At 69.0% G+C, this 227,555-nt stretch carries 217 protein-coding genes, 3 tRNA genes and 1 pseudogene (2 of these 221 cut by a window edge); 109 read left to right on the top strand and 112 right to left on the bottom strand.

What is annotated here, in order from left to right; all coding sequences use genetic code 11:
• Window positions 1–204: the final stretch of an ABC transporter ATP-binding protein gene (locus ACFYRH_RS04515; RefSeq protein ID WP_387767991.1), read on the top strand. 1,575 nt of this gene lie to the left of the window's left edge; only the last 204 of its 1,779 coding nucleotides appear in the window; the start codon falls outside the window, past its left edge; it ends in the stop codon at window positions 202–204.
• 61 nt (window positions 205–265) lie between these two features.
• Entirely contained in the window at window positions 266–2,053 is a 1,788-nt protein-coding gene (locus ACFYRH_RS04520; RefSeq protein WP_387767994.1) for an alpha/beta fold hydrolase, read from the top strand.
• Here the strand turns inward: ACFYRH_RS04520 and ACFYRH_RS04525 are convergent.
• The 3 genes from ACFYRH_RS04525 to ACFYRH_RS04535 form a co-directional block, all read right to left on the bottom strand.
• Entirely contained in the window at window positions 2,025–2,936 is a 912-nt protein-coding gene (locus ACFYRH_RS04525) for an LD-carboxypeptidase (RefSeq protein WP_387767997.1), read from the bottom strand. The genes ACFYRH_RS04520 and ACFYRH_RS04525 overlap by 29 nt on opposite strands.
• A 10-nt stretch (window positions 2,937–2,946) precedes the next feature.
• Entirely contained in the window at window positions 2,947–6,318 is a 3,372-nt protein-coding gene (locus ACFYRH_RS04530) for a phosphodiester glycosidase family protein (RefSeq protein ID WP_387768000.1), read from the bottom strand.
• A 142-nt stretch (window positions 6,319–6,460) separates the two neighbouring features.
• Window positions 6,461–6,784: a rhodanese-like domain-containing protein gene (locus ACFYRH_RS04535; protein WP_387768003.1), complete on the bottom strand. Its 324-nt coding sequence runs from the start codon at window positions 6,782–6,784 to the stop codon at window positions 6,461–6,463.
• A 126-nt stretch (window positions 6,785–6,910) separates the two neighbouring features.
• Between ACFYRH_RS04535 and ACFYRH_RS04540 the strand changes: the two genes are divergently transcribed.
• Together ACFYRH_RS04540 and ACFYRH_RS04545 are read left to right on the top strand one after the other, a co-directional pair.
• Entirely contained in the window at window positions 6,911–7,747 is an 837-nt protein-coding gene (locus ACFYRH_RS04540) for a hypothetical protein (RefSeq protein WP_387768006.1), read from the top strand.
• A gap of 72 nt (window positions 7,748–7,819) precedes the next feature.
• Window positions 7,820–8,776 (top strand): trypsin-like serine peptidase, encoded by a 957-nt coding sequence (locus ACFYRH_RS04545; RefSeq protein ID WP_387768008.1) that lies wholly within the window; start codon window positions 7,820–7,822, stop codon window positions 8,774–8,776.
• Here ACFYRH_RS04545 and ACFYRH_RS04550 read toward each other — a convergent pair.
• Window positions 8,773–9,210, bottom strand: coding sequence for a DUF2871 domain-containing protein (locus ACFYRH_RS04550; protein ID WP_387768011.1), 438 nt, complete (start codon window positions 9,208–9,210; stop codon window positions 8,773–8,775). The genes ACFYRH_RS04545 and ACFYRH_RS04550 overlap by 4 nt on opposite strands.
• A 10-nt stretch (window positions 9,211–9,220) precedes the next feature.
• Window positions 9,221–10,078 (bottom strand): DNA-formamidopyrimidine glycosylase family protein, encoded by an 858-nt coding sequence (locus ACFYRH_RS04555; RefSeq protein WP_387768014.1) that lies wholly within the window; start codon window positions 10,076–10,078, stop codon window positions 9,221–9,223.
• A 102-nt stretch (window positions 10,079–10,180) separates the two neighbouring features.
• On the opposite strand from ACFYRH_RS04555, the gene ACFYRH_RS04560 reads away from it, so the two are divergent.
• Window positions 10,181–10,321, top strand: a complete 141-nt coding sequence (locus ACFYRH_RS04560) for a hypothetical protein (RefSeq protein WP_387768016.1) — start codon at window positions 10,181–10,183, stop codon at window positions 10,319–10,321.
• Here ACFYRH_RS04560 and ACFYRH_RS04565 read toward each other — a convergent pair.
• Window positions 10,315–11,139 carry a class I SAM-dependent methyltransferase gene (locus tag ACFYRH_RS04565; RefSeq protein WP_387768019.1) on the bottom strand — a complete coding sequence of 275 codons (825 nt, stop codon included), beginning with the start codon at window positions 11,137–11,139 and terminating at the stop codon, window positions 10,315–10,317. The genes ACFYRH_RS04560 and ACFYRH_RS04565 overlap by 7 nt on opposite strands.
• Before the next feature lie 118 nt (window positions 11,140–11,257).
• On the opposite strand from ACFYRH_RS04565, the gene ACFYRH_RS04570 reads away from it, so the two are divergent.
• Entirely contained in the window at window positions 11,258–12,439 is a 1,182-nt protein-coding gene (locus ACFYRH_RS04570; protein ID WP_387768022.1) for a DUF418 domain-containing protein, read from the top strand.
• Here the strand turns inward: ACFYRH_RS04570 and ACFYRH_RS04575 are convergent.
• The gene (locus tag ACFYRH_RS04575) at window positions 12,427–12,696 is read right to left on the bottom strand and encodes a hypothetical protein (protein ID WP_387768025.1); all 270 of its coding nucleotides are present in this window, start codon (window positions 12,694–12,696) and stop codon (window positions 12,427–12,429) included. The genes ACFYRH_RS04570 and ACFYRH_RS04575 overlap by 13 nt on opposite strands.
• An 82-nt stretch (window positions 12,697–12,778) precedes the next feature.
• Here ACFYRH_RS04575 and ACFYRH_RS04580 point away from each other — a divergent pair, with 82 nt between their 5' ends.
• From ACFYRH_RS04580 to ACFYRH_RS04600, 5 genes are all read left to right on the top strand, one after another.
• On the top strand, window positions 12,779–13,732 hold the full coding sequence (locus tag ACFYRH_RS04580; RefSeq protein WP_387768028.1) for a helix-turn-helix domain-containing protein: 954 nt from the start codon (window positions 12,779–12,781) through the stop codon (window positions 13,730–13,732).
• A 168-nt stretch (window positions 13,733–13,900) separates the two neighbouring features.
• The gene (locus tag ACFYRH_RS04585; RefSeq protein WP_387768031.1) at window positions 13,901–14,914 is read left to right on the top strand and encodes an acyltransferase family protein; all 1,014 of its coding nucleotides are present in this window, start codon (window positions 13,901–13,903) and stop codon (window positions 14,912–14,914) included.
• Between the two features lie 58 nt (window positions 14,915–14,972).
• Window positions 14,973–15,668 (top strand): PadR family transcriptional regulator, encoded by a 696-nt coding sequence (locus tag ACFYRH_RS04590; protein ID WP_387768034.1) that lies wholly within the window; start codon window positions 14,973–14,975, stop codon window positions 15,666–15,668.
• 144 nt (window positions 15,669–15,812) lie between these two features.
• Complete coding sequence (locus ACFYRH_RS04595; RefSeq protein WP_387768037.1) at window positions 15,813–16,793, top strand: ATP-binding cassette domain-containing protein; 981 nt, start codon at window positions 15,813–15,815, stop codon at window positions 16,791–16,793.
• The gene (locus ACFYRH_RS04600) at window positions 16,790–17,557 is read left to right on the top strand and encodes an ABC transporter permease (protein ID WP_387768040.1); all 768 of its coding nucleotides are present in this window, start codon (window positions 16,790–16,792) and stop codon (window positions 17,555–17,557) included. Before ACFYRH_RS04595 ends, ACFYRH_RS04600 begins: the two co-directional genes overlap by 4 nt.
• Before the next feature lie 112 nt (window positions 17,558–17,669).
• Here ACFYRH_RS04600 and ACFYRH_RS04605 read toward each other — a convergent pair whose 3' ends face one another.
• Window positions 17,670–18,743, bottom strand: a complete 1,074-nt coding sequence (locus ACFYRH_RS04605) for an adenosine deaminase (protein WP_387768043.1) — start codon at window positions 18,741–18,743, stop codon at window positions 17,670–17,672.
• Between ACFYRH_RS04605 and ACFYRH_RS04610 the strand changes: the two genes are divergently transcribed.
• The 3 genes from ACFYRH_RS04610 to ACFYRH_RS04620 are packed head-to-tail and all read left to right on the top strand — an operon-like array spanning window position 18,696 to window position 23,231.
• A complete protein-coding gene (locus tag ACFYRH_RS04610) occupies window positions 18,696–19,604 on the top strand; it encodes a YhcG family protein (protein WP_387768046.1) in 909 nt (302 codons plus the stop codon). The genes ACFYRH_RS04605 and ACFYRH_RS04610 overlap by 48 nt on opposite strands.
• A 50-nt stretch (window positions 19,605–19,654) precedes the next feature.
• A complete protein-coding gene (locus tag ACFYRH_RS04615; RefSeq protein ID WP_387768049.1) occupies window positions 19,655–21,457 on the top strand; it encodes an ABC transporter ATP-binding protein in 1,803 nt (600 codons plus the stop codon).
• Complete coding sequence (locus ACFYRH_RS04620) at window positions 21,444–23,231, top strand: ABC transporter ATP-binding protein (protein ID WP_387768052.1); 1,788 nt, start codon at window positions 21,444–21,446, stop codon at window positions 23,229–23,231. The genes ACFYRH_RS04615 and ACFYRH_RS04620 overlap by 14 nt, the downstream gene beginning before the upstream one ends.
• On the opposite strand, the gene ACFYRH_RS04625 is transcribed toward ACFYRH_RS04620, so the two are convergent.
• Entirely contained in the window at window positions 23,228–23,695 is a 468-nt protein-coding gene (locus tag ACFYRH_RS04625; protein ID WP_387768055.1) for a nitroreductase family deazaflavin-dependent oxidoreductase, read from the bottom strand. The two genes, ACFYRH_RS04620 and ACFYRH_RS04625, sit on opposite strands and share 4 nt — an antisense overlap.
• A gap of 111 nt (window positions 23,696–23,806) precedes the next feature.
• Here ACFYRH_RS04625 and ACFYRH_RS04630 point away from each other — a divergent pair, with 111 nt between their 5' ends.
• Entirely contained in the window at window positions 23,807–24,493 is a 687-nt protein-coding gene (locus tag ACFYRH_RS04630; protein WP_387768058.1) for a TetR/AcrR family transcriptional regulator, read from the top strand.
• Here ACFYRH_RS04630 and aat read toward each other — a convergent pair.
• A complete protein-coding gene (aat, locus tag ACFYRH_RS04635) occupies window positions 24,486–25,151 on the bottom strand; it encodes a leucyl/phenylalanyl-tRNA--protein transferase (RefSeq protein WP_387768061.1) in 666 nt (221 codons plus the stop codon). The two genes, ACFYRH_RS04630 and aat, sit on opposite strands and share 8 nt — an antisense overlap.
• 130 nt (window positions 25,152–25,281) lie before the next feature.
• On the opposite strand from aat, the gene ACFYRH_RS04640 reads away from it, so the two are divergent.
• Complete coding sequence (locus ACFYRH_RS04640; protein ID WP_387768063.1) at window positions 25,282–25,977, top strand: EcsC family protein; 696 nt, start codon at window positions 25,282–25,284, stop codon at window positions 25,975–25,977.
• A 3-nt stretch (window positions 25,978–25,980) separates the two neighbouring features.
• Here ACFYRH_RS04640 and ACFYRH_RS04645 read toward each other — a convergent pair whose 3' ends face one another.
• Window positions 25,981–26,820, bottom strand: a complete 840-nt coding sequence (locus ACFYRH_RS04645) for a helix-turn-helix transcriptional regulator (protein ID WP_387768066.1) — start codon at window positions 26,818–26,820, stop codon at window positions 25,981–25,983.
• Window positions 26,821–26,851: 31 nt separating this feature from the next.
• Window positions 26,852–27,778: a hydroxymethylglutaryl-CoA lyase gene (locus tag ACFYRH_RS04650; protein WP_387768069.1), complete on the bottom strand. Its 927-nt coding sequence runs from the start codon at window positions 27,776–27,778 to the stop codon at window positions 26,852–26,854.
• 62 nt (window positions 27,779–27,840) lie between these two features.
• Here ACFYRH_RS04650 and ACFYRH_RS04655 point away from each other — a divergent pair, with 62 nt between their 5' ends.
• Entirely contained in the window at window positions 27,841–28,485 is a 645-nt protein-coding gene (locus tag ACFYRH_RS04655; protein WP_387768072.1) for a GNAT family N-acetyltransferase, read from the top strand.
• Between the two features lie 69 nt (window positions 28,486–28,554).
• Here the strand turns inward: ACFYRH_RS04655 and ACFYRH_RS04660 are convergent, their stop codons facing one another.
• From ACFYRH_RS04660 to ACFYRH_RS04685, 6 genes are all read right to left on the bottom strand, one after another.
• Window positions 28,555–29,337, bottom strand: coding sequence for a metallophosphoesterase family protein (locus tag ACFYRH_RS04660; protein ID WP_387768075.1), 783 nt, complete (start codon window positions 29,335–29,337; stop codon window positions 28,555–28,557).
• 126 nt (window positions 29,338–29,463) lie between these two features.
• Window positions 29,464–30,855, bottom strand: a complete 1,392-nt coding sequence (locus ACFYRH_RS04665; RefSeq protein WP_387768078.1) for a hypothetical protein — start codon at window positions 30,853–30,855, stop codon at window positions 29,464–29,466.
• A complete protein-coding gene (locus tag ACFYRH_RS04670; RefSeq protein ID WP_387768080.1) occupies window positions 30,855–31,655 on the bottom strand; it encodes a hypothetical protein in 801 nt (266 codons plus the stop codon). The genes ACFYRH_RS04665 and ACFYRH_RS04670 overlap by 1 nt, the downstream gene beginning before the upstream one ends.
• Window positions 31,656–31,749: 94 nt before the next feature.
• The gene (locus tag ACFYRH_RS04675) at window positions 31,750–32,559 is read right to left on the bottom strand and encodes an ABC transporter permease (RefSeq protein ID WP_387768083.1); all 810 of its coding nucleotides are present in this window, start codon (window positions 32,557–32,559) and stop codon (window positions 31,750–31,752) included.
• A complete protein-coding gene (locus ACFYRH_RS04680; protein ID WP_387768086.1) occupies window positions 32,552–33,358 on the bottom strand; it encodes an ABC transporter permease in 807 nt (268 codons plus the stop codon). Before ACFYRH_RS04680 ends, ACFYRH_RS04675 begins: the two co-directional genes overlap by 8 nt.
• The gene (locus ACFYRH_RS04685) at window positions 33,355–34,371 is read right to left on the bottom strand and encodes an ATP-binding cassette domain-containing protein (RefSeq protein WP_387768089.1); all 1,017 of its coding nucleotides are present in this window, start codon (window positions 34,369–34,371) and stop codon (window positions 33,355–33,357) included. The genes ACFYRH_RS04680 and ACFYRH_RS04685 overlap by 4 nt, the downstream gene beginning before the upstream one ends.
• Before the next feature lie 197 nt (window positions 34,372–34,568).
• Here ACFYRH_RS04685 and ACFYRH_RS04690 point away from each other — a divergent pair, with 197 nt between their 5' ends.
• Both ACFYRH_RS04690 and ACFYRH_RS04695 read left to right on the top strand, forming a co-directional pair.
• Window positions 34,569–35,120, top strand: a complete 552-nt coding sequence (locus ACFYRH_RS04690) for a MarR family winged helix-turn-helix transcriptional regulator (protein WP_387768092.1) — start codon at window positions 34,569–34,571, stop codon at window positions 35,118–35,120.
• Between the two features lie 101 nt (window positions 35,121–35,221).
• The gene (locus ACFYRH_RS04695; RefSeq protein WP_387768095.1) at window positions 35,222–36,754 is read left to right on the top strand and encodes a molybdopterin-dependent oxidoreductase; all 1,533 of its coding nucleotides are present in this window, start codon (window positions 35,222–35,224) and stop codon (window positions 36,752–36,754) included.
• Here ACFYRH_RS04695 and ACFYRH_RS04700 read toward each other — a convergent pair.
• The gene (locus tag ACFYRH_RS04700) at window positions 36,735–37,346 is read right to left on the bottom strand and encodes a TetR/AcrR family transcriptional regulator (RefSeq protein WP_387768097.1); all 612 of its coding nucleotides are present in this window, start codon (window positions 37,344–37,346) and stop codon (window positions 36,735–36,737) included. The two genes, ACFYRH_RS04695 and ACFYRH_RS04700, sit on opposite strands and share 20 nt — an antisense overlap.
• Before the next feature lie 56 nt (window positions 37,347–37,402).
• On the opposite strand from ACFYRH_RS04700, the gene ACFYRH_RS04705 reads away from it, so the two are divergent.
• Together ACFYRH_RS04705 and ACFYRH_RS04710 are read left to right on the top strand one after the other, a co-directional pair.
• Window positions 37,403–38,110 carry a hypothetical protein gene (locus ACFYRH_RS04705; protein WP_387768100.1) on the top strand — a complete coding sequence of 236 codons (708 nt, stop codon included), beginning with the start codon at window positions 37,403–37,405 and terminating at the stop codon, window positions 38,108–38,110.
• A complete protein-coding gene (locus tag ACFYRH_RS04710; protein ID WP_387768103.1) occupies window positions 38,107–40,170 on the top strand; it encodes a YhgE/Pip family protein in 2,064 nt (687 codons plus the stop codon). Before ACFYRH_RS04705 ends, ACFYRH_RS04710 begins: the two co-directional genes overlap by 4 nt.
• Window positions 40,171–40,183: 13 nt before the next feature.
• Here the strand turns inward: ACFYRH_RS04710 and ACFYRH_RS04715 are convergent, their stop codons facing one another.
• From ACFYRH_RS04715 to ACFYRH_RS04745, 7 genes are all read right to left on the bottom strand, one after another.
• Window positions 40,184–41,428, bottom strand: a complete 1,245-nt coding sequence (locus ACFYRH_RS04715; RefSeq protein ID WP_387768106.1) for a hypothetical protein — start codon at window positions 41,426–41,428, stop codon at window positions 40,184–40,186.
• On the bottom strand, window positions 41,425–42,315 hold the full coding sequence (locus tag ACFYRH_RS04720) for a carbohydrate ABC transporter permease (RefSeq protein ID WP_387768108.1): 891 nt from the start codon (window positions 42,313–42,315) through the stop codon (window positions 41,425–41,427). Before ACFYRH_RS04720 ends, ACFYRH_RS04715 begins: the two co-directional genes overlap by 4 nt.
• A 10-nt stretch (window positions 42,316–42,325) precedes the next feature.
• Window positions 42,326–43,216, bottom strand: coding sequence for a carbohydrate ABC transporter permease (locus ACFYRH_RS04725; RefSeq protein ID WP_387768111.1), 891 nt, complete (start codon window positions 43,214–43,216; stop codon window positions 42,326–42,328).
• On the bottom strand, window positions 43,216–44,586 hold the full coding sequence (gene ngcE / locus ACFYRH_RS04730) for an N-acetylglucosamine/diacetylchitobiose ABC transporter substrate-binding protein (RefSeq protein ID WP_387768114.1): 1,371 nt from the start codon (window positions 44,584–44,586) through the stop codon (window positions 43,216–43,218). The genes ACFYRH_RS04725 and ngcE overlap by 1 nt, the downstream gene beginning before the upstream one ends.
• Window positions 44,587–44,724: 138 nt before the next feature.
• Window positions 44,725–45,393: an N-acetylmannosamine-6-phosphate 2-epimerase gene (locus ACFYRH_RS04735; protein ID WP_387768117.1), complete on the bottom strand. Its 669-nt coding sequence runs from the start codon at window positions 45,391–45,393 to the stop codon at window positions 44,725–44,727.
• Window positions 45,390–46,277 (bottom strand): N-acetylglucosamine kinase, encoded by an 888-nt coding sequence (locus ACFYRH_RS04740; protein ID WP_387768120.1) that lies wholly within the window; start codon window positions 46,275–46,277, stop codon window positions 45,390–45,392. Before ACFYRH_RS04740 ends, ACFYRH_RS04735 begins: the two co-directional genes overlap by 4 nt.
• On the bottom strand, window positions 46,274–48,922 hold the full coding sequence (locus ACFYRH_RS04745; RefSeq protein WP_387768123.1) for a hypothetical protein: 2,649 nt from the start codon (window positions 48,920–48,922) through the stop codon (window positions 46,274–46,276). The genes ACFYRH_RS04740 and ACFYRH_RS04745 overlap by 4 nt, the downstream gene beginning before the upstream one ends.
• A 127-nt stretch (window positions 48,923–49,049) precedes the next feature.
• Here ACFYRH_RS04745 and ACFYRH_RS04750 point away from each other — a divergent pair, with 127 nt between their 5' ends.
• Window positions 49,050–50,135 carry a glycoside hydrolase family 172 protein gene (locus ACFYRH_RS04750; RefSeq protein WP_387768126.1) on the top strand — a complete coding sequence of 362 codons (1,086 nt, stop codon included), beginning with the start codon at window positions 49,050–49,052 and terminating at the stop codon, window positions 50,133–50,135.
• 64 nt (window positions 50,136–50,199) lie between these two features.
• On the opposite strand, the gene ACFYRH_RS04755 is transcribed toward ACFYRH_RS04750, so the two are convergent.
• Window positions 50,200–50,832 (bottom strand): hypothetical protein, encoded by a 633-nt coding sequence (locus ACFYRH_RS04755; protein WP_387768128.1) that lies wholly within the window; start codon window positions 50,830–50,832, stop codon window positions 50,200–50,202.
• A gap of 236 nt (window positions 50,833–51,068) precedes the next feature.
• Here ACFYRH_RS04755 and ACFYRH_RS04760 point away from each other — a divergent pair, with 236 nt between their 5' ends.
• Window positions 51,069–52,277 carry a hypothetical protein gene (locus tag ACFYRH_RS04760; RefSeq protein ID WP_387768131.1) on the top strand — a complete coding sequence of 403 codons (1,209 nt, stop codon included), beginning with the start codon at window positions 51,069–51,071 and terminating at the stop codon, window positions 52,275–52,277.
• A gap of 1 nt (window position 52,278) precedes the next feature.
• On the opposite strand, the gene ACFYRH_RS04765 is transcribed toward ACFYRH_RS04760, so the two are convergent.
• Window positions 52,279–53,022 (bottom strand): GntR family transcriptional regulator, encoded by a 744-nt coding sequence (locus tag ACFYRH_RS04765; RefSeq protein ID WP_387768134.1) that lies wholly within the window; start codon window positions 53,020–53,022, stop codon window positions 52,279–52,281.
• A 154-nt stretch (window positions 53,023–53,176) separates the two neighbouring features.
• On the opposite strand from ACFYRH_RS04765, the gene ACFYRH_RS04770 reads away from it, so the two are divergent.
• The 10 genes from ACFYRH_RS04770 (at window position 53,177) to ACFYRH_RS04815 (ending at window position 66,327) form a co-directional block, all read left to right on the top strand.
• A complete protein-coding gene (locus tag ACFYRH_RS04770) occupies window positions 53,177–53,980 on the top strand; it encodes a TIGR03084 family metal-binding protein (RefSeq protein ID WP_387768137.1) in 804 nt (267 codons plus the stop codon).
• Window positions 53,977–55,686, top strand: coding sequence for an acyclic terpene utilization AtuA family protein (locus ACFYRH_RS04775; RefSeq protein ID WP_387768140.1), 1,710 nt, complete (start codon window positions 53,977–53,979; stop codon window positions 55,684–55,686). Before ACFYRH_RS04770 ends, ACFYRH_RS04775 begins: the two co-directional genes overlap by 4 nt.
• Entirely contained in the window at window positions 55,683–56,807 is a 1,125-nt protein-coding gene (locus ACFYRH_RS04780) for an acyl-CoA dehydrogenase family protein (RefSeq protein ID WP_387768143.1), read from the top strand. The genes ACFYRH_RS04775 and ACFYRH_RS04780 overlap by 4 nt, the downstream gene beginning before the upstream one ends.
• 33 nt (window positions 56,808–56,840) lie before the next feature.
• Window positions 56,841–58,394, top strand: a complete 1,554-nt coding sequence (locus ACFYRH_RS04785; protein ID WP_387768146.1) for an acyl-CoA carboxylase subunit beta — start codon at window positions 56,841–56,843, stop codon at window positions 58,392–58,394.
• A gap of 5 nt (window positions 58,395–58,399) precedes the next feature.
• On the top strand, window positions 58,400–60,352 hold the full coding sequence (locus tag ACFYRH_RS04790) for a biotin carboxylase N-terminal domain-containing protein (protein WP_387768149.1): 1,953 nt from the start codon (window positions 58,400–58,402) through the stop codon (window positions 60,350–60,352).
• Between the two features lie 55 nt (window positions 60,353–60,407).
• The gene (locus tag ACFYRH_RS04795) at window positions 60,408–61,565 is read left to right on the top strand and encodes an acyl-CoA dehydrogenase family protein (RefSeq protein ID WP_387768152.1); all 1,158 of its coding nucleotides are present in this window, start codon (window positions 60,408–60,410) and stop codon (window positions 61,563–61,565) included.
• A gap of 24 nt (window positions 61,566–61,589) precedes the next feature.
• Window positions 61,590–63,158 carry an AMP-binding protein gene (locus tag ACFYRH_RS04800; protein WP_387768154.1) on the top strand — a complete coding sequence of 523 codons (1,569 nt, stop codon included), beginning with the start codon at window positions 61,590–61,592 and terminating at the stop codon, window positions 63,156–63,158.
• Window positions 63,151–63,762 (top strand): TetR/AcrR family transcriptional regulator, encoded by a 612-nt coding sequence (locus ACFYRH_RS04805; RefSeq protein WP_387768157.1) that lies wholly within the window; start codon window positions 63,151–63,153, stop codon window positions 63,760–63,762. Before ACFYRH_RS04800 ends, ACFYRH_RS04805 begins: the two co-directional genes overlap by 8 nt.
• An 82-nt stretch (window positions 63,763–63,844) precedes the next feature.
• Window positions 63,845–65,293 carry an MDR family MFS transporter gene (locus tag ACFYRH_RS04810; protein ID WP_387768160.1) on the top strand — a complete coding sequence of 483 codons (1,449 nt, stop codon included), beginning with the start codon at window positions 63,845–63,847 and terminating at the stop codon, window positions 65,291–65,293.
• On the top strand, window positions 65,290–66,327 hold the full coding sequence (locus ACFYRH_RS04815; protein ID WP_387768162.1) for a GNAT family N-acetyltransferase: 1,038 nt from the start codon (window positions 65,290–65,292) through the stop codon (window positions 66,325–66,327). Before ACFYRH_RS04810 ends, ACFYRH_RS04815 begins: the two co-directional genes overlap by 4 nt.
• A 607-nt stretch (window positions 66,328–66,934) precedes the next feature.
• On the opposite strand, the gene ACFYRH_RS04820 is transcribed toward ACFYRH_RS04815, so the two are convergent.
• Window positions 66,935–67,108: a hypothetical protein gene (locus ACFYRH_RS04820; RefSeq protein WP_165549662.1), complete on the bottom strand. Its 174-nt coding sequence runs from the start codon at window positions 67,106–67,108 to the stop codon at window positions 66,935–66,937.
• A gap of 228 nt (window positions 67,109–67,336) precedes the next feature.
• Between ACFYRH_RS04820 and ACFYRH_RS04825 the strand changes: the two genes are divergently transcribed.
• The 4 genes from ACFYRH_RS04825 (at window position 67,337) to ACFYRH_RS04840 (ending at window position 71,320) form a co-directional block, all read left to right on the top strand.
• Window positions 67,337–68,632 carry an XRE family transcriptional regulator gene (locus ACFYRH_RS04825; protein ID WP_387768165.1) on the top strand — a complete coding sequence of 432 codons (1,296 nt, stop codon included), beginning with the start codon at window positions 67,337–67,339 and terminating at the stop codon, window positions 68,630–68,632.
• Window positions 68,633–68,641: 9 nt separating this feature from the next.
• Window positions 68,642–69,184 carry a GNAT family N-acetyltransferase gene (locus ACFYRH_RS04830; protein ID WP_387768168.1) on the top strand — a complete coding sequence of 181 codons (543 nt, stop codon included), beginning with the start codon at window positions 68,642–68,644 and terminating at the stop codon, window positions 69,182–69,184.
• Window positions 69,185–69,212: 28 nt separating this feature from the next.
• On the top strand, window positions 69,213–70,103 hold the full coding sequence (locus tag ACFYRH_RS04835) for an oxygenase MpaB family protein (protein ID WP_387768171.1): 891 nt from the start codon (window positions 69,213–69,215) through the stop codon (window positions 70,101–70,103).
• A gap of 74 nt (window positions 70,104–70,177) precedes the next feature.
• Complete coding sequence (locus tag ACFYRH_RS04840; RefSeq protein WP_387768174.1) at window positions 70,178–71,320, top strand: ROK family protein; 1,143 nt, start codon at window positions 70,178–70,180, stop codon at window positions 71,318–71,320.
• A 38-nt stretch (window positions 71,321–71,358) separates the two neighbouring features.
• Here ACFYRH_RS04840 and ACFYRH_RS04845 read toward each other — a convergent pair whose 3' ends face one another.
• Window positions 71,359–71,955 (bottom strand): ParA family protein, encoded by a 597-nt coding sequence (locus tag ACFYRH_RS04845; protein WP_387768177.1) that lies wholly within the window; start codon window positions 71,953–71,955, stop codon window positions 71,359–71,361.
• 175 nt (window positions 71,956–72,130) lie between these two features.
• On the opposite strand from ACFYRH_RS04845, the gene ACFYRH_RS04850 reads away from it, so the two are divergent.
• A complete protein-coding gene (locus ACFYRH_RS04850) occupies window positions 72,131–72,403 on the top strand; it encodes a hypothetical protein (RefSeq protein ID WP_387768180.1) in 273 nt (90 codons plus the stop codon).
• On the opposite strand, the gene ACFYRH_RS04855 is transcribed toward ACFYRH_RS04850, so the two are convergent.
• The 5 genes from ACFYRH_RS04855 to ACFYRH_RS04875 all read right to left on the bottom strand — a co-directional run bounded on the left by ACFYRH_RS04855 (window position 72,400) and on the right by ACFYRH_RS04875 (window position 77,812).
• Window positions 72,400–73,356, bottom strand: a complete 957-nt coding sequence (locus tag ACFYRH_RS04855; protein WP_387768183.1) for an ABC transporter substrate-binding protein — start codon at window positions 73,354–73,356, stop codon at window positions 72,400–72,402. The genes ACFYRH_RS04850 and ACFYRH_RS04855 overlap by 4 nt on opposite strands.
• Complete coding sequence (locus ACFYRH_RS04860; protein ID WP_387768186.1) at window positions 73,353–75,305, bottom strand: ABC transporter permease; 1,953 nt, start codon at window positions 75,303–75,305, stop codon at window positions 73,353–73,355. The genes ACFYRH_RS04855 and ACFYRH_RS04860 overlap by 4 nt, the downstream gene beginning before the upstream one ends.
• Window positions 75,305–76,375, bottom strand: a complete 1,071-nt coding sequence (locus tag ACFYRH_RS04865; RefSeq protein ID WP_387768189.1) for a glycine betaine/L-proline ABC transporter ATP-binding protein — start codon at window positions 76,373–76,375, stop codon at window positions 75,305–75,307. The genes ACFYRH_RS04860 and ACFYRH_RS04865 overlap by 1 nt, the downstream gene beginning before the upstream one ends.
• A gap of 75 nt (window positions 76,376–76,450) precedes the next feature.
• Window positions 76,451–76,909 (bottom strand): group II truncated hemoglobin, encoded by a 459-nt coding sequence (locus tag ACFYRH_RS04870; protein ID WP_387768192.1) that lies wholly within the window; start codon window positions 76,907–76,909, stop codon window positions 76,451–76,453.
• Window positions 76,910–76,921: 12 nt separating this feature from the next.
• Window positions 76,922–77,812: an aminoglycoside phosphotransferase family protein gene (locus ACFYRH_RS04875; protein ID WP_387768194.1), complete on the bottom strand. Its 891-nt coding sequence runs from the start codon at window positions 77,810–77,812 to the stop codon at window positions 76,922–76,924.
• 34 nt (window positions 77,813–77,846) lie between these two features.
• On the opposite strand from ACFYRH_RS04875, the gene ACFYRH_RS04880 reads away from it, so the two are divergent.
• Entirely contained in the window at window positions 77,847–78,566 is a 720-nt protein-coding gene (locus ACFYRH_RS04880; protein ID WP_387768197.1) for a hypothetical protein, read from the top strand.
• Here ACFYRH_RS04880 and ACFYRH_RS04885 read toward each other — a convergent pair.
• The 3 genes from ACFYRH_RS04885 to ACFYRH_RS04895 all read right to left on the bottom strand — a co-directional run bounded on the left by ACFYRH_RS04885 (window position 78,563) and on the right by ACFYRH_RS04895 (window position 81,540).
• Complete coding sequence (locus ACFYRH_RS04885) at window positions 78,563–79,390, bottom strand: siderophore-interacting protein (protein WP_387768199.1); 828 nt, start codon at window positions 79,388–79,390, stop codon at window positions 78,563–78,565. The two genes, ACFYRH_RS04880 and ACFYRH_RS04885, sit on opposite strands and share 4 nt — an antisense overlap.
• A gap of 69 nt (window positions 79,391–79,459) precedes the next feature.
• Window positions 79,460–80,485, bottom strand: coding sequence for a hypothetical protein (locus ACFYRH_RS04890; RefSeq protein ID WP_387768202.1), 1,026 nt, complete (start codon window positions 80,483–80,485; stop codon window positions 79,460–79,462).
• A gap of 2 nt (window positions 80,486–80,487) precedes the next feature.
• Window positions 80,488–81,540, bottom strand: a complete 1,053-nt coding sequence (locus tag ACFYRH_RS04895) for a hypothetical protein (RefSeq protein ID WP_387768205.1) — start codon at window positions 81,538–81,540, stop codon at window positions 80,488–80,490.
• Window positions 81,541–81,719: 179 nt separating this feature from the next.
• Between ACFYRH_RS04895 and ACFYRH_RS04900 the strand changes: the two genes are divergently transcribed.
• Window positions 81,720–84,332 (top strand): hypothetical protein, encoded by a 2,613-nt coding sequence (locus ACFYRH_RS04900; protein ID WP_387768208.1) that lies wholly within the window; start codon window positions 81,720–81,722, stop codon window positions 84,330–84,332.
• Between the two features lie 67 nt (window positions 84,333–84,399).
• Here the strand turns inward: ACFYRH_RS04900 and ACFYRH_RS04905 are convergent, their stop codons facing one another.
• The 3 genes from ACFYRH_RS04905 to ACFYRH_RS04915 form a co-directional block, all read right to left on the bottom strand.
• Window positions 84,400–85,518, bottom strand: coding sequence for an endonuclease (locus ACFYRH_RS04905; protein WP_387768211.1), 1,119 nt, complete (start codon window positions 85,516–85,518; stop codon window positions 84,400–84,402).
• Window positions 85,519–85,633: 115 nt separating this feature from the next.
• Window positions 85,634–86,311, bottom strand: a complete 678-nt coding sequence (locus ACFYRH_RS04910) for a hypothetical protein (RefSeq protein WP_387768214.1) — start codon at window positions 86,309–86,311, stop codon at window positions 85,634–85,636.
• Entirely contained in the window at window positions 86,308–86,802 is a 495-nt protein-coding gene (locus ACFYRH_RS04915; RefSeq protein ID WP_387768217.1) for an RNA polymerase sigma factor, read from the bottom strand. Before ACFYRH_RS04915 ends, ACFYRH_RS04910 begins: the two co-directional genes overlap by 4 nt.
• 400 nt (window positions 86,803–87,202) lie before the next feature.
• Here ACFYRH_RS04915 and cysS point away from each other — a divergent pair, with 400 nt between their 5' ends.
• The gene (gene cysS, locus ACFYRH_RS04920; protein WP_387768220.1) at window positions 87,203–88,663 is read left to right on the top strand and encodes a cysteine--tRNA ligase; all 1,461 of its coding nucleotides are present in this window, start codon (window positions 87,203–87,205) and stop codon (window positions 88,661–88,663) included.
• Here the strand turns inward: cysS and ACFYRH_RS04925 are convergent.
• Genes ACFYRH_RS04925 through ACFYRH_RS04935 form a run of 3 tightly spaced genes read right to left on the bottom strand, consistent with a single transcriptional unit; the run spans window position 88,656 to window position 91,227 of the window.
• Window positions 88,656–89,786: an aminotransferase class I/II-fold pyridoxal phosphate-dependent enzyme gene (locus ACFYRH_RS04925; RefSeq protein WP_387768223.1), complete on the bottom strand. Its 1,131-nt coding sequence runs from the start codon at window positions 89,784–89,786 to the stop codon at window positions 88,656–88,658. The genes cysS and ACFYRH_RS04925 overlap by 8 nt on opposite strands.
• On the bottom strand, window positions 89,770–90,393 hold the full coding sequence (locus ACFYRH_RS04930; protein ID WP_387768226.1) for a transcriptional regulator: 624 nt from the start codon (window positions 90,391–90,393) through the stop codon (window positions 89,770–89,772). The genes ACFYRH_RS04925 and ACFYRH_RS04930 overlap by 17 nt, the downstream gene beginning before the upstream one ends.
• Window positions 90,394–90,426: 33 nt before the next feature.
• Window positions 90,427–91,227, bottom strand: a complete 801-nt coding sequence (locus ACFYRH_RS04935) for a PrsW family intramembrane metalloprotease (RefSeq protein ID WP_387768229.1) — start codon at window positions 91,225–91,227, stop codon at window positions 90,427–90,429.
• A gap of 145 nt (window positions 91,228–91,372) precedes the next feature.
• Between ACFYRH_RS04935 and ACFYRH_RS04940 the strand changes: the two genes are divergently transcribed.
• Entirely contained in the window at window positions 91,373–94,999 is a 3,627-nt protein-coding gene (locus ACFYRH_RS04940) for a S8 family serine peptidase (RefSeq protein ID WP_387768232.1), read from the top strand.
• A 63-nt stretch (window positions 95,000–95,062) separates the two neighbouring features.
• Here ACFYRH_RS04940 and ACFYRH_RS04945 read toward each other — a convergent pair whose 3' ends face one another.
• The 4 genes from ACFYRH_RS04945 to ACFYRH_RS04960 form a co-directional block, all read right to left on the bottom strand.
• Window positions 95,063–96,040, bottom strand: a complete 978-nt coding sequence (locus ACFYRH_RS04945) for a helix-turn-helix domain-containing protein (protein ID WP_387768235.1) — start codon at window positions 96,038–96,040, stop codon at window positions 95,063–95,065.
• A 318-nt stretch (window positions 96,041–96,358) separates the two neighbouring features.
• Window positions 96,359–98,200 (bottom strand): hypothetical protein, encoded by a 1,842-nt coding sequence (locus ACFYRH_RS04950; protein WP_387768238.1) that lies wholly within the window; start codon window positions 98,198–98,200, stop codon window positions 96,359–96,361.
• Window positions 98,185–98,940: an ABC transporter ATP-binding protein gene (locus tag ACFYRH_RS04955; RefSeq protein ID WP_387768241.1), complete on the bottom strand. Its 756-nt coding sequence runs from the start codon at window positions 98,938–98,940 to the stop codon at window positions 98,185–98,187. Before ACFYRH_RS04955 ends, ACFYRH_RS04950 begins: the two co-directional genes overlap by 16 nt.
• 379 nt (window positions 98,941–99,319) lie before the next feature.
• Window positions 99,320–99,403: transfer RNA gene (locus tag ACFYRH_RS04960), tRNA-Leu, on the bottom strand.
• Window positions 99,404–99,573: 170 nt separating this feature from the next.
• Between ACFYRH_RS04960 and ACFYRH_RS04965 the strand changes: the two genes are divergently transcribed.
• From ACFYRH_RS04965 to pknB, 6 genes are all read left to right on the top strand, one after another.
• Window positions 99,574–100,437 (top strand): FhaA domain-containing protein, encoded by an 864-nt coding sequence (locus ACFYRH_RS04965; RefSeq protein WP_387768244.1) that lies wholly within the window; start codon window positions 99,574–99,576, stop codon window positions 100,435–100,437.
• A 10-nt stretch (window positions 100,438–100,447) separates the two neighbouring features.
• The gene (locus tag ACFYRH_RS04970) at window positions 100,448–100,930 is read left to right on the top strand and encodes an FHA domain-containing protein (RefSeq protein WP_387768247.1); all 483 of its coding nucleotides are present in this window, start codon (window positions 100,448–100,450) and stop codon (window positions 100,928–100,930) included.
• A gap of 10 nt (window positions 100,931–100,940) precedes the next feature.
• On the top strand, window positions 100,941–102,353 hold the full coding sequence (locus ACFYRH_RS04975; protein ID WP_387768250.1) for a PP2C family protein-serine/threonine phosphatase: 1,413 nt from the start codon (window positions 100,941–100,943) through the stop codon (window positions 102,351–102,353).
• Window positions 102,354–102,429: 76 nt separating this feature from the next.
• Entirely contained in the window at window positions 102,430–103,827 is a 1,398-nt protein-coding gene (locus tag ACFYRH_RS04980; RefSeq protein WP_387768253.1) for an FtsW/RodA/SpoVE family cell cycle protein, read from the top strand.
• Window positions 103,824–105,278, top strand: a complete 1,455-nt coding sequence (locus tag ACFYRH_RS04985; protein ID WP_387768256.1) for a peptidoglycan D,D-transpeptidase FtsI family protein — start codon at window positions 103,824–103,826, stop codon at window positions 105,276–105,278. Before ACFYRH_RS04980 ends, ACFYRH_RS04985 begins: the two co-directional genes overlap by 4 nt.
• Window positions 105,279–105,387: 109 nt before the next feature.
• Window positions 105,388–107,223 (top strand): Stk1 family PASTA domain-containing Ser/Thr kinase, encoded by a 1,836-nt coding sequence (gene pknB / locus ACFYRH_RS04990; RefSeq protein ID WP_387768259.1) that lies wholly within the window; start codon window positions 105,388–105,390, stop codon window positions 107,221–107,223.
• Window positions 107,224–107,288: 65 nt separating this feature from the next.
• Here pknB and ACFYRH_RS04995 read toward each other — a convergent pair whose 3' ends face one another.
• Together ACFYRH_RS04995 and ACFYRH_RS05000 are read right to left on the bottom strand one after the other, a co-directional pair.
• Window positions 107,289–107,906, bottom strand: coding sequence for an aminodeoxychorismate/anthranilate synthase component II (locus tag ACFYRH_RS04995; RefSeq protein WP_387768262.1), 618 nt, complete (start codon window positions 107,904–107,906; stop codon window positions 107,289–107,291).
• Between the two features lie 8 nt (window positions 107,907–107,914).
• Complete coding sequence (locus ACFYRH_RS05000) at window positions 107,915–108,685, bottom strand: DUF881 domain-containing protein (protein WP_387768265.1); 771 nt, start codon at window positions 108,683–108,685, stop codon at window positions 107,915–107,917.
• A gap of 99 nt (window positions 108,686–108,784) precedes the next feature.
• Between ACFYRH_RS05000 and ACFYRH_RS05005 the strand changes: the two genes are divergently transcribed.
• From ACFYRH_RS05005 to ACFYRH_RS05025, 5 genes are all read left to right on the top strand, one after another.
• Window positions 108,785–109,045, top strand: coding sequence for a cell division protein CrgA (locus tag ACFYRH_RS05005; RefSeq protein ID WP_387768268.1), 261 nt, complete (start codon window positions 108,785–108,787; stop codon window positions 109,043–109,045).
• 211 nt (window positions 109,046–109,256) lie between these two features.
• Window positions 109,257–109,865, top strand: a complete 609-nt coding sequence (locus ACFYRH_RS05010) for a hypothetical protein (RefSeq protein WP_387768271.1) — start codon at window positions 109,257–109,259, stop codon at window positions 109,863–109,865.
• Between the two features lie 116 nt (window positions 109,866–109,981).
• The gene (locus tag ACFYRH_RS05015) at window positions 109,982–110,506 is read left to right on the top strand and encodes an EXLDI protein (protein WP_387768274.1); all 525 of its coding nucleotides are present in this window, start codon (window positions 109,982–109,984) and stop codon (window positions 110,504–110,506) included.
• Window positions 110,507–110,639: 133 nt separating this feature from the next.
• The gene (locus ACFYRH_RS05020) at window positions 110,640–111,584 is read left to right on the top strand and encodes an ATP-binding cassette domain-containing protein (RefSeq protein WP_387768277.1); all 945 of its coding nucleotides are present in this window, start codon (window positions 110,640–110,642) and stop codon (window positions 111,582–111,584) included.
• Window positions 111,581–112,366: an ABC transporter permease gene (locus tag ACFYRH_RS05025; protein WP_387768280.1), complete on the top strand. Its 786-nt coding sequence runs from the start codon at window positions 111,581–111,583 to the stop codon at window positions 112,364–112,366. Before ACFYRH_RS05020 ends, ACFYRH_RS05025 begins: the two co-directional genes overlap by 4 nt.
• 41 nt (window positions 112,367–112,407) lie before the next feature.
• Here the strand turns inward: ACFYRH_RS05025 and ACFYRH_RS05030 are convergent, their stop codons facing one another.
• The 3 genes from ACFYRH_RS05030 to sigJ form a co-directional block, all read right to left on the bottom strand.
• Window positions 112,408–113,088, bottom strand: coding sequence for a pyridoxamine 5'-phosphate oxidase family protein (locus tag ACFYRH_RS05030; protein WP_387768283.1), 681 nt, complete (start codon window positions 113,086–113,088; stop codon window positions 112,408–112,410).
• A 54-nt stretch (window positions 113,089–113,142) separates the two neighbouring features.
• Window positions 113,143–114,324, bottom strand: coding sequence for an NAD(P)/FAD-dependent oxidoreductase (locus tag ACFYRH_RS05035; protein WP_387768286.1), 1,182 nt, complete (start codon window positions 114,322–114,324; stop codon window positions 113,143–113,145).
• Window positions 114,325–114,406: 82 nt separating this feature from the next.
• Window positions 114,407–115,351, bottom strand: a complete 945-nt coding sequence (gene sigJ, locus ACFYRH_RS05040) for an RNA polymerase sigma factor SigJ (protein WP_387768289.1) — start codon at window positions 115,349–115,351, stop codon at window positions 114,407–114,409.
• 18 nt (window positions 115,352–115,369) lie between these two features.
• Here sigJ and ACFYRH_RS05045 point away from each other — a divergent pair, with 18 nt between their 5' ends.
• Window positions 115,370–116,737, top strand: coding sequence for a PLP-dependent aminotransferase family protein (locus ACFYRH_RS05045; protein ID WP_387768292.1), 1,368 nt, complete (start codon window positions 115,370–115,372; stop codon window positions 116,735–116,737).
• Here ACFYRH_RS05045 and ACFYRH_RS05050 read toward each other — a convergent pair.
• The 4 genes from ACFYRH_RS05050 to ACFYRH_RS05065 are packed head-to-tail and all read right to left on the bottom strand — an operon-like array spanning window position 116,724 to window position 122,301.
• The gene (locus tag ACFYRH_RS05050) at window positions 116,724–117,623 is read right to left on the bottom strand and encodes a hypothetical protein (RefSeq protein ID WP_387768294.1); all 900 of its coding nucleotides are present in this window, start codon (window positions 117,621–117,623) and stop codon (window positions 116,724–116,726) included. The two genes, ACFYRH_RS05045 and ACFYRH_RS05050, sit on opposite strands and share 14 nt — an antisense overlap.
• A 57-nt stretch (window positions 117,624–117,680) precedes the next feature.
• On the bottom strand, window positions 117,681–118,571 hold the full coding sequence (locus ACFYRH_RS05055) for a glycoside hydrolase family 43 protein (protein WP_387768297.1): 891 nt from the start codon (window positions 118,569–118,571) through the stop codon (window positions 117,681–117,683).
• 6 nt (window positions 118,572–118,577) lie between these two features.
• The gene (locus ACFYRH_RS05060) at window positions 118,578–120,794 is read right to left on the bottom strand and encodes a family 43 glycosylhydrolase (RefSeq protein ID WP_387768300.1); all 2,217 of its coding nucleotides are present in this window, start codon (window positions 120,792–120,794) and stop codon (window positions 118,578–118,580) included.
• A gap of 19 nt (window positions 120,795–120,813) precedes the next feature.
• Entirely contained in the window at window positions 120,814–122,301 is a 1,488-nt protein-coding gene (locus ACFYRH_RS05065) for an alpha-N-arabinofuranosidase (RefSeq protein ID WP_387768303.1), read from the bottom strand.
• Window positions 122,302–122,419: 118 nt separating this feature from the next.
• On the opposite strand from ACFYRH_RS05065, the gene ACFYRH_RS05070 reads away from it, so the two are divergent.
• Window positions 122,420–123,418: a LacI family DNA-binding transcriptional regulator gene (locus ACFYRH_RS05070; protein WP_387768306.1), complete on the top strand. Its 999-nt coding sequence runs from the start codon at window positions 122,420–122,422 to the stop codon at window positions 123,416–123,418.
• 60 nt (window positions 123,419–123,478) lie between these two features.
• Here ACFYRH_RS05070 and ACFYRH_RS05075 read toward each other — a convergent pair whose 3' ends face one another.
• A complete protein-coding gene (locus tag ACFYRH_RS05075; protein ID WP_387768309.1) occupies window positions 123,479–124,633 on the bottom strand; it encodes an FAD-dependent oxidoreductase in 1,155 nt (384 codons plus the stop codon).
• A 97-nt stretch (window positions 124,634–124,730) separates the two neighbouring features.
• Here ACFYRH_RS05075 and ACFYRH_RS05080 point away from each other — a divergent pair, with 97 nt between their 5' ends.
• Entirely contained in the window at window positions 124,731–125,291 is a 561-nt protein-coding gene (locus ACFYRH_RS05080; protein WP_387768312.1) for a TetR family transcriptional regulator, read from the top strand.
• Here the strand turns inward: ACFYRH_RS05080 and ACFYRH_RS05085 are convergent.
• The 3 genes from ACFYRH_RS05085 to ACFYRH_RS05095 all read right to left on the bottom strand — a co-directional run bounded on the left by ACFYRH_RS05085 (window position 125,258) and on the right by ACFYRH_RS05095 (window position 129,101).
• Window positions 125,258–126,040, bottom strand: coding sequence for a sugar phosphate isomerase/epimerase family protein (locus ACFYRH_RS05085; RefSeq protein ID WP_387768315.1), 783 nt, complete (start codon window positions 126,038–126,040; stop codon window positions 125,258–125,260). The genes ACFYRH_RS05080 and ACFYRH_RS05085 overlap by 34 nt on opposite strands.
• 12 nt (window positions 126,041–126,052) lie before the next feature.
• Entirely contained in the window at window positions 126,053–128,167 is a 2,115-nt protein-coding gene (locus ACFYRH_RS05090) for a DUF4328 domain-containing protein (protein WP_387768318.1), read from the bottom strand.
• Between the two features lie 208 nt (window positions 128,168–128,375).
• A complete protein-coding gene (locus ACFYRH_RS05095; RefSeq protein ID WP_387768320.1) occupies window positions 128,376–129,101 on the bottom strand; it encodes a DUF4328 domain-containing protein in 726 nt (241 codons plus the stop codon).
• Window positions 129,102–129,210: 109 nt separating this feature from the next.
• Between ACFYRH_RS05095 and ACFYRH_RS05100 the strand changes: the two genes are divergently transcribed.
• Both ACFYRH_RS05100 and ACFYRH_RS05105 read left to right on the top strand, forming a co-directional pair.
• Window positions 129,211–129,684 (top strand): methylated-DNA--[protein]-cysteine S-methyltransferase, encoded by a 474-nt coding sequence (locus ACFYRH_RS05100; RefSeq protein WP_387768323.1) that lies wholly within the window; start codon window positions 129,211–129,213, stop codon window positions 129,682–129,684.
• Between the two features lie 156 nt (window positions 129,685–129,840).
• Window positions 129,841–130,143, top strand: coding sequence for a hypothetical protein (locus ACFYRH_RS05105; RefSeq protein ID WP_387768326.1), 303 nt, complete (start codon window positions 129,841–129,843; stop codon window positions 130,141–130,143).
• Window positions 130,144–130,224: 81 nt separating this feature from the next.
• Here ACFYRH_RS05105 and ACFYRH_RS05110 read toward each other — a convergent pair whose 3' ends face one another.
• A complete protein-coding gene (locus ACFYRH_RS05110) occupies window positions 130,225–131,127 on the bottom strand; it encodes a hypothetical protein (RefSeq protein ID WP_387768329.1) in 903 nt (300 codons plus the stop codon).
• 273 nt (window positions 131,128–131,400) lie between these two features.
• On the opposite strand from ACFYRH_RS05110, the gene ACFYRH_RS05115 reads away from it, so the two are divergent.
• The 3 genes from ACFYRH_RS05115 (at window position 131,401) to ACFYRH_RS05125 (ending at window position 133,016) form a co-directional block, all read left to right on the top strand.
• A complete protein-coding gene (locus ACFYRH_RS05115) occupies window positions 131,401–131,943 on the top strand; it encodes a peptidylprolyl isomerase (protein WP_387768332.1) in 543 nt (180 codons plus the stop codon).
• A gap of 60 nt (window positions 131,944–132,003) precedes the next feature.
• The gene (locus tag ACFYRH_RS05120; protein ID WP_387768335.1) at window positions 132,004–132,747 is read left to right on the top strand and encodes a rhomboid family intramembrane serine protease; all 744 of its coding nucleotides are present in this window, start codon (window positions 132,004–132,006) and stop codon (window positions 132,745–132,747) included.
• Between the two features lie 107 nt (window positions 132,748–132,854).
• Window positions 132,855–133,016: a hypothetical protein gene (locus tag ACFYRH_RS05125; RefSeq protein ID WP_387768337.1), complete on the top strand. Its 162-nt coding sequence runs from the start codon at window positions 132,855–132,857 to the stop codon at window positions 133,014–133,016.
• 1 nt (window position 133,017) lies between these two features.
• Here the strand turns inward: ACFYRH_RS05125 and ACFYRH_RS05130 are convergent, their stop codons facing one another.
• Complete coding sequence (locus tag ACFYRH_RS05130) at window positions 133,018–134,025, bottom strand: S-adenosylmethionine:tRNA ribosyltransferase-isomerase (RefSeq protein WP_387768340.1); 1,008 nt, start codon at window positions 134,023–134,025, stop codon at window positions 133,018–133,020.
• The gene (locus tag ACFYRH_RS05135; protein WP_387768343.1) at window positions 134,022–134,741 is read right to left on the bottom strand and encodes an SDR family NAD(P)-dependent oxidoreductase; all 720 of its coding nucleotides are present in this window, start codon (window positions 134,739–134,741) and stop codon (window positions 134,022–134,024) included. Before ACFYRH_RS05135 ends, ACFYRH_RS05130 begins: the two co-directional genes overlap by 4 nt.
• 124 nt (window positions 134,742–134,865) lie before the next feature.
• Here ACFYRH_RS05135 and ACFYRH_RS05140 point away from each other — a divergent pair, with 124 nt between their 5' ends.
• Window positions 134,866–135,111 (top strand): hypothetical protein, encoded by a 246-nt coding sequence (locus tag ACFYRH_RS05140; RefSeq protein ID WP_387768346.1) that lies wholly within the window; start codon window positions 134,866–134,868, stop codon window positions 135,109–135,111.
• Between the two features lie 8 nt (window positions 135,112–135,119).
• Here the strand turns inward: ACFYRH_RS05140 and ACFYRH_RS05145 are convergent, their stop codons facing one another.
• A complete protein-coding gene (locus tag ACFYRH_RS05145) occupies window positions 135,120–136,679 on the bottom strand; it encodes an FAD-binding oxidoreductase (RefSeq protein WP_387768348.1) in 1,560 nt (519 codons plus the stop codon).
• Between the two features lie 118 nt (window positions 136,680–136,797).
• Here ACFYRH_RS05145 and ACFYRH_RS05150 point away from each other — a divergent pair, with 118 nt between their 5' ends.
• The 3 genes from ACFYRH_RS05150 to ACFYRH_RS05160 are packed head-to-tail and all read left to right on the top strand — an operon-like array spanning window position 136,798 to window position 139,908.
• On the top strand, window positions 136,798–137,418 hold the full coding sequence (locus ACFYRH_RS05150) for a TetR/AcrR family transcriptional regulator (protein WP_387768351.1): 621 nt from the start codon (window positions 136,798–136,800) through the stop codon (window positions 137,416–137,418).
• A complete protein-coding gene (locus ACFYRH_RS05155; RefSeq protein WP_387768354.1) occupies window positions 137,415–138,947 on the top strand; it encodes a glycerol-3-phosphate dehydrogenase/oxidase in 1,533 nt (510 codons plus the stop codon). The genes ACFYRH_RS05150 and ACFYRH_RS05155 overlap by 4 nt, the downstream gene beginning before the upstream one ends.
• A 40-nt stretch (window positions 138,948–138,987) precedes the next feature.
• Entirely contained in the window at window positions 138,988–139,908 is a 921-nt protein-coding gene (locus ACFYRH_RS05160) for a DUF4328 domain-containing protein (RefSeq protein WP_387768357.1), read from the top strand.
• On the opposite strand, the gene ACFYRH_RS05165 is transcribed toward ACFYRH_RS05160, so the two are convergent.
• Together ACFYRH_RS05165 and ACFYRH_RS05170 are read right to left on the bottom strand one after the other, a co-directional pair.
• Entirely contained in the window at window positions 139,896–140,651 is a 756-nt protein-coding gene (locus tag ACFYRH_RS05165) for a protein phosphatase 2C domain-containing protein (protein WP_387768360.1), read from the bottom strand. The two genes, ACFYRH_RS05160 and ACFYRH_RS05165, sit on opposite strands and share 13 nt — an antisense overlap.
• A 44-nt stretch (window positions 140,652–140,695) precedes the next feature.
• Window positions 140,696–141,586, bottom strand: coding sequence for an NAD-dependent epimerase/dehydratase family protein (locus ACFYRH_RS05170; protein WP_387768363.1), 891 nt, complete (start codon window positions 141,584–141,586; stop codon window positions 140,696–140,698).
• A 115-nt stretch (window positions 141,587–141,701) separates the two neighbouring features.
• On the opposite strand from ACFYRH_RS05170, the gene ACFYRH_RS05175 reads away from it, so the two are divergent.
• Entirely contained in the window at window positions 141,702–142,301 is a 600-nt protein-coding gene (locus ACFYRH_RS05175; protein WP_387768366.1) for a pentapeptide repeat-containing protein, read from the top strand.
• A 62-nt stretch (window positions 142,302–142,363) separates the two neighbouring features.
• On the opposite strand, the gene ACFYRH_RS05180 is transcribed toward ACFYRH_RS05175, so the two are convergent.
• Window positions 142,364–143,023: a VanZ family protein gene (locus ACFYRH_RS05180; RefSeq protein WP_387768369.1), complete on the bottom strand. Its 660-nt coding sequence runs from the start codon at window positions 143,021–143,023 to the stop codon at window positions 142,364–142,366.
• A 327-nt stretch (window positions 143,024–143,350) separates the two neighbouring features.
• Here ACFYRH_RS05180 and ACFYRH_RS05185 point away from each other — a divergent pair, with 327 nt between their 5' ends.
• From ACFYRH_RS05185 to ACFYRH_RS05195, 3 genes are read left to right on the top strand one after another with little or no spacing between them, the layout of a single operon-like run.
• Window positions 143,351–143,761, top strand: a complete 411-nt coding sequence (locus tag ACFYRH_RS05185; protein ID WP_387768372.1) for a hypothetical protein — start codon at window positions 143,351–143,353, stop codon at window positions 143,759–143,761.
• Between the two features lies 1 nt (window position 143,762).
• Entirely contained in the window at window positions 143,763–144,983 is a 1,221-nt protein-coding gene (locus ACFYRH_RS05190; RefSeq protein WP_387768375.1) for a sensor histidine kinase, read from the top strand.
• Window positions 144,980–145,606 carry a response regulator gene (locus tag ACFYRH_RS05195; RefSeq protein WP_387768378.1) on the top strand — a complete coding sequence of 209 codons (627 nt, stop codon included), beginning with the start codon at window positions 144,980–144,982 and terminating at the stop codon, window positions 145,604–145,606. The genes ACFYRH_RS05190 and ACFYRH_RS05195 overlap by 4 nt, the downstream gene beginning before the upstream one ends.
• A gap of 69 nt (window positions 145,607–145,675) precedes the next feature.
• Here the strand turns inward: ACFYRH_RS05195 and ACFYRH_RS05200 are convergent, their stop codons facing one another.
• From ACFYRH_RS05200 to ACFYRH_RS05215, 4 genes are all read right to left on the bottom strand, one after another.
• Window positions 145,676–146,314, bottom strand: a complete 639-nt coding sequence (locus ACFYRH_RS05200) for an SDR family NAD(P)-dependent oxidoreductase (protein ID WP_387768381.1) — start codon at window positions 146,312–146,314, stop codon at window positions 145,676–145,678.
• Between the two features lie 85 nt (window positions 146,315–146,399).
• Window positions 146,400–147,011: an FMN-binding negative transcriptional regulator gene (locus tag ACFYRH_RS05205; RefSeq protein ID WP_387768384.1), complete on the bottom strand. Its 612-nt coding sequence runs from the start codon at window positions 147,009–147,011 to the stop codon at window positions 146,400–146,402.
• A gap of 93 nt (window positions 147,012–147,104) precedes the next feature.
• Window positions 147,105–147,896 (bottom strand): LLM class flavin-dependent oxidoreductase, encoded by a 792-nt coding sequence (locus ACFYRH_RS05210; RefSeq protein WP_387768386.1) that lies wholly within the window; start codon window positions 147,894–147,896, stop codon window positions 147,105–147,107.
• A gap of 112 nt (window positions 147,897–148,008) precedes the next feature.
• Entirely contained in the window at window positions 148,009–148,659 is a 651-nt protein-coding gene (locus ACFYRH_RS05215) for a cutinase family protein (RefSeq protein ID WP_387768389.1), read from the bottom strand.
• Between the two features lie 285 nt (window positions 148,660–148,944).
• Here ACFYRH_RS05215 and ACFYRH_RS05220 point away from each other — a divergent pair, with 285 nt between their 5' ends.
• From ACFYRH_RS05220 to ACFYRH_RS05230, 3 genes are all read left to right on the top strand, one after another.
• Window positions 148,945–149,421, top strand: a complete 477-nt coding sequence (locus ACFYRH_RS05220) for an NUDIX hydrolase (RefSeq protein WP_387768392.1) — start codon at window positions 148,945–148,947, stop codon at window positions 149,419–149,421.
• Window positions 149,422–149,490: 69 nt separating this feature from the next.
• Complete coding sequence (locus ACFYRH_RS05225; protein WP_387768395.1) at window positions 149,491–150,015, top strand: DinB family protein; 525 nt, start codon at window positions 149,491–149,493, stop codon at window positions 150,013–150,015.
• 37 nt (window positions 150,016–150,052) lie between these two features.
• On the top strand, window positions 150,053–150,625 hold the full coding sequence (locus ACFYRH_RS05230; RefSeq protein ID WP_387768398.1) for a DinB family protein: 573 nt from the start codon (window positions 150,053–150,055) through the stop codon (window positions 150,623–150,625).
• Window positions 150,626–150,646: 21 nt separating this feature from the next.
• Here the strand turns inward: ACFYRH_RS05230 and ACFYRH_RS05235 are convergent, their stop codons facing one another.
• From ACFYRH_RS05235 to ACFYRH_RS05255, 5 genes are all read right to left on the bottom strand, one after another.
• Window positions 150,647–150,994, bottom strand: coding sequence for a nucleoside triphosphate pyrophosphohydrolase family protein (locus tag ACFYRH_RS05235; protein WP_387768401.1), 348 nt, complete (start codon window positions 150,992–150,994; stop codon window positions 150,647–150,649).
• An 89-nt stretch (window positions 150,995–151,083) separates the two neighbouring features.
• Window positions 151,084–151,518, bottom strand: a complete 435-nt coding sequence (locus ACFYRH_RS05240) for a VOC family protein (protein ID WP_387768404.1) — start codon at window positions 151,516–151,518, stop codon at window positions 151,084–151,086.
• Window positions 151,519–151,727: 209 nt separating this feature from the next.
• A complete protein-coding gene (locus tag ACFYRH_RS05245) occupies window positions 151,728–152,129 on the bottom strand; it encodes a DUF6086 family protein (RefSeq protein WP_387768407.1) in 402 nt (133 codons plus the stop codon).
• Window positions 152,130–152,189: 60 nt separating this feature from the next.
• Complete coding sequence (locus tag ACFYRH_RS05250; RefSeq protein ID WP_387768410.1) at window positions 152,190–153,602, bottom strand: DUF2252 domain-containing protein; 1,413 nt, start codon at window positions 153,600–153,602, stop codon at window positions 152,190–152,192.
• Window positions 153,602–154,060: a hypothetical protein gene (locus tag ACFYRH_RS05255; protein ID WP_387768413.1), complete on the bottom strand. Its 459-nt coding sequence runs from the start codon at window positions 154,058–154,060 to the stop codon at window positions 153,602–153,604. Before ACFYRH_RS05255 ends, ACFYRH_RS05250 begins: the two co-directional genes overlap by 1 nt.
• A 270-nt stretch (window positions 154,061–154,330) precedes the next feature.
• Here ACFYRH_RS05255 and ACFYRH_RS05260 point away from each other — a divergent pair, with 270 nt between their 5' ends.
• The 3 genes from ACFYRH_RS05260 to ACFYRH_RS05270 all read left to right on the top strand — a co-directional run bounded on the left by ACFYRH_RS05260 (window position 154,331) and on the right by ACFYRH_RS05270 (window position 160,333).
• Window positions 154,331–156,739 (top strand): arylsulfatase, encoded by a 2,409-nt coding sequence (locus tag ACFYRH_RS05260; RefSeq protein ID WP_387768416.1) that lies wholly within the window; start codon window positions 154,331–154,333, stop codon window positions 156,737–156,739.
• Between the two features lie 31 nt (window positions 156,740–156,770).
• A complete protein-coding gene (locus tag ACFYRH_RS05265) occupies window positions 156,771–157,286 on the top strand; it encodes a DUF1269 domain-containing protein (protein WP_387768419.1) in 516 nt (171 codons plus the stop codon).
• Between the two features lie 335 nt (window positions 157,287–157,621).
• Complete coding sequence (locus ACFYRH_RS05270; protein WP_387768422.1) at window positions 157,622–160,333, top strand: LuxR C-terminal-related transcriptional regulator; 2,712 nt, start codon at window positions 157,622–157,624, stop codon at window positions 160,331–160,333.
• A gap of 188 nt (window positions 160,334–160,521) precedes the next feature.
• Here the strand turns inward: ACFYRH_RS05270 and ACFYRH_RS05275 are convergent.
• From ACFYRH_RS05275 to gyrB, 6 genes are all read right to left on the bottom strand, one after another.
• A tRNA-Ala gene (locus tag ACFYRH_RS05275) sits at window positions 160,522–160,597 on the bottom strand.
• Window positions 160,598–160,607: 10 nt separating this feature from the next.
• Window positions 160,608–160,739 carry a DLW-39 family protein gene (locus tag ACFYRH_RS05280; RefSeq protein WP_387768425.1) on the bottom strand — a complete coding sequence of 44 codons (132 nt, stop codon included), beginning with the start codon at window positions 160,737–160,739 and terminating at the stop codon, window positions 160,608–160,610.
• A gap of 39 nt (window positions 160,740–160,778) precedes the next feature.
• Window positions 160,779–160,852 (bottom strand) — tRNA-Ile (locus ACFYRH_RS05285).
• A 109-nt stretch (window positions 160,853–160,961) separates the two neighbouring features.
• Complete coding sequence (locus ACFYRH_RS05290; protein ID WP_387768428.1) at window positions 160,962–161,855, bottom strand: DUF3566 domain-containing protein; 894 nt, start codon at window positions 161,853–161,855, stop codon at window positions 160,962–160,964.
• Entirely contained in the window at window positions 161,855–164,506 is a 2,652-nt protein-coding gene (gene gyrA, locus ACFYRH_RS05295; RefSeq protein ID WP_387768431.1) for a DNA gyrase subunit A, read from the bottom strand. Before gyrA ends, ACFYRH_RS05290 begins: the two co-directional genes overlap by 1 nt.
• A gap of 43 nt (window positions 164,507–164,549) precedes the next feature.
• Entirely contained in the window at window positions 164,550–166,640 is a 2,091-nt protein-coding gene (gene gyrB, locus ACFYRH_RS05300; protein ID WP_387768434.1) for a DNA topoisomerase (ATP-hydrolyzing) subunit B, read from the bottom strand.
• 317 nt (window positions 166,641–166,957) lie between these two features.
• Here gyrB and ACFYRH_RS05305 point away from each other — a divergent pair, with 317 nt between their 5' ends.
• From ACFYRH_RS05305 to ACFYRH_RS05315, 3 genes are read left to right on the top strand one after another with little or no spacing between them, the layout of a single operon-like run.
• Window positions 166,958–167,596, top strand: a complete 639-nt coding sequence (locus ACFYRH_RS05305; RefSeq protein ID WP_387768437.1) for a hypothetical protein — start codon at window positions 166,958–166,960, stop codon at window positions 167,594–167,596.
• On the top strand, window positions 167,593–168,198 hold the full coding sequence (locus ACFYRH_RS05310; protein WP_387768440.1) for a hypothetical protein: 606 nt from the start codon (window positions 167,593–167,595) through the stop codon (window positions 168,196–168,198). Before ACFYRH_RS05305 ends, ACFYRH_RS05310 begins: the two co-directional genes overlap by 4 nt.
• Window positions 168,195–168,752 carry a hypothetical protein gene (locus ACFYRH_RS05315; RefSeq protein ID WP_387768442.1) on the top strand — a complete coding sequence of 186 codons (558 nt, stop codon included), beginning with the start codon at window positions 168,195–168,197 and terminating at the stop codon, window positions 168,750–168,752. Before ACFYRH_RS05310 ends, ACFYRH_RS05315 begins: the two co-directional genes overlap by 4 nt.
• Before the next feature lie 9 nt (window positions 168,753–168,761).
• Here ACFYRH_RS05315 and ACFYRH_RS05320 read toward each other — a convergent pair whose 3' ends face one another.
• From ACFYRH_RS05320 to dnaA, 6 genes are all read right to left on the bottom strand, one after another.
• A complete protein-coding gene (locus ACFYRH_RS05320) occupies window positions 168,762–170,105 on the bottom strand; it encodes a hypothetical protein (protein WP_387768445.1) in 1,344 nt (447 codons plus the stop codon).
• A gap of 55 nt (window positions 170,106–170,160) precedes the next feature.
• Entirely contained in the window at window positions 170,161–170,724 is a 564-nt protein-coding gene (locus tag ACFYRH_RS05325; RefSeq protein WP_387768448.1) for a DUF721 domain-containing protein, read from the bottom strand.
• On the bottom strand, window positions 170,717–171,856 hold the full coding sequence (gene recF, locus ACFYRH_RS05330; protein ID WP_387768451.1) for a DNA replication/repair protein RecF: 1,140 nt from the start codon (window positions 171,854–171,856) through the stop codon (window positions 170,717–170,719). The genes ACFYRH_RS05325 and recF overlap by 8 nt, the downstream gene beginning before the upstream one ends.
• A 1-nt stretch (window position 171,857) precedes the next feature.
• Entirely contained in the window at window positions 171,858–172,778 is a 921-nt protein-coding gene (gnd, locus tag ACFYRH_RS05335; RefSeq protein WP_387768454.1) for a phosphogluconate dehydrogenase (NAD(+)-dependent, decarboxylating), read from the bottom strand.
• A gap of 26 nt (window positions 172,779–172,804) precedes the next feature.
• A complete protein-coding gene (gene dnaN, locus ACFYRH_RS05340; protein ID WP_387768457.1) occupies window positions 172,805–173,950 on the bottom strand; it encodes a DNA polymerase III subunit beta in 1,146 nt (381 codons plus the stop codon).
• A gap of 463 nt (window positions 173,951–174,413) precedes the next feature.
• The gene (gene dnaA / locus ACFYRH_RS05345) at window positions 174,414–175,973 is read right to left on the bottom strand and encodes a chromosomal replication initiator protein DnaA (protein ID WP_387768460.1); all 1,560 of its coding nucleotides are present in this window, start codon (window positions 175,971–175,973) and stop codon (window positions 174,414–174,416) included.
• Here dnaA and ACFYRH_RS05350 point away from each other — a divergent pair.
• From ACFYRH_RS05350 to ACFYRH_RS05395, 10 genes and pseudogenes are all read left to right on the top strand, one after another.
• Window positions 175,962–176,486, top strand: coding sequence for a hypothetical protein (locus tag ACFYRH_RS05350; RefSeq protein WP_387768463.1), 525 nt, complete (start codon window positions 175,962–175,964; stop codon window positions 176,484–176,486). The two genes, dnaA and ACFYRH_RS05350, sit on opposite strands and share 12 nt — an antisense overlap.
• The gene (locus ACFYRH_RS05355; RefSeq protein ID WP_387768466.1) at window positions 176,487–177,401 is read left to right on the top strand and encodes a hypothetical protein; all 915 of its coding nucleotides are present in this window, start codon (window positions 176,487–176,489) and stop codon (window positions 177,399–177,401) included.
• Window positions 177,402–178,259: 858 nt separating this feature from the next.
• Entirely contained in the window at window positions 178,260–178,397 is a 138-nt protein-coding gene (gene rpmH / locus ACFYRH_RS05360) for a 50S ribosomal protein L34 (RefSeq protein ID WP_130386492.1), read from the top strand.
• A gap of 26 nt (window positions 178,398–178,423) precedes the next feature.
• Window positions 178,424–178,765, top strand: coding sequence for a ribonuclease P protein component (gene rnpA, locus ACFYRH_RS05365; protein WP_387768469.1), 342 nt, complete (start codon window positions 178,424–178,426; stop codon window positions 178,763–178,765).
• Complete coding sequence (gene yidD, locus ACFYRH_RS05370; protein WP_387771718.1) at window positions 178,765–179,076, top strand: membrane protein insertion efficiency factor YidD; 312 nt, start codon at window positions 178,765–178,767, stop codon at window positions 179,074–179,076. Before rnpA ends, yidD begins: the two co-directional genes overlap by 1 nt.
• Before the next feature lie 66 nt (window positions 179,077–179,142).
• A pseudogene (yidC, locus tag ACFYRH_RS05375) lies at window positions 179,143–180,066 on the top strand (membrane protein insertase YidC); the annotation flags it as partial.
• A gap of 360 nt (window positions 180,067–180,426) precedes the next feature.
• On the top strand, window positions 180,427–180,939 hold the full coding sequence (locus tag ACFYRH_RS05380) for a protein jag (RefSeq protein ID WP_387771721.1): 513 nt from the start codon (window positions 180,427–180,429) through the stop codon (window positions 180,937–180,939).
• A gap of 10 nt (window positions 180,940–180,949) precedes the next feature.
• Window positions 180,950–181,624, top strand: coding sequence for a 16S rRNA (guanine(527)-N(7))-methyltransferase RsmG (rsmG, locus tag ACFYRH_RS05385; protein WP_387768472.1), 675 nt, complete (start codon window positions 180,950–180,952; stop codon window positions 181,622–181,624).
• A gap of 521 nt (window positions 181,625–182,145) precedes the next feature.
• Complete coding sequence (locus ACFYRH_RS05390) at window positions 182,146–183,081, top strand: AAA family ATPase (protein WP_387768475.1); 936 nt, start codon at window positions 182,146–182,148, stop codon at window positions 183,079–183,081.
• Between the two features lie 130 nt (window positions 183,082–183,211).
• Window positions 183,212–184,195 carry a ParB/RepB/Spo0J family partition protein gene (locus ACFYRH_RS05395; protein ID WP_387768478.1) on the top strand — a complete coding sequence of 328 codons (984 nt, stop codon included), beginning with the start codon at window positions 183,212–183,214 and terminating at the stop codon, window positions 184,193–184,195.
• A 58-nt stretch (window positions 184,196–184,253) separates the two neighbouring features.
• Here the strand turns inward: ACFYRH_RS05395 and ACFYRH_RS05400 are convergent, their stop codons facing one another.
• From ACFYRH_RS05400 to ACFYRH_RS05420, 5 genes are all read right to left on the bottom strand, one after another.
• Complete coding sequence (locus ACFYRH_RS05400) at window positions 184,254–184,694, bottom strand: hypothetical protein (protein WP_387768480.1); 441 nt, start codon at window positions 184,692–184,694, stop codon at window positions 184,254–184,256.
• 249 nt (window positions 184,695–184,943) lie between these two features.
• On the bottom strand, window positions 184,944–185,297 hold the full coding sequence (locus ACFYRH_RS05405) for a DUF3817 domain-containing protein (protein WP_387768483.1): 354 nt from the start codon (window positions 185,295–185,297) through the stop codon (window positions 184,944–184,946).
• A complete protein-coding gene (locus ACFYRH_RS05410; RefSeq protein WP_387768486.1) occupies window positions 185,294–186,322 on the bottom strand; it encodes an SURF1 family protein in 1,029 nt (342 codons plus the stop codon). Before ACFYRH_RS05410 ends, ACFYRH_RS05405 begins: the two co-directional genes overlap by 4 nt.
• Before the next feature lie 8 nt (window positions 186,323–186,330).
• Window positions 186,331–187,278, bottom strand: coding sequence for a D-alanine--D-alanine ligase (locus ACFYRH_RS05415; RefSeq protein WP_387768489.1), 948 nt, complete (start codon window positions 187,276–187,278; stop codon window positions 186,331–186,333).
• Between the two features lie 132 nt (window positions 187,279–187,410).
• Complete coding sequence (locus tag ACFYRH_RS05420; protein ID WP_387768492.1) at window positions 187,411–188,721, bottom strand: PLP-dependent aminotransferase family protein; 1,311 nt, start codon at window positions 188,719–188,721, stop codon at window positions 187,411–187,413.
• Window positions 188,722–188,919: 198 nt separating this feature from the next.
• On the opposite strand from ACFYRH_RS05420, the gene ACFYRH_RS05425 reads away from it, so the two are divergent.
• The 4 genes from ACFYRH_RS05425 (at window position 188,920) to ACFYRH_RS05440 (ending at window position 190,927) form a co-directional block, all read left to right on the top strand.
• Window positions 188,920–189,120 carry a hypothetical protein gene (locus ACFYRH_RS05425; RefSeq protein WP_387768495.1) on the top strand — a complete coding sequence of 67 codons (201 nt, stop codon included), beginning with the start codon at window positions 188,920–188,922 and terminating at the stop codon, window positions 189,118–189,120.
• A 73-nt stretch (window positions 189,121–189,193) separates the two neighbouring features.
• Window positions 189,194–189,847, top strand: a complete 654-nt coding sequence (locus tag ACFYRH_RS05430; protein WP_387768498.1) for a GNAT family N-acetyltransferase — start codon at window positions 189,194–189,196, stop codon at window positions 189,845–189,847.
• Between the two features lie 4 nt (window positions 189,848–189,851).
• Window positions 189,852–190,244, top strand: a complete 393-nt coding sequence (locus ACFYRH_RS05435; protein ID WP_387768501.1) for a DUF2784 domain-containing protein — start codon at window positions 189,852–189,854, stop codon at window positions 190,242–190,244.
• A gap of 29 nt (window positions 190,245–190,273) precedes the next feature.
• Entirely contained in the window at window positions 190,274–190,927 is a 654-nt protein-coding gene (locus ACFYRH_RS05440; RefSeq protein WP_387768504.1) for a permease prefix domain 1-containing protein, read from the top strand.
• On the opposite strand, the gene ACFYRH_RS05445 is transcribed toward ACFYRH_RS05440, so the two are convergent.
• Window positions 190,907–191,233 carry a PadR family transcriptional regulator gene (locus ACFYRH_RS05445; protein ID WP_387768507.1) on the bottom strand — a complete coding sequence of 109 codons (327 nt, stop codon included), beginning with the start codon at window positions 191,231–191,233 and terminating at the stop codon, window positions 190,907–190,909. The two genes, ACFYRH_RS05440 and ACFYRH_RS05445, sit on opposite strands and share 21 nt — an antisense overlap.
• Before the next feature lie 73 nt (window positions 191,234–191,306).
• On the opposite strand from ACFYRH_RS05445, the gene ACFYRH_RS05450 reads away from it, so the two are divergent.
• On the top strand, window positions 191,307–193,436 hold the full coding sequence (locus tag ACFYRH_RS05450) for an MMPL family transporter (protein ID WP_387768510.1): 2,130 nt from the start codon (window positions 191,307–191,309) through the stop codon (window positions 193,434–193,436).
• A 29-nt stretch (window positions 193,437–193,465) separates the two neighbouring features.
• Here the strand turns inward: ACFYRH_RS05450 and ACFYRH_RS05455 are convergent, their stop codons facing one another.
• From ACFYRH_RS05455 to ACFYRH_RS05490, 8 genes are all read right to left on the bottom strand, one after another.
• Window positions 193,466–194,602: an N-acetylmuramoyl-L-alanine amidase gene (locus tag ACFYRH_RS05455; RefSeq protein WP_387768513.1), complete on the bottom strand. Its 1,137-nt coding sequence runs from the start codon at window positions 194,600–194,602 to the stop codon at window positions 193,466–193,468.
• A 33-nt stretch (window positions 194,603–194,635) separates the two neighbouring features.
• Complete coding sequence (trxA, locus tag ACFYRH_RS05460; RefSeq protein ID WP_131336683.1) at window positions 194,636–194,965, bottom strand: thioredoxin; 330 nt, start codon at window positions 194,963–194,965, stop codon at window positions 194,636–194,638.
• A 32-nt stretch (window positions 194,966–194,997) separates the two neighbouring features.
• Complete coding sequence (gene trxB / locus ACFYRH_RS05465; RefSeq protein ID WP_387768516.1) at window positions 194,998–195,990, bottom strand: thioredoxin-disulfide reductase; 993 nt, start codon at window positions 195,988–195,990, stop codon at window positions 194,998–195,000.
• 139 nt (window positions 195,991–196,129) lie between these two features.
• Complete coding sequence (locus ACFYRH_RS05470; protein ID WP_387768519.1) at window positions 196,130–196,891, bottom strand: anti-sigma factor family protein; 762 nt, start codon at window positions 196,889–196,891, stop codon at window positions 196,130–196,132.
• Between the two features lie 124 nt (window positions 196,892–197,015).
• On the bottom strand, window positions 197,016–197,738 hold the full coding sequence (sigM, locus tag ACFYRH_RS05475) for an RNA polymerase sigma factor SigM (RefSeq protein ID WP_387768522.1): 723 nt from the start codon (window positions 197,736–197,738) through the stop codon (window positions 197,016–197,018).
• Complete coding sequence (locus ACFYRH_RS05480; protein ID WP_387768525.1) at window positions 197,735–199,405, bottom strand: protein kinase family protein; 1,671 nt, start codon at window positions 199,403–199,405, stop codon at window positions 197,735–197,737. Before ACFYRH_RS05480 ends, sigM begins: the two co-directional genes overlap by 4 nt.
• Window positions 199,406–199,508: 103 nt before the next feature.
• Complete coding sequence (murJ, locus tag ACFYRH_RS05485) at window positions 199,509–201,155, bottom strand: murein biosynthesis integral membrane protein MurJ (protein WP_387768528.1); 1,647 nt, start codon at window positions 201,153–201,155, stop codon at window positions 199,509–199,511.
• Entirely contained in the window at window positions 201,148–203,448 is a 2,301-nt protein-coding gene (locus ACFYRH_RS05490; RefSeq protein ID WP_387768531.1) for a hypothetical protein, read from the bottom strand. The genes murJ and ACFYRH_RS05490 overlap by 8 nt, the downstream gene beginning before the upstream one ends.
• Before the next feature lie 24 nt (window positions 203,449–203,472).
• Here ACFYRH_RS05490 and ACFYRH_RS05495 point away from each other — a divergent pair, with 24 nt between their 5' ends.
• Entirely contained in the window at window positions 203,473–204,933 is a 1,461-nt protein-coding gene (locus tag ACFYRH_RS05495) for a CCA tRNA nucleotidyltransferase (protein ID WP_387768534.1), read from the top strand.
• Here the strand turns inward: ACFYRH_RS05495 and ACFYRH_RS05500 are convergent.
• Window positions 204,930–205,691, bottom strand: a complete 762-nt coding sequence (locus ACFYRH_RS05500; RefSeq protein WP_387768537.1) for an aminotransferase class IV — start codon at window positions 205,689–205,691, stop codon at window positions 204,930–204,932. The two genes, ACFYRH_RS05495 and ACFYRH_RS05500, sit on opposite strands and share 4 nt — an antisense overlap.
• Window positions 205,692–205,709: 18 nt before the next feature.
• Between ACFYRH_RS05500 and ACFYRH_RS05505 the strand changes: the two genes are divergently transcribed.
• The gene (locus ACFYRH_RS05505; RefSeq protein ID WP_387768540.1) at window positions 205,710–206,321 is read left to right on the top strand and encodes a hypothetical protein; all 612 of its coding nucleotides are present in this window, start codon (window positions 205,710–205,712) and stop codon (window positions 206,319–206,321) included.
• A 9-nt stretch (window positions 206,322–206,330) separates the two neighbouring features.
• On the opposite strand, the gene ACFYRH_RS05510 is transcribed toward ACFYRH_RS05505, so the two are convergent.
• Window positions 206,331–206,783, bottom strand: coding sequence for a GNAT family N-acetyltransferase (locus ACFYRH_RS05510; protein WP_387768542.1), 453 nt, complete (start codon window positions 206,781–206,783; stop codon window positions 206,331–206,333).
• A 91-nt stretch (window positions 206,784–206,874) separates the two neighbouring features.
• Here ACFYRH_RS05510 and ACFYRH_RS05515 point away from each other — a divergent pair, with 91 nt between their 5' ends.
• Window positions 206,875–208,146 carry an amidase gene (locus ACFYRH_RS05515; protein WP_387768545.1) on the top strand — a complete coding sequence of 424 codons (1,272 nt, stop codon included), beginning with the start codon at window positions 206,875–206,877 and terminating at the stop codon, window positions 208,144–208,146.
• Window positions 208,147–208,192: 46 nt separating this feature from the next.
• Entirely contained in the window at window positions 208,193–209,656 is a 1,464-nt protein-coding gene (locus ACFYRH_RS05520; RefSeq protein ID WP_387768548.1) for a M81 family metallopeptidase, read from the top strand.
• A 243-nt stretch (window positions 209,657–209,899) separates the two neighbouring features.
• On the opposite strand, the gene ACFYRH_RS05525 is transcribed toward ACFYRH_RS05520, so the two are convergent.
• The gene (locus ACFYRH_RS05525) at window positions 209,900–210,487 is read right to left on the bottom strand and encodes a TetR/AcrR family transcriptional regulator (protein WP_387768551.1); all 588 of its coding nucleotides are present in this window, start codon (window positions 210,485–210,487) and stop codon (window positions 209,900–209,902) included.
• Window positions 210,488–210,544: 57 nt separating this feature from the next.
• On the opposite strand from ACFYRH_RS05525, the gene ACFYRH_RS05530 reads away from it, so the two are divergent.
• Genes ACFYRH_RS05530 through ACFYRH_RS05555 form a run of 6 tightly spaced genes read left to right on the top strand, consistent with a single transcriptional unit; the run spans window position 210,545 to window position 215,962 of the window.
• Window positions 210,545–211,786 carry an acyl-CoA dehydrogenase family protein gene (locus ACFYRH_RS05530; RefSeq protein ID WP_387768554.1) on the top strand — a complete coding sequence of 414 codons (1,242 nt, stop codon included), beginning with the start codon at window positions 210,545–210,547 and terminating at the stop codon, window positions 211,784–211,786.
• Complete coding sequence (locus ACFYRH_RS05535) at window positions 211,783–212,568, top strand: SDR family NAD(P)-dependent oxidoreductase (RefSeq protein WP_387768557.1); 786 nt, start codon at window positions 211,783–211,785, stop codon at window positions 212,566–212,568. Before ACFYRH_RS05530 ends, ACFYRH_RS05535 begins: the two co-directional genes overlap by 4 nt.
• Window positions 212,561–213,610, top strand: coding sequence for a phosphotransferase family protein (locus ACFYRH_RS05540; protein WP_387768560.1), 1,050 nt, complete (start codon window positions 212,561–212,563; stop codon window positions 213,608–213,610). The genes ACFYRH_RS05535 and ACFYRH_RS05540 overlap by 8 nt, the downstream gene beginning before the upstream one ends.
• A complete protein-coding gene (locus ACFYRH_RS05545) occupies window positions 213,611–214,264 on the top strand; it encodes a histidine phosphatase family protein (protein WP_387768563.1) in 654 nt (217 codons plus the stop codon).
• A 9-nt stretch (window positions 214,265–214,273) separates the two neighbouring features.
• Window positions 214,274–215,017, top strand: coding sequence for an SDR family oxidoreductase (locus ACFYRH_RS05550; protein ID WP_387768566.1), 744 nt, complete (start codon window positions 214,274–214,276; stop codon window positions 215,015–215,017).
• Complete coding sequence (locus ACFYRH_RS05555) at window positions 215,018–215,962, top strand: LLM class F420-dependent oxidoreductase (protein WP_387768569.1); 945 nt, start codon at window positions 215,018–215,020, stop codon at window positions 215,960–215,962.
• Between the two features lie 82 nt (window positions 215,963–216,044).
• Here the strand turns inward: ACFYRH_RS05555 and ACFYRH_RS05560 are convergent, their stop codons facing one another.
• Genes ACFYRH_RS05560 through ACFYRH_RS05575 form a run of 4 tightly spaced genes read right to left on the bottom strand, consistent with a single transcriptional unit; the run spans window position 216,045 to window position 219,795 of the window.
• The gene (locus ACFYRH_RS05560) at window positions 216,045–216,467 is read right to left on the bottom strand and encodes an MmcQ/YjbR family DNA-binding protein (protein WP_387768572.1); all 423 of its coding nucleotides are present in this window, start codon (window positions 216,465–216,467) and stop codon (window positions 216,045–216,047) included.
• A gap of 7 nt (window positions 216,468–216,474) precedes the next feature.
• A complete protein-coding gene (locus tag ACFYRH_RS05565) occupies window positions 216,475–217,209 on the bottom strand; it encodes a hypothetical protein (RefSeq protein ID WP_387768575.1) in 735 nt (244 codons plus the stop codon).
• A complete protein-coding gene (locus tag ACFYRH_RS05570) occupies window positions 217,206–219,092 on the bottom strand; it encodes a sensor histidine kinase (protein ID WP_387768578.1) in 1,887 nt (628 codons plus the stop codon). Before ACFYRH_RS05570 ends, ACFYRH_RS05565 begins: the two co-directional genes overlap by 4 nt.
• Window positions 219,082–219,795, bottom strand: coding sequence for a response regulator transcription factor (locus tag ACFYRH_RS05575; protein WP_387768580.1), 714 nt, complete (start codon window positions 219,793–219,795; stop codon window positions 219,082–219,084). The genes ACFYRH_RS05570 and ACFYRH_RS05575 overlap by 11 nt, the downstream gene beginning before the upstream one ends.
• 112 nt (window positions 219,796–219,907) lie before the next feature.
• On the opposite strand from ACFYRH_RS05575, the gene ACFYRH_RS05580 reads away from it, so the two are divergent.
• From ACFYRH_RS05580 to ACFYRH_RS05595, 4 genes are all read left to right on the top strand, one after another.
• A complete protein-coding gene (locus ACFYRH_RS05580; protein WP_387768583.1) occupies window positions 219,908–220,957 on the top strand; it encodes a hypothetical protein in 1,050 nt (349 codons plus the stop codon).
• Window positions 220,954–222,246 carry a peptidoglycan-binding protein gene (locus ACFYRH_RS05585; RefSeq protein ID WP_387768586.1) on the top strand — a complete coding sequence of 431 codons (1,293 nt, stop codon included), beginning with the start codon at window positions 220,954–220,956 and terminating at the stop codon, window positions 222,244–222,246. Before ACFYRH_RS05580 ends, ACFYRH_RS05585 begins: the two co-directional genes overlap by 4 nt.
• A complete protein-coding gene (locus tag ACFYRH_RS05590; RefSeq protein WP_387768589.1) occupies window positions 222,243–222,935 on the top strand; it encodes an ABC transporter ATP-binding protein in 693 nt (230 codons plus the stop codon). The genes ACFYRH_RS05585 and ACFYRH_RS05590 overlap by 4 nt, the downstream gene beginning before the upstream one ends.
• A 113-nt stretch (window positions 222,936–223,048) precedes the next feature.
• On the top strand, window positions 223,049–224,227 hold the full coding sequence (locus tag ACFYRH_RS05595; protein ID WP_387768592.1) for an ABC transporter permease: 1,179 nt from the start codon (window positions 223,049–223,051) through the stop codon (window positions 224,225–224,227).
• Here ACFYRH_RS05595 and ACFYRH_RS05600 read toward each other — a convergent pair.
• Both ACFYRH_RS05600 and ACFYRH_RS05605 read right to left on the bottom strand, forming a co-directional pair.
• Window positions 224,129–225,478: an MFS transporter gene (locus ACFYRH_RS05600; protein ID WP_387768595.1), complete on the bottom strand. Its 1,350-nt coding sequence runs from the start codon at window positions 225,476–225,478 to the stop codon at window positions 224,129–224,131. The genes ACFYRH_RS05595 and ACFYRH_RS05600 overlap by 99 nt on opposite strands.
• A gap of 115 nt (window positions 225,479–225,593) precedes the next feature.
• Complete coding sequence (locus tag ACFYRH_RS05605) at window positions 225,594–226,073, bottom strand: DUF4188 domain-containing protein (protein ID WP_387768597.1); 480 nt, start codon at window positions 226,071–226,073, stop codon at window positions 225,594–225,596.
• A 222-nt stretch (window positions 226,074–226,295) separates the two neighbouring features.
• Between ACFYRH_RS05605 and ACFYRH_RS05610 the strand changes: the two genes are divergently transcribed.
• Both ACFYRH_RS05610 and ACFYRH_RS05615 read left to right on the top strand, forming a co-directional pair.
• Complete coding sequence (locus ACFYRH_RS05610; protein ID WP_387768600.1) at window positions 226,296–227,141, top strand: SAM-dependent methyltransferase; 846 nt, start codon at window positions 226,296–226,298, stop codon at window positions 227,139–227,141.
• A gap of 9 nt (window positions 227,142–227,150) precedes the next feature.
• A protein-coding gene (locus ACFYRH_RS05615; RefSeq protein WP_387768603.1) for an acyl-CoA thioesterase crosses the window boundary here: on the top strand, window positions 227,151–227,555 show its 5' portion. 12 nt of this gene lie beyond the right edge of the window; 405 of the gene's 417 nt are visible here — the first part of the coding sequence; its start codon is at window positions 227,151–227,153; its stop codon lies off the right edge, out of view.

The following is a 227,555-nucleotide window of genomic DNA, read 5'->3' on the forward strand; positions in this document are numbered from 1 at the left end:
CGGCATCTGGAGCGGTCGCTGGCGACCGTGCTGGAGGGCCGGACCGTGGTGGCCATCGCGCACCGGCTGCACACCGCACACGACGCGGACGTGATCGCGGTCGTCGAGGACGGCAAGATCGTCGAGCTCGGCGGCCACGACGAGCTGGTCGATGCCCAGGGTGCGTACGCCGCGCTCTGGCACTCCTGGCACGGCGACCGCTGACAGCATTCGGCGGTGGGTGAATCCGCAGCGGTTCACCCACCGCCCGTGTGAGGATGAAGGCGTGCTGCTGACGACGCTCTTCTCCTTGCCCACCACCATGGCCCTGGACGTCGACGACGAGGGCCGCCTGCTGGTGCTGTACGACGGCACCGGCACCCGCCAGGTCAACGAGGTCGCACCCGACGGGACCTGGCGCGCACTGACCAACCTCGGTGACACCTGCCGCGGCGCACGCTTCATCCCGGGCAGCAGCCAGGTGGTCGTCGAGCACGACACCGGCGGCGACGAACGTGGCCAGCTCTCGTTGCTGGACCTCACCGACTCCGGCCTGCCCGCGCTGACCCCGCTGGTGCACGACACGGAGTACATCCACCACCTGGTCGCGGCACGGGCCGGGCGGGTTCTGTACACCACCAACCGCCGTAACGGCGTCGACTTCGACCTGGTCGCGCACGACCTGGCCACTGGCAGCGAGACCGTGCTGTACGACGACGGCGGCTGGGTGATGGCCGTCGACCCGTCGCCCGACGACAAGTGGGTCGTGCTCACGAAGGCCAGCACCCCGGCGAACTCGATGCAGCTGCTGCTGGTCGAGACCTCGAGCCGCGCGGTCACCGAGCTCAGCGCGGAGGACGCGCACAACGACCAGGGTCCGGTGGCGTGGCTGCCCGACTCGTCCGCGTTCCTGGTGTCCAGCAACGCCGACCGCGACCGGATGGCCTTGCGCCGGTACGACGTGGCCAACGGCTCCTGGAGCGACCTGCTCGTGGACGACGCCCGCGACCTGGCTGGGTGGCCCTCACCGAACGGCGAGCACCTGTTGGTCGGCGCAGTGGAGGACGGCGAGGTGACGCTGGCACTGCACCGGCTGGAGGACGGCTCGGCCATCGCATCACTCGATCTGCCTCCTGGCGGTACGGCGGCGTTGTCGATGGCCACGCCGGACCCGATCTGGTCCGCCGACGGCTCGTTCGCCGCGATCACCTACAACTCGCCGGTGTCGCCGCCGACCGTGTTCCGTTTCGTGCCGGGCGGTGAGCTGACCGCGATTCGGTCGGCCGGCCAGCCCGACGTACCGGCTGAGCTGCAGCATCCGGAGAGTCTGCGCGTGCCGTCGTTCGACGGTGAACAGGTGCCGGTGTTCGTGTTCCGGCCGACCGGCGCCGACCTGGGGTCCACGGTGGTCCATGTGCACGGTGGCCCGGAGGGTGCCGCGCTGCGGATCTGGAGTCCGATCATCTCTGCGCTCGCGGGTGAGGGGCACACAGTCGTCGTACCGAACGTGCGCGGCTCGGCGGGCTACGGGAAGCGCTGGTACTCACTCGACGACCGCGAACTGCGGCTCGACTCGGTGAAGGACCTGGCTGCGATCAACGCGTGGCTGCCGACGATCGGCGCCGATCCGAAACGGGCCGCGCTGTGGGGTGGTTCGTACGGCGGCTACATGGTGCTGGCCGGTGTCGCGTTCCAGCCGGAGCTGTGGGCGGCCGGCGTGGACATCGTCGGGATCGCCTCGCTGGTGACGTTCCTGGAGAACACCTCGGCGTACCGGCGTTCGATGCGCGAGCGTGAGTACGGCTACCTGGCGACCGACCGGGAGTTCCTCGAGTCGGCGAGCCCGCTGAGCCGCGTCGACGACATCCGGGCGCCGTTGTTCGTCATTCACGGCGCCAACGACCCGCGCGTCCCGCTGTCCGAGGCCGAGCAGATCACGGCCGCGCTGACGAGCCGCGGCGTACCGTGCCAGCTGCTCGTGTACCCCGACGAGGGCCACGGCCTCGCGAAGCTCAAGAACCGTCTCGACGCCTACCCGCAGGCGTTCAGCTTCCTGCGAGACCACCTGGGGTAAGGGTTCCGGCAGTTGCGTCCAGCCGGACCGGCAATCCCAGCGGCACGGCGAGGTTCAACGCCTCGTGCCCGATCGCCGCACCCTCCACCATCGGTACGCCGAGCGGCTCGAGCCGCTCGCGGATGAGGTCGCCGATACCGTCGTCGGCCTCACTGAAGTCACCGATCACGAGACCGGTGACCTGCTTGAACCATCCCGCGCGCAGCAACTGCGTGAGCAATCGGTCGGCCCGGTAAGCCTCCTCGTTGACGTCCTCGAGGACGACGACACCCGCCGGCGGCATGTAGGTCGGCGTACCGACGCTGGACGCGAGCATCGCCAGGTTGCCACCGCGCAGCGGGCCCTCGGCGACGCCATCGACCACAGTGCGCGCACCGACCGGTGCGAGCAGGTCGGTGACACTCTCCGGTTCGAACAGCAACGCCCGCAGCCGCTCACGTCCTTGAGCGTTCTCCAACTGCTCCACCGCGGCAGCCATCGGACCGTGGACGGTCACCAGACCACGCGCGTTCAGTGGCTCGTGCAGTGCGGTGATGTCGCTGAACCCGACGAACCACTTCGGTACGGCGACCAGCTCGTCGAGGTCGACGTACTCGAGCATCCGCTGTACGCCGTACCCGCCGCGCGCGCAGAACACCGCGGCGAACTGCGGGTCCAGCCAGGCGCTCCGCAGGTCGTCGGCGCGGGCCTTGTCGTCGGCGGCGAGATACCGGAAGCGCTCGTGCCCGGCCAGCACCGCCGGCAGGATGACGACCTCGAGCCCCCAGGACTCGAGGTGCCGCTGCCCGATCGCGAGCCGCGCCGCGTCCACTCGTCCCGACGGCGCCACCACAGCAACCCGATCACCACTCCGCAGCCGCTGCGGCACCACCACGTCAGTCACGCGGCTGAACCTACCAATTGACCGTGATGGTGGTGCTCTGCGAGACCCCGTTCACGGTCACGCCCAGCTGAGCGGTGCCAGGACGCAGCGCGGTCACCTGACCGGTCGCCGGGTCGTACGACGCGACGGCCCAGAACGGCGCGGTCTTCGCCGGACCGACGTACAGCTGCTGCGAACCCCACCAGTCGGACGACACCGGGAACGCCACCGGAACCCGACGGCTGTCCTGGACGACGGTCGCCGCCGCCGGACCGGTCTGGCCGCGACGCAGCGTCGCCGGCGCGGACAGCTCGAGCGAGTCGACGTGCGGCCGCAGCTCGACCTGGAACCAGGACCGCTCCGGCGCCGACCAGTTCCGCTCGCCCGCGGCCGCCGCGGGAACCTTCGGGTCGATCCCGACCAGCGCCCACCCGGTGAAGCCACCGGCGTCCGGAGCGGCAGCCGGCGACTTGCCCGAGTTTCCGGTCAGCGGCAGCAGTACGCCGTCCGTGCGCGTCGCCGCGAACGTTCCCGCGTGGCCCGCCATGTACGCCGCACCCTTGCCCGTCGAGGCCCGGAAGTCGGCCAGCCACTTCACGATCATCGCGGCTTCCTTGCGGTCACCGAGCTGCGAGTTCTGCGTCGGCGACGGGTCGTCGACCGGGTGGTGCGCCATCACGACGACGCTCGTGATCGACCGGTCCCGCGCCGCGGAGTCGAGCTGCTTGCGGAGGTCGAGGATCTGGTCGAACCCACCGGCTCGCAGCGACCCGAGCGACGAGTCGCGCAGGACGAACCGGGTGCCCTTGTGGTCGAACGTGCTGGTCGTGGCGCCGAAGACCTTCTTCCACTCGGACAGGTCACCCGGCCCGTAGGTCTCGTGGTTTCCCGGCACGTAGTGCACCGGCACCTTTCCGGCCACTTCCTCGTCGATGATCTGCTTGGCCAGCGCGATGTCCGGACCGAACGCCCGGTCGACGAAGTCGCCGTTGATCACCAGGAAGTCCGGGTTCTGCGCGAGCGCCTCGCGGATCGTCCGCCGGGCCTGCTTCACGAAGTCCGAGTTCGGGTCGTCGGAGGTGAACTGCGCGTCCGACATCACCGCGAACCGCCAGCGGCCGCTGGTCTGCACGGTTCCGTCGGTGACCACCATCGGGTCGATGACCTTCGCCGGCGGGTCCATCGTCACGGGCGGCGCGCTGCGCACGGTCAGGTCGTCGATCACGATCCGCCCGGAGTACTGCCGGGTCGGTGAGGTCTCCACGACGTAGATCCGCCAGAACCGCAGCGGCATCGCGAGTCCCGGCGGGATGTCCGCCTCGACGTACTTCCAGCCGGTCCAGTCGACCGTGGCGGCGAGGTTCAGCGTCTGCGCCGTACCGCCCGCCGCGTCGTACGCGTTCGCGCGCAGCCACGCGCCCTTGCCGTCGCCGTACACCCAGGCGCCGAGCTTCTGCGGCTGCCCCGGCAACGTCTGCTGCGGAGTCTGCGACAGGTACGCCGCTCGCGTCGCAGTGCTGCCCGTCAGCGAATAGTCGAGCGCGATCGCCTGGCCGCCGTCATGCCCCTCCGCGGCGGACCGCGACGCCGTCGCCGCACCGACCGGTACGGCGTTCGCCGCCCACTTCGTGACGTCGTCGAGCTCGTCGACCACGGTGCTCGCGAGACCGGCCGTGACACTGAGCTGAGTACTGAGACCGCCGACCGTCGCCGTCACCACGGCCGACACCGCATCGTTGCTCAGGGCACTGGCCTCGAACCCATTGCCCTTCGCAACGATCTTGATCTTCGCCGGGTCGTAGCTGAGCTTCACGTCCCGCGGCTCGATCCAGGTGGAGAAGCCGTCGGCGTCGTACCCGTCGATCTCGAAGAAGCCCTTGGCGGCAGTGTCGGCCAGCGAGACCTGACGAGTCGACGGTGCGAGGCGGGTCGGCGTACCGAGGACTGTCATCGGGAACCTTCCGTTCGCCGCACCGCGAGTGGCGGTGACGATCGCGTCGCCCGCCTTGCGGCCGGTGACCACACCGTGCTGATCGACGCGGACGTTGCTGCCGGCGTACCAGAGCGGCGTACCCGTGGCGGGGGCGTAGGTCTCGTCGTACCCGGTCGCCTTGAGGACGCGGCTGAGGCCGGTGAGGACGCGTGCGCTGCGGGACAGGTCGGCGTCCTGATCGGCCTCGGCGGTGCCGGTCGACTCGACACGGAAGCCGGTGAGCTTGCCGGAACCCTTGACCGGCAGCAGGCCGAGGCCGTTCGGGATCAGCCGCTCACCGCCGTCCGACGGGTCGTTGACGACCTTCGGCGCGGCCTGGCCCGGGGTCCGGGCGAGCATCGTCGAGGAGCCGCCACCGTCCAGGTTCAGGGCGTCGGAGGCGCCGAGGCTGATCATCAGCTCGCCCATCTCCTTCAGCGACAGGCCGCGGGAGCCGGTCGCCCGGCCGTCGACGGTGAGCAGGATCATCCGGCTGCCGTCGGCGTCGAACCCGATCGCGGTCCGCGGCGCGAGGTCGGCGTCCGGCACCGTGTCCGGGACCTTGCCGTCCTTCGCGAGCTGGTAGTTGCCGCTGACCGCGGTCGCGACATCGGCGGCGTCCGGGCGCAGGCCGTACTCGACGTCGACCTTGTCGCCGACCGCGAACGCGGCCAGCGCGTCAGCACCCGCCTCGCGACCGATCAGCGCCTGCTCGCCGGCGACCAACGAGGTGGTGGCCGGAGTGGTGGCCGAGCTGACGACCACTCCGTCGCGAAGGATCACCTCGCGGACGGTCGGCAGGCCGTCGACGGTCCGGGTCCGGGCCGCGTCGCCCCACTCCGGGGTGTAGAGGCCGATTCCGCCGCTGTTGACGGCCGGCGAGTTGAGGTTGGTCAGTTCGAGCTTGATGGCGCCGTCGACCGCCGTACCCTGCAGGAACAGCTGGGCGATCTTGCCGAGGCCGTCCTTGCCGATCACCGCGGTGTCGTTGTGCCCGGCGGCCGGCGCGTTCAGCAGCTTGCCGCTCTGCTCGACGCCGACACCGAGCGGTGCGGTGGTGTCGTTGATGTCGAAGAAGTCGCCGTTCACGCCGGCGATCGCGCCCTTGCGGGCGAGCTGCCGGCTGAGCGGCTGGCCGCCGGACACCTTGCCGTCGTTGGTGACCAGGTCGACGGTGACGCCGTGCTTGTCCAGGTCGGTGTCGAGGATGTCGCCGCGTTGCCAGCCCTTCGGGTCGAGGCGCTCGAACGACGTGTAGTTCACCCCCGGCGCGACCGGTCCGTCGACGCGGGACGTCAGTACGCCGTCCTCCGCGATCGCGGCGTCGGTGATCCCCGGCCTGGCGGTCTGGCCGAGGGCCGGGTTGACGAGGACGCCGGCCAACAGACCACCAACGCCGAGCGCTGTGGTCAACGGACGGATGAGCGACACAGGAGCCTCCCACGGTGGACGGACGCGGTTATCCGACGCCGCGCGCGCTACCGCCGTGTGAGGCGCAGGTGTACGACGATCAACCGACCGGTGACAAAGTAACGCCTGCAGTCACTCTGTGGAAGGTTTTCTTCTCGATCCGTCAGTTCGTGCTGACCGGACGACCCGAGGTCTGCCAGGCGTGCATGCCGCCGTCGAGGTTGATCGCCTCCCGGCCGAGCTGGTTCAGGAACTGGGTGGCCATCCCGGACCGGCCGCCGACCGCGCAGACGCAGAGCACCTTCTGGTCCACCGGCACCTCGCCGACGCGCTCCTGCAACTCGCCGAGCGGGATGTGCGTGGCGCCCTCGATGTGCCCGCGGTCCCACTCGTCCGGCTCGCGCACGTCGAGCACGAACGCCTCCGCGAGCAGGTCGTCGTCGAGCTCGGCCACCACAACGGAAGGAATCTCCTGGTTCCGGAACATGCCCGCAAGCATGGCAGACCTACCCAACCGGGCGCCGCACGGTGACCCCGCGTGCTGCCGCGACCCGGGGATAACCGATTGACCCCGGCGAGCGGATGTCGGAAGAGTGGCTCGGAGGAGGCTGCGGTGGCACTGATTCAGGGGATCCCGGGGGAATTCGAGCCGCAACCCTGGGGAGAGGCGATTCTGCGGAGTCACCGACTCCTGCTGCTCCGGATCGCGCGTCGGCCGGCCGATGACGAAGTACGCCTGCCCGGTCTGGTCACGATGCCGCTGCACGTCGTCGAGGACCGCACCGGCAAGGCGTTGACCTGGCGCCGGGACGGTGCCGACCTCGTCGTCCGGCTGCCCGACTCGGGTGATCCGCCGGTCGTCCGCGTCGCATTGCAGGGCAAACTGCGGATCGTCCCGCCCGACACGGTCACCGCGAACGCCGACGGCGTCTGGGACGTCACCCCGCTGGGTACGACGGCACACCTGGTCGCCCGTCGGACCGCTGCTGTCGCCATCCGGTTCGTCGGCATGGTCGCGCCGGACAGCCGGCACCAGATCCGCCTGGCCGGTCGCCGGTGCGGCGTCACCGGTCAGCAGCTCACCCGGACCACGATCGGCCCGTTCCCGATGCCGGCCGACCGCGTCGTCCCGTTGGCCGTCCCGACCGGCGTACGGCGAGTGCTTGTCGCACCCGTCGGGACAGTGCTGGCGTCGATCCACCCGGGCCGCGACGAGATCACGGTGGTGGTGACCAACTTCGGACGTACGCCGGTGCGCGGCGAGGTCGAGCTCCCGTTGCCACCCGATTGGTCGGCGAGCGAGCAGTTCTGGACGTTCGACGGTCTCGAGCCCGGGCGGTCCGTCGGGTGGGTCACGCGGGTCGCCGGTCCGGACGGCGACCACGAGCTGCGGGTCCGGTTGGAAGCGGGACGACGGTCGGCTTCATCACCGTATGTCATCCACCTGTGACGGCTTGCATTCCGAGAGCGCTTCACCTCTACTGGCAGTGATCGATCTCCCGCCCCGATCGAGGAGTCACGCATGCGCAGAACGACCGTTCGCCTGCTCGCCGCCGGAATCCTGCTGGTCACCGGAGCCGCCGTCGCTCCCGCCGCAGCCGCCCCAGCTCCTGATACCGGTCCCGCCGCGACCACCGCCGTACGGGCGCCTGCGCTGCCGGCGAAGGCCCGCGCCGGTGCACTGGACGCGACCGGGTATTGGACTGCCGAGAAACTGCGGACCGCCATCCCGGCCGACCTGCCGTCCAGCACCGCCGGAACCCCTTTGAAACAAGGGACTTCCAGCGGGGTCACATCCAAGCCGGTCGCGCCACTGCGGACCAAGGTCGTCAACGACGCGGTCCCGAGTACGGCCGGGAAGTTGTTCTTCACCGACAACGGGCTGAACTACGTGTGCTCGGCGTCCACCATCAACAACGGCTACAAGAACCTGATCATCACCGCCGGCCACTGTGTGCACAGCGGGCAAGGCGGTGCGTGGCACTCGAACATCGTGTTCGCGCCCGCGTACTACAACGGCCAGTCGGGTTACGGCCTGTGGAACTGGAGCCAGGCGCGCGCGTTCAACTCCTGGATCAACAGCAGCGACTTCACCCACGACCAGGCGTTCGTCACGCTGCAGCAGCGCAACGGCGCGAACCTGATCGACACGGTCGGCGGCAACGGGCTCGTCTGGGGCAACTCGACCAGCCAGGCGGGCACCCGGATCTGGGGCTGGCCGGCCGAACCGCCGTACAACGGTGAGGTGCCGTACTACTGCGACGGCACCACGTACGCGTGGGGCGGTTCGGACGCGGCGCTGACCTGCTCGATGAACGGTGGGGCGAGCGGCGGTCCGTGGCTGAAGGACCGTATCGACGCCAACCTCGGGTACGTGTTCGCGGTGACCTCGCGCCGGACGACCAGCGGTACGCCGACGTTGCTGTCGACCCCGAACACGCCCGACGTGAAGACCATGTTCGACCAGATGACGACCTAGGCGGCTTCGACCTTCTCCTGGGCAGCCTGCTCCTTCTCGGGCAGGCACTTGCCGAGGTTGATGAAGAAGAAGATCAGGCCGAGGGTGATCGTGATGTGACCCAGGCCGGAGATCCCGTCGAGCGCGGGACCGGCCTGGTGGCCCAGCACGGTCATGGTGCCGCGAAGCAGCATCATCCCGACGGTCAGTGCGAGCCCGGCGTTGTAGACCCAGAAGAACGCCGTGAACAGCTTGCCCGCGGTCAGGGTGAAGAGCTTCTCGAGCGCGAGCACGATCAGGAAGAACAGCATCCCCAGCGCCAGGATGTGGGTGTGGACGACGCCGAGCTGGGAGTCGCCGGTGAAGTCGTTGAGTTTGGTGAGCTCGCGGTAGTACAGCCCGCTGATCAGCCCGAGAATCATGTAGACGTGCGCTGCCACGTAGATCTTCCGCATGGGCGGGAACCTACTTCAGCAGCTTCGACATCCTTCGGTCGGCCAGCGGCTTGCCGCCGGTCTGACACGTCGCGCAGTACTGCAGGGAGGAGTCGGCGAAGCTGACCTCGCGGACGATGTCGCCGCAGATCGGGCACTTCTGGCCCTTCCGGCCGTGCACGCGGAGGCCGGACTTCTTCTCACCCTTCAGGTCCTGGACCGCGAGGCCGGCGGACCGGTCGACGGCGTCCCGGAGAGTCTCGAGCATCGCGTCGTACAACGTCTTCAGCTCGTCGTCGGACAGGTTCGACGCGGGTTTGAAGGGGCTCATCTTGGCGACGTGCAGGATCTCGTCGGAGTAGGCGTTACCGATCCCGGCGATCACCGACTGGTTCCGCAGGACGCCCTTGAGTTGGACGCGGCCCGCTTTCTGCAGGATTGCGCCGAAGTCGTCGAGCGAGAGGGTGAACGGGTCGGGGCCGAGGCGGGCGATGCCGGGCACCTCGTCGACGTCGCGGACGACGTACACCGCGAGCTTCTTCTGGGTGCCGGCCTCGGTCAGGTCGAACCCGGAGCCGTCGTCGAGCACCGTCCGGAGCGCGATCGGGCCCTTCCCCGGGCGGACCAGGCCGGTGTTCTGCTCTTCTTTCCAGCGCAGCCAGCCGGCTCGCGCCAGGTGGATCACCAGGTGCACGCCCTGCGCCGAGATGTCCAGGAACTTCCCGTGCCGCTGCACGTCGTCGATCAACAATCCGACCATCGCCGAGATCGGCGGGTCATACGTCTTCAGCGCACTGATCGCGGTGATGTCGGCCCGCACGAACGCATGCCCCACCGCGCGCTCCCGCAGAAACACCGCCAACGACTCCACCTCAGGCAACTCAGGCACCCCTCTAGTGTGCCCGACGCCAGGGACAGTTCCGGAGGATCACCCATGGTGAGGGGTTGTGGGGGCGGGTAGCGTCTTGGGCAAGAGCTGAGGGAGGCCCTGATGGGGTTTGTCAAGACGTTGGTCAAGGGCGCAGTGGTCGCCAAGTTGGTGCAGGTCGCGCAGCGGGAGCTGAGCAAGCCGGAGAACCAGCAGAAGATCAAGCAGGCGGTGCAGAAGGTGCAGCAGCGCCGGGCTCACTGAGCTGGTTTGTGCGCCTGCAGGGTGTAGGTGGCGGCCAGGCGGTTCGGATTCTCCGTCAGGCGCCACTCACCTTCGGCGTCCTCGGTCATCAGACCGGGCAGGGCGTTCCACGGGGCACTGTCGTGCTCGGTGAGGGAGTCGAACACCAGGCCGGACTTCTGAACGGCGGTGATGATCTCGCCGAGCCCGTGGTTCCATTCGTGCGTCACGGTCGAGTCGAAGTCGGCGTCGGTGTCGACGTACGTGCCGCCCTCGTCGACGACGATCGGCTCGACCGTCTCGAAGTACGAGTAGCGCGCCTCCGGGACCTCCGTCCCCGCGTCCAGCGCCCACAGCATCGGGTGCCCCTCGCGGACGAACAACCGGCCACCGGGCTTCAGCAAACCGGCGACCACGTCGGCCCACCGCTGGATGTCCGGGAGCCAGCACAGCGCCCCGATCCCGGTGTAGACGAAGTCGTACGACCCCGCGCCGAGCACCTCGACCGCGTCGTACGCGTCGGCGACGTGGAAGTCCATCGACAACCCGAGCCGTTCCGCGAGCGACCGGGCCTGCTCGATCGCCGGTGCCGAGAAGTCCAGCGCACTCATCCGCGCCCCGAGCCGCGCCAGCGACACGGAGTCGGTGCCGATGTGGCACTGCAGATGCACGCCGCGTAACCCGGCGATGTCCCCGAGCCGCGGCCGGTCGAACCGCACCACCCCACTGAGGTACGACGGGTCGTCCAGGAACTCCTTGACGTGGTAATCGGGTGACGCGACATGCGCCGGCACCCGCTCGTCCCAGTTGGCACGGTTCACGTCTCGGTAGTCGCCCACGACTCGAACTGTCCCACACTGTCTCGGGGATCGCCTCTGGTTTGGTGGAGCTAACTCCACCCTCGGAGAGGTGTCAGCGCGACTGTGCGACGAGCCCTGCGCTGATGTGCTGGAGCCTATGGGCCAGGTACTGGATCGGACGCGTATTCAGGACATCGACGCGCTGCGTGGTTTCGCCCTTCTGGGCATCTTGATCGTGAACATCACCTTCGCGGCCTCGGGCTTCCCGATCCACGTCGCCCAGGACCCGGCGTACGACTCCTGGCTCGACCACTCGGTGCACTGGCTGTCGTCGGCCTTCGTGGACATGAAGTTCTATCTGCTGTTCTCGTTCCTCTTCGGGTACAGCTTCCAGTTGCAGATGCAGGCGGCGCAGCGAGCGGGCGCCGCGTTCAAGCCGCGGATGCTGCGACGGCTCGGCGGGCTGTTCGTGCTCGGTGTCCTGCACGGCGTCTTCCTGATCACCGGCGACATCCTCAGCGTGTACGCGATCATCGGTCTGGTCCTGCTCGGTATGCGCCGGGTGCAGGACCGTACAGCGCTCATCGTTGCCGGCTCGGTCTACGCGTACCTCTTCGTCACTCTCGGGATCGCAGCGCTGTTCGTGGACTCGGCCGCGATCCTGGACCCGCCGACGGCAGTCGCCGCGGCGCAGCAGACGGCGGCGAACCTGGCGGGCTCGTTCAGCGATGTGATCGGCGAGCACCTCCGGGCGCTGCCGACGTACGGACTCTCGCTGCTGACTGTGCAGGGTCCGACGACGCTGGCCGCGTTCCTGGTCGGCATGGTCGCCGGCCGGCGGCGGCTGCTGCAGAACGTCGACGGCTCCGATGCCATGCTGCGCCTCGTCCAGGTGGTCGGCTTCGCGATCGGTATCACCGGCGGCATCGTCTACGCGTCCGGCGGCAACGGCGACACCAGGTCGGTGCTGATGAGTGTGATGACAGCGCCGTTCCTCACGGCCGCGTACGTCGCGACGCTGCTGAGGTTCATGCACTCGGACAGAGGAGACGACATCCGCCGCCTGCTCGCGCCCGCCGGCCGGATGGCGCTGTCGAACTACATCGGCCAGTCGGTGGCGACCGTGCTGATCTTCACCGGCGTCGGATTCGGACTCGTCGGCCAGGTGTCCCCGCTGGAGACGCTCGGCCTCGCCGTCGGGATCTTTGTCGTGCAGGTGATCCTGAGCCACATCTGGCTGGGCAACTTCCGCTACGGTCCGGTGGAAGGCGCCCTGCGGGCGGTCACGAACGCGACCGCCCCCAGTTGGCGCAAAGCATCGCTCGATCAGGCCGCGTGACGGCCGTGGTCGGTGAAGAGCCGGGCGGTGCGGATCGTGTGCACGGTCCCGGTGGTCGAAACGGGCTTGTGGTTGAAGGGCTTGGCCGCACCGCCGAGGGCGAGCAGGTCGAGCTTGGTCCGGGCCAGATCACGGTCGTCGGCGACCCAGGAACCCCGCGGTCCGGCGGCCGGACCGGTCGAGTGGCGCCTGTTGCTGATCTCCAGAGCCGCGATCACGGCCAGCGCGAGTACTGCGAGAAGAAGATATCCGGTCATGGCAGTAATGATTCTACCAACCAGATTCTGCCACCAGTGGCACTATTGACATACATGCACAAATTCCTGCCATACTGATCAGATGCTCCGGAAGATCGCTGTCGTCCTGATGGAGGACGTCGCCCTGTTCGAGTTCGGCGTGCTGGCCGAGGTCTTCGGACTGGACCGCACCGACGACGGTGTGCCGCCGTTCGACTTCAAGGTGTGCTCGACCACGCCCGGCGTCCCGATGGAGACCAGCACGCACTCCCAGGTGATCGCGCCGTACGGGCTGGAGGAGCTCGAGGACGCCGACCTGATCGGCATCCCCGCCACCACCTGGCGGCACGAGTACGACGAACGCGTCCTGGACGCGCTCCGGACGGCGAACGCCCGCGGCGCGATCCTGCTGACGGTCTGCTCCGGTGCCTTCGTGCTCGGTGCCGCCGGCCTGCTCGACGGGCGATGCTGCACCACGCACTGGCGGTACGCCGACAAGTTCACGCAGCAGTTCCCGACCGCGAAACTCGACCCGGACGTGCTGTTCGTCGACGACGGCGACATCATCACCAGCGCCGGCACCGCGGCCGGGATCGACGCCTGCCTGCACCTGGTCCGCCGCGAGCTCGGCAGTGCGGTCGCGACCCGGATCGCCCGCCGGATGGTGGTCCCGCCGCAACGCGACGGCGGCCAGCGGCAGTACGTCGAGGTGCCGGTGCCCGAGTCGTCCAGCGAGAGCCTGCAGCCGGTCCTGGACTGGATGGTCGACAACCTGCACATCGAGCACACGGTGCCGGCGCTGGCCAGGCGCGCCCAGATGTCCGAGCGCACCTTCGCCCGCCGCTTCGTCGCCGAGACCGGGACGACGCCGTTGAAGTGGGTCACCACCCAACGCGTGCTGCGCGCCCGCACGCTGCTCGAGCAGACCCGGATGGGGATCGAGCAGATCGCCTCCGAGTCCGGGTTCGGCACCGCGGCACTGCTGCGGCACCACTTCCGCCGCGTGGTCGGCGTACCGCCACAGGACTACCGCCGGACATTCCAAACCGCCGGCTGATGTGATCAAGGCATCACCCGGCGAATTTGCATCGCCACCCCCTGCTCTGCCTAAGGTCACGAGGGGGTAACGGCCGAAACGATCGGCGAGCGATGCGTAGATGGAGTGAGTTTGACGACGCCGGACTCCCCACGGGAGAAACCTGCCCGCAGGCTGAGCTGGGACGTGGTGCGAGTAGTCGCCGTTCTCGCGGTGATGTTCACGCACACGACGTACATGGGACCGTTCCTGCACCCCGAGCTCGGTGCGCCCCTCGGCAAGTACCCGTTCCAGGTCGGCGCCAGCATCCTGCTGGTGATCAGTGCGTACTTCGTCTGCGTGACGATCCGGAGAGGCTCGACCCACCGCTGGTTGTGGCGCCGGGTCTGCCGGGTGCTCCCGCCGTACCTGATCGCGGTCGTGTTCACGTACGTCGTCCTGGTGAGCTTCGGCCCGAGCAACTGGATCCTGCCGACCCGGCACGACCTCTGGGGGAACCTGACACTGGCGGCCTCGTTCGACCCGACCGTGCAGCTGATCGACGGCTCGTACTGGACATTGCCGCTGCAGCTGATGGCATTCGCCGCCGCGGCGGTGCTCTGGCCCCGTGGCCTCGGCCAGCGGATCACCACGCTGCTCTGGATCATGATCCTCGCGCCGGTCGCGCTGCAGTGGCACGACCGGATCGGTCACAGCCCGCTCTGGGTGATCCAGACCTGGAACGGTCTCGGCCTGCACCGGCTGCAGCTGTTCGCGGTAGGCATCGCGATCTGGCTGTGGGCGCAGCGGCGGATCGGCGTCGCCCATCTCGGCGCACTGATCGTCGCGACCGTCTTCGCGCAGCACGCGCACACCTCGGACCTGCCGTCGTCGCTCGGCATCGGCGTCCTGCTGGTGGTCGTCGCGCTCGCCGCCCGCGGCCCGGACTGGACGGTGTTCGCGCGGTTCCGGCGCCCGATCCAGTTCCTCGCCCGGATCTCCTTCGGGCTGTACCTGCTCAACCAGGTCGTCGGTTACCTGATCGCGTACCGCCTGATGGAGCTCGGCGCGGACCGGCTGGTGCAGATCACCGGCGCGGTGATCGGCGTGATCGGGCTGGCCTGGCTGCTGACGAAGTACGTCGAGGAGCCCGCGTACCGCGCCCTCGCGGCGCTCCGGGTCCGCAGCCTGCCGGCCCGGGCGTTCGCCTGGCTGAATACTTGACATCGGATACCCGTGAACTAATACTCGATTTCGAGTAATCGGAATCGAGGGGGTCCGCATGGCCAGGCGCAAGGTCGGCAATCCGCTGGCGTTCGCCGTGCTCGGGAGTCTGAGCGAGCGGCCGATGCACCCGTACGAGATCTCCACGACGCTCCGGGCCCGCGGCAAGGACCAGAGCATCAAGGTCAACTACGGCTCGCTGTACTCCGTCGTAGCGGCTCTGCAGAAGCACGGTTTCGTCGAGGCGCTGGAGACGGTCCGCGAGGGTAACCGGCCGGAGCGGACCGTGTACCAGATCACCGAGAGCGGGCACGCCGAGTTCACCGACTGGCTCGCCGAGCTGGTCGGTACGCCGTCGCGCGAGTTCCACCCGTTGGAGGCCGGGCTCGCGTACCTCCCCGGTCTGTCACCAGATCGTGCCGTCGAGCTGCTCGAGGAGCGGCTCAAGGCCGTCGACGCGGAGATCGAGGAGATGACCGCGCTGCACAATCACATGTCCGCGACGGAGTTCCCGCGGATCTTCTGGATCGAGTCCGAGTTCCGGCTGGCGTTGCTGCGGGCGGAATCGGCGTACGTCCATCAGCTGGTGGACGAGATCCGGACCGACACGTTGGGCGGTGCCGAGTTCTGGCGCAAGGCCTGGAAGGTCTATCTGACCGACGGCATCAGCCCGGCCGAACAACTGAAGGATCCACTCAAGTACTTCGGGCAGGAGTTCACCTGGATGCAGGCGATTCCGCCGGAAGCCCGGTAAAGAAGACGGCCCTCGACCCACGGTGCGGCAACACCAGGGTCAAGGGCCGCAGTTCCTCGAGTCGGTCCGAAGACCTGGCACCCAAGGCGCAACCACCAGGATAGGCCAGCCTTCCGACCGGCTCCCGTACAAGGGAGTGCACCGATGTCCACGCATGCCATCGAGGCGACCGACCTGGTCAAGACGTACCCGGCCGGCCGCAAGAACCCACCGCTCCGCGCGCTCGACGGCCTGACCGTCGACGTTGCCGAGGGCGTCGTCCTCGGCCTGCTCGGGCCGAACGGCGCCGGCAAGTCCACCACCGTCAAGATCCTCACCACGCTGTCCCGGGCCGACTCCGGCACCGCCCGGGTCGCCGGGTACGACGTCGTCCGCGAACAGGACCAGGTCCGGCACGCGATCGGCTACGTCCCGCAGAAGTCCAGCTCCGACCCGATGGCCACCGGCCGGGAGAACCTCGTGCTCAGCGGCCGGATCTTCGGTCTGTCCCGTCAGCAGGCGATGCAGCGGGCCGCCGAATTGCTGGAGCGCTTCGGTCTCGCGGAGCACGCCGACCGGCCGGCGCGGACGTACTCCGGCGGCATGCAGCGCAAACTGGACGTCGCGCTGGGTCTGGTGCACCGCCCCAAGGTGCTGTTCCTCGACGAGCCGACCACCGGTCTCGACCCGGAAGCACGCGCCGACCTGTGGAACGAAGTACTGCGACTCTCGGGGCAGGAAGGCCTGACGGTCCTGCTCACCACGCATTACCTGGAAGAGGCGGATCGGCTCGCCGGTCGGCTCGCGATCGTCGACCACGGAAAGATCGTTGCCGAGGGCACCCCGGACGCCCTGAAGGCCGCGCTGCGCGGCGACTCGGTGCAGGTCGAACTCGTCGAACCGGACACCGACGGCGATGTCCGGACGTTGCTCACACAGCTGCCCGGTGTCGGCGAGATCGTTGTCGAGGGCAACACCTTGCGCGCGCGGGTCGATCGCGGCGCCACCGCCGTACCCGCGGTGCTCGGAGTGCTGGAGGACAAGGCGGTTCCGGTGGTCGCGGTCACGATGTCGCGGCCGTCGCTGGACGACGTGTACCTGCAGCACACCGGCCGTTCCTTCAAGGTTGCGGAGGATGCGGCATGATCGCGCACACCGGACTCATCCTCGGGCGCTGGACGCGGGCGTCGTACCGGCAGCCGGCGTTGATCGCGTTCACGTTGGTGCAACCCGCGATCTGGCTGCTGCTGTTCGGGCAGCTGTTCCAGGGCGTCGTCCACATCCCGGGCTTCGAGGACTCGACGTACATCGCGTTCCTGACGCCGGGGATCGTGATGATGACCGCGCTGATGACGAGCGGCTGGAGCGGTACGTCGTTCGTGCAGGACATGGAGCGTGGCGTGATGGACCGGATGCTGGCGTCGCCGGTCAGTCGTGGCGGGCTGATGGCGGGACAGTTGCTCAGCAACGCGACGACCACGTTCATCCAGACGGTGCTGGTGTTCGGGATCGGGTTCGCGGCGGGCGCGCGGTACGACGGCGGCATCGGCGGCTACCTGGTCACGATCCTCGCCTCGGTGCTGGTCGGCCTCGCCTTCGGATCGTTGTCGAACGGGGTCGCACTGCTCACCCGGGATCAGAACGCGCTGATCGGGATCTCGCAGTTCGTCTCGCTGCCGCTGACCTTCATGTCGTCGATCATGATCGACCCGGAGGTGGCGCCGCACTGGGTGAACGTCGCGGCCCGCTACAACCCGGTCGACTGGGCGACGGTCGCCGCCCGCGGCGCGCTCGCCGCCGACCCGGACTGGTCGTCGGTGTGGCGGCACTGCGGCTACCTGCTGGCCTTCACCTTGATCGTCGGGTGGCTCTCGACCCGCGCCTTCCGCACGTACCAGCGCTCGGTCTGAGGCAGGCCCGGACCTGCACCACTCACCAACCTCCCAAGCAGCTGGCGTGGCAGGCTCAACCGCCGCCCGGATCGGGGCGCCGGCGGTGGTTGGTGAGTGGTGCAGGTCCGCCTCACCGCGTGAGGGCGGCGGCGTACCAGGGCTTGATGACTTCGTCGATGATTGCGAGGCGTTCGTCGAAGGGGATGAACGCGGACTTCATCGCGTTGATCGCGAACCAGCGGAAGTCGGTCAGGTCGTAGTCGAAGGCTTCCGCGAGGAGCGCGAGTTCGCGGCTCATCGACGTACCACTCATCAGGCGGTTGTCGGTGTTCACCGTCACCCGGAAGCGGAGCTTGGCGAGCAGGCCGATCGGGTGGTCGGCGATCGACTCGGCGGCGCCGGTCTGCAGGTTCGAGCTCGGGCACATCTCCAGCGGGATCCGGCGGTCCCGGACGTACGCCGCGAGTCGCCCGAGCTCGGCCTTCTCGCCGGTGCCGTCGTAGCTGATGTCGTCGATGATCCGGACCCCGTGCCCGAGCCGGTCCGCGCCGCACCACTGGATCGCCTGCCAGATCGACGGCAGCCCGAACGCCTCGCCGGCGTGGATGGTGAAGTGCGCGTTCTCGCGCTGCAGGTACTCGAACGCGTCCAGGTGCCGGGTGGGCGGGAACCCCGCCTCGGCGCCGGCGATGTCGAACCCGACCACGCCGGCGTCCCGGTAGGCGACCGCGAGCTCGGCGATCTCCCGCGAACGAGCCTTGTGCCGCATCGCGGTCAGCAACTGCCGTGCGACGATCGGCCGCTCGGCGACCGCCATCCCGTGCTCGAAACCCTCCCGGACCGCGTCCACGACCTGCTCGAGGGTCAGGCCACGGTTCAGGTGCTGCTCCGGTGCGTACCGAACCTCGGCGTACACGACGCCGTCCGCCGCGAGGTCCTGCACACACTCACTCGCCACCCGCTTGATCGCCTCGGTGGTCTGCATCACCGCCACGGTGTGATCGAACGTCGCGAGGTACCGCTCCAACGACCCCGAGTCCGCCGACTCGACGAACCACACCCCCAACTCGGCCGCATCCTCCCGCGGCAACGGATGCCCGATCTCCCGCGCCAACTCCACCACGGTCTCCGGCCGCAACCCCCCATCCAAATGATCATGCAACAGAACCTTCGGCGCCGTATTCAACAGCTCAGGCGTGATCATCTGGCCATTCTGGCAGCGCCTCCCCGTATCTGCCCCAGGTTGGCCCAAGATGCCCCACGATGCCCCGAAAAGGCCCTCGGTTCCGCAGGTGTCGGCACGAATGCGTTATCTGCATTTGTGCAACGCGGCGTTGCACAATTGCCCTGGCGCCATCATGTGGCCTTGCTCGAGAAGCTCGACTCCGCAGAGCTTCGGCTCTGGTACGCCGCAGTCGCGGTCGAGCGTGGGTGGAGCGGGGACGTCCTCGCGTTGCACATCGAAGGCCGGTTCCACGAGCGGGCCGGGAAGGCGGTCACCAACTTCGCGACCGCGATGCCGCCGGAGGAATCCGATCTCGCGCAGCAGGCCACTCGCGATCCGTATCTGTTCGACTTCCTCGGCGCGATTGAAGGCTGGCGAGAGCGGGAGCTGGAACAGAAGCTGGTCGAGCACGTCGGGAAGTTCCTGCTCGAGCTGGGGCAGGGTTTCGCGTTCGTCGGCGAGCAGGTCCGGCTCGAACTCGACGGCGAGGAGTTCTTCTGCGACCTGCTCTTCTACCACCTCGAACTGCGGTGCTACGTCGTCGTCGAACTGAAGGCGGTGAAGTTCAGCGCGGCGTACCTCGGTCAGCTCGGTCTCTACATGGCGGTGATCGACGACATCCTCGCGAAGGAAGGCGACCGTCCGACCATCGGCCTGCTGCTCTGCAAGAACAAGAACCAAGTCGTCGCGGAGTACGCCCTGAAGGGGTTCAAGGCGCCGATCGGGGTCGCGGAGTGGACGAGCGCGATCAACAAGTCCCTCCCCGAGGAGTTCGAATCCGCACTGCCGAGCGTCGCCGAACTGGAGGCTGAGCTCGGCTCCCGCGTCGTCGACGACTGATCCGGCAAACGTTCAAGACTTGTGTCCGTAGAGGGTGTCATCGTGGGGAGATGGTGAGGCGGTTGCGTGGGCGCCCGGAGTGGGAGTTCTTCGGGGTGTTGCCGCGGGCGGATCGCGGGTTGGCTGCGGCCTGGTGGGGGCTGGTGGTGGCGCGGGGGGCGTTACCGGCGGTGTTCGCGATTGCCATGGGGCAGATGATCGGCGCGGTGCAGCACGGCTCCGCGCTGGGCGGTCCGCTGGCGTTCATGGGTACGACGTTCGTTCTGCTGCAGGTGTTGACGCCGGTACATCAGGCGGTCAGCGCCAACCTCGGGAGCAGAGTGTCGGCGTACCTGAACGACGAGCTCGCCAGGGCGTGTGTCGGGCCGCCGGGGATCGGGCATCTGGAGGACCCGGAGCTCAGTGAGGATCTGACGGTGGCCCGCGAGTTCGACCGCGGGCAGACCGGGCCGCCGATGTACCTGAACGTCGACTTCGTCGCGGGCAGCCTGGTCGAACTGGCCGGCGGAATCGCGTCCGCGGTAGTGCTGTTCGGCTTCACCTGGTGGGCGCCGCTGGTGCTCCTCGTCGCGTGGACCGCGACGCACTGGCTGCTGCGCGAGAGCGGCGTCTGGCGAGACCGGAACACCAAGGAGGTCCGCGCGGCACAGCGGCACGCCAGCTACGCCTACGAGTTGGCGGTCGCACCCGATGCGGCGAAGGAACTGCGCCTGTTCGGCCTCGCCGACTGGACGGTACGCCGCTTCACCGACCGCCGCCGACGGCTCTTCGAACTGCAGTACGCCGCCACCCGACTGCGGGAACGCCCAATGATCTGGAGCCTGCTGATCGTGGCGGTGGCCAACGGTCTGGTGTTCTGGGCGCTCGGTGCGGCGGCGATCGACGGGCGGCTGCCGCTCGATCGGCTGGTGGTGTTCGCGCAGGTCGCGATCGGGGTCAGCATGATCGCGTTCGGCGGCCTGAACTGGGCGCTGGACGGCGCCGCCGCCCCGGTCGCCGCTGTCAACCGGCTCGAGCCCGCGATGGCCCCGGCCGGTGCGCTGTCACCCGGTCGCGGCCTGACCACGGCACGCCACGGCGCGGTCGCGATCGAACTCCGCGGGCTCAGCTTCCGTTATCCACAGGCCGAGCGAAAGGTGTTCGACGGCCTCGACCTGACGATCCCGGCCGGCTCGTCGCTCGCCGTCGTCGGTCAGAACGGCGCGGGGAAGACCACGCTCGCCAAGCTGCTGTGCCGGCTGTACGACCCGGAGTCCGGCACGATCCGGATCGACGGCGACGACCTGCGCGACCTCGACGTCGACGCCTGGCGGAGGCGGGTCGCGGCCGTCTTCCAGGACTTCCTCAAACTCGAGCTCCCGCTGCGGGACAACGTCGCGCCGGCCGGCGCCCCCGAGGCGGACATCCGCGCGGCCCTCGCCGACGCCGGCGCCGCGGACCTGGCCGACCTGGACACCCGACTGGCCCCCGGGTACGGCGACGGCACCGATCTCTCGGGTGGTCAATGGCAGCGCGTCGCCCTCGCGCGAGCGCTGTGCGCCGTACGGCAGGGCGCGGGTCTCGTCCTGCTCGACGAGCCGACGGCCCAGCTCGACGTCCGCGGCGAGGCGGCGATCTTCGACCGCATCCTGTCCGCGACCCGCGACGTCACCACGATCCTCATCTCGCACCGGTTCTCGACGGTCCGGCACGCCGACCGGATCTGCGTACTGGAGCACGGCCGGGTCGTCGAGCTCGGCACTCATGACGAGCTGATGGCACTCGGTGGGCGGTACCGGACGATGTTCGACCTGCAGGCGCAGCGGTTCGCGGCCGAGGTCGACGAGGAGGGGCTCAGCTATGACACGCTCTGACGACCTTCCCAAAGCGCTGCCCGCAATGTGGCGCCTCTGCAAGCTGGGCTACCAACACGAGCCCTGGCTGCTGGTCGCCGCCTTCGCGATGACGCTGCTCGCCGCCCTGCCCGATGCCCTGCTCGCCTTGTGGCTCAAGGTTCTCGCCGACGGAATCCTGCAGAACGACAAGCGTGCCGTTCTGCTCGCCGCGACCGGGCTGGCGGTGTCCGTGACGGCGACCTGGTTCCTGCGCGTGCTGTCGACGCGGATCTCGCGCCGGTTCCGGGACCGCGTGACGATCATGCTCGAGGCGCACGTCGCCCAGCTGCAGGCGTCCGTCGCCACGGTCGAGCACCACGAGCGCCGCGACTACCTGGATCGCCTGTCGGTACTGCGCAAACAGGTGTTCGTGCTCGACCACATGTACATGTCGCTGTTCTCCACCTGCGGCTGGATCCTGCGCCTCGGCGTGACGGTCGCGCTGTTGATGTCGATCAGCCCGTGGCTCGTGCTGCTGCTGGTGTTCGCGTTGCCGACCGTTGTCAGCTCGAGCTGGCGGCCAGGTGTCGAACGCCAGGTCGAGGAGCAGTACGCCGCGCACAGCCGGCTGGCCGATCACCTGTTCAGGACCGCGACCACGGCCGCACCGGGCAAGGAAGTCCGCGTCATCGGGCTCGGCCCGGACCTCGTCACCGGCCGACGGCGCGAGTGGGAGCAGTGGTACCAGCCGATCGCCGCGACCCGACGGACCAGCGCCGCGTGGCACGCCGTCGCGTGGGCGGTCTTCGGCCTCGCGTACGTCGGTGCGGTGCTGTTCGTCGCCTCGGGCCTGAACGGTTCGGTGGGTGACGTGTTGCTGATCCTCGCGGCCGGCGCGCGACTGTCGTCGTACATCGGAGCGACCGTGGGCGAGATCGGGTTCCTGCGGGGGATCTGGCTGGACGGGTCGCGGCGGCTGGTGTGGCTGGAGAACTACGCGGCCTCGTTCGACAGCACGGCCGACCTGCCCGCGCCCGAGCGGCTCGACGACGGCATCCGGCTGGAGCACGTTTCCTTCGCGTACGCCGGTTCGGACCGGCCCGCGCTCGACGATGTCGACCTGTACCTGCCGGCCGGCAAGGTGGTCGCCGTCGTCGGGGAGAACGGGGCCGGCAAGTCCACGTTGGTGAAGCTGATCTGCAAGCTGTACGAGCCGACCGGTGGGCGGGTGTTGCTGGACGATCGCCCGTTGGACCGGATCGCGGCCGAGGCGTGGCGGTCGCGGATCGCCGGCGCGTTCCAGGACTTCTTCCGATTCGAGTTCCGGGCCGGACACAGTGTCGGACTCGGGGACCTGCCGCGACTGGACGACGTACCGGCGGTGACGACCGCTGTCGGGCGGGCCGGGGCGGAGGACGTTCTGGAGCGGCTCGACTCCGGGCTGGACACCCAGCTCGGGTCGACCTGGCCGGACGGTGCGGAGGTCAGCTTCGGGCAGTGGCAGAAGCTCGCGCTGGCCCGCGGCTTCATGCGGGACCGGCCGCTGTTGCTGGTGCTCGACGAGCCGACCGCCGCGTTGGACGCCGAGACCGAGCACGCGCTGTTCGAGCGGTACGCCGCGGCGGCCAAGCAGAGCGCGGACGGGCGGATCACGATCCTGGTGTCACACCGGTTCTCCACCGTGCGGATGGCCGACCTGATCGTCGTGCTGGACGGCGCCCGGGTGGTCGAGACCGGGACACACGACGAGTTGATGGCCCACAGCGGCCACTACGCCGATCTCTACCGAATCCAGGCCGACGCCTATCACTAGTTGATCTTGAAAACGGGAACTCCGGGGGCGATGTGGCGCAGGACCTCGTCGGGGGAGTTCTTCGTGACGTCACCGCTGAAGAAGGTGCCGACCTCCCAGGCCCACTTCTTCAGGTACATCCGCAGCGCGGGGAGCTTGTCGGCGTCGGCGAGCTCCTCGGCGTGGAAGGTCTCGACCTTGCTGCCTAGCTGCAGCCGGCCGGTGCCGCCGGCCCGCAGGTTCTTCACCCACTGGGTGTGGCCGCGCGGTGCGACCAGGTAGCGCTGCCCGTCGATCACCAGCAGGTTCACCGGCGTACTGCGCCACTCGCCGGACTTCCGGCCCTGGACCGAGAGCACCCGGCTGCCCATCAGGCTCAGACCGAGCTTCGTCAGCCGGGCGACGATCTTGTTGAACACCCGCATGCTGCCCTCGGACGCGGTGATCACGCGCTTGCTGTCGTAGGTCTGCTTGTACTCGGTCATCTGCGTCTCCTGGTCAAGAGCGAGAGCGGTGCTCTCTGTTGTGATCAGTGAACACCGGATCGCTGATCACTGTCAAGAGCACTGCTCTCGGTTTTGTGGCACACTGACGCCATGAACGCCGGACGTACTGCCCGTGAACGCGCCCGGGCCGAGCTGACCGAGGAGATCAAGACCGCTGCCCGGCGGCAGCTTGCGACCGTCGGCGCGGAGGCGCTGTCGCTGCGCGGGATCTGCCGCGAGCTGGGCATGGTGTCGTCCGCGCTGTACCGGTACTTCGCGAACCGCGACGAGCTACTGACCGCGCTGATCATCGACGCGTACAACGCGATGGGCGCGGCGGCCGAGGCGGCGGCGACCGGCGCCGACACGGTCGAGGAGTGGACGACGATCTGCGCCGCGGTCCGGGACTGGGCGCGGGCGAACCGGCACGAGTACGCGTTGATCTACGGGTCGCCGATCAGCGGGTACCAGGCGCCGCAGACGACCGTCGAACCGGCAGCCCGGGTCCCGCTCCTGCTGCTCGGGCTGCTCCAGAAGGCGCAGGTGGCGGGCCGGCTGGAGGTGCCGGCCGACGCACCCGAGCCGTCCGGACTGCTGGCCGAGCAGACGCAGGTCCTGGTCGCGCTGGCGCCGGACGTGCCGCCGGCGGTACTGGTCCGGACGGTGATCGTCTGGACGCAGCTGTTCGGGATGATCAGCTTCGAGCTGTTCGGTCAGCTGGTCGGGTCGATGGACCCGGCGGACGAGTTCTTCGCGTCGACGACCCGGCAGATGGCCGCGTTCGTCGGGCTCAGCTGAAGGCCTTCGGCAGCGGTACGTCGAGGGCGCGTGCGATCCGGCGTACATAGGTCTCGCGGGGGATCGAGACGGCGCCGAGGGTCGCGAGGTGGTCGGTGACCCACTGGATGTCGAACACCCGGTCGGCGGCGTACTCGTCGTTCAGCAGCTCGATCGTGCCCGCGACGGCCGCCTTCGAGCCGTCGGTTGCGTGGTGGAACATCGACTCCCCGGCGAACAGTCCGCCGATCGCGACGCCGTACAGGCCGCCGGCCAGCTGGTCGCCGTCCCAGGCCTCGACCGAGTGCACCCAGCCGAGCCGGTGCAGCTCCGTGTACGACGCGATGATGTCGCTGTCGATCCACGATCCGGGCCGGCGCGGGTCCGCACACGCGCGGATCACCCGATCGAACGCCGTGTTCACCCGGATCTCGAACTTCGCCCGGGCCCGCCGCAGCGACCGTGACGGCGTGTAGCCGGCGACATCGATCACGCCCCGGTCGACCGGCGACCACCACAGCACCGAGCCGCGGTGGTCCGGCATCGGGAACAACCCCCGCCGGTACGCCGCCAGCACCGTCCCCGGCGCCAGATCGGCCCCACCCGCCACCACGTCGCTCGCGCCCGCCACACCAACCGGCGGGAACTCCCAGACAGACGCAGCAGGCTCAACAGGCACATGACCATCCTCGCGTACGTAGTACCTAGGGGACACCAAGGGTTTGTCCCGAGTGGCGAGGGGCTGGGAGACACGTACAGTTGAAGCACGTCCGGGTTCTGACGCGTGGGGCCGGGCGGGAAGGAGCACCGTGGCCGGAGTAGCCAGGTTCGTCGCCAGTAGTCTCGCGCCCGCCGCCCAGCGGTTCGCCCCAACGGCAGCCGGCGGTGCGCTGCGCCAGATCCTCGAGATCGCGATCGACGGGTACCAGCGGTTCCCGGGCGCGGAGCGGATCGCGAACAGCAAGCTGGAGCGGTGCGACGGTGACGTCGACCTCGCCATCGAAGCGGTGATCGACCAGCACATCCGGCTCGCCGGCGTGCAGGGGTTCGCCACCAGCGTCGGCGGTCTCGTCACGCTGCCCGTCGCGTTGCCGGCCAACCTGACCGGTCTCGCGGTCGTCCAGGCGCGGATGGTCGCGTCGATCGCGCACCTGCGCGGCTACGACCTCGACGACCCACGGGTCCGGACGGCGGTCATCACCTGCCTCCTCGGTGAGGAAGGCGTCGCCGATCGGCTCCGGAAGGCGAGCCTGGTCACGTCACCGCTCGCGATCGCGACGGCGCCGGTCTTCGACCCGGAGCTCGACCGGCAGATCTCCGGTGAGGTCGTGGCGGAGTTGATCGCGCGGATCGGCGGCAAGCGGATGGCGCTCACGGTCACCCGTCGGGTGCCGTTCCTCGGCGGTGCGGTGGGCGCGACGGTCGACGGCTGGTCGACGTACCGGGTGGGTCAGTTCGCCGACAAGAGCCTGGTCCGCCGGATCCGCCGCCCGATCGAGCCGTGACGCTCAGACCGACTGTTCGGCCGGTTGCCTGCGGGTGAGCGGGAGTTTGCTGCGCGTGTCGTCATCCGCCGGTGTCTCGACGAACAGGACGAGATCCGGGTGCGCCGGGACCGCCAGCTCGGTGATGGTGAAATTCATTTCGCCGGCCTTCGGATTCACGATCCGGCGCACGCGCGGCGTACAGGCGGCGACTTCGTGGCGGGACCAGAGCTGCGCGAACTCGGGGCTGATCGACCGCAGCCGCTCGAGGTCGGTCTCCCAGTCCGGGTCACCGATGTGTTCGGCGTACGCCGAGCGCAGCCGACCGACGAGGTACGGGACCTCGGTGTCGTAGTTCAGCAGCTGTGCACGGGCCGACGGCTCGGTGATGACGCACCAGAGCAGGTTCTTGTGGATGCAGGGCAGTTGATGCCAGTCGTGGAACAGGTCGTGGTACGCGCCGTTCGCCCGGATGATGTCGTACCGCGTGTTGGTGATCACGGCGGGCAGCGGGTCGAGCGCGTCGACGATCTCGGCGAACACGGCCTCGCTCGCGCAGTCCGTCGTCCGCGGCAGGCGCATCGGGGTGGCCTCGGCGAGCCGGTAGAGGTGCTCGCGCTCGGCCGGGGTCAGCTTGAGCGTCGTGGCGACCGCGTCCAGCACCTGGCTGCTCGCGTTGATCGGGCGGCCCTGCTCGAGCCACGTGTACCAGGTCACGCCCACACCCGCGAGCTGCGCGAGCTCCTCGCGCCGCAATCCCGGCGTACGGCGTCGGCCGCCGCCGGGCAGGCCCACGTCCTCAGGGGCCACCCGGGCGCGGCGCGCCTTCAAGAACTCCCCGAGCTCAGCCCGCTGCGCACTCACCGGACCAGTCTGACGAGGCCCACCGACAGTTTCAGCCGGCGAGCGCCTGGACGACGCGGCTGGGAGACGGTTTGCCGAGCTGTCCGGCCATCCACACGCTGGTACTGACGAGTTTCTCCAGGTCGACGCCGGTTTCGACACCGAGGCCGTCCAGTTGCCAGAGGAGGTCTTCGGTCGCAAGGTTGCCGGTCGCGCTCTCGGCGTACGGGCAGCCGCCCAGGCCGCCGGCCGAACTGTCGACCGTGGTGACGCCCTCCCGCAGTGCGGTCAACGTGTTGGCGAGCGCCTGACCGTACGTGTCATGGAAGTGCACCGCCAGCCTGTCGACGCCGACCCCGGCCGCGCCGAAAGCTGCGATCAGCGCGCTCACCTGGCCCGGCGTCGCGACCCCGATCGTGTCGCCCAGCGACAACTCGTGACACCCGAGCTCGACCAGCCGGGCCCCGACCTTCACCACCTGATCGATCGGTACGTCGCCCTCCCACGGGTCGCCGTAACACATCGAGACGTATCCACGGACCGTCAGTCCCGCGGCCAGCGCCCGCTGCACGGTCGGCGTGAACATCGCGAACTGGTCGTCCAGCGTGGAGTTCAGATTCTTCGCCGCGAACGTCTCGGTCGCACTCGCGAAGATCGCGATCTCGGCGACACCGGCCGCGAGCGCCCGGTCGAGACCGCGCTCGTTCGGGACCAGGACCGGTGCGCGGACGCCGTCCGGGAGCTCCAGCCGCTCGAGCAGCTCGGCGGCGTCGGCCAGCTGAGGGACCCACTTCGGGTGCACGAAGCTCGTGGTCTCGACCGTGGTCAGCCCCGCGTCGAGCAGCCGGCGGATGAACTCGGCCTTGACCGCGACGTCGACGACGGCCGACTCGTTCTGCAACCCGTCCCGCGGGCCGACCTCGTAGATCGTCACCCGATCGGGCAATCCCTCGGCCTTCACCAGCTGCGGTTTCCGCATCCTGCTGCCTCCTCGGCGGGCGTCATCGAGCGTGACACGGGATCTCCGTGAGAATGCTCGTGATGACTACTCTGGCTGCCATTCTGCGTGCCGTCGAACACGGCATCCTCCCGGCCCCGGATCTCGGGCTGACCGTCGTACCGGCGCCGTCGGAGCGCGACTCCGCGGTGGTGGCGTTCACCGGGCACACCGTGATCGCGGCGGATGTCAGCGCGGAGTGGGTCGCCGAGCGGATCCCGGAGGGCGATCTGGGCGCGCCGGTCGGCCCGGCCTTCCTGCAGGCGCTCGCCGAGCGGACCGGCCGCCGCGCCGGAGCCACCGACGCGATGCTGCTCGCCACCGCGCTCACCGATCCGGACTCACGAACCGCTGCGATCGCCGGGCTGACACCGCTCGACAATCACGACCATCCCCGGGTCGAGCGGGCGTTGCAGCACCGCGACGACGTCCGGGTGTACGGCGATGAGTACGGCGCGGTCGTCATCACAGGGCGTGGTCTCGCGGGCCGTCTGGAGTGCGCGATCGAGCTCCCCGACGAGATCCGGGGACGTGGTCACGGGCGTCGGCTCGCCCGGGCCGCTCGCGCTGTGATCCCCCCGGATGCGTCGATCTGGGCGCAGGTCACGCCAGGCAATGCCGCCTCCCTGCGCGCGTTCCTGGCGGCCGGCTACCACCCGATCGGTTCCGAGACCTTGCTCGACACCTGACCGACGAGTGAACACCACTCGGATGGTTGCTGACAGCCACAATCCCCAGGCTGTGGAAAACCCTGGGGATTACCGGTGATAGCCGTCCGGAGTACCGCTGTAGAAGTTGGTCCGGTAGAGCCCGTGGATGATCTCGGACTCGTACGCGTCGAGCTCCGGCATCCCTAGTTCGCGAGCAACGGCCAGCTCGGCGTGGGCGTCGTACGGCACCCGGACGAACTGCACCGAGAGCGGGGCCGGTTCGGTCGAGTCCAGAACGCCCTCCAGGATCACGTAGACCGGCGTCGGATCGCCGAGGCTGTTCCCGACCGATCCGGTGTTGAACAAGGTCCGCCCGAGATCCTCTTCGAAGAACGGGTCATGAGTGTCGGCGTACCCCACCATCGTCGGCACCGGCCCGTCGCCGGTCGCCGGAGTGTTCTCGAACATGCCCAGGTACTCCGCCTCGCTGTGATCGAACCGGACGCGTCGATGAACACTCGTCGAGGACGCGTGGAACAACCGCACCTGCCGCCCACTCAGCACAAAGTCATGACAAAACGGCAGCCCGCGCAGCCATCTCCACTGCTCCTCGCGCAGCTCGTTCTTCCACCACCGCAGGCCCTCACGGTCCTCGGTCCGCCCGGGATCCGGGAGAAAGTCGTCCCAGTTTCCGAGCAGGTTCACCTCGCAGACCTCGCGGCACCGATCCACCACGGCCTGGCCCCGCGGACCCTTCCCCACGTAGTCGCCGAGGTTGAAGATCCGCTCGATCCCGCGCCCGGAGATATCCGCCAGCACCGCCTCCAACGCCGTCAGGTTCCCGTGCACGTCGGAGATCAGAGCAATCCGGTCCAGAGGCATGGCGCTCATGCTCGCATCCCCTCGGGCCGCGCCCGCCGCCCGGCCGGGGGGCAGGAGTGCGGCAGTGCGGCAGTGCGGCAGTGCGGCGGTGCGGCGGTGGGGCGGCACCCGCCGTGACGTGCCGTTGGCCGATGGTTACCAGTTGCCGCTCGGGCCGTCCGACCCTCCGCCCACGCCGGCACCGGCCGGTGTCTTGCCGCCGGAGCCTGTGGACGATCCGGCCCGCGCCGTGGGCGTCGGGCGTCCGCCACCCGCGCCGCCACCCGATCGGCCGCCGCCCGACCGCCCGCCCATCGGCCCCGCACCGCTGGGTCGCGACGCTCCGGAGCCGCCGCCACCACCGGCTTCACCGGCCGAGTGCGCCGCGGCTCCCGCGAACGCGCCGGCCGCCTTACGAGCCGCCGTCGCGGCGATGCCGGCCGGTCCGAGCGCCGCGCCGCCTGCGCTGCCCGCGAGCTTCGCGCCCGTGGCGCCACCACCCCCACCTGCCGCGCCCGCTCCGCCACCACCACCGCCGCCGACCGACCCGCCACCACTTGCCGCACCGCTCCGGCTGCCCCCGCCACCGAACCCGCCGCCGACATTGAGCGCGCCCGTCGCCATCCCGCCGAAGTCGGGTGAGCTACCCATTCCGGCCGAGCCACCGGCCACCGCCGCGGTGACCGGCACCGCGAACCGCAGCAGCGCGGGGAGCGCGAGGATGGCGAGCATCATCATCATGAGCGCGGTCAGAGACTGGGTCAGGCCGTTGTTCTGGCCGAGCATGTTCTCGTCCTTCAGCTTGATCGCCGCCGCGTAGATCAGGGCCGCCGCGGGCTTGTAGGCGATGAAGCCGAGCGTCCAGGCGCAGTACTTCTTGAACCAGGTCTTGCCGATCTCGGTGTTGGTCGCCGCGGCCGCGAGCGGCAATGTCGCACCCAGCAGGACCAGCATCGCCGACCGGATCAGCATCAGCACGATCTGGATCAGCGACGCCCAGGTCGCCAGCTGACCGAGGACGATCACCATCAGGATCGAGTTGATCCCGGCGTTCCCGGCCCGGGTGTCCGGGCCCGACACCAGATTCGAAATCGTCGACGAGAAGGAGTCGCCGCCGATCGCGGACTTCACCAGGTTCACCGAGAACTGGTCCGACCACTCGACCAGCACCTGGACCATCGCCGTACCGGCGCCGCAGACGACGACGAAGATCAGCATCGCCTTCAGCAACTCCTGCAGCGGGCGCGCCCGCTGCTCCCACGCCATCCGCATGCCGGCGGCGACGATCGCGAGGGCGAAGATCGTCAGCGTCAGCGGGAGCGTGTTGTCGTGCACGAACTGGACCGTCTGACTGTTCGTCCAGGTCTGCCCGTCGGTCGTGCTGGCCAGAGCGACCGGCGTCTTCGGATCGACCCAGAAGGTCGCCAGGGAGTTCAGGACGGTCGAGAAGAAGTCCGCCGTCATCCGGTTGGCGCCCTCGATCCAGCCGTTGGCGAGCGACTGGACGCCCTCGGCCACGTGACACTTCATCTCCGTCGGTCCGCACATCAGATACCACTCCACTTCACGAAGTCGGCGAGATCACGGTGCTGTGCGAAGGGCGCTCCGACGGCGTCGCCCGGCGTCGGTGGCTGGACCCGCCAGTCGTCCTGGTACCAGACGAGGGTCAGGGTGGCGCTCATGTAGACCGACTCGACGGGGAAGGCGAGCATGACGGTCACCCGCTGCCGGTCGGCGTCCACGACCCGGTAGCCGATCGGCTGGATCCCGGAGTCGTCGCTGGAGGCCTCCTGGGTGCTGAGCTCCTTGATCAGACTGTCGGTCGCGGACCCGGGAACCATCAGCTTCTTGGCGGTCGGAATGGCCTTGGTCTGATCGGCGATGGCCGCGATCGCGCTGTACGCCGCGTACACCGCGCCGGTCGGCGAGTGCGCGAAGCACCGGCGGAAACCATCGGCATCGGTGATCCGCGGCCCGAACGACGAGGAGCGCGGTACGACGATCCGGCGGCTGACCTCCCAGCTGTCGACCGCCGGGGCCTGCGCGGGAATCGCCTGGTCACCGGCGGGAAGTCCACAGCTCCCGCCCGCCTGCCCCGCGGCACCGGCCCCCGCCGGCTCTCCGGAGGGACTCGCAACCGCCGAAGGCTCCCCGGCAGCAGGCTGGGTCACCGCGCTCGCCGAGGCCGAGTCAGCAGCCGGCTGCTGGGTGCTCGCGGTCGCCTTCCCGGAGGAACCCGACCCCGCGACCAGGATCAGCAGACCGCAGATCAGCACCGCGCCGACCACGATGCAGGCGGCGATGAAGCCGGGCCCGAAGGGTGATTTGTGCTCTGTGTCCTGGCTCATCTGGCTCCCCGATCCGGTGGCGAAAACCTCGTGGATCAAGGGTGGCAAAAATCGCGATCCGGCCGCGGAAGTTATCCACAGGCCCCGTGCGGGGTCAGCTCCCCGGGCTGGAGTACGTCGGCAGCATGCGGATGAAGAACGCATAACCCAGCGCGAGAACGACCGGTCCGACCAGCGGGGAGGCGACGACGAGCCACAGCGGAAGCGGTACGTCGGAGGTCTTGCCGAGCAACACCGTCGCGGGGAGGAACGCGATGAACGCCATCGGGAAGACGGTGCAGAACCCGTAGAAGACGCCCCGCCCGAACATCGTCAGCGGGTAGCCGGAGAACTGGGTGATCGAGTTGTCGGCGAAGATCCGCAACGAGAAGGTCGAGGTGGCGATGAAGGACAGACCGCAGAAGAAGGTCTGGATGCCGGTCTCGACCAGCCCGCCACCGATCACCGCGAGCAGCAGGTAGACGATCTTCAGCGCGTCCCAGTCGACCGGCGCGTGCCAGCTGAAGATCACCAGCGCGCCGGCGCCGAGCAGCGCGTCGCCGAGCGACATCAGCGGGAATCCGCGCGTGATCACCTGCAGGAACGGGTTCACCGGGCGCAGCAGCACGCGGTCGAACTCGCCGTCCCGGACGATCAGATCCGTCAACCGCAGCGACCCGAACGGCACGACGTACAGCGCGTGCGAGGCCAGGCGCATCGCGAACACGAACGCGATCTCGGGGAAGCCCCAGCCGGCGATCATCCCGAACTTCCCCAGCAGTACGCCGAGGAACAGCAACTGCGTGCCCTGATAGGCGACTCCGCCCATCAGCGTGGTCCAGAAGTTCACCCGGTACTGCAACGCGGCCCGCAACGCTGCGCGCTGCAGGATCACGTACTGCCGGGCCCAGGTCTGCTCAGCCACCCTGGACCACCACCTTGTGCCGAGCACGCCGCCAGATCAGCTCGAGCAGCAGCGTCAGTACGACGAGCCACCCCAACTGCACCGCGACAAGTGCCACAGCCTCGCCACCACGCGTCTGACCGAGATAGATCGACACCGGCGTGTACACCTGCGCCTGGAACGGCAGCCACTCCACCGCACCTCGCAACCATCCCGGCATGAACCACAGCGGAATCAGTGATCCCGACAGGAACGCACTGCCGAACCGGTACACGATCAATGGCCCGCTCACCTCGAACGTCCAGAACGTCACCATCGACACGATCAGGTTGCACAGCATCGCGATCAGCGCGCCGCCCACCGTCGCCACCGCGGACAGCACCGCCGCCGCCCACCCCGACGGCGCGACCAGGGCGCCGAGGACGCCGGCTGCCGCGAGTCCGATCAGCCCGAGCGGCAACCGGGCCAGCAGTACGCCGAGGTTCTGCCCGAAGACCTGCCACATCAGACCGAGCGGCCGAGTCAGGTCCGTCGCGATCTGCCCGGTGCGGATCCGCATCGGCAAGGTCGAGAACTGCCACGGCAGGAGCACGGACTGCAGGCACGCCGCGATCGACGCGTACGCGACCGCCGTACGGGCGTCCACACCGTTCACCGGCGCGCGACCGGCGTACACCGTCCGCCAGACGGCGATCGCGAGCACGACCTGGATGACGAGTGTGATCGCGCCGGTGACCAGGTCGCCGCGATAGGCGAGCACGGACCGCGTGCCGGCGCGCGTCATCCCGCGGAACGCGCGAACCTGTTCGGCCGCGATCACGTCAGCAGTCCGTCGTACAGCTGGGCGATCACATCCGTCAGCCGTGGATCGACGATCGACAGCTCGTCGACCTGGTACATCTGCGAGGCGCGCGCGATCAGCTCCGGCGTCGCGATCTCCTGGGGGTCGTACCGCAGTACGACGCTGCGCTCCGGGTACGGCAGGACCGCACCGACCGCGCTGGTCTCCACCTCGGTCGCGAACGGGAGGTCCACGACCTGGCGGGTGCTCCGCTCGGCCAGCGTCAGCACGAGGAAGCGGTACGGCATGAACCGCGCCTTCAGCTTCGCGAGGTCCCCGTCGTACAGGACCGTGCCGGAGTCGATCACGATGATCCGCTGGCAGAGCCGCTCGACGTCGTCCATGTCGTGCGTGGTCAGGACGACCGTCGTCCCGGAGGTCCGGTTGGTCTCGGCGATGAACTCGGTCAGCCGCGCCTTCGCGACCACGTCCAGGCCGACCGTCGGCTCGTCGAGGAACAGGATCGACGGCTCGTGCAGCATCGCCGCGACCAGATCGCCGCGCATCCGCTGCCCGAGCGACAGTGAGCGGACCGGCGTGTCCAGGAAGTCCGCCAGGTCGAGCAATTCGGTGAACAGGCCGACGCGCTTGGTGTACGTCGTCTTGTCGAGGTTGTAGAGATCCCCGAGTACTTCGAACGAGTCGCGGAGCGGAAGGTCGTACCAGAGCTGGGTGCGCTGACCGAACACGACGCCGATGTTGCGGGCGTTCCGGGCGCGGTCCCGGGACGGCTCCAGACCCGCCACCCGGCAGACTCCGGAGGTCGGGGTCAGGATCCCGGTGAGCATCTTGATCGTGGTCGACTTGCCGGCGCCGTTCGGACCGAGGTACCCGACGAGTTCGCCGGGCTCGACCTCGAAGTTCACCCCGTTCACCGCCCGGGTGACGTCCCGCTTGGTGCTGAACAGCGCTCGCAGCCGCGGCATCCGCCCGGGCTGCACGGCGGGCCGGCTGAACTCCTTGACCAGATCGGCCGCCTCGATCACCGCCATGCGTACCCTCCCCAGCGAGCGCGAACGGATATCGTTCCACCTTTCCCCGGCCACCGCAGGTAAAAAACCCACCGTGCTAGTCCAGATCGGCTGGAGCGGATCGGTTACGCTCAGGGTTCTTGCGGTTCTGGGTCGATCTGTAGCCGAAAGGTCACCCCGTGTAGCGAAGTGACCTAGTCAACTAATAGAGTCCGCCCATGACCATCGCGCCTTCGCTTTGCTCGCCCCTAGCGCTCGCCGATGCAGAACCCACTCGCGCCGCCGAACCCTGGGAAAGCGACGTGCTGACGGCCTATGGCCTGTTGCGAGAAGCAGCAGCAGAGCTGGATCACCTGATGCGCCATTCCCTGAAGCGCAGTGGACTGCAAATGGCAATGTTCGAACTGTTGCTGCGGCTGGCCCGCAGCCACGGGGAGAAGCAGCGTCTCACTTCCCTTGCCCGGGAGTTGACCGTCACCACCGGCGGCATCACCCGGCTGGTCGACCGTGCCGAGAACCTCGGCCTGGTGCGCCGGGAGCCCTGCCCCGACGACGCCCGCGGTTCGTTCGCCGTCCTGACCGAGGAGGGGAAGCGCCGGCTGCGGGAAGCCCTGCCGGACCACCTGCTCGAGATCGACAGCCTCTGGATGTCCCAGTTGGCGGACGACCGTGACGTTGTCCTCGGCAAGCTCCGCCGGGTCCGGGACAACGCCCGCCGCTGGCCGAACGGCCGCCCGGGACTCGGGCCGATCACGCCCGACCGGATCTGACCGAATCCGCAAGGGTTCACAACCGCACAACCGCATTACCCGCGACTAACGGATGGGGCGCTCGACTGGTGTCGGGCGCCCCGTCGCGCAATCGTTGAGAAGTGAAGCAACAGGCTGACCCCAAGGCTCCCAGCGGCACCCGGTGGCGCGGAGCCGTCGGCGGCGTCCTCTCGGCACTCGCCGGTCTGGCCGTCGGCAGCGTGGTCGCCGGTATCCTCGGTACGCCGCAGACCCCCGTCGTCGCGATCGGGTCGGCCTTCATCGACCGCGTGCCGCCGTGGCTGAAGGACCTCGCGATCTCCTGGTTCGGCACCCACGACAAGACGGCGCTGCGGGTCGGCATCCTGATCGTCGTCGCCGCCCTCGCCGCGATCGGCGGCATTCTCGCCGTACGGCGCTACTGGGCGGGTGCCCTGATCACGGTGGCATTGAGCGGTGTCGCGGTCGCCGCGGCCGTCACCCGCGCGGACGCCGGGCAGACCGGAGCCCTCCCGTCGATCTTCGCCGGGATCACCGCCCTCGTCGTACTGCGTCTGTTCAGCCGACGGCTCGAACCGCTGCTCGCCTCCCCTGACGACGCGGTCAGCCGCCGCGGGTTCCTGCAACTGTCGGCCGGGGTCGCGCTCGGCTCGGCGGCGATCGGTGCCCTCGGCAAGGTCGTCGGCGGGAACCGCGCCGCGGTGGCGGACGCGCGCAAGCAGCTGAAGCTGCCGCAGCCACCGACCCTCGCGCCGCCGGCGGGAGTCCAGGCCGACGGCGCCGTGCCGTGGGCGACGGCGAACGAGGACTTCTACCGGATCGACACGGCACTCTCGGTGCCGCAGATCGTGCCCGCGGACTGGACGCTGCGGATCCATGGGATGGTCGATCGCGAGATCACGCTGACCTTCGACGACCTGCTGAAACGCCAGGTCATCCACCAGTGGGTGACGCTCACCTGCGTGAGCAACGAGGTCGGCGGCAACCTGATCGGGAACGCGCTCTGGTCCGGCGTCCTGCTGAAGGACCTGCTGCAGGAGGCCGGTCCGGCGGCGGGCGCGGACGCGATCAAGTCGACGTCGAAGGACGGCTTCACCGCCGGTACGCCGTTGCCCACGCTGCTCGACGACCGGCAAGCGATGCTGGCGTTCGCGATGAACGGGCAGCCGTTGCCGGTCGAACACGGGTTCCCGGTGCGGATCGTCGTACCCGGGCTGTACGGCTACGTGTCGGCGACGAAGTGGCTGGTGGACATCGAGGTCTCGCGGTTCGACCGCTTCGAGGGGTACTGGACGCCGCGCGGGTGGTCGGCGCTCGGACCGATCAAGCTGTCGTCGCGGATCGACACCCCAGGAGGGAAGAAGGTCGAGCCGGGACCGGTGACGGTGGCCGGGGTGGCCTGGGATCAGCATGTCGGGGTGTCGAAGGTCGAGGTCCGCGTCGACGGGGGCCCTTGGCAACAAGCAACACTCGCGACGGATCCGTCGATCGACACCTGGCGGCAGTGGCACTGGACCTGGGACGCGTCCCGCGGCCAGCACGTCCTGCAGGTACGGGCGTTCGACGCGCAAGGCAACCCACAGGTCGAGTCCTCGGCACCGCCCGCCCCGAACGGCGCGACCGGCCTGCACACGGTCAGCGTGAAGGTCGGCTGACCGCTTCCAGCACCAGCGGCAGGAAGGTGTGCTCGAGCGAGCCGGCCGGGACCTCTTTCGGCTCGAGCAGACTCTGCGACCGGGCGCCTTCGTGGACGGCGATCACCAGCCGGACGAACTGCTCCGCGGGCACGGTGAGCGTCAGCCCGCCGGTCTCGGCGATCTGCTCGACGAGCCGCGTCAGGCTCTCGCGGAACATCGCGCGCTGATTGTTCAGCGCCTCCGCGGCCACCGGGTCCCGCAGCGCGTGCAGCGTGAACTCGGCCGAGATCAGGTGCCACTGGCGCCGGTCCGGGGCGGTCTCGTCGAGCAGCCCGAGGACGGCGTCCAGCAGCGTGCCGGGCTGGTTGGCGAGCTCGGGGAGCAGCGCCTCGATCTGCTCCAGCAGACGGTCGGTGGTGGCCTGGAACAGCGCCAGGACCAGCTCGTCCTTGGACGCGAAGTTCGAGTAGAACGCGCCCCGGGTGAACCCGGCACGCTCGCAGATGTCCTCCACCGACGCGCCGTGAAATCCGCGCTCGGCGAAGACTGCGAGGGCACCCTCGAGAAGTCGGGCCCGGGTGTTGGAGCGGCGGCGCTTGGGCGGTTCCATAGGAGTAGGATACGGTTCCGTATTGAATACACAACCGTATTGAACGGGGTTGCAGGATGGAGCTCGAGGCCGTCGGGATCAGCGTGCGGGGTCCGCACGCTCCGATGCTGCACGCCACGTCCGTGTCGGTCGCCGACCATCAGGTCGTGCTGCTGACCGGCTACCCAGGCGCTGGGCACGTCGCGGCGGCGCTGGGGCTGTCCGGGCGGCTCAAGCCCGACACCGGGACGGTCCGGCTCGACGGCAAAGCTGATCTGGCCGAGCTGCGGCGACGGATCGCGGTGGTCGACGCCCCGGGCATCACCGAGCCGGACGACGCGCTGCCGGTTCAGACGGTCGTCGGCGAGGAGCTGGCGATCGCCGGGCGCAAAGCGGGTCGCAAGGCCGTGCTGGAGTGGCTGAACGACCATGACGCCGCGGAGCATGCCGACAAGCGGTTCGAGCACCTGCCCGTCGCCGTACGGACCAGACTGCTGACGGAGCTGACCGTGGCGCGTCCCGACGTACGGGTGGTGATTCTGACCATGCCGGATCGTCACGGTGGCGATCCGCGCGATTGGTACGAGCTCGGGCGCGGGCTGGCGGCGGACGGGTACGGCGTGATCATCACCTGTGCCGACGCGTCCGCGCGGTTGCTCGACATCAAGGCCGCCCGGATGGGCGAGACAGAACAACCTGACCCGGTCCAGGTCGCTCCGGTGGCTCCCGTGGAGCCGGTGACCCCGATCGACGAAGAAGAAGAGTTAGAGGAGACAGAGGCGTGACCGCGCTGCGGATGGCCCTGAGTGAGTTGCGACGCCTGACCGCCGGGCGGCTGCCCAAACTGGCCGTGGTCGCCCTACTGCTGGTCCCGGTGTTGTACGGCGGCCTGTACCTCTACGCGAACCACGACCCGTACGGCCGGCTGAACAAGATCCCGACCGCGGTCGTCGTCGAGGACGCCGGTACGACGCTCGCGACCGGCGAGAAGCTGAATGTCGGACCGGAGGTCGCCTCGGAGCTGGTCAAGTCGAAGAGCTTCGACTGGCATCAGGTGGACCGTGCCGACGCGACCGCCGGGGTGTCGGACGGGAAGTACGAGTTCGCGCTCGTGCTCCCGAAGTCGTTCTCGTCGGACCTGGCGTCGAGCGCGGAGTTCACGCCGCGGCAGGCGCAACTGGAGCTGCTGACGAACGACGCGAACAACTACATCGCGCACACGATCGCGAACCAGGTTGTCGCGCAGGTGACCAAGACCGTGGCCTCGCAGGTCAGTGAGACCGCCGCGTCCCAGCTGCTGGCCGGGTACAACACGATCCACACGCAGGTCAGCACCGCGGCGGCCGGTGCCGCCAAGCTGCAGACCGGGCTGACGTCAGCGGCGACCGGGGTCACGAAGCTGCAGACGGGCGCCACCCAGCTGAACACCGCGCAGAAGCAACTGTCGGCCGGTGCGACGCAACTGGCCGCCGGCGCTACGCAGGCTTCCCAAGGGGCCTCGTCACTCGCTACTGGCGCCGGCAAGCTCGACAGCGGCCTGGGGACGTTGAAGGACAAGACGGCGACGTTGCCGAAGCAGACCAAGCAGCTGGCCGCCGGCGCCAACCAGGTTGCTGATGGCAACGAGAAGATCGCCGGGGTCGGGAAGCAGGTCGCCACCGCGTCGGGCACGTTGGTGAAGGACCTGTCCACGTTCGACTCCCAGCTGGCCGCGCGGTTGAAGGCACAAGGGTTCAGCCAGCACCAGATCCGGCAGGTGCTGCTCGAGACGAGCAAGCTGCGCGCTCCCGTCGTCCGCGCGAACACCAAGATCCAGTCGACCTCCAAACAGCTCAATCAGCTCGCCGTCGGGGCACGCAAGGTCTCGAACGGCGCCTCCGCGCTGGCCAAGGCGACACCGGCTCTGACGAACGGCATCAGTACGGCGGCCGGTGGCGCTCACCAGCTCAACACAGGTGCTGTGAAGCTGAAGACCGGTCTGGGCACGTTGCAGACCGGTGCCACGGCGCTCGCAGCCGGTGAGAAGCAGGCGGTGACTGGTCAGGGGCAGTTGCTGACCGGTGTGAACAGCCTCGCGACCGGAGTGGGTCAGCTGAAGACCGGTGCGACCCAGCTGAACGCCGGCCTGGCGAAAGGCGTGAAGCAGATCCCCAATCCGTCCGCTGACCAGCGCAAGGCGGTCGCTGAGACGCTGGGCGCACCTGTGACACTGCAGAACGTCTCCCAAGCCACGGCGGACAGCTACGGCGCCGGTCTGGCTCCGTTCTTCCTCAGCCTGGCGTGCTGGATCGGTGCGTATGTCCTGTTCCTGCTGGTCCGCCCGCTGTCGCCTCGCGCTCTCGCGGCTGCGCAGTCGCCGTTCCGCGTCGCGCTCGGCGGTTGGCTCCCGCCGGCGCTGTTCGGTGCGATCCAGGCGACACTGGTGTTCGTCGCCGTCGTCCTGGGTCTGGGCATCCACGCCGCGCACCCATGGCTGACCGTTGGGTTCCTGATCCTGACGTCCTTCACCTTCGTCGCGATCCTGCACGCCCTGTCCGCCTGGTTCGGCGCCATCGGCAAGTTCCTCGGCCTGGTCCTGATGGTGGTCCAGCTGGTCAGCGCCGGCGGCACGTTCCCGTGGCAGACCATCCCCGAGCCGCTGTACTTCTTCCACCACGCACTCCCGATGAGCTACGCGATCGACGGCGTACGCCACCTCATGTACGGCGGACCGGGCACGTCCCTCGGCCGGGACCTCCTCGCGCTGGCCGCGTGGTTCACCGTCGCCCTCGCCGCGTCAACGCTGGCCGCCCGCAAACAACGCGTCTGGCCCGCCAAGAAGCTCCAGCCGGAACTGGCGCTGTAGGGGCTCGCGTACGTCAGCTGTTGACGAAGGATGCGGTTTCGGTGAGAAGTCTGTTGGTGGTGGGCTGGTCGAAGAAGGTGATGAGGGCTTCGTAGGTGCCGGCCTCGGCGGCTGCGGGGTCGACGACGTAGCCGTAGTAACCGTCGGTGTAACCAATCACTCGGGTGATCGGGTGGGTGCTGTCGGACTGGAGGCAGGCGCCGTGGATCGCGAAGAGTTCCACGGGCAGGTTGATCCAGCAGACGTCACCCATGGTGACGGCGCTGACGGAGAGGTCGAGCGTCGGCGGCAGGCACGCGGCAGCCATCAGGGCCTGGCCGCGGGCGCCCTCCAAGCGAGTCTGGGAGATGCGGTCGGACGGGTCGTCGACGCCGGAGTTCACCCGGGACTCGCCGGCCGTCACGAGCTTCTCGGACTCGTCGACCGGCGGAATGTCCCGCACCGGCAAGCTGAGAGTGGTACGCCGGATCGCGGGCGCCGACTGCGGTAGCTCGAGACCGGGCTCCGCGAGCGCCTCGCGAACACGCCCTGCGAGCAGGCTCCCCAGACGGGTCACCTCGGCAGCACCACGGCCCTGACGAGTGAACCGCGGGCTCACGTCACCGGCCGCCCCTTGGAGGAACCCGACCACCGCAGGCGCGAGCGCGGCGCGAGCGGCACCGGGCCAGTCGGCGGAGTACCGCATGTTCTCCGGGCCGTACGTCGTCGGGTGGCATGCGAAGTCGAGGAGGACGGCCTCGAGCGAGCCGGACGACGAGCGGAGCGCGAGGATGCCCGCGGTGTTGTCGTGCGGACCGTTCTTGCGGTGCCGGTTGGTGCCGACGCCGACGACCTCGATCGAGTGCCAGGTCGCCGTCACCGGCTGCCGCTCCAGCCGCACCGAACGCACGGCACCGACCAGCGCGTCGACCAGCGAACGTTCACGCTCGGCGGGGATCACCGGATGGATCTCTCCCGTCCACCCCGACGGGCCCGAGTGCGTGTGCGAGGCCGACACGACGACGTGGGACGCCGGAATGTCGGCCGCCTCGCCGGCGGCCGCGGCGAGCTCCGCGGACAACGCCGAGCCGGCCGCGATCGCGTCGAGGGTGAGCCACAGCACGCCGGGATCGTCCTTGCCGGACAGCCAGATCAGCGTCGCGCGCAGGGGGTCGGCGGTCCCGGTGGCCACGCCGGTACGAGCGGCGTACCCGTCGAGCCGATGGCCCGGAGGTGGCGTGACGTCCAGGGACTTCGCGGCCAGGAGGAGTTCGGTCATTTGAGGGCTCCCGCGGTCATACCGGCGCTGATCTGACGATGAAAGCCAAGGTAAACGGCCAACACCGGAATTATGGAAATTGTCAGTCCAGCAAACAACCCGGAGAAGTCGCTGTGATAACCCTGGGTGACCGCGATGTTCGCCAGCCCCTGGGTGACGAGGTACCGCTTCTCGTCGGTGTTCAGCACCAGCGGCAGCAGGTACTCGTTCCACATGCCTAGGAACTGGAAGATGCCGATGCTCACCAGCCCGGGCCGGGCCAGCGGCAGCATGATGCGAAAGAGCACACCCCAATGAGAACACCCGTCGACAAGCGCCGCCTCGGCGAGTTCCTTCGACTGGGTCCTGAAGAAAGCCGTCAGGAAGAACACCGAGAACGACATCCCGTGCGCGGCGTACACCAGGATCAGTCCCAGGTAGCTGTTCATCAGCCCGAGGTTCTGGACCACGAAGAACAGCGGCACCAGCGCCAGGAACCCGGGGAACACCATGCCGGCGACGAACACGTAGTACAGCGCCCGGCTGCCGGGGAACTCGAAGCGGGCGAGCACGTAGGCGACCGCGGACGACAGCAGCAGCGTCAGGACGACGCCGGCGGAGACGACGATCACGCTGTTGAAGAAGTACGAGCCGATGTGTGACTCGTTCCACGCGCGGGAGAAGTTGTCCCAGCGCCAGTGCGACGGGAGGCTCCACGGGCTGGTGAAGATGTCCTGGTCGGACTTGAACGAACTGAGCACCGCCCAGAGCAGCGGGAACACCACCATCGCGCCCCAGACCAGCAGGAACCCTTGCGACACCCCGCCGAGCACCCGCGCGCCGACCGCCGTACGGGCAGGCTCCGCGGACCGCACCGCGGTGGAGGACTGGGAGGTCAACGTAACCATCAGGTCTCCCTCAGTACTCGACGCGCTCGCGGCGGGTCAGCCGGAACGTCAGCAGGGTCAGGATCATGTTGATCGCGAACAGCGTGACGCCGATCGCGGAGGCGTAGCCGAACTTCCCGTAGGTGAACGCGTTGGTGTACATGTACAGCGAGATGACCTGCGTCGCGTCGTCGGGGCCGCCGGGCCCGACCGACAGGATCTTGACCAGCGCGAACATGTCCAGCGCCCCGATCACCAGGAACGCCAGCGCGGTCTGCACCGTGTTCCAGATCAACGGCAGCGTCACTCGCCAGAACGACTGCAGCGCGCCGGCGCCGTCGAGCAGCGCCGCCTCGTACAGCTCCCGTGGGATCGCCGCCATCGCCGCGGTGAACAGTACGACGTAGAACCCGACACCGCCCCACACGACGACCGCCATGATCGAGCCGAGCGCGGTCTTGCCGTCGCCGAGCCACAACCGCGCCAGCCCGTCCAGCCCGATCGCCCGCAGGAAGCCGTTCAGCAGACCGTTGCGCGGCTCGAAGACGAACTGCCACAGCACCCCGACGATCGCGATCGACAGCACGCCGGGGAAGAAGTACACGACCTTGTAGATCCGCGACCCCGGCACGCCGCCCTGGTAGTTGAGCGCGGCCGAGAAGAACAGCGACAACGTCACGATGATGACCGGGAGTGACACCAGCAGGAACAGGTTGTGCCGCAGCGCCACCCAGAACACCGAGTCGTGGAACAGCGTGACGAAGTTCCCGAACCCGATGTAGTGGTAGCTCGCCGACAGCCCTTCCCAGTTCGTGAACGCGATCGGGAAGGCCTGCAGGTACGGCGAGATCACGAACACCGCGTACACGGCGAGCGGGACGGCCAGCAGGCTGACGATGAACCGGTACTTGCCGTGATGCATCAGGCGTGGAACTTCTTGATCGACGGGTCCTTCGCGGTCTCGTCGGCGTACTTCTGCATCTGCTTGCTCCACTCGTCGGGCGTCACCTCGCGGTTCATCAGCGCGGCCATCGCCTTGTCCGAGTTGTCGAGCAGCTTCTTGTACCAGAGCCGGAAGGACCAGTCGAGGAACATGTTCGTCCCGGCCGCATCGATCACGTCCTTCATCGACTGGTTCGCCGAGGACAGCTGGAGGCCGTCGGTGGCGCCCTTGGTGATGGTCAGCGAGTTGGTCAGCTTGGTGAAGTTCTGCATGCACTTCTTGGACACGATGATCCGCAGCAGCTCGAGGCCGCCCTGCGGGTTCTTCGCCTTGGCCGGCACGATCAGCGCGCCACCCGGCCCGCCGGTGACGGTCTCGAACGGCGCCTTGTCGTCCTTCGACAGGCCGGGCACCGGGGCCATCGTCATCCCGAGGTCCTTCGGTGCGATGTCGCCGAGCTCGTTCTCCAGCCAGCCGCCGCATGGGATGAAGACCGCCTTGCCCTGCGCCCAGTAGGTCTGCGACTGGGTGTGTGAGAGCGCTTGCGAGCCCTCCAACAGGAAGCCCTTCGCGGCGAGTTCCTGGTAGCCCTCGGCGGCGGCGATCAGCGCCGGGTCGCGCCACGCGTTCGGCTCCAGGTTGTCGACCTTCTTCTTCAGGTCCGGCCCGGCCGCCTTGTACGCCGTCATCAGCATCGGACTGGTCAGATACCCGGGGAACTTGCCCTGGTACGTCCACGGTGCGAGCCCGGTCTTCTTGATCTCGGCGCAGAGCGCGAGCATCTCGTCCCAGTGTTTCGGGTACGTCCAGCCGTGCTTGTCCATCAGCGGCTTGCTGTACCAGATGCCCGCGGTCCCGAAGACGTACGGCATCTCGTACTTCACGCCGTCGTACCGGCCGGCCTCGGCGACGCCCGGGAGCAGGGTGTCCCTGACCTTCACACCGGGCTGGTCGTAGGCCTCCATGTCGAGCAGGGCGCCGATGTCCATCACCTGCTTCTGCGCGGCCAGCGAGGCGCCGTCCAGGCCGACGTTCTCGATCAGGTCCGGCGGGTTGCCCTGGATGAACCGCGGCTGCAGTTGCTGCTGGAGTTGCTGTCCGCTGTTCAGCTTCACGTCCGCATTCGGGAACTCCTTGCGGTACAGGTCCAACGGCATGGTGGTCCATTCCTTGCCGTAGCCGCCGTCGAAGTTGAAGAACTCCAGCGGTTTGCTGCCGTCCACCGACGCGCCGACGGAGGCCGCCTGGGTCGCCTTGTCCTGAACGGGCTTCGCGCAGGAGGCGAGCGTGGCGACGGCGGATCCGGCCAGGGCGGCGCGGAGCAGGGTACGGCGGTCGACCTCGATCATGATGACGAGTCCTCTCGGGGCCTGAGATGGCACTGCCTGTGATGGCACTGGGCTGCGTCATGGATACGCCCGCCGGACACCCGCACGGAAGGGGATTCGACCCCGGTCGACAAGATCGACTAGACCACTGTTCGTGCTCTAGTGGACCGGGATCGCGCCGACCAGTCGCGCGGTGATGTCGGTCGGATTCGTGATCGCGTGCCCGACCACGACGGCGTACGCACCCGCATCACACACGGCGCGGACGTCCTCGGGGGTCCGGATCCGGCCTTCGGCGATCACGGGGCAGCCCAGCTTGCCGGCCAACTGCCGGACCAGTTCGACATCAGGTCCGGTCGGTGGACGGCCATTGGTATACCCCGACAGGGTCGTGGCGACCACGTCGGCGCCCGCCTCGCGCGCCGCCAGGCCGGCGTCCAGCGTGTCCACGTCGGCCATCACCGGTACGCCGAGTTCGTCGTGGATCCGGGTGATCTGGTGGGCCACCTGCTGTCCGTCGGGGCGTGGCCGCAGCGTCGCGTCGAGGGCGACCAGGTCCGCTCCGGCCGCGACGATGCCGGCCGCGGCGTCGTACGTCGGGGTGATGAAGACGCCGGCCGGGTCGCCGATCTTGTGGATCCCGATGATCGGCAGGTCGGTCACCGCCCGGATCGCCGCGATGTCCTGGGGTCCGTTGGCCCGGATCGCGCCGGCGCCACCCGCCTCGGCGGCTCGTGCCATCAGCGCCATCGCGGCCGGTCCGTGCAGCGGGCTCTCGGGTCCCGCCTGGCAGGACACCACCAAGGTGCCGGGGGCAACGGTTCTCATCGACGGTGGGTCACAATCAGGTCGGCGTACGTTCCGGCTGGTCCGGTGGCGAGGCGTTCGGCGCCGTCGAGCGAGTTGCCGGCCGCCGGAGTGAGGACGGCACGGGGCGGGAGGGCGTCGCGGACCGGAGTGAGGAGTTGTTCGCCGGCTCCGGCGAACAGGCCGCCGACACACGCGACCGGGACGGGCCCCTGGCCGGCGAGCTGAGCGACGGCGGCGCCGATCGTCTCGGCGATGTCACCCGCGGCGTGGACCACGAGGTCGTGCGCGACCGGATCGCCTTCGGCCGCACACCGCAGTACTTCGGGAGCGAACCGGGCCACGTCGTCGACCAACGTGGAGGAGCGGTACAGCGTGACCGGATCGAGCCCGGTGTCGGCGAGCTTGGTGACCGGGCCGCGACCGTCACGAGCACGCTGTACGGCGACCAGTCCGGCGCGACCGATCGCGAACGCACTCCCGGCATCGCCGAACAGGTAACCGTGACCGTCGAGCTTGCGCCACGTCCCGTCGCGGTCCACCGCGAGGCAGACGAGTCCGGTGCCGGCGGCAACGACCACGCCGTACCCGTCGGGCAGCGCGCCGGCGTGCGCCGTGACCATGTCCTGGGTCAGCCGGACCTCATCGGCGTCCAGCAGCGCGGCGACCTCCGCGGCGAACGCCTCCGCCGCGCCCGGGGCCTGCGGGTACCCGGTGAGTCCGAGCGCGACGACCTCGGTCGGTCCGTCGACCTCCGCCGCGGCCGAGGCGACCCGAATCGCGTCGAGCATGCCCTGCAGCGCGTCCGGTCCGTGTGTGTAGCCGGGGCCGGCGCCGGTCCGGCCGTCCGGAAGAACCCGAAGACGAAGAGCCGACTGACCGCCATCGATCGCTATGCGCTTCATGCTGTGGTCCAGTGTGAATAGTCCTGCCAGGGTAGGTGCCAGCGGTTCACCTTGCGGGTACGGCGGTCCTGGCCGGCGGTGTCGTTCGCGACCAGGCGGACGGTGCCGAGTTTCTCGTCGTACATCACCGCGGGTGACCCGGTGAAGTGCAGCGTACCCACAGGTTCCCACGGAGTGTGACCGCCGCGGACGTCGATCATCGAGCAGTGGTGGATCCGGCGGTCCGCACCCAGGACGTACACCTCGATCGCGTCGGCGCCGGGGTTGAACGCGACCACCGGGTCATCGGCGAGCTCGAGGTCGCCGAGCCGGCGCCAGCGACCCTGACCGACGCGGTCGTCGAGGTACGTGTGGTGCAGGTGGTTGTCGGCGCCACGAACGTAGATCTCGTAGGAGTTCGACGGCTCGTTCCGCGCCCAGACAGGTTCGCCCGCCGCTTCGAGTTCGCCGAGGACCGCCGGTACGCCGGCCTGGTGGCGCACGATCCGGCCATCCTCGCGACGGTGGAAGGTCGGTTCGACAGACTCGCCCGCGGCGATCGAGTCGAACTCGGCGCGGACCTTCGCGACCAGCGCACGCCGGTCCGGCCCGGGCTCCGGGAAGAACGGCGTACGTCGCAGGTACTGCATCGCGGCGATCAGGGTCGGCGCGACCGACCAGCCGGTCTCCACGCAGTACGGACCCCACCCGATGTCGGCGTTCGAGCCGAAGTACTCCCAGGCGTCGAAGTCGAACGCGCGCTGCCAGGTGCCGTCGAGCTGCTCGTCGTCCGGGTCGTCGATCTGGATCCGGCTCAGGTAGTCGAGGACGCCGTGCGCGAGCTCCTCGAAGACCGGCTCGCCGGTGATCTGGTGCACGATCGGCAGCGCCCAGGCCGCGAACGGCGTGCCGTACAGCTGGTCGGTGACCGGGTCGCCGTTGGCCTGGAAGATCGACGCCTCGTCGACGCCGTACGCCTCGTTGCTCGGCGGGCACTTCCCGTCCCACTCGGCGAACCCGCCGTCCGGACCCTGGCGGGACTTCAGGAACTCGGCCAGCGACAGCATCGTCTCGAGGTACAGCGGTTTGCGGGTGTAGAAGTACCCGCCGGCGAGCGGCAGCAGGAAGCGGCCCGCCTCACAGGTGCGGCTGGTCTCCAGCCGGGCCCGCGGGTGGTGCGACGCCATGTGGTCGAGACCGCGCTCGGCGATCTCCAGGTACGACGGTTCGCCGGTGATCCCGTACGCGTACAGGTACGCGCACAGCGCGGAGCTCTGCCAGTGCGAGGTCAGGTCCAGCCCGTCCTCGATCGGGCTGCGGCCGAACTCGTCCCAGCCCTTCACCATCAACGTCGACGGGGTCCGCCACGGATCGACCTGCAGACCGAGCTCGGTGTTCGCCGTGCGGATCAGCGACTCGACGCCGCGCAGGCCGGATTCGAGCTCACCGGAGATCAGGGCGAACAGGGCGATCCAGCCACCGTCGTCGGCGAACAGGTTGTTGGTCGCGGTCAGGTCGGTCCGGGCGCCCCGTGGTTCGAAGGCGCCGTACAGCGGGTTGCGGTCGGTGAGTTGTTCCTCGTCGACGACCTGCCGCATGAGGTTGGTGGCGATCGTGCGACCGCGCGGGAAGCCGGCGAGGTCGGCGTACATCCGGAAGGCGTGCGCGGTCTGCGTGTAGCAGTCGCCGCGCGGGACCGGCCGGAACGGGAGCTTCCCGTCGAAGCCGATCTCGTTGGAGAAGCCTTCCGCGACTCCCCGCGATCCGTCCGGTGCGTCGTAGAACATCCCGGCCCGGTCGAACCAGGCGATCCCCCGGTCGACCATGCGCCGGTACCGCTCGGCCCGCGGGCCCACGATCACCGTCGTGGTCAGCCCATCGACCACGAACGTGTGCTCGCCGTCGGTGAGGGTCGTCGGCTCCGACTCGAACCGGCCGGGCGCCACCTCGACCAGGTCGACGTCGGCTCGTGGTTTGGTGGCTGCCCGTACGACGAGCTTCACCTGCTCACCGGACGCGGCCCACACGCGCGGTTCGGTGAAGACCCCGACGTCGGGTGGTGCGTCGGTCCCCGTGAGCTCGGCGACGATCAACTGCAGCAGTCGCGTCCACCGGCGTACCGGCTTGTACTTGCCCTTGAGGTGATGGCTCAGGGCGGTCGTCGCGTAGAGCAGACGGCCGTCGCCGACCGGGATGTCGAGGAGCGCCGGGAACGTGTGCTCCGGTGGGCCGAACACCGCCTTGTGCGTGCCGGCGACCGATCCGTAGCTGAGCAGCTCGACCGATCGCTCGGGGGCGACCACCTCCTGCGCCCGGGACAGCTGCTCGTCGAGGATGCTGAGCGGCTCGATGCCGGCGAGTGCCTCGCGCGTGAAGATCCGCTCGATGTGCGCGTCCCGCACCACACCACTCGGGAGGAACCCGTCGTCCTCCGCGAACTCGACGTACGCCGATCCGCCGGCCCGCGCGTACTCGGCCAGCCAGGCGCTGTCGAACCGCGACGGCTCCGGATACCGCCCGGCGAGCACGATCACCGCCTGCGCGTCGGAGAGGTCCGCGGGCGGGTCGTCGTACCGCTGATGAGCGAGCCCGGCCTGGTCGAGGACGGTGGTGAAGGCGGCCGCCGGTCCGGGCGGGCCGATCAGCACGACAGACGAAGCAGGCACCGGTTCACTGTTGCCGACGAATCGCAGCCGGTAAAGCACCTTGAGTAGACCACTCGACCGCAAGCGGACCGTGCGGTCTGCTCGGACGAGGTGTGGTGCCGCGGACCGCACCCTAGGGTCGTCGGGTATGGGTGACTTCAACGGTCTCGACGTCCATCTCGGCAACGTGGCGCGGCTGTCGTCCGCGCGCTCCTACTCGATCAGCGCGGAGAACCCGGACGGCGCCAAGGCGGGTGGCGCCCGGGCGACCGAGGGGATCCTGTCCCGGCAGGCACGCGACCTCGGTCCGGGCTGGAAGATCCAGCCGTGCATCAACCTCGCGCCGTCCTCGACCACGACGCTCGCGGAGATCGAGGGCTCCGGTGCGATCACGCACCTCTGGATCACCGTCGACTCGAAGACCTGGCGGTCGCTGGTGCTGCGGATGTACTGGGACGGCGAGGAGACGCCGTCGGTCGAGGTACCGCTCGGCGACTTCTTCTGCAACGGGTGGGGCCGACACTGCCAGGTGAGTTCGGTGCCGATCGCGGTGAACCCGAAGGGCGGGTTCAACAGCTACTGGCAGATGCCGTTCCGCGGCGGTGCCCGGATCACCGTCGAGAACCTGCTGGAGACCGAGGTCGAGGGCTTCTTCTACCAGGTCGACTTCACGCGCACCGACGTACCGGAGGACATGGCGTACTTCCATGCGCAGTGGCGCCGGTCCAATCCGGTCCCGTACGGCGAGGTGCACACGCTGCTCGACGGCGTCCGGGGCCAGGGACAGTACGTCGGGACCTATCTCGCGTGGGGCTGCAACAACTCCGGGTGGTGGGGCGAAGGCGAGTTCAAGTTCTACCTCGACGGCGACGACGAGTACCCGACGATCTGCGGCACCGGCACGGAGGACTACTTCGGCGGGGCGTGGGGTTTCGAGCACCCCGCGGGTCAGTACGCCGCGTTCACCACGCCGTACCTCGGGATGCCGCAGGTCATCGAACCGGACGGCTTCTTCGACAACCAGCAGCGCTTCGGCCTGTACCGCTGGCACATCCAGGACACCATCCGCTTCACCGAGGATCTCCGGGTCACCGTGCAGGCGCTCGGCTGGCGGCGCGACGGTCGTTTCCTGCAACTCCAGGACGACCTGGCCTCGACCTCGTACTGGTACCAGACCGAACCGCACGCGCCCTTCCCCGAACTGCCCGGGAAGGACTACCTGGAAGTCATCTAGGCGTGTAGGGCAGCGCCGCCTTCGCGGCATGCAGGAGGTCGGCGATCGGGACGCGCGCCCGGTTTTAGTGGACGGAGATTGGTTGGTGGGCGGCGTCGACAAGCGGGACGCCGGTCAGGTGAAGGGTGGGAGAGAGCCAGTCGTTGAGGATGGCGTCCTCGGTGGCGAGGTGGCCGGCCAGTTCGGATTGGCTCAGTTCGAAGATGTGGGCGGCGTTGCCGGTGAGGTCGACGACGGTCTGCATCAGCTGGGTGACCTGCGTTTCCCACACGGCGTCCTCGAACTCGTGCTGGTCGGGGCGGATCAGCAGCAGGTCCACGTCGCTGTCCAGATCACCGTCGCCCCGGGCGATCGCGCCGTACACGCTCGCGTGCACGGGCGGGATCCGCCAGCGGCCGACCTCGTCGGTGAGGCGGTCCACCAAGGTACGGCGGAGGTTCGCGAGCTGCTCGACGATGCCGGCCACCAGGTGCCTGCGATTGAGGCGATAGAGCAACGAATTGCCCAGGTCGTCCACGTGCACCAGGCCAGTGGCCGCGAGCCGCTGCAGGACGAGCCGCACCCCGGCGACACTCCCCGACCCGGCGAGCTTGTGGATCTGCCGCCCGGAAAGCCCAACCTCGGCGTCGGCCAGCACCTGGAGCACCGGACCGTCCAGCGACGGCACCACGGTGCTGATCGGGCTCTTGAGGTCCACCGGCTCACCCTAGTGATCATCAGGACGCGTCAGGTAATCACCGTGACCCCTCAGGCATCGCTGCTCAGCATCCGCTCAGCCGACGCTGAATACGGTCGAATCGCTCGGTCACCGCCGGCTCGGGGACCCTTCCCCCCATAAGACCTCGTCCTCGACGGTGACCGAGGCGTTCGCCCCGGCCGGGTTACGCTGCTGGTATCCGTACGACGTCGACCCACACTGAGCGAACGCCTGATATGAAGCGCTGGTTCTTGGTGATTGCGGTCCTGCTGCTGACGGTGAACGCGTGTTCCGGCGGGGGACGCGACACCGCGTTGCCGCCTGGCGCCACCCCGACTCCCACGCCGACTCCCACCGTGCCGACTCCCACGACCCGACCGTCGGCCGGACGGGTGACGCCGAAGCTACTGCCCGGAATGCCGCCGCCGCTGTCGGCGACCGATGTCTATGCGGCGGACCGGCCGGGGCAGTTCGCCGCGTCCGTACGCCGGATTCCGGTGCGGATCTACGTCCCGAACAGCGGCACCGACACCGTGACCGAGATCGATCCACGGACCTACAAGGTGATCCGCACCTTCCGCACCGGGCGCCAGCCGCAGCACGTCGTACCGTCGTGGGACCTCCGGATCCTGTGGGTGAACAACGACCTCGGGAACAGCCTGACGCCGATCAACCCGGTGACCGGCCTGCCCGGCCGCGCGGTCGCCGTCCGCGATCCGTACAACCTCTACTTCACGCCCGACGGCCGGCGGGCAGTCGTGATGGCGTCCAACGAGAAGCAGCTCGACTTCCTCGATCCGCACACGATGGCGCTGCGGAAGGCGGTGCCGGTGCCGTGCGCGGGCGTGAACCACGCGGACTTCTCGGCGGACGGGAAGACCTTTCTGGTGTCCTGCGAGTTCTCCGGGCAATTGCTGGTGGTCGACACCGCCGCGGAGAAACTCCTGCAGGTACTGCGGTTGCCGACCAGGCGACGGATGGCGGCCCCGATGCCGCAGGACGTGAAGCTCTCGCCGGACGGCCGGTCCTATTACGTCGCGGACATGATGAGTAACGGGGTCTGGGTGCTGTCCGCGAGCCCGGTTGCGATCAAGGCGTTCCTACCGACCGGGGCCGGCGCGCACGGGCTGTACGTGACGCGGGATTCCCGGCGGCTGATCATCACCAACCGCGGCGAGGGGTCCATCTCGCTGCTCGACTTCGCGACCCGCAAGGTGGTGAAGAAGTTCAAGATCCCCGGCGGCGGCAGTCCGGACATGGGCGGGGTGTCACCGGATGGCGCCGTGCTGTGGGTCTCCGGCCGCTACAACGCGGTGGTCTACGCGATCCGGCTGAGCGACGGCAAGCTACTCGCGCGGATCCCGGTCGGCAAGGGACCGCACGGCCTCGCCGTGTTCCCACAGCCCGGCCGATACTCACTCGGCCACACCGGGGTCTTCCGCTGAACTACAGACCCTTGGCGTTGGCGCGAGCGCTCGGGGTGGTGGTGCGGAGCTCGGTGGTGAAGGCGTAGCGGTCGCCGCGGTACACGGCGGACGTGTACTCGAAGACGCGATCGCGGCTGTCGAAGCTGATGCCGTGCAACGCGAGGCACGGCTGGGTGACCGGGATGTCCAGCCAGCCCGCGGTCTTCGCGTCCGGCATCACCGGCTCGAGTCGCGACGTACCGCTGACGACGTCGATGCCGTAGCGGCTGGTGAGCAGGTCGTAGAGCGAACCGTTCAGGTCCTCCGCCTGGAGACCGGGGACGTACGACGCCGGCAGCGTGGTGCGCTCGACGAGCATCGGGTGATCGTCGGCCAACCGCAGCCGGGTGAACGCGATGATCGGGTCACCGACCGGGATCCGCAGCCGGCGCGCCGCGGCCCGCTCGGCCTTCTGGTGCCGGAACTCCAGCATCGTGCTGCCCGGCCGCATCCCGCGCCGCCGGATGTCCTCGGAGAACCCGATCATCCCGAGCCAGCGCGCCACCTTCGGCCGGGTCGTGTACGTGCCGCTGCCGTGCCGCCGGACCAGCAGTTCCTCGATCACCAGCTCGTCCACGGCCCGCCGCAGCGTCATCCGCGCGACGTTCCAGCGCGCGGCCAGCTCGCGCTCCGGTGGCAGCGCGGCACCCTCCGGCAACGTGTCGATCAGACTCAGCAACAGCGCCCGGATCTCGGCGGCCTTCCCCGGCAGCGAACCATGCATTCGTCCTGGGTAACACCAGACTGGACCACTTCGGAAGCCTTTCCAGCACCGTGGAAGCGAAAAGGGCTAGACCATTCGCGAAGGGCCGTGAGGAAAAACAAGCACGGTTGATTCTTTTTCCGGGGCGTGGGACGCTCGGCTGCACGATCCCCTGGTGAGGGAGTGCAGCGTGCAACTGGACGAAGTACTGGCCGACCTGTGGGCCGAGAGTGCCGAGCTGGACCGGCTGGTCGGCGGGCTGGCCGCGGACGAGTGGGCGACACCGACGCCGGCCGAGGGCTGGACGATCGCGCACCAGATCTCGCACCTGGCCTGGACGGACGAGGCGACACACCTGGCCGCGACCGACCCGGACGGTTTCCGGGCCTCGTTGCAGAAGGCCGCCGCGAGCCCGGCGACGTACGTCGACGAAGGCGCAGCGGAGACTGCCGCGCTGCCGCCGGACCAGCTGCTGACCTACTGGCGCGAGACCCGCGCGGAGGTCGCCGAGGCGCTGAAGAAGGTGCCGGCCGGCGAGAAGGTGCTCTGGTACGGGCCGCCGATGAGTCCGACGTCGATGGCGACCGCGCGGCTGATGGAGACCTGGGCGCACGGGCAGGACGTCTTCGACGCACTCGGCGTACGACGGCAACCGAGCAACCGCCTGCGGCACGTCGCCCACCTCGCGGTCCGCACCCGGGACTTCGCGTACCTCCTCAACAACCGGACCCCACCGACCGACCAGTTCCGCGTCGAGCTGACCGGACCGGACGGCGACGCCTGGAGCTGGGGTCCTGCGGACGCCGCACAACGAATCACGGCCCCGGCCGTCGACTTCTGTCTGCTCGCCACTCAGCGCCGGCACCGCGACGATCTGGCCGTGCACGCCGAGGGAGCGGACGCCGAGGAGTGGTTGGGGATCATCCAGGCCTTCGCCGGGCTGCCCGGGAAGGGACGCCGGGCAGGGCAGTTCACATGACCGAGCCCATCCGGATCGGCAATGCCTCCGGGTTCTACGGAGACCGCTTCAGCGCGGTGCACGAAATGCTCACCGGCGGGCCGTTGGACGTGCTCACCGGCGACTACCTCGCCGAGCTCACGATGCTCATCCTCGGCCGCGACCGCCTCAAGGATCCGTCCCTCGGGTATGCCCGTACGTTCCTCAAGCAGCTCGAGACCGGCCTCGGTGAAGCGCTCGATCGCGGCGTCACGATCGTCAGCAACGCCGGCGGCCTCAACCCGTCCGGCCTGGCCGAGGCGATCACCGACCTGGCCGAGCGACTCGGCCTGCACCCGAAGATCGCGTACGTCGAAGGCGACGACCTGCTGTCCCGCGCCGCCGAACTCGACCTCGGACAACCGCTGACCGCCAACGCGTACCTCGGCGCCTGGGGCATCGCCGAGGCACTGCAGTCCGGCGCAGACGTCGTGGTGACCGGTCGCGTGACCGACGCGTCGGTGATCGTCGGACCGGCCGCCGCCCACCACGGCTGGAAACGGACGCAGTACGACGAACTCGCCGGTGCCGTCGCCGCCGGTCACGTCATCGAGTGCGGTTGCCAGGCGACCGGCGGGAACTACGCGTTCTTCACCGAGATCCGCGACTTCGGCCGGCCCGGGTTCCCGATCGCGGAGGTCCACGCCGACGGCAGCAGCGTGATCACCAAACACGACAACACCGGCGGCGCGGTCACCATCGACACGGTCAAGGCGCAGCTGCTGTACGAGATCACCGGCGCCCGGTACGCCGGCCCCGACGTCACCACGCGGCTGGACAGCATCGAGCTCGCCGACGACGGCCCCGACCGGGTGCGGATCTCCGGCGTCCGCGGTGAGCCGCCGCCACCGACGTACAAGGTCTCGCTGAACAGTGTCGGTGGGTTCCGGAACGAGGTCGACTTCGTCCTCACCGGGCTGCAGCTGGAGCAGAAGGCCGAGCTGGTGCAGCGGCAGCTCGAGCAGGCGCTGCCGAAGCGGCCCGCCGAGCTGAAGTGGTCGCTCGCCTGGACCGAGAAGCCCAACGCCGAGTCGGAAGAAGAGGCGAGCGTCTTCCTCCGCTGCGCGGTGAAGGACCCGGACCCGAAGGTCGTCGGTCGCGCGTTCAGCAGCGCCGCGGTCGAGCTGGCGCTCGCGAGCTACCCCGGCTTCCACGTCACCGCGCCGCCTGGCGACGGCTCGCCGTACGGCGTCTTCCGGGCCGGGTACGTCGATGCTCGGGAAGTGGAGCACGTCGTCGTACTGCCGGACGGATCGCGGACGGTCGTCGAGCCGGCGGCCGAGACGCAACCGCTCGCGCCCGTCCACGACATCGAGGAACCGATGCCGTTGCTGCAACTGTCGAGCGGACCGCCACGGACGCGCGAGGTCCCGCTCGGCCGGATCGCGGGTGCTCGTTCGGGTGACAAGGGTGGTGACGCGAACGTCGGCGTGTGGGTGCGCGACGAGAAGGCGTACCGCTGGCTCTCGCACACCCTCACGGTCGAACTGTTCACGACGCTCCTCCCAGAGACACGCCCGCTGCCCGTCACGCGCTACCTGCTCCCGAACCTGTGGGCGGTGAACTTCGTCGTCGAGGGTCTGCTCGGCGAGGGGGTCGCAGCGCAGGCGCGGTTCGATCCGCAGGCGAAGGCGGTCGGCGAGTGGCTGCGATCGCGGTACGTCGACGTACCGGAGGTGCTGTTGTGAGCGCCGAAGAAACGGCACTGCGGGAGTCGGTGCGGCGGTTCATGGCGGCCGAGGTACTGCCGCACCTGGATCAGTGGGAGCGAGACGGCGAGCTGCCGCGGGAGCTGCACAAGAAGGCCGGCACGCTCGGGCTGCTCGGTGTGGGCTTTCCCGAGGCGGTCGGTGGTGGCGGCGGATCGTTGCCGGACGCGATCGCCGTCGTCGAGGAGATGCACTACGCCGGCGGCTCGGGCGGTCTGGTCGCGTCGCTGCTGACCTGCGGGATCGCGCTGCCCCACGTCGTTGCTGCTGGCAACCAGGAACAGATCGAGCGGTGGGTGCGGCCGACCCTCGAGGGTGAGCTGATCGGGGCGCTGGCGATCACCGAGCCGGGCGGCGGGTCCGATGTCGCGTCGATCCGTACGACGGCACGCCGCGAGGGGGACGTGTTCGTCGTGAACGGCGCGAAGACGTTCATCACCTCGGGCTGCCGCGCGGACTTCGTGACGACGGCGGTCCGCACGGACGGCCCGGGCCCGCGGGGGATCAGCCTGTTGGTGATAGAGGACGGGTACGAGGTGTCGCGGAAGCTGGAGAAGATGGGCTGGCTGTGCTCGGACACGGCCGAGCTGTCCTTCACCGACGTCCGGGTTCCCGTCGAGAATCTCGTCGGCGCGCGGGGCACCGGCTTCGTCCAGCTCGCGGTCAACTTCGTCGCCGAGCGGCTGACGCTCGGCGTGCAGGCGTACGCCGGAGCGCAGCGGGCGCTCGATCTGACCGTCGAGTGGTGCCACAACCGGGAGACGTTCGGGCGGCCGTTGATCTCGCGGCAGACGGTGCAGCACACGCTCACCGAGATGGCGCGACGGATCGACGTGGCGCGCGTCTACGTGCACGACGTCGCACGACGAGCCGCGGCCGGTGAGGACGTGATCGCCGAGACCTGCTTCGCGAAGAACACCGCGGTCGAGACCGGGCAGTGGGTGTGCGACCAGGCGCTGCAGTTGCACGGCGGGCTCGGGTACATGCGCGAGGCCGAGGTGGAACGGCAGTACCGCGACCAGAGGATCCTCGCCATCGGCGGCGGGACCACGGAGATCCTGACCGGCCTGGCCGCCAAGAGACTGGGGTACACGACATGAGCCTCCTTTCGCCCCCGACCGCGGAGCGGCCGCATGAGTAACCGTCAAGCGATGCTGGAGAAGCTCGCCGCGCTGGACGCCGAGCACGAGAAGGCGCTCGCGGGCGGCGGACCGAAGTACGTCGACCGTCACCACCAGCGCGGCAAACTGCTGGCCCGGGAACGAATCGAGCTGCTGCTCGACCCCGACTCGTACTTCCTCGAACTCTCGCCGCTGGCCGGCTGGGGATCGGACTTCACCGTCGGCGCCAGCCTGGTGACCGGTATCGGCGTGGTCGAGGGCGTCGAGTGCCTGATCACCGCCAACGACCCGACGGTCAAGGGCGGCTCCAGCAATCCGTGGACACTGCGCAAGGCCCTGCGGTCGGACGAGATCGCTCGCGCGAACCGGCTCCCCGTGATCAGCCTGGTCGAGTCCGGCGGCGCGGACCTGCCGACGCAGAAGGAGATCTTCATCCCGGGTGGCGCGATGTTCCGCAACCTGACCCGGCTGTCGGCCGAGGGGATCCCGACGATCGCGCTGGTGTTCGGCAACTCGACCGCGGGCGGCGCGTACATCCCGGGGATGAGCGACTACGTGGTGATGGTGGACGGCGGCGCGAAGGTGTTCCTGGCCGGGCCGCCGCTGGTGAAGATGGCGACCGGTGAGGACGCCGACGACGAGTCGCTCGGTGGCGCGTCGATGCATGCCCGCAAGTCCGGGCTCGCCGACTACTTCGCCGTGGACGAACAGGACGCGATCCGGCTCGGCCGGCAGATCGTGTCGCGGTTGAACTGGCGCAAGGCGGGTCCGGCGCCCGCCCCGGCGTACGACGAACCGCTGCTTCCGGCGGACGACCTGCTGGACATCGTGCCGGGAGACCTGAAGGTCCCGTTCGATCCGCGGGACGTGATCGCCCGGGTGGTGGACGGGTCGGTGTTCGACGAGTTCAAGCCGCTGTACGGGTCCTCGCTGACGACCGGATGGGCGTCGGTGCACGGGTACCCCGTGGGGATCCTCGCGAACGCGCGCGGCGTGCTGTTCAGCGAGGAGTCGCAGAAGGCGGCGCAGTTCATCCAGCTCGCGAACCGCGCGAACACGCCGCTGATCTTCCTGCACAACACGACCGGGTACATGGTCGGGCAGGAGTACGAGCAGGGCGGGATCATCAAGCACGGCGCGCAGATGATCAACGCGGTCTCGAACTCCACGGTCCCGCACCTCTCGATCCTGATGGGAGCGTCGTACGGCGCCGGTCACTACGGGATGTGCGGCCGGGCGTTCGATCCACGCTTCCTGTTCGCGTGGCCGTCGGCGAAGTCGGCGGTGATGGGACCGCAACAGCTCGCCGGGGTGCTGTCGATCGTCGCGCGGGCGGCCGCCGAGGCGAAGGGCATGCCGTACGACGAGGACGGTGACCAGCAGATGCGCGCGTACGTCGAAGGCCAGATCGAGGCCGAATCGCTGCCGATGTTCCTCTCCGGCCGCCTGTACGACGACGGCGTGATCGACCCCCGCGACACCCGCACCGTCCTCGGCATCTGCCTGTCCGCCATCCACTCGGCCCCGGTCGAAGGCACGTCGTCCTTCGGCGTCTTCAGGATGTGACGCGCATGATCAACTCTGTTCTGGTCGCCAACCGGGGTGAGATCGCCCGGCGCATCTTCCGCACCGCGCGCTCCCTCGGCCTGTCCACGGTCGCGGTCTACTCGACCGCCGACGCGCGGATGCCGTTCGTTGACGAGGCCGACGCCGCGGTCGAGCTCCCCGGGAACGCGCCCGGCGAGACCTACCTCCGTGCCGGCCTGATCGTCGCCGCGGCCCGGCGCGCGGGCGCGGACGCCGTACACCCGGGTTACGGATTCCTGTCCGAGAACGCCGGCTTCGCGCAGGCGGTGATCGACGCGGGGCTGACGTGGATCGGGCCGCCCGTCGACGCGATCTCGTCGATGGGGTCGAAGATCGAGGCGAAGAAGCTGATGGCCGCGGCCGGGGTTCCGGTGCTCGCCGAGCTCACGCCTGCCGAGGTTTCGGACGCCGACCTGCCGGTGCTGGTGAAGGCGTCGGCCGGTGGTGGCGGGCGCGGGATGCGGGTGGTGTCGCGGCTGGAGGATCTCGCGGCGGAGATCGACGCCGCGTCGGCAGAGGCGCTGTCGGCGTTCGGCGACGGGACGGTGTTCTGCGAGCGGTACCTCGCGAGCGGCCGGCATATCGAGGTGCAGGTGATGGCCGATCAGCACGGGACGATCTGGGCGATCGGCGAACGGGAGTGCTCGATCCAGCGGCGGCACCAGAAGGTGGTTGAGGAAGCCCCGTCGCCGCTGGTCGAACGGATCCCGGCGATGCGGGCCGCGCTCTTCGACGCGGCCCGGAAGGCTGCGGGTGCGATCAACTACGTCGGTGCGGGGACGGTCGAGTTCCTCGCGGACGAGGACGGGAACTTCTACTTCCTGGAGATGAACACCCGGCTCCAGGTAGAGCACCCGGTGACCGAAGAGACCACGGGACTGGATCTGGTCGAGCTGCAGTTCGCGATCGCCTCCGGTGCGCGCTTGCCGGAGAAGCCACCGCCGACCCGCGGGCATGCGATCGAGGTCCGGTTGTACGCCGAGGACCCGTTCCACGACTGGCAACCCCAAACCGGCACGCTCCACCGCTTCGCGGTGGGCGCCGACCCGCGGTTGGGAAACAAAGGCGCGCTGGACGACCAAGAAGTTCCCAACCGGCTGCGTGTGGACTCCGGGGTCGAGGATGGCTCGGAGGTTTCGCCGTACTACGACGCGATGCTGGCGAAGGTGATCGCGTCCGGCGCCGACCGTACGACGGTGGCTCGGCGGCTGGCCGGGGTGTTGGAGCGGGCGACGATCCATGGCGTGGGGACGAACCGGGATCTGTTGGCGTGGATCCTGCGGCACCCGGCGTTCCTCGCGGGCGACACCGACACCGCGTTCTTCACCACGCACGGTGTCGGCGAGGCGGTCGGCGACGACGTGGTGCGGGTGTCGGCGCTGACAGCGGCGCTGGCGGATGCGGCAGGTCGGCGTACCCCGGTGGACGTGCCGAGGGGGTGGCGCAATCTCGCATCGCAACCCCAGCGCAAGAGCTACCGAGTCGGTGATGCGGTGCATGAGGTCGCCTACCGGCTGACCCGCGACGGATTGATTGCGGACGGCGACATCAAGCTCGTGGACTCCGCACCCGGCCAGGTGGTGCTCCAGGTCGATGGTGTGCGCAGATCGTTTGATGTTGCCGAGTATGACGGGCTGGTGTGTGTGGACTCGGCGTTGGGAAGTGTGGCGCTCGTCCCGGTTGGACGGTTCGTGGATCCGGCGGAGCAGGCGCCTGCGGGGTCGTTGGTGGCTCCTATGCCGGGGACCGTGATCCGCGTCGGCGTACAGGTAGGGGACACGGTCACCCAAGGGCAGCCGCTGGTGTGGTTGGAGGCGATGAAGATGGAGCACGCGATCGCCGCCCCGGCCGACGGGGTGGTCGGTGAGCTGAAGGTGGCAGCGGGACAACAGGTCGAGGTCGGCGCGGTACTGGCCGTGGTTGGGGAGGACGCATGAGCGAGCACAGCGCGCTTCGTGCTTCATCGGCGCCCGGAGCGAAGCGAGGAAGCCGATGAGCTACGTCGAGTCGGAGGAGCGCCGGGAGCTGCGGAAGGTCGTCGCCGAACTCGGTAAGAAGTACGGCTACGAGTGGTTCAACCAGCAGGCCCGTAGCGGCGGTCACACCACCGAACTCTGGCTGGACGCCGGCAAACTCGGGTACCTCGGCGTCAACCTCCCCGAACAGTACGGCGGCGGTGGCGGCGGCATGGCCGACCTGTCGATCGTCCTCGAGGAGCTCGGCGCGGCCGGCTGCCCGCTGCTGATGATGGTCGTCTCACCGTCGATCTGCGGCACGGTGATCTCCCGCTTCGGCACCGGCGAGCAGAAGCAGCACTGGCTGCCGGGCCTCGCGGACGGTACGACGATCATGGCGTTCGCGATCACCGAACCGGACGCCGGCTCGAACTCACACCAGATCACGACCACCGCCCGCCGTACCGAGAACGGCTGGTCGCTGAGCGGGCGCAAGGTGTACATCTCCGGCCTCGACGTGGCGAAGGCGGTCCTGGTCGTGGGCCGCACCGAGGACGCGCGCACCGGGAAGCTGAAGCCCGCGTTGTTCATCGTCCCGATCGACGCCCCCGGAGTGGAGTTCCGGCAGATCGAGATGGACCTGATCAGCCCGGACAAGCAGTACGCCTTGTTCCTGGACGACGTACACCTGCCGTCCGACGCGCTGGTCGGCTCCGAGGACGCGGCGCTCCTGCAGTTGTTCGCCGGGCTGAATCCGGAGCGGATCATGGCGTCCGCGTTCGCGATCGGGATCGCCCGGCACGCGCTCGACAAGGCGACGGCGTACGTCAAGGAACGACAGGTCTGGAAGACGCCGATCGGTGCGCACCAGGGGATCGCGCACCCGCTCGCGCAGATCAAGATCGAGCTCGAGCTCGCCCGGCTGATGATGCAGAAGGCCGCGGCGCTCTACGACGCCGGCGACGACCTGGCCGCGGGCGAGGCCGCGAACATGGCGAAGTACGCCGCCGGTGAGGTCGCGGTGCGCGCCACCGACCAGGCCGTGCAATCCCTCGGCGGGAACGGTATGACCAAGGAGTACGGCGTCGCCTCGCTGGTCGCGGCGGCCCGGGCGACCCGGATCGCGCCGGTCAGCCGGGAGATGATCCTGAACTTCGTCGCACAGCACAGCCTCGGACTGCCCAAGTCGTACTAGGTCGTACCAGAAGGAGTGGGGCCCATGATCATCACCAGCGAGTTCCCGCCCGTCGAGGTGCTCGACGTACCGATCCACGACGCCGTCCTCGGCCGCGCCCAGGAGTTCGGCGACCGGCCCGCGATGGTCGACGGCGTCACCGGCCAGGAGCTCAGCTACGCCCAGCTGGACCACCTGACCCGCCGGTTCGCCGCCGGTCTCGCCGAGCACGGCGTCCGGCACGGCGACACGATCGCGCTCTACAGCCCGAACACGATCCTGTACCCCGTGGTGTTCTACGGCGCCACCCGGGCCGGCGCCACCGTGACCACGGTGAACGCGCTGTACACGGCGGACGAGCTGCACAAGCAGCTGATCGACTCGAAGGCGAAGTTGCTGGTGACGATTTCGCCTTTCCTGCCGGTCGCGACCGCCGCGATCGACGGCACCGGGGTGACCGAGATCTTCGTCTGCGATCAGGCCGACGGGTACCGCTCTGTGCAGGAGCTGCTCGCGTCGACCGGCCCCGAGCCCGAGGTGACGATCGACCCCGTCGAGGACGTCGCGGTGCTGCCGTACTCGAGCGGGACGACCGGCGCGGCCAAGGGCGTGATGCTCACGCACCGGAACATCGCCACGAACATCTCCCAGGCCGAGGTGATGATCACCCTCGCCGAGGACGAACGGATCATCGCGATCCTGCCGTTCTTCCACATCTACGGGCTGTCGGTGCTGATGAACCTGCCGCTGCGGCTCGGCGCGACGGTCGTCGTCCTGCCGAAGTTCGAGCTGCGGCAGTTCCTCACCACGCTGGACGAGCAGCGGATCACGCGGGCGTTCGTCGCGCCGCCGGTCGTGCTGGCGCTGGCGAAGCACCCGGCGGTCGACGGGGTGGACCTGTCCCGTCTGAAGTACGTCACGTCCGCGGCCGCGCCGCTCGACGGTGAACTGGCCGAGGCGTGCGCGAAACGGCTCGGGCTGCACGCCGTACTGCAGGCCTATGGGATGACCGAGTTGTCGCCGGGGACCCACGCCGTACCGCAGGACGACCCGGAGCCGCCGCCGGGGGCGGTCGGCAAGCTGTTCCCGTCGACCGAGATGCGGCTGGTCGGTGCCGACGGTAACGATGCGGACGAGGGCGAGATCTGGATCCGCGGGCCGCAGGTGATGAAGGGGTACCTCGGCCGGCGGGCGGAGACGGACGCGACGATCGACCCCGAGGGCTGGCTGCACACCGGAGACATCGGCCGGGTGGACGCCCGCGGCTACCTGTACGTCGTGGACCGGGTGAAGGAGCTGATCAAGTACCACGGGTACCAGGTGCCGCCGGCGGAACTCGAGGCGGTGCTGCTCACCGACGACCGGATCGCCGACGCGGCCGTGATCGGGGTCGACGCGGACGGGAACGAAGTGCCGAAGGCGTTCGTGGTGCCGATGCCGGGCGTGCCGCTGACCGAGGCCGACGTGATCGAGTACGTCGCCGCGCGGGTGGCGCCGTACAAGAAGATCCGGCAGGTGGAGTTCATCGACGCGGTGCCGAAGGCGGCGTCCGGGAAGATCCTGCGGCGGGAGCTGCGGGCCCGCGAGGCGGCCCGTGGGGCGGCCAGTGAGTGAGGTCCTGAAAGCACCCCAGCAGGACCGCAGCCGGGCCACCCGGCAACGGTTGCTCGAGGCATCGGTCGAGTCCCTGGCCGAGGTCGGGTACGCCGCGACGACGGTGAGTGTGGTGGCGACCCGGGCCGGGGTCTCGCGGGGTGCTGCGCAGCATCACTTCCCGACGCGCGCGGATCTGTTCGCGGCGGCGGTCGAGTACATGACCGAAGTACGGCTGGCGGAGATCCGGGCGCAGGCCGCGCGGCTGCCGAGCGGCGCCGGCCGGACCGAGGCGATCGTCGGGATGCTGGCCGACGTGTACACCGGGCCGTTGTTCCGGGCCGCCCTGCATCTGTGGGTGGCGGCGTCGACCGAGGAGGTGTTGCGGCAGCAGATCGTGCGGCTCGAGGCGCATGTCGGACGGCAGGCACACCGGGCGTTGCTCGAGGTGTTGGACGTCAGCGAGCGAACACCCGGGGTACGCGAGACCGTGCAAGGCGTGCTGGACATGGCGCGCGGCCTCGGCCTGGCAGCCCTCCTGACCGACGACAGCGCACGCCGCCGCGGCATCGTCCGCCAATGGAGCCAAATCCTGGATCAGGCCCTGCGCGAACCCGGAGTGTGATCCGCGCGAGCCGGCCTGACCGTCCAGCAGGCGAGCCCCGGCTGGGGAATTTGTTGTCGGCTCACATACATTGATGAGCAATATGACTACTCAGCGGATCGACCGGGCGAGTGTAGGACTTCGTTCGGAGCGGGGGCCGATCCTGCTGGCGGTGATGCTCAGTGTCGGGCTGGTCGCGATCGACGCGACGATCCTGGCCACCGCCGTACCGTCCGTGGTCGCCGACCTCGGTGGGTTCACGCAGTTCCCCTGGTTGTTCTCGATCTACCTGCTGGCGCAGGCGGTGTCGGTGCCGATCTACGGCAAGCTCGCCGACCAGCGCGGGCGGAAGCCGATCATGCTGCTCGGCGTCGGGCTGTTCGTGCTCGGGTCGGTGCTCTGCGGGTTCGCCTGGAGCATGCCGGCGCTGATCGCGTTCCGCCTGGTCCAGGGTCTCGGCGCGGGCGCGATCCAGCCGATCGGGATGACGATCATCGGCGACATCTACACGGTCGCCGAACGCGCCAAGGTGCAGGGGTACGTCGCCAGCGTCTGGGGGATCTCGTCGTTCGTCGGACCGACGCTCGGCGGCGTGTTCTCGGACTACATCTCGTGGCGGTGGATCTTCTTCGTGAACATCCCGCTCGGGATCGCGGCCGCGTGGGTGCTGGTCCGGCGGTTCGAGGAGAAGGTCGCGGAGAAGACGAGCCACCAGATCGACTACGCCGGTGCGATCCTGCTCGCGGTCGGCGGCTCACTGCTGCTGCTCGGGCTGCTCGAGGGTGGCGTGATGTGGGACTGGGGTTCGGCGCCGAGCATCGTGATCCTGGCGGCGGCCGTCGTACTGCTGGCCACGTTCGCACTGGTCGAGCGGCGCGCGGCCGAGCCGGTGCTGCCGCTGTGGGTGCTCCGGCAGCGGGTGCTGAACTCGGCCAACTCGGCGGCCCTGCTGATCGGGTTGCTGATGATCGGCCTGTCGACGTACGTGCCGCTGTTCGCCCAGAGCGTCCTCGGTACGTCGGCACTCGTGGCCGGGTTCACACTGGCCGCGATGACACTCGGGTGGCCGATCGCAGCCTCGTTCGCCGGGCGCATCTACCTGCGGGTCGGGTTCCGGACCACGATGCTGCTCGGCGCGCTGATCGTCGTACTCGGGTCCGGGATCCTGCTCACGGTGGGTTCCGACAGCTCGGTGCTGCACCTGGCCGCCGCATGCTTCGTCATCGGGATCGGCCTCGGCTTCTCCGCGTCACCGTCGGTCGTGGCCGCGCAGTCCTCGGTGGACTGGCGGACCCGCGGCGTGGTCACCGGCGCGAACATGTTCTCCCGCTCGGTCGGTAGCGCGGTCGGCGTCGCCGTCTTCGGTGCGGTCGCGAACGGCGTGGTCGCGGCCCGCCTCGGCGACGACCACGCCGACCTGGAGAAGGTGCCCGCGGGCATCCTGTCGCCCGCGATCCACGACGTGTACTACGGGGCCGCCGCAGCCGCCGTGCTCCTCGTGATCGCAGTCGCGTTCATGCCGAACCGCATCACCGAGCAGCCGCTGCGATGACCGAGCGCGCGGTGGACTGCGTCGGAGCGTTGATCCGGGACCCGCAGCATCGCGTCTACCTGCAACGACGTACGGCTGACCGGCGGTTGTTGCCCGGGATCTGGGACATCGTCGGCGGCCACCTCGAGCCGGGCGAGACACCGGAGCAGGCGTTGGCGCGCGAGGTCGAGGAGGAGACCGGCTGGAAGGTCCGCGACATCGTCTGGCAGGTCGCCGACTGGGAATGGGAGTGGGAAGGCCGGGTACGGCGTGAGCTCGACTACCTCGTCACGGTCGACGGTGACCTGACCCGCCCACGACTGGAAGCCGGCAAGCACGACGCCTCCGCGTGGGCCGGCCCTGACGACCTCGACCTCCTGATGGTCAACCGCACCGACGGCGACCGCCGCCTACGGGACCTCGTCGCCCACACGGTGCGGACCCGCTTCACCGACCGCCTCCGCCTCGAACCGATCACCGGACCCAACGGTGTCCTCCCCGGACATGCAGCGGACCTCGAACGCCTCTTCGCCGACCCGTGGGTCGCCCGCTGGTACGCCGGCTCGCTGACCCCCGCCGAAGCCGCCACTCAGGCCGCCACGCACCAGACCAACTGGGAACGCGACGCCGTCGGCAAGTGGATCGCCTACGAGCGCTCCACCGGTGCTCTCGCCGGCCGCGGCGGCCTCTCCCGAATCCCCGCCGGCACCCCGGTCGCCGAGGCGATCACCGCCCTGGCCGGCCCCGCCTGGTCCACCCACCGCCTGGAACTCGGCTGGGCCCTGACCGAACCAGCCCGAGGCCGAGGCCTGGCCACCGAGCTAGGCCACGCAGGCCTGACCTACGCCTTCACCACCCTCAACGCCCAGGCGGTCATCGCCTTCACCGAACAATCCAACAAGGCCTCCCAGGCCGTCATGCAACGCCTGAACATGACCTACGCCGGCCAAATCCACGCCGATGGCTGGTCCGCCGACGCCACAGCGATCGAACCGAACGCGCCCTTCGCCGTCTACGTCACCGAACCACGAACCAGCCTCCACCGACCCAACTGACGCCGGCCGACGAGAACATCTCGCGCGACGCGGGATCGCGCGGCGCAGGCTGTGAACGGGGTGTCGTCGCTCCGGGGCCAGGGCCTGGCCCGGACCGGACCTGAGGCGGACATCCGGGTGCTTTTCGGAAAGAAGTCGCCGTGGGGTGGCGGAAATGTTCCGCAAAGGCGCGGTCCACGATCCAGGGCGGGTGACGGGGACCGCCGGCGGATGGCCGCGAACCTGGTCCACAACGCCTGAAGGCTCCGGGTGTGACCGCCCAGGCGCGACGGTCACACTCGGAGCCTGCCACCTCAGGGGGAGGTTCCCGGTGAGGTGTCGGGAGCCTCCGGTGTCCTACCGCCTAGGACACGCGGCCCTGCCTGGCCCGAGGTGTCGGCCAGGAGGTGGGTTGGAACGGCTGGGCGGCGGCGATACAGGGTCAGCCGCCAGGCCCAGCCGGGTCAGGTGGGCGGCGCGGTCCGGAGCTGAGGAGTGCTCCGGACCGCACCTCGGGTTTCGTCCGGGACTGAGGAGGGTCCCGGACCTTCCACGAACTGCCCCTGGACGTGAGGAGACCCCAGGGCGCAGCTCACCGGGTCTGAGGAGGGACCCGGAAGAGCGGTTTTCAGTCGGTGCTGTCGAGCGGGCCGAGCAGGTCGTTGGTGACCTTGAGACCGGCGAAACGTCGCCGCATCGCCTGTTCGTAGCGGGCTGCCAGCGGCGCCTCCGCGACGTACTGCGCGATCACGTGCTCGCCGAACCAGACCCGGACTCTGCGCCGGTGCTGTCTCGACGTCATTTCCGCGATGGTCACAACCTCTCACCCCGTAACTCTCAGGCCTTGCAACCAGTTGGACTTACTGGTTGTCATGGCAGTAATGGTGCACGAGCCCAACGTGACCGCTCTAGGACCTGGACCGGACCTTTGCCGGACCTCTTCAGGTCCTCTGGCGGACATCTGGGGGACAGCACCTTGTCGTGGGGCACAAGTCGAGACAACGTCTGACTGACGTGAACGGGAGGAACGATGGCGAGTAGGTACGCGCCAAAGACGGTCCTGGCGCACCTGATCCAGCGCCGGAACCAGACCTACTCCGAGATCGTCGCCGAGTTCGTCGAGCTGGGTGGAACCATCACCGAGCGGCACCTGCGTCGGCTCGCATCGGGCGAGCGGGCGGGGACCACTCCACAGACCCGGCGCACCCTGCAACGCATGTTCGGCAAGCCGGTCGAGGAACTCCTCGCACCGTACGTGCCCGAACAGGCCGCCCAGGTGGTGCCGGCACCTGCCGCGAGTGGACGGATCACGACAGGTAATGAGATGGAGGTTCTCGACATGGCTGCCAGCCGAGCCAGGGCGTTCGCCCTTGCGGCCCAGTCCGGTCTCGGAAGCGAGGCCATGGAGCAGGTGTACGACGACGTACGCCACGCCGCGACGGCGTACCCGCAGCGCCCGCTGCCGGAGATCCTCGGCCAGCTGGTCGAGACCCAGGACCTGGTGTTCGCCCTGCTGGAGAGCCGGCAGCGCCCGGAGACCCACCGGCAGCTGTACTTCCTCGCCGGTGTGACCGGCGGACTGCTCGCCAAGGCCTCCCACGACCTCGGCAACCCGCACGCCGCGCTGACCCAGGCGCGGACCGCGTTCCTGTGTGCCGACAACGCCGACCACCACGGCCTGCGGGCCTGGGTGCGCGGCCTGCAGTCCCTGGTCTCGTACTGGGCCGGCAACCCGCACGACTCGGTGCGGTACGCGCAGCTCGGCGCCGGGTACGCCGAGCAGGCCAACAGCACCACGAGCGTCTGGCTGCCGGTCAGCGAGGCCCGCGCCTGGGCCGCGCTCGGCAACCCCGAGGCCACCCGGGCCGCGCTCGAGCGCGCCGAAGAGGCGTGGAACTCGGTCCGCAACGACGACCTGGACGACATGGGCGGCCTGTGCACGTTCGGCCGCAACCGCCAGCTGTACTACGCCGCCGACGCGCTCGCGTGGCTGCCGGGCGAGGTCGACCAGGCACACCGGTACTCGAGCCAGGCCGTCGACGCGTACACCGACCAGAGCCACCCGGAGTGGGCCTTCGGCGACGCCGCGGGCAGCCACGCCGCGATGGCGATCACCCGGATCGCGAGCGGTGAGCTGGATGGCGCCGCCGACGCGCTGGCACCGGTGCTGACGCTGCCGACCGAGCGCCGGATCAACGGCGTGGTGCACTCGGCCCGCCGGGTCCATCAGGCGCTGCGGCAGTCCGGTCGCGCGGACGACGCCCGCGAGCTCCAGGAGGAGATCGAGACCTTCACCCGGACGCCGATGCAGACCTACCCCCGATAGCCTGCGCGAATGGACCCGCTCAGCGGCGAACGCACCACACTGCGAGAGTTCCGGACCTCAGATCTCGACGACTACTTCGCGATCGCCGGTGACGACCGGGTCACCGACTGGATGGCCTTCGACAGCTACGACCGGCCGAAGGCCGAGCAGAACCTGGCCGGGATCGTCCGGAGGTCGGCGCAGGAGGACCGCCCGGACTACATGCTCGCGGTCACCCGGCCGGACGACGACCACGTGATCGGGTTCGCCCGGATCGCGCCGAGCGGGCCCTGGGCCGCGAAGCTGGGGTACGCGATCGGTGCGGACCACTGGGGCCGCGGCTACGCCACGGACGCCGCCCGGGTGATGCTGCGGTTCGCCTTCGACACCCTGGGCCGGCACCGGGTGACCGCTGCGATCGGCCCGGAGAACGAGGCCTCGATCGCGGTCGTGAAGCATCTCGGTTTCAGCTACGAGGGCCACCTCCGCGACCACGTCTTCACGAACGGCGGGTGGCGTGATTCGCTGCTCTACTCGCTCCTCGAGGACGAATACGCCCCCGCGACCACCTGAGGGGTTGAGCGGTGGGGAGACTGGACGTATGGCTGCCACCTTCTCCGCCCAGCTGAACCCGCTGCGCGACGGCCTGGCGCGGATCATCCTGACGAAGGTCGCGGGACCGGACCCGCATGCCGAGCGCGATCGCGTGCACAACACCCCGGGACCGCGCTGGTTCGCGCCGGACCGCCCGATCCGGCGGGTGCACGGCGACGCGTCGATGTTCGCCGGCGGACTGCGGGCGTTGCTCCTGCAGTCGCTGCACCCGCTCGCGATGGCCGCGGTGGCCGCGCACTCCGGTTACCGCGGTGACCCGTGGGGGCGGCTGCGCCGGACCAGTTACTTCCTCGCGATCACGACGTACGGCGCGATTCCCGCCGCCGAGGAGGCGATCGCGCACGTCAGGTCCGTGCACGAGCGGGTCCGCGGCACCAGCCCGGACGGGGTGAAGTACCGTGCCTCCGACCCGCATCTGCTCAAGTGGGTGCACGTGGCCGAGGTGGACAGCTTCCTGGTGGCCCACCAGCGGTACGGCGCACATCCGCTCACCGACGCGGAACAGGACCTGTACGTCGAGGACGCGGCGCTCGTCGCCCGCAAGCTCGGCGTGATCGACCCGCCGACCACGGTCGCCGAGCTGCATCAGCTCCTCAAGCAGTACCAACCCGAGCTCCGCGGTACGACGGAAGCTCGGCAGGCCGCCCGGTTCATGCTGGTGCACCCGCCCGTACCGTGGGCGGTCCGGCCCGCGTACGGCGTACTGACGGCTGCCGCGGTCGGACTGCTCCCGTGGTGGACCAGACTGCCGCTCCGACTCCCGTACCTCCCGCTGGCCGAGCAGACCGTTGTCAGAGCGGCCGGTGAGGGTCTCACCAGGACCATTCGCTGGGCTCTCGCGTCACCAACACTGTCGGAAACCGGCGCGGAGGCATGACGCGCCGGTAGGTTGTTCTCGTGCCGCTGCGTCCTCACCGTCCACTCCCCCTGGCTACGCCGGCGGGAGTCGAGGTGCTGACCAGGATCCTGACCCAGGGCCCCATCCCGCGGGTGGAGATCGCCCGCCGCACCGGGCTGTCGCAGGCGGCGGTCACGAAGGCGGTCGCGCCGCTGATCGAGACCGGGTTCGTCACCGACCAGGCCGCCACGCCACCCGAGGCGGAACTCGGGATCGGGCGGCCGGTGAGCCCACTGACCGTCGTACCGAGCAGTGTCTCGGTGATCGGCGTGAAGGTGACGCCGACGAGCCTGATCGGCGTGACCACCGACTTCACGGCCGGAATCCTCAACGTCCGGCACGACGAGCTGGACGACACCGATCCGGACGTGGTGATCGAGCAGCTCGCCGAGCACGTGAAGGCGCTGATCGGTGCCCTCAAGTCCGGTACGGCGGTGGCGGGTCCACTGGCCGGGATCGGGATCGCGGTGTCCGGTGACGTCGACGCGACGAATGGCGTCGTACGGGACTCGCCCCTGATGGGTTGGCGTGGTGTGCCGGTCGCCGAGCTGCTCGGCAAGCGGGTCCGGGTACCGATCGTGGTGTCGAACGACGTCCGCGCGCTGACGGTCGCCGAGCACTGGTTCGGGGTCGGCGTGGACGCGGACTCGTTCGCGGTGGTGACGATCGGCTCCGGGATCGGCTGCGGGCTCTACATCAACGGCGAGGTGGTGTCCGGCGCGTACGGCGTCTCGGGCGAACTCGGCCACCTGCCGCTGGCGCCGGGCGACCTCGTCTGCACCTGCGGCCGGCGTGGTTGCGTGGAGACGGTGGCGTCGTCGGACGCGATCCTGGCGAGGACGAGGGAGACGACCGGACGGCCCGACCTGGATCTGGCCGGTGCGGTGAAGCTCGCCCACGACGGCAACGAGCAGGCCCGTGAGGCGTTCGACCGGGCCGGTGAGGTGATCGGCGCGGCGCTGGCCGCGATGGTGAACCTGGTCGGCCCCGAACTCGTGATGATCGCCGGCGAGGGCGTCGCGGAGTACGACCTGTACGAGCAGCGGCTGCGGCGGACGTTCGCGGAGCACGCGTTCGGCGCGGCCGGCGACTGCCGGCTGGTGCTTCGCTCGCACACCTTCGACGACTGGGCCCGCGGCGCCGCGGCCACGGTGATCCGTTCGTACGTCCGCGGCGAACCACCCCTGCAGCGCTGACCCCGCCCCCAACCGATGCGGTTGGAGGCGGGCGGGGATCAGCTGCGGGCGGCGGCGAGGATCTTCCGCCAGACCTTCTTGTAGGAGTCGAGGCCGTCGGTGGCCAGCGGGCCGGTCGGGCCGGCGGTGATCGAGACCCGCTCCGGGATCGTGCCCCAGACCGGGATGTTCTCGCTCGCGTACTGCTGCATGGCGTCCTGGTACGAGCGGGTGTAGGTGCGCGCCGAGCAGATCACCAGACCGGCCGGTACGCCGTCCGGGACCAGCTCGAGCACCGCCTTGACCCGGGGTGTCTCGACGCCGCCGACGCGGGTCGGGATGATCACGATCCGGGCCCGTTCGAGGGCCTTGTTCAGCAGCCGCTCGTGCGACGGGGGCATGTCGACGATGCCGATGCCCTCCGGTGGGACCTTGTCCAAAGCCTTGGTCAGCAGGCGCTCGGTCGGCGCCTCCGCGATCTCGATCCTCTCCAGTTGACCGTCCTCGGAGTCGGCGATCCAGTCCGCGGCGCTGCCTTGCGGATCCGCGTCGATCAGGGTGGATGTGCGACGGTTGGAAGATGCCAGCGCGGCCAAGTACACCGACGTGGTTGTCTTACCGACCCCGCCCTTCAGTGCAGCTGTCACGATGATCATGGATCGAACTTACCCGGTTTGGCCCGATTTCCGGCGTGTCGTCGGCGTTGCTCGCCCACATCGTGATAGTTGCCCCTGGCCCGTGTGTACAAGCTCAAGCCCGCTTCAGCCCGAATCCTTTCGGCCGGCCGGTGCCTCTTACTCCTGAATCGCACCTGACGAAGGAGCACACCGCATGATCTGGATCATCGCCGCAGCGGCCGTCGCGGTCCTGCTGACCGGCCCGATCAGCCTCGTCCTGCTGGTCGCGACTGTGATTGCCTTCCGCGGCTGCCCGACCTGCTGGGTCGTCGGGCTGGTCGAGACGATCTCCCGCGGCAGACTGCAGCGGCACGTTGACCAGAGCCGCTTAGGCTGCCTTCCGCACCAGTGTCCGGGGCGAACGCGATGTCGTCGTAGGGGGACCCTCCCCAACCCGATCCAGTCGTCCGCCCCGGGCGGGACCTAGTTCTTACCCAGCCAGGTGTTGACCTTCGGCTGGTTGTCCTTGACCCACTTCTCGGCGGCCTGGTCGGGGGTCAGCTTGTCGACCGCGATCATCCGGGCGACCGCGTTCTGGTCCTCGTTGGTCCACTTGAAGTTCTTCACCAGGTCGTACGCCGGGCTGCCGGAGTCGGCGAACTTCTTCGAGACGATCTTGTCCAGGTCGTACGGCGGATAGTCGCACGCCACCTTCGCCGGATCGGCGTCGCAGCCCGCCTTGTACGCCGGCAGGTTGATCTTCACCAGCTTGACCTCGTTGAAGAACCACTGCGGCTCGTAGAAGTACGCGAGCAGCGGGCGCTTGTTCTTCTCGGCGTCGCGGAACGCCTGGATCAGCGCGGTCTCGCTGCCGCTCTGGACGACCTTGTAGTTCAGCGCCAGGTTCTTCACCAGCGCCTCGTCGTTCGTCACGTACGACGGGTCGCCGTCGAGCAACTGCCCCTTGCCGCCGGACTCCGACGTCTTGAACAACCCGGCGTACTTGTTCAGGTTCTTCCAGTCGGTGATGTCCGGGTGCGCCTGCGCCATCCACGGCGGTACATACCAGCCGATCACGCCCTTGACCCCGGTGGAGCCGGCCTCCACCGCGACGTGCGAGTCGGTGATGTACTTCTTCTTCAGGTCCTCGTGGCCCCAGTTCTCCAGGTTCACGTCGACCTCGCCGGTGCTGAAGCCCTGCCAGGCGATCTCTTCCTTGAGGTTCTTCTTCACCACCTTGCAGCCGAGTTCCTTGGTGGCCACGTAGGACACCACGGCCGCGTTCGCCTCGTACCCGACCCACGGGCTGACGGTCAGGTTGAACGAACCGCAGTCCTTCCCCCCGGCGGCCGGCTTGTCGTCGGCGATCTTCTGCCCGCCACAGCCCGCCAGCGCGAGCGCGACGGCCGTCAGCACACCGGCGTACCGGAGTTTCTTCACCGCTTGTCTCCTCTGTTGTCGAACGTCTGGGTACGGCGTGCAGCCGCCTGCGTCACCCGGTCGAGCAGGACACCCAGCAGCACGATCGCCAGCCCCGCGGCCAGCCCCTTGCCGTACAACTCGCTCTGCGCGAAACCCGCGGCGACGTCGTACCCGAGCGCGCCGGCGCCGACCAGCCCGCCGACGACGACCATCGAGAGCACGTAGATCAGGCCCTGGTTGACCGCGAGCGTGATCGCCCGCCGTGCCACCGGCAGCTGCACCTTGCTGATCACCTGCCAGCTGCTCGACCCGACCGAGTTCGCCGCCTCGACGGTCGCGACCGGCACCGCCTTGATGCCGTCGGCAACGATCTTCGTGGTCACCGGTACGGCGAACACCACGGCCGCCGCGATCGCGGTGAACCGGCTGGTCCCGAACAACGCCAGGAACGGCACCAGGTACACGAACGGGGGCATCGTCTGTCCCGCATCCAGTACCGGCCGGATCCAGGTGTCGACGCGCCGGTTCCGCCCGGCCCACACGCCGAGCGCGAGCCCGGCCGCGACCACCACGACCGTTGCGAGGAGCGTCGACGCGAGCGTGACCATGCTGTCGTGCCACACCCCGGTGGCGACCAGCAGGACCAAGCACACCGCGGCCGGAGCCGCACCTCGCCAACCCCCCAGTACGGCGGCCAGGGCGACGACGACCACGCTCACGAGCCACCACGGTGACCCGGTCAGCAGAGCCTCGAGGGGGTTCAGCAGCGCCTCGGTCACGACGTCACGGACGCCGTACGTGAAGCCGCCGAAGACGTCCTGGACCCAAGTGGTCACATCGGTCGCCACCGACGCGATCCGCGGACCGACGTTGACGTCCGACGGGAACTCGGCGGCCCACACGTAGGTCCGCGAGAACCAGATCGCGACGAGCACTCCAACGGCGCCGGCGCCGAGCAGGACCTTCCGGCGCGTACTCGCGATCCGCCACGGGCGGTCGCCGGCCGCGGTCGTCACCCGGTCGAGAACGATCGCGAGCACCACGATCGCGAGACCGGCGTTGAACGCGACCCCGACGTCGAGCGTCTGCAGCGCCTTCAGCACGGTCTGCCCGAGGCCCGGCGCGTCGATCAGCGCGGCCACCGTCACCATCGACAGCGCCGCCATGATCGTCTGGTTGATGCCGACGACAACGGTCGACCGGGACATCGGCAGCAGCACCTTGGTCAGCGTCTGGCCGCGCGTCGAGCCGAGCGAGCGCGCCGCCTCGACGCTCTCCGGCGGCACCGAGCGCAGCGCGTGCGCGGTCAGCCGAACCGCCGGCGGCGCCGCGTAGATCAGCGTCGCGATCGTCGCCGCGGCCGGCCCGATCGCGAAGAACAAGGTCAACGGCGCCAGGTACACGAACGTCGGCAGCGTCTGCATCAGGTCCAGCACCAGCGTCGCCACTCGGAAGGCCCGGTTGGACAACCCTGCCCAGATCCCCAGCGGGATCGCGACCAGCAACGACAGCAACACCGCCGCGATGGTCAGCGCGAGCGTGTCCATGCTCTCCTGCCACAACCCCTGCAGCCCGACGAACCCGAGCCCGGCGGCGGTCAGTACGGCGACCTTCCAGTTCCCGAACGCCCACGCGCAGTACGCCGCGAGCGCGACGACCCCCAGCCACCCGATCACCGGTACCGGCCGGTCGAACGACGGCTGCGAGATCACGTTCTGCAGCAGGACGACGAAGTGGTCGACAACGCTCCGGATCGCGTCGAAGAACCAGCTGCCCTGGCCGACGTCGTCCTTGTGATCGGTCAGCCAGCGGTGCGGCGCCGTTGTCTCCTGGCCGCCGAGAACGAGCGTGTCGATGCCGCGCAAGACGAAGTACGCCGCCACCCAGACGACGAGCAGCGCGCCGACGACGATGCCGCGCCGGGGCCGCCTGACCTCGACGGCCACGTTGCTGGTGATCGCGGCCATCAGACGCGGGTGTTTTCCGCCGGCGCCACGACGCCGAGGATCTCCTCGTCGCAGATCACCCCGAGCAGCGTGCCGCGGTCCACGACCTTCACCGGCCGGTCGGACTCGAGCACCAGCCGGGTGGCGTCGCGAACCAGCACGTCCGGGCCGAGCTCCGGCCCGTCGAGCTCCTCGTCCGGCCGCGCGTCCCGGACGATCCAGCGCAGCGTGAGTACGTCGGCCCGCGGGATGTCGCGGACGAAGTCGCGCACGTAGTCGTCGGCCGGCGCACCGACCAGCTCGTCACCGGTGCCGAGCTGGACCGCTTCGCCGTCGCGCATCAACAGGATCCGGTCGCCCAGCCTGAGCGCCTCGGACAGGTCGTGGGTGACGAACACCATCGTCTTGCCGACCTCGCGGTGCAGCCGCACCACCTCGGTCTGCATCTCCCGCCGGATCAGCGGGTCCAGCGCGGAGAACGGCTCGTCGAACAGCAGTACGTCGGGATCGTTCGCCAGCGCCCGCGCCAGGCCGACCCGCTGCTGCATGCCGCCGGAGAGCTGCTCGGGGTAGAACTGCTCGTTGCCGGCCAGCCCGACCAGGTCGATAACCTCCTGGGCGCGCCGCCGACGGTCCGGCTTGCTCTCGCCGCGGATCTCCAGACCGTAGGAGACGTTGTCGATCACCTTGCGGTGCGGCAGCAGCCCGAAGTGCTGGAAGACCATCGAGAACTTGCTCCGCCGCAACGCCCGCAGCCGCTTCTCGTCGGCCGCACGCAGGTCCTCGCCCTCGAACACCAGCCGGCCCGCGGTCGGCTCGATCAGCCGGGTCAGGCAGCGGACCAGTGTCGACTTGCCCGAGCCGGACAGTCCCATCACGACGAAGACCTCGCCGGGGGCGACATCGAAGCTCAGGTCACGAACGGCCGCCGTACATCCGGTCTTCGCGTGCAATGCCGTCCGGTCGAGCGCGGCGAGGTCCGGCCGGTGCGGCACCCGCTGCGCCTTCGGTCCGAACACCTTCCACAAGCCCTGCACGGACAGCAGCGCGTCGGAGTCCTCGACGTCGGGGTACTCGAGCTGAGCGGTCACAGGTAAACCCTCGCATCCCCGCCGACGGACACAACGTGAACCGCGACTGTACCCAACCGGCGGGCCCCCGGCGTGTCAGGGCTGGTACGGCGGCGCCTCGCCCCAACCCCACCGCGGAACCGGAGCCTTCGGCGGCGGTGTCGCGCCGGGTTGCGAGTTCGCCAGCGCGATCCGGGTGCCCCACTCGACGTACGCGACGAACGCCGACCGGAACTCCGGATCGTCAGGCAGCCCGGCCGGGTCAGCGCTCTGCGCGATCAGCGCGGCCCAGCGGGACCGCTGCTCCTCGGTGAGCTCGAGGCCGAGGTGATGGGACAGCATCGCCGGATAGCCGCCGAGCTCGTCGGTGTAGCGACTGTGGCCGCGGAACACCTCACCCAGCCAGATCGCCACGTGCTCGCGGTGCTGGTCGCTCATGTGCGCGAAGACCGGTGCGAGGATCGGGTCCTCGAGCACCTTGTCGTAGAACACCTCGGTCAGCCGGCGCAGGGCCTCGTGCCCGCCGGCCCACTCGTACAACGTCGGGGTCGTCACGTAATCATGTAATCACACGAAGAGGGCGTCGGCGACGGCCGCCAGCTCGTCCTCCATCCGGGTGTCGCCGTCCTCGGTGAACCACAGCACGTTCTGCAGGATCCGGCCGGCGGTCCAGGCCAGTGCCCGGTCCCGCTCGATGCCGGTCACCTCGAGCATCAGGTCGAACCGGTCGCGGATCGCCTGCGCCAGGTTCCCGGTCGCGACGAGATCGTCCCAGCGGTTCCACAGCACCGGGAAGACGTCGAACGCCGGGTCTCCGGCGAGTGGCTTCGGATCGATCACCAGCCACGGCCGGCGCTCGGCAGCCATCACGTTGAGGTAGTGCAGGTCCCAGTGCAGCAGGCGGTCGCCGGACTCGGGCAACACCTCGCCGACCTGCGCGACGAAGCGTCGTACCAACTGCTGCTCGGCCGGGTCGGTGAGGCGGGGGATCAGGCGGGGCGCGTCCTCGATCATCCCGGCCGCGATGTCCGAGAGCCGGCGGATGCCGGGCGGCGCGGGTACGGCGCTCAGGTGGGTGAGGAGCTCGGCGAGAATCCGGGTCGCCTCGACGTGATCGGGGTGGTCGTCCAGCGTCCGCGGTTCGAGCCGCTCGAGCAGCAGGGTCGAGGTCTCCGGGTCGTCGGCGTACACCTCGACGACGTCGTCGCGGCTCCACGTGCGCAGCGCGAGCGCCTCGCTCTCGCTCTCGTCGTTGACGGACTGCAGTTTCAGCATCGCCTTCGCACCGTCCCGCCGTACGACGGGCAGGATCAGCGAGGCCTCACCGCTGAGCGGATCGCCGTCGACGGTCAGGTCCCACTCGCCGACGTACCGATCGACGTCCGCGGGCAACCCGTCCAGCCAGTCGGACGCCTTCTCCTGGTGATTCCGGATCAGCTTCGCGGGGATCTCGATCACCCACGGCACAGTAGGTGGTTCGGACGATGTGTGCTTGGGTTTTCCCGTGGAGAGCAGGCATCGGCGGGTTCAGCGGCTCGTGGCGGGGATCTACATCGGGATTCCGGTGCTGCTGGTGGTGGTCGTCGCACTGATCGCGGTGACCGGGCCGGCGGCGGCGTGGATCGGGTGCGTCGTGCCGGTGGCGATGCTGGTGATCGGGTTCGTGCTGCGGCGCCGGCATCGGTACCAGCCGCGGTGGTGGCTGCCGGTGGCCGGAGTGTTCGGCGGTCTGACGGGCCTGATGGTGACGCTGTTCCCGTTGGCGGTCGGCGTCTGGTGGCCGGCCGTTCTCGCGCTGCCCGGTCTGATCATCGGCATCGTCGGCGGGCTCGCGCTGGCGCGGGCGGCCGACCGCGCGCTGCTCGTCCCGTTCATCCCCGAGCTGGCGGGTACGCCGTACGAGCTGGTGTTCCGCCTGCGCGGGATCCCGCTCGCCGCGGTGCTCGTCGACGCCGACTCGGTGACGATCCAGTCGCATCCGGTCCCGCGCTCGGAGCACCAACTGCGGACCTATCCGCTGAGCGGGATCACCGGCACCTACGAGTTCTCGCTGTCGGGCTCGGAGCGGCTGAAGTTCCCGATCGCGGTGACGCGGGCGATCGGCAGCGCGGGGCCGGCGGTCATCCTGCAGGCGGACGGTGACGACTGGGTGCTGCCGACCAACCAGGCCGGCACCCTGATCGACGTCCTCACCGAACGCCGCGGGGATTAGGACGCTTCGCGTTCCTTGCGGGCGGTCTCGGCCTTCTCGGCCTGCCAGCCGTCCTCGTTCTTGCCGAGGCGCCAGTAGCCGGACAGCGAGACCTGCTCGCGGGCGAGCCCGCGCTCCTGGAACAGGTTCTTGCGGATGCGGAACACGAAACCGGCCTCCCCGTGCACGAACACCTGCGGGGTGCCGGCCGGGAACTCGAGCGCCTCGACGGCCGCGACCAGGGCGTCACCGCGGTCGCCGGCCGCCGCCGAGCGGTGGAACCAGCGCAGGTCGACCTCGCCGGAGCCGCTGAACTTCTGCTGCTCGGTCTCGTCCGCCACCTCGACCAGGACGGTCGCACGAGCGCCCGGCGGGAGCTGTTCGACCGCGGCGCCGATCGCCGGCAGCGCGCTCTCGTCGCCGACGAGCAGGTGCCAGTCGGCCGTCTCCTCCGGCTTGTAGGCGCCGCCCGGACCGTTGAACCAGAGCACGTCACCCGGCTGCGCGGACGCCGCCCACGGACCGGCGATCCCCTCGTCACCGTGGTGGACGAAGTCGATGGTCAGCTCGCGCGTCGCCTCGTCCCAGCTGCGCACGGTGTAGGTCCGCATCGTCGGCCAGTCCTCGGCCGGGAACGTCTCCCGGACCACACCCATGTCCAGGGGCTCCGGGTACTCGACGCCGTCCTTGCCGAACAGCAGCTTCACGTAGTGGTCGGTGCAGCCGTTGTCGGCGAAGTCGTCGGAGGTGAGCACCACCCGGATCATGTGCGGGGTGATCCGCTCGGTCCGGCGGACGACGGCGCGCTTGCAGACGCGGTTACGGCGGGGTGCGGGGCTGGTCACGCGACCACGGTCCTCTCGGGCGGATAAGTAAGGTCTACCTAAGTAGACTAACCCACCCGGCCCAAGGGCTCAGGTGCCGCGGATGTAGAAGGCCTTGCTCGCCGTGGCGATCGAGGCGCAGGCCGGGACGTAGACGCGGTAGGGGATCAGGCCCTTGTACGCCGGTTGCGCGCTCAGCGTGAACCGGCCGGAGGACCGGACCCGGCCCATGTTGACGGTCCGCCAGGCAGAGGCGCCGTACAGCCGCTGCAGGAACACCTCACAGCCGGCGCGCACGGTGTGGACCGAACCGTTGACAGGGACGACCGTCCCGACCGGCGCACTGGTCCGCGACGGGACTGCGCTGACGGTGGGCTTGATCAGCGGCCGCAGTACGACGAGTCCGAGTCCGCCGACCGACGACGGGTTGCCGGGTAGCAGCAGGCAGTTGACCGCGGTGGAGTCGGCTGCCGTGTAGGCCTTGGTCACGACGCCGTTGGTGTCGGTGAGGTTGGTGTAGCCCGGACCCATGTACTCGGCGCAGGTGTTGTCGATCCCCAGTTCGACCCGCACCCGGCTGCCGTACGGCTTGCCGGTCTGCGCGTCGGTGACCGCCCACTTGATCGAGTACGGCTTGCCGTAGGGCACGTACTTCGGCGTCACCGAAGCGGTGATCTTCGGCTGGTGGGTCCCGGTGACGGCGAGCGACGGCCCGGCGTACGGTGTCGGGTCGGTCATGCTGCCGCTGCCCGGGAAGAACGGGCCGGTGATCACACCGGTCACCTTGAAGGTGCCGTTCGCGGTCGACGGCACGTTCAGCGGCCCGCTCCAGCTACCGTTCGTCTGCCGCGGGAGGTTGGTGGAGAGCAGGGTTCGTTCCTGGCCGCTGCCGCCAGTTCGTTCGAGGATCACGTTGACCGGGGTGTTGGCGTCGTAGGTCCCCTTGACGGTCACGGTGACCGGCGCGGTGTTGAGTCCGCTGACGGCGACGCCGGTCCTGTTCAGCGTCACCGAGGTGATGTGCAGGTCCGGGTCGGGATCGGCCTGTGCCGTCACCGGGAGAGCCGCAAGCGGTGCGGCGAGCAGTGCCGCGGCGAGCACTCGGGTGGTTCTCATCATCACGTCCCTTGGATGGTGAACGACTTGCTGACGGCCGCGACGAACGGCTCACAGGCCGGGAAGTACACGCGGTACGGAATCAGGCCCTTGTACGACGGCTGCGCGTTCACCGTGAACCGTCCGGACTGCCGAACCTTGGCCGAACTGACGGTCTTCCACTGCGTCCGGCCGTACAGCCGCTGCAGTTGCACCGTGCACGAGCCGGTGACATGCGCGGCCGAACCGTTGACCGGGACAACCGTTCCGACCCGGGCACTGGTCTTCGACGGCACCGCCGCGATCGACGTCGGCCGCGCCGGGAACAGCCACTGACCGGCGATGTAGTACGGATCGGTGTAGAGGTGGGCGCAGTTCAGCGCACCGGCGTCGTCGGCCGTGTAGGCCTTGGTGATCACGCCGTTCGTGCCGGTCCGGTAGATCGGACTGCCGCCCTCGGCGCACGGTGTGTCGACGCCGAGCCCGATCGCGATCCGCGAGCCGTACGGCTTGCCGGTGGCCGTGTTCGTAACCGCCCAGGTCATCGAGTAGGGCTTGCCGAACGGCACCACCTTCGGGTTCACCGACGCGGTGATCCGCGGCAGGTTGGTGCCCTGCACGGAGATCGACTGACCGGAGTACGGCGTCGGGTCGACCGGCGTCCCCGGGTCCGGACCGCCGTACGGGCCGGTCATCACGCCGGTGACCTTGAAGGTGCCGTTCGCGGTCGACGCGACGTTCAGCCGGCCGGTCCAGGTGCCGTTCTCGAGCGTGCCGGCGGTGCGCTTGAGGTCGGTCGACACGATGCTGTCCCGCGGCCCGGAGCCGCCGGTGCGCGCGAGGACGACGTTCAGGACCAGGTTCTCGTCACCGGGTTCGGTCGAGGCGTAGCCACCCTTGACGGTCACGTTGATCGGGTACGTGTTCAGCCCGGACACCGCGACCGACGTACGGTCGAGGGTGACCTGCGTGATGGTCAAGCTCGGATCGGGATCGGCCTGCGCGGGTGCCCCGAGCAACAACCCGGCGACTGGCGCCGCGGCCAGCGCGGCGGCCACGACTCGCGTGATTCGCATACCACTGAGCGTGACAGTACGGCCCCTGGGTGCCAAGGATTTCGGGCCAGGACTGCGCGATCGGGCCGGTGCTGTAGACCGGTTGCCAGGCGGCCGATTCAACTCGCGGGAGCCGACTGTTAACCCCTAGGTCATGCACAGCCTGTGTCGCCGACGGCTACGGTCCGCACCCTGGGGCAATGAGCCAGGTCTTCGGGACGGAACGGCACCCGGCGTACTTCGTCCCTCGCACCGACCGGCTCGGTCACCCCGTCTCACTCGGCCCGACGTTGCCCGAGAGCAAGGCGATCCTGTTCACCGGCCCGCCCGGGATGGGCAAGACCTCGGAGCTGGACCGGGCCGAGGACCTCGCGGACAGCCAGGGCTGGACCGCGATCCGGTTGCCGGCGAACTCGAAGCTCCCGCTCGAGCACGCGCTCACCATCGCGGTCCGGGAGAAGCTGGACGAACTGCGGTCCCGGTTCGGCGACCGCCCGGTCAGCAAGCTCGGTAAGACCGTTCGTGACCTGACCCGGAGCGGCCGCAAGACCCGCGTCGGCTTCGAGGGCCGGTTCCTCGGTGGGGTGATCCCGGTCGAGCTCGTCGTGAAGCAGGAGCGGGACACCACGGCGTACGACAACCTCGGGACGACGCTCGAGGACTTCGCGGACGAGCTCGGCAGGCTGACCGAGGTCGACGACAAGCCGATCCTGTTGCTGGTCGACATCGTCGACAAGGCCGACGAACACAACCTGGCCGGCCTGAACGAACTGGCCATTCACATCGAGCACCTGAAGCGTCCGGTCTGGCTGATCGCCGCCGGTGGCGCGAAGTCGACCGGCGAGATGATGCGAGCGTCGCGCCGGATGTCCGGCATCGCGACGACGATCACCAACCAGTTCGACCTCCGCACGCTCGGGCCGCTGTCCGACGCGGAGCTCCGGCCGGCCCTGACCGTGCCGCTGGACGCGGCGGGCATCCGGTACGAGGACGCCGCCATCGACTCGCTGCTGTTCGCCGCCAACGGCGACCCGAGCTGGCTGCGGGACCTCGGCGAGGCGGCGCTCGCGTACCGGCACCCACAGGACGGGATCACCGACGCGGCCGCGCGAGCGGCGATCGCCGACGTACGGGCAGCAGCGGCGACGAGGTACGAGGCCGAGTGGAACCAGCGGGAGACCGGCCCGGCCCAGAAGGAACTGCTGGCGCGAGTGGCGGCCGAAGGCCCGAACGGCCTGGAGATGCCGGCGGTGACCGACGCCGCCGGTGCGGGCGAGTGGCAGGTCATCGACGAAGCGCGTCAGGAACTGGTTGCCCGCGGCCTCCTGCGGGAGCACGACGGGACCGTCGTGACGATCCCCGACCAGGGATTCCAGGACTGGGTGAACGACCGCCTCGGCCAGACGCCGGCGCCGGCCCGGAGCCCGGAGTTCGGCAAGGCCATCGCCCGGCAGGAGCCCGCGCTGGCCCCGGCACACCCGACCGGCCGCGGCCTCGTCAACCAGGTCTTCGGCGCGGCCGGTGCGCTGGTGCACCCGGTCGACCGGACCGACGAGCAGGGCCGGCCGGCGTCACTCGACCAGCGGGACCCGGACGGCACCACGGTGCTGTTCACCGGACCGCCCGGGATCGGCACCAGCCAGGAGCTCGACCGGGTCCAGGCGATGGCCGCCCAGGACGGCTGGATGACGATCCGGCTGAACGCCTCCCGCCGCGAGTCGCTCGAAGCCCGGGTGATCCGCTCGATCCGCGACCAGCTCGGCGCGTTCAAGCAGCAGTTCCCGGCCTCCGATGTCGGCAAGCTGCGGGACATCCTGAACAAGATGGCGGTCCGGACCACGAACACCATGAACACCGCGCAGACCCGCCTGGGCTTCGCGCCGTTGAAGATCGGCATCCACGCCTCCTGGGAAGGCGTCGCCAAGGACTCCGTCGGTACGACGCTGAACGAGGTTGGTGAGCACCTCGGCGCGATGGCGATGCCAAGCCGGACGCCGATCCTGTTGATGGTGGACAACCTGGACGCCGCGGACGAGAACGACCTGGTCACGATGGTCAACCTGTCGTCCCACCTGCGCTCGATGCGGCAGCCGGTGTTCCTGGTCGCCGCGGGCGGCGAGGACGCGTACTCCCGGCTGCTCACCGCGTCGGGCGGGAAGTCCGGCACGGCGTCCAGGGACGTCAAGAAGATCGACACCCGGAAGCTCCAGCCGCTGAGCACCGACCAGCTGCGCGCCGCGCTCACCCGTCCGCTCGACGTGGCCGGCGTCCGGTACGAGGCCGCCGCGGTCGAGAACCTGGTCGCGGCCGCCGAGGGCAACCCCACCCGTCTCCGGACCCTCGCCGCCGGAGCACTCGAGATCGCCGAGCCGCAGACCGGCATCACCGCGGAAGTCGCCGGCACCGCGACCGACCGGCTGAACATCCAGTCCCGCACTCTGTACGACGCCGCCTGGTACAACTGCAACGCCGCTCAGAAGGAGCTGCTGGTGCGGACCGCGGCGCACGGCGCTCAGGGCATTCCGGACCCGGCGCGGGGCGACCAGCCCGGGTCTACTCGCTGGGACCTCGACAGCGCGGCGCACAAACTGGTGTCCCGTGGTCTGCTGACCAGGTCCGATCATCAGATCCGGGTCGCCGACCCAGGCTTCCGGGACTGGGTACAGACGCGCCTCGGCCTCACCGCCGCCCAGTCCGGCATCGCCCAGCCGGTCGCGCCGCGGCAGCTCAACGCCACCGGCGAGCGCCCGTCCCCCAACCGGCCCGCCCATCTCCCAGCCGCCAACCAACGCGACGTCGAGGCGAACCGCTAGGGAGACGCACCTGGGGAGGATCCTGTCCCGAATCGGGCACAAGATCCTCCCCGGGCCCATCGAGTGCTTACGGCCAGATCGAAGTGATCCACTCCGGGTGGTCGATGAACGGGTTCCGGTTGTGCTGGAACTGGCTGTAGATGACCTCGTTGCGGTTCTTCTCGAACGCGTCCGGCGGGTCGGCCGCGGCCCAGGCCTTCAGCACCGACAGCTTGCCGATGTACGGCGCCGTACCATTGCTGACCTTGTCGTTCGGCTCGAGGTTCGCGAAGCCGTCGTCGCCCTCGTAGCGGACGGCCATGTAGAAGATCATCCGGGCGACGTCACCGCGGACCGCCGGGCGCGGCGCGAACGAGTCCGAGTCCGCCGTACAACCGGTGCACTGGGCAACGGCCGAGCCGCCGTTGTCGAAGTCCAGGTTGCCGCGGGCCGAGTTCACCGAGACGTCCTCGGGCCGCAGGTGGTGGACGTCGGTGCCGGGGCCGGTCGCGGTCCCGAAGTCACCGTGCGACTTGGCCCAGACGTGCTCCCGGTTCCAGTCGTCGACGCCACCGCCCTGGCTGCTCTTCGGGATCGAACGGCCGGAGTAGATCTCGATGACGTTGTTGCTGTTGTTCGGGTCCTGGTCGGTGACCTTCAGCGCGTCCCAGACCTGGTCGTAGGTGAGCTTGGTCTGGTTCGAGATGATCGTGTGCAGCGCGGCCTTCAGCGCGGCACCGGTCTTGCCCTCGGTACCGGCGTAGTAGTCACCCGGATCCGGGCCCGGGTCCGTGCCGCCCCCGCCGGTGAACGCGGTCGCGTTCTTCAGCCCGGGGTGCGAGAAGTACGCCGTCAGCGCGCCGGTGACCGTGATCTGTTTGCCGACCAGGCTCGGGTTGCTCTGCAGGCCGTACGACGCCCGGAACGCGTCCGGGATCTGCACGTAGAGCATCGACGACGTGCTCGTCTGGGAGGCCGAATCGGCCAGGGCCAGCGCGTAGTCGTTCGGGAAGTTGCTGCGGACAACGGTGCTGGTGGCGGTCGGCTGACCGACCACGTAGCCGGTGACGGACGCCGTCGAGCTGTCCTGGCGACCGATCGCGGTGGCGACCGTGATTGACGTGGCGGCGTTCGACGGGGTGATGCCGAAGCCGAGCAGTGCGAGTACGGCGGTGACGAGCAGCGCCGGACGTAAGAGTCGGGACACGGCTACTCCCAGGGGCGGTTGGGTAGCGGACGGTGGTCAGTCTGCCCGCCCGGCCCGTGCGGCGAAACCTTTCGGCGCGTGAAGATTGTCCGGCCATCCGACAAACAGCGGGGCTTCAGGGCAGCTGCAGGCGCCCGATCGGGCCCGACTTCACGAGATCCTTCGAGGGCTTCGCGGTCGGATCCAGGTCCTCGTACAGCAGGTACTCCCCGGACGGCAACGACGTGCCGGTGCAGGAACGGATGTCGATGCCGGCGTCAACGACCCGCGACCGACCGGCCTCCAGCTCGACCGGCCTGGCACGCGTGCTGACCGTCGCATGTCCCACCATCCGGCCGTCGTGGATGACCGCGGCCCACTTCGGCGGCAGGCCCGCGATCAGCGGGTGCGGCAGGCCGCCGTTGTAGCGGAACGTCGAGCGGACGCTTCCGGACCAACCGGTAGCTGTCCGGCTGATGCTCTTCTCGGTCAACGTCACCGTCGCGATCTGGCGCGAGCCGCCGGCCGGGTCGGGCGCGGGGAACCCGTCGCCGCACTGGTACGGCGCGACGGGGGCCGGACGGGGCGTGGTCAGCGCGGTGGTGACCGGGCCGGCGACCGGAGTGGTGGTGCGGCCGGGAATCGCGGCGTACGCGCCGACCGCGACGGCGGCGACAGCCGCCACACCGGCTGCTGCGGTCAGCCCGGAGCGCACCCGGCGCCGCCGGCGGATCCGGCACAGCACGTCGTGCTCGTCGACCCCCACGGCGCTGCCATCGGCCAGCTCCTCGAACACGTTCTTCAGGTCGGTCATTTTATCGTCTCCTCGGGTACGGCGAGTTGCGCGGCGAGTTTGGTCCGGGCATCGGCCAGGTGTCGTTTGACCGTGCCCTCGGCGCAGGCGAGTCGCTCTGCGATCTGCGGCACAGTGAGGTCCTCGTAGTACCGGAGCACCACGCAGGCACGTTGCCGGGGCGACAGTGTGGTCAGCGCCTGCCGGACGGCACCGGCGAGCCCGGGGTCGTCGTCCTGCACGACCGGCTGGACGAGCAGGTGCCGTTTCGCCCTCCAGAGACCGGCACGCCGCCGGCCGTCGACGTAGCGGTGCAGCATCGCCTGCCGGACGTAGCTCTCCAGCGCGGGGATGTCGTCGCCGACGCGCAGTCGGCTGAAGACCCGCAGCAGGGCGTCCTGCAGCAGATCGGCGGCCGCCGACGCCTCGCCGGTCAGCAGGTAGCCGTACGCGCGCAGCGCCGCGCCGCGGTGGGCGAGGAGATCGCGGAAGGCTCGTTCCCAGTCGGCCATGGCACCTGTTTCGTCGGCTGCAGTCTTCTTTCACTGTCAGCTGTCAAGACGAACCAGGGCACCGGAGCGTTGGGGCTCCGGCAGGAGAATTTGAACCGGTGGGGCGGTGAACGAGTGAGTGTCGATCACCGCCCCACCTGGGTGGACGGGCCCCCATCAGCCCACGGCGCATCCGCCGCCGACTGCTTGCCCAGCCACCAGTGAGGTGCCACTGGCGGGCAGCACCTCACCGACCAAGGAGAGGAACCCACGATCCTCTGTCGGTTGGCGTGGTGCGGACGCCGTTTACGGACCGTACTCAGTTGCGCACCCATTGTCCATGGCCCAGCGCCGCCATCTCACATAGCTGACCGTTCGCTGCCCGGACAGCGGACCCGTCGTGCGTTGCTAGCATCCCGGGGTGACCGTGTCGAGGCCGTTGCGGCTCTTCAATTCACTCGGGCGCCGCGTCGAGGACTTCACTCCGGCCAGCGACGGCCCAGACGGCACCGTGCGGCTGTACAGCTGCGGCCCGACCGTCTACAGCTACGCGCACATCGGCAACCTGCGCGCGTACACGTTCGCCGACACGCTGCGCCGGGCGCTGCTCTGGAAGGGCTGGCAGGTCGAGCACGTCATCAACATCACCGACGTCGGCCACGCGGTCGCGGAGGCCGAGCTCGGCGAGGACAAACTCGAGGCCGCGGCGGCGCGCGAACGCCGGTCGGTCGAGGAGATCGCGGCGATGTACACCGAGGCGTTCTTCGCCGATCTCGCCGCGCTGAACATTCTGCCCGCGCAGCATTACCCGCGCGCCACGCAGTACGTCGAGCAGATGATCGCGTTCGCGGAGCGCCTGGTCGAGCGCGGCTTCACGTACGAGATCGAGTCCGGGCTGTACTTCGACACGTCCAAGGACCCGACGTACGGGCAGCTCGGCCTGATCGACGTCAGCGGGCAGCTCGAGGGCGCGCGGGTCGAAGAGGTGCCCGGACGGCGCGCGAAGACCGACTTCGCGCTCTGGCGCGCGGAGGCGCCGGGGCAGCTGCGGGCGATGCGCTGGAACTCGCCGTGGGGCTGGGGCGCGCCGGGCTGGCATCTGGAGTGCTCCGTGATGAGCATGCTGCTGCTCGGCGAGCACTTCGACATCCACACCGGCGGTGTGGACCACCGGCAGCTGCACCACGTCAACGAGATCGCGCAGAGCGAGGCGTACCTCGGCGACGGCCGGCCGTGGGTGAAGTTCTGGCTGCACAACGAGTTCCTGCAGCTGGGGTCCGCGAAGATCTCGAAATCGGCCGGCCACATCCTGACCGTGAGCGAGCTCGCGAAGCAGGGCTTCCATCCGTCGGCCTACCGCTTGTTCCTGCTGGGCGGTCACTACCGCGCGCAACTCGAGTTCACCACGGGCGGTCTGGAGAGTGCCCAGACCACGTTGCGCCGACTGGTTCGGCGTACGTCGGCGCTCGGTGAGTTGCCGTCGGTCACGACCGCGGGCGAGGCCCGGGCGCTGGCCGGGGACGACGCGGCCGCGGTTGCCGTCATCGACCAGATCGACGAAGCGATCAGCGCGGACCTCAACACTCCACGGGTGTTGGCGTTGCTGCAGGAGTCGTTGCGCGATCCGGCGTTGTCGGACGCGGGTCAGCGGGCGGTGGTCGCGGCGAGTTCCGCCGTACTCGGGTTGACGTTCGAGGAGCTCGACGCGGGTGATCAGAGTGGGGACAACGACGATGCCGTGCGGCAACTGGTCGCCGATCGGGAGGCCGCGCGCGCGGCCCGGGACTGGGCACGTGCGGATGCGCTCCGGGCGGAGCTGACCGAGCTCGGTATCCAGGTCACGGACACCGCCGAAGGACCCACCTGGGCCCGCATCAACTGAGGCGGGACTTCTCCAGCCAGTCGGCCCACACCGCCAGCGCCTCGCCGGGCCCGCTGCGCCCGACGCCGACCCGGAAGCGATCAGTCGGCGTCCTGGTCAGTTCGGAGGCGTAGATACTCGACGGCAGCAGCAGTACGCCGGCCTGCTCGACCAGCTCCCCGCACATCGCCTCCACGCCGTCCGGACCCAGATAGCGCGGGTAGCAGACACACCCACCCTCGGGCGCGGCGAACTCGAACAGCTCCGGGTACCGCCCGAAGAACTCCGCGAACACCGGCAGGTTGTCGGCGATGATGCCCCGATTGCGTTCCAGGATGCGCTCCCGGGCCCGCAGTGCGATCAGCGCCAGCACCTCGCTCGGTCCCGCGTTGCAGATCGTCGTGTAGTGCTTCGCGCGTTCGAGCCGGTCCAGGACGGCACGATCACGGCAGGCGATCCAGCCGATCCGCAGCCCCGGCAGTCCGTACGCCTTGGACATCACGTTGAGCGAGATCGCCGTACCTGAAAGATCTGTTGCCTGTGGCAAGGGATTCGGCTCGAGGCCGCGGTAGACCTCGTCGGAGAACAGCGTGATCCCGCGGTCGTCGCACAGCTGCACGAGCCGAGCCCAAGCGTCCGGCGACGGCAGCGCACCGGTCGGGTTGTTGGGGAAGTTCACCGAGACGATCCGGGTGTTCGGGCGTAGCACGGCCTCGATCGCGTCGACGTCGAGCGCCCAACCGTCCTCGGCCCGCAGCGCCACCCCGGTCACTTCGCACACCGACAGCGGGACGGTCTCGGCGGCTTGGTAGTTGGGTGTCAGGACGACGATGTGATCCGTTGGCTCGACCAACGTCCGCATCGCCAGATAGATCGCTTCCTCGGCGCCCGCGAAACACACCACGTCGTCGGGCTCGACGGTTTCGTACGTCCGGGCGATCTCCTCGCGGAGCGCGGGCAGACCGCGGGTCTCGGTGTAGCCCAGCGCCAACGTCTCCCAGCGTTCGCGACCGTCGGCGTCGGCGAGCGCGAGCAACTCGGACATCGGCAGCGTCTGCGCGTCGGACGCGGTCAGGTGGTAGCGCGCACTGAACTCCCAGCGCGCGAAGTACGTCTCCAGGCGGAAATCAGGCAGGGTCGGCATGCTGCTCCTTCCGGGCTTCACCGAGCAACTGGTAGAGCGCGGAGCGGGAGATCCGGAGCGCGCGGGCGACGGCCGGGACCGATCGCCGTTGACTGAGCACACCCGCCGCGTCCAACCGCCCGAGCAGCTCCAGCCGGTCCGGCTTGGCGAGCCGGTCGACCGGCGTCCCACGCTCCCGGACGAACTCCGCGACGAGTTCGTTGAGCGTCTCGGACCAGTCGTGCTCGAACAGCACCCGCGGCTGCCCTGCCGCCGGAGCGGCGAACGCGGCGAGCAGCCGGCTCGCCTCCTCGAACGCCGTCCGGTCCACGTTCACACAGAACACGTACGCCGGATCGCCGGCCTCGTCGCGGACGACCGCACTCACGCTCGACAACCGCCGCCCGTCGGCCAGCGTCTTCGGGTACGGCCCGTAGACGTCGGCATCGGTCTCCGCGAGCTCGGCCAGCTCACCGAGCAACGCGGGCTCGCCGGGCTCGCGACCGGACAGCGGGTTCCAGATCGCGGCGATCTCGTCGGTGCGGGTGTCGTGCAGCACGACCTCGGCGTGCGGCGAGAGCAGCCGCGCCAGAGCAGCCCCGATCGGCGCCAGTTGCTCGGCTTTCATGCCTGGACATTAAGTCCAGATGGGATGATTTGTCTAGGCAGTGGCGGTGGCGGTCGCCGGTACGCCGTCGCTCCGTTGCGCGCGCCTCAGTCCGTAGAGCAAGAGACCGATCGAGATCGCCCCGACGACGGCGTACGTGATCCGGCCGCCGATGCCGTCCCAGGTGGTGTGCAGCGTGACCGCCACGGCGTACATCCCGAGGAAGAAGGCGAAGTGCCGGCCGCTCGGCGCCGTCACGAAACGCCACAGGCCCCAGCACGCCAGCCCGGTCCACGCGGCGTGCCCGGCCGGCGACAGCAGACCGCGGATGAACAGCGTCTGCTCGGCCGCGCCGACGTTCCCGTTCGACTGCAGCAGCGCGACGAACGCGTACCCCATCGTCTCCAGGATCGCGAACCCGGTGCCGACCGCGACGCCGATGACGATCCCGCGCCCGATCGACGTCCGGTACCGGTGCCCGAAGAACACCACCAGGATCGCCGGTACGACGAGCTTCGCCGCCTCCTCGATCAACCCCACGCCGACCATCGGCAGCGTCCCGAGCCGGCGCATCGCGTCGTACTCGAGCAGGCCCGCGACCACCACGCCGACGACACCGCCGAACAGCAGGCAGCCGCCGAGCGTCGGCCCGTCGATCAGCCACCGCCCGGAGCGCCCGGCCGCGAACGTCACGAAGGTCAGCGGTACGACGAGCGCACCCAGAAGGATCATCGTCGGGAAGAGATTCGGGTTCCCGGTGTCGGCGAGTACGGCCAGCACGGCGAAGTACAGCCCCGCCCCGATCAAGAAGGTCCCCACCCACGCCCACCGGCGTACCAGCTGTTGTCCGGTCATTCGTCGATGGTGCCTGCTGCTGGCGTGGTTGCGCCATGTCGCAGGGACGGCAGTGATGGACAGGGCGCGGACCCGTGACGTGATTGCAAACTCTCCCAGAAGCAGAGGTGAGCCTGCCCAAAACCTCTCGAAGGAGAATCCGCCTATGTCCTCCTCCAGACGCATCGTCGCGGTCACCAGCGCGGCGGTGCTTGTCCTCGGCGCGGCGACGGTAACCCCGGCGTCCGCGGCGCCCCCCGGCCCGAACGGCACCCCCGTCAAGACCTCGGTGGTCACGCTGATCACCGGCGACGTCGTCTCGGTGACCGATGCCGGCTACGGCAAGAAGGCCGCAACGGTCGAGCCCGCGGCCGGGCGCGAAGGAGTCTCGTTCCACACCATCGAGGCCGACGGCGGCCTCCGGGTGCTGCCGAGCGACGCCGTACCGTACGTGTCCACCGGCGTCCTCGACGTGAACCTGTTCGACGTCGACGAGCTGATCGCCGACGGGTACGGCGACTCCGCGGCCCGGCAACTCCCGCTGATCGTCAAGGACAGCCCCGGCTTCCGCGGCACGTCGAACCTCGCCGGTACGACGACCACGCGCCAACTGCCGTCGATCGGCGGCCGAGCCGTGGACGCCGCCAAGGACCAGCTGCCCGAGCTGTGGAAATCGCTCAAGCCGTCGGCCAGTGCGCGCTCACTGAACAGCGGCGTCACCAAGATCTGGCTGGACGGCAAGATCAAGCCGGTGCTCGACAAGAGCGTCCCGCAGATCGGTGCGCCGGACGCTTGGAAGGCCGGGTACGAGGGTTCCGGCGTTGAGGTCGCCGTCCTGGACACCGGCGTGGACGCGAACCACCCGGACCTGACCGGCAAGGTCAAGGAGAGCCACGACTTCTCCGGCAGCCCGAGCGGCACCGAGGACCACTTCGGCCACGGCACGCACGTCGCGGCGACGATCGCCGGCACCGGCGCGGGCGCCGGCGGTACCCGCAAGGGCGTCGCACCGAAGGCCGACCTGCTGGTCGGCAAGGTGCTCGGCGACGACGGGTACGGCTACGACTCGTGGATCATCGCCGGGATGGAGTGGGCCGCGGCCGAGGGCGCCAAGGTCGTCAACATGAGCCTCGGCGGCGAGGCGACCGACGGCACCGACCCGCTCAGCCAGGCGGTCAACGACATCACCGCGCAGACCGGGACGCTGTTCGTGGTCGCGGCCGGCAACGAGGGCCAGGACGAGACGGTCGGCACGCCGGGGGCCGCGGCCTCCGCGCTCACCGTCGGAGCCGTGGACCGCAACGACCAGCTGGCCGAGTTCTCCAGCCGCGGACCGCGCCTCGGCGACGCCGGACTCAAGCCGGAGATCACCGCACCGGGCGTCGGCATCATCGCCGCCCGCGCGGCCGGCACGATCATGGGTGACCCGGTCGACGAGCTCTACACGGCCGCCTCCGGTACGTCGATGGCGACGCCGCACGTCGCCGGCGCGGCCGCCCTGCTCGCGCAGCAGCACCCGGACTGGAAGGCCGACCAGCTGAAGAACGCGCTGGTCAGCACCGCCAAGACGCAGCCTGAGCAGACCGTCTACCAGCAGGGCGCGGGCCGGGTCGACCTGACGCGGGCCGTCGCGCAGAAGGTCACCGCGAGCGGCGTCGCCGACTTCGGTCTCGAAACCGGTACGCGCACTGTCACCTACCGGAACGACTCCGACGCACCGGTCACGCTCAACCTGGCGGCTCAGGTCACCAACCTGGACGACAAGCAGCCGGCGACCGGATTCGCCGTCCCGTCCACCGTCACCGTCCCCGCCAACGGCACCGCCGACGTCCCGGTCACCCTCGACCCGGCCAAGGTCGGCCGGGGTCAGTACAGCGGCTGGATCGTTGCCACCGGCCCCGATGGCGTCGTCACCCACACCGCGGTCGGCGCGCTCCGGGCCGGCCCGAAGCACAAGGTCACGCTGCGCGCGATCGGCCTGGACGGCAAGCCCACCGGCGTACCGGTGATCTCGCTGTACGGCGACAACTCGCGCTCCGACGTCCTGGCGTGGATCCCGAACGGGGAGACGTTCACGGCGGAGGTCGAGGAGGGCACGTACCTCCTGCACTCGCTGGTCGAGAACTCCGACCCGCAGGACGAACAGGCCAGTCTGTTCACCGACCCCAACGTCGTGGTCACCAAGGACACCGAGATCGTCATCGACGCCCGCAAAGCGGTCCCGATCACGATCGAGACGCCGAAGCCGTCGGAGCAGCAGGCGGTCCTCAGCTACTACGTGCACCGCGTGTACGGCAACGGCCGCTCGATCAGCCACGGTGTGATGCACTTCAGCACGGTCAAGCAGGTCAACGTGACGCCGACCAAGCCGGTCAAGGACGGCAGCTTCGAGTTCTCGTCCCGCTGGCAACTGGTCGCGCCGATGGTGCAGGCGTCGATTCCCGGAGTCGCCGGTCCGCTCGACATCAACCTGCTGCACCAGTCCCCGTCGTACGAGGGCAAGCGCCGGTTCCCGCTGGTCCACGCGGACCCGTCACTGAAGAACGTGAAGGGTGCGGTCGCGGTGCTCGACTCCAGCGAGGACGGCTGGGGCAACGGCAGCGAGCACGACCAGATCGTGGCGGCCGCCAACGCCGGGGCGGCGGCGGTGATCCTGGTGCGGCCGGCCGACTGGTCGGCGTGGACGGTCTGGCGGCCGGTCGGTGACCGGGAGCCGATCCCTGCGATGGTCACCACGTTCAAGGACGGCCACAAGCTGATCGACCGGGCCCAGCGCGGCAAGGCAGCCATCGACCTGACCCTGACCACGTCGAGCCCGTACCTGTACGACGTACAGCAGGTCTCGACCGGGTCGATCCCGGCGAAGATCGACTACAAGGTGACGCCGGCGAACAGCGCCCGGATCACCACGCGGTACGCCGACAACGGGGGCTTCAACTGGGCCAAGGAGCAGCGCTTCGGGTGGCGGCCGTGGCAGGAGTACTCGTGGAACGACTCCCAGCGGTTCGTCGAGACGCCGAAGGTGCGCGAGGAGTGGGTGACCTCCGGTGACTCGCTCTGGCAGCACCGGGTGCACCACCTCTACACATGGGACACCATGAACCCGCTGGCCGGCGGTTTGACGTCGGTGCCGCGCAGCTACCGGACCGGTCAGTCGGACGAGACGTGGTTCGGTCCCGTGGTCCGACCGGCGGCAGCACCCGGCGTGGCGTCCACGCGGACCGGTGACCGTTTGTCGCTCCGCATCCCTGCTTTCGTGGACGCTGCGGGCCACTACACCGTCGGTGAGACCACGAAGTCGTCGGCGACGCTGTCCCGCGACGGTCAGGTCGTGGCGAACCTTCCGGACGCGTGGGAGGACGTGATCACGTCCAGCGGCGACGCGGCGTACAAGCTGGACCTGTCGACTGAGCGGATCGACCCTGAGGGGGAGTGGAACTGGGGTACGAAGACGGAGACCTCATGGGAGTTCCGCTCCGCCAAGCAGTCGGATGACAAGGCCACACCGCTCGCGCTGCAGCAGGTCGACTACAAGGTCCCGGTCGATCTCAACGGTCGGGTGAGCTCCCGCACCCACGTGATCGGCTTCGAGTCGCCGCACGCGACCTCGCTGCAGGCCTCGGCGTCCTTCGACGAAGGCAAGACCTGGCAGAAGCTCGTCGTCATCGGCGCTGCCGGCCACTACCTCGCCGTGGTCCCGAACGCCCACGACACCGTCTCCCTCAAGGTGACGGCCCGGACCACCACGTCCGCTGTCACCCAAACCGTCATCCGCGCCTACGGCGTTCGCTGACGGGTTGTTTGATCGCTGGCGGGTTGTAGCGCGCTATTGGCGCAACAACCCGCCAGCGGCTTGTCAGAGCCAGTCGCGTTTGGCGGCCTGGAAGGCCAGGCCGGTACGGGTGTCCACGCCGGCCAGGGCCATCAGGCGGTCCAGGCGGCGTTGAACCGTACGCCGGCTGATGCCCAACTGGTTGGCGATGGACTTGTCGGGGACGCCCGCGACGAGCATGGAGAGGAGGAGGCGCTCGGAGTCGTCCAGCCCTTCGGACTCCGGCTCCTTGCCGGCCTGGAGACGCACCGGGGTGGCCAGTTCCCAGTAGCTCTCGAAGAGCGCCAGGAGCGCGTCGAGGAGCTGACCGCGGCTGATGATCGCGGCAGACGGTTCGCCGAGGCTCTGCTCGTCGTCGCGGACCAGCGGGCAGATCGCGGTCGACCGGTCCACGATCGCGATCCGGACCGGCAGCGTCGGCAGCACCCGGGCCTCCTCGCCCCAGCTGACCCCCTCGGCGATCGAGTCGAGCTCGCCCGGGGTCTCGATCAGCGCGCGCTCGTAGATGGCCCGGTACCGGACGCCGCGCGAGAGAGCGCCGTACTCCTCGGTGTTGTCCGAGCCCTGCATGGCGAGCGGGTTCGCGCGGCAGAACCAGAGGATCTCCTCGCGGGCCGAGTTCTGCAGGTCGGCCAGCCGTTCGCGAAGCGTGGCGGCGCCGACGATCACCTCGACCAGGTGGTGCGGGTCCCGCCGGCTCGCACTGGCCCGGAACTCCTCGCTGAGCGCGGCCACCGTCTTCCGGGCCGCCTCGAGCGACTCCTGGCGCCGCAGCAGCGTGGTGCCGAGCGCGACGTCCGGCGGCAGCGGCCGGAACACCGGTTCATCGGCGGGCTGCACCGTCACCAGCCCTTTGGCCTGCAGCCGCTGCAGCACCTCGTCGGCCTCCTGCGGCGGTAGTTCGGCGACCTCGGCGAGCTCCGCCGCCCGTGCCGCGGTCAGGCCGACGAGCAGCCGGTACGTCTGCTCCTCGCGGGCGTCGAGCAACGAGCCGTCCTGCATCCACCCCACCTCCGGGCACCACCTAAGCAGGGTTCCTGATCAGGAAGCGAGCGCTTTCCCATTGGCACTGGTCAGCCATGACACTTCTACGCCATCACAGGAAGACTGAGCCCCCGTCACTTCCAGGTCAGAAGCCAGCGGAACTCGCCGCCGCCGAGCCCACCGCCCTGGAGAAGAGAACGATGATGAGCTTGACCGACTACGCCGGGATCGCCGGCCTGATCGCGGCGGCCGCCGTGGCGATCTGGATGCTGCGCAACCACCGCACCATCACCACGACCAACACCACCGCACGCACCGCACGGCACCGTGGCGCGCCTACCCTGCGGCTGCCGCGACCTGCGCACCCGGAGCGCGCTTCTTCGCGGAGTAGTAGGTGAGCCCGCCGTACGCGTACATCGACAAGCCCAGCGCGGCCATCAGCACGATCACGACCCATTGCCACGGTCCCTCCTGGTAGAGGGCCAGGAACCAGGACTTGGTGTCGTGATTGCCGGTCAGCTTGAAGATCGCCGGTACGACGGCCTGCGGGAACAACGGGATCGCCCCGAATCCCAGACAGAACCCGGCGAGCGTCCGCCGCCACCTCGGGAGCGCATCGAACCCCGCGGTCTTCTTGGCCTGCTCCGCGGGCGATCGGCCGTGCTTGAGCAACGTGAGGAGCTCCGGGCCGCGCTTGTCCAGACGGCGAGCCGCGACGCGACCGAAGTACCACCAGGACAGAACGCCGGACAGTACGCCGACCGGCACGCCCCACCAGCCGGTGTAGAGCGCCACGATCAGGGCCGGCAGACACGTCATCGCGACCAGCACGAGCATCACGTAGACGATGCCCATCGTCTCGCCCTCGTTCTCACCCGAGTTGAGCGGGTTCCCGGACCGCTTGTGCGCATCGGTCGTCGGTACGGCGGCGTACACCGAGCACGCCACGATCAGACCGGCCGCACCACCGAGCAGCGCAGGCAGCACGCTCAGTACTAATGGCCACGCGCTGGAGACACCGGACCACCAGGTGAGCAGGACAGTGATTGCCAGCGTCAACGGACCGAAGACCAACAGGAACGCTCGCTGTCGCGCCCGCACGTCCGGCCGGGACGAGCCGGGCGTCATCAGTGTGGTCCAGAACGCCGTACCGTCCGCGCCGTACAGGTTGGCGCTCATCGAGCCGGCCATCACCACAGCCGCCGCACCCGCCCAAGGCAGCATCGACTTCAGGCCGATCGCCAACGGCATCAGGCAGAAGAACAGGCCGTATGCGACCGCGAAGATCGCCTTATGGGCGTAGAGCAGGTCACGGGTCCACGAGCGCAGTTCTTTCGCGGCGGCGGCGCCTTCTGGAGTCCGGCCGGTGAGGGTACGCCGGATCTTCCCGCCGGCCCGTGCCGCGGTTGTCCGGCGTACCAGAAGAGCAGACCAGGCGAGCAGCATCACAACGGCGAGCAGAGCGAGTCCCACGAGCGCTGCGAGGACACTGAGCCAGTCGCCACGGCCGGCCGCCTCGACAGCGAGCAGTCCCCACCCGGACGGCGCAATCCGGGCGGCCTGCGCCATCGTGCCCTGTACGTCGGTCGACACGAACGCGACGATCAACGCCCAGCCCTGCGCCGTGAAGGCGAGGATGAACGCGTTGACGAGCGCTGCGATCACCGCACCGGCGCGGACCTGCAGGAGTACGCCGTACACCGCGACGGCGAGCCGCGACGCCAGGACGAAGCAGAACAACTGCAGCAACAGCGCCGGAACCGCGACGAGCGCCGCTGCCACTCCCAACTGGGCGCCCAGGACCACGAGACTCAGCAGCGCGATCAGGCTGATGACCGGCGCGACTCCGGCGAGCGCAGCGACCAACAGACCGGTGGAGAGCGTCCGCGGTGGCAGCGGCGTCATCGTGAAGTACTCCGGCTTGAGCGTCTCGTCACCGCCGCCGGTGAACAACGGCCCGATCACCCAGCCGAGCATCCAGACCGCGAGTACGACGGCCAGTACGTCGTGATCGCCGCGCGCCGCGACCCACAACGTCCCGCCCGCGAGCGCCAGCCCGACGAACCCACCGGTGACGATCCACGACCGGCGGAACTGGTCGTTCAGCGCATGGCGGAACGCGGCCAACCGCATCCGGACCAATGTGCGCGAGGTGCCGTAGGTCAGTGCGAGAGCCATGTCAGGCCCTCCGCACCGCGCGTCGACGCACCGACCAGCGACACGAATGCGTCCTCCAGGCTGCCGCCGGCACGCACCTCCTCAATGGTGCCCGAGGCAACGACCTTCCCGTCGGCGATCACCGCCACCCGGTCACACAACTGCTCGACCAGCGCCATCACGTGACTCGACATCACCACCGACCCGCCACCCGCGATGAACCGGTGCAGGATGGTCCGGATGGTCGCGGCCGACACTGGGTCCACCGCCTCGAACGGCTCGTCCAGGACCAGCAGCCGCGGCGCGTGCAGCAACGCGACCGCGAGCCCGAGCTTCTTCCGCATACCGGTCGAGTAGCCGATCACCTGCTTCTCGTCCTCGTGATCGAGCTCGAGCACCTCCAGCAGTTCGGCGGCGCGGCGCTTCACCTCGTCCTCCGGCAGTCCACGCAGCAGACCGAGGTACGTCAGCACCTCCCGCCCGGTCAGCCGCTCCGGCATCCCCAGCCCGTCCGGCAGCACCCCGACCAACGCCTTGGCCCGCACCGGTTCCCGCCACACGTCGGCCCCGAAGATCCGCGCCGTACCGCCGTCCGGCCGCAACAGCCCGACCGCCATCGACAGCGAGGTCGTCTTGCCCGCCCCGTTCGGCCCCAGCATCCCGAAGAACGACCCAGCCGGCACGCTCAGACTGACCCCGTCCACCGCCCGCTGCTCCCCGAAAACCTTGGTCAGCCCCACAAGCTCCAGCGCGTCCTCCATGAGCAGCACCTTCCCACTCCACCCCACGCCCAGGCGTCACCCTCCCGACGGACCCACCCCGTCACCTGCCGGACGGATCAGCTGAGCACCGTGATGCGGTGCGCGGGGAGTGCATTCTGGCCCTTGGGGAGGATCCTGTGCCCGATCCGGGTACACGATCCTCCCCAGGGTCTTGGTCAGAGCCGACAAGCGAGGGAGCAGCGGCGGGGACGGCCACGGAGGTGGAGGGTCATGTCTCAGACGCTATGTAACTTTCTGCCCATCACGGCACCCACGGAAACAGAAATTTACGAACCGTTCCCGGCGAGATCATCCGAAAGGACGAAATCCGGGGCGGAATGCGAAAGGTCCCGGTCGTGATCGACCGGGACCTTGTCTGTGCGCGAGGGGGGAGTTGAACCCCCACGCCCTTTCGGGCACACGGACCTGAACCGTGCGCGTCTGCCTATTCCGCCACCCGCGCGCTGCCGCCTGGATTGTGCTCCTGGCGACGAGAAGGAACAGTAGCACGGGAAGTGCCGGAGCTTCACATTGCGGGTTCGGTCGAACCTCCCGATACGATCGATCGTCGTACCCGGTGTGTCCGCCACGACCGGTGGACAGATTCGGCGTACCGACTGTGGAGGAGGAGGCGTGCGACCGCTACAACGCTTCGAGCGACGCCTGGAAGGCATTGTCAGCGGTGTCTTCGCGCGCGCTTTCAAGGGTGATGTCGAGCCGATCGAGCTGGCCGCGGCACTCAAGCGTGAGATCGACAACACCGCGCGGATCCTGTCCCGGGACCGCCGGCTGGTGCCGAACCACTTCACGATCGAGCTGGGTCCTGACGATTTCGAGCGGCTGAACGCCTACGGCCGGACCCTGAACCACGAGCTCGCGAACGAGCTGCGCGACCACGCCGACATCCAGCGGTACACGTTCTCCGGGCCGATCGACATCGAGCTGGTCCAGCACGACGAGCTGCCGACCGGTAAGTTCCGGGTGGTCAGCGCCACGGTCGGCACGCCCCAACGCAAGCCGGCTTACGAGCCCCAGCCCTACCAGCAGGAGCCCTACGTGCCGCCGAACGAGCCGGTCGTGCAGAGCCCCCCGCCGTACCAGCAGCCGCCGATGCCGCCCCAGCAGGCACCCCAGCAGCCTCCGCAGCAGCCCGCGCCGCGGCGCGGTCACCCGCAGGTGATGCTCGAGGTGAACGGCCGGCGTCGCCCGGTCAACCCGCCCGGCGTGGTGCTCGGCCGCGGGACCGACGCGGACATCCAGATCAACGACCCGGGCGTCTCCCGGCGGCACGCCGAGATCCGGCTGATGCCCGAGGGCCCCGGTGGCATCCGGGTGGTGCTGGTCGACCTCGGCTCGACCAACGGCACGCTGGTGAACGGCCGCCGCAGTACCGAGGCGGAGTTGGTGGACGGCTCGACCGTCCGGATCGGCAACACGACCATGACGCTGCGTCTCGCGGACGAGCCGATGGCCCAGCCGCCGAGCAGCGGGTGGTGACTGACAGTCCATGTCGGAACTGACCCTCACCCTGATCAAACTGGGGTTCCTGGCCCTGTTGTGGATGTTCGTCCTCGCGGTGCTGTCCGTGATCAGGTCCGACCTGTTCGGTGCCAAGGTGGACAGCCGGATCGCGGCTCCCGCCGTACCGCAGGCTTCGCGGACGCCGAAGCCCGCCAAGCCGGTCAAGAAGCGCAAGGGCCTGCCCGGGTCGGTGACGATCGCGGACGGTCCGCAGGCCGGGGTCGGCGCGTCGCTGGCCGAGGAACCGGTCATCATCGGCCGTGGATCGGACTGCCAGATCCGGCTGGACGACGACTACTCCTCCACCCGGCACGCCCGGGTCTTCCAGTCCGAGGGCCAGTGGTGGGTCGAGGACCTCGGCTCCACCAACGGCACGTACCTGGACGGCGCGCGGGTGACCCGCCCGGTTCCGGCCGAGATCGGCGGATCGATCCGGATCGGCCGGACGACGCTGAACATCGCGAAGTAGGCCTGCCTCGATGACCCTGTCGCTCGACTACGCCACACTGTCCGACGTCGGACGGGTGCGCCGCAACAACGAGGACTCGGCGTACGCCGGTCCGCACCTGCTGCTGCTCGCCGACGGAATGGGCGGCGCCGCGGCCGGTGAGGTGGCCAGCGCCGCGGCGGTCCAGGTGATCCGGCGGCTGGACACCGCCGACATCGGCGGCGAGGACATGATCGAGGCGCTGGCCGGCGCCGTGCACCGGGCGAACGAGCGGCTCTCCGAGCTGGTCGAGGAGGACCCGGAACGCGAGGGCATGGGCTCGACCGTGACCGCGCTGATGTTCGACGGCAAGCAGCTCGGGATGGCGCATCTCGGCGACTCGCGCGCCTACCGGATGCGCGACGGGCAGCTATACCAGCTGAGCCACGACCACACGTTCGTACAGTCGCTGGTCGACGAGGGCCGGATCTCCCAGGAGGAGGCCTTCACCCACCCGCACCGGAACCTGATCCTGCGCGTCCTCGACGGCCGCCCGGACTCCGACCCGGACCTGGACATCCTCGACGTCCAGGCCGGCGACCGGCTGATGCTGTGCAGCGACGGTCTGCCGGACTACGTGAGCGACGAGGTGATCGCCGCCTCAATGGCCTCCGGTACGCCGGACTCGGTCGTCGTCGAGCTGATCACGCACGCGCTCGAGGCGGGCTCGAACGACAACGTCACCTGCGTCGTCGCGGACGTCGTCGAGACCGAGCCCGCGAGCGGCACGCAGCCGCAGCTGGTCGGCGCGGCCGCCGAGCTGGCCCAGGGCAGCACCGGCCGCGGCGAGCCGACGGTCGCGATCCGGACCGGCGCCGAGAGCGGCGCGGGCGGTGGCGGCGGGCACGGGCCGGGCGTCGACCCGGAGGAGCTGCGGTACGCGCCGCGGCCGCCGAAGCGGTTCCCGTGGCTGCGGCGGATCGCCGTACTGGTGGTCATCCTCGGTCTGATCGGGGGCGGCGGCTGGTTCGCGTACAGCTGGACCCAGAAGCAGTACTACGTCGGCACCGACGGCGACTACGTGGCGATCTTCAAGGGTGTCGAGGCGGATCTTCCCGGGCTGTCGCTGTCGAAGGTCTACGAGCGGCAGGCGCTGCAGGTCGACAAGCTCCCGACGTACAGCCGGGAGCAGGTGGAGGGCAACATCCAGGCGGACAACCTGGCCGGCGCGCGGTCGATCGTGGCCGAGCTGAACCAGACCGCGGCCGCGTGCGCCGCCAAGGTGAAGCCCACGCCGACGCCGACCCCGAAGCCGAGTACGCCGGTCTCCAAACCGCCCGTGTCGAAGCCGCCGGTCACCGTGCCGCCGAAGACCACTCCGGTCACCAACGTGCCGGCGACGCCGACCACCTCGCCCTCGCCGGGCTCGGGGGTCGACACCGACGACTGCGACGGGGTCCGATGACCGAGCGGAGCGAGGGCATCAAGACAACGCAGCGCGCTCGTGCCTCATCGGCGCCCGGAGCGAAGCGAGGACGCCGATGAGCATCGCATCGACGTCCGTCATTCAGATCATTCCGCGCACCCGGCGCGGGGTGGAGTTGCTGCTGCTCGTGATCGCGATCGCCGTCTCGGTGGGCGCGTACGTGAACATCGGCATCACCGTGCAGAACGAGGTCCCGGCCAGCACCGGGTACTACGCCGCCGGGATCGGGCTGCTCGCCCTGATCGCGCACCTCGCGCTGCGCTACCGGGCGCCGTACGCCGATCCTGTGCTGCTGCCCTGTGCGGTGCTGCTGAACGGGCTCGGAGTGGCGATGATCCACCGGGTCGACCTCGGCCTGGCGCTGCTCGCGGAGGCGAAGGGGAAGGTCCCGAAGGGTCCCGCGGCGCCGCAGCAGATCACCTGGACCGCGGTCGGCGTCGTGCTGTTCCTGGTCGTCATCCTCGTGATCAGAGATCACCGCCGCCTGCAGGCGCTGACCTACACCGCCGGCCTGGCCGGTCTGGTGCTGCTGGTGCTGCCGCTGATCCCGGGCCTCGGCGTGAACCTGAACGGTGCGCGGATCTGGATCCGGCTGGCCGGCATGTCGTTCCAGCCCGGTGAGTTCGCGAAGATCTGTCTGGTCGTGTTCTTCGCCGGCTACCTGGTGGTGAAGCGCGACGTCCTGACGCTGGCCGGGCACCGGTTCCTGGGGCTGGACCTGCCGCGGGCGCGGGACCTCGGGCCGATCGGGATCGCCTGGGCGGTCAGCCTGGGTGTGCTGGTGTTCGAGAGCGACCTCGGTTCGTCGCTGTTGTTCTTCGGTCTGTTCCTGTTCCTGCTGTACGTGTCCACCGAGCGGGCCGGCTGGCTGATCATCGGTGGTCTGCTGTTCGTCGGTGGCGCGTACTTCGCGTACATCACGTTCGGCCACGTGCACCGGCGGGTCACCGACTGGCTGAACCCGTGGGCGATCGACGGCGGCCAGGTGAAGCTCGGGCTGATGGGTCAGGCCTGGGGTGGCATCCTCGGCCGCGGTCTCGGCCAGGGGCACCCCGAGGCCACGCTGTACGCGCAGAGCGACATGATCATCTCCTCGTTCGCCGAGGAGCTCGGCCTCACCGGCCTGATCGCGATCCTGCTGGTCTACACGCTGATCATCGAGCGCGGTCTGCGGACGGCGCTCGGCTGCCGGGACATCTTCGGCAAGCTGATCGCGACCGGTCTGGCGATGTCGTTCGCGCTGCAGGTGTTCGTGATCGTCGGCGGTGTCACCGGACTGATCCCGCTGACCGGTCTGGCCACCCCGTTCATGGCCCTGGGTGGTACGTCGCTGGTCGCGAACTGGGCGATCATCGCGCTGCTGTTGCGGATCAGCGACCAGGCCCGCCGGCCACAGACCCCAGCCGCCCCAGTCTCTGACGAAACGATCGCGATGGCGGTGCAGAAGCAGTGAATTCGGCGATCCGACGACTGGCCGTGGCGGCGATCATCCTGATGCTCGCGCTGATGGCGAACTCGACGTACCTGCAGGCCTTCCGGGCGAACGAGATCAACGGCCGCAACGACAACAACCGGGTCCGCGACTCGCAGTTCTCGGTGAACCGCGGCCCGATCCTGATCGGCAGTACGCCGGTCGCGCAGAGCAAGCCGTCGAACGACCGGTTCAAGTACCAGCGCACCTACGCCTCCGGGCCGGTGTACGCGCCGGTGACCGGGTTCTACTCCTACCTGTACGGGCGGGGCGGGATCGAGCTGACGATGAACTCCGAGCTGAACGGCTCGGACCCGTCGATGGCGTTCCGCCGGATCATCGACGTGATCAGCAACCGTCCGCAGCAGGGCGGCAGCGTGACGCTGACGCTGAACGCGGCGGCCCAGCAGGCGGCGTACAACGGCCTGGCCGGGAAGACCGGCGCGGTGGTGGCGATCGAGCCGAAGACCGGGAAGATCCTGGCGATGGCGAGCCGGCCGTCGTACGACCCGAACCAGCTCGCCTCGCACGACGCCGACAAGGTCGGCGCGGCCTGGAAGAGCCTGAACGCCGACAAGGACAAGCCGCTGTCGAACCGGGCGGCCCAGGAGCTCTACCCGCCGGGCTCGACGTTCAAGCTGGTGACCGCGGCGGCGGCGCTGTCCAGCGGCAAGTACACGCCGGAGAGCAAGGTGAACTCGCCGGCCCAACTGCCGCTCCCGCAGACCACCGTCCCGCTGGTGAACGAGGACGGCAAGAACTGCGGCGGCAGCAACTCCGCGACGCTGACGGTCGCACTGCGGTACTCCTGCAACACCGCGTTCGGCACCGTCGGTATGGCGCTCGGGCCGGACGCACTGCGCGAGCAGGCCGCGAAGTTCGGCTTCGGCGCCCGCCCGCTGAGCGAACTGCCGAGCGTCGCCACCAGCCAGTTCCCGGGTGACCCGAACGAGCCGCAGACCGCGCAGTCCGCGATCGGCCAGTTCGACGTCCGGGCGACGCCGCTGCAGATGGCGATGGTGGCGGCCGGTATCGCGAACAAGGGCGAGGTGATGAAGCCGTACCTGGTCCAGAACGTGAAGACCCCGGACCTGAAGACGGTCTCGGAGACCAAGCCGGAGTCGCTGCACCAGGCGGTCACCCCGGAGGTGGCCTCGCAGCTGACCGGGATGATGGTTGACGTCGTCAACAACGGCACCGGCAAGCCGGGCCGGATCAACGGTGTCCAGGTGGCCGGCAAGACCGGTACGGCGCAGACCTCGAAGGACCGCCCGCCGTTCGCGTGGTTCACCGCGTTCGCCCCGGCCGACGACCCGAAGATCGCCGTCGCGGTGCTGATCGAGAAGGCCGACGTCGCTCGCGACGATGTGGCCGGCGGCAAGTTGGCCGCTCCGATCGCCAAGCAGGTGATGGAGGCGGTGCTCGGGCAATGAGCGCGATACGCAATGATGCCCGTGGGTCTTTCCGACGGGGTTCCCTGTGTAGCGGCCGCTACCGTGGGCAAATTGAGTGTGTTTTCCGGACAGGTTGGAAGGCTGAGTCATGACATCGCAGGCACGTCTCGTCGGCGGCCGGTACGAAGAAGGCGAACCGCTCGGCCGCGGCGGCATGGCCGAGGTCCGCAAAGGCGTGGACAACCGGCTCGGCCGGACGGTCGCGATCAAGCGGCTGCGGGTCGACCTGGCCAGTGATGCCACCTTCCAGGCCCGGTTCCGGCGGGAGGCCCAGTCGGCCGCCTCGCTGAACCACCCGACGATCGTCTCGGTCTACGACACCGGCGAGGAGCCGGACCCGAACGGCTCCGGCGTCACCATCCCGTACATCGTGATGGAGTACGTGGCCGGCAAGACGCTGCGGGACCTGATCCGCGAGGGCCGCAAGATCATGCCGGAGCGGGCGCTGGAGATCACCTCCGGCGTGCTCGAGGCGCTGGACTACAGCCACCGGGCCGGCATCGTGCACCGCGACATCAAGCCCGGGAACGTGATGCTGACCCCGCAGGGCCAGGTCAAGGTGATGGACTTCGGCATCGCCCGCGCGGTCGCCGACACGTCCTCCACGATGACCCAGACCGCGGCGGTCATCGGTACGGCGCAGTACCTGTCGCCGGAGCAGGCGCGCGGCGAGACCGTCGACGCCCGCTCCGACCTCTACTCGACCGGCTGCCTGCTGTACGAACTCCTCACCGGCCGGCCGCCCTTCGTCGGCGAGTCGCCGGTGTCGGTGGCCTATCAGCACGTCCGGGAGCAGCCGCTGCCGCCGTCCTCGTTCGACCCGGACATCCCGCCGGAGGTCGACGCGGTCGTCCTGAAGGCGCTGGCGAAGAACCGCGAGGAGCGGTACCAGAGCGCGTCCGAGATGCGGGCCGACATCCACCGGGTGCTGGCCGGCCAGCAGGTGACCGCACCGATGGCCGCGGTCGCCGAGACCCGGGCGATGGCCCCGACGGCGGTGGCGCCGGCGGCCGCGACCCAGGCGTTCCGGCAGACCGGTGGCAACGACGTACTGCCGCCCGGCGGTGACGAGCTGGACGAGGAGGACGGCCGCTCCCGTCGCAACCGCGGCCTGGCGTACTTCCTGCTCGGTCTGGCGATCGTCGCGATCGCGGTCGGTGGGTACGCGCTGTTCACCAAGATGAACAAGGACAACACCGCCGGCGGCGGTACGCCGACGACGTCCACACCGGCCAAGGTCACGGTGCCGGACCTGACCGGGAAGTCGCTGACGGAGGCGACCTCGCTGCTCGCCGCCCAGGGCCTGAAGATCGCGTCGACCTCGGAGAAGAGCGACACGGTCGGCCGCGGCTCGATCATCCGCCAGACGCCGAAGGGCAACACCGAGGCGGAGCAGGGTTCGACCGTCACGGTGACGATCTCCTCCGGCCCGAGCGCCTTCTCGGTGCCGGACGTGATCGGGCTGTCGGAGTCGAAGGCCCGGAACACCCTCGAGAACTCCAAGGGTCAGTTCAAGGTCAAGGACCAGTCGGTCGAGCAGGACAGCGAGGAGAAGAAGGGCACCGTGCTCGCGGTCAGCCCGGACCCGAACGGGCAGTACCCGTCGGGTCAGGAGTTCACCCTCACGATCTCCAGCGGCAAGACCGAGGTCGAGGTACCGAACGTCGTCACGGTCCCGGCGGACGACGCGGCGAAGCAGCTGAAGGACCTCGGCTTCGTGGTCGGCTACCGGTACGGCAACGACCCGAAGTCGCCGGACGGCATCGTGCTCGCGCAGAGCGTCCCGGGCGGTACGAAGAAGCCGAAGGGGTCGACGATCACCCTGACGGTGAACAAGGTCGACGAGCCGACCAGCCCGCCGCCGTCCAGCGACACCCCGCCACCGTCGACGCCCACCACACCGGGCATCACGATCGGCGGCTGACAGACACCAAGAACCCCCGGAGGCGATCGCCTCCGGGGGTTCTTCTGTGCCTGGTGTGCCTCGGTCTAGCTGACGACCGGCGCCAGGCCGACCGAGCGGGAGACCGCCTCGGTGTCGCCGCAGATCGCCAGCCAGTTGGCGAGCATCCGGTGACCGCCCTCGGTCAGCACCGACTCCGGGTGGAACTGCACGCCCTCGACCGGGAGGTCGCGGTGCCGGGCCGCCATGATCACGCCGGCCTCGGTCCGTGCGGTGACCTGCAACTCGTTCGGCACACTGTCCTGCGCGATCGCCAGCGAGTGGTACCGGGTCGCAGTGAAAGGCGACGGCAGGCCGGACAGGACACCGGCGCCCTCGTGGAACACCTGGCTGGTCTTCCCGTGCAGCAACTCGTCCGCGCGTCCGACGACTCCGCCGTACGCGACGCCGATCGCCTGCAGGCCGAGGCAGACGCCGAAGATCGGCACCTCGCCGCCCTTCTCGCGGACGATGTCGACGCAGGCGCCGGCCTCTTCCGGCGTACCGGGGCCGGGGGACAGCAGGACGCCGTCGTACTCACCGGCTTGGTCGGGGGTCACCTCGTCGTTGCGCAGCACCGTGGTGTCGGCCTGCAGTTGCTGCAGGTACTGCACCAGGTTGTAGACGAAGGAGTCGTAGTTGTCGACGACAAGGATCCGCGGCATGCGGACCATTATCGCCCGGTCACCGACGGGCTGGTCGACGGCGTCCGCTCGAACCCGGGAACGGTCGCGCTCTGCAGGTCCAGGGTGCCCTCGTACGCCGGCATCGCGATCGACGACTCGCTCTTCACGTCGTACCCGAGCTGGAACTTCACCACGTAGTCCTGCAGGTTCTCGATGTACTGAGAGTCGTCCAGCGCCTTCTGCAGTTTCCGCCGGTCGCCGATCGCGGTGATCTTGTACGGCGGGAGGTACGGCACCCCGTGCAGGACCACGGAGTTGCCGACGCACTTGATCCCGGTGGTGGAGATGACCCGGTGGTTCTGGATCGAGATCGCGTCGGCGCCGCCGGCCCAGAGCGCGTTCACGACCGCCTGGATGTCCTGCTGGTGGATCACCAACCAGTCGGCGTCGACGTCCGGGTTCTCCTTGACGACCTCGGACGGCGCGTCCTTCAGTGTGACGGTGAGTCCGGGCCCGGTGACCGGCGTGGTGCCGACGTCGTCGGACAGGTCCTTGAGCTGCTTGGCCAGCGCCGGGTCGATCGAGCCCTGCTGCGCCTGCAGCTTCTCGATGTCCTGGGTGAGCGCCGCGTGCTGCCGGACCAGGCTCGCGCTGCGGCGGCTCTGTTCCTCCACCAGGCCCGCGAGCGTAGTGTTGCGACTGGGCCGCAGGTCGGTTCCGCGAGCGTTCGTGGCGCTGGTGGCGAACAGCAGGCCGGCGCACAGCAGCGCCAGCGGCGCGCCGACGCGCCACAGCGAAATCCGCCTCAACCTACGCACCCGTGATCTCCATATTGCTCTCTGCACTACGCTAACCCGGGACCGGGACCCGCACGGTCCTCAGCGGTTAGCTTATGCGTCCTTACAAGGAGTTCAGACGTGCCCGAGTCGAGCAGTCGCAACAAGAAGAAGACCGAGAAGGTCAAGGCCGAGAAGACGCCGAAGAAGCCACGCACCACCAGCCGCGTGTGGGTGGCGCCGCTGATGCTCTTCTGCTGGCTGCTCGGGCTCGCCTGGCTGGTCGTCTTCTACGTCGCCGGCCAGGACATCCCGGTGATGAACGACCTGGGCAACTGGAACCTGCTGATCGGCATGGGCCTGATCGCGGTCGGCTTCGTCGTCTCCACCCAGTGGGTCTGATCCCCACCCTCCGCTGAGTTATCCACAGCGGTTTCCCCATTTGTGCACACCGATTCGGGCGAGTTATCCCCAGGGTTGTCTTTACTTCTCCACAGAAAGTGGTCGAAACCGACCCAAATCTGTGGATAACTCAGGTTTGAGGCACTCACTGTCCACACCGGGCGTACGGTCGAGGTATCCGTAGCGACCTGGGGAGACAGGGGAGGGTCTCATGTTCGTTCAGGTCATTCAGGGGCAGGTCGCCGATCCTGAGCAGGCTCATGCCGCGATGGACCGGTGGATGGAAGAACTGGCGCCCGAGGCGTCCGGCTGGCTGGGGACGACGGCCGGAGTGACCACGGACGGACAGTTCATCGCGCTGGCCCGCTTCGACTCCGCCGCCGCCGCGCGCCGGAACAGCGAGTCGCCCGCGCAGGACAAGTGGTGGCACGAGTTCACGTCGGTACTCACCGGCGAGGCCACCTTCCACGACACCGAGGACGTGGTCCTCGACACCTCCGGTGATCCGGACGCCGCGGGCTTCGTCCAGGTCATGCAGGGCTCCGGGAACAACCCGGACCGGGCTCGGGAGCTGATGGGCCGGCACCGCGACGAGTGGACCGCGTTCCGGCCCGAGATCCTCGGCAGCGAGGTCGCCATGTACGACGACGGCGACTACACGATGGCGATGTTCTTCACCACCGAGGCCGAGGCCCGCGCCGGCGAGCAGAAGGAGATCCCGCCGGACCTGCAGGCGGACATGGACGAGATGAACAGCCTGTCCGCCGGGCCGCCGGCCTTCTTCGACCTCGAGCAGCCCTGGCTGTACTCACCGAGGTAAGGCCGCTCGAGCCGCCCGCGACGGATCCCGTCGCGGGCGGCTCCGCGTCTACGTAGAGATATATGTAGACACCTGCGTACCCGTCTGCGTATAGTTCTACGTAGGAGGAATGAGCGATGCCCAACAAGACGATCTACGTGTCCGACGACGACCTGCCGCTGTACAAGAAGGCGCAGGAGCTCGCCGGGAACCTGTCCTCGGCGATCTCGATCGCGCTGCGCAAGTACGTCGAGATGGAGGAGGGCCGGCTCGAGGGGTACGACGAGATCACCGTCCGCGTGGGCCGGGGCACCGGCCGCAAGCAACGGTTCTCCGGCGTACTGCTCGCGGAGGGCGGCCGGTCGAGCAGCACCGGCTACGAGGCCTTCAAGGTGTACCGGAGCCGGACCGGCAAGTACGTCCTGCACGCGGACCGCCGCAACCAGTTCACCGTCAGCGGTGACGACGAGCGCTACCTGTCCGGCTGGCGCTCCTGGATCGGCAACTGGAGCTCGGACCAGTCCTGGAGCATGGCCCAGGGCGAAGCCACCCTGGACATCGTCGAGACCGTCGAGGAGCTCCGCGAGCTGATCCCGCCGGACCTCTACGAACTCGTCGAGGAAGCCGCACACCAGCCCGCGGTCGAAGACCTCGACATCTAACTGATCCGCACCACCTGACCACCGGCGCCCCGGACGCGGGCCGGCCGGCTGGACGAGCACGCCCAAAACCTCCTGTCTCAGACCCGTCAACCACCTGGGTCAGGTTCGTCCTGCCCGAAACCAAGGACCTCTCATGTCTTCAGCGATCGACGTCCGCGGACTGCGCAAGTCCTACGGCGAGAAACTCGTGCTCGACGGCATCGACCTGAACGTTGCCGAAGGCACCATCTTTTCCCTGCTCGGCCCGAACGGCGCCGGCAAGACCACCGCGGTCCAGATCCTGTCCACGCTGATCGCCGCCGACGCCGGCGAGATCCGGGTGGCCGGTCACGACCTGCATGCCGACCCGGAGGCGGTCCGGGCCGCGATCGGCGTCACCGGGCAGTTCTCCGCGGTCGACGGTCTGATGACCGGCCGGGAGAACCTGATACTGATGGCCGACCTGTACCACCTCGGCAAGCAGGAGGCCCGCCGCCGGGCGGACGAGCTGCTCGAGCAGTTCGAGCTGGCCGACGCCGGCAAGAAGCTCGCGATGACGTACTCCGGCGGTATGAAACGCCGGCTCGACCTCGCGATGACGCTGGTCGGCCGCCCGCGGATCATCTTCCTGGACGAGCCGACCACCGGACTCGACCCGCGCAGCCGGCACAGCATGTGGACGCTGATCCGCGAACTGGTCGCCGGTGGCGTCACGGTGCTGCTCACCACGCAGTACCTGGAGGAGGCCGACCAGCTGGCCGACCGGATCGCCGTCCTCGATCACGGGCGGCTGGTCGCCCAGGGGACGGCCGAGGAGCTCAAGCGCCTCGCACCCGGCGGGCACATCCGGCTGCGGTTCACCTCGCCGGAGGAGTTCGCGCTCGCCGGTCAGGTGCTGCCGACCGCCGTACCGGACCACGAAGCGCTGGTGCTGCAGGTGCCGAACGACGGCAGCGTGCACGCCCTCCGCGACCTGATCGCCCGGATCGACGACGCCTCGCTCGAGGTCGACGAACTGACGGTCCACACCCCCGACCTGGACGACGTGTTCTTCGCCGTCACCGGTCAGCCCACGCACGAGGAAGTGACGACGAAATGAGTTACGCACTCCAGGACACCGCGACCATGCTGCGCCGCAACCTGCGGCACGCCCAGCGGTACCCCGGCCTGTCGCTCGGCGCGCTCGGGATGCCGGTGATCATGATCCTGCTGTTCGGTCTGGTCTTCGGCAACACGTTCGCGGCCGGCCTCGGCGGAGGCGGCGGCCGGGGCGGTTACATCGACTTCCTGACCCCGGGCATCCTCTTGATGTCGATCGCGTCCGGGACGATGTCGCCCGCGGTCGCGGTCTGCATGGACATGACCGAAGGCATCGTGACCAGGTTCCGGTCGATGGCGATCTTCCGGCCGGCGGTGCTGACCGGGCACGTGCTCGGCAACGTGATCCTGACCGTCGTCAGCCTGGTGCTGGTGATCGGCTTCGCGGTACTGATCGGGTTCCGCCCGAACGCGTCGGCCGTCGACTGGCTGCTGGCGGCCGCGCTGCTGATCGGGGTGACCGTCGGCCTGACCTGGTTCGCGATCGCGCTCGGGCTGACCAGCAAGACGCCGGAGGGCGCGAGCAACATCGTCCTGCCGATCAGCTTGTTGCTGCCGTTCCTGAGCAACACGTTCATCCCACTGGAGGCGATGCCGAGCGGCATCCGCTGGTTCGCCGAGTACCAGCCGTTCACCCCGATCATCGACACCCTGCGGCACCTGCTGCTGGGCACACCGATGGACAACGGCAGCGGCTGGCTGGCCGCGGCCTGGTGTGTGGCGATCGCGATCGTCGGCTACTTCTGGGCGCAGAAGAACTACAACAAGGGGACGGTCGCTTAGGGGGTGTCTGCCGGTTCCGCGCCGTAGGCCGGGGAACCCCCTCAAGACGGTGCGCCGAGGATGGCGGCCCGGGTGCGGACGTGGGCGGGGACCAGGAGGTCGCAGTCCGGGTTGTCCTCCGGCTCGCCGGCGACGGTGCGGAGCGGGATCACGCCGGCCCAGTAGGGCAGGTCGAGGTCCTGCTCGTCGTCGCTGGCCGGCCCGGTGCGGATCTTCACCGAGGCCTCGGTGAGCGAGAGCGCGAGCACCGAGGTCTTGGCCAGCTCCTTGCGGTTCGGCGGCCGGACCGCAGTGGACCGGCCGGGGACGAGGTGGTCGACGATCCGGTTCAGCCCGTGCAGCTTCTCGTCCGGGTCGTCGACGAGCCGCGGTACGCCGAACACGACAGCGGACCGGTAGTTCACCGAGTGATGGAACGCCGAACGGGCGAGCACCAGACCGTCGGTGTGCGTGACGGTGACGCAGACCGTCTGCTCCGGCGCCGCGACCACGCTCCGGGCCGCGACCGAGCCGTGCAGGTACAGCGTCCCGTCCGGTCCGCGCTCCAGGTCCACGCCGTACGCCGTCGGCAGTACGAGCGGATCGCCGTCGACCACGACACCCAGATGACAGAACATGCCATCCATGAGTACGTCGGTCAGCGCCTGCCGGTCGGTGGCAGCACGTTCCTTCGACCGGCGCAGCGACGTACGGGCGGTGGGCTGGAGCGGGGTGGTGGTCATGCAACCAGGTTCGGGCGCGGAGTGGCCTCCTGGCACGGTCCATTCCGCCACCAATCACCTAGTCCATTCAGCCACCGGGACCGCCTGGGCGATGACGCGGCGCTGCCGGATCGGCAGACCCACCGTCGGGTTGGCGGTGCCCCACGCCGCGCCCTTGCAGATCAGCTCCTTGTAGCGGGCGGCGATCCGGCCGGTGAGGGCGGCGTTGACGGCGCGGTCGTCGCTGGTGACGTACTGGATCAGCCCGTCCTTCCGGCCCAGCGAGATGCACTGGTTGAAGTAGGCGAGCGGCGCGTGCGCACGCTTTCCACCGGTCAGCCGCGCCGCGATCGAGTCGGCGGCCTGCCAGGCCATCGGCTGCCCCGACGCGCAGGACATCCGCAGCGGTTTGTTCTTCGAGCCCATCGCGTACGCCGCGTCGCCGACGGCGTACACGTCCGGGTGCGAGACCGATCGCATGGTGGCGTCGACGACGATCCGGCCGGTGTCGACGACCTCGAGCGTGGTCGCCTGCACGATCGGGTGTACGGCGAATCCGGCCGTCCATACCGTGACGGCGACCGGGACCGTCGTACCGTCGGCCGTGGTGACGTGGCCGGCCCCGACGCTCGTCACCGACGCATTCTCGTGGACGGTGATGCCGAGCCGGTCCATGACCTTCCGGACGTGCCGGCGACCCTTGGGCGAGAGCCAGTCGCCGAGTTCACCACGGACCAGGAGGGCGACATCGAGATCTGGCCGCGCCTCGGCCAGCTCGGTCACGAACTCCACGCCGGTGAGACCGCCACCGACGACGGCCACGGTCTGCCCGGGCGTCAGGGACTCCAGCCGCTCACGCAACCGCAGCGCGCCGGGCCGACTCGCGATCTCGAAGGCGTGCTCGGCGGTGCCGGGAACATCCTGCGGGTTCCAGCGGCTTCCGAGCGCGTAGACGAGGGTGTCGTACTCCAGTCCCTCGGTGCCGAGACTGACGATCTTGCGGTCGACGTCCACCGCGGTCACCTTCGCGACCTTCAGGACGACGCCGGTGCCGGCGAACATCTCGCTGAACGGCCGGGGTTTCAGGTCCTGCCCGGTCGCCACCTGGTGCATCCGGACCCGCTCCACGAAGTCGGGTTCGGCGTTGACGAGGGTGATGGTCACGTCCTCGGGGTGCAGCCGCCTGGCGAGGCGGCCGGCGGCGACAGCTCCGGCGTACCCGGCGCCGAGGACGACGATGCGGTGCTTCCTGCTCATATCTGGGCTCCTGTCCGATGCGGTGTTGCCCCTTGAACCGGACAGCCCGGCGATTCCTGACAGGTACGCCGTGTGAAGCAGGTCACGTCATGGTCAACAGCGGTTCCCCGTGCTCGGCGGCGGTGAAGAGCTCGGTCGCGCGCGCCAGCTTGTCCGGATTCGCCTGCGTGCGGAACCCGGTCAGCCCCGCGTCGGTGACCTCGATGCAGATGATGCCGATCACCACGTCGTCGACGACCACCACCAGCGCCGGGTCGCCGTTCGCGGTCCACGCGTAGGCCTTGGCGGCGCCCCCGACGTACCGGCGCTTGGCCGCGGTCGGGATGAACAGGTGGTGGAAGAAGCGCGCGACCGCGAGCGCGCCCTCGGTCGCACTGGTCCGGGCCGGCACCTTGCCGCCGCCGTCGCCGATCGAGACCGCGTCGGCGGTGAGCAAGCGGACCAGCGAGTCGGCCTGGCCGCTGGTGGCCGCCGCGAGGAACTCCTCGACGATCCGCCGCGCGGCTGCCTCGTCGACCTCGGTCCGGGCCTTGCCGTCCGCGATGTGCAACTTGGCGCGATGGAAGATCTGCTGACTGGCCGCCTCGCTGAGGTCGAGGATCTCCGCGATCTCCCGATGCGAGTAGTCGAACGCCTCCCGCAGCACGTAGACGGCCCGCTCGTTCGGCGTGAGGCGCTCCATCAGGGTGAGTACGGCGTACGACACCGACTCCCGCTGTTCCACGGTGTCGGCGGGACCGAGCATCGGGTCGCCGGCGAGCAGCGGTTCAGGCAGCCACTGCCCGACGTAGGTCTCGCGTCGCGCCCGGGCGGACGAGAGCTGGTTCAGGCAGAGGTTGGTGAGGACCTTCGTCAGCCAGGCCTCGGGGACCTCGATGCGGTCGATCTCCGCGGCCTGCCAGCGCAGGTACGTCTCCTGGACCGCGTCCTCGGCTTCGGCGGCGGAGCCGAGCAGCCGGTAGGCGATGGCCTCGAGACGGCGCCTGGACCGCTCGAACTGAGACACGTCCGCGGTGGTCAGGGCCATGCTGCGATCCTATCGAGTGTGCAGAGTTCGCTGCCGCTGACGATCGACCGCGCTTCCGGCCTGCCGTTGCATCTGCAGCTGGCGGAGCAGTTCCGGGCGGCCGTGGTCGACGGGCGGCTCGCGGCGGGTCATCGACTGCCCTCCACGCGGGACCTGGCGCGGGAGTTGTCGGTCTCGCGGTCCGTGACGCAGGCGGCGTACGACCAGCTGCACGCGGAGGGATGGATCGAGGGTCGCACCGGGGCCGGGACGTTCGTCACGGACGTGGCGCCGCTGCAACCCGCCGTACGGCGACACACGCCGCACCCGCCTGACGCGGGCCCCGAACTGTTGACGTTGCGGCCCGGTATCCCGTTCATCGCGCCGACGCCCGACCAAGGCTGGCGGCGGGCGTGGCGGGAGGTGTCGACGCAGTCACCACCCCGTGGGTACGACGACGCGGCCGGCCTCCCCGCGCTCCGCGCCGCCCTGGCGGATCACGTACGGCGCGTGCGCGGGATCGCCTGCGGACCGGAGAACGTGCTCGTCACCAACGGCACCGTGCACGGGCTCCGCCTGCTGCTCACCGTCACGCGCGAACCGGGCGACCGGATCGCGATCGAGGACCCCGGCTACCTGAACGCGGTCGCCGCCGCTCGCCACCACCGGCTGGAGATCGTCGACGTCGCGGTCGACGAGGACGGCCTGCGGGTCGGCGCGCTGTCCGACGGCCTGGCCGCCGTCTACGTCACGCCGTCCCACCAGTACCCCCTCGGCGGCCGGCTACCTGTTGCCCGACGCAACGAACTGGTCCGCTGGGCGCGCCGCACCGGCGCACTGCTGATCGAGGACGACTACGACAGCGAGTTCCGGTACGACGTCGCTCCGCTGCCCGCCCTCGCGCAACTGGACCTCGAGCGGGTCGTCCATCTCGGCACGCTCTCGAAGACGCTCAGCCCGGCGCTGCGCCTCGGGTGGCTGGTCGCGTCCGAGTCGGTGGTCGACCGCCTCGCCACGTTCCGCGCCGACTCCGGCGACTGGCCCGCCTGGCCGATGCAGGCCGCGCTGCTCGCGATGCTCCGCGACGGCTACCTCGACCAGGCGGTCCGTCGCGGACGCCGGCTGTACGCGGACCGCCGTAGCTACACGTGCGCGGTCCTGTCGCCGTACGGCCAGGTCGTCGGCCAGGACGCCGGGTTGCACATCACGCTGCTGCTCCCCGGCGACGCCGACGACCTCCAAATCGCCGCGGCGGCCCGCAAGGCCGGCGTCGTCGTCGCGCCGTTGTCCGAATACCGCCGTACCGTCCCCGGCCCGCCCGGCCTGGTCATCGGCTACGCCACCCCGTCAACCGCCGATCTCCACAAGGCCCTGACGATCCTGACCGACGTCCTCACTCACCGTTGAGCGGATCGGCGACGCCGGTGGTGCCCCAGCGGAAGTAGACGGGATCGTTGAAGTTGGGGCCGGAGGAGCTGAGGTGGTCGATCACCGTGGCCGTACCGTTGGCGCGCCCAACGGCGTACCACTGGGCGGTCTTCGTGTCCGTGTCGATGCCGACCAGGAGCGTCCCGTAGTTGCCGCACTTGCTCGCGACCAGCTTCTCGAAGCCCTGCCAGGTCCTCGTGCGGACCGGTTTCACCACCGGCTTCATCGGCGACGTGGTCGGGATGCGGATGGTGTAGAGCGCCCCGCCGCGCGTGTTCGCGAGGAACGTGTCGTACGTCGGCGTCTTGCTGATCAACGCCATCGACTTCACCGAGGCGAACCCGGTCGCGGATCCGGTCTTCTTCCACAGCCAGCGGTCGGCACTCCACCGGAACAGCGTGCCGTCACTGCGGAGTCCGTACGCCGTCGTCTCCTGGCGAGCCCCTCGCGAGACCTCCACCGCGGTGTACTTCGACCACCCGCCGCCCACCGGCTGTGTGTCGTTCGGAAGGCCGGGGTCGATGTTGTTCATGATGTCCACCGAGTAGGTGCGGTAGTACAAGGTGTCGCCCTCGACCACCCAGCCCTCGTTGGTGGCGCCGTAGCTGTACGCGTCGCTCGTGAACGTCGTACTCAACCGAACCGCGCCGGCCGGGAAGATCCCGAAGATGACACCGGGCTGACCGACGTTCCGCGGTGGCCACCCGACCGTGATCCCGAGGTTGTTGTGGGCACCGCTGCCGAGCACGGAGCCCGGCTGGAGCGAGCAGGTGGCGGTCGTCGCCCCCTGCGCTGTCGGCACGAACGCCGCGGCGATCAGCGTGATCGCCGCGGCCAGGCTGAAGACCGCAGTGCGTGGCTTCACAGTCCCTCCCCAGGTCTGATGGGTGCACAGACCTTGATGCGGGCGGGAACCCGAAGGTTACGGCTGCAAAGGATTGGCTGCGAGCGGCGGCTGGACCACCGGTGTGTCGCCGTCCCAGGTCAGTTCGGACAGCCACATGGTGCGGCCCTTCGGGTCGGTTCCGACGGCTTCCGGGTTCCACGCGTGGTAGACGAACCAGTCGCCGAGGACCATGTTGTGGCCCGGGCCGGCGGCGTCCGGCGACGACTTGAGGATCGGGTCACCGGACTTGGTGCACGGGCCGATCGGCGACTCGCACAACGCGTGGCCGACGGCGTACTCGGCCTTGTCGAAGGCGTTGGCCGAGTAGAAGAGGTGGAACTTGCCGTCCCGCTCGACCATGTACGGCGCCTCGACCAGGGTGCCCTCCCAGGGCAGGTCCTGCTTGATCAACTGGTGCACGGGACCGATCAGCGTGAGTCCGTCGGCGGACAGCTCGGACACGTAGATCCAGGTGTCCACACCGATCGCGTTGCCGTCGTTCTTCCAGTACAGCCAGCGCCGGCCAGTCGAGTCCTGGAACGGCGAGGCGTCGATCGAGCCGCCCTCGTCGGCCTGACTGATGAGGGGCTTCGTAGATATGTCGACATATGGACCCGCGGGTGCGGACGCCACCGCGACACCGACCGCCTGCCGATCGGCGGCGGTGTCGCGGGACGTGTAGTACATGACGTACCGGTCGGCCGCGTGCACCGCGACCTCCGGCGCCCACACCCGTCCCGGGGACGTCCAACCCGGCACCACCGGCAACGCGTCACCGACCGGCGTCCACGCCACCAGGTCGCGCGACGTCAACGTCTGCACGTTGCCCAGCGGCCCGTTGGTCGCGAACGCGTAGTACTCGTTGCCCACCGCAATGACCTGCGGATCGGCGAAACTGCCGTCGTACACCGGGTTGGAGAATCCCATGGGTCCCTACTTACTTTCGTAGAACTTCAGGTAGTCGAACGTGGCGACCGGCGGTGGGTTGGCGCCGGTGAACTCGCCGTGGGCGTAGAGGCCGATCTTCGCTGCCGACGGGAGCACCCAGGAGGCGCCCCAGGTCCAGTTGGTGCCGTCGACCGATGTGGCCGCGCGGTAGACGTGTTCGCCGGCGGCGTTCTTGTGGTACGCGAGTCGCATCCACAATGTCGGCGCCGAGCGACCGATCGCGGCCGCGCCGTACGACGTGGCGCCGTCCGACGGGCGGGCCACGAGCTCACGCCCGTACTCCGTCTGGCGGGTCTTCCAGATCGCCACGTTGCCGAGCCGGGCGAAGTCGTTGTCGTTCAGGTACGCGATCATCCCGGCCTGCTGGTAGTTGCGGACGTCGCCCTGGCCGGTGTCGAGGTGCAGCTTGGTCTCGGCGATCCAGCTGTCCCCGGCCGGCGTACTGTGCAGCAGCAGCCCGGCGTTGTTGGACGAACCGGTCATGTCCGCGTTCTCCAACGGCCACGACAACTGACCGTCGGCAACCGTCGCCTTGTCGTCCTTCCGGACCCACGACCAGTCCGTGCCGAGCGCACCGCTGAAGTCGTCCCCGGCGAGCAGCTTCCCGGTCCGCGGTACGGCGGCCGGCTTCGTGACCGGCTTCGCCGCCGGACGCACCGTCAGGTTGTCCACCTCGGCCGACCCGAGCCACCGCACCGGCGCCTCACCGAGCTTCAGACCCGGTACGTCGAGTTGCGCCTCGGCGTACACGTCACCGAGCCCGGCGTCGTTCAACCGTGCGCTCACCGTCGACCCGGAGACCTGGACGCTGAGCTTGTTCCACTGCGAGCGGTCGAAGTCCGCCGGCAATGCGGCCGAGCTCGTCCGTCCGCCGGCCGCCAGCGTCACCTTGTCCTTGGTCACCGACGCGACGACCTGGTTGCCCAGAACAGTCGTGAAGGACTCGCCGAGCTTGACGTCGGCCTCGACGCGCAGCGAACCACCAGGTGCCGCCTTGCGGGTCTGCGCGGACCCGTTGATCGAGGCTGTAGGTCCGCCCAACGAATCGCCGGGTTGCCGGGTGGCGCCGGCCAGGCCGCTTGCCGGATCGGTCGAGTCGATACCGGACCCCGAACCGGTGGCCGGCGCGGGCACCGGGCCCTCGGACGGACCGGCACCCGCGTTGGTGCGCGGCCACCCGTTGATCCAGTCGATCTTGTCGATCAGCATCGGCCGGCGGTTGATGCCGAACGGGCCGGTCAGCCACGGCGTACCGCGGTCGATCGCGTGGTAGACGATGTGGTCCTGACCGGCCGCGTCGGTGATGAACGCGTGGTGCCCCGGACCGATCCACTTGTTGCCGTTCTGCGTGATCACGGTCGTACCACCGACCCGGGAGTCGGTCAGTGCGGCGCCGTCGGCGTCGACGAACGGGCCGCGCGGCGAACGGGACCGGCCGGCGAACACGGAGTACCCGGTGGTCGGGCCCGCGCAGCAGTTCATCGACGAGCCCATGAAGTAGTACCAGCCGTCGCGGTAGACGACGTACGAGCCCTCGTAGCGGTCGCCGATCGTGACCTGGGTCGGGGTGCCGACCGCGTGCATGCCGTCCGGGGAGAGCTCGGTGACGGAGATGCCGCCGTAGAAGCCGCCGTAGTACAGGTACCGCTTGCCGTCGGCGGCGGTCAGCATCGCGGGGTCGATGGTGCCGAGGAAGCCACCGTTCCCGTCCGGGCGCGGCGCGACGACCGGGCCGTCGGTGGCGGTCCACGGACCGGCCGGCGTCGGGGCGGTCGCGACCCCGATCGCGGGATCACCGCCGGGGTTGGCGTTCGTGTCGGTGACGGTGAAGTACATGACGTAGTGGCCGTCGAAGTAGCGGATGTCGGGGGCCCAGAAGAACGAGCCCGGCGCGGCCCAGGCCGGCTTGGTCTGGTCGTTGAAGACCGTGCCGAGGTACTCCCAGGAGCTGAAGTCCTTGGTCCGGGCCATGTGCATCAGACCGAACGGGCCTCCGCCGACCAGCGGGTCGGAGGTCGCGTACGCGTACCAGTAGCCGTCGCGGCCCTGGATGATCGACGGGTCGGCGAAGGTGTCGGCGAAGCTGGACGTGATCGGATTGGTGGTCGTCACCGCGGACGGTGGCGCCGCGGCGGCAGCCGTCGTACCGGCGGCGATCGCTGTCACCGTCAGTACCGCGGCGAGGAGTCGTTTCGAAGGCACGGGCGGGTCCCCTCTCGAATCAACTGCGGAGCTGGATCAGATGCCACGACGCAGGGGGCAACGTGGCACGGCAAACACCGTCGACGACCTCGGTGGTGTCGACGGCCCGGGGCTGAACCCGGTCCGGATCGTCCGCCGTGTTCACGGCGGAGCGGTCCTCGTCAGAGAGCGCGAGATGCCGGACCACGTGTCCGGGCACCGGAATCTCCAGATCGATCTTGTCGGTCTCACTCCGGTTCACCACGAAGATCGCGGTCTCCCCGGTGTTCTCGTCGTACGTCGCCGTACTCCACAGCGCAGGCACTCGTCCGAAGGCGTTCGTGTCGATGTCCGGTCCACCGCTGATCGCGGTCTGCAGCACCGTCGGACCGGCGTACTGCGCGGTCAGGGCGAACGGGTAGAAGATGGTCTGCCGCCAGGCGCGGCCGCCGGGCTCGGTGCGGATCGGGCCGATCACGTTGACCAGTTGCGCCAGGCAAGCGATCTTCACCCGGTCGGCGTGCCGGAGCAGCGTGATCAGCAGGCTGCCGACGACGACCGCGTCGTCGACGGAGTAGGTGTCCTCGATCAGCGGGCCGACCTCGCGGATGCCGAGGCCGAGCTCGCCGGGGAAGTGTTGCTGGTACCAGACGTTCCACTCGTCGAAGGAGAGTGTCAGCTCCTTGTCGCTGCGCTTCAGCGCCTTCACGTGATCGGCGGTCGCGATCACCGACGAGATCATCCGGTCCATCTCCTCGGCGGCGGCCAGGAAGCTGACCTGGTCGCCGTCGCGCGGTTCGTAGTACGCGTGCAGGCTGATGTGGTCGACCAGGTCGTAGGTGCGCTCCAGGACGACGCGCTCCCACTCGCCGAAGGTCGGCATCCCGGCGTTGCTCGAACCGCAGGCGACCAGTTCGAGTCCGGGCTCGACGCGACGCATCGCGTTCGCGGTCTCCTCGGCGAGCCGGGCGTACTCCTCGGCGGTCTTGTGGCCGATCTGCCACGGGCCGTCCATCTCGTTGCCCAGGCACCAGACCTTGATGTCGTGCGGGTCCGGGCTGCCGTTCGCGACCCGGCGGTCGCCGTGCTCGGTGCCGGCCGGGAGGTTGCAGTACTCGAGCAGGTCGACCGCCGCGCGGATCCCGCGGGTGCCGAGGTTGACCGCCCAGATCGGCTGGACGCCGGCCTTGCGGGACCAGGCGACGAACTCGTCGGTGCCGAACTGGTTCGGCTCGATCGCCCGCCAGGCCAGGTCCAGGCGCCGCGGCCGCTGGTCCTTCGGGCCGACGCCGTCCTCCCAGTTGTAGTTCGAGACGAAGTTGCCGCCGGGATAGCGGATCGCGGTGACGCCGAGCTCCCGGACCAGGTCGAGCACGTCCTGCCGGAATCCGTCCGCGTCGGCGCTCGGATGCTCCGGCTCGTAGATGCCGGTGTACACGCAGCGGCCCATGTGTTCGACGAACGAACCGAACAACCGCCGGTCCAGCGCACCGACCACGAACGCGGGGTCAACCACGAGCTTCGCCACAGGGTCTCCCCAGAGTCGTCTACAACGTTTAACGTGGATGTCTACAACGATTGACAATCGGTGTAAAGAGCTGGGCGGTGGCACACTCGGGCGACAAGCCCGGGAACAGGAGGTTGGGATGGCGACCAGGCTCAGCGACGTGGCCGCTCGGGCGGGGGTTTCGGTGAAGACCGTCTCGAACGTGATCAACGACTATCCGCACATCACCACGCAGACCCGAGCCAAGGTCGAGGCCGCGATCGCGGCCCTCGGCTACCGGCCGAACGTCAGCGCCCGCTCGCTCCGCAAGGGCCGCTCGGACTTCATCGCGCTGGCCATCCCGGAGATGGGTTCGCCGTACTTCGCCGAACTCGGGGCGGAGATCAGCCGGGCCGCGAAGCGCCGCGGGATCACCGTGCTGATCGACCAGACCGAGGGGGAGGCGGCCGCCGAACGGCTGGTGCTGGAGGGGATGCGCGGGCAACTGATCGACGGCATCATCTTCTCCCCGCTCGCGACCGCGCCGGCCAAGCTGACGTCCGCCGACACCGGGAAGCCGCTGGTGCTGCTCGGCGAGCGACCGGCCGGCGGCCAGTTCGACCGAGTCGCGGTCGATTCCGTGCAGGCGTCGTACGACGCCACCTCGCATCTGATCTCGCTCGGGCGCACCCGGATCGCGGCGATCGGTGTCGGCGGTACCAGTACCGGCGCGGTCCGGCGGAAGGGGTACCGGAAGGCACTGAAGACCGCCGGGCTGCCGCACGACCCGGCGCTCGAACTCGCCGGCACCGGTTACCACCGCCTGGACGGCGCCGCCTCGATGCGCGAGCTGCTCGCGCTGCCGAAGCCGCCGGACGCGGTGTTCTGCTTCAACGACCTCTTGGCGCTCGGCGCGCTGCGGTCCCTCGCCGAAGCCGGCCTGCGGGTGCCGGAGGACGTCGCGGTGGTCGGCTTCGACGACATCGAGGACGGCCGGTACCACTCACCCACACTGACCTCGATCTCCCCGGACAAGGAGTGGCTGGCCGACAACGCGGTCGCTCTGCTCCTCGACCGCATCGCCGGCAACGGCGGCGCCACCCACCAGGACCTCACCGTCCCGCACACCCTCGAAGTCCGCGAGTCGACCGCCGGCTGAATCAGGCCGGGGAGGATTCCCTGCCCGTTTCGGGCACACGATCCTCCCCAGCCCGGATGGTTAGCGCTCGGGGAAGCCGGCTAGTTGCTTGGCCAGGCCCTGTTGGGTCTTGCTGACCTTGCCGACCAGAGTCAGTACGGCGTTGCGCAGCGGGCGGATCGCCGGCGGGACGTTCGCCAGCCGCGTCAAACGATGCGCCAGCCCGATCACCCGGACCGCCTCCGCGCGGCTGTTGGCGGCGTACTCGTCCAGGCCCGACTCGTCGCCGGCCAGTGCGGTCGACAGTGCGGTCGACAGGGCGTCCGCCAGGCTGACGGCGTCGCGAAGGCCGAGGTTCATGCCCTGACCGCCGGCGGGACTGTGCGTGTGGGCCGCGTCGCCGGCCAGCAACACGCGACCGGAGCGGTAGGCGTCGGCGACCCGCTCGTGGATCCGGAACCGCGAACCCCACACCACCTCGGTGATCTTCGGGTGCGCCTTCCGCGGACCCCGAGTAGCGAGCAACTGCTGCGCGTACGCCAGGTCGGGGTGCTCCGGCGCCTCGTGCACGTCGGCGACCAGCCGGAAGCTCCCGTCCGGCAACGGCGCCACCACGAGCAGGCCCGCGGAGGCGAAGTACAGGGCGACCTCGTCGACCGGTAGGCCACTCTCGACGCGGACGTCGACCAGGCTGCAGGACAGTTGCAGGGTGTTGCCCGGCATCCGTAGTCCGGCGAGTTCGCGGATCGTGCTGTTCATGCCGTCGGCGGCCACGACGTACCGCGCCTTGATCACGTCACCGTTGTCGAGCGTGACCTCGGCGCCGTCCGCGGACTGCGTCAGACCGGTCGCGGCGAATGGCCGCAGTACCGTCCCGCCGAGCTCCTCGAGCCGCTCGAGCAGGACCTGTTCGGTGACCGACTGCGGGATCATCGTGACGAACGGGTACGCCGTCGGCAGGTCCGCGAAGCCGACCGGGATCAGCTTGCGATCGCCGGACCGGATGGCGAAGTCCTGCAACTCCAGCCCGAGGTCGACCAACCGCTTCGTGACACCGAGCTGCTCCAGCACCTCCAGCGTCCGCGGGTGGATCACGCAGGCGCGGGAGGTGTTCGTCCCCTCGGCCTGCTTGTCGACCACCACGACGTCGTGCCCGTGCAGCCGGAGCCCCACCGCCACCGCGAGCCCGACGGGACCCGCTCCCACCACTACGACCTGTGCGTTCCGCGGAGTCATCGTCGCTCCTCCTTCTCGGCATTTATCAACGCTTGTTGACTTTTACGCTAGGCCTGCCCGCAGCAAAAGTCAACACGTGTTGGCATATACTGTGGGCATGGCGGAGAAGAAGTCCGACCGGACCCGGGCGGCGATCCTGGCGGCGGCCCGCGAACGCTTCGGCACCGACGGGTACGAGCGGGCCACGATCCGCGCGATCGCGGCCGACGCGGCGATCGACCCGGCGATGGTGATGCGCTACTACGGCAGCAAGGAGAAGCTGTTCGCGGCGGCGGCCGAGTTCGACGTACGGCTGCCGGATCTCAGCGACGTGCCGCGGGAGCGTGCCGGTGAGGTGCTCGTGCGGCACCTCGTCGAACGCTGGGAAGAGGACGACACACTCCGAGTGCTGCTACGCACTGCGGTTACCAACGAGACCGCGGCCGAGCGGATGCGGCAGGTGTTCGTCGGGCAGCTCACGCCGGTGTTCCAGCGGGCAGCCGTGGACCAGCCCGCCGTCCGGGCGGGACTCATCGCGACCCAGGCGCTCGGTTTCGCGCTGTGCCGCTACATCCTCGAGTTCGCGCCGATCGCGGGCCTGACCACGGACGAGGCCGTCGCGTGGCTGGGCCCGACGATCTCGCGTTACCTGACCGCGCCGTCGCCCAGCCAGGCGTGAACGGCGGGCAGCGTCTCCGCGAGTGACGGCAACTGCGGGTGCCACTTGAGCTCCCACTCGAGCGAGAGCGGGTAGTCGGTGCCGTCGAGGACCTTCAGCAGATCCTGGATCGGGAAGTCGCCGGCCTCGATCGCCACCGGACGGTAGTCCTGCTGAGAGTCCACCTGCTTGAACTGCACGAGCTCGAGCCACGGCCGCAGCAGGGCGAACGACTCGGCCGGCGTCTCGCCGTGCGACCACGTGTGCGAGCTGTCCCAGAGGGCCTTCACGTTGTGGCCCGGTACGTCGGTGTCGAGCACCGCGCAGAACGCCGCGACCTGTCGCGCGGTCGAGTGCGAGTCGTGCGTCTCCAGCAGGATCGGTACGTCGCGCGGCGCGGACGTCACCCGGTCGAGCGCCCGGATCTCACCGGCGCTCGGGCCTTCCGTCGTACTCTCCCCAGGGTCGTCGCCCGGGAAGACCCGGACGCCGAGCGCGCCCAGGTCGGCGGCCAGCTCGAGATGCTCCTCGAGCGGCTGCTCCTCGACCGCGCACAACTTCACATAGCTGCTGATCGCGAAGATCTGCAGGCCCGCGTCCTCGATCCGGGTCCGCAGCTCCCGCCGCTCGGCCGCGCTCAGACCCGTGTGGGTGAACTCATCCGGCGCGGTCCGCAGTTCCAGACCGGTGAAGTTGTTGCCCTGCGCAAGCGCAAGGACCTCGTCGAGCGGTGCTCCTGGACAACCGAGAGTGGCGAAACCTAGACGCATGAGGCCAATCTGTCAGACCCAGCGGCCACGACGCGGAGTGGTCCGCGGTGCGGTCTGCTGGTCGTCGTCGGTGGGCTGCTGCTGCTCGTACGAGTACTGGGTCTGCTGCTGGTACTCGGTCTGGTCCGGCTCCTGCGAGTACTGCGAGCCGTACGACTCCGACGCGTAGTTCGGGCTGTAGGTCTCGTAGGACTCCTGGCCGCCGTACTGCGAGCCGCCGTTGTTGTCGTACTCGTAGTTCGAGTTGTAGCTGGTGTACTCCGAGTTGTACTCCGACGTGTACGACGTCTGCTCGTAGCTGTTGTAGCCCGGGTCTTCCGACGACGAGTACCCCGGCTCGGGACCGTACGACGGGACCGGCGGGAGCGGCTTCGACGGGGTCAGGAAATCGTCCTGCTCCTGGTGGCTCGGCGCCGGCGCGGGCTCGTAGTACCCGGACGAGGCCGACGGGTACGACTGCTGGGTGTGCTCGGACGGGCCGTAGACGGTGTGGTCCGGGTACGTCGACTGGGTCGAGTGCGAGGCGTACGTCGAGTGTTCCTCGACCGCCGGCTGGATCGCCGACGGGCTGTCGACCGCGACCCGAGCCGCCCGGCGACCGGCGCGCGCAACAGGCGCGGGCTCAGGCTCGGGTGCGGTCTGCGCCTCTGCGGGGGAGGACGTCGAGGTGAGGTAGTCCGACTCGTAGGAGTACGGCTCGGAGTACCGCGCCGCCCAGTGCTCCGCGGCCGGCTGCTGCTGGGGCTCGTACGGCTGCTGCTGTTCCGGCTGCGACTGGTACGCGTACGGGTCTGGCTGCTGCACGACCGTCATCGGCGCCGCCTCGTCGAGCCAGCTGCCCGTCGTGGTCGCTCCGAGGGCGTCGTCGCTGCGGTAGTCGTCCCAGCTCTGCCGCGGCGCCTCGTACGTCGTCTCGGCGGCCGGCTTCTCGTCCTGCCAGGACTGGATCGGGCTGAACTGCTCGGTGGCCGGGCCACCGTCGTCCTCCCGCCAGTTCTCCACGACCGGGGCGAACGGGCTCCACTTCGGCCCCTCGTCGACCGCCGGGTCACCGGCGAACGCGGCCGGCGCGGCGGCGCCGTCACCCGGGAAGTCCTGTGCGGCCGGAGCCGGTGCGAACGGGCTCGGACCCTGCGGCGCGGGCTGCTGCGGCGCGGGCTGCTGGGGAGCCGGTGCGTACGGGGCCGGCGCCTGGGCGGCCGGGGCGAACGGGTTGCCCACCGGCGCCTGCGGTGCACCGGACATCTGCAGCTGCGGCTCGCGGACCAGACCCAGCGCGGGGGCGGCGGTCGCGATCGGCTCGGCGATCGCCGGCTGCTCGTCGGTGTCGTCGTTCGCGTACGACGGCACGTCGCCGGTCTCGTACGACGGGACGGCGCTCAGCTTCGGCGCCTGGTCCCACCAGGGCACCCACTTGCGGGTGGTCTGCATGTGGTTGATCTTGCGGATCACCAGCGTCGCGGCCACCGCGGAGACCGCGGTCAGCACCAGGGACGCCGTACCGGCCAGGGCAATGCCGCGGAGCGAGCCGACGGTGGCTTCCATCCACATCAGGAACCGGCGGACCACCACGTCGAACGCGAGAGCGCCGATCCAGGCGACCCACCACACGGACGTGAGGGAGGGAGTCCTGAACCGGCGCAGGTCATCGGTGTAGACGGGGGTCTTCGGATCGCTGGCGAGCCAGACGTCGTCGACGATCTGTTTCGGGTACCAGAGGTTCGGCCCGGGCACGAACCAGCTGGCCAGCACCCAGCCGTGGCTGCGGCGATGGTCCGCCTGGCAGAAGACCTCGGAGTTGACCCGGACCCGCCACAGCCAGACCACGAAGACGACCGCGGCCGCGACCGAGATGATCACGTTCGGGATCGCGGTGAACTTGGCGATCGCGTCGGCGCGGTTCAGGTCCGCGTCGTCGACGTTCGGCATCCCGCCGAGATAGCGGTGCACCACGGAGTACGTGTTCCAGTCCGACCAAGTGGACAGCAGATGCGTCACCGTCGACGCGCCCAGCAGTCCGATGGCGATCTTACCGACCGTCCCGACCTGCTGGAACTCCTCAGCCGCGTGCGGCTGCCACTCTTCCTGATCCTCGACAGCAGTCATCAATGCCTGCGGGTGGCTCACGTCTCGCGTCCCTCGCGTTGCTGGAACTCCGTCGTCTGTCCGGCGCTTCGGCCCGGCCCTGCCCCCGCGTGACCGAGCCACATTGATACCACGAAGTAGGTATGCCAGGGCAGTCGGCCCCAGTACGGAGGGTGTCGACTTAACGTGTTCTTTTCGTACGCCCATCACCAGTGGTAACGAGGCAGCAGACGGGGCGTGACGGTTTGGTTTACCGCGCAGGGGGTTGGAAGCCGCTGTGCGGTGTCCCGACCGCCCACCAGGGCACCCATTCACGCTGGGTCTGGAGCTCGTCGATCCGCTGGATCAGGATCACCGCGAGCACCGCCGCACCGGTGGTGAACAGCGCCGAGACGGAGGACAGTATGACGTTCGTGCGCAGATCTCCGACCTGCGACGCGCCGACCAGAACACCTCTTTGCACGATGTTTCCGGTGACCAGTCCGATCACCCAGGTCAGCCACCAGGCCCACACCAATTGGGTGCCGGGGACATCTTTCAGGTGCGGCGTCAGCGCATCGGTGCGTGGATCGCTGGCCGCGACGATGTCGTCCACGACCTGCTTCGGGTACCAGAGGTTCACCACCGGGACGAGCCAGCAGCCCAGCACCCAGCCGCGGGTGAACCGGTGCTCGCCGCGGTGGAACATCTCGGCGTTCCACCGGACCCGCCACAGCCAGATGATGAACACCGCCGCGGCGCCGAGCAGCGCGAGCGCCGAGATGATGCCGAGCGATCCGGAGATCAGGTCCGCCTCGTCCAGCTTCGCGGCGTCGGCGCCGTACACCTTGAGGGTGCGGTAGGAGTACCAGTCGGACCATGCGGTCGCCCACGCGGTGACCGTGACCAGTCCGATCAGGATCGACGCAGCGACACCCATCGCCCGCTCGGAACTGAACCACCGGTCCAGCGGTACCTGTGACGCCCGGCTCGGCATGGATCACACATAGCACAACACGGCGTGACCGGGCGAGGACAACACGTCGCCATCGGTCCATGGCGCAATTCCGCGAGAAACTGTCGGCGCCCTGCGCGAGGATGACGCCATGCGCTGGTCCGTGATCGATTCGCCGATCGGCGACCTCACGCTCGCGGTCGACGAGACCGGGCTCTGCCGGCTGCACTTCGGCGCCACCGACAGGCCGCTCGACGCCGACCCGCTGCTCACCGAGGCCGCCGGCCAACTGAAGGCGTACTTCGCGGGTGAGCTCCAGGAGTTCACCCTGCCGCTGTCCGTCCGCGGCGGCTCCGAGTTCGAGCGCGCGGTCTGGACCCAGCTCACCCGGATCCCGTACGGCGAGATGCAGACGTACGGCGACGTCGCGAAGATCGTCGGCGACATCGGCGCCGCCCGCGCGGTCGGGACGGCCTGCAACCGGAACCCGATCGCGATCGTGGTGCCCTGCCACCGGGTGGTCGGCGCCGGCGGCAAGATGGTCGGCTTCGGTGGCGGCATCCCGACCAAGCGGCACCTGCTCGAGCTCGAGGCCCGGGTGACGCTCGAGACGCTCTGGACCTGACAGACCTGACGAAGATCTGACACTCGAACGCGGCCGATCGGGGCGCGCTGATCTGCCCGGGGCACTAACGTTTGAAGCGAGCGATTCAGGGCTGTTCGCAAACCCACCCCACCACCCGATGCGGCGTCCTCCCACCTGCCTTTGGAAGACATACAAATGAACAAAGACCGCACGACTGACCATCACCACCCGGACCTGAGCGCGCTGATGGACAAGAGCGCTGAGGACTGGTCGGCCCCCGAGATCCAGGACGCCGCGCGCGCGGCGCTCCGGATGCACGCCCCCGACCGGGAGCCACTGACCTGGATCCGGCGGTTCAAGGTCGTTCCCTGGCTGCACCGCAACGACGCGGTCTGCCTGAGCTGCGGCGGCACCTACCCGTGCATCACGCACCGGTACGCCACCCAGCTACTGTCCGCCGGTCGCTACACGATCGCGAAGGAACCGCAGGTCAACTGACGCCGCTCGCGCAAGGCGACGTCCGGACAGACGAAGGTCCCGAACCCGGCAGGGTTCGGGACCTTCGCCGTTGCGGTGGTGTCAGGAGTCGCTGGGCTTGCCGTCGCCGGAGCCCGTCGCCTTCCTGGTGGTGGCCTTCTTCGCGACGCCGTTCGACGCGGCCGTCGCGTCGTCCGCCTTGGCCTGCGCGTTCGGAGCCGCCGGCTTCGGCGCCTCCGGCTTCGGGGCCTCGGCCTTGGGCGCGTCGGCCTTCGCGGCGTCGGTCTTGGCGGCGTCGGACTTCGCACTGTCGCTCTTGGCGGCGTCCGCCGTCGGAGCGTCCGGCTTGGCGTCGCTCTTGCCGTTCGCGGACGGGGTGGCCGACGTGGACGAGCCCGAGGTGGTGTCGGTCGGGCGGGACGTCGTACCGGCCGGGGCGGAGCTGTAGTCGCGGCCGCTGGTCGGGGTGGACTGCCAGGCCGGCTCCGGCGGGGTCAGCAGCTTCTTCACCGCTGCCGCGGCCAGTGCGCCGAGGCCCAGGAACAGCACCACGTTGCGCAGCTTGTGGCTCTTCTTCTTCGGGACGTCGAGCTCACCCTTGAGCGCGGCCTTGGTGGCCTTGCCCCGGCGGCTGGTCTCCTCGACGACCGGCTCGGCGGCGGCCGCGAGGGTCGCCAGCGCGGCGGTCACCTTCGGCAGGACGTCGTCGTTCAGCCGGCCGCGCGCCTTCTCGGCGGCCTGCTCGGTAGCCGGGCCGACCTTGGCGAGCGCGTCGTCGAGCACCGGTCCGGCCTTCTCGACCGCCTGGTGTGCCAGGTGGGCGCCGCGCTCGACCGCCTTCTCGGCGTACGGCGACACCTTCTCCCGTGCGGTGCCCACGGCCGGCCCGAGGTGGTCACGCACCTGGCCGACGGCCGGTCCGAGCTTCTCGGACGCCGACTCGGCGAGCGGCCGGACCCGGTCCTTCGCGGTCTCGACCCTGCCCTTGGACTTCCTCAAACCCACGGTTCCCTCCTCGATGCCGCCTGCCCCGGCAGGCAGCTCTCCCGCCCATCGGCGTCATGGGCTCGTTCTGGTTACGACTCTGGACAAATCCGGCTTCATCTGCATCGTACGACGTCGCGAGCCATTCACCTGGTGCCCCCACCGGGGCTTTTCCACACATGTGCCCTGCGGGCTGGGGTGCCGAGCGGGCGCGGGGTGGGTTGTTGCTCATTTTCTTGGAGCGGCATGACAGGATCGAGGCGTACCTGTAGTAACCGACTAGGAGTGACTCCCGTGGCCGAAGAGCTGTACGCAACCCTGCAGACGAACAAGGGCGACGTCGTCATCAGGTTGTTCCCCAACCAGGCGCCGAAGACGGTGAGCAACTTCGTCGGTCTCGCCGAGGGCACCAAGGAGTGGACCGACCCGGAGACCGGCCAGCCCAGCACCAAGCCGTTCTACGACGGGCTCGGCTTCCACCGGGTGATCGACGGGTTCATGATCCAGGGCGGCTGCCCGCTCGGCACCGGCACCGGCACGCCCGGGTACCAGTTCGACGACGAGATCCACCCGGAGCTGCAGTTCGACCGTCCGTACCTGCTGGCGATGGCGAACGCCGGGATCCAGTACGGCCGCGGCACCAACGGGTCGCAGTTCTTCGTCACCGTGGTCCCGACCCCGCACCTGAACCGCAAGCACACGATCTTCGGTGAGGTCGTCGACGAGGAGTCGCAGAAGGTCGTCGACGCGATCGCGACCGCGCCGACCGCCCCGGGCGACCGGCCGCTCGAGCCGATCGTCATCAACAAGGTCGTCGTCGAGCGCAAGAACGCCTGAGCTCAACCGCGGGGCCGGGACACCCACCGGCCCCGCGTTCCCAGAGAGGGACGCACCCGCGTGACCGAGACCGTCTGCTACCGGCACCCGGATCGGCCCGCCGGGGTGCGCTGCCAGCGCTGCGACCGGCCGATCTGCCCGTCGTGCATGAACAGCGCCGCCGTCGGCTTCCAATGCCCGAGCTGCTTCAACGAGGGCGTCCGCTCGGTCCCCCGGACCCGGACCTCACTCGGCGGACTGCAGCGCGGCAACCCGCAGCTGGTGACCTACACGCTGCTGGGCCTGAACCTGCTGGTCTTCATCCTCGTACACGTCGGCAGCCCGCAGATCCTCAACGACCTGGTGATGGTGCCGGCGCTGGTGGACACCGAGCCGTGGCGGCTGCTCACCTCGACGTTCACGCACTGGCAGATCTTCCACATCTTCTCGAACCTGTTCATGCTCTGGCAGCTCGGTCCGCCGCTGGAGCAGATGCTCGGCCGGGTCCGGTTCCTCGTCCTGTACCTGCTGTCCGCGATCGGCGGCAGCATCGCGGTCTGGATCCTGTCCGCACCCGGTGGCGCGACCCTCGGCGCGTCCGGCGCGGTCCTCGGCCTGGTCGGCGCCCTACTGGTAATCAGCCGTGCCCGCGGCTTGGACATCACTTGGATCCTGATGTACGTCGCCGTCACCGCGGTACTGTCCTTCGCCATCCCGAACGTCTCCTGGGAAGGCCACCTCGGCGGCTTCGTCGTCGGCGCCGCGGTCGCCTGGATCTTCCTGCAACTCTCCAAACACAAACGCCGCAACAAACAAGCGGCCTAGCCCACAAAATCGGCTCAGTTGAATTAATGCTGGTGACAGCTGGGTGTCGGCACTTGTCTAATCAGGTGACGTCCCGACGGGGGACCACACTTGGTAAGGACATCGACATGAGCCCACGCGCAGTGGACAAACGGGCGCGGCCCGGCAACGAGCGCCATCCGAACCGCCCGGCCGCCCCGGAAACCCCGAGCGCGGTCACCGTCCTCGAGGCCGCGGAGCACACCAACCGCATCTCGGAGCCGAAGCAGCCGACCGCGAAGGCTTCCTGACTCAGCGCAACAGCAGGCAGCTGTCGCCGAACTCGTGCCAGAGGTAGTGGTCCTGTACGGCGGCGTCGTACACGCGTTGTACTCGTTGTGTGCCGGCGACTGACTCGAGGAGCAGGAGGTGCGATGCCTCGGGGGCGTGCCAGCCGGTGATGAGGCCGTCGACGATCTGTGGCTGGTTGTCGGGTCCGAGGACGAGGTCGGTCCAGCCGTGGGCCGGAATGACGGTGCCGTCTGCTCCGACCGCTGACTCGATGGCCCGGACCGCCGTGGTGCCGACCGCGATGACCCGGCCGCCGTTGGCTTTGACCCAGTTCACGAGGCGGGCCGTGTGCGCGGGTACGTCGTACCGCTCGGGTGTGGGTGGTTCGTGGCTCTCCTGGGACGAGACCCCGCAGTGCAGCAGGATCGGCGCGATCAGTACGCCTTGTGATGTGAGGTGACTGACCAGCTCGAAGCTGAACGGCCTCGCCGCACTGGGCATCTCCGCACTGCCCGGCTCCCGCGCGAACACGGTTTGGTACGACGCCAGCGGCCACTGCTTGCCTACGTAGTTGTAGGTGATCGGCCGCCCGTTCCGCTGCAGGTACCCGAGTACGTCGGCGACTGGCGGCTTCGCGATCCACAGCCGGTTCGACTCCGGTTGGTACGGCGCCAGGAGCGTCAGCGAACCCTCCGGGAGTTCCACCCGAGTTCCCGCCGTACCGTCGAACATCGGTGCGCTGCCGTTGCGCAACTCGACTATCCAGGTGCCGTCGTCGAGCGGTGTGGAGAAGTGCACGGTGAGCGACGGGCCGTCGACGGCCGCGGGCACTGTTCCGGACGTGTTGACCAGCAACAGGTCACCGGGTCGCAGGTGCTCACCGAGCCGGTCGAAGCGGGTGTGCGTGACGGTCGACCCCTCCGCGACCAGCAGCTTCACCTGGTCCCGCGACAGTCCGCGGGCCTCCGGTGGTTCGTGGGCGTTCAGTGCGTCCGGCAGGTCGAACCTGGTGTGTGGATGCACTTTCACGACGTCACCGCCGACGCGAACTCCGCCGCCCGGTACCGGCCACTCGCGGGCCGGCTGTCGAGCAACTGCAGGAACGCGGGTACGACGGTCGCGGGCTCGGGCCGGTCCGAGATGTCCTCACCAGGGAACGCGGCCTGATGCATCGCGGTCCGCAGATCACCCGGATCGACGGCGTACACGGCCAGCGCGGGATGTTCGGCCGCCAGGACACGGGTCGCGTGGTCCAGCGCGGCCTTGGCGGACCCGTATCCACCCCACGTCTCGTAGGCCTCGACGGCGGCGTCAGAGCTGATGTTGATCAGCACTCCGGACGCTGCGGTCAGTGCGGGAAGCAATGCCTGGGTCAGGGCGATCGGCGCGAGCACGTCGACCTCGTAGACCCTGCGCAGTTCGTCGAGGTCGGCGGATGCGAACGCCTGCAGTGGACTCTGTCCGAGGTAGCTGGCGTTGTTGATCAGCAGGTCGAGCCGGCCGAGCTCGGTGATCGCGTCCACCAGGTCACCCCGGTGCTCCGGATCGGTCACGTCCCCGGCCAGCGGTACGACGTCGGTTCGGTCGGCCAGCGCATCGGCCGCGTCTTTGAGCGCGTCGGCGCCACGGGCGTCGATCACCAGCGCCCAGCCACGATCGGCCAGTCCGTGCGCGAGCGCCAGGCCGAGGCCGGCGGAGGCACCGGTGATCAGTGCAACAGGTCGATCAGACAGTTCAGGACTCATGCCGCAACGGTCGTACCTCAAGTAAACTTGAAGTCAAGCGTTGCCATCAGCATCGAATTCGCGCGCTCTGACACCACGGCGTGCCTACGCTGCGAGTTCCGACGACAACACCGGGGAGATGGACATGGCGGACGGCAGGAATGTCCACGAGAGCGGCGACGACGGTCGCTCCCGATTCGACGAGAAGCAGTTCCAGGCCGGGCTGGGTGGCACGCAGAGCGACCCGAACGGCACCAAGGTCAAGAGCGGGTGGCTCTCGGACCCGGACCAGGCGCTGGGCTCGGGCACCGACCAAGGGAAGGGCGAGAAGAAGCAGACGGGCCGCCGGATCGGCGACGTCCTGGGTGGGAAAGGCAAAGAGCGCGGCTGAGCCGGCCGTCAGTCTTCGGCGAGCAGGATGCCTGGGTTCAGGATCGCGTCGGGGTCGAGGGTGTGTTTGACCGCTCGGAGGGCCTCGACGGCCAAGGGGCCGATTTCGGTGGCGTAGGCGTCGCGGTGGTCGGTGCCGACGCCGTGGTGGTGAGAGATCGTGCCGCCGGCCGTGGCGATTGCCTGGTTGGCCGCGGCCTTCGCTGATCGCCACTGGGCGACCGGATCGTCGCTCTGGGCGCAGATCACGGTGAAGTACAGCGACGCACCCGTCTCATAGACGTGGGAGACGTGGCACAGCACCAACGGCGGTGTCGCGCTCAGCGCACCGACCAGCGCCTCGTTGACGGCCACCTTGAGCGCCGGGATGCGCGACCAGAACGCCGCGGTCTCCAGCGTCTCCACCAACGCGCCCTCGTCGAGCAGCGGATCACGCAGGTACGGCGCCCGATACCGGCCGACTCGCCACGTCTCGCCCGGTCCTTCGCCGAGGTTCTCGCCGCCCGCCGCCGTCAGGACATCGGCGGTCGCCTGGTTGTACGGACCGTCGAAGCCGGTGATCGCGAGCACCCCACCGGATCCACCGCCGAGCACGTCCGGGTCGGCCAGGTTCACCGCGGTCTCCGCCTCGTCCGAGAGCCGGAGCACGGTCGGCAACGGCCCGTCCTGCGCGAGTCGCCGCATGGCGGTCAACCCGGCATCAAAGGTGTCGAACCGCCACCCCTCGAAGTGCCGCTCGGTCGGACGCGGCCGGATGCGTACGACGACCGACGTGATGATCCCGAACGCGCCCTCGGACCCGAGCACGAGTTGGCGCAGGTCGGGACCGGCCGCGGACATCGGGGCCCGGCCGAGCTCGATCGTGCCGCGCGGGGTGGCGAGTGTCAGCCCGACCACCATCTGGTCGAACCTGCCGTACCCGGCCGAGGACTGACCGCTCGACCGCGCGGCGGCGTACCCGCCGATCGACGCACCCTCGTAGGACTGCGGGAAGTGCCCGAGCGTGTAGCCGCGCTCGGCGAGCAGCGCCTCGGCGGCCGTGCCGCGGACGCCGGCCTGCAAGGTCGCCGTGCGGGAGATCTCGTCGAGCTCGACGAGTTGATCGAGACGGCGCAGGTCGACGGTGACGAAGCGCCGCCCGGGGGCGAGGCCGCCGACGACCGAGGTGCCTCCGGAGTACGGCACCACCGCGAGCCCGGCGGCGGCGCAGCCGGCGAGCAGCGCGGCGACCTCCTCGTGGGACGCCGGGTAGACGACCGCGTCCGGCATGTCGGAGGTGTCGCCGGCGCGGTCCCGGAGCAGGTCGGTGGTCGAGTAGCCGCGGGTGTGCGCCCAGCGCGCCTCGAGGTCGGTCGCCACGTGGTCGTCCCCGACGATGCCGGTGAGGAAGGCCAGTTGCGTCGCGGTCGGTCCGGGGCGGTCCACCGGATCGACGGTTCGGCCGGCGGGTCGACGTACCCCGAGGTGCTTGAGGGCGTCGACGGCGGCGGACGGGAGCTCGACCGGGTGCGCCGGGTCACCCCAGCGGCCGGGCGTGAGTTGCACCACCGGGAGGTCGGATTCGGTCATCACTGACTCCCCTTCGGCGGTCTGGACAGGTAGCGTCGGCGGGAGGTGGAACCCCCTGGCTCCCATCTCCCGCCGACAGTTCCGGGACGGCAGAGTCGCTGATACACTCTGACACGTGATGTCTCAGCGTAGCAGTGAGCCGGACCAGGAGACCAGTAGCCGTCCCACTCCCGCGAACGCGATCGGCGAGGAGCGGATCCTGGACGCGGCCTACGAACTGCTGCTCGCGATCGGGATGCGCCGGATGACGATGGCCGATATCGCCCGGCACGCCGAGGTCTCCCGCGCCACGTTGTACCGGCGCTGGCCGAACGTGCAGGCCGTGGTCGCGGCACTGATGACCCGGGAGTGGACGATCGCGCTGGTGTCGGCGTTCCAGCCGGACGCCGCCGACGGCCGGGCCCGCCTGGTCGAGGGTGTCGTCGAGGTGGTCGCGAAGACCCGGGTGCATCCGTTGATGCGGAAGATCATCGAGCTCGACCCCGAGTTCCTCACGCCGTACCTGCTGGAGCGCCGCGGCAGCAGCACGGTCGCGCACCTCGCGCTGCTCGAGGAGGGCATCCGCCAGGGACAGGCCGACAACTCGATCCGTGACGGCGATCCGGTCTGGCTGGCGCGGCAGGTCATCCTGATCGCGCTCGCGTCGGCCGTGTCCGGGCCGGTGATGGCGGAGAAGGACGAGTACCCGAAGCTCGACGAGGAGCTGCGCGTGATGGTCGATCGGTACCTCCGGCCATGATCAGCCTCGGGAACGCCAGCCTGAACGCGGCCCGGCGTTCCCGTGAGCTCGCCTCGCTGACCGAGGTCGACGTGCTCGTGATCGGCGGCGGGGTGACCGGCGCCGGCGTCGCACTGGACGCGGCCGCCCGCGGCCTGAGCGTCGCCCTGGTGGAGAAGACCGACCTCGCGTTCGGGACCAGCCGGTGGAGCTCGAAGCTCGTCCACGGCGGCCTGCGGTACCTCGTCTCCGGACACGTCGGGATCGCCTACGAGAGCGCGATCGAGCGCGGCATCCTGATGAAGACGACCGCTCCGCACCTGGTCCACCCGATCCCGCAGATCGCGCCGTGGTTGCCACACGCAAGTTTCGCGCAGGCCGCGATGCTGCGGTCCGCGTTCCTCGGTGGCGACATCCTGCGCACCTTCGCCCGGACCAGCGACGATTACCTGCCACATTCCCGCCGCGTGAGTTCGGCCGAGCTGCTCCGGTACGCACCCACGCTGCGACCGGACGGCCTGCGTGGCGGCTTCCTCACCTGGGACGGCCAGCTGTACGACGACGCCCGGCTGGTCGTCGCGATCGCCCGGACCGCGGCGCAGTACGGCGCCCGCGTCCTGACCCGGGTCGCGGCCACCGAGGTCACCGGCCGCGGGGCCGTGCTGGTCGACCAGCTGACCGGCGACCGCATCGACGTGGACGCGCGGGTCGTGATCAACGCGGCCGGGATCTGGGCCGATCAGGTTGCCTCCGGCATCAAGCTCCGGCCGAGCCGGGGCACCCACCTGGTGCTGCCGCAGTCGGTCTTCGGCGGTCTGTCCGCGATCCTCACCGTGCCCGTCCCGGGCGAGCTGCGCCGCGTGGTGATGGCGATCCCGGCTCCCGACGACCGGGTGTACGTCGGCCTCACGGACGAGGAGGCGCCGGGCCCGGTGAGCGACGTACCGCACGCGACCGACGCGGAGATCGACTTCCTGCTGAACACGATCAGTGCGGCCGTGCAGCAGCCGGTGACCCGCACGGACCTCCTCGGCACGTACGCCGGTCTGCGCCCGCTGCTCGACACCGGTCACCACAAGGGCGAAGACCAGTCCGCCGACATCTCCCGGCGGCACGCGGTGATCACCAGTCCGGACGGCGTGGTGACGATCGTCGGCGGCAAGCTGACGACGTACCGCCGGATGGCGCAGGACGCCCTCGACACCGCGCTCGAGCAGTCCACGCTCGCCGTACGACGCCCCTGCGAGACGCACCGCATCCCGCTCGTCGGCGCTGCGGACCGCGTCCGGTTGGCCACGGTGAAGGCGCCGGCGCGGTTCGTCCAGCGGTACGGCGTCGAGGCGCCGCAGGTGATCGCCGGTCCGCCGGAGTTGCAGGACCCGATCGCGCCGGGGCTGCGGACGACGTACGCCGAGCTGCTGTTCGCCGTCCGGCACGAAGGGGCGCTGACCGAGGACGACGTACTGGATCGGCGGACGCGGATCGGGTTGTCGGCGGCCGAGCGGGAGCTCGCTGCGCCGGCAGTGCGGGAGGCATTCGCCGCAGTCTGAATCCGGCCGTGGGTTAACTTGGCTGCGGGGAGGTGGAAGGGTGACGCAGCCGTATCCGTGGCCGTACCAGGGGAGTGGCCCGTTCCAGCCGCTGCCGTACGGGCCGCTGCCGCGCTATCGGCCGCTGCGGACGGTAGCGATCGTGAGCATCGTGCTGATGGGGCTGACCTGTGTGGCGGCGGTGATTCAGTCGGTGCTGCTCTGGCGCTCGTACGACGAGGTGAAGCGCTTCGTCTACGGTCTGCTGTCCGAGGACGAACTCGACCGCGGCATCGAATCGGTTTCCGGCTCGGGCCCGCTGCTGAACCTGGTCAGCTACCTCTTGATGGGGACCGGGATCGCCTTCCTGATCTGGCTCTGGCAGGCCCGCGAGAACACCGACTTCCTGCACTCACCCGCCGCGCCGCGACCGGCGGACCCGATGCGTGGTCTACACCGGCGATCGCACGGCTGGATCGTCGGAGCCTGGTTCTGCCCGATCGTGCAGTTCTGGTACCCGCTGCAGATCGTCGAGGACGTCGCCCGAGCCAGTGAGCCGCCGGAGCAGCTCGGTGCCGCACGGTCCGGCCGGATGCGCACCCTGTTGTACGGCTGGTGGTCCGCGTGGACCGGCTTCTGGGTGATCCTCGTCGGCGGCGGATCGCTCGCGATGGTCGGCTTCATCGTCTGGTTCGTCCGCCTCGTCCAGGTGACCGACGACACGGACGGTCCGTACGCCGACCTGTACGACATGCAGGACTTCATGGTCCGGGTCGCGCTGGGTGTGGACATCGGGTTCACGGTCGCGACCGTGCTGCTCATCGTCGCCGCGGCCGGGGCTTCGCTGATGATGCTGCAGGTCACCGACTGGCAGCACACACGCGCGACGCCGCGGCCGGTCCAGGACGTCGTACAGCCGCTGGAGCCTCCGCAGTACGCGCCGCGGTACCCCGGGCAGGGGTTCCCGACCTACGGACGCTGAAGTAGTACGACGCTCGCATCGTCGTACTGCTTGCCATGGCCGGTGAACGTGGCGTCGTGGGCCCGGACCCGGTCGATGAGTTCGCGTGGACCCAATGTGCTGAGGACGTCGAGCAGGTCGGCCCAGGAGTGACCGTAGCGCTCGGTGTATCGCGAAGCGCCGTCGCTGAGGAGCGCGATCGCTTCGACGTCGGCGCGGTCCGTCGTCCCGGTGACCGCCTCGTACGCCGCTTTGGGCTCGGTACTCGCCACCCAGAAGCCGCCGGGCTGATTGCGCGACCGGCGGACGAACTCGAGCGTTCGCTCGGGGAGGAGATCGATGCGGTCGTCGCTGTGGACGGTGATCCGGCCGCTGGGTGATCGCATCACGATCGGGGAGTCGGCCAGGACGAGATGCTCCACGTGGTCCGGGTGGAGGCGCACCAGCGTGACTGTGGACGACGGGCTGTCGGGGTTGGTCACGTCGCAGGTGCCGGCGTGCGAGGCGCGGACCGCGGTAATCGCGTCGGCGAGCAGGTCGGTGAGCGGAGCGGACGAGTGGGTGAGCAGTGGAGTCGCGAGTTGGGTCGCCAACTGCATGACGAGCCACGCGACGGTGTGCCGGCAGCCGGAGTCGACGTGGACGCGCGGAGCGCTGGCGCCATCCAGGACGAGGGCGAAATCGGGACCGGTCAGCACCAGGTCCTCGTTCACCGCAGGGGGTCGCCGGTCGGGCGCGGCCTCACAGATCGAGCGGATCTCCACGGACCTAGTGTCGCGAACCTCCGCCAAGCCCGGACACGCGTGTCCTAGGGGGTGGCCGCCCAACTGTCGACCAGGGATTGGTCGAGGGCGATCTTGGGCGACCAGCCGAGGTGCTTGCCGATCAGCGTGATGTCGGCCTGCTGCCACGGCGCCCCGAGCGCGGTCTCCTGGTCGGCGTCGTCCACCACCCTCGCCGGCTGACTGCTGAGCTCGAACAATTGCCCGGCGACGTCCCGGGCCAGCGTCGCCCGGCCGGTCCCGAGGTTCAGCACCGGCGGCAACGCGGCGTCGGCGAGCGCGACCGCGAGCACCGCCTCGGCCACGTCCCGGACGTCGACGAAGTCACGCCACACGTCCAGCGACCCGACCTCGATCAGCTGCCGCGACCGCAGGTCCCGGATCACCCGCCCGGTCAACGTACTCTGCGGAGATCCCGGCCCGATCACGTCGAAGATCCGCAGTACGACGGCATCCAAGCCGGCCCGCTGCGCCCGGAGCACGAGTTCGGAGCCGGCCAGTTTGGTCAGGCCGTACGGACCGAGCGGCCGGGGCGGGGCCGCCTCGTCGAGGCTGGTGCCGTGCGGCGCACCGCCGTACTCCGCCGCGGTCCCGAGCTGGACGAAGCGGGCATGGTTCGCGTGGTCGCGGACCGAGGCGAGCAGCGCCTCGACGGCAATCACGTTCGCCCGGACCAGCTCGGCTGACTCACCGAGCGTGGCGCCGACCGCGTTGATGATCACGGTGGGTTTGTACATCCCGATCTGGGTGTCCAGCGCGTACGGATGCATCGCGGTCAGGTCGCAGCGCCGGTACGGCTCGCTGCGGGTCCGGCTCAGGCCGCGGTACTCGATCCCGCGGTCGGCGAGCAGCGCGCAGATCCTGGCGCCGAGGAATCCTCCCGCGCCGAACACCATCACCCGCTCAGTTCCGGTCACCCCTCCATCGTGCGGGCCGTAGTTGTCGTTCGGCCTACCGTTCTCCGTCGTCACCATCACAACTGGGTCGTGACCAGTCACGACCTATGTCGGCCCGGGGTGGCAGGGTGGGGGCATGGCGAGCCGAGCGGGAGTGCCGACCGAGTCGACGATCCGGGAGTGGGACGACGCGGATCCGTCCGGTCAGACGTACCAGCGGGTGTTGTTCGTGGATTCCGACCTGACCGAGGTGGAGAACCGCGGCGGGGTGTTCGAGGAGTGCACGTTCCGCGGGGTGCGGTTCAACGCCTCCACGCATACCGACGCCGCGTTCGTGAACTGCACGTTCGTCCGGTGCTCGCTGTTCGACACCACGTTCACCCGGTGCAAGTTCGTCGGCAGCTTCTTCGACGACTGCAGCTTCAACCTGTTGAAGGTGTCCGGCGGGGACTGGTCGTTCACCGCGCTGCCCGGCGCGGACCTGAAGGGCACCGAGTTCACCGGGGTGAAGCTGCGAGAGGCCGAGCTGACCGGGATCCGGGCCGCCAAGGCCACGCTCCGCGACCTCGACCTGTCCGGCGCGGCACTCCAGCGCGCCGATTTCACCGGCGCCGACCTGCGCGGCTCGGACCTGTCCACCCTCGACCCGCTGACCGTCACGCTGCGGGATGCCCGGATCGACATGACCCAGGCGATGGTCGTCGCCGCCTCCCTCGGGCTCGACGTCAGACCGTGAGCTGTGGATATCCCCAGGTAATCACGCGGCCATCCACGGCTCTATCCACAGCCTGTGGATAACTATCCGGATAACTGTGTATTCGTTCTGTGATATCTGACCGCTCCCGGCCGGTTCGGCGGTACCAACGTCCCGCGCCGATGACGAGCCGGAGAGCGCGGCCGCCGTACGACGAGCAGCGCGGCGTGCTCGACGACGGACGGGCTGACCACCAGGTGCCGCGGACGCAGTGCCAGGCTACGGTTCAGGGCCTGCAGACCGGCCGCGAGACCGACGCCGCAGAACGTGCCGAGCGAGTTCGCGATCAGGTCGTGCAGCTGGCAGGAGCGGCCGAGCTGTGGAAGCAGCGCCTGGACCGCCTCGACCGCGGCCGACATCCCGATCCCGGCGGCGATGCCGTCACCCGGCCGGCCGCTGGCCAGCGTGAGCATGCCCGCGGCCGGGACGAACAGCAGGACGTTCAGCAGCCCCTGGAGCGAGGTCAGTCCGCCGGTGGTGGTCAGGTGCGTCCCGCATTGGCCGATCTCGCCGAGGCGGTGCGCGGTCGGGCTCAGCGTCGCCGCGATCACCAGTGCGAAGGCCGCCGGTACGCAGAACGCCGCGAACCGTGGGATCAGGTCGCCCGGGCGCCGCAGCGCCGAAAGCGCGACCGGCAGGGTCATGCCGGTGAGCACGAGCCAGGTGTCGAACAGGTGTGGAATACCGCGATAGGTCTCGAGCACGCGTACCGGACCCTCCCGTGGTCGACCGGCTGCCTCGGAACTCTTCTCGACGTCGCTTTTTCCTGACTTGACGATCAACCGCGCGCTCCCACCGCCGCCAGACCCGTCCGGACATCTGCACGCAGCCGCAAACTGTCCGTGACAGTTCGTGACAGTCCGTGCACAAACTGACACGGAAGGAAGGCGCTCGGGGCAACGATCGTGTGCCTGACCGAGGCTGCGGATCAACCGATCGGTGGAGTCGGATGGAGCCGGCCGGGCGATGTGCCGAGCGGGGTCCGGACGCGAGAGTCGTAGTACCGACAACACCGCGAAAGGACCTCCACCATGACCACCGTCGACGTCGGGCACCCGCGGAGCACCGCCGCGTTGCGGAGCGTACAACTGCTGGCGGCCGGCTACCTCGCGATCAGCGTCCTGACGCTGATCGCCATCATTGCCCTGCGCAACCACCCGGCGATCGTCACCGACGCGGTCTGGGTCCGCGGCACGATCGTGGTCGGCAGCTCCGCGCTGACGTTCCTGTTCGCCCGCCGCTCAGCCCGGGGCTCCCGGAAGGGGTTCCTCCGGCTCCGGATCGTCTCGGCGGCGATGCTCACCGCGATCGTGGTGATCATCGCGCTGCCCGGCACCTTCCCGCTCTGGCTGAAGGGCGAGCAGGCGGTCTGTGGACTGCTGCTGCTCGGCGTCGTACTGCTGGTGAACGGCAAGCACCTCCGCTCGGTGTTCACTAAGTGACATGAGTGAGCAGGCCTGGCCGCTGCGGCTGACGGTTGTCCCGTACGTGCTTCTCACCGCCGTCGCCGCGGTCACCGTCCTGATCAAGCGTGACGAGCCCGGATCGCTCACCGTCGACCTGGTGCTGTGCGCGGTACTCGGGCTCTGGATGCTCGTGATGTTCACGCTCCGCCCGGCCCGGCGTACCGGCACTCGCTGGATCGTCGTCTTCATCGTCGGGTTCGTGCTGGTGCTCGCCGTCCTGGTGGTGCGGGACCCGTGGTTCGGGTTCCTCACCCCGGCCGGGTACTTCTACACGTTCGGCCTGTTGCCGTGGCCGGGCGAGCTGGTCGGCATCAGCGCGGTCGCGGTGCTCGCCGGCATCGCGCAGTCGTACGACATCCCGAAGACGAACCTGCTCGGTCTGCTCGGCTGTGCCGCGGTGATCGCGGTGAACGTGGTCGGGATGTGCCTGGCCTCGTGGCTCGGCCAGCGCAGCGATGTCCTCAGCCAGCAGCGCAAGGAAGCGGTCGACGCGCTCACCGAGACCAACCGCCGGCTCGAGGCCACGCTCGCCGAGAACGCGGAGCTGCACGACCAGCTGCTGACCCAGGCCCGCGAGGCGGGCGTGATCGACGAGCGGCAGCGGATGGCACGCGAGATCCACGACACGCTCGCGCAAGGACTGACCGGGATCGTCACGCAGCTCCAGGCCGCCGAAACGTCCGAGGACTGGCGCCGGCACGTGACGACCGCGGTCGGTCTCGCCCGCGACAGCCTGACCGAGGCGCGGCGCTCGGTGCACGCGCTCCGCCCGTTGCCCCTCCAGTCGGCCACGCTGAGCGCGGCGATCGCGGACGTCGTACGACGATGGTCGGCCCTGCACGGGATCGACGCGCAGCTGACCACGACCGGTACACCCCGGGTGATGACGCCCGAGGCCGAGTCCACGCTGCTGCGGGCGACCCAGGAGGCGCTGGCGAACGTGGCGAAGTACGCGCAGGCGAGCCGGGTGGGTGTGACGCTGTCCTACATGCAGAAGGAGGTCGCGGTGGACGTTCGTGACGACGGAGTCGGGTTCGACCCGTCCCGGACCACGCCGTCGTCGGAAGCGGGCGGGTTCGGGCTGGTCGCGATGCGGCAGCGGGTCGAGGCGCTGAACGGGACCCTCGAGGTCGAGTCCGAGCCGGGCCTCGGTACGGCGATCTCGGCGACCGTCCCGACCCGCGGGGCGTCGGCATGATTCGGCTACTGATCGCCGACGACCATCCGGTGGTGCGCGACGGGCTGAGCGGGATGTTCGCGGCCGAGCCCGAGTTCGAGGTGGTCGGCCAGGCGAGCGACGGCGCCGAGGCGATCCGGTTGGCCGAGGCGTTGCGGCCGGACGTGATCCTGATGGACCTGCAGATGCCCGGCACGAACGGCCTCGCCGCGATCGGCGAACTCACCGACCGCGGCGTGCCGTCACGGGTGCTCGTGCTGACGACGTACGACACCGATGGGTACGTCGTCCCCGCGATCGAGGCCGGCGCTACGGGGTACCTGCTCAAGGACGCGCCGCGGGACGAGCTGCTGCGGGCCGTCCGGTCGGCCGCCGAGGGGAAGTCGGTGCTCGCTCCGTCGGTGGCGAACACGTTGATGAACCACGTCCGGACGCCGCCGACGCCGGACATCCTGAGCCCTCGTGAGCTCGAGGTCATCGAATGGGTAGCCGCCGGCAACACCAACCGGGAGATCGCCGCGCACCTGTTCATCAGCGAGGCGACCGTGAAGACCCACCTGCTGAACATCTACGCCAAACTCAACGCCCCGGACCGCGCGTCAGCCGTCGCCGAGGCGTTCAAGCGCGGGCTACTCAAGGCCTAGACGGTGTAGTCCCAGGCGGCTGTACCGGAGCTCACCCGCGGTCTCGGGCAACAGTTTGATTGCGACCGTTCAGATCACGAGCTCGTGCACCCAGTCGGCCGGGCTCTGGGCGTGCAGACGCCAGTAGTGCGTGGCGATCTCGTCCGGGTCCCACCCGCTCCCCGGCGCGACTCCGCCGGCGATCGTCACACTCGCGGCGTGCACCCCCGCCGCGCCGTACTGCTGATCCAGGAGCGTGACCAGCGTGCGTACGCCGGCTTTGCCCAGCGAGAGGCTGGCGTACTCCGGCTTCGGCAGCGGCATCCCACCGGTGATGAGGAACGACCCGCTGCCACGCTCAGCCATCGCCGGCGCGACGTGAGCCGCCGTGGTGATCGCTCCGACGACGTTCACCGCCCACGCGTCGAGATGCTGCTGCGCGGTCAGGTCACCGACCCGGTCCGCCTGAACGACCGCTGCGTTGTACACGACCACCTCAGGTACGCCGTACGCGGCGACCACCCGATCGAGGGCGGCGCGCAGCCCGTCCTCGTCGGTCACGTCCGCGGTCAGCGGAAGTACGTCGGCCGACCCGAGCTCCTTGGCAGCGGACTGCACCGTCGCCTCCGAGCGCGCGATCAATCCGGCGCTCATTCCCTCCCGCACGAACCGCCGCGCCACCGCGACCCCGACCCCCAGCCCGACTCCGACCACCACAACCCCAGACACGCCGCCGAGCATAAACCTTGCCCCGAAGGTCAAGGTCAAGGCGGCACCGGGATCCAGACACGCATCAGATGGAGGCCGCGGGTGATCAGGGGCGGAAGTGGTCGACCGCCGCCGCTACCTGCTCCTTGCCGTCCGCGCGGAGACCGTCGATCACGCCGTCGACGTCAGCCTCCGGCCGGTTCTGGCTGAGCTTGAACTTGGCCTCGATCCGGGTGATCGCCAGCTCCACACCGACGATCGCGCGCAGCTGCCCACTCACGTACTTCGCCGGCGCGTCGTCCACCGACCATGGTTCGGCCCGCCCCGCCTCGTGCAGGTCCGAGAGCCGCCGTACGACGTCCTCCACCCAGACGGGATCGTCGTGCACGGTGAGGGTGCCGTGGATGTGGGCCGTGATGTAGTTCCACGTCGGCACCACGCGACCGTGCTCCTGCTTGGACGCGTACCAGGTCGGCGAGACGTAGGCGTCCGGGCCGCGCATGATCACCAACGCCTCGCCGATGACCGGCTGCTGCCAGTGCTCGTTGTTCCGTGCCAGGTGCCCCAGCAGCACGTTGCGTTCGGGGTCGTGGATGAAGGGCAGCATGGTCGCCATCAAGCCGTCCGGCGTCATCGTCACCAGGTCCGCGGCGCCGTGCTGCGCCAACAGTTCCTGAACCGCCGCGTCGTCACCGGCGAAATGCGCGGGCACGTACATCGTTCACATCCTCAGATCGCGGTGCCGCCCAGTCTTCCCACGGCAGCCCGAGGGGGACAGGGCCAATTGGCCTCCGCTCCTCCAGCCCATTCGTCAGCTGTGGTGCTTGGCGCGAAGCTCGGCGGCCGCGTCGTAGTCGCGGCGCCAGTCACCGCTCGGCGGGAGGATGATGCGCTCGACGCCGGCCTCCTCGTACGCCGCCAGCTGCTCGAGCGGATCGCCGTCGAGCTGTGGGGCGACGACAGTTGCCTTGAGCGTCTTGTTGTTCGCGAGTTCGTTGATGCTCGCGAGGTTCGTCCGTACCTCATCCGGCGACTGCGCGATCGTTGCCCAGCCATCGCCGTACCGTGCGGCCCGGCGATGGGCACGCGCTCCACTGCCGGCGACGAAGATCGGCGGCACCTTGGATCCGGGGGAGAGCGTTACCTCGACGCCCGAGCCGAGGGTTGCGGGCCTACCCGCGATCAGATCCGGCAGTACGGCGAGAGCCTCGTCCGTCAGCCGCCCGCGCTCGGAGAACTCCACACCGGCCGCCCGCCACCCGGCATCACCGTGCGCCGGGTTCCCGGTGCCGACCCCGAGGACGAGCCGGTCGTTCGACACCAGCTGCAACGTGTTGATCTGCTTCGCCGCCCACGCGACCGGCCGCAACGCCAGCAACATCACGTTGTACCCGACCGTGATCCGCTCGGTGACGGCTGCCGCAGTCGCCAGTACGACGGAACTGTCCAACATCGGCGCACTCGCCACCAGATGATCCGTCGACCACACCGAGTCGAGCCCGACCTGCTCGGCGTACCGCGCACTCTCCCGGACATCCCCCAGAATCGCCCGCCCGGCCTCCGGCGAAGACGTCGGCAGAATCACCCCGATCTCAAGTGTCATACCCCATCCAACCCCCGCCGTCGTCGAACCTATTCCGCTTCGGCACCCGCCGTGGCGCGGCAGGTGCTGGTCCTGCGGACATCGCGCCGATGCCCGCAGTACCAGGAGTCCGTCAGGGGATGTAGACGCCGTTGAACCATTGGCCGCGGGCGTCGTCGGTGTAGACGTCCACGTTGAAGTTGTAGTTGCCGTGCCGGTTCTCCCACAGGTACCCGGGCAGGCCGGAGCTCGCGTTGATGTCGCAGATGATGTCGTTGGTGCAGAGCGTCAGCACCGGGACGTTCCCGAAGAAGTCGTCCGCGCCGGCGAGCGGCGCGCCGACGACCGGGGCGACGAGCGGGTGCGCCGCGGCGCCCGCGTTACCCGGACCCGCTTTCCGCTTGGGATCCGCGATCAGGACCGCGTTGACGTTGTCGAAGGTCTGCCAGTTCTCCGTGACCCAGGTGTGCACGACCGCGGCGCCGAGCGAGAACCCGACCGCCTTCACGTGCTGGCCCGGGCAGGCGTTGCGGTGGTCGCGGATCAGCCGGTTGAGCTCGTTGACCCCCTGGCGCGCGTTCACACCGATCGGCTGGGCCGGGTACCCGACGCGCTGGCTGATGTTCCCCGTCCAGTACGGCGCGTTCGAGTCGTTGTCACCGGTGCCGCCGACAACGATCGTGTAGGTACCGCCGCAGTCGTCCGCCTGGGCCGGCGCCGCGATGGCGTACACGCCACCGGCCGCCACGACCAGACCAGCCAGCAAGGCCGCGAGTTTCTTCATCGAGATCCTCCCGAGTAGTGCCCCTCGTGTGGCCGGGTGACCACACGACGCCGACGCTACTGACGGCTCATCACAGCCGGATCAAGCGCGAACTTCAGGCCAGTCGCTGACCTGATCCGTCCACAGCTGAACCATTTTCAATTGCTCCCGGCAACGGTGCGTCCCGGAGAAGTGCGACTTTATCCACAACCACGGTGTGCATAGTGGGGAAAACTCGGGGTCCGCTGGAAGTACTCACGCTCACGATCGTCTCGGTTGAGATCCTGTTCGGGTTAGGGTCCGGGGATGAGTCGACGGGTGGCTGCTTATGCGGTGTGCCTCGAGGGTGGGCGAGTGCTGCTGGCGCGGTACGTCTCGCCGTACGAGGACCGGACCTTGTGGACATTGCCGGGCGGAGGTGTCGAACCGTGCGAGGACCCGTTCGACACCGTCACGCGTGAGGTCGCTGAGGAGACGGGGTACGAGTCGGTCGTCGAGCGTCTGCTCGGTGTCGACTCGCGCGTCATTCCTGCCGCCCTGCGACGCATCCCCGGCGACGAGGACCACCAGAACATCGGCATCTTCTACGCCGTCCGCATCACCGCCGGCACCATCCGCCCGGAACCGAACGGCGAAACAGCCGAGTCCGTCTGGACCCCGCTGGACGTCGTCCCCACGCTGCGCCGGTCCGCGCTGGTCGATGTCGGGATCGCTCTGGGTGTCTCCTCGCCGCCCACCGGTCACGTCCCACAGGTCGAGGTCGGCGGTCTCATCGAATATTGAGCCGGTGGTGTTGTCGATCCGCGCGTGGTTCGGACATCGGACAGGTAACTGGACCGAGAGGACGACAGCGTGATCGAGAACATCGTCAGGCCGACGCGGGTGGTGGCTGGTTCGTGGGTGGAGGTCATCGCGTCGAACCTCGACTATCACCGCGCGACGTTCCTGTGGAAATGCGCCGGTCTCACGGAGGCTCAGCTGCGGCAGCGGTCGGTGCCGCCGTCGTCGTTGAACCTGCTCGACCTGATGCGCCACCTCCAGGGCGTCGAGCGCTACTGGCTACAACACCGACTCGCAGGTACGACGCCGCGCTTCTTCCCATACCTGACTTCAACGACCGCCGACGGCGACGAATGGTTCGACGAGTCAGACCCGACTCCAGCAAAAGACGTGTACGCCGACTACCTGTCCGCGTGCGACGACTCCCGAGCGGTCTTCACCCACGCCACCGAGAACGTCGCCCGCCTCGAACCCAACCCCGAGTTCGGCGCCACCGACGTACGCTTCATCCTCACCCACGTCATCGAGGAATACGCCCGCCACATCGGCCACGCCGACCTCCTCCGCCAATCCCTCGACGGCCAAACAGGCGAGTAACCCCCAGCCAGACTCGCGCCGTACGGCGTAGGTTCTGATGGTGGACGTCAAAGGTGAGTTGCTTCGGGTGCTGCGTGGTGGGCGGGTGACGATGCTCGGGAAGTTGGACGGTTTGTCGGAGTACGACGTTCGGCGGCCGATGACTCCGACCGGGACGAACCTGCTCGGGCTGGTGAAGCATCTGGCCGGCATCGAGTATGGGTACCTCGGTGAATCGTTCGGGCGGCCGCCGGTCGAGCGGCCGTCGTGGTTCCGCGACGACCCGTACGCCGAGATCGACATGTGGGCCACGCCCGACGAGTCGACGGAGTACATCGTGCGCGTCTACCAACAGGCCTGCGCCCACTCCGACGCGACCGTCACCGTACTCGACCTCGACACCCCCGGGTACGTCGCCCACTGGCCCGAAGGCCGGCGCGACACAACGCTGGGCGTGCTCCTCATCCGGGTGCTCGCGGACACGACCCAGCACGCCGGTCATGCCGACATCGTCCGCGAGCAACTGGACGGCCGCATCGGGAGCACCGACGCACCCGGATCCGCAAACGACCCGTTCTGGCAGGACCAAAAAACCGAGGTTCAGAAGGCCGCCGACGCATTCCGCACCTGACGACAGCTTTGGTACTGCGTCTCAGCGCTGGTCGCCGTCGCCGCCGAGGACTCCGCGGGCCGCGCGGTCGGCGAGTTTGGCGATGTTGTGGGTGGCGACGTCCTCGAGACGGATCTCCAACCGCGTGCACAACTCGGAGAGGTACCAGAGCACGTCGCCCAGTTCGCCCGTCAGCGCTTCGCGGTCAGCATCGGTGATGACGCCCTGCCGGTCGCGGAAGATCTTCTTCACCTTCCCGGCGACTTCTCCGGCTTCGTTCACCAGCCCCAACGTGGGGTAGACGATCGGATGATCGGTCGCGATCGGCGCACCGGTCCGCGCCGCGGCCCGCTGATAAGCACCGAAGTCGAAGCTGTGTTGGTCAGTCACGCACCTAGTCTGCCTGTGGTGGCACGAACGTTACGCGCAGCCGGCGATCTGGCGCTCGGCTTCGCCGGCGACGCCGGTGATCTCACCGGTCAGTCGAGGCAGAACTCGTTGCCCTCGACATCTTGCATGACAAGGCACGACTCGTTGAACTCGTCAGCGACCAGTAGCTGGAAGCGTGTCGCACCGAGCGGGATCAGGCGCGCGCACTCTGCCTCGAGCGCGGCCAGGCGCTCCTCGCCACGCAGACCGGTGCCGACGCGTACGTCGAGGTGCACGCGATTCTTGACCACTTTGCCCTCGGGCACCCGCTGGAAGAACAGCCGCGGTCCGACCCCGTTGGGATCAACACACGCGTACGCCGACCCCTGCTGCTCTGGCGGCAGCGAGCGATCGAACTCCTCCCAGCTCGCAAACCCGCGCGGCGCCGGCGGAACGACGTACCCCAGCACCTCGCACCAGAACCGAGCCACCCGCTCCGGATCCGCACAGTCGAACGTCACCTGAAACTCCCTGACCGACGCCATCCCCCAACCATACGAACCATTCCGGCCACCCGCGCTGGCTTATTTACCCCTGTGGAGAAGAAGCCGCCGCGAGCAGCTGGCCACGCGGGCGAACGTCGTACTCATCAGCAATGCGCTGGCCTGCATTCGCACGATGGCGTATCTGCGGCGGGATCCCAGATTCGACGCGGGCAGAGTCATCGAGAAGCTCGTCTTCATCCCCAGCCGCCCTAGTGAGGCATGAACCGCAGGAGTCCGTGAGCTCGCTGGCGTACGTCGTCCTCACGGGCGGCGGGATTGCCCAGCTGGATGTCATGGAGGCTGCCGTCGGGGTGGGGCGGGCCGACCTCGACTCCGGCGCGCTCTGCGAGGGCGAGGATTGTGATGACGAAGCCGTCTGTCAACGCGTGAAGTACTTGGTGGTTCGAGGAACTGCCGTAGGTGTGGAGCGCCTGGGCGAACCTGCCGAGCTGCTCGACGTCGACGTCGCATTCGTCGGACTCCATCGGACCGACGCCGGATGCCAACGACAGCTCGTCCTCGAACAACCGCACTTGACCGAGAAACACCCGGGAGACTCCGGACGACGGATTCCACAGCACAACGTCCCCGGCCCGGTAGTACTGGCTCACCAGACCACGCCTTCCGTCACCCGCACGAGGATAGCCACCTCGCCGGCCGGAAACGGCGTATCAGACACCCTGTACTGCCTCCAGTTTGCCGGACTTGATGGCGTCGGCGAATGCTGTGTAGTCGCGTTCGTTCTGGGCTGCGTAGCGACGCGAGAAATCGGTGATCGCCCGGTCGAACGCATCCCCGTCGCCGAGGTACTCGCTGATGCTGAGCGGATCGCCCGAGCGCGCGTGCGCCCGAGCCAGCGTCCATCCGCACAACTGTCCGTAGAACGTGAGCCCTCGCGGCGTCATCTCCTCGACAAGCGCCGACCCCTTCATGTCACGCAACTGCCGCCAGTAGAAGTGCCGGTTGATGTCCAGCCCTCGCGTCCAGCCGAGGAAGATGTCGCTCGCGGCCTGCATCATCCGCTGACCCGCGACCACCCGCTCGCCGTGCTGTTGCTTGAACCGGCTCGCCGGCAGATGGTCCTCGAGGACCGATGCGCTCGCCTCCTTGACCTGCAGGAACAGCGGATCCTCCTCGTCCCGTCCCTGCAGCAGCACGATGAACGCCCGGGTGCCGACGCTGCCGACCCCGACCACCTTGCGCGCCATGTCGACGATCCGGAACTGCTCGAGCAGGTGCCGTCGATCCTCCTGCAGCGTGCCGCGGTACGCACGGAACTGGTCACGGACAGCCGACTCGATCTCGTCCTGGCTCAGTCCGTACGTGGCGGGAATGTCGCGCAGTGGTACGACGATCGGCGGCTGGCTCACGATCCGGTAGTGGCCGTCGACCAGCTCACCGAGTTTGGACAGCGCCTGCAGGCTGTCGCGGGTCCGCGCCTTCGCCATCACCTTCTTACCGCGCTTGATCTCCTTCGCGTCCTTCTTGATCTTGGCCTTGGTTCGCGCGCTCGTCAGGATGTCGTCCGCGTCGAGGCGGGCGTACCAGATGTCCAGCGTGCGCATCTGCGCGAACTCGGCCATCGCCTGCCGGTACGCCGCGACGTTCGCCATCGTGATCGTCTTGACCTCGGACTTCGCGAACCCGTTGTTCTGCGCGGCGATCGTGAAGCTCGCGGCCATCCGCTTCACGTCGTACTCGAACGGTCCGGGCAGCGTCTCGTCGAAGTCGTTCAGGTCGAACAGCAGGGTCCGCTCGGGCGAGGCGAACGCGCCGAAGTTCGACAGGTGGGCGTCACCGCACAACTGGACGGTCAGGCCGGCCGTCGGGGTGTCCTTCAGGTCGGCGGCCATGATCTTGGCGGCACCGCGGTAGAAGGTGAACGGCGAGACCATCATCCGCCCGTGCCGGACCGGAACGAGGTCCGGCTCCCGGGTCAGGTTCTGCTCCTCCAGCAGCGCGACCGGATCCGGCCGGTCGGAGGCCGGTTTCCATCCTTCATGGCTCGACACCGGGGCGTGGATGCCGGCCTCCTTGCCGCGGATGCGGCGCTCGTCGACGCTCAGATGCTCCTGTGCCGCCATCACACCGCCCCGGCCCGCGTCTTCATCTCACGGCCGTGCACGATGACGGCCCAGATCACGATGACGTCGAGGAACACCATCAGGGCGGACCACACCGGGTACGCCGCCAGGAACGCGACGTTGACGACCGCACTGACCAGCGCGGCCGCGACAGCGACGATGCGGGCCCACAGCTGACCTGCGAGCAGGCCCAACCCCGCCAGCACGATGATGCCGCCGAGAATCAGGTGGATCCATCCCCACCCCGTGTAGTTGACGTGCACCGCGAGCCCGTTCTTGGACACCAGGTAGTAGCCGTCGTCGAGCAGCGCGACGAGTCCCTGGAACGCGTGGAACGCCCCGAGCATCACCATCATCATCGCGCCGAACGCGATCCAGCCGGTCCAGGCGGTGACCTCGGTTTCTGCGGGCACATCGACTCGCGAGTCGGCCCGATCGACATCAGGCGAATACGCCATGACTGACCCCCTTCACAACAGAACCCTGCATCCAGCCTGCGGACCCGCCTGGTCGCGGCGCCTCGTCCGCAACGGGTAATTGGGCATCATCCAGCAAGGTTGAGCAGCCGCTGGTCACGCGCCGTAGACGGTCGCACCCCGGAACGGAGCGGGCGCAATTACCCGAAGCGGAGCATGTCGCCCGCTACAGCCGGGATTACCGTGCCAAGGGTCACCGTCATATCCCGTCAGATCCATGGGTCCGGGAGGGACACGAACGAGGGGGCGAGGATGTTGGCCGAAAGAGATCGCACCAGCCTTCCGATCAGGCGTACGCCGTTCGCGGGGGTGGCCAACCGGACGTTGGCCGGCTCCGAACCGGACTGGAACCTGATCGGGCACCCGACCGCCCCCGACGGCGCACCGAACGTGCTGCTCGTGCTGATCGACGATGCCGGGTTCGGTAATCCGAGCACGTTCGGCGGTCCGATCCAGACGCCGAACTACACGCGCATCGCGAACGGCGGCGTGCGCTACAACCGGATGCACGTCACGGCACTCTGCTCGCCCACCCGGGCGGCCCTGCTGACCGGGCGGAACAACCACGCGGTCGGGTTCGGCTCGGTTGGCGAGTTCGCCGGTGGCTTCCCCGGCTACTCGGCGACGCTTCCTCGTGACTGCGCGCCGCTGCCCCGGATCCTGCGCGACAACGGGTACAACACGGCGGCGTTCGGCAAGTGGCACCTGACGCCGGACGGGCAGCAGGGCCCGTCCGGTCCGCTCGACCGGTGGCCGACCGGCTGGGGTTTCGAGTACTTCTACGGCTTCCTCGGTGGCGGCTCGAGCCAGTGGGACCCGGTGCTGACCGAGAACCAGAAGATCATCGGTGTGCCCAACGAGTTCTACGACGAGGAGAACCCGTACTACTTCCCGGACGCGATGGCGGACAAGACGATCGAGTGGTTGCATGCCGTCCGTGCGCAGGACGCCGAGAAGCCCTTCTTCGTCTACTTCTCCACCGGCTGCAGTCACGCCCCGCACCATGTCCAGCAGGAGTGGGCGGATCGGTACAAGGGTCAGTTCGACGGAGGCTGGGACCGGTTGCGCGAGCAGACGTTCGCTCGGCAGAAGGAACTGGGTGTCATCCCCGCCGACGCCGAGCTGACCCTCCGAGATCCCGCATTCCCCGCATGGGACGACGTACCGGACAAGCTGAAGCCGTTCTATGCCCGTCAGATGGAGGTGTACGCCGGCTACTCGGAGAACGCCGACCACAACGTCGGGCGGCTGGTTGACGCGATCGACGAACTCGGCGAGCTCGACAACACGCTGATCATCTGGATCTGGGGTGACAACGGCGCCAGCATGGAAGGCACCGTCACCGGCTCGTTCAACGAGCTGACGATGCAGAACGGCATCCCGCTCACTGACGAGATGCAACTCCAGCTCTCCGAGCGGTACGGCGGTGTCGACGCGTGGAGCACCTCGATGATGGCACCGCACTACGGAGCAGCCTGGGCATGGGCCGGGAACACCCCGTTCCAGTGGGGCAAGCAGGTCGGCTCGCATCTCGGTGGGACGCGCAACCCGATGGTCGTGCACTGGCCGGACCGCATCACGGGCGGCGGACTGCGCTCGCAGTTCACGCACGTGATCGACATCGCCCCGATGATCCTCGACGTGACCGGGATTCCCGAACCACGAACCGTCGACGGGATCGAGCAGGAACCCATGCACGGTACGTCGTTCGCGCCGTCGCTCACCGACGAGTCCGCAGCGGAACACCGGACCCAGCAGTACTTCGAGACCATCGGCAACCGGGCGATGTACAAGGACGGCTGGTGGCTGGCGATGAAGACCGAGCGGATCCCGTGGGTGCTCACTCCCGAGGCGCTCAAGCCGTACGCGCCCGGTGTCTGGGATCCGGACGCCGGCCCGAGCGAGCTGTACTACCTGCCGGACGACTTCACTCAGGCCAAGGACGTGGCGGCCGACCATCCGGACAAGGTGCGGGAGCTCAAAGACCTTTTCTGGAAGGAGGCCGAGCAGTACAAGGTGCTGCCGCTGCTCGCCACGCTGTCGACGTTCTTCGGGATGCTTCCGCCGTTGCCGGAGCAGACGAAGTTCGAGTTCCGCGGCGACGTACAGAACGTGATGTCCGGGATGATCCCGCGGATCTACAACCGGTCCTACGCGATCCAGGCCGATCTCGTCGTACCCGATGGTGGCGCGGAAGGCGTGATCGTTGCCGAGGGCGACCATCTCGGTGGGTTCTCGCTCTACGTCAAGGACGGCCGGCTGACGCACAGCTACTCGATGATGGGTGTGTTCGTGTTCAAGCAGGTCGCCGACGAGGCGTTGCCCACGGGTCAGGTGACGGTCCGCATGGAGTTCGACGCGGACGATGCCAAGCCTGCGACCGGCGGCGATGTCACGTTGTTCGTCGACAACCGCCCGGTCGGCAAGGGACGAATGGACCACACCGTGCCGATCCGGTTCTCCGGCTACGCGGGGATGGACATCGGCCGCGACAACGGCGGCGTGGTCGATCTCAGCTACGAGAGTCAGAAGCCGTTCCCGTTCACCGGGACCATCAAGAAGGTCGTCTTCGACGTCAAGCCGCACCCGGCCGCCGACGACGAGATGACCATCCACGCTTCCGAGCAGCACGGACAGGCCGCGCACGGGCTGTCCGGGTGACGCAAGGGCAGTGCCAGGGGAGGAGACCGTCATGGCGTTGGATCACGAGACCACCGACGTACTCATCGGCGGGTATCTGTCCGTCGATGCCGCCAAGGAGGACTACGAAACAGCCTTGAGTTGCGGCGAGCGGCTGTGGGGTGCCGTTGTGGTGAGCAAGGACCTCGAGGGCAACGTCGCGGTCGAGCAGACCGACCACATGGTCGAGGAAGGCGCCGCCGGCCTCGCCGCCGTGGGGTTCGCGGTCGGCCTGTTCGCGCCACCGCTGCTCGCGGCCACCGCGATCGGCGGCGTGGTCGGGGCCGTCGGCGGGAAGGCCTTGCACAAGCGGACCAACAGCAAGCTCGAACAGCAGGCGGGGGAGACGATCCCCATCGGTGGCGCCGGGCTGATCCTCGCCTACCCGCACAAGGCCGCGAATGTGGTCGAACCTGCGGTGAAGCGGGCAGTCAAGCAGGTCGTGGGCGAGGCCGAGGGGCACCACGTCAAGGCGCTCAAGGCTGCCTTGGCCGACGCCGAGCAGAAGATGGCGGCCGAGGACAGTTGACGCTTCCCGCGGAGCGCGAGGTCGGAGGTCCGGCCTCGCGCTCATGATCTGGGCGGAATCTCCGCCTCGTGCCGGCCCCGCTGGTCATAGAGCCACCTCGGCTGTCGGAAGACCCTTCTGGTCCAGCGCGGTGGCGCTCCGCAGCAGGCGCATCACCCGCATCGGATAGTCGGGTTAGCGCCGTTTTGCGGGCTAGTGGTGCGCGTAGTCTGAGAGAGGAGGGCCGAGGGGGCGGCCGGAGGTGGGGGCTGAAGTGAACACTTCAGAGTTCGGATCCGATGCGGGGGGTGACCTCTGCTGTGAGTGCCGGGGGTGCACCGCAAGAGCCGACTGACGTGGCGTGGCCGGACGACCGCACAGCAACACCGCTGCCTGCAGTCGGCCTGCTGGCCAGCAAGCTCGCCATGCCCCAGTTGCCGTCCGGCCTGGTGGTCCGCCCGCGGCTTGTGGACAAGCTGGAAGAAGGGACCGCCGGGCGCCTCACGCTGGTGAGTGCAGGACCCGGCTGGGGTAAGACAAGCCTGGTCGCCGGCTGGGCCGCGACGCGATCCGCCATACCGCCAGTGGCCTGGTTGTCGCTGGACTCCTTCGACAACGACCCCGTCCTGTTCTGGTCGTACGTCGCCGCCGCGGTGCATCGTACCGGCGAGGATCGGAGTGGTGCCCTCGGTGCGCTGATGATCAAACCACCGGTCGGATCTGACGTTCTGCGACGCATCATCCTCGAGTTGTCACAGCTCCGTCGCCCGGTGACTCTCGTCCTCGACGACTTCGGTGAGATCCACAATCCGGAAGTCCTGAACGGCATCGCCGATCTGTTACGCCATCCGTTGCCGCTGCACCTGGTGGTCATCACTCGCTACGATCCGCGGCTGCGCCTGAACCGGCTTCGGCTGGAAGGCGTCCTGACCGAGGTGCGCGCGGAGGATCTGGCGTTCACCGAGTCCGAATCCGGTGAGCTCCTCATCCGCGCAGGATTAGACCTCCCGGCGGCGCTGAGCAGCCGCATCCTGGAGCGGACCGAAGGCTGGGCGGCCGGACTGCGGCTGGCGGCGATGTTCGCGGCCACCCGAGCAGAGGTCGATCACATCGAGGAGTTCACGGGGACCGAGGCGAGCGTCGCGGAGTACCTCTTCGACGAAGTGCTCGCGGCTGTGCCCGCGGAGCGCCGGCGCTTCCTGCTGCGAACGAGTGCCGCCGATCGTCTGTGTGCCGATCTCGCCGATCTGCTGAGCGGCCGCACCGGAAGTCAACGAGAACTCGAGGGCTTGGAGGCGTCGAACGCGTTCGTGATGGCCCTTGGGGCCGACCGCCGCTGGTTCCGTTACCACCCGCTGCTCGTCGACCTGCTCCGTCATCGACTGCTCCTGGACGAGCCGGAGCTCGCCGGCGAACTGCACCGGCGCGCCGCGCGATGGTTCGCCGGACACGGTGAGGCGATCGAGGCGGTCCGCCACGCGGTCCGGGTACACGACTGGCAGTTGGTCGGAGAGTTGATGGTCAACGGCGCCGCCATGCGCGCGTTGTCAGGGGAGCGGCAGGCGTTCGCCGCACTGCTGGCGCAAATCCCTGTCGCGGAGCTTCGCACCAGCGCGGAATTGCGGGTCAGCGCCGCGATCGCGTGCTTCATCGCCCGCGACTACACGGGATTCGGCAGCCATGTCGCGCACGCACGAGCCCTGCTGGACGGATGCGACGAGGACTCGCGCCGATCGGTCGAGCTGTTCCTCTGTGTGGCCAACCTCGTGCTGAGCCGCGTCCAGGGCAGCGTGCGCGACTTGATCTCGGCCTCCGGCGAGTTGCTGCGGTGGTTGTCCGACAACGAGATGGCACGGTTGCCGGCCGCGTCCGTGTACGAGGCTCCGGCGTTGAGCAATTTCGGAGTTGGGCTTGTCTGGTCCGCCAATGTCGACGAGGCCGAGCAGCCACTGCGTGAGTCACTGGACGTGGCCAGTGCCACCAGGATCGACCTCACCAGTGTGAACAGCCTCGGCTACCTGGCGCTGATCGAGTGGGAGCGCGGCAACTTGCGGGCCGCGCAGGAGGCGGCGGGTCAGGCCCTGGAGATCATCGAACAGCGGGGTTGGACCGAACTCGCGCAGGCCATCGTCGTCTATCTGGTCCTGGCCCGGATCGAGTTGGAGCGTAACCACCCGGAGATCGCGGAGGAGTTCATCAACGCGGGCCTGGCCGCCGAGCGCAACGATCCCGACCGTACGCCGTACCCCGCCCTGCGTGCCACCGAGGCGCGGCTGCGGCTCGCGGCCGGGCAGGTCGATCGGGCCGAGGACCTGATGGCCACCCTGGGGTCGGAGCTCCACGGTGCTGCGATGGCCCCGCTCGCGGGGCGGTGGGCGACGGTGGTTCAGGCCGAGATCGATCTGGCTCAGAACCGCCCGGACCGCGCTGAGAGGCGCCTGCGATCGCTACTCACGGTTCCGGAGGCCAATGATCCGGTCGCGCATGGCTCTGCGGGTCTCGACGAGGTGAAGCTCTGCCTGGCGCGGGCCGAGCACGATCTCGGTCATCTGACCGCTGCCGAGGACATCCTGTCGTCGTTGCGTGAGCGAAGCCCGAACAAGGTCATCAAGGCCCGGGCGTGGCTCTTCACCGCGGTGGTGGCGGACAGTCAGCGGATGGAGCATCGGGCGCTCGTCGCGGTCGATCAGGCGCTGTCCATCGCCGGGCCCGAGGACATTCGCCGCCCCTTCGTCGCGCTCGGCAGTGGCCGCCCGGAGACGCTGCTCAGGCATCGGCGACAGCTCTGGGGCGACCCGGAGCCCACCGACCGGGACTTCGTCGACGCTCTGCTCGAGGACACCGACTCCGCTCCGCGCGCCGTTGCCGGACTCGACGAGTCTCTGACTGATCGCGAGCACGTCGTCCTGAGCCATCTCGCGACCCTCGACACCACCAAGGAGATCGCGGCGGAACTGTTCGTCTCGGTCAACACGGTCAAGGCGCACGCCCACTCCGTCTACCGCAAACTCGCCGTCCACAACCGCCGCGACGCCGTACGCCGAGCCCGCGAACTCGGCCTGATCTAACCCACGTCGACCCGTAGCGACGGCGTCGTCATCAGGCCCACCGGCGCTGTGCGTACCTTGTCGCGAAGTAGTACCCACACCCGCTGCGAACCTCGGACAAGCTATTGCTTGTTCACGGTCCTCACCTGCTGTCCGATCAGCCGCGCCGAGCTGAGCGTCGTACGTCGGCCGGTTGGAATCGCGGCGTGTGGTGGAGACGAGGGGACTTGAACCCCTAACCCCTGCCTTGCAAAGGCAGTGCTCTGCCAGTTGAGCTACGCCCCCGTGAGGGTGGTCAGCGACCCGGGGTGACCGAGTCGACGGCCTCGGCCCAGAGGTCCTTGTCGGCGCGGGACTGCTGGGTCTTCTTGTAGGCGAAGTATCCACCGATGCCGGCCAGCAGCACCAGCAGGATCTTTCTCAGCACTGGAGACTCCTCGGATCGGACTTCACACTTCTGTGAGGGTGGGCCTAACTGGACTTGAACCAGTGACCTCTGCCTTATCAGGGCAGCGCTCTAACCGTCTGAGCTATAGGCCCGCGTACTGCGGTGTCGAACCCGGGAGAGATTACCGCACCAAGTGCCCTACTCCCAAACCGGTTCCGGCCGGGCCTCGCGGGGCCCGGCCGCACCTGATGAATCGGCTGATCAGTCTTCCGACGCCAGCGTGACTTCGAGGCCGCCGAGGAGCGTGGCGGCGATGTTGTAGAGGAAGGATCCGAGGGTCGCGAGCGCCGTGATGATCAGCACGTCGGCGCAGGCGAGCAGGGTGGTGAATCCCATCACCTTGCCGGTGTTGATGTAGTTCTCGACCCGGAACGGCTCGCCGCTCGGCGTACCGAGGACTTCCTGGACCGTCGAGTTGATGTTGTCGAAGACGCCGGCGGCGCCGATCGCGGACCAGACGATGAAGACCGCGACCCAGGTGACGATCCCGAAGGCGATGGACAGCAGGAACGCCGTCTTCATCACCGACCACGGGTCGATCCGGGACATCCGCAGCCGCGCCTTGCGGGTCTGGTGCCGGCTGGAGGCCTTGGCGTCCTTCTCGGCGACCCGGGCCTGCTTGGCCTCGGCCCGCTCGGTCTTGTCGGGCTTGGCGGACTTCACCGCGGCAGCCTTGTCGATGACCGCCTGACGGGCTGCGTTCATCCGGTCACCGAGCGACTCGGTCTTCGCCGAGGTCTCGCCGTACGCCGCTGCTCCGGCTGCTGGGGCACTGGCGGCCGCGGGGGCGGCTCCGGGTGACCACGGCTCCGGTCGGCCCGGGGTACTCGGGGCCGGACGGCCGGCGGGCTGCTGCCGGGCCGGGGCACCGGCGGCCGGGGTGCCCGGACGCGGCTGTGGGCGGTACTCGGACGGCCGTTGGCCGTTCGCCGTACCGGACCTCTGCTGGCCGTTGGCGCTGGGCACGCCGTTGGAACGACCGTTGGAAGCCGGGTTGGCCGGGGCGGCAGACGGCTTCCCACCCGGCGCGGTGCGCTGGGTGTTGGAGCTGTCGGCCGCACCTTCAGGCCATGTCGGCCTCGCGCGGTTGGTCATCAGTCACCCTCCTGGCCGGCTTCGTCGCTTTCGACGGTAGCCGCGCCGTCGACGTCCGTCGAACGCTCTACATCATTCTGGACGCTCTCAGAGGTGGATTCGGTTGTCGATCCGTCCACATTCTGGGCATCAGCAGGTTCTGTACCCGCTTCCGCCTCCTCGGACTCCTCAAGAGCCACGGTCAGATCGGTGTTCCGGGCGATCGCGACCACCGCGTCGGACTCGCCGACGCCGGCGAACCGGACGCCCATCGTGTCCCGGCCCTTGACCGGGACGCTGTCGACGCGGCTGCGGACGACCTGGCCGCTGGCCTTGATCGCGAGCACCTGGTCCTGTTCGACGACGATGATCGCGCCCACCAGCGAGCCGCGCTCGTCGTTCAGCTTGACCGCCTTGATCCCCAGACCGCCACGACCCTGCTGCCGGTACTCCGAGACTCGCGAACGCTTCGCGTACCCGGCGTCGGTCACGGTGAAGACGAACTGCGTGTCCTCATCCGCACCGGCCCGGATCACCGACATCGACAGCAGCTCGTCGCCCGAGCGGAACTTCATCCCGGTCACGCCGGACGTGGCCCGGCCCATCGGCCGCAGCTGCTCGTCGTTCGCGGTGAAGCGGATCGACTGGCCCTTGCGGGACACCAGCAGCAGGTCGTCCTCGGCGGTGGCCAGGTCGGCGCCGATCAGCTCGTCGTCCTCCTCGCGGAAGTTGACCGCGATGATGCCGCTCTGCCGGGCCGAGTCGTAGTCCGTCAGCGCCGTCTTCTTGACCAGGCCCTTCTTGGTCGCGAGCACCAGGTAGTCGGACTGCTCGTAGTCGCGCAGCGTCAGGACCTGCGCGATCTCCTCGTCCGGCTGGAACGAGAGCAGGCCGGCGACGTGCGAGCCCTTCGCGTCCCGGGCGGACTCGGGCAACTGCCAGACCTTGGCCCGGTAGACCCGGCCCTTGGTGGTGAAGAACAGCATCCAGTGGTGGTTCGTGGTGGCGAAGAAGTGGCTGATCTCGTCCTCGGCCCGAAGCTGGGCGCCGCGGACACCCTTACCGCCGCGGTTCTGCGTCCGGTACAGGTCGGTCTTGGTCCGCTTCGCGTACCCACCGCGGGTAATGGTGACGACTACGTCCTCGTCCGGCACCAGGTCCTGCACCGACAGGTCGCCGTCCGCCGCGATGATCTCGGTACGCCGCTCGTCGCCGTACCGGTCGACGATCTCGGAGAGCTCGTCCTTGACGATCGTCCGCTGCCGCTCCGGGCTGGCCAGGATGTCCTCGAGGTCGGCGATGATCGCCTCGAGCTCCTGCAACCGCTCGATGATCTTCTGCCGCTCCAGAGCGGCCAGTCGGCGCAGCTGCATGTCCAGGATGGCCTGCGCCTGGATCTCGTCGATGTCCAGCAGCTGGATCAGGCCGGTGCGCGCCTCGTCCACGTCGGGGCTGCGCCGGATCAGCGCGATCACCTCGTCGAGGGCGTCCAGCGCCTTCACGTACCCGCGGTAGATGTGCGCGTTCTTCTCCGCCTCACGCAGGCGGAAGCGGGTCCGCCGCTGGATGACCTCGATCTGATGGTCGATCCAGTGGCTGATGAACAGGTTCACGCTCAGCGTCCGCGGTACGCCGTCCACGAGCGCCAGCATGTTGCACCCGAAGGTGTCCTGCAGCTGGGTGTGCTTGTAGAGGTTGTTCAGCACGACCCTCGGCTGGGCGTCCCGCTTCAGCACGATGACGAGCCGCTGACCGGTCCGGGACGAGGAGTCGTCACGGATGTCGGCGATGCCGTTCACCTTGCCGGTGTTCACCAGCTCGGCGATCTTCTGCGCCAGGTTGTCCGGGTTCACCATGTACGGCAGCTCGGTGACCACCAGGCTGGTCCGCCCCTTGGCGTCCTCCTCGATGTCCACCACCGCGCGCATGGTGACCGAGCCGCGGCCGGTCCGGTACGCGTCGTCGATGCCCTTGTAGCCGACAATCAGGGCGCCGTTCGGGAAGTCCGGGCCCTTGATGTGCTGCAGGCAGGCCTCGAGCAGCTCCTCCTGCGTCGCGTCCGGGTGCTCCAGCGCCCAGTCGACCGCGGCCGCGACCTCGCGCAGGTTGTGCGGCGGGATCTGCGTCGCCATGCCGACCGCGATACCGGACGAGCCGTTCACCAGCAGGTTCGGGAAGCGGGCCGGCAGGATCACCGGCTCCTGCGACTTGCCGTCGTAGTTCGGGCGGAAGTCGACCGTCTCCTGGTCGATGTCGCGGACCATCTCCATCGCCAGCGGCGCCATCCGGCACTCGGTGTACCGCATGGCGGCCGCCGGGTCGTTACCGGGCGAACCGAAGTTGCCCTGGCCCTGGATCAGCGGCGCCCGCATCACCCACGGCTGCGCGAGCCGGACCAGGGTGTCGTAGATCGCCGAGTCGCCGTGCGGGTGGTACTGACCCATGACGTCACCGACGACGCGGGAGCACTTGTTGAAACCACGGTCCGGCCGGTAGCCACCGTCGTACATCGCGTAGAGGATCCGGCGGTGCACCGGCTTCAGGCCGTCGCGGACCTCGGGCAGCGCGCGGCCGACGATGACCGCCATCGCGTAGTCGAGGTACGACTGCTGCATCTCGGTCTGCAGGTCGAGAGGCTCGACGCGGTCGTGGCCAGTGGGGGTCTCGGTCATGAAAAGTCCCGTTCAGATCAGGTACGTCGGTGTTGGGGCGAGCTCAGATGTCGAGGAAGCGAACGTCCTTGGCGTTGCGCTGGATGAAACTGCGCCGCGCCTCGATGTCGTCGCCCATCAGCGTCTGGAACGTCTCGTCGGCGCGCACCGCGTCGTCGAGGGTGATCTGCAGCAGCACCCGGTTCGCCGGGTCCATCGTGGTCTCCCACAGCTCGTTCGCGTTCATCTCGCCCAGACCCTTGTAACGCTGGATCGGGTTCTCCTTGGGCAGCTTCTTGCCCGCCTCGGCGCCGGCCTCGAGCAGCCCGTCGCGCTCCCGGTCGGTGTAGGCCAGCTCGTGCGGCTGGTTACTCCACCGGATCTTGTACAGCGGCGGCTGCGCGGCGTACACGTGACCGCGCTCGATCAGCGGCCGCATGAAGCGGAACAGCAGGGTCAGCAGCAGCGTCCGGATGTGCTGGCCGTCGACGTCGGCGTCGGCCATGATCACGATCTTGTGGTACCGGAGCTTGTCCTCGTCGAAGTCCTCGTGGATGCCGGTGCCGAGCGCGGAGATGATCGCCTGCACCTCGTTGTTCTGCAGGACCTTGTCGATCCGGGCCTTCTCGACGTTCAGGATCTTGCCGCGGATCGGCAGGATGGCCTGGAACTTCGGGTCCCGGCCGCCCTTCGCGGAGCCGCCGGCCGAGTCACCCTCGACGATGTAGACCTCGCACTCCTCCGGGTTGGTCGACTGGCAGTCGGCCAGCTTGCCGGGGAGGCCGCCGCCACCGAGCAGACCCTTGCGGTTCCGGGCCAGGTCGCGGGCCTTGCGGGCCGCGATCCGGGCACTCGCCGCGGCCGACGCCTTGCGGATGATCTCCCGGCCCTCGGCCGGGTTCTGCTCGAACCAGGCACCGAGCTTGTCGTTGACGACCCGCTGGACGAAACCCTTCACCTCGGTGTTGCCGAGCTTGGTCTTCGTCTGGCCCTCGAACTGCGGCTCGGCCAGCTTCACCGAGATGATCGCGGTCAGGCCCTCCCGGATGTCGTCGCCGGTGAGCCTGTCCTCCTTCTTCTTGATCATCCCCTGGTCCTCGCCGAACCCGTTCACGAGCGAGGTCAGCGCGGCCCGGAAGCCTTCCTCGTGGGTGCCGCCCTCGTGGGTGTTGATCGCGTTCGCGAAGGTGTGCACGGACTCCTGGAACGAGCCGCTCCACTGCAGCGCGACCTCGAGGCTCATGGTGTCGTCCGCGGTCGCCGCTTCGAACGAGATCACGTCGCGGTGCACGGTCTCGCGGATCCCGGTCAGGTACTTCACGTAGTCGACCAGACCGTCGGCGTACCGGAAGGACTGCTCCAGCGGCTTGCCGTCCTCGTCGAGGTGGTCGGGGCGCTCGTCCCGGATCACCAGCTCGAGGCCCTTGTTCAGGAAGGCGTACTCACGGAAGCGGGTGGCCAGCGTCTCGTAGGAGTACGTCGTGGTCTCGAACACGTCCGGGCTGGCCCAGAACGTGATCGTCGTACCGTTCGAGTCGGAGGTGCCGATCTCGGCCAGGTCCTCGTCCGGGTTGCCCATGGTGAAGGACTGCGTGTACAGCTTGCCGCCGGTCTTCACGTCGACCTGGAGTCGCGTGGACAGCGCGTTCACGACCGAGACGCCGACGCCGTGCAGACCGCCGGACACCTTGTAGCCACCGCCGCCGAACTTACCGCCGGCGTGCAGCACCGTGAGTACGACGGTGACGGCCGGCTTGCCCTCGGACTCGACGATCCCGACCGGGATACCGCGGCCGTTGTCCTCGACCCGGACCCCGCCGTCGGCGAGCAGCGTCACCACGATGCGGTCGCCGTACCCGGCCATCGCCTCGTCGACCGCGTTGTCGACCACCTCGGTGACCAGATGGTGCAGACCCCGCTCACCGGTGGACCCGATGTACATACCGGGACGCTTGCGGACCGCGTCCAGACCCTCCAGGACCTGGATGGCGCTCGCGTCGTACTCCCGCTCGACGACCGACGACGGAATCGCGTCCAGGTCGGGTGCGGGGGTATCGCTGGGGCCGATGGGGTCGGCGGACTGGTTGGCGTCGATCTCGATCGGCTCGTCGGTCACCGGTGGTTGTCCTCCTCGGACCCCGCGTTCGCGAGGCATCGCGGCACAGTAGAGCCGCCCTCTACGGTGATTGCAAAGGCGCGGCTCGCTCTACACCGTTCATTCTACCCGTCGACCGAAGCAGAACCTGCCACCAGGCGCCTGAAACTCGGGTCAGGGCGTCTTTTCTCCCTCATCGCCATGTCCCCTCTCGCGGGTGGGGGGCCGAAAAGCGCTCACGGCCTCTCAGTGGCCTTCGGGCGTTTCGCGACTGACCGTTCCGGTACCGACCGGTCCAGACCGCTGTACGGGCGTCCCGGCGGCCCGTGGACGAGCGGTGCCCGGCGCGCACCCCACCGCCCTCTAGGATCGCTGCCGTGGAAAGTCTCGACGAGGTCATCGACGCGATGATCGCCGACCGGGTGATCCACCGGCACCGGCGGATCTGGTTGCTGGTGATCGCCCTCGTCGTGGTGGCCGCCCTGATCGTCCTGGCCACCGGCGGCTGGAAGGAGAAGAAGGGCCGCACGGTCCCCACTCTCACCGCCCCGGCCACCGTCACCGCCGGCCGCTTCGAGTACAACGTCACCAAGGCCACCATCGTCCGGAAGCCGAAGGGCGCGTACTCCGACGCCGAGACCACCCTGCAGATCTCCCTGGACGCGAAGAACATCGACTCCGAGAAGCAGGAGAGCACCCGGATCGACCCTGATCTGTTCCGGCTGGTCCCGGGCGGTGGCGCCGATCTCGTGAAGGGCGACAGCGCGACCTGCAAGGACGACCGGATCGGCTGGCGCCTGGTCTATGGGTTGCCGCCGGAGTCGTGCACGGTGAAGTTCAAGGTCGAACCGGACTTCAGTGCCGACGAGATCGAGATCGGTGTGCTGCAGGAGCACTTCGTGGGCGACAACGCGGCGCTGGGTGCGAACGACGATCCGTACTGGCACTCGGAGGACGCGGCCGCCGTCGTCCGGATGAAGCCCGAGGTCGTCATCGACAAGGGGGGCGAGAAGTGAAGCTGTACCGCCCCGCGACCATCCTGGTCGGCCTGCTCTTCGTTCTGATCGGCGGAGTCACCCGCTTGGCCGCCCCGGACAACGTGTACGAGGAGCAGAACCTGAAGGTCGTGCACGGCACGATCGGCGAGTCCCTCGAGTACGCCGGGAGCGGTTCGACCGTGAAGGTGAACCGGATCAAGTTCGCCCGCTCGCTGCTGGACAGCAATGACACCGACGACAAGAAGGCCGTCGAGACCAACGGTGTCTTCGTCGCGATCGAGTGGGACACGGTCCGTGGAGTGCAGAATCCCAGCGGTTTCGACGAGACCCTGACCACAGACGGCGGCAGCATCTACGAACCGGTCGAGGGCGTGGACAACAGCGACTTCGGATTCCCGGACGCCGGCTACGCGCGCACCGGCACCGTCGTGTTCGAGGTGAACCCGGCCGACATGACCAACCTCACCCTGAGGATCCGCCCGTCACTGATCTTCAACGTCTACAGCTCCGAGGTCCGCGTCGACCTCGGCATCCCGACCGACGCGATCGCTCAGCAGATGGTGGACGGCGCCGAGCCTCAGTACGTCGTCGGCAAGTCCGAGACCCGGGTGGCATCGTGAAGCTCGCGAGCCGGGTGTCCCGGCTGGCCGTCCAGGTCTCGCTGCTGGTCTCGCTGGCCAGCGTCGGCTCGTTCGTGATGCTGAAGCCGTACCTGGACGACGACGAGAACATGTACAAGCTGGGCCGGATCGACACAGTCGTGAGCCAGGGACCGGTGACGGTCGCGCACGTCGAGTGGAAGCTCGACTCGCTGAAGGCCTACGCGACGCTGCTCGACGACGAGGGCGAGGCGATCGAGCTCGGCGGGCCGGCCGGCTCGATCGCGGTCGTGGCGACGATGACCGTGACGCCGCGCGACGGGCTCTTCCTGAAGGACAAGGGCTTCAGCTGCGACGCGGTACTCCGGGACACCAAGGGCAATACGTGGGACAACGAGCAGGCGTTCGGGTACCCGTTGCCGACGTACTGCAGCGATGACGACCACCCGTTCACGATGAACAAGTCCCAGCAGATCGCGCAGGTGTTCGTCGTACCGAAGTCCGCCGTACCGAATCTGACCGGTGTGACCGTCGAGGACTTCAGCGAGCACCGGCGCGTGCTGATCACCCCGTGAACTGAACGGTCAGGCGGTCGCGGGCGCCGGCTGCTTGGCGGCTTCCGCGGTCTTGGTCTCGACCGCGGCGGAGGCCTCGGCGCGGCGCTCCGTGCCGACCGAGATGCACAGGTCGAACGCGGCTGCCAGCAGGGCGATCCGGAGCGGCTCGAAGAGCAGTCGCTCGATCGTCGAGGCGATCTCCTGGTTCATCAGGCCCCACGTCTCGCCGTGGATGCCGATCAGCCGCTGGATGCCGACGAACGCCCAGGCGTCGCCGAGAAACCAGAAGGTGTAGACCATGCAGACCACACCGAGGAACACCGGCCCGACCCGGACCAGCAGCCGGAACGCGTTGATCGCCGGGTAGAACTTCTCCCGCACACCGGCGAGCAACAGGTCCGGCGCCTTGTACGTGAGCTCGACGATCCGGCCACGCGGAGCGGCCTCTTGCTCTGCCTGTCCACCGAGCCGGCGCTCGATCCGGGTACCGCGGAAGACGCCGCCGCTGGAGAGCACGCGGTGCCCGAAGACGACCGTGGTGATAGCCAGCCAGGTCAGCGGCTCGGCGACGCCCAGCTTGAACAGCGGCCAGAGCGACTCCCAGAAGAAGCCCCAGAGGAATTCGATACCGGCCGGGATCGGGATGTGGATGTTCGCGAAGAAGTCCTTGAACCCGCCCCACCAGTCCACCGACCAGTACCAGAAGCTGCGTTCCTTGAACCAGACCTTGCCCTCGGAGATCGCGTACGGCGTGATCACGAAGGTCAGCAGCACGAAGAACGACTCGGCCCAGACCTGGGCGAACTTCACCGGCCGGCTCGGCCACCGGTCGTCGACGGCCTGCAGGACGCGACGGAGTACCAGCAAGATGATGAGGGCCGGCAAGTAGTTGTGCCAGGTGTGGATTCCCACCTTGAAGAATCCGGAGCCCTCTTGGAGGCCCTTCTGCACCAGGTACGTCGCGCTCAACTGGTTGACCTGCTCGTCGAAGAAACCCCAGGCCGACCAGACGGCGACCAGCGGCAGCAGTGTGACCGCCAGCAGCTCCAGGAGCCCGCGCTGCGTCGGGTCGGAGGTTTCCTCGGCCTCGCTGCTCGCGGCGTCGCGCCAGCGGTACAACGACATCGCGCAGGTCCGGATCATGCCGACCGCGGCGGTGATCTGCAGCAGTACGCCGACCGCGAACAGACCTGTTCCGAGACTGGAGTGGGCGTGCTGGGCCAGCCAGATCGCCCCCTGCATGCACACCGTGAAGCCGGCGAAACCGGCGACCCACCAGATGGTCATGGGCAGGAGGTTCTTCCACCAGAGCCGGAACGTATCCCCGATCAGGTGGACCATCTCGCGAAAGCCGTCAACGAGCGTGCGCATCGCGCCTGATCCTAGGGGAGGGCCGGGTCGCGACCTAACTCGATCTCGCCCGGGCTCACCCGTAGGTGTCGCGGGGGCCGCGGCCGCCGCGGACGGTGCGGGGGCCCTTGCGCCAGGAAGGGGCGTGCGGGCCCTGGACCTTGACCGAGGTGACGGTGCCTTCGCCGAGTTCGGCGTTCAGGCGGCGGACCAGGTCGGGGGCCAGCAGTTTGAGTTGCGTGGCCCACGCGGTGGACGACGTACGGACGGTCAGGACCGTGTCCTCGTACGACTCGGGGGTGCAGTGCTCGGCCATCTCGCGGCCGACGATCGACGGCCAGCGGGCCATCACGCCGTGGACCGCGACGTCGACCTCCCAGCCCTGGTCGCGCATCAGCCGGCCGAGCGTGTTGGTCAGCTTCTGCGGGTCGCGGTCGTCGGGGCGGGCGCTGCTGATCTGGGCGCCGTCGATCCGCGGCCGCCGGCGCCGCTTGACCGGCTTGATGCCACCGGCCGCCGCCTGCTGCTTGAGCCGTCCCGCCAGCGACTTCGCCAGATCCAGCCCCTGCTTATCGTGCTCCGCGTCGACGGGGAGCTCGCTCTCAGGGCCGCTGTCAGAGGAATCCGGGGGTTCAGGCACGCTGAACGACCCCCTCACCCACCTCGAAGCGCGCTCCGCTGAGCTCAGCGGGCACGTCAGCGCCGACCGCCGCGGTCACCAGCACCTGCTCGGCGGGCGCGACCAGCTCGGCCAGCCGGTCCCGGCGCTGCGTGTCGAGCTCGGCGAACACGTCGTCGAGGATCAGCACCGGTTCACCCCCGTCCGCGCGAAGCAGTTCGTACGACGCCAGTCGCAGCGCGAGCGCGAACGACCAGGACTCACCGTGACTCGCGTACCCCTTCGCGGGCAAGTCCCCGAGCCCGAGGACCAGGTCGTCGCGGTGCGGACCGACCAGCGACACGCCACGGTCGAGCTCGTCCGGCCGCTTCTCGCGGACTGCCTCGAGCAGGATCTCCTCCAGTTGCTCCCGGGACGCCACGCCCGGCTCGAGGAGCACCGACGACTTGTACTCCAGCCGCGCGTCACCCTTGCCCCGGGCAACGGCGTCGTACGCGCTGGAGACCAGTGGGCGCATCGCCTCGAGCAGCTCCAGGCGGGTCGCCAGCAGTTCGGATCCGGCGCGAGCGAGGTGCGAGTCCCAGACCTCGAGCGTGCGCAACTGGCCCTCGGCGGAGCTCGACCGGTTCTGCCGGCGGGCCTGCGATGCGCTCCGGAGCAACGAGTTGCGTTGCTTCAGCACTCGGTCGTAGTCCTGCCGTACGCCGGCCATCCGCGGTGACCGCAGCGTCAGCAGCTCGTCGAGGAACCGGCGTCGCTCGGACGGATCACCCTTCACCAGGGCGAGATCCTCGGGCGCGAACAGCACCGTCCGCAGCAGGCCGAGCACTTCCCGTGGCCGCGGCACCGGCGAACGGTTGATCCGGGCCCGATTTGCCTTCCCAGGATTGATTTCCAGCTCGACGACCACGTCGCGGTCGTACTGACTGCGGATCTCGGTCCGGACGATCGCCCGGGTGGCGCCGGCGCGCACCAGCGGTGCGTCGGTGGCCACCCGGTGCGAACCGAGCGTGGCGGTGTAGTGGATTGCCTCGACCAGGTTGGTCTTGCCGTGCCCGTTCGGCCCGACGAAGGCCGTCACGCCCGGGGCGAGCTGGACCTCCGCCTGCTGGTAGGACCGGAAGTCGATCAGACCCAGGGCGGTGACGTACACCTCAGTTCTTGGGCGGGGTCGCGTACGACGGGTCGGCGGACTCGGCACCCTTCACGGCGTGCCCGCCGAACTGGTTACGCATCGCGGCGATCGCCTTCATCGCCGGCGAGTCCTCCTGCCGGGACGCGAACCGCGCGAACAGCGCCGCCGAGATCGCCGGCATCGGGACCGCGTGGTCGATCGCGGCCTCGACGGTCCAACGGCCCTCGCCCGAGTCGTCGGCGTACCCGCGGATCTTGGCCAGGTGGCTGTCGTCCTTCAGCGAGGCGACCAGCAGGTCGAGCAGCCAGGACCGGATCACGGTGCCCTCGCGCCAGGACTCGAACGCCTCCGGGACGTTCTCCACGATGTCCGCGGCCTCGAGCAGCTCGTAGCCCTCGGCGTACGCCTGCATGATCCCGTACTCGATGCCGTTGTGGACCATCTTCGAGAAGTGCCCGGCGCCGACCTTGCCGGCGTGCACGAAACCGAACTCGCTGTCCGGCTTCAGCGCCTCGAAGATCGGCATCACGACGTCGACGGTGTCCTTGTCGCCGCCGCACATCAGCGCGTAGCCGTTCTCCAGGCCCCAGACGCCGCCAGAGACACCGCAGTCGACGAACTTGATGCCCTTCTCGGCGAGCTGCGCGGCCCGGCGGGTGTCGTCGGTCCAGCGGCTGTTGCCACCGTCGATCACGATGTCGCCGGGGGAGAGCAGCTCGGCCAGCTCGGTGACGACCGGGTCGATGGCCTGCACCGGGACCATGATCCAGACCACCTTCGGCTGGCCGGCCGCGGTGAGCTTGCCGACCATGTCGGCCAGGTCCTTGGAATCGGAGATGTCCTGGTTGTGATCGAACCCGACCACGGTGTGGCCGGCGTTGCGGATCCGCTGGCGCATGTTGCCGCCCATCTTGCCGAGACCGACAAGGCCGAGCTCCATCGTGAATCCCCTTGTTCTGTTGGTGTTCAGCTGTTCAGGCGGACCGGCATCAGCACGTAGCGGAACTCGCTGATCGGATCGCCGTCGAAGTCCCGCACGCCGGTCAGTTCGGCCGGTTTCGTCGCCTGCGTGAAGGCCAGGTGCGCCACCGGCGTACCGATCGCGCCGAGACCGTCGAGCAGGTACGTCGGGTTGAAGCCGACCGTCACCGGGTCACCGATGACCCGGGCCTCGAGCGACTCGGACGCCTGGGCCTCGTCACCGCTGCCGGCGTCGAGCGTCACGCTGTCCTCGTCGAACGTCAGCCGGACCGGGGCGTTGCGCTCCGCGACCAGGGCGACACGCTTCACCGCCTCGACCAGGGTCGCGGTGTCGATCCGCACCCGGGTGGCGATCGCCGAGTCGGTCGGGATGATGCCACGGACCTTCGGGAACTCACCGTCCAGCAGCCGGGTGGTGGCGCGCCGGTTGCCGCCGGACACCTGGCCCTCGAAGCCGACGATGCCGTCACCGGTGCCGGGCGCGGCCAGCGAGACGATCACGTCCGAGCCGGTCATCGCCTTCGCGGTCTCGGACAGCACCCGGGCCGGCACCAGCGCGGCCGCGGACGCGTCGGGGGACTGCGGGTTCCACTCCAGCTCGCGGATCGCCAGCCGGTAGCGGTCGGTGGCCAGCAGGGCGATCGTGGAGCCCTCGATCTCGACCCGGACGCCGGTCAGCACCGGAAGCGTGTCCTCGCGGCCGGCCGCCGTCACCACCTGGGAGACGGCCTGGGCGAAGACGTCGGCCTTGACCGTGCCGCTGGCGGCCGGAAGCTCCGGCAGAGCCGGATATTCCTCTGTGGGAAGCGTCTGCAGCGTGAACCGCGAGCTGCCACAGGTGACCTGGGCCTTCGCACCGTCCACGGCGACGTCCACGGGCTGGTTCGGAAGGCTCTTGGAGATGTCGGCGACCAGCCGGCCGGAGATCAGGCACTTGCCGGCATCCGCGACCTGCGCGGGCACGGTCACCCGGACGGAGGTCTCGTAGTCGAAGCCGGACAGGGTGATCTGCCCGTCCTCGGCCTCGACCAGAAGGCCGGCAAGGATCGGGACGCTGGGGCGACTGGGCAAGCTGCGCGCGGCCCAGGCCACCGACTCGGCCAGTACGTCGCGCTCGACGCGAAACTTCACCGCTGGGTGCCTCCTGATTCGGCTGTGTGCCAGGCAGATCCTGCCACGGACAAGTGTGCTCTGCGCCATTCGGGCCTGACGTGGCGCTTCGGGCGGGTCGCGTCGGCGTCGTACGAGTTCGCACGCGAGCGGGTGCTCACGACGTTCCAGGAACAGCCTGACAGGTCCCGCAAGCGGGCGCGAGGGCGGGGTTTTCCCCAGATCGAGCCGCTCGTTCGTTTTGTGGACTGGGAACTCTCTACAGATTCCATAGGGTTCTTAGCACCGGTGGATAGTGTGGAAAACCGGCGTCTTCGCAGGTCAGAGGCCGAATTGCCGTGTGGATGGGGTGTGGACGGCCCCCGCTTCGTCTGAGGACGGCCGTGGACGGCGAAATCTGTCCCCACAGCCAATCCACACGACAGACCGAGGTATCCACGGCGATACCCACACTTTTCCACAGCTGTGTCCCCAGCCTGTGTGGTTACTGCTGCTTCGCTTGGTGCTTGATTCGGTTGGTCAGTTCGGTGACCTGATTGAAGACGCTGCGCCGCTCCGACATCAGTTGCCGGATCTTCCTTTCGGCGTGCATCACCGTGGTGTGGTCGCGGCCGCCGAACTGCTGACCGATCTTCGGCAGCGAGAGATCCGTCAGCTCCCGGCACAGATACATGGCGATCTGGCGGGCCGTCACCAGCACGCGGCTCCGGCTCGAACCGCACAGATCGTCGATGGAGAGACCGAAGTACGACGCCGTCTGGCCCATGATCATGCTGGCGGTCACCTCGGGCTTGCTGCCTTCGGGGATCAGGTCCTTCAGCACGATCTCGGCCAGGCTGAGGTCGACCGGCTGCCGGTTCAGGCTGGCGAACGCCGTGACCCGGATGAGCGCGCCCTCGAGTTCACGGATGTTCGTCTGCACCTTCGACGCGATGAACTCCAGCACCTCTGGCGGCGCCGTCAGCCGCTCGGTGGCCGCCTTCTTCCGGAGGATCGCGATCCGGGTCTCGAGGTCCGGCGGCTGGATGTCGGTGATCAGACCCCACTCGAACCGGTTCCGCAGCCGGTCCTCCAGGGCCTCCAGCCGCTTCGGCGCACGGTCGGAGCTGATCACGATCTGCTTGTTCGCGTTGTGCAGCGTGTTGAAGGTGTGGAAGAACTCTTCCTGGGTCTGGATCTTGCCTTCCAGGAACTGGATGTCGTCGATCAGCAGTACGTCGACATCGCGGTACCGGCGCTGGAACTGGGACGCCTTGTCGTCGCGGATCGCGTTGATGAAGTCGTTGGTGAACTCTTCGCTGGAGACGTACCGCACGCGGGCCCCGGTGTAGAGACTGCGCACGTAGTGGCCGATCGCGTGCAACAGGTGGGTCTTGCCCAGACCGGAGTCGCCGTAGATCAGTTGCGGGTTGTACGCCTTCCCCGGCGCCTCGGCGACGGCGACCGCGGCCGCGTGTGCGAACCGGTTCGAGCTGCCGATGACGAAGGTCTCGAACGTGTACTTCGGGTTCAGCCGGGCCTCGCCCTGCGCCTCGGTGGCCGCCTGGGTCGGTGCGGAACCGTTCGGTGGCGGGGCCACCGAACCGAGCGGCTGACCGAACGACGCCTGCGGCTGCGGAGCCTGCTGCTCGTAGTGCTGTGGTGCCGGCGGCTGGCTGTACTGCGGTCCGTTGTCCGGATCGGTCAGCGCGGACTGGATCGTCGGTTGGTACGCGCCGTCGGTGCGCAGCGGCTCGCGTACGGCGGGCGGCTGCGGGACGGGCTGCTGAACATGGTGCTGCTGCAGTTGTTGTTGCTGCTGCACCGGCGGCTGCGCGTACTGCTGCGGCTGCTGGGGTTGCCGTTGCTGCTGCGGTTGCTGGGCCGCCTGCTGGTCGCGGGCCTCGGGGTCGAGGGACGGGTCGACGGTGACGGCGATCCGGATGTCCCGGCCGAAGCTCTCGGTGAGGATTCGTTCCAGGTCGGGACGCAGTCGCGTCTCCAGTTGGCCACGGGTGAAGTCGTCCGGTACGGCGACGATCGCGGTGCTCTCGTGGAGCGTCACCGGACGGGAGTTGGTGAGCCAGGCGCGCTGGTTCGGCGGGAGACCGGCGAGGACACGGGTCCACGCGTCACCCAGATCCGTCACCGGCGCTACCACCTCAGCCACCGGCTGCTGCGGCTGTGGCTGCTGCTGTGGCTGCTGGGGCACGTGCTGCTGAGGCATCTGCTGCTGCGGGATGTGCTGAGCGCCGGGCTGGTGGGATGGCATGTGCTGCTGATGTGCCAGCTGCTGTTGGTGCTGTTGGTGCTGCTGCGGAGCCGGCTGTTGTGGTGCGTGGTGCTGCAGCGACTGGTGCTGGAGAGGCTGCTGCTCGACACGCTGCTGCTCGACACGCTGCTGCTCGACACGCTGCTGCTCGACACGCTGCTGCTCGACACGCTGCTGCTCGACACGCTGCTGCTCGACGGACTGCTGCTGCAGAGGCTGCTCGTGCTGAGTGGGTTGCTGCTGCGCGGCCTGGTGCTGAGTCGGCTGTTGCTGAGTCGGCTGGTGCTGCTGCCGAGCGTCAGGTGATTGCGGGTACGGCGTGGGCTGCTGCGGCGCGGCAGGCGCCTGCTGGTGCGCCGCGGGCTGCTGGTGCGCGTGCTGCTCAGGCGCTTGGGCGTGCTCGGATGCCTGCTGAGGGGCTGGCTGCGAAGGCTGCTGCGGAGCTGGCTGGTGCTGTTCAGCAAACCGCTGCTCGGGTGCCGCCTGCTGGGGGACGTGCTGCTCGCGAGCTTGGTGCTCCGGCGCGGGCTGCTGGTGTGCGTGTTGCTCGGGTGCCTGCTGCTGCGGGGCGTGTTGCTCGGGCGCCTGGTGCTCGCGAGTTTCGTGCTCCGGCGCGGGCAGCTGGTGCGGGTGCTGTTGCTCGGGTGCGGCCTGCTGGTGCGGGTGCTGTTGCTCGGGTGCCGCTTGTTGCGGGGCGTGTTGCTCGGGCGCCTGGCGCTCGCGGGTTTGGTGTTCAGGCGCGGGCTGCTCTGGGGTAGCGGGCTCGGACTGGTGGGTCTCGGTGGACGTCTGCTCGGGAGCGGTCTGCTCGGCTGCGGTCTGTGGAACCGACTGCTGCTGGTCGGTCGACCACTGGCTCGTGGCTGCGTTGTCCACACGTGCATCACCCTCGTTCGGTCCGGGGCTCACGCTGTTGCCAGTACCCCATTCCGGGGTTCCATCCCACACGCGGTTGTTTTCACCGGGGTGGCGGTAGTTCCCGACGGCCGGCGCCGCACCGAAGTACGACGTACCCGCGGGGGCCTGGGGTGGGCCGGCGGGCAGATCGGTGGCGGCGCGCTCGAGCTCGGAGCGGTATCCGTACGGACCCGGAGGCGGCGCGGGCCGGTAGCCGGCGGCCGGTGGCTCGGGCATCGGGATCGGGAGCGAGGGAGCGAGGTAGTCGCCCGGGTCGAACCGGGGAGCCGGCGGCTCCGGCTCGCGCCGCAGTCCCTCCGGTAGTTGCGCGGGAGCTTCCGGTCGCGCCTCGGTCCGCGGCTGCGGCTCGGGAGCGGGCGGGACCTCGGTACGGAAGTTCGCCTCGGGCTCCGGACGGATACCGGCGTCGGGCTCAGGTCGCAGGTCGTGCTGTCCGCCGGCGGTGCGATCCGTCCGGTTCTCAGCTTCCGTGTATTCCGCCGGTGTGAATTCCGCACTGGCGGAATGGTCCTCGACCACGCGTTGCTCCCCGAATCTATCGCTGCGGTGGCCGGCGCGTTCCGGGTTGAGGACCCGGGCGGTGCGACCGTTCGACCCGACACCGTGCGGCCGGCGAGTCGTGGTGCTATTGGCTCAGCGCGGTAGCTGTGTCCGCACTCGGCATCCACAGTGTCCACATGGTTGTCCACAGATGTGAACGACTGCTGTGGCCCGTTGGTTACCGATTGCGCGGTGTGGGACCTCTGGTGTGAGGGAGTGACGCTAACAAGTCCGCCCACGCCGCTTCAAGCCGTCATCCACAGGCTATGAACAGCAAATTGGGGGCAACCTGCGGCGTGTCGGGTGGACGCCGGAGCGTAGTCATGGTGCGTCGTCGCTCTCGGTCGCGGACCGGGCCGGACAGTGACGAGTTCGCTGTCCACCAGTTACCCACTATCCTGTCCACAAGCCTGTGGAAAACTCTGGGGACACCTGGTTTGACCTGTCCACAGGCGGCCACGTACCGTGGATCGGTCGGTGTTGAGCCGGCCGTTTCGTGCTGCGCTCCCTGCGGAATCCCGAGCTGGTTCTCCGACGGTGTGCAGGACTGCACCAAGGGGCAGATCCAGATCAGTGGATTTGTCGACAAATTTGTGATCTCGAGTAACCGGAGTCATTCCAGTGAGCAAGCGGACGTTCCAGCCGAACAACCGTCGTCGGCACAAGAAGCACGGCTTCCGTCTTCGGATGCGTACTCGTGCGGGTCGCGCGATCATCGCCGCCCGCCGTGGCAAGGGTCGTCAGCGCCTCGCGGCCTGAGCGACCTTCTCGACGGTGACCACCTCGTGTTGCCTGCGTCGAACCGGCTGCGCCGGTCCGACGACTTCCGTCGCGCCGTCCGGTCCGGACGGCGCGCAGCGCGGCGCGCGGTGGTCCTGCATCTGTTGGCGCAGGGCGACCAGGTCGACCCGCCTCAGGTCGGATTCGTTGTGAACAAGGCGGTGGGCAACGCGGTTCTGCGGAACCGGGTCCACCGCCGTCTGCGTGCTGTCCTGGCAGCGCGGCTCCCTGACCTGCCGGCCGGCAGCCTGACGGTCGTCCGTGCCCTCCCGTCGTCCGCCACGGCGTCGTACGACGAACTGGCGGCGGATGTCGACAGCGCGATGCGCAAGTTGTTGAAGTCATGATGCGGTTCAATCCCGTGCGGAGCGGGATCATCGGTTTCCTGAAGCTGTACCGCCTGCTGATCAGCCCGCTGTACGGGCAGGTCTGCAGGTTCTACCCGAGTTGTTCGGCGTACGCCTTGGAAGCGGTCGAACGCCACGGTGCGGTGCGCGGTAGCTGGCTGGCGGTGAGGCGACTCCTCCGCTGCCACCCGTGGAACCCCGGCGGCTACGACCCCGTTCCACCCAGAGATGTCGACCAGCGCGGAGATTCGATCTCCGCCAACCAGCCCGGATCGTCGGCCGACGCCGGGCCTGTGCAGCGAGGTGTGTGAGTGACTCTTCTGGCCATCCCCGGGCTCGCGGTGTGGGACGGGATCGTAGACCTGTTCAACACTGTCATGACGCCGCTGTACTGGGCCGTTTCGGCATTGCTGGTCGGATGGCACTGGCTGCTCAGCCATGTGCTGGACCCGAACGGCGGCTGGGTCTGGGCGCTGTCGATCGCCGGCCTGACCATCGTCATCCGGACGATCCTGATCCCGCTGTTCGTCCGGCAGATCCGCTCCAGCCGGAACATGCAGCTGCTGCAGCCCAAGATGAAGGAGCTGCAGAAGAAGTACGGCCATGACCGGGAGAAGCTCGGTCAGGAAATGATGAAGCTGTACAAGGAGACGGGGACCAACCCGTTCTCCTCGTGCCTGCCGCTGCTGCTGCAGTCGCCGATCTTCCTGGCGCTGTTCCGGGTGCTCGACTACGCGGCCAAGGGCCAGGCGCACAGCCCGATCATGCAGCCGTACGTCTCCTCACTGCAGCACGCGAAGATCTTCGGTGCGGAGATCTCGCAGACCTTCCTGAAGGCCAGCGGCCCGGGCGCGGCGAACGTCAAGATCGTCGCGATCGTGCTGATCATCCTGATGACGGCGACGATGTTCACCACGCAGCTGCAGCTGATGCGGAAGAACATGCCGAAGGAGGCCCTCACCGGCCAGGCCGCGCAGATGCAGAAGATCATGCTGTACGTCTTCCCGATCTTCTTCCTCATCGGTGGCTTCAACTTCCCGATCGGTGTGCTGATCTACTGGTTCGTCTCGAACCTGTGGACGATGGGCCAGCAGTTCTACGTGATCCGCCGCAACCCGGCCCCGGGTACGCCGGCGTACGACGCGATGCAGGCTCGGAAGCGCGAGCACAACCTGCGCCACGGCCGCCCGGCCGACGAGAACGTCCCGGGTACGGCGGGCGCGGTGACCGACACGGACACGACCGACCGTCGGCCGGCCCAGCGCCAGCAGCCGAAGCGGCAGTCCCGGAGCGACCGGAAGACCGGCCCCGCGACGAGCGGCTCGACCGGTGGCTCCACCGCCGAGAGCAACGGTCAGGCATCGAACGGCTCTGTCCAGGACACGCCGCAGAAGCAGGACGCACCCAAGAAGACTCAGGCCGGCGCTGCCAAGAAGCAGCCGGCCGGCAAGAAGGGCTCGGGAGCCAAGCGCCAGCCCGCGGCGAAGTCGGCCGCGCAGAAGAAGGCGGCGCAGAAGCGGTCCGGTGGTTCGCGCTGACGTAGCGCGCACCGGTTCGTCCCGTGCTCGGGCAGGAACCCCTGGTTGTGAACTACGAGGTCCCCGTGGGGCGGATCTCGACATCGCGAAGGACAGTGTGAAGGAGTGGCCGTGACCGACGGCATGCAGAACACCGAGGCGGCGGAGGAGTCTGCCGGTCCGAAGAACTCCGCCGCGGAGCGGCTGAAGGCACTCGAGGCCGAGAGTGACATCGCGGCCGACTACCTCGAGGAGTTGCTGGACATCGCCGATCTCGACGGCGACATCGACATGGATGTGGACGGCGACCGCGCCGCGGTCTCGATCGTGGGCGCCGAGCTGAACAACCTCGTCGGTGAGAACGGCAAGGTCCTGGAGGCGCTCCAGGAGCTGACCCGGCTGGCCGTCTACCGGGAGACCGGTGAGCGGTCGCGGCTGATGCTGGACGTGTCGAACTACCGGGCCAACCGGAAGGCCGAGCTCGAAGAGGTCGGTCGCAAGGCGGTCGAGGAGGCGAAGGCCACTGGTACGCCGGTGCGGCTGGACCCGATGACGCCGTTCGAGCGGAAGGTCGTGCACGACGTCGTCGCGGCCGCCGGCCTGACGTCCGAGTCCGAGGGCGAGGAGCCCCGCCGCCGCGTGGTGGTGCAGCCATGATCGTTCGCTCGTGACCGACAAGGTTTCACGTGAAACGCCGCCGCCGCTCGTGGAGAAATTGTTTCCACGGGCGGCGGTCCGGCTTTCGGCGTACGCCGATCTGCTCGCGACCGAGGGCACGCTCCGGGGACTGATCGGGCCGCGGGAGGTGCCGCGGCTCTGGGATCGGCACCTGCTGAACTGTGCCGTCGTCGAGCGACTGATTCCGGAAGAGGCCACCGTCGCCGATGTCGGCACCGGGGCCGGCCTGCCGGGGATCGTGCTCGCGATCGTTCGTCCTGATCTCGAAGTGGCGCTCGTCGAGCCGCTCCTCCGACGGACGACCTTTCTCGAGGAAGCGGTCGAGTCCCTCGAGCTCGACAACGCGACCGTGGTCCGTGCGCGGGCCGAGGATCTTCCGCCGGCGTCGTACGACGTGGTCACCTCTCGCGCTGTCGCTCCGTTGGAGAAGCTGGCTCGATGGTGTCTGCCGTTGTGTGTCGAGGGCGGACTGATGCTGGCGATGAAAGGGTCCTCCGCGGAGGAGGAACTGGACTCGTCAGAACGCGCCCTGGCGAAGCTCGGGGCAGAGCTTTGGCATATTCACCAACTCGGCGGCGATGAACTGGCCCACCCCACGACTGTGGTGAGTATTGTGGCCGGACGTGCTGCAGGGGGATCCCGGCACGGAAGACACGGGAGGTGAGCGGGTTGGTGAGTCGTGCCCTCGGATGGCCCGAGACGAGCACCGGAGAGCCGAGGCCGTCGCAGGGCATCGGCTGGCCGACCGAATCGGACTCCGCTGTTCGTATCGTCACCCAGGAACCGGCTCCCGACACCGCACCCGCTCCGGCGCCCCCTGTCCAGACCTATCCTTCTGGGGAGCCTTCGAAGCCGGTCGTGATCACCCCTCCGATCGACACCTCAGGGCTCCGGGCGGTCGCGGCGGCGGGTCTCGACGGACCGACGGCGTCCGACTCCGTCGCCGTTTCACGTGAAACGGCGGAGATGCGGGATGATGGTTCCGGGCCCGATTCGGCGTCACTGGTGGACGTCGAGCCGGACCTTTCCGAGTCTCCACCGCCTGTGGATGACCATCGCATGAAACTGCCCCCGCACACGGGAATTCGTCCACAGAAGCCTGTGGACGGAGCTGGGGGTAGACCCGCCCCGACCCCTACAGACATCCTCTTCGGGCCAAGTCCCGCACCTATTGGAATGGGCGCTATGACTGCCGCACAGATCGCCGCGCGGGCCACGTCGGACGAGCTTCAGCGACGACTTCTCGAGACTCCGATCGCCGCCGCGACCGAACGGACCTTGCTGGTGAATGAAGGACGCACGATGGGCCGTGAGTTTCCGTTGCCCGCGCAGACCAGGGTCTTCGTCGTCGCCAATCAGAAGGGCGGCGTCGGCAAGACCACGACGACGGTGAACGTCGCCGCCGGCCTGGCGTTGTACGGCGCCAAGATCCTGGTCATCGACCTCGACCCGCAGGGCAACGCGTCGACGGCGCTCGGCATCGACCATGCCGAAGGGACGCCGGGCGTCTACGAGGCGATCATCGAGGGCGAGCCACTCAGCAAGCTGATCCAGCCGTGTGCCGAGCACCCAGGCATCCAGGTGATCCCGGCAACGATCGACCTGGCGGGTGCGGAGATCGAGCTCGTCAGCCTGGTGGCCCGCGAGAGCCGGCTGAAGAGCGTGCTCGAGGCCTACCTCTCCGAGACCGAGGCCGCGGGGGAGAAGTACGACTACGTCTTCATCGACTGCCCGCCGTCCCTCGGCCTGCTGACGGTGAACGCCCTGACGGCCGCCCGCGAGGTGCTGGTCCCGATCCAGAGCGAGTACTACGCGCTGGAGGGCCTCTCACAGCTGCTCCGCCACATCGACATGGTGAAGTCGCACCTGAACCCCGGGCTGGACGTCTCGACCATCCTGCTGACCATGTACGACGCCCGCACCAAGCTCGCCGGCGAGGTCGCGGCCGAAGTGCGGGGCCACTTCAAGGACGCCGTACTGCGGACCGCGGTGCCGCGCTCGGTGCGGATCTCGGAGGCGCCGAGCCACGGGCAGACCGTGCTCGCGTACGACCCGGCGTCCGCCGGCGCACTGTCGTACCTCGAGGCGTCCCGCGAGATCGCGATGCGGAACAACGCCTGACCACCGAGTGCGGTGTGGCACCGTTTCACGTGAAACGGGACACGGGGGCTGGTTGGAGAGCAACGGCGTCCGGGTGGCGATGTGGTAGGTCAGCAGTAGCTCAGCAGGATGTCGACTTTGAGGGAGCGCGATGAACACCCGACTCGGACGCGGACTTGGCGCGCTGATCCCCAGCTCGCCGGCACCCGGCACCACGACGCTCGGCAGCAAGTCGAGCTCGATCCCGGGCGCGCCGCCGGCTGCCACTCCGCCGGAGCCGCAGGGCACACCGGCGTCGAGTGAGCCGGAGCTGGCCGCGGTTCCGGGTGCCTCGTTCGCGGAGATCGAGGTCGAGAAGATCACCCCGAACCCGAAGCAGCCGCGCAGCGTCTTCGACGAGGAGGCGATGGAGGAGCTCGTCCACTCGGTCAAGGAGATCGGGCTGCTGCAGCCGATCGTCGTCCGACGGCTCGAGGACGACAAGTACGAGCTCGTGATGGGCGAGCGTCGCTGGCGGGCGACGCAGGCCGCGGGGCTGACGACGATTCCGGCGATCGTCCGGGACACGCAGGACGACGCGATGCTGCGGGACGCGCTCCTGGAGAACCTGCACCGGAGTCAGCTGAACCCGCTGGAAGAAGCAGCGGCGTACCAGCAGATGCTCGATGACTTCGGGTGCACCCAGGAAGTGCTTGCGACGCGTATCGGCCGGTCGCGGCCGCAGATCTCCAACACGCTGCGACTGCTGAAGCTGCCGGCGTCCGTGCAGCGGCGGGTGGCCGCCGGTGTGTTGTCGGCCGGGCACGCTCGTGCGCTGTTGGGGCTGCCGAGTGGCGACGCCATCGAGCGCCTCGCGCAGCGGATCGTGGCCGAAGGCCTTTCGGTGCGGACCGTCGAGGAGATCGTTGCCCTCGGCGACATGAACGGCGACGACACCGCGGCTCCGCGCCGGCGGAACAAGCCGGTCGCGCCGCGGCTCGTCGACCTGGCCGACCGGCTGTCCGATCGCTTCGAGACGCGCGTCAAGGTCGACCTTGGCAAGACCAAGGGCAAGATCACCGTCGAGTTCGCATCACTCGACGACCTCGAGCGGATCGTCACGCTGATGGACCCGAACAAGGTAACCAACGACTGACGCTACTGCTCCTGGGCGAGACCCCTCGAGTACGAGCTGCGCGTCAGTTCGTGCGGACTCAGCCGGCTCGGTGGATGCGAGCCGGCCGACCCGCGCCACCAGATTGACCCTTGGAGTCCTCGAGGACATTGCGGGCCTTCGGGTGCGAGAAGTGCGCGGTCGCGACGACGAATGCGCGACGAAGGGCCGGGTCGGGGTGATCGGCCATCGGGAGCGGCGCCTGCGCGACCTCGTCCGCTTCGTCAGGCGTCGCTGAGAGAGCGGCGACGTACCCAGCGGTGATGCTGCCGTGGGCGTCAGGCGCCGGCGTGAGCGCCTGGAGCGCTTCGGCGGTCGACCAGAGGGGGCAGTCGGTGCGGAGGTGGTCGGTCAACTCGCAGACCGCGGGGCCGCGGACGGTCACGTCACGCATGCCGATCGGCTCGTCGTCGACGAAGTGAATCTCGACCCGTCCGTCCAGCGTGAGCCAGACGTCGATGAAAGCAACGGCCTCTGGCATCCGAGCCTTACGCCACACTTAGCCGCGCTGCATGCCGACGAAGTTCATGTCGTCCGAGGCGAAGCTCTCCTTGAGCACGAGCCGTTCGACGAACTCCGCTACCGTGCCACTTCGCTTAGGATCCCGCTGACAGAAGAATTCTGGGGTTCTGGCGGGGACGCGCCTGACCAGAGATCGGTACGGCGATTTGTCGACAAAGAAACTTACTGACTCACGGTGCGATGTTTCATGTGAAACATCGCAGTGGTGTCAGCGGCCGAGGAGTTCGTGGGAGGTTTTGCGCTCGGCGTAGAACGACAGGAACGGGATCGTGCCGGCCAGGGCCATCAGCACCAGGCGCGGGAACGACCAGCGGACCCGACGGAACAGATCGAACGTGCCGAGCAGGTAGACCATGTACAGGAACCCGTGCAGCGGGCCGATCACGTCCATTGCGCCGGGGCTGTCCGCGAAGTACTTGAGTGGCATCGCGAGGAAGACCAGGAGCAGCAGCATCACACCGACCACGTAGGCGATCACGCGGTAGCGCATCAGCGCGCCGCGGACGGCCGGGGTCAGCGGCTGCGAGCCGGCGGAGGTGGCGGGATCGGCAGGAGAAGTCACGCTGAAACGGTACCGCTTGGCTCCACACGCTCCCCGCGCTGGTCACCGCCGGCACCATCCGCCCCGGCGACGCCGGCACCATCCGCCCCGGCGACGCCGGCGTCTTCCGCCTCGGCGCCACCAGCGGCATGGGTGCCACGGTCCGCCGCTGCGCCACGGTCCGCCGGTGCGCCACGGTCCGCCGGTGCGCCGTGATCCGCCGCGACGCAAGCATCCGGCTCTGCGCCACCATCCGTCGCCGGCCCGCTGCCGCCCGGGGTGTCCTCGTTGTCCGGGTCGTCCTCGTCGGGGGAGCGGTGTGCGTCCAGCACCATTCGCGCCCACATCCACAGCGTGAACGCCGCGAAGATCCACCACTGGAACGCATAGGCGATGTTCCGCAGCCCGGCATGGTCCGTCGGCGGCGGAGGCGGTACGACGGCCTCGGGCGCCGGCGACGGTACGACACCCGACTCCACCGAGGTCTGTACGACGAACGCGTCGTACACCCGGTAGTCCACAAGGTGCACGATCGTCGGGATCCGCAGCGACGACAGCACCCGCCCCTTGGCTGCGTCGCCCGAAGAATCCTCAGCCTCGGACGCCACCACAGAGCCGGTCAGCCGCGCGGCACCTGCCGGCGCCTTGGCGGCGGGTGAAGAGACCGACGCGACCCATCCGCGGACCACCATCACCGCTCCGTCGCCGGACACCTTCAGCGGTGAAACCACCCAGAACCCGTTCCGCCCGGCCTGCGCACGGTCCGCGATGAACACCTGGTCAGCCGCCGGACCCCAGGTCCCGTCGACGGTCACCCGCCGGCCAACCGCCTTCGACGGCAGCCCTTCGTCGATGGAGAACAACGACTGCAAGACAACCGGTGCAGCCTCAGCGCGCTTCGCGGTGGCCGCGTCGGTCTTGGATTGATAGACGCCCAACTGCCACACGCCCATCGCCGTCATGACGCCGGCAAGCACCAGGGCGAGCAGCAGCAGGCCCGACCACCGTGGCGTCACCACGGTTCGCCACAGTGGTCGCTCCGCCATCACAACCTTCAGCGGGCTGCGGCGGTGGCGAGCAGGTCGCGGCAGAGCACGCCGAGCTCGATCCCGGCGGCCTCGGCCGCGAGCGGGACCAGCGACGTCTCCGTCATCCCCGGCGCCACGTTCACCTCGAGGAACCACGGCACTCCGGCCGCGTCGACGACCAGGTCCGACCGGGACAGGTCCCGCAGACCGAGCGCCTGGTGCGCCTGCACAGCAGCAGCGGCGCACGCCCCGGCCACCTCAGGCTCCAACCGAGCCGGTACGACGAATTGCGTCGCGCCGGCCGTGTACCGCGCCTCGTAGTCGTAGAACCCCGAATCCGGGCGGATCTCGACCGCCGGCAGCGCCCGCGGTCCGTCACCGGTGTCGACCACCGTGACAGCCACCTCGGTGCCGTCGATGTACTGCTCGATCAACGCCACGGGCCCGTACGCGTAGCAGTTCACCATCGCGGACGGGAGCTCGTCGGCGGTCCGCACGATCGACGCGCCGAGTGCCGAACCACCACGAGCCGGCTTCACGACCAGCGGCAGACCGATCTGCTTGATCACCGCCTCCATCAACGACGCGGCACCCAGTTCGCGGAACGTGTCGTGCCCGAGCACCACCGACGCGGGCGTGCGCAGCCCCGCGGCGCCGACGACCGTCGCCGCGACCGGCTTGTCGAAGGCCGTGCGGCAGGCCGCAGCGTCGGCTCCGACGTACGGAACGCCGTACAGGTCGAGGACCTGGCGGAGTGCGCCGTCCTCGCCGGTGACGCCGTGCAGCACGGGGAAGACCGCATCCGGCGGATCGTTGCGCAGCCGATCGACCAGGGAGGCATCGACATCCCGCTGCTCGACCTCTACGCCGACACTGCGCAGGGCGTCCGCCACCCGCCGGCCGGAGCGCAGCGAAACGTCACGCTCGTGCGACAGTCCACCGGCCAGTACCAGCACTCGACCCAGATCACTCATCACAAATATCCCGATCACTCGTGGGCGACTCCGGCACGGTCGCCGGTCCCGAGGCCCACTGGAACGGTACCGCTAGCGTGTCAGGGACCCACGGCCACCCGCAGATCCATTGCGCAACCTTTGCGCTGTGGTCTAACTGAGCTCCGGCCCGGGAGCGTCGTACTCACGGCCCGCACCGGGTGGCAGCGGGCCGAACGTCTCGCGGAGCTCGAGCTCCTCGTGGATCACCGCGGCCAGTCTGCCGACGCCTTCGGTGATCCGTTCCGGTGTCGGATGACAGTACGACAGCCGCATGCACTGGGAGCCGAAACCGTCGGCGAAGAACGCCGTACCGGGCACGTACGCGACGCGCGCGGTGACGGCTCGGGGCAGCATCGCCTTTGCGTCCAGGCCTTCCGGCAACGTCAGCCAGACGTAGAACCCGCCGCGCGGCCGCGTCCAGGTCGTTGCCGCGGGCATCTTTTCGGTCAGGGCCGCGAGCATCGCGTCCCGGCGTTCGCGGTACATCTCGCGGAACTGCTTCACCTGCCCCATCCAGTCATGCCGGACCAGGTACGACGAGATCGCCAGCTGACTGAACACGGGTGGGCACAAGGTCGCCGATTCCTGTGCCAGCACGAGTTTCTCCCGGACGGCATGTGGCGCGACCGCCCAACCGACGCGGAATCCCGGCGCGAACGTCTTCGAGAACGACCCGAGGTAGATCACGCCTTCGCGGTCGTCGGCCCGCAACGCCCGTTGCGGCTCACCGTCGAACCCGAGCAGGCCGTACGGGTTGTCCTCGAGGATCAGCAGCTCGGCACGCTGGCAGATCTCCAGCACCCGGCGGCGCCGCTCGTCGGACAGCGAGACACCGGCCGGGTTGTGGAAGTTCGGGATCGTGTAGAAGAACTTGATCCGCTTGCCGGCCGCCCGCACCGACGCGATCGCCTGCTCCAGCGCTTCCGGGACCACGCCGTCGTCGTCCATCGCGACGTGCACGACCTCGCACTGGTAGGCCCGGAAGACCCCGAGCGCACCGACGTACGACGGGGCCTCGCAGATCACCACGTCGCCCGGGTCGCAGAACACGCGGGTGACCAGGTCGACGGCCTGCTGGCTGCCGACCGTCACGACGACGTCGTCCGGGTGCGCCTCGATGCCTTCGAGCCGCATGATGTCGCAGATCTGGTCCCGTAGCGTCGGGTCACCCTGCCCGGAGCCGTACTGCATCGCGATGGCGCCGTTGTCGATCACCAGGTCGCGGACCGCACCGCCGACAACGTCGAGCGGCAGGCCGCCGATGTTCGGCATCCCGCCGGCCAGTGAGACCACTTCGGGTCGGCTGGCGACCGAGAACAGGGCGCGGATCTCCGAGGCGGTCATGCCCTTGGTCCGGGCTGCGTACGCCTCGACGTAGTTGTCGAGACGGGTCTGCCGGACATCGGGCACGTCAGCACTCACGGGGGCCACTCCAACGGTGATCGAGGGGGAAGTCACCAGGTTACGTCGCTGACCCCGGTCTGGGCTGGGGATCGGCGCGACCTCTCACTACCATGCCTTATAGGGGCAGGTTCGACCATGCCGGAATCTGGCTGTTGAGACGGACAGCCGGCCGGGAGGGTGCGGCCCGCAGGGTGGAACCGGAAGACAGGATTCGGGATGAGCGTGGGCAAGACAGCCGGCTGGACGCTCGGCGGACTGTTGCTGGGGGTGCTGGCCGGATTCGCCGCGGAGCTGTTCCGCGGGCAATCCTCCGTGCAGGTGGACCAGCGGTACGTCGCCCCGCGGGCGACCGACACCTCGGACGCGCGGACCCCGGCCCGCGTCCCCGAACCGGCGGCCGAGCCCGCCGCGCGATGATCGCGAGGGCGACACGCACCGTGACGAAGCTAACAGGCTCTCGGCCGCCCAGCACCGCCGATCGGACGCGCTGATGGCCCGACGGCTGGAACCGCTGACACTCGACAACCTCGACGAGTTGCCGGCGCCCTGCCGTGACTGTGTGTTCTGGGAGCTCGACCCGGTGGCCGCACGCCAGGCGGACCGCAACGGCGACACCGGCCTCGAGAAGGAGGCCTGGCTCTCTCAGGTGCTGCTCGACTGGGGTCCCGCGGGCGTCGTGCTCTCCGTCGACGACGGCCCGGCCGGGTACGCGGTGTACGCGCCCGCGACGTACTTGCCGCGGATCCAGGCGTTCCCGACCGCTCCTGTGAGTCCGGACGCGGTGGTGCTGGCGACCGGCCGGATCCTGCCGCGGTACCTGGGGCTCGGGCTGGGCAAGGTCCTCGTCCAGGCGGTCGCGAAGGACGTGCTGAAGCGCGGGTTCCGCGCGGTGGAGGCGTTCGGCGACTCGCGGTGGGACGGGCCGGGCTGTGTCTGGCCGACCGAGTTCCTCCGCGCGGTTGGCTTCGGCGTCGTCCGCGACCACCCGCGGAACCCGCGGCTCCGGCTCGATCTGCGCTCCACGATCACCTGGCGGAGCGAGATGGAGGCGGCCGTCGAGCGGCTGATGGGCGCGATCCGTCCCGAGCACTCACCGCCGGCCCCGGTGACGGTCCGCGACGCTCTCAGGTCGGGTCCGGAGTAGTCCCGTGATCTGGCGTGTGCTGGCCGATGTGGTGATGGTCGTGCACGCGGCGCTGCTGCTGTTCTTCCTGATCGGCGGCTTCCTCGCCTGGCGCTGGCCGCGGCTGATCTGGGCGCACCTGGCGATCGTGGTGTGGAACGTCGTGATCGTCCTGGTCGACTTCGGCTGCCCGGTGACCGCGACCGAGAAGTACTTCCGCCGGCTCGGCGGCGAGAGCGTCTACCCGGCCGGGTACATCCACCACTACCTCGAGGGCCACCTCTGGCCGGAAGGCGCGACGCCGGTCGTGGAGAAGATCGGTTTCATCCTGGTGCTGATCTCGTACACCGGGTTCTTCGTCCTGCGGCATCGGCGGAACACCAAGCTCAGGGGAGAGTCAGTGGGACCCCGGACGTGATCCGGGTGCGACATCCCCATACTGGAAGGGTGTCCAGTCCCAGTACGCCGGTCGACGATTACCTGGCCGCGCTGAGCAAGCAGCTCAGTGGGCCGCGCCGTCGCAAGGCGGATCTGCTGGCCGAGGCGCGCGACCACCTGACCGACGCGACCGAGGCTCTCGAGGCCGACGGGCTCAAGCGGTACGACGCGGAGCGGGAAGCCGTCGCGGACTTCGGTGCGCTCGGCGACGTGGTGCCCGGGTACCGTTCCGAGCTCGCGATCAGCCAGAGCCGTCGTACGGCGATGATGCTGTTGTTCGCGTTGCTGATCCAGCCGATCGTCTGGCAGGGCGGGGCGTGGATCTGGACTCAGGAGCCCGAGCAGGCGACCGCGCTGAACGACCTGCTGCAGACCGTGGTCCGTGCGATCGGCACGTTCGTGATCGCCGGCGCCGTACTCGCAGTGCTCGGCACCGGGATCGGGGTGCGCTATCCCGTGGTCCGCGAGCATCTCAGCCGGGTGACGGCGCTCTTCGCGCTGATCGGATCCGCGGTGATCGCGGGGATCGGCGTGCTGATGGCGGCCACCAGTTCGCACACGCCCGGCGTACCCGCCATCGGCGTGGTCGGGACCTTCGTGGTCCTGCCGCTCGTCCTGGTCAGTGTCCAGGCCGAGCGCTGCCTACGCCTGTCCCGGCCGTAGCACCCCTTCGACCACAGTCCGGAACGTCAGCCACTCCTGCTTGCCCGCGGCCAGCATCTTCGCGCCGGAGCTGGTGAGTTGGTAGGTCCGGCGCTTCCGGCCGCCCACCGTGCTCCACTCGCTGGCCAGGTATCCGGCGCGCTCGAGTCGCCGCAGCGCCGGATAGAGCGTGCCGGTCGGCAGGTCGAGCTCGCCGCCGCTGCGGTCCAGCAGCGCCTCCATGATCGCGTAGCCGTGCAGCGGCTCGTGCTCGACGACCGCCAGGATCATCGGGTCGAGGTGTCCACGCAGCGCGTCTGCCTTCATGTAGCCAGTCTACTCATACGAGTGTTAATGTCGAGAGGCAACATGTAGCCGATCTACTTATTGGGGACTCGTCATGACAGTGGACACTCCGATCCGACGGTCGACGCGGCCCGGCCTGCTGCACCGGGTGTCCGGGTGGGCCATGCGACGCGCCGGCCTCGCGCTGCTGCTCTGGGTGCTCGTCCTCGCCGCGGTCACCGCCGCGGCGACCGTGGTGGGCGCCAGTTACAAGAACGACAATTCGCTGCCGGGCACCGACTCGCAGCGGGTGACCGACCTCTTCCAGGCGCACCAACCGAAGGGCGACACCGCTTCGGTGCAGATCGTCGTCCGGGCCGACGGCGGACTCGAGTCCGAGAGACCTCGGGTGGCGTCGATGCTCGCGGTCGTCCGCGGGCTTCCGCACGTCGCGTCGGTGAGCGACCCGTTCAGTAGCCCTGGCGCTATGTCGACAGATCGACGTACGGCGTACGCGACGGTGAGCCTGGATGCCGCGGCCGCCGACATGCCGGTCGCCGACGTCCGGACGATCATTCATCGCGCGCAGGACTTCGCGCGCCCGGGCGTCCAGGTCGAGGTCGGTGGGGACCTCGCGCGGAACGCGGCGGACAGTTCGGGCGGTGCTTCCGAAGGTGTTGGTCTGTTGGCGGCGCTGGTGATCCTCGTGTTCCTCTTCGGATCGTTGCTCGCGGCAACACTTCCGTTGTTGACCGCGGTGTTCGCGGTCGGCAGTACGGTCGGGCTACTGATGCTCGCGTCGCATCTGTTCACCGTGCCGGAGTACACGACGCCGGTGATGCTGCTGGTCGGCCTCGGCGTCGGCATCGACTATGCGCTGCTGATCTTCTCGCGCTACCGGCACGAGTTGCTGAAGGGCGAGGCCGATCCGAAGGTCGTCGCCTTGGACACCGCGGGTCGCTCGGTGATGTTCGCCGGATGCACTGTCGTGATCGCGTTGCTCGGCCTGATGGCGTTGGGACTCGGCTCTCTGCAAGGCGTCGCACTCGGCGTCACGCTGACGGTGCTGATGACAATGCTCGCCGCGGTGACGCTGCTGCCGGCGCTACTGACGCTGTTCGGCCGGCGGATCGAGCGGAGTGTCCGCAAGCATGCCGCGAAACAACGCCGTACGCCGGGGGACGGGTGGCGGAAGCTCGCGGGCGCTGTGCAACGCGGGCCGTGGGTCCCCTTGGTTCTCGGGGTTCTCGCGTTGGTCGCGTTGTCGCTGCCGGCGTTCGGGATGCGACTCGGGTTCGCGGACGCCGGGACGGATGATCCCGCGAAGACCAGCCGGAAGGCGTACGACCTGTTGGCGGAAGGCTTCGGTCCCGGGTTCAACGGTCCGCTCGTGGTGGTCACCGAGGGCGGCGAGACAGCGGCCGCACAGTTGGGGCAGACGTTGGCCGCGGACCCGGGGATCGCCGCGGTGACGCCTGCGCAGGTGACTCCGGACGGCAAGGTCGCCACGGTCCTCGCGTTCCCCAAGTCGGCGCCACAGGACGCGGCGACGAGCGACCTCGTGCAGCGGTTGCGGGACGACACGTTGCCGAGACTGGAGTCGCAGACCAAGGCGACGTACCTGGTCGGTGGATCGACGGCGGCGGCCGATGACTTCGCCTCGGCGGTCAGCAAGCGGCTGCCGATCTTCGTGCTGGTGGTCGTCGGACTGTCGGCGCTGCTGTTGATGGCGGTGTTCCGGTCGGTGTTGATCCCGGTGAAGGCCGCCGTACTGAACCTGCTCAGCATCGGCGCCTCGCTCGGGGTGATCACGCTCGTGTTCCAGCTGGGCTGGTTCGGGGCGCAGGCGGGACCGATCGAGGCGTTCGTGCCGGTGATGATCTTCGCGATCGTCTTCGGTCTATCGATGGACTACGAGGTGTTCCTGGTCGCGCGGATCCATGAGGAGTGGCGGCGTACCGGGGATGCCAGAGCCTCGGTACGGGAGGGGCTCGCGACGACCGGCAGCGTGATCACCGCGGCCGCCGCGATCATGATCGTGGTGTTCGGTGCGTTCCTGCTGAGCCCGGACCGGATGCTCAAGCAGTTCGGTCTCGGCCTCGCGACGGCAGTCCTGCTCGACGCCCTGCTGATCCGCTGCGTCATCGTCCCCGCGGTACTGCGGGTGCTCGGTGAGCGCGCGTGGTGGCTACCGCGCGGCCTCGACCGCCTGCTCCCGAAGATCAAGCTCGAGGATCACTCGTAGGTGCGAACTCGCCGTTACTGGCTGACTGCTCAGACGGTGAGTTGGCCGAAGCGGAGCATGCCGGTCGCGGCGTCCTGGTCCGGCGGCAGGTAGACGCGCTGGATGGCGACCACGATCGCCTCCGCGATGACGTCCCGGAAGGCCGGGTCGGCCAGTCTCGCCGAGTCGTGCGGGTTGGTGACGTACCCGATCTCCAGCCGCACCGCGGGCATCTTCGTCCGGCGGAGCAGGTCCCAGGTCTTCTCGTGGGTGCGGCAGTTCAGCAGGTCGGTCCGCGCGACGATCTCGCGCTGCACCAGACCGGCGAACTGCTCGCCGACGCTCGACGAGGCCCCGTGCAGGTCGTTGCCGTAGTAGTACGTCGCGACGCCCTGCGCCTCCGGGTTCATCGAACCGTCGGTGTGCAGCGAGACGCACAGGTTCGCGTCGGTCTCGTTCGCGAATGCGGCCCGTGCCAGCTCATCCGGCCCCTGATCCCGTCCGCGCGAGAGATACGCCCGTACGCCGGTGGCGCCGAGCCGGCCCTCGATCCGGGCGGCCAGGTCGTACGCGACATCGGACTCGCGCAGGCCGTAGCCCTCCCAGCCGTAGTCGAACCCACCGTGACCCGGGTCGATCACCACGGTCTTGCCGGACAGTCGCGGCCCGGCGGCGCGCACCGCCTCGCGGGCCCGCAGCGCGTCCGGCCGTCCGCCGGTCGCCATCGGGCGGATCCGCTGCAGCGCCTTGAACGTCGACGGACCGCAGGTGCCGTCCGCCGGAAGGCCCATGTTGCGCTGGAACTCGGTGACCGCGCGCTGGGTGTCGGCGGCGAAGATGCCGTCGATCCGGGCGACCGCGAACCCAAGCTCCTGCAGCTTGGCCTGCAGGCTCAGCACGTCGTCGCCGCTCATCGGGTGCGTCGGGACGTACGTCAACAGCCGGTCACCCAGCCGCCAGCGGGCGTCGTCGATCGCACGGTACGTCTGCGGGCCGACGATTCCGTCGATCATCAGCCCGCGTTGCTGCTGGAACCCCCGGACAGCGTGTGCGGTCGCTTCGTCGTAGACGTCGTGACCGCCGGTCAGCAGCCCGAGTCTCTGCAGCTTCCCGACGATCTCGGCGACCGCCTCACCGCTGTCGCCGATCCGGTACACGCCGTGCGGGCCATGCGGTGAGACGGTCATCAGGGTCTAACTCCTTGCCGGTGTGGCGGAAACTCAGGCCGTGAAGTCGGCCAGCTCTTTGAGCAGCGCGGCCTTCGGCTTGGCGCCGACGATGGACTTGGCCAGCTCACCGTTCACGTAGACGTTGATGGTAGGGATACCGGTGACCCGGTAGTTGCTCGGGGTAACCGGGTTCTCGTCCACGTTCATCTTCAGGAACGTGATCTTGTCGCTGTGGTCCTGCGCCAGCTCCTCGAGGATCGGGGACACCTGGCGGCACGGGCCGCACCACTCGGCCCAGAAGTCCACCAGCACCGGCTTGTCGCTCTTCAGCACGGTCTGGTCGAACTCGGCGTCGGTGACAGCATTCATCTTCTCGCCCACGGGCGTATCTCCTTCAGCGGTGATGGTGAGATTCAGACAGTGACGGGCTGGGTGGTGGCCGCGGCAGTCGTCGACTGCGCGGCGTCCTCCAGCGCGGCCAGGTAGCGCTCGGCGTCGAGCGCCGCGGCACAGCCGGTGCCGGCGGCGGTGATCGCCTGGCGGTAGGTGTGGTCGACCAGGTCGCCGGCCGCGAACACGCCCGGGAGGTTGGTCGCGGTGCTGTCCGGCTTGACCAGCACGTAGCCCTCGGCGTCCAACTCGACCTGGCCCTTGACCAGCTCGGAGCGCGGGTCGTGGCCGATCGCGATGAACAGGCCGGTGGCCGGCAGCTCGCGGGTCTCGCCGGTGACGGTGTCCTTCAGCGTCAGGTGCGTCAGCTTGTCCTCGCCGTGGATCTTGTCGACCGCCGAGTTCCACTGGAACTCCAGCTTGTCGTTGGCGAACGCCCGGTCGGCCATGATCTTCGAGGCGCGCAGCTCGTCGCGGCGGTGCACCAGGTGCACCTTCTTGGCGAACTTGGTCAGGAAGGTCGCCTCCTCGACGGCGGAGTCGCCGCCGCCGACGACCGCGATCTCCTGGTCGCGGAAGAAGAAGCCGTCACAGGTCGCACACCAGGACACGCCGTGCCCGGACATCCGCTCCTCGTCGGCCAGGCCGAGCTTGCGGTAGCCCGAACCCATCGCCAGGATGACGGCCTTCGCGCGGTGCTCGGTGCCGGTGGAGTCGGTGACCACCTTGATGTCGCCGGTCAGGTCGACCTTGACGATGTCGTCCGGCACCAGCTCGGCGCCGAAGCGCTCGGCCTGGGTGCGCATCTCGTCCATCAGCGCCGGGCCCATGATGCCCTGCGAGAAGCCGGGGAAGTTCTCCACCTCGGTGGTGTTCATCAGCGCGCCACCGGCGGTGACGGAGCCTTCGAAGACCAGCGGCTCCAGCGCCGCGCGCGCGGCGTACACCGCGGCCGTGTAACCGGCCGGGCCGGAGCCGACGATGATGACGTTGCGGACTGTGCTGGAGTCGGTCATTCAGGCGTTCCTCGTGTCGTCGAGACAGTGACGTCGTAGTCAACGGATCCTAGAGGCCGATCATTCCCCCTGACCGGGCCGGTGGGGTGGGCCGTATCGACACCGTACCCAGGACAGGGCCGCCGTACCGCATCTGGCGTCAGCGGTTGCGCAGGGTCACCGAGGTGTCGTAGAACGACGACGCGACGCCACCCGGCTGGTCACATCCGGTGACCGCGAAGATCTGGATCTCGCGGGCCGAACCGCCCTGCAACCCGATGATCGTGGCCCGCCGGCCGTCGATCTTGGCGGGCTGGACGAGCCGCACGGTCGCGTTCGCCCGGGAGGTGGCGAACGTCTTGGCGCAGGACTGCTCGGCCGCCGAGCCGTGCAGGATCGCGTTCGGTGTGTGCTCCAGCCACTTCTGCGTCTGCTGCGCGAGGTTGCCGGTGGTGATCGTCACCGCGTCGGTGGGCGGCGTGCTCTGGTCGGTGTTCGCGGCACCCTCGTTCGCCTGGTCCTTGGTGGCGAACACCACGCCGACGCCGATCGCGGCGATCAGCACCACGCCGGCGGCGGCACCGAGCAGCTTCGGCAGGTGCCGGCGGGGCTCCTCGCGGATCTGAGCCAGCGAGTGCACACCGACCGTGGACGCGCGCAGCACCGACTCGGACACCAGTACGGCGTCCAGGTGCTCGGCGACATCGGCCGGCATCGGGATGTCCTCGCGGCCCTCCTCGGCGAGATCCTCGGACAGCTGCACGAGGGCGTCGTACGTCTGCTGGCACTCCGGGCATGCCTTCACATGCTCACGAGCGCTGTGGGCCTCGGTGGCGGGCAGCAGGTTCTCGATCAGGTCGGCGATCGTGTCCGTGTCCAGGTGCTCGAGATGCTCACTGGTCGGCAGACCGGATTCGGTCATCGGGGGCTCGCCTCCCGTCGCTGGGTGCGCGGCCGTAGCAGCGTGGTCATAAGAGAACTCCGGTCGAAGGCATCAGTCTCTCGGTCGCCAGAGGCAGGCGACTTCGCTTCGACGGTGTACCCGCTCATTCGGTTCCCACCGCTTCCGCGGCGGACTTTTCCGGTACGTCGGATCCTCGGGAGGTCTGCCAGTGCCGCAGCAACGGGAGCAGCTTGGCGCGGCCCCGGGCGCAGCGCGACTTCACCGTACCGGGGGCGCAGTCCAGGATCGCGGCGGCTTCCTCGATCGAGTAGCCCTCCATGTCGACCAGCACCAGCGCGGCTCGCTGGTCCTCGTTGATCTGCTTCAGCGCGTTCAGGACGTCCAGCCGGCGCTCGCGGACCTCGGCGGGGTCGTCCTCGGCCGGTCCGGCCAGCTCGGCGGCGCGGTCCTCGTCCTCGGGCAGCGGGTCGGCGGCGCGCACCTGGCGGCGGCGGATCCGGTCCAGACAGGCGTTCACCACGATCCGGTGCAGCCAGGTGGTCACTTTGGCGTCGCCGCGGAACGAGTCCGCCCGGCGGAAGGCCGAGATGAACGCCTCCTGGAGCGCGTCCGCCGCCTCCTCGGGCTCGCCGAGGGTGCGGATCGCGACCGCCCACATCCGGTCCCGATGCCGCTTGACCAGGAACCCGAACGAGTCCGGGTTGCCGGCCACGTGCATCCGGAGCAGCTCGTGGTCGTCCAGCTGGTCGTAGCTGGTCGGCCCGGCGTTCGGGGCAGGCTGCGACGCGCCCTGGACCGGTTCGTCGGCGCCGATGCGCGGGACGTCCGGCCGGGGCGGCGGGGTGCCCTCCAGGTGAGCCGTCATTTCTGGATTGTGACCTCCGAGATCGTGCCCCGGTACTTGCCGCCGTCTTCCTTCGGCAGCTTCGTGAGCCAGATGAGCACGTACTGCGTCTCGGTCGGTGCCGAGGGGGTAAGGGTCACCGTACCCTCCGGCTGGTCCTCCTGAGTGGCCACCGGCTTCCAGCCATCCGCAGTGGTCGGCGCGGCGCCGCCGCTGCTCGCGGGGACCATCAGTTGCACGCTGGTGCCGTCGCCCTGCAGGGCGACCTGCACCTTCGACACCTCCGTCGGCGAGCCCAGGTCGTAGTAGATGCCGACACCGGGCTTCTGGCCACCGAGGTTCGCGCGGCTGTAGGACATCGTCGTCCAGGTTGTGCTGGCCTTGCCGTCGTAGGTGTTCTTGACGTCCTCGGGGTGCTCGGAGCCGTTGCCGCCGTCGGCCTCCGGGTCGAAGTCCTTGGCGCCGACGATCTTGGCCGGACCGCCGGTCGCCGTCGGCGGGGCGCTGGTCTGCGGCGGGGCGCTGGACTTGCCGTCACCGCTGTCGCCACTGCCCTGGTCGTTGTTCATCGCGCCCTTGAGCAGGAACTGCGCCATCGCGATCACCGAGAGCAGCGCGAGGATCGCGAGCAGGATCAGGATCCGGCCGCCCCAGGAGCCCTTCGGCTTCGGCTCGTCCTGTCGGCGCCGCCCGTTCCCGTTCGACGGGGGCGGGGGCTGGCGGCGTACCGGCCGGGTGTCGGTGGCGGGCTCGTACGCCGGTTGCGGAGCCTGGTACCCGTTCTGCTCGGCGTTGTACGCCGGCCGCGGCGTCGGGTCGAGCGCCGGCGGCGGGGGCTGCGGCACCACCTGGGTGGCGTCGTCGATGCTGCCGTTCTGCCGGGCGACCTGGACGGTCTCGTCCATCTGGTTCGGCGGCTCGTGCGAGCTGCCGACGACACCGGACAGCGCCGCGGACAGGCCGGCGGCACTCGTGATCGGCGGGGCGTGGTGCCGCGGCGGGTCGCCGAGCAGCCGGTCGCAGATGTCGTCCAGCGAGCGCGGTACGCCGGCGCGCACCTGCCGTGGGCTCAGCAGGCGGCCGTGCTCGACGGGCGCGGGCTGGAGTCCCCAGGCCGGCGCCGGGCCCGGCCAGCGGCCGGTCAGTGACGCGAAGAGCAGCTCGCCGAGCGAGTGCACGTCCTCTTCGGGCGAACCCGCGCCGGACGAGCGCAGCGCCGCCTCGGTGGCGACGCCGACGACCTTGATCGCGCCGGCGTCGGTGACCACGACGGTCGCCGGGCTGATCGCGCCGTGCGCGAAGCCGGTGCGGTGCAGGTTCTCGAGGGCCTCGGACACCTCACGGGCCAGCCAGCCCGCCTGCTGGCCGGTCAGCGGCCCGGTGCCGAGCATCCGCTCCAGGGTCCGGCCGCCGGCCCACTCGCGGACGCAGTACGTCACACCGTCGTGCATGTCGCAGTCGAGCACCCGGAGGAACCGCGGGTCGTTCGCCGCGGCGGCCCGGCGGGCGGCGTCGAAGAGCAGGTTGGTCCGCGGATCGCCCACCGGCAGCACGTCGACGACGACGGCCCGGCTGAGGACCTCGTCCACTGCTCGCCACACCCGCGCACCGTCGATCTCCGCCAGCAACTCGGCGATCCGGTAGCGCCCGGCCAGTAAGGCACCAGGGCTCACGGTCTGGTTCGACACGGTGTCTTTCGCCCTCCTAGATGCCCCAGCGGCCTGATCGCAGCCCCCATGCTAGTGCCCCGTTGACCTGACAAGTGGTGCACGAGTGCACAAGCGTCCAGGATCAGCGCCCGATCGGGAGCTTCGATGTGACCATGGACACCACGTCGTTCACTTCGTGGATACGGAGTACCCGCGACACGGCGGCGTACACCGGCAGCATCACGATGGCCGCGACGGCCAGTTCGAGGATGGCGCCGATGGGGCCGGACCAGTCGATCGCCAGGCTCAGCACCCAGAGCACCACGCGGCCCGCTCCGGCGCCGGCCACCGCGGCGATCACCATCGCGAGCAGCGGCAGACCGATTCCGGCGCCCGGCACCCGCGGTACCTTCCGGCGCAGTACCGGCCGGGAGATCAGGACGGCGACGAGGTACGCCAGCGCGTACGCCCCGCCGAGCACCACGCCGCTGAACCGCAGGTGCGCCTGGTCGAGCAGCACCCGGACCCCGATCACGGCCGCGGCGATGTTCGTCGCCGCGATCACGCACTGCAGGAAGAACGGTGTGCGGGTGTCCTCGAAGGCGTAGAACGTGCGGAGCTGGAAGTACTGGACGGTGAACGGGACGATGCCGAGCGCCAGCGTCATCAGCGTGTACGACATCAGCGTCAGGTTGTTCCTACCCGAGCCGTACCCGGCGATCAGCGTCACGATCGGATAGGCGAAGGCAACCATCGCGGCCGCCGCCGGGACCACGATCGCCAGTGTCTGGCGGATCGACCGGGCCGAGATCCGGCCCACCTCGGCGGTGTCGCCTTCGGCCGCGAGTGCCGACATCTGCGGCAGCGCGGCAGTCGCGAGCGAGACGGTGACGATGCCATGCGGCACCAGGATGATCAGCATCGCGGTGCTGTACGCGAACAGACCAGCCTTCGCGCCGGGGTCGTACGAGGCGCTGCCGGCGATCGCCAGCTGCGTGACGACGACCAGCGTCACCTGGTTCACGGCGACGAACAGAACGGTCCAGATGCCCAATCGGGCAGTGTGTCCCAGACCGGTGCCGCGGAGGCCGAACTTCAGCCGGTACCGGTGACCGCTCGCCCGCAGGTACGGCAGCAGCACGAGCAACTGGATCGCGATCCCGAGCGTGTGCCCGAGACCCAGCAGCAGCTCCTCGCCGTGGCTGTACGTCGGAGGGTTGTCGCCGACCCGGTAGATCAGCAGGAAGATCACGATCGAGGCGCAGGCGACGATGTTGTTCGCGATCGGCGCCCACATCATCGGACCGAACCGGCGGCGTGCGTTCAGCACCTGACCGACCAGTACGAACGCGCCGTAGAAGAAGATCTGTGGCAGGCAGAGCCGGACGAACATCACCATGTTCGCCTTCTCGGTCACCCGGGACGGGTCGTGCAGCTCCTTCGGCAGGTACAGCTCCGCGATCGCCGGCGCGAGCAGCACACAGCCGACCGTGACGACGGCGAGCACCACGAAGCCGAAGGTGAGCAACCGGTTGGTGAAGTCCTGGCCACCGTCGTCGTGGTTCTTGATCGCGCGCACCAGCTGCGGGACCAGCACGGTGTTGAAGACGCCACCGGCCAGCAGGATGTAGAGGCTGTTCGGGATCGTGTTCGCGGCGGTGAAGATGTCGCCGCGCAGCGCGGTGCCGATGGCGGCCGCGAGCAGGGCGATCCGGATGAATCCGAGCAGGCGGGACAGCACCGTTCCGGCTGCCATCACCGCCGCGGATCGCAGGGTGCGGTCAGCCATCCTTCGAACCGACTCCTTCTTTCAAGGTGGTGTCCTCGGCCGGAGCCGGCTTCGGAGCGGCGGCTTCGGGTACGCCGTCGCCTGCCGCCTCCGTGGTCTCGGGAGCGTCGCCGACCGCTGGGGTCTCTGCGGTCTCTGCGGTCTCCGAGGTCTCTGCGGCCGCCGCGGTCGGGTTGCGGCGCTCGCTGCGGATCCGGCGGTAGATGCGGACCAGCGACGTACCGAACAGCAAGGCGCAGGCGGCGCCGACCAGGATCCAGCCGACGCTGCCGTACTGGCTGGCCTGGATCAGCAGCTCCTGGGACTTGCCGACCGGCTTGCCGCCGGCGGTGATCACCTGGGCGTTGGCCCGGATCAGCCCGTTCTGCTCGGCGCTCGCGGTGATCCGCGGCGTCCACTTCTGCCCCGGCCCGAGGACCGCCGTCGGGAGCTGCGTGATCTTCAGGTCGGACCGGTTCACCGCCGTGACCGCGATGCCGACCCGGATCGACTTGTCGGTGTCGTTCGTGATCGTCAGCGGGAACGTGCCCTTGCTGCCTGCCAGGTTGACCTTGATCTCCTTGCGGAGCCCGCGGTCCACGCTGGCGTTCACCAGGTGCACCTTGCCGAGCTGCTGGTTCACCGAACCGAGCTCGATCGTGGTGAAGTGCCGGGCCTCTTCCGGGTACCCGCTCCAGGCCAGCGAGGCCGACCGCAGCCGGGCGTACGTCATGACCTCCGGCAAGGAGTTCTCGTCGACCAGCAGGTTCTGCATCGTGCTGGTCGCCTCGTCGAGCTGCCGGATCGCGCCCAGCTGGTTCTCGGTGAGTACGCCGTTGCTGCGCGGGGCCGTCGGCGCCTTGGTGGTCGGCGGGTCCGGAGTGGCCGCCACGACCGCGGCGACGTCAGTGGCCTTGATCCACGGCAGCGCCAGGTCGTGCGCCAGCTCCGCGGTGGCCGTCCCGTCGCTGTCCCAGCCGCGCGGCGGGAGGACGACGACCGACGCGTTGCCCGCGCCGCTCGCGGCGATCAGCGCTGTCTCGGCCGCGAACCGCTGGCGGACCTGGAGCGGGCTGGTGGCGGTCTCCGGGTCCGGGCCGCCGTTGGTGAGCGACGAGTTCGCGATGACGGTCTTCACCGCGTCCTTGGTGCCGCCCGGCGTGAGTACGTCGTACACGGGGTTGGAGGTCAGGACCGGGCGAGTGGCGGCGGACCAGGAGGAGCTGCTGACCAGGTTCAGGTCGTTGTCGCTCACGCCGGCGAAGCCGGTGGATGCCTCGGACAGGTACCGGCGCGCGGCAGCACCGCCCTCGAGCCACAGGCCGTTGGTGAAACTCGGCGGCAGGAAATAGCCGGAGGTCGTCTTGCGGGCCTCCGCGACGATCTTCCGCAACGGTTCGCCGGTGTCCAGCAGTCCGGCCACGTCGGGGTCGCCGAACGGCAGCAGGACGACCTGGTTGCGGGTCCGGCTCGCGTCGAACTCCTTCAGCCAGGCCGTCGCGGTTGCCTGACCGCTCCCCGGGGTCGTCTGGCCGTTGTCGCCGACGACGACGTACCCCTTCGCCATCTGGCGGATCTCGTTGAGCATCGCGGGGTCGACGAGCCAGGTCACCTTGCGCTGGTCGCCGAGCGCGAGCAGCCGGCCGAGCGAACCGTTCGGGCCGAGCGAAGCGGCCAGCGAGTCGTTCGCGAAGTTCTGGCCGCCGAGCTGCGTCGGCCGGTGCCGCAGCGGTACGACGAGGGCGGTGTTGACCACCCGCTTCAGCGGCTGCCGCCCGAGCACCGGCATCAGGGTCCGGGCGCGGCCGGCCATCACCCGGTCGCTGTTCGACGGCTTGCCGCGGAACGTGACGCCGACGACGTACGCGCCGGTCTCGGCGTCGACCCGCCATTCCTTCCACGGCACGGTGAGCGTGAAATCGACCGTTTGCTTCGGCGCCAGCGGCTGCTCGAACGGCCGGAAGGTCTGCGGGTCGGTGGTCAGGTTCTTGCAGCTGTCCCGGTCGTTCACCGGGATGTTCTGCTCGGCGGAGACCGCGTCGATGGCCGCGGTGCTGGCCAGCCGGGTCCGGTTGATACAGGCGAGCGCCTGCGGATCGTCGAACGTCACCGAGCTGGTGTTCGTCACCCGGCCCTTGATCGTCACCGTGTCGCCCGGCTTCGGGGCGACCGGTCCGAACGAGTCGATGGTGACCTGGACGGTCGGCTCGTCGGCCGGCGTCGCACCGGCCGGAACACCGAGAGTCGCTGCCGAAGCAGCAACCAGCAAGGAGGCACCCGCCACCGCGGGGAGCCTCAGTCGCCGTCTGAACACGCCGTCACCGTAACCTAGTTCCCCGTGTCACCCTTTGCCGACCAGTCAGCCTCCGCCGGATCGTTGCCCGCTGTGCAGCGGCGAGCCGTCCAGGCCTTGCTGGAACTTGCCCCGGTGGTCGACGAACTGGGCCACCGGTTCGCCGATGCCGGCCACGAGATCGCCCTGGTCGGCGGTCCTGTCCGGGACATTCTGCTCGGCCGGGGGAGCAAGGATCTGGACTTCACCACGTCAGCGCACCCCGACGTGATCGAGCGGTTGCTGTCCGGCTGGGCGGACCATGTCTGGGACATCGGCAAGGCGTTCGGCACCATCGGTTGTCGTAAGGGTGAGTGGGTCCTGGAAATCACGACCTACAGGTCGGAAACCTACGATCCCACCTCGCGCAAACCGGAGGTGGCCTACGGCGACAGCCTGGAGGGCGACCTGGCCCGCCGGGACTTCGCGATGAACGCGATGGCGGTGCGCTTGCCGTCGCGGCAGTTCGTCGACCTGTACGGCGGGATCGAGGACGTCGCGCACCGGCGGATCCGGACGCCGGGCACCCCGGAGGACTCGTTCTCCGACGACCCGCTGCGGATGATGCGCGCGGCGCGGTTCGCGGCGCAGCTCGGGTTCACGCCCGACCCCGCGGTCGTGCAGGCGATGCGGGCGATGGCCGACCGGATCACGATCGTGTCCGCCGAGCGGGTCCGCGACGAGCTGGAGAAGCTGATCTGCTCCGACCACCCGCGGATCGGGCTGGACCTGCTGGTCTCCACCGGACTGGCCAAGCACGTGCTGCCGGAGCTGCCCGCGTTGCGGGAGGCCGAGGACGAACACCATCGGCACAAGGATGTGTACCAGCACTCGCTCACCGTCCTCGACCAGGCGATCGATCTCGAATCGCGTCTATCAGTTCCGACGCCCGATTTCGTCGTTCGGTTCGCCGCGCTGATCCACGACATCGGGAAACCGAAGACCCGGAAGTTCGAAGGTGAGCGGAAGGTGACGTTCCACCACCACGACGTGGTCGGGGCGAAGCTGGCCCGGAAGCGGATGAAGGCGCTGCGTTTCAGCAACGAGCAGATCGACCAGGTCAGCAAGCTGATCGAGTTGCACCTGCGCTTCCACGGGTACGGCGACGGCGAGTGGACGGACTCCGCCGTACGCCGGTATGTCCGGGACGCCGGCGATCAACTGGAGCGCCTGCACGTCCTCACCCGCGCCGACTGCACCACCCGGAACCGGCGGAAGGCCGAGTCGCTGCGGGCCGCGTACGACGACCTCGAGGCGCGCATCGAGCGGTTGAAGGAGCAGGAGGAGCTGGAGGCGCTCCGCCCGGACCTGGACGGCAACCAGATCATGGAGATCCTCGGCATCCCGCCGGGGCGCGAGGTCGGCCAGGCGTACAAGTTCCTGATGGACCTGCGCCTCGACGAAGGCCCGCTGGGCGAGGACCGGGCCCGTGAGGCACTCCTCCGCTGGTGGTCCGAGCGCTCCTAGATCACCTGCGGGACCTCGGACGCGTAGGCCTTCGCGATCACCTCGGCCGACTCGGGGTGATCGGCGTACGACACGCTGTCGATCGCCGCGACCGGTAGCGCCGGGTCGATGGAGTTCGTCAGGTACGCGGCGTCGTACGTCGTGAGCTCGGTGAGTGGGACCGGGACGGTCTGGTAGGAATCCAGGCCGCGCTGCAGGACCTGCTGACGGATCCCGGGGAGCACGGGAGCGGCGGGGAAGACGAGGTGTGGGCCGCGGGCGAAGCAGATGTTCCAGATCGAGGCCTCGGAGATCTCGCCGGACTTCGTGGTGAACAGCGCGTCGTCGTACCCCTCGTGCGCCGCCCGGTGCGCGTAGTAGGTGAGGTCGAACGTGCCGGTGTGCTTCAGGTGCGGGACAGCGCGCTCGTGCTGGAAGGTGCGCAGGCGGATCGGCCGGGTGCCCGGGGTGATCGGTGCGCCGACGCGGGTGAGCAGGTGGAGCCGATGCGTGGCGAAGACGTTGACGCGGATCGACAGGTCGCCGGACTGCGCCTGGTCCAGCGCGGCCCGCAGGTCGGCGCGGACGCGCTCGGCCGGCAGCGGTTCGCCGAAGACCTCCCGGGTGCTGCGGTCCAGGCGTTCGAAGTGCAGGTCGAGCCCGTCGACGCGGCCGTCGCGGACCTGGAGCGAGGAGAAGTGGCCGAAACTGGTTGCACGCAGCAACACCGGATCGACAGTTCGCAACAGGGCTCCGTCCAGCAACAGGAAATCGTCCACGAGCACTAGTGTCCTGCCGTGGACGTGTGGAGCATCATCGGGTGGGGTGGATCCGCGCTGGTCGTGGTGTCGTTGCTGCAGACCCGGATCCTGCGGTTGCGGGTGCTGAACCTGATCGGTTGCGTGATCCTGGTCGGTTTCAACGCCGCCGTCGGCGTCTGGCCGATGGTCGGCATGAACGCGGTGCTGGCGGTCATCAACGTCGTGCACCTGTGGCGGCTGCTGCGGCACCGGCACGACGCGGCGGAGTACCAGGTGCTGCCGGTGCAAGAGTCCGACGCGTACCTGAGTTATGTCCTCGAGCGGCATGAGAAGGACATCACCCGGTTCAACCCCGGTTTCACACCGGGTGCGAGCCCGTACGCGTTCCTGGTCCAGCACGGTGATCGCACGGTCGGCGTCGTCCTCGCGCACGACGCGGGGGCCGGGCGGGCGCAGATCGATCTCGACTACGTGGTGCCGAAGTACCGCGATTTCACCCCGGGGGAGTTCGTGTACCGGCGCAGCGAGGTGTTCACCGACCAGGGCTTCCGGCAGGTCCTCGCGCCACCCCGGATGCGCGAGTCGGCGACGTACCTGAAGAACCTCGGGTTCCACCGCGACGGCGACGACCTGGTGCTGAACCTTTAGAGTCCTGGGTCAGTAGAGATCCTTGGCATAACAGAGCGAGGCGACCTCGTTCTCGAACGGCGGGTACGGCGGTGTTGGGCGGTATCCGTGGTTCGTGTAGAGCGCGATCGCCTCGACCTGCTTCGTCCCGGTCTCGAGCCGCAGCCGGGTCATCCCACTGCTCAGCGCTGCCGCCTCGACCGCGTCCAGCAGCACCCGCGACAGTCCCCAGCCGCGGGCGGACGGGACGACGTACATGCGTTTGATCTCGCCGAGGCCGGGCGCGACCGGTTGCAGGCCGACGCAGCCGACCGGCGCTCCGTCGACGGCGAGCAGCGTGAACGCGACGTCGGGGTGCAGAGCGACGAGCGGCTGGTCGGCGCCGTACATCGCCGCGAGCTCGGCCTGTTGCGCGGTGGTCAGGTCCAGGACGGCCGGGTCGGTCGGCGGCACCGCGCGCAGTTCGACTCCCTCGATCACCATGCCGTCGGACGGTAGCAACAGGGCATGACGCTGCTGTTTCCGTTTCCTCTCGTGCCTGGGAGGGGCGTGAGATCCGTGGTCTGATGGGCGCGTGAGGTCGCTCGAAGCTGTCGCCGCAGATGTCCGCGCCGGTGCACTCGACCCGGTCGAACTGGTCGAGGAGGCGTTGTCGCGGGCCACTGACGCTGCCGCGCTGAATGCCGTCGTACACCTCGATGCGGAGGGTGCACGCAAGGCCGCCGCCGCGCACGACCGGTCCGGTGCGCTCGCCGGCGTACCCGTGCTCGTGAAGGAGATCGTCGAGGTCGAGGGCCTCCCGTACCGCTGCGGCTCCGCGTCGATGGACGAGACCGATCGACACGACGCCGAAGTGGTACGTCGCCTGCGCGCGGCCGGGGCGATCGTGATCGGGCTGTCCCACACCCACGAGTTCGCCTACGGCTGCACCGGTACGTCGAACCGCGTCGGACCGTGCCGGAACCCGCATGACCCGTCGCGGATGACCGGGGGTTCGAGTTCGGGGTCCGCGGCTGCGGTGGCGGCCGGTGTGGTACCGCTGGCGATCGGTACGGACACTGCGGGTTCAGTGCGCATCCCTGCTGCGTTGTGTGGGGTGGTCGGGTTCAAACCGGCGTACGACACGCTGCCGGTCGACAGGGTGTTCCCGCTGTCGCAGAGCCTCGACCACGTCGGCGTACTCACGCAGACCTCGGCTGATGCCGCCTATGCATTGAGTGCGTTGGGCGGGCTGGGGGAGTTCGAGGTGCGGAAGCCCCACCTGGGTGTTGCTGCGAATCCGGAGTATCTGCAGGTCACGCCTGAGGTCGGTCGTGCGTGGTGCGCTGCGTTGGAGAGCCTCGACGTCGTCGAGGTGCGGTTGCCCGACTGGTCGGACAGCTTTGTCACCGCCGCCAACGTGCAGGGTCCGGAGGCCGTGGCCAATCACCGCGGCCGCACGCTGGACCGCTACCAACCCGATGTGCGGCAGCGACTGCGTGAGGCCGCAGAGGTCCAGCCGGCCGACTACGAGCTCGCCAAGCACCATGCAATAGCCATCACTGCGGAACTGGACGCTGTGCTGGAGCAGGTCGACGCCGTACTCCTGCCGACTGTTCTTACTACCGCACCTCTTATTACGGCGGCCGACACCGCGGACGGCGGGCTCGAGGTCCGCAAGCAGCTACTGAACAACACCCGTCTGGCGAACCTCACGCGCCACGCGGCCGTCAGCGTGCCGATCCCCGCCCAGGGCCTTCCGGTCGGCCTGCAGGTCATAGCTGCAAGCAACGAGCAGGCGGCCGCCGTGACCTGCTACCTCGAAGCCGGTGGACGGGTTTCGACAGGTGGGTTTGTCCAGATTTGAACGCCGGGCAGTGCGCGAAACGGCTCGGTTGTGGCAGGTTTTGGTCATGAACCTTCGGATCGGCATCGCCGGGATCGCCATCGAGTCCAGCACCTTCTCGCCGCACCGCGCCGGGCTCGCGGATTTCGACGTACGGCGTGGGGATCATCTGCTGGAGCGGTACGAGTTCCTCGGCAAGGACTGGGCGCAGGGCATCGAGTGGGTCCCGCTGCTGCACGCGCGGTCGCTGCCCGGCGGCGCGGTGCTCCCGGAGGTGTACGACGACCTCTCCGCGGAGATCATCACCCGCCTCGAGGGCGCCGGTGAGCTGGACGGGTTCTTCTTCGACATCCACGGCGCGATGAGCGTGGTCGACCGGCAGGACGCCGAGGCGGACCTCGCCACCCGGATCCGTCGCGTGCTCGGCCCCGACGTCCTGATGTCGGCGTCGATGGACCTGCACGGCAACGTGTCCCGCGAGCTCGGTACGGCGGTCGACCTGATCACGTGTTACCGGATGGCACCGCACGAGGACGCGATGGAGAGCCGCGAGCGCGCGCTGCGGAACCTGGTCGAGCGGCTGCGCTCGGGTCTCGGGAAGCCGGGGAAGGCGTGGATCCAGGTGCCGGTGCTGCTGCCCGGCGAGAAGACGTCGACGCGGTTGGAGCCGGCGAAGTCGATCTATCGCCGGGTCGGCGAGATCGCTGACGAGCCCGGCGTACTGGATGCCGCGGTGTGGGTCGGGTACGCCTGGGCCGACGAGCCGCGGTGCCGGGCTGCTGTCGTTGTCACCGGTGACGACGAGGCGCTGATCACCGAGCGCGCCCACGAGTTGGCCCGCCTGTACTGGGAGGCTCGCGACGGGTTCGAATTCGTCGCGCCCACGGGAACCTTGCACGAGTGCGTCGAGGCGGGTCTCGCGAGTACGGCGCGGCCGTTCCTGATCAGCGACTCCGGCGACAACCCGACCGCCGGGGGCGCCGACGACACGTCCTGGACTCTGACCGAGCTGCTCACGATGGAGGAGCTCACCTCCGGCAACGCAACTGCCATTCACGCGAGCATCGTCGACGCCGAAGCCGTCGCCGCGTGTGTCGCGGCGGGCGTCGGCAATCCCATGCAGGTCGCCGCCGGCGGCAAGGTCGACTCCGGACCGGCAGGCCCCGCCGAGATGTCCGGCACCGTGTTCTCGATCTCCGAGGACCCGGTCGGCGGAACGACCGCCGTGGTCAAGGTCGGCGGCCTGCACTCCATCCTCACCAGCCGCCGCAAGCCGTACCACCACATCGCCGACTTCACGCTGCTCGGCCTCGACCCCGCGTCGACGGACCTCGTCATCGTGAAGATCGGGTACCTGGAACCCGAGCTCTACAACCTCGCCGCCGACTGGCTGCTCGCCCTCACCCCCGGCGGCGTGGACCAAGACCTCCTCCGCCTCGGCCACCACGGCGTACTCCGCCCCCTCTTCCCCTTCGACCCGGACATGGCCGACCCGAACCTCACCCCCGAGCTCCTCCCATCCTCCAAGTAACCCACCCACACACCCGGCCCGCATCCCCGCGCGTCCGCCGCTGGCGTCCGCGCTGCGCGGTACCGGGTCCCGCGCCCGGCGTCCGCCGCGTCTCGGTTTCCTGTGGCGCTGTTCGAGGGGTTATCCCCTCGAACAGGGGGTTCTCCGCTGGTGCACCGACGAAGAACCCCCACGGCGAGGGGTTATCCCCTCGCGGGAGGTCGGGGCCCGCCGGGTGGGGCGTGCGCGGGTCGGCGCGGGCAGCTACAGCTTGCGGAGGGTGTGGAGGGCTTCGATGGAGTGGTCGATCAGGTAGTCCGCGGTGTACGGGCGGTCGTCCTCGAGGAGTCCTGACCACTCGATCGCGAGGTCCTCGGTGTACGCGAGCCACGCGTGGATCCGGAGGTACTCGCGCGACCTCGGGTGCTCGCCGACCTCGGGGGTGCCGAGGTAGGTGAGGATCCGCTTGGTCAGGCGGGCGCGGGTCTCGTCGTACACCTCGACGGCGAAGTCGTCGCCGCCGGCCGCGCCGCGGACGAAGGAGATGTACGCGGTACGCCGGCGCGCGATGAACGCGACGAACTGGACCAGCATCTCGCGCAACTGCTGCTCGGGTGCGAGCTTCTCGTCCGGCTTGGTGACCCGTAGCAGGCGGCGGCCGGCCGCCGAGATCACGGCGACGTAGTAGTCGCGCTTGCTCGGGAAGTAGTGGAAGAGCAGCCCGCGGGAGATCCCCGCCTCCGCCGCGATCGCGTCGATCGACAGGTCGTGGATCGGTTTGTCACGAAGCATCATCAGGCCGATCTTGACCAGCTGCTTCTTGCGTTCCTCCGCTGACAGACGGTGATCCATGCTATTGAGCATTGCTTAGAAGCTGAGCTACGGTCAAGGCGAGGGAGAGGAGTCTTGATGGGGTTCGAACCTTCGGCCCGGGCTCAGGATCTGATCGTGCGCGTAGCAGCCTTCCTGCGCAACGAGATCGAGCCGGTCGAGGAACAGCTGCACAGCGCGATCCGCGCCTCCGGTGACCCCTGGCAGCCGCAGCCGATGATCAAGGAGCTGCAGGCGAAGGCCCGTGCGGCCGGCCTGTGGAATCTGTTCCTGCCACCCGCCGAGCCGGGTAACGAGCAGTACGGCGAAGGTCTGAGCAACCTCGATTACGCCCCGATCGCGGAACTCACCGGCCGGTCGTTCATCGCGCCGTACATCTTCAACTGCAACGCGCCGGACACCGGGAACATGGAGGTGCTGCTCCGCTACGGCAACGAGGAGCAGCGCAAGCAGTGGCTCGAACCGCTGCTGGACGGCACGATCCGCTCCGCGTTCTGCATGACCGAGCCGGATGTCGCCTCGTCGGACGCCACCAACATGGAAGCGACCGCGATCGTCGACGGCGACGAGGTCGTGGTGAACGGCCGCAAGTGGTGGAGCACCGGCGTCGGCCACCCGGACTGCGAGCTCCTGATCTTCATGGGTCTCACCAATCCGGACGCGCACCGGTACGAGCGGCACACGATGGTCCTCGTCCCGCGCGACACCCCGGGGGTGAAGGTCGAGCGCCTGCTCCCCGCGATGCACCGGTACGACGAGCCGCACGGCCACGGCGAGGTTTCGTTCACCGATGTCCGAGTGCCGGCGGCGAACATCCTGGTCGGACCGGGCCGGGCGTTCGAGATCGCGCAGGGCCGGCTCGGACCGGGTCGGGTGCATCACTGCATGCGCCTGGTCGGCCTGGCGGAGAAGGCACTCGAGCTAGCGCTGCAGCGCGGCACCAGCCGGGAGGCGTTCGGCAAGCCGCTGGTCAACCTCGGCGGCAACCGCGAGCGGATCGCCGACGCACGGATCGCGATCAACCAGGCGCGACTGCTCGTCCTGCAGACGGCGTACCTGCTGGACACCCAGGGACTGGCGGGTGCGCTGAGTGAGGTCAGTCAGATCAAGGTCGCCGTACCGCGGATGGCGCAGGATGTCATCGACATGGCGATCCAGTTGCACGGTGGCGGTGGCCTGTCGGACGACTTCCCACTCGCGGCCGCGTGGACGAGCGCCCGCGCGTTGCGCCTGGCCGACGGCCCCGACGAGGTGCATCGTGGAGTCATCGCCAAGATCGAACTGGCGTCGTATCTCGCCGCAGCCCAGGAGGCGAAGTGAGTCGGGTCCTCGTTACCGGTGCGGCCAGTGGACTGGGTGCCGCACTGGTCTCACGGTTCGTTGCTGAGGGCCACCAAGTGCTGAGCACCGACGTGTCCGAGGACGGCCCGGACAGCGGTACGACGTACCGCAAGCTCGACGTCCGCACCCCGGAGGACTGGGATGCCGCGGTCGCCTGGTGCGAGCAGAACTGGGGTGGCCTGGACATCCTGGTGAACAACGCGGGTATCGCGACCGGCGGCCGGATCGACGTCGAGACGCTGGCCGAGTGGGACCGGGTCGTCGACATCAACCTGATGGGCGTGGTCCGCGGCTGCCGTGCGTTCACGCCACTGTTCAAACGGCAGCGCTCCGGTCACATCGTCAACACCGCCTCCGCCGCGGGGTTGGTGCACCCGCCGATGATGAGCTCGTACAACACGGTCAAGGCCGGCGTCGTCGCGCTGTCCGAGACGCTGTCGCACGAGCTCTCGCCGTACGGCGTGACGGTCTCGGTGGTCTGCCCGTCGTTCTTCCGGACCAATCTCGCCGACTCGATCCGCGGCGCGGACACCGCGATGGGTGTCACCGCACGGCAGCTGATCGAGAAGTCGCCACGGTCCGCGGACGACATCGCGGCCGTCGTACTCGCCGGGATCAAGAAGAAGCGGCGGCTGATCATCCCGGACCGGCCGGCGCAGCTCGCCTGGCGGACGAAGCAGTTCGCCCGTCCGCTGTACGACCGGCAGATGCGGAAGATCGCGGCGCGGGCGCGGCAGCGTGCTGAGGGCCAGGATGGGTGATGGCGCGCGGGAGGTCCGCGCGGAGGACGCGTTCGACGTGCCCGCGATGGACACCTGGCTGCGTGGCCGGACCGCACTGCCGGCCGGACTGCCTGAGGTCAAACAGTTCTCCGGCGGCGCGTCCAACCTGACCTATCTGCTGCGGTACGACGGCCACGAGCTGATCCTGCGCCGCCCACCGGCCGGGACGAAGGCGAAGAGCGCGCACGACATGGGGCGCGAGTTCCGCATCCAGCGGGGCCTGAAGCCGGTGTTCCGGTACGTCCCCGAGATGGTTGCGCACTGCAACGACGACGCGGTGGTCGGCTCCGAGTTCTACGTGATGGAGCGGGTCGTCGGCACGATCCCCGGACACCACTCGCTCGGCGTCGACCTCGCTCCGGAGCAGACCCGCCAACTCGGCTTCACGCTGATCGACACGCTTGCCGAGCTGCACTCGGTCGACCCGTCGGCCGCGGGTCTCGAGGATCTCGGCCGCGGCGCCGGGTACGTCGAGCGTCAGGTCACCGGTTGGTCCGATCGCTATCGCAAGGCGAAGACCTGGAACGTGCCGAGCTACGAGCGCGTGATGACCTGGCTCGCCGCTCATCAGCCGGCCGACGTCCGGACGTGTGTGATCCACAACGACTTCCGGCTCGACAACGTCGTCCTCGCGCCGGACGATCCGCTGCGCGTCGTCGGCGTACTGGACTGGGAGCTGGCCACGCTCGGCGATCCATTGATGGATCTCGGCGGTGCGCTCGCGTACTGGGTGCAGGCCGACGACGACTGGGCGTTCCGGCGGTTCCGGCTGCAGCCCTCGGACGTGCCGGGCATGCTGACCCGGGCCGAGATCGTCGAGTACTACACGAAGCAGTCCGGGCTCGCGGTGGACAACTGGGCATTCTACGAGGTGTTCGGGTTGTTCCGGCTGGCGGTGATCGCGCAGCAGATCTACTACCGCTACCACCACAAGCAGACCCGGAACCCGCGCTTCAAGAACTTCTGGCTGCCGGTCAACCTGCTCGAGCGGCGCTGCCGCGCGATCATCCGGCGGGCTTGAGTGGCCGTCATCTATCTGGTCCGGCACGCGCAGGCGTCGTTCGGCGCGCGGGACTACGACAAGCTCTCCGCCGTCGGTGAGCAACAGGCTGCGCGGCTCGGTCGGACTTTGGCGGATGTGAAGCCTCAGCTGGTCGTGTCGGGTTCGATGCGGCGGCATCAGCAGACCGCTTCGCTGGCCGGTTTCACCGCCGAGGTGGATCCCGGGTACGACGAGTTCGATCACCAGGAGGTGATCGTGGCGCACAAACCGGCGTACAAGCGGCACGCTGTGATGGTGGCCGACCTGGCGAGGAGCGGTCGTCCGCAGCGGGCGTTCCAGGACATGTTCACCGCGGCGACGCAGCGCTGGATCGACGGTGGTGACGGTTACACCGAGTCGTTCGCCGCCTTCTGCGAGCGGTCCGAGGCAGCGGTACGGCGTACCGCCGGCCGGCTCGGCAAGGGCGAGACGGCGCTCGTGTTCACGTCCGGCGGGCCGATCGCGGCGGTGGTGAGCCGGCTGCTGTCCGGTGGTGACGGGCTGTGGGCCAAGCTGAACCCGGTGACGATCAACTCCGCGATCACCAAGGTGGTGTCCGGGCGTGGCGGGCTGACTGTGGTGAGCTACAACGAACATGTGCACCTCGGCGCCGACCTGCTCACGTACAGATAAGGACTCCCGATGCGACGGAACATCCTGATCACCGGCGCCAGCTCCGGTCTCGGTGCGGAGATGGCCCGGCAGTTCGCGGCGAAGGGCCACGACCTGGCGCTGACCGCACGCCGGACCGAGCGGCTGAAGACGCTCGAGGCCGAACTGGCAGAGCGTTATCCACAGATCAAGATCGTTATCCACAGCCTGGACGTGACCGATCACGACCAGGTGTTCGAGGTGTTCCGGGCGATCGACGCCGAACTGCCGCTGGACCGGATCGTCGTCAACGCCGGCCTCGGCAAGGGCGCGCCGCTCGGCACCGGCCGGTTCGACGCGAACCGGGAGACCGCGCTGACCAACTTCGTCGGCGCGCTCGCGCAGGCCGAGGCCGCGATGGAGCTGTTCCGCGCGCGGAACGCCGGTCACCTCGTGCTGATCGCGTCGATCTCCGCGCTGCGCGGGTTCCCCAAGACGGTGACGACGTACGCCGCCACGAAAGCCGGGCTCGCGTCGCTCGGAGAAGGGCTGCGGCTGGAGTTGCTCGGGAAACCGATCAAGGTCAGCACGATCTATCCCGGGTACATCCGGTCGGAGATGAACGAGCGGGTCAAGAACACGCCGTTCATCGTCGACACCGAACCCGGCGTACGGGCGATGGTGGCCGCGATCGAGGCGGAGAAGTCGAAGGCCTACGTGCCGGCGTGGCCGTGGGCGCCGCTCGCTCAGGTGATGCGGTTCGCGCCGCTGCCGCTGCTGAAGAAGCTGATCTGATTGCGTTGGGGGCTGACGGTCCCGCTGACCGGCGTACCGCTGCGGGATCACCGGGAACTCATCGCTGAGCTGTTCTCACTGGGGTACACCGATCTGTGGTCGGCCGAGGTGGCGGGCGCGGACGCGTTCACGCCACTCGTGCTCGCGTCCGAGTGGGACTCACAGTTGCGGTTGGGGACGGCCGTCGTACCGGTGCACACGCGCGGGCCGGCGGCGCTCGCGATGAGTGCCGCGGCGCTGGCGGATCTGGCGCCGGGGCGGTTCGCGCTCGGGATCGGGGCGTCGTCGGAGACGATAGTGACCGGGTGGAACGGGATCTCGTACGACCCGCCGCTGGCGCGGACCCGCGACGTACTGCGGTTCCTGCGGCAGGCGTTCGCGGGGGAGAAGGTCGACGGGGAGTTCGACAGTTTCACCATCAAGCGGTTCCGGCTGGAGAAGGCGCCCGACGTGCCGCCCGCGATCATGCTCGCCGCGTTGCGTCCCCAGATGCTCCGGCTGGCCGCCCGCGAGGCCGACGGCGCGATCACCAACTGGCTCTCCGCGGACGACGTACGCCGCGTGCGCGCCGAGCTCGGCCCCGGCAAGGAGCTCGCCGCCCGCATCTTCGTCTGCGTCACCGAGGACGCCGAGATGGCCCGCAACATCGGCCGCTACCTGATCGCGACGTACCTCACCGTCCCCGGGTACGCCGCCTTCCACGACTGGCTCGGCCGCGGCGACGCGATGAAACCGATGCGCGACGCCTGGTCCGCCGGCGACCGCAACGCCGCGATGGCCGCCGTACCCGTCGACCTCATCGACGACCTCATCGTCCACGGCACCCCCGACGAATGCCGAGCCCACATCAACCGCTACGTGCACAACGGCCTCGACACCCCCATCATCGCCACCCTCCCCACCAACACCAACCTCCTACAAACCGCCCGAGCCCTATCCCCCTAACCCCCTAACCCCCTAACCCGACGGCTGCTGGGTTTGGGGAGTGCGGCTGGTCGATTCGGGTGTGTAGGACTCCCCGGTTCGGTCAGGTCAGGCGGTGGTCTTTGAGCCAGGTGGTGGCTCTTCGGGTCGAGGCTCGGGAGAGCCAGGCGTCTTGGATGATTTCGGTGAGTTCCCGGCGGGAGATCTGGGCGAGGTGGGTGGCTCGGATCAGGACCGAGGGGTGGCCGTCGAAATGCGGCGTGGTGAAGAACGGGGTGGAGTCGTCGGAGACGAGGGCCAGTTTCTCGTCCTCGGATTCGACCCAGATCATGATCACGTCGTCGTACTTCTCGCCGGTGCCGGGGTCGACCGCGTCCGGGCGCGGCGTGCGGAAGAAGACGAAGGACTTGCCGCCGACCTGGTAGACAGGGCGGTCGGTGCCGTCGTCGCGTTCCCACTTGGTGACGTGCGGCATCGACGACGCGATCTCGTGGACGTCGGCCAGCCGGGCCTTGCGCGGAGCCATCGGCAGGTCAGCGCATCGTCGTCAGGCGCACGCAGAGCTGAGCGGGCGGTTGGTCCATGATGTCGACGGTACCGGTGCGAGGGACCGGACCCTTCGTGGTGCCGGAGAACGGGACCGAGATCTTCGGGTAGTAGGTCTGCGTCGCGTACGGCTTGCCGTTGACCACCAGCTTGGTCGGTGGGTCGATCATGAAGACCAGCAGGCCGTCGAGGATCTTCCGGCTGTCTTCGCAGCCCAGGGCGAGGGCGTGCGTGCGGTCGGCGGCGTTGACGTAGGCGAGGAACCTGGTAGCGAGCGCCGTGGCCTCGGTCAGCCGTGGGGCGGCCGCTGGTGTGGTCGCGGTGGTGGTCGAGGGGGTCGGGCCGCCACTCGGGCCGCCGCTCGGGACGGAGGTCGGTTCGGCGGTCGGGTTCGGTCGGCTCGGGGCGGTGGACGGCTGGGTCGGGCCGCCCGCGGTGTCGTCGTCGCTCGCGAGGCGGGTGGCGAGGATGCCGACGGTGAGCAGAACCAGTACGCCGATGACACCGAGCACGGCGTACAACAACGTCCGCCGCGGCCGCGGCCCACCGGGTCCGCCCGGTCCATAGCCAGGCCCGCCGGGTCCATACCCCGGACCGTACGAGGGCGCGCCCGGCCCAGGCCCGCCGTACGGCGGTTGCGTGAAACCTGGGGGCTGGTTCGGTGGTTGTTGCTGCCAGCCACTGTTTGGTGGACCGTAGGGCTGGTTCGGTGGCTGGGTCATCCGGTCAGTGTGGCAGCCGCAGGGATCCATACCGTGAACGTCGACCCCGACCCCAGCCGACTCGTGACCGTAACTCGGCCGCCGTGCGCCTCGGCGAGGTGTTTGGTGATCGCGAGGCCCAGCCCGCTCCCGCCCGTACTCCGGCTCCGCGAGTGCTCCGCCCGATAGAACCGGTCGAACAGATGCGGCAGGTGCTCCTCCGCGATCCCCGCGCCGTTGTCGGTGACCGTCAGCGTGTAGCCGTCGTCCACCCGCCGTACGCCGACGACGACCTGCCCACCCGGCGGCGTGTACCGGATCGCGTTCGCCACCAGGTTGCCGAGCGCCTGCCGGATCCGGGCACTGTCGACAACCGCCGGCGACGGCCCCGCGGCCTCGGAGGTCAGCGTGACGCCGGCGCCATCGGCCGCGGGTCGCTGCGCCGAGACCACCTGTTGCGCGAGTTCGGCCAGGTCGCGAGGTGCCGGATGCAGGCGCAGCATGCCGGCGTCCGCGAGCGCGAGGTCCTGAAGGTCGGCGACCAGGTGCTCGAGCAGGTCCGTCTCCTCGAGCAGCGACGTGACGAGCTCGCGGTCCAGCGGTACGACGCCGTCCTCGGACGCGACCAGATAGCCCTTGATGTTGGCCAGCGGTGTCCGGAGCTCGTGGGCGACGTCGCTGACCATCGCCTTGCGCTGGAAGTCGTGCCGCTGGATCGCTTCCGCCATGTCGTTGAACGCGTGCCCGAGCCGGGCGACCTCGTCCTTCCCGCTCACCGGTACCCGCGCCGCGTGATCACCGTTCCGCATCCGCTGCGCCGCGCCGGTCAGCGCCACGATCGGCCGCACCAATCGGCGTCCGGCGAAGAGCATCACCAGTGCGGCGATCAGCAGTACGCCGAGTGCGGTCGCGGCTGTCCGCAGCAGGCCTTCACCGGAGAACACGTTGAACGTGCTCTTCGCCCCGAGGTACAGCTTCGCGGGTGGAGCGACGTACGGCGTCAACGCCTGGACGCGGGCCTGGGTGGTGCAGTCGTTGAACTTGTCGGTGAGGTCGTCCTTGGTCTTGGGCTCGACCGACTTCAGGCCCTCGTAGTCGCTGATCTGGTACTTCAGGTTCGCCGCGTCCAGGCAGGCGGTCGACCGGCGTACCTCGTCGTCGTTGACGATCTTGGCCTTGGCGCTCGGGGCGTACAGACCGGCCGGAACGCAGGCATCGTCCTTCGCGGCGGAGCCGGACTTCTCCAGCACGCGGACGCCGGCCAGTGACTGTGTCGACTCGATCATCACCTGCGGGACGTTCGCGCCGGCCCGCATGACGCGCGCGGACTTGCCCTTCGCCCCGTAGCAGGTCACGGCTTGCTGGGCGAGGGCCTCGCGCTCCTTCTGTTCCTTGTCGGTCATCCCCCAACCGGGGTAGGCGATGAACGGCGGAGCCGCCGAAGCGGTCGAGACGAACCCGCCCGCGGCGCCGGCGGCCACGGTCTTCCGGGCCGAGTACACGGCCATCGTGCCGGACAACCCGGCGAGTTTGGAGACACCCGAGCTGCGCGCGTCGATGATTGCCGCGGGCACCGACGGGAGGTCGGGCGCGGCGCCGAGCATCCGCGCCGAGTCCGCGATCACCGAACCGTCGTCGGTCGTCACCGCGACCCGGCGTCCGAGCTTGTCGGCCAGGTCGTGCACCAGTTTGTCGACCCCCGACCAGGTCGGATGGTCCGAGGCGTACCGCGACAACTCGGCGTAGATCTCGCCGTCGACCTGCAGTTGGCCGGTGTTCGCGTCGATCTCGCCCTGCAGTTTCTCCGAGGTGCTGTACGTCGCGATCACCGCGGTCGCGATGACGGCCCCGAGCGCCACCGCGAGCGACAGCCCGAGGAACCGGACCAGCACGCTACGACGCATTGCTCGCAACCACCTTGTCCGCGAGCTTGTACCCGACGCCGTACACGGTCTTCAGGTACGCCGGTGAGCCTGGTGACGGCTCGATCTTCTTGCGCAGGTTCATCACATGGACGTCGACCGTCCGGTCGAACACGTAGTGGTCGAAGCCGAACGCGTGCTCGAGCAACTGCTGGCGGGAGAACGCCCGTCCGGGGGAGGCCGCCAGACAGGCGAGGATCTTGAACTCGGCCGGCGTCAGCTCGATCAGGTTCCCGGCCAGCCGGACCTCGTGCCGGCTCGGGTCGATCTCGAGCTCGCCGACCCGGTACACCTCGCCCTCGGCGCGGATCCGGGTCCGGCGCAGCACCGTCCGGACCCGGGCGACGAGCTCGCGCGGGTTGTACGGCTTGGTCAGGTAGTCGTCCGCGCCCAGGTCGAGCCCGAGCAGCAGGTCGTCCTCGGTGGAGCGGGCGGTCAGCATGATGATCGGGACCTCGAGCCCGTTGTCCGGGTCGGCGCGCAGCACCCGGCAGACGTCCAGACCGTCGACCTTGGGCATCATCACGTCGAGTACCAGCAGGTCCGGACTGCGCCGGCGGGCCTCGTCGATCGCGGCCCGCCCGTCGTGCACGACGACGGTCAGGTGCCCTTCCCGCTCGAGGTACCGCCGGATCAGCTCCGCCTGCTTCAGATCGTCTTCGGCAACCAAGATCCGCGCTGGCATGGCTTCAATGTCGCTGACCTTCATGAGAATCCTGTGAAGATCGGCTGAGAGCATCAGGTGCATACCGGTCCTTCACAGGTTCTTCACGGCGCCGGCGGCACGCTCCATCACCATGAAGACAACAGCAGCTCTCGCCGTGCTGGCCGTCCTGGCGCTGGCCGGGTGTGGGAACGACAAGGCGCCGGTCGCGTCGGGTGACCAGAAGAGCGACAAGAGCCCGCTCGCGGAGTACATGGGGGACGGCTTCGTCAGTTCGGGCGGCGGTTCGGGGTTCCGGGTCGCGATGCGGGCCGGCGGCGCGCAGCAACCGAGCGACGAGGAGCTCGCCAAGCAGCGCAAGGTCGAGGACGCCACCGCCGCCTGTATGAAGACGGCCGGCTTCGAGTATGTCGCCGTACCGCCGGAGCAGAACGCGAAGAGCAAGTTCAGCGACGCGTTCAACCTGCCGGCCGACAAGTTCGCCGAGCAGTACGGGTACGGCATCAGCACGATCGACTGGTCGAAGGCCGGCGACGACGACTCGAACCCGAACACCAAGATTCGCAACGCGCTGTCGCCGAACGCGCAGAAGGCGTACGACAAGGCGCTGAACGGACCGAACGCGACCGGCAACGGCGCCGTGGTGGTCCAGGGGAATGGCCCGAGCACGAGCGGGGAGATGGACCTGGGCTGTCGCGGCAAGGCGGTCGAGGAGGTCTACGGCAAGGGCGAGGACCGGGCGGCGAGCTTCAAGAAGTTCGAGAGCCTGTTCAAGGACATTCAGGCGCTGCAGAAGCGAATCGACTCCGACCAGCGAATCGTCGATGCGACCACCGGGTGGTCGGACTGCATGGCCGACGCCGGCCACACGGGCCTCAAGAAGCCTGACGACCCGCGGCAGCAGGTACAGGCGAAGCTGGACGCGCTGACCGGTAACCAGCCGCCGCCGAAGGGTGGCCCGAGCAAGACGATCACCGGCCCGCCGTCGTTCGACAAGGTCGACGCGACGAAGCTGTCCGAGCTGCGCAAATTCGAGATCGACCTCGCCACCGCCGACCAGAAGTGCAAGGCCAAGGGGTACGACGACGCGTACAAGAAGGTGCAGTACGAGGCCGAGAAGGAATTCGTCGACCAGCACAAGGCCGAGCTCGAGGCGTACCGCGACGAGATGGCGAACCGGTGACCGCTTCACCCAAGTCCCGTCGCCGGGTGCTGGTCGGGGTGTCCGCGGTGGCCGCCCTCTCGCTCGGCGTCGGCGTGGCCGCGGGCACCCGGATCACCTCGCCCGAGGACGCGGCCGCGAAGACCGCGCCGCCGAAGGCGTCCCAGATCACCGTGCCGGTGGCGAGGAAGGCGCTGTCCAGCAAGGTGGTCGGCCGGGGTGACGCCTCGTTCGACGGTGCGGTGAACATCCGGGTCGAGACCAGCGGGCTGACCACGCCGCCGATCGTGACCGGCAAGGTGCCGGCGGTCGGGTCGACGATCACCGAGGGCAAGGCACTCCTGGAGATCACCGGGCGGCCGGTGATCGGACTGGCCGGCGTCCTGCCGATGTACCGGACGCTGTCCCCGGGCAGCAAGGGTCCGGACGTGCTGCAGCTCGAGCAGACGCTCGACCGGCTCGGGTTCGATCCGGGCGACGTCGACGACGAGTACGACCTCAACACGTCGGCCGCGGTCGAGCAGCTCTACGAGAAGGCCGGGTACGACGCTCCGGAGCCGGACCCGCAGCTGAAACAGGCGGTCGACCAGGCGAAGAAGCAGGTCGACGCGGCGAAGAAGCAGCTCCGCCAGGCGCAGTCGCAGCTGAAGGCGGCCAAGGACGCCAAGGCAAAGGACACCTCGGTGCAGCAAGGTGCGGTCGACGACGCGGAGGCGAACCTCTCCGACGCCCAGGACGCGCGCAGCGAGGCCGAGACCAAGGCAGGCACCCCGCTCCCGGTGTCCGAGGTCGTGTACGTGAAGACGCTGCCGCGCCGGGTCGACGACGTGAAGGTCGAGCGCGGCGGGACGGTCAACGGCGTGGTGATGTCGGCGAGTGGCGCGTCCCTGGTCGTCGTCCTGAAGGTCGACGCGGAGACCGCGCAGCGCCTGAAGGCGGGCCTCGCGGCATCCCTCGACCTGGACGGTACGGCGATCGCCGCGAAGGTCCGCCGGATCACCAAGAACGGGAACCAGTACGACGTGGTGGTCGCACCGAACGCGTTGACCGCGAGTCAGCTGGCCCTGCTGCGGGACGCGAACGTCCGGGTGACGATCCCGGTGAAGAGCACGAGCGGCAAGGTTCTCGCCGTACCCGTGGCGGCCGTGTCGTCCGGGTCGGACGGCGGGTCGCGGGTCGAGGTACTGCGGAACGGGAAGGTTGAGCTGGTCCCGGTCACGGTCGGGCTGTCCGCCGACGGGTTCGCGCAGGTCACGCCGAAGGGCGACGCGAAGCTGTCCGAGGGCGACCAGGTGGTGGTCGGACGATGACCGCGACAGCGGTGGCCCTGCCGGCTCCGGTCGTCGAGATGATCGGCGTACGGCGGTTCTTCCCCGGGCCGCCCGAAGTACGGGCCATCAAAGGGGTCGATCTGACCATCGGGCAGGGGGAGTACCTGTCGATCGTGGGACCGTCCGGGTCCGGGAAGTCGACGCTGCTGCATCTGCTCGGGCTGCTCGACAACCCGACCGACGGGGTCTACCGGCTCGACGGAGTGGACACGATGAGCCTGCGCGAGCGGCGGCGCGCCGTACTGCGCGGGGAACGGATCGGGTTCGTCTTCCAGTCGTTCCACCTGCTCGACCACCGCACCGTCCTGGAGAACGTCGCACTGTCGATGGTGTACGTCGGCATTCCGCGGCGCGAGCGGATGGCGCGGGCGCGGGTCGCACTGGAACGGGTCGGGCTGGCGCACCGGATGGAGTTCGCGCCGACCACGCTCTCGGGCGGTGAACGGCAGCGCGTCGCGATCGCGCGGGCGCTGGTCGCCGAACCGAGCCTGCTGCTCGCCGACGAGCCGACCGGCAACCTGGACAGTGCCAACGCGGAGGCGATCCTGCAAGTCTTCGACGAACTGCACGGCGAGGGCATGACGCTCGCTGTCATCACGCACGACGCGCACGTCAGTCGCCGGGCCCAGCGCCAGGTCCGCATCGTCGACGGAACTCTCCAGTGGTAACCCAGGCAGGCCCCCCGGATCCCGCCGGCGGGCCGTCCACGTCGCGGCGCGGTCTGCGCCGCCGATTCGTCCGCAGATCCCTGCGCCGGCGATCCAGACCGGCGCTGCGAGATTTGCTGGACGAGGCGCTGGCCGGTGTGGCCGCTCGTCCCACCCGACTGATCCTCACCACGCTCGGCACCGTGCTGGGCGTCGCCGCACTGGTGGGGACGGTCGGGCTGGGGCAGACCGCGGCCGGACAGATCACGCAGCGGTTCGACCTGGCCGCGGCCACCCGGGTGGTCGTGCAACCGGACGACAAAGGTGGACAAGAAGGAGAGGCCGCGACACAACTGCCGTGGGATGCACCAGACCGCATCAAGCGGCTGAACGGCGTCGAGGCAGTCGGCACGGTCAGCAACCTGGAGGTAGGCGACGACCTGGTCCAGAACGTGACGGGTCTGGACAGCGGTGCGGGGAAGGCACTGCAGGTGATGGCGGGTTCGGCCGGCCTGTGGGACGCCGTTCGTGCGGAGCTGAAGACCGGGCGGTTCTTCGACGACGGTCACGACCGGCGCGCCGACAAAGTGGTTGTCCTCGGCAAGCATGCGGCCGAGCGTCTCGGCATCAACCGGGTCGACTCGCAGCCGGCCGTGTTCATCGGTGACGAGCCGTACACGGTGATCGGCATCCTCGACTCGGTCAGTGGTCGCGCCGAACTCAACGACGCGGTGATCATGCCGAACGGCGCTGCGCGTCAGGCGTACGACCTCGAGTCCCCGGACGCGGTCGAGATCCGTACCGCGGTCGGCGCCGCGCAGCTGATCGCCGAGCAGGCCCCGATCGCGATCGAGCCGAACAACCCGAGCACGCTGCGCGTCGACGCGCCGCCGAAGCAGGGCGCCGTACGCAAGGGTGTCGAGTCCGACCTGAACGCGCTGTTCCTGCTGCTCGGTGCCGTCGCGCTCCTGGTCGGCGGTCTCGGGATCGCGAACGTCACGCTGCTGTCCGTCCTGGAACGGATCTCGGAGATCGGCCTGCGCCGGGCGCTCGGGGCGGCCCGAAGACACATCGCCCTGCAGTTCCTGGTGGAGAGCGTGATCGTCGGCTTCCTCGGCGGACTACTCGGTACGGCGGTCGGTGTCCTGCTCACCGTCGGGGTGTCGTGGATCCGGGACTGGACGCCGATCCTGGACAACCGCCTCGCGTTCGGTTCACCCCTGCTGGGTGCGTTCATCGGTCTGATCGCCGGCACGTATCCCGCCTGGAAGGCCTCCGCCATCCAGCCGATCACCGCGCTGCGCGGCACGTGAACTGAGCCGCCCGTACACCAGGGCGGTGGTCGCGAACCCGAGCACGATGAACGCCAGCACCGGATAGGACTTCCCGCTGTCGGGCAGGATCGCCGCGCCGAGCGCGGCCGCGGAGACCTGCCCGACGTTGTAGATCATGTCGTACAGCGCGAACACCCGGCCGCGGTACACGTCGTCGACACCCGTCTGCACGAGGGTGTCGACGCTGATCTTCACGCCCTGCGCACAGAACCCGGTGAGGAACCCGCCGATCACCATCGCCGGCTGCGTGAACAGCCCCATCGGTACGGCGGTCACCACTGCCGCGGCCACGAACAGCGCTGTGATCCACTGACGCAGCAGCATCACTCGCGTGCCCCACGGCGTGACGAGCGCAGCCACGAACAACCCCGCACCCACCGCACCGGTCGCGATCGCCAGTGCACCGAACGCTTGATCCAGCTGACCGGGGCCGTAGAAGTAGTTGCGGTACAGCAGGATCATCAGGACCGTCATCAGCCCGAAGAAGAACCGCAGCGAGCCGATCGCGGCCAGGCCGAGCGCGGCCTGCCGGCGCTCGCGCAGATGCCGGGCGCCGTCCACCAGTCCGGTGGCGATGCTCCGCAGCGCCTCGCCGATACCTGGCTCGTCGCCCTTGAGGTCCGGGCCGAGTTGGTCGCGCCGCAGCCGGAGGGCGAGCAGTGCGGCCGCCGTGTAGATGACGACGGTCAGGCCGAGGACGAGCAGGTCCGAGTCGGCGAGCAGTTTCACCCCTGCGCCAATGCCGCCGCCGACGAGGAAGAGCGCCGTACCGGACGTTGGAGTGACCGCGTTGGCCATCACCAGCTCGTCGCGCTCGACGACGTGCGGGAGACCGGCGGACAGTCCGGACAGCAGGAACCGGTTGACGCCGAGAGTGAGCAGCACGGCGAGATAGAACGGCACGCCCGCGTTGTCGACCGCGACGAGCGCGCCGACGCCGACGACCAGGGCCGCCCGGGTCAGGTTCGCGGCGAACAGGATCTGGCGCCGGGACCAGCGGTCGAGCAGGACGCCGGTGAACGGTCCGAGGATCGAATACGGCAGCAGGGACACCGCGAACAGACCGGCGATCGCGGCCGCGTCCGGCGCCCGTTCCGGCGAGAACAGCACGTACGACGCCAGTGCGACCTGGAAGACCCCGTCCCCACACTGCGACGTCAGCCGTACCGCGAACAGCCGCCGGAAATCGCGCCGCTGCACCAGCGTCCACAAGTCCCGGATGAACCGCACGCCTGCACTGTAACCGCAGGCCGGGACGCCCAGACCATCACAATCCTCGCCGTCCGGCGCCGTCCCGCGTGGCCGGGCCGGTCTGTGGGTGTTGTGATGGCCTGGAGATTCGTGACTAGTCCTTGTGCTGGAGACGTTCGGCCGCGGACTCGCCGCGTTTGCCGACCGGTTCGACGCCGCGCACCCGGCCGAGGCCGAACAGCGGCATGTTGCCGTAGATCGTCTCGGTGTGGCCGGCGGGGACGACGTACGTCTCGTGCCAGATCCCGACCGCGCCGCCCTTGAACGAGTTCCGGAAGTACTCGACCCACGCCGGCCGGTGCGTCCGCCCGTCGTCGTTCGCGAACGCCTGCAGCTTCTCGATCGACTCCCAGTACTGGATCAACGTGACACCCCGCCACGTCGGCAGCGTCCGGAAGCCGAGCAGCCCGCTGTCCTTGTCCTTCATCAGCTCCCGCAGCATCGGGCCCATCGCCCGCAGGACCGGCACCCACTCGCGCGGCTTGAACACCGAGTTGACCCGCATCCCGATCAGGAACACGACCACCTCACCGTCGTACGCCGCCGTCTGCCGCCCCCGAATCACGTCACCCATGTCGCCCCCTCGCGGTTCAGTGGACTGTCCACCACAGCTGAGTCTCAGTGAACCGTCCGGCGAATGCTGAATTCAATCCTCTGTAAAGGCCGTCGGCGGACGCGCCCGAGCCGATGGCAATGGCTCCGTCGAGCGGTAGTCTCGTGCTGCCGGTGTCACGGTGCGTCGCACACCGGTTACGATGATTCCTCAGTTCTGAACCGCAGCGCGGATGGGATATTCATGGCTGAATCGCAGGACGCCGACGTCGACCCGCGGATGTACGAACAGCTGAAGCTGGATCGCCCGCACGGCGCCCGGGTGTACGACTACTTCCTGGGTGGCAAGGACAACTTCGCGATGGACCGGCAGGCGGCCGAGCACCTGTTGCAGGCGTTCCCGGGCTTCCGTACCGCCGCGTTGTCGAACCGGATGTGGATGCACCGTGCCGCGAAGTACGCGGCCGAGCAGGGCATCACCCAGTTCCTCGACATCGGCACCGGCATCCCCACCAGCCCGAACCTGCACGAGGTCGTCCAGAAGATCACCCCGGCCGCACACGTCGTGTACGCCGACAACGACCCGATCGTGCTGGCGCACTCGCGCGCGCTGCTGGTGAGCACGCCGGAAGGTAAGACCGCGTACCTCGAGGCCGACGTCACCGACCCGCAGGCGATCCTGCAGTCGGACGAGGTCAAGGAGCTCATCGACTTCAGCAAGCCGGTCGCGCTCAGCATCGTCGGCGTCTTCCACTACCTGCCGGACGCCCTGCAGCCGTACGACCTGGTCCGTCAGCTGGTCGAGCCGCTGGCCCCGGGCTCGCTGCTGATCTTCTCGCACTGTACGCCGGACTTCGCGCCGGAGCTGTGGGAGCGGGCGATGGTGGTCTACAAGGCCGACGGCGGCGACGCGCAGGTGCGCAGCAAGGAAGAGGTCACCCGCTTCTTCGACGGCACCGAGCTGGTCGAGCCGGGCGTCGTGTCGCCGTTCCGCTGGTACCCCGACGACGAGACCCAGCGTCTGGTCGACAAGGGCGAGTTCACCGACGTGATGTGCAGCCTCTGGGTCGGCGTCGGCCGCAAGCCGTAGTTTGTCGGGATGGACCGGAGCGCGTATCCGCACCACCTGCCGATCACCTTGCGGTGGAAGGACAACGACGTCTACGGCCATGTCAACAACGTCGAGTACTACAGCTTCTTCGACACGGTCATCAACGACTTCCTGATCCGCCTCGGTGGGCTCGACATCCACCGGGGCGAGGTGATCGGGTTGTGCGTGGACTCGCAGTGCACGTTCAAGCAGCCGCTCGAGTTCCCCGGCGTCGTCGACGCCGGCCTGCGCTGCGGTCAGCTGGGTAACTCCAGCGTGCGGTACGAGATCGGCCTGTTCCGGGAGGGCTCCGACGAGCCCGCCGCGACCGGCCGGTTCGTGCACGTCTTCGTCGGGCGGCACGATCGCCGCCCGGTGCCGGTCCCGGACCGGATCCGCGAGGCACTCGAAGGG

Source organism: Kribbella sp. NPDC004875, assembly GCF_042873375.1.
Lineage (GTDB): Bacteria > Actinomycetota > Actinomycetes > Propionibacteriales > Kribbellaceae > Kribbella.

Coding starts and splice junctions, on each gene's coding strand:
- ACFYRH_RS04925 (WP_387768223.1), bottom strand. CDS start 89,786: ATGCCGACCCTGCCTGATTTCCGCCTGGAGACGTACTTCGCGCGCTGG.
- ACFYRH_RS05580 (WP_387768583.1), top strand. CDS start 219,908: ATGAAGACAACAGCAGCTCTCGCCGTGCTGGCCGTCCTGGCGCTGGCC.
- sigM (WP_387768522.1), bottom strand. CDS start 197,738: ATGACGGCTCACCTGGAGGGCACCCCGCCGCCCCGGCCGGACGTCCCG.
- ACFYRH_RS04660 (WP_387768075.1), bottom strand. CDS start 29,337: ATGAGCGCCATGCCTCTGGACCGGATTGCTCTGATCTCCGACGTGCAC.
- ACFYRH_RS05470 (WP_387768519.1), bottom strand. CDS start 196,891: ATGACCGAATCCGGTCTGCCGACCAGTGAGCATCTCGAGCACCTGGAC.
- ACFYRH_RS04945 (WP_387768235.1), bottom strand. CDS start 96,040: ATGCAGGACGGCTCGTTGCTCGACGCCCGCGAGGAGCAGACGTACCGG.
- ACFYRH_RS05450 (WP_387768510.1), top strand. CDS start 191,307: ATGACAGTGGACACTCCGATCCGACGGTCGACGCGGCCCGGCCTGCTG.
- ACFYRH_RS04705 (WP_387768100.1), top strand. CDS start 37,403: ATGGAGCTCGAGGCCGTCGGGATCAGCGTGCGGGGTCCGCACGCTCCG.
- ngcE (WP_387768114.1), bottom strand. CDS start 44,586: ATGATCGAGGTCGACCGCCGTACCCTGCTCCGCGCCGCCCTGGCCGGA.
- ACFYRH_RS04915 (WP_387768217.1), bottom strand. CDS start 86,802: ATGGCCGACTGGGAACGAGCCTTCCGCGATCTCCTCGCCCACCGCGGC.
- gnd (WP_387768454.1), bottom strand. CDS start 172,778: ATGGAGCTCGGCCTTGTCGGTCTCGGCAAGATGGGCGGCAACATGCGC.
- ACFYRH_RS05445 (WP_387768507.1), bottom strand. CDS start 191,233: ATGAAGGCAGACGCGCTGCGTGGACACCTCGACCCGATGATCCTGGCG.
- ACFYRH_RS04775 (WP_387768140.1), top strand. CDS start 53,977: ATGACCGAGCCCATCCGGATCGGCAATGCCTCCGGGTTCTACGGAGAC.
- ACFYRH_RS05010 (WP_387768271.1), top strand. CDS start 109,257: ATGTTCGTTCAGGTCATTCAGGGGCAGGTCGCCGATCCTGAGCAGGCT.
- ACFYRH_RS05380 (WP_387771721.1), top strand. CDS start 180,427: ATGCAGAACACCGAGGCGGCGGAGGAGTCTGCCGGTCCGAAGAACTCC.
- ACFYRH_RS04715 (WP_387768106.1), bottom strand. CDS start 41,428: ATGACCGAACTCCTCCTGGCCGCGAAGTCCCTGGACGTCACGCCACCT.
- ACFYRH_RS05025 (WP_387768280.1), top strand. CDS start 111,581: ATGAGTTACGCACTCCAGGACACCGCGACCATGCTGCGCCGCAACCTG.
- ACFYRH_RS05155 (WP_387768354.1), top strand. CDS start 137,415: ATGATCAGCCTCGGGAACGCCAGCCTGAACGCGGCCCGGCGTTCCCGT.
- ACFYRH_RS04535 (WP_387768003.1), bottom strand. CDS start 6,784: ATGTTCCGGAACCAGGAGATTCCTTCCGTTGTGGTGGCCGAGCTCGAC.
- ACFYRH_RS05185 (WP_387768372.1), top strand. CDS start 143,351: ATGACCACCGTCGACGTCGGGCACCCGCGGAGCACCGCCGCGTTGCGG.
- ACFYRH_RS04650 (WP_387768069.1), bottom strand. CDS start 27,778: ATGCGGAAACCGCAGCTGGTGAAGGCCGAGGGATTGCCCGATCGGGTG.
- ACFYRH_RS05215 (WP_387768389.1), bottom strand. CDS start 148,659: ATGAAGAAACTCGCGGCCTTGCTGGCTGGTCTGGTCGTGGCGGCCGGT.
- ACFYRH_RS05190 (WP_387768375.1), top strand. CDS start 143,763: ATGAGTGAGCAGGCCTGGCCGCTGCGGCTGACGGTTGTCCCGTACGTG.
- ACFYRH_RS05175 (WP_387768366.1), top strand. CDS start 141,702: ATGGCGAGCCGAGCGGGAGTGCCGACCGAGTCGACGATCCGGGAGTGG.
- ACFYRH_RS04970 (WP_387768247.1), top strand. CDS start 100,448: ATGTCGGAACTGACCCTCACCCTGATCAAACTGGGGTTCCTGGCCCTG.
- ACFYRH_RS04850 (WP_387768180.1), top strand. CDS start 72,131: ATGATCTGGATCATCGCCGCAGCGGCCGTCGCGGTCCTGCTGACCGGC.
- ACFYRH_RS05095 (WP_387768320.1), bottom strand. CDS start 129,101: ATGCCGAGCCGGGCGTCACAGGTACCGCTGGACCGGTGGTTCAGTTCC.
- ACFYRH_RS05395 (WP_387768478.1), top strand. CDS start 183,212: ATGAACACCCGACTCGGACGCGGACTTGGCGCGCTGATCCCCAGCTCG.
- ACFYRH_RS04560 (WP_387768016.1), top strand. CDS start 10,181: ATGGGGTTTGTCAAGACGTTGGTCAAGGGCGCAGTGGTCGCCAAGTTG.
- yidD (WP_387771718.1), top strand. CDS start 178,765: ATGCGGTTCAATCCCGTGCGGAGCGGGATCATCGGTTTCCTGAAGCTG.
- ACFYRH_RS04935 (WP_387768229.1), bottom strand. CDS start 91,227: ATGACCGGACAACAGCTGGTACGCCGGTGGGCGTGGGTGGGGACCTTC.
- ACFYRH_RS04830 (WP_387768168.1), top strand. CDS start 68,642: ATGGACCCGCTCAGCGGCGAACGCACCACACTGCGAGAGTTCCGGACC.
- ACFYRH_RS05075 (WP_387768309.1), bottom strand. CDS start 124,633: ATGACTCCGCGGAACGCACAGGTCGTAGTGGTGGGAGCGGGTCCCGTC.
- ACFYRH_RS05070 (WP_387768306.1), top strand. CDS start 122,420: ATGGCGACCAGGCTCAGCGACGTGGCCGCTCGGGCGGGGGTTTCGGTG.
- ACFYRH_RS05055 (WP_387768297.1), bottom strand. CDS start 118,571: ATGGGATTCTCCAACCCGGTGTACGACGGCAGTTTCGCCGATCCGCAG.
- ACFYRH_RS05425 (WP_387768495.1), top strand. CDS start 188,920: ATGAGCGTGGGCAAGACAGCCGGCTGGACGCTCGGCGGACTGTTGCTG.
- ACFYRH_RS05240 (WP_387768404.1), bottom strand. CDS start 151,518: ATGGCGTCGGTCAGGGAGTTTCAGGTGACGTTCGACTGTGCGGATCCG.
- ACFYRH_RS04975 (WP_387768250.1), top strand. CDS start 100,941: ATGACCCTGTCGCTCGACTACGCCACACTGTCCGACGTCGGACGGGTG.
- ACFYRH_RS04665 (WP_387768078.1), bottom strand. CDS start 30,855: ATGTGCGGACCGACGGAGATGAAGTGTCACGTGGCCGAGGGCGTCCAG.
- ACFYRH_RS04685 (WP_387768089.1), bottom strand. CDS start 34,371: ATGGCGGTGATCGAGGCGGCCGATCTGGTCAAGGAGTTCAGCCGGCCC.
- ACFYRH_RS05105 (WP_387768326.1), top strand. CDS start 129,841: ATGAACAAAGACCGCACGACTGACCATCACCACCCGGACCTGAGCGCG.
- ACFYRH_RS05080 (WP_387768312.1), top strand. CDS start 124,731: ATGGCGGAGAAGAAGTCCGACCGGACCCGGGCGGCGATCCTGGCGGCG.
- ACFYRH_RS04890 (WP_387768202.1), bottom strand. CDS start 80,485: ATGAGAACCACCCGAGTGCTCGCCGCGGCACTGCTCGCCGCACCGCTT.
- ACFYRH_RS05560 (WP_387768572.1), bottom strand. CDS start 216,467: ATGGCTCCGCGCAAGGCCCGGCTGGCCGACGTCCACGAGATCGCGTCG.
- ACFYRH_RS04655 (WP_387768072.1), top strand. CDS start 27,841: ATGACTACTCTGGCTGCCATTCTGCGTGCCGTCGAACACGGCATCCTC.
- ACFYRH_RS05250 (WP_387768410.1), bottom strand. CDS start 153,602: ATGGCGGCACAGGAGCATCTGAGCGTCGACGAGCGCCGCATCCGCGGC.
- ACFYRH_RS05135 (WP_387768343.1), bottom strand. CDS start 134,741: ATGAGTCCTGAACTGTCTGATCGACCTGTTGCACTGATCACCGGTGCC.
- ACFYRH_RS04845 (WP_387768177.1), bottom strand. CDS start 71,955: ATGATCATCGTGACAGCTGCACTGAAGGGCGGGGTCGGTAAGACAACC.
- ACFYRH_RS05125 (WP_387768337.1), top strand. CDS start 132,855: ATGAGCCCACGCGCAGTGGACAAACGGGCGCGGCCCGGCAACGAGCGC.
- ACFYRH_RS04810 (WP_387768160.1), top strand. CDS start 63,845: ATGACTACTCAGCGGATCGACCGGGCGAGTGTAGGACTTCGTTCGGAG.
- ACFYRH_RS04950 (WP_387768238.1), bottom strand. CDS start 98,200: ATGGCTCTCGCACTGACCTACGGCACCTCGCGCACATTGGTCCGGATG.
- ACFYRH_RS05525 (WP_387768551.1), bottom strand. CDS start 210,487: ATGGATCACCGTCTGTCAGCGGAGGAACGCAAGAAGCAGCTGGTCAAG.
- gyrB (WP_387768434.1), bottom strand. CDS start 166,640: ATGCCTCGCGAACGCGGGGTCCGAGGAGGACAACCACCGGTGACCGAC.
- ACFYRH_RS05455 (WP_387768513.1), bottom strand. CDS start 194,602: ATGACCGTCTCACCGCATGGCCCGCACGGCGTGTACCGGATCGGCGAC.
- ACFYRH_RS05255 (WP_387768413.1), bottom strand. CDS start 154,060: ATGGCGTATTCGCCTGATGTCGATCGGGCCGACTCGCGAGTCGATGTG.
- ACFYRH_RS05020 (WP_387768277.1), top strand. CDS start 110,640: ATGTCTTCAGCGATCGACGTCCGCGGACTGCGCAAGTCCTACGGCGAG.
- ACFYRH_RS05415 (WP_387768489.1), bottom strand. CDS start 187,278: ATGAGTGATCTGGGTCGAGTGCTGGTACTGGCCGGTGGACTGTCGCAC.
- ACFYRH_RS05565 (WP_387768575.1), bottom strand. CDS start 217,209: ATGACCCAGCCACCGAACCAGCCCTACGGTCCACCAAACAGTGGCTGG.
- ACFYRH_RS05575 (WP_387768580.1), bottom strand. CDS start 219,795: ATGCCAGCGCGGATCTTGGTTGCCGAAGACGATCTGAAGCAGGCGGAG.
- ACFYRH_RS04800 (WP_387768154.1), top strand. CDS start 61,590: ATGATCATCACCAGCGAGTTCCCGCCCGTCGAGGTGCTCGACGTACCG.
- ACFYRH_RS05205 (WP_387768384.1), bottom strand. CDS start 147,011: ATGTACGTGCCCGCGCATTTCGCCGGTGACGACGCGGCGGTTCAGGAA.
- ACFYRH_RS04740 (WP_387768120.1), bottom strand. CDS start 46,277: ATGAAGCGCATAGCGATCGATGGCGGTCAGTCGGCTCTTCGTCTTCGG.
- ACFYRH_RS05570 (WP_387768578.1), bottom strand. CDS start 219,092: ATGCGTCGTAGCGTGCTGGTCCGGTTCCTCGGGCTGTCGCTCGCGGTG.
- gyrA (WP_387768431.1), bottom strand. CDS start 164,506: ATGACCGAGACCCCCACTGGCCACGACCGCGTCGAGCCTCTCGACCTG.
- ACFYRH_RS04895 (WP_387768205.1), bottom strand. CDS start 81,540: ATGCGAATCACGCGAGTCGTGGCCGCCGCGCTGGCCGCGGCGCCAGTC.
- ACFYRH_RS05430 (WP_387768498.1), top strand. CDS start 189,194: ATGGCCCGACGGCTGGAACCGCTGACACTCGACAACCTCGACGAGTTG.
- ACFYRH_RS05210 (WP_387768386.1), bottom strand. CDS start 147,896: ATGACACTTGAGATCGGGGTGATTCTGCCGACGTCTTCGCCGGAGGCC.
- ACFYRH_RS04610 (WP_387768046.1), top strand. CDS start 18,696: ATGCAACAGAACCTTCGGCGCCGTATTCAACAGCTCAGGCGTGATCAT.
- ACFYRH_RS05230 (WP_387768398.1), top strand. CDS start 150,053: ATGGTGGACGTCAAAGGTGAGTTGCTTCGGGTGCTGCGTGGTGGGCGG.
- ACFYRH_RS05590 (WP_387768589.1), top strand. CDS start 222,243: ATGACCGCGACAGCGGTGGCCCTGCCGGCTCCGGTCGTCGAGATGATC.
- ACFYRH_RS05260 (WP_387768416.1), top strand. CDS start 154,331: ATGTTGGCCGAAAGAGATCGCACCAGCCTTCCGATCAGGCGTACGCCG.
- ACFYRH_RS04595 (WP_387768037.1), top strand. CDS start 15,813: ATGTCCACGCATGCCATCGAGGCGACCGACCTGGTCAAGACGTACCCG.
- ACFYRH_RS04790 (WP_387768149.1), top strand. CDS start 58,400: ATGATCAACTCTGTTCTGGTCGCCAACCGGGGTGAGATCGCCCGGCGC.
- ACFYRH_RS04625 (WP_387768055.1), bottom strand. CDS start 23,695: ATGACCGAGTACAAGCAGACCTACGACAGCAAGCGCGTGATCACCGCG.
- ACFYRH_RS04760 (WP_387768131.1), top strand. CDS start 51,069: ATGAAGCGCTGGTTCTTGGTGATTGCGGTCCTGCTGCTGACGGTGAAC.
- sigJ (WP_387768289.1), bottom strand. CDS start 115,351: ATGGCCCTGACCACCGCGGACGTGTCTCAGTTCGAGCGGTCCAGGCGC.
- ACFYRH_RS05320 (WP_387768445.1), bottom strand. CDS start 170,105: ATGCGCACGCTCGTTGACGGCTTTCGCGAGATGGTCCACCTGATCGGG.
- ACFYRH_RS04720 (WP_387768108.1), bottom strand. CDS start 42,315: ATGGTTACGTTGACCTCCCAGTCCTCCACCGCGGTGCGGTCCGCGGAG.
- ACFYRH_RS04605 (WP_387768043.1), bottom strand. CDS start 18,743: ATGATCACGCCTGAGCTGTTGAATACGGCGCCGAAGGTTCTGTTGCAT.
- ACFYRH_RS04690 (WP_387768092.1), top strand. CDS start 34,569: ATGACCATCGCGCCTTCGCTTTGCTCGCCCCTAGCGCTCGCCGATGCA.
- ACFYRH_RS04815 (WP_387768162.1), top strand. CDS start 65,290: ATGACCGAGCGCGCGGTGGACTGCGTCGGAGCGTTGATCCGGGACCCG.
- ACFYRH_RS05265 (WP_387768419.1), top strand. CDS start 156,771: ATGGCGTTGGATCACGAGACCACCGACGTACTCATCGGCGGGTATCTG.
- ACFYRH_RS05290 (WP_387768428.1), bottom strand. CDS start 161,855: ATGACCAACCGCGCGAGGCCGACATGGCCTGAAGGTGCGGCCGACAGC.
- ACFYRH_RS05195 (WP_387768378.1), top strand. CDS start 144,980: ATGATTCGGCTACTGATCGCCGACGACCATCCGGTGGTGCGCGACGGG.
- ACFYRH_RS05015 (WP_387768274.1), top strand. CDS start 109,982: ATGCCCAACAAGACGATCTACGTGTCCGACGACGACCTGCCGCTGTAC.
- ACFYRH_RS05100 (WP_387768323.1), top strand. CDS start 129,211: ATGCGCTGGTCCGTGATCGATTCGCCGATCGGCGACCTCACGCTCGCG.
- ACFYRH_RS05610 (WP_387768600.1), top strand. CDS start 226,296: ATGGCTGAATCGCAGGACGCCGACGTCGACCCGCGGATGTACGAACAG.
- ACFYRH_RS04700 (WP_387768097.1), bottom strand. CDS start 37,346: ATGGAACCGCCCAAGCGCCGCCGCTCCAACACCCGGGCCCGACTTCTC.
- ACFYRH_RS05220 (WP_387768392.1), top strand. CDS start 148,945: ATGAGTCGACGGGTGGCTGCTTATGCGGTGTGCCTCGAGGGTGGGCGA.
- ACFYRH_RS05550 (WP_387768566.1), top strand. CDS start 214,274: ATGCGACGGAACATCCTGATCACCGGCGCCAGCTCCGGTCTCGGTGCG.
- ACFYRH_RS04995 (WP_387768262.1), bottom strand. CDS start 107,906: ATGCCGCGGATCCTTGTCGTCGACAACTACGACTCCTTCGTCTACAAC.
- ACFYRH_RS04630 (WP_387768058.1), top strand. CDS start 23,807: ATGAACGCCGGACGTACTGCCCGTGAACGCGCCCGGGCCGAGCTGACC.
- ACFYRH_RS05085 (WP_387768315.1), bottom strand. CDS start 126,040: ATGCGTCTAGGTTTCGCCACTCTCGGTTGTCCAGGAGCACCGCTCGAC.
- ACFYRH_RS04600 (WP_387768040.1), top strand. CDS start 16,790: ATGATCGCGCACACCGGACTCATCCTCGGGCGCTGGACGCGGGCGTCG.
- ACFYRH_RS05390 (WP_387768475.1), top strand. CDS start 182,146: ATGACTGCCGCACAGATCGCCGCGCGGGCCACGTCGGACGAGCTTCAG.
- ACFYRH_RS05510 (WP_387768542.1), bottom strand. CDS start 206,783: ATGGTGATCGAGGGAGTCGAACTGCGCGCGGTGCCGCCGACCGACCCG.
- ACFYRH_RS05540 (WP_387768560.1), top strand. CDS start 212,561: ATGGGTGATGGCGCGCGGGAGGTCCGCGCGGAGGACGCGTTCGACGTG.
- ACFYRH_RS04860 (WP_387768186.1), bottom strand. CDS start 75,305: ATGGCCGCGATCACCAGCAACGTGGCCGTCGAGGTCAGGCGGCCCCGG.
- ACFYRH_RS05030 (WP_387768283.1), bottom strand. CDS start 113,088: ATGACCACCACCCCGCTCCAGCCCACCGCCCGTACGTCGCTGCGCCGG.
- ACFYRH_RS04590 (WP_387768034.1), top strand. CDS start 14,973: ATGGCCAGGCGCAAGGTCGGCAATCCGCTGGCGTTCGCCGTGCTCGGG.
- ACFYRH_RS05530 (WP_387768554.1), top strand. CDS start 210,545: ATGGGGTTCGAACCTTCGGCCCGGGCTCAGGATCTGATCGTGCGCGTA.
- ACFYRH_RS04545 (WP_387768008.1), top strand. CDS start 7,820: ATGCGCAGAACGACCGTTCGCCTGCTCGCCGCCGGAATCCTGCTGGTC.
- ACFYRH_RS04955 (WP_387768241.1), bottom strand. CDS start 98,940: ATGGAGGACGCGCTGGAGCTTGTGGGGCTGACCAAGGTTTTCGGGGAG.
- ACFYRH_RS04980 (WP_387768253.1), top strand. CDS start 102,430: ATGAGCATCGCATCGACGTCCGTCATTCAGATCATTCCGCGCACCCGG.
- ACFYRH_RS04735 (WP_387768117.1), bottom strand. CDS start 45,393: ATGAGAACCGTTGCCCCCGGCACCTTGGTGGTGTCCTGCCAGGCGGGA.
- ACFYRH_RS04795 (WP_387768152.1), top strand. CDS start 60,408: ATGAGCTACGTCGAGTCGGAGGAGCGCCGGGAGCTGCGGAAGGTCGTC.
- ACFYRH_RS05035 (WP_387768286.1), bottom strand. CDS start 114,324: ATGAGCAGGAAGCACCGCATCGTCGTCCTCGGCGCCGGGTACGCCGGA.
- ACFYRH_RS04825 (WP_387768165.1), top strand. CDS start 67,337: ATGGCGAGTAGGTACGCGCCAAAGACGGTCCTGGCGCACCTGATCCAG.
- ACFYRH_RS04910 (WP_387768214.1), bottom strand. CDS start 86,311: ATGACCGACCTGAAGAACGTGTTCGAGGAGCTGGCCGATGGCAGCGCC.
- ACFYRH_RS05145 (WP_387768348.1), bottom strand. CDS start 136,679: ATGACCGAATCCGACCTCCCGGTGGTGCAACTCACGCCCGGCCGCTGG.
- ACFYRH_RS04750 (WP_387768126.1), top strand. CDS start 49,050: ATGGGTGACTTCAACGGTCTCGACGTCCATCTCGGCAACGTGGCGCGG.
- ACFYRH_RS04615 (WP_387768049.1), top strand. CDS start 19,655: ATGGTGAGGCGGTTGCGTGGGCGCCCGGAGTGGGAGTTCTTCGGGGTG.
- ACFYRH_RS04725 (WP_387768111.1), bottom strand. CDS start 43,216: ATGCATCACGGCAAGTACCGGTTCATCGTCAGCCTGCTGGCCGTCCCG.
- ACFYRH_RS05140 (WP_387768346.1), top strand. CDS start 134,866: ATGGCGGACGGCAGGAATGTCCACGAGAGCGGCGACGACGGTCGCTCC.
- ACFYRH_RS04765 (WP_387768134.1), bottom strand. CDS start 53,022: ATGCATGGTTCGCTGCCGGGGAAGGCCGCCGAGATCCGGGCGCTGTTG.
- ACFYRH_RS04940 (WP_387768232.1), top strand. CDS start 91,373: ATGTCCTCCTCCAGACGCATCGTCGCGGTCACCAGCGCGGCGGTGCTT.
- ACFYRH_RS04835 (WP_387768171.1), top strand. CDS start 69,213: ATGGCTGCCACCTTCTCCGCCCAGCTGAACCCGCTGCGCGACGGCCTG.
- ACFYRH_RS05410 (WP_387768486.1), bottom strand. CDS start 186,322: ATGGCGGAGCGACCACTGTGGCGAACCGTGGTGACGCCACGGTGGTCG.
- ACFYRH_RS04820 (WP_165549662.1), bottom strand. CDS start 67,108: ATGACGTCGAGACAGCACCGGCGCAGAGTCCGGGTCTGGTTCGGCGAG.
- ACFYRH_RS04550 (WP_387768011.1), bottom strand. CDS start 9,210: ATGCGGAAGATCTACGTGGCAGCGCACGTCTACATGATTCTCGGGCTG.
- ACFYRH_RS04580 (WP_387768028.1), top strand. CDS start 12,779: ATGCTCCGGAAGATCGCTGTCGTCCTGATGGAGGACGTCGCCCTGTTC.
- ACFYRH_RS04930 (WP_387768226.1), bottom strand. CDS start 90,393: ATGAAAGCCGAGCAACTGGCGCCGATCGGGGCTGCTCTGGCGCGGCTG.
- ACFYRH_RS05400 (WP_387768480.1), bottom strand. CDS start 184,694: ATGCCAGAGGCCGTTGCTTTCATCGACGTCTGGCTCACGCTGGACGGA.
- ACFYRH_RS04575 (WP_387768025.1), bottom strand. CDS start 12,696: ATGACCGGATATCTTCTTCTCGCAGTACTCGCGCTGGCCGTGATCGCG.
- ACFYRH_RS05520 (WP_387768548.1), top strand. CDS start 208,193: ATGAACCTTCGGATCGGCATCGCCGGGATCGCCATCGAGTCCAGCACC.
- ACFYRH_RS04620 (WP_387768052.1), top strand. CDS start 21,444: ATGACACGCTCTGACGACCTTCCCAAAGCGCTGCCCGCAATGTGGCGC.
- trxB (WP_387768516.1), bottom strand. CDS start 195,990: ATGACCGACTCCAGCACAGTCCGCAACGTCATCATCGTCGGCTCCGGC.
- ACFYRH_RS05605 (WP_387768597.1), bottom strand. CDS start 226,073: ATGGGTGACGTGATTCGGGGGCGGCAGACGGCGGCGTACGACGGTGAG.
- ACFYRH_RS04570 (WP_387768022.1), top strand. CDS start 11,258: ATGGGCCAGGTACTGGATCGGACGCGTATTCAGGACATCGACGCGCTG.
- ACFYRH_RS04900 (WP_387768208.1), top strand. CDS start 81,720: ATGAGCCAGGTCTTCGGGACGGAACGGCACCCGGCGTACTTCGTCCCT.
- pknB (WP_387768259.1), top strand. CDS start 105,388: ATGACATCGCAGGCACGTCTCGTCGGCGGCCGGTACGAAGAAGGCGAA.
- ACFYRH_RS04785 (WP_387768146.1), top strand. CDS start 56,841: ATGAGTAACCGTCAAGCGATGCTGGAGAAGCTCGCCGCGCTGGACGCC.
- ACFYRH_RS05150 (WP_387768351.1), top strand. CDS start 136,798: ATGTCTCAGCGTAGCAGTGAGCCGGACCAGGAGACCAGTAGCCGTCCC.
- ACFYRH_RS04670 (WP_387768080.1), bottom strand. CDS start 31,655: ATGAGCCAGGACACAGAGCACAAATCACCCTTCGGGCCCGGCTTCATC.
- murJ (WP_387768528.1), bottom strand. CDS start 201,155: ATGGCTGACCGCACCCTGCGATCCGCGGCGGTGATGGCAGCCGGAACG.